General features: G+C 73.2%; 158 protein-coding genes, 2 tRNA genes and 3 pseudogenes. 47 read left to right on the forward strand and 116 right to left on the reverse strand.

Annotation, left to right across the window (positions count from 1 at the left end; translation table 11 throughout):
- The coding region (locus BM414_RS15900) for an ABC transporter permease (RefSeq protein ID WP_217644748.1) at positions 1–1,056 on the reverse strand (1,056 nt) is incomplete at its 3' end.
- Between the two features lie 655 nt (positions 1,057–1,711).
- Here BM414_RS15900 and BM414_RS15905 point away from each other — a divergent pair.
- Together BM414_RS15905 and BM414_RS15910 are read left to right on the forward strand one after the other, a co-directional pair.
- Entirely contained in the window at positions 1,712–2,254 is a 543-nt protein-coding gene (locus BM414_RS15905; RefSeq protein ID WP_175551626.1) for a nuclear transport factor 2 family protein, read from the forward strand.
- Positions 2,255–2,613: 359 nt separating this feature from the next.
- On the forward strand, positions 2,614–3,789 hold the full coding sequence (locus tag BM414_RS15910; protein ID WP_175551627.1) for a flavin reductase: 1,176 nt from the start codon (positions 2,614–2,616) through the stop codon (positions 3,787–3,789).
- Positions 3,790–4,145: 356 nt separating this feature from the next.
- On the opposite strand, the gene BM414_RS15915 is transcribed toward BM414_RS15910, so the two are convergent.
- From BM414_RS15915 to BM414_RS15935, 5 genes are all read right to left on the reverse strand, one after another.
- The gene (locus tag BM414_RS15915) at positions 4,146–4,964 is read right to left on the reverse strand and encodes a FadR/GntR family transcriptional regulator (protein WP_217644749.1); all 819 of its coding nucleotides are present in this window, start codon (positions 4,962–4,964) and stop codon (positions 4,146–4,148) included.
- 603 nt (positions 4,965–5,567) lie between these two features.
- Positions 5,568–6,575, reverse strand: a complete 1,008-nt coding sequence (locus BM414_RS15920) for a phosphotransferase family protein (RefSeq protein ID WP_093580774.1) — start codon at positions 6,573–6,575, stop codon at positions 5,568–5,570.
- Positions 6,572–7,012, reverse strand: a complete 441-nt coding sequence (locus BM414_RS15925) for an SDR family oxidoreductase (RefSeq protein ID WP_093580776.1) — start codon at positions 7,010–7,012, stop codon at positions 6,572–6,574. The genes BM414_RS15920 and BM414_RS15925 overlap by 4 nt, the downstream gene beginning before the upstream one ends.
- 230 nt (positions 7,013–7,242) lie before the next feature.
- The gene (locus BM414_RS15930; RefSeq protein WP_217644750.1) at positions 7,243–7,698 is read right to left on the reverse strand and encodes an SRPBCC family protein; all 456 of its coding nucleotides are present in this window, start codon (positions 7,696–7,698) and stop codon (positions 7,243–7,245) included.
- 129 nt (positions 7,699–7,827) lie between these two features.
- Complete coding sequence (locus BM414_RS15935; protein ID WP_093580780.1) at positions 7,828–9,003, reverse strand: amidohydrolase family protein; 1,176 nt, start codon at positions 9,001–9,003, stop codon at positions 7,828–7,830.
- Positions 9,004–9,252: 249 nt separating this feature from the next.
- Here BM414_RS15935 and BM414_RS15940 point away from each other — a divergent pair, with 249 nt between their 5' ends.
- Together BM414_RS15940 and BM414_RS15945 are read left to right on the forward strand one after the other, a co-directional pair.
- A complete protein-coding gene (locus BM414_RS15940; protein ID WP_093580782.1) occupies positions 9,253–10,104 on the forward strand; it encodes a 3-hydroxybutyryl-CoA dehydrogenase in 852 nt (283 codons plus the stop codon).
- 11 nt (positions 10,105–10,115) lie between these two features.
- Complete coding sequence (locus BM414_RS15945; protein WP_093580784.1) at positions 10,116–11,285, forward strand: acyl-CoA dehydrogenase family protein; 1,170 nt, start codon at positions 10,116–10,118, stop codon at positions 11,283–11,285.
- A gap of 520 nt (positions 11,286–11,805) precedes the next feature.
- Here the strand turns inward: BM414_RS15945 and BM414_RS15950 are convergent.
- From BM414_RS15950 to BM414_RS16010, 14 genes are all read right to left on the reverse strand, one after another.
- A complete protein-coding gene (locus tag BM414_RS15950) occupies positions 11,806–12,276 on the reverse strand; it encodes a nuclear transport factor 2 family protein (protein WP_093580786.1) in 471 nt (156 codons plus the stop codon).
- Between the two features lie 166 nt (positions 12,277–12,442).
- Positions 12,443–13,564 (reverse strand): sugar ABC transporter substrate-binding protein, encoded by a 1,122-nt coding sequence (locus BM414_RS15955; protein WP_175551629.1) that lies wholly within the window; start codon positions 13,562–13,564, stop codon positions 12,443–12,445.
- A gap of 409 nt (positions 13,565–13,973) precedes the next feature.
- Positions 13,974–14,096 (reverse strand): hypothetical protein, encoded by a 123-nt coding sequence (locus BM414_RS31400; protein ID WP_281246739.1) that lies wholly within the window; start codon positions 14,094–14,096, stop codon positions 13,974–13,976.
- A 460-nt stretch (positions 14,097–14,556) separates the two neighbouring features.
- Positions 14,557–15,375 carry a mycofactocin-coupled SDR family oxidoreductase gene (locus BM414_RS15960; RefSeq protein ID WP_093580790.1) on the reverse strand — a complete coding sequence of 273 codons (819 nt, stop codon included), beginning with the start codon at positions 15,373–15,375 and terminating at the stop codon, positions 14,557–14,559.
- 33 nt (positions 15,376–15,408) lie between these two features.
- The gene (locus tag BM414_RS15965) at positions 15,409–15,822 is read right to left on the reverse strand and encodes a Zn-ribbon domain-containing OB-fold protein (protein ID WP_093581016.1); all 414 of its coding nucleotides are present in this window, start codon (positions 15,820–15,822) and stop codon (positions 15,409–15,411) included.
- Complete coding sequence (locus BM414_RS15970) at positions 15,822–17,024, reverse strand: thiolase C-terminal domain-containing protein (protein WP_093580792.1); 1,203 nt, start codon at positions 17,022–17,024, stop codon at positions 15,822–15,824. The genes BM414_RS15965 and BM414_RS15970 overlap by 1 nt, the downstream gene beginning before the upstream one ends.
- Before the next feature lie 82 nt (positions 17,025–17,106).
- Complete coding sequence (locus BM414_RS15975) at positions 17,107–18,312, reverse strand: CaiB/BaiF CoA transferase family protein (RefSeq protein ID WP_093580794.1); 1,206 nt, start codon at positions 18,310–18,312, stop codon at positions 17,107–17,109.
- Positions 18,313–18,753: 441 nt separating this feature from the next.
- Complete coding sequence (locus tag BM414_RS15980) at positions 18,754–20,262, reverse strand: class I adenylate-forming enzyme family protein (protein ID WP_093580796.1); 1,509 nt, start codon at positions 20,260–20,262, stop codon at positions 18,754–18,756.
- A gap of 13 nt (positions 20,263–20,275) precedes the next feature.
- The gene (locus BM414_RS15985) at positions 20,276–20,584 is read right to left on the reverse strand and encodes a hypothetical protein (protein ID WP_093580798.1); all 309 of its coding nucleotides are present in this window, start codon (positions 20,582–20,584) and stop codon (positions 20,276–20,278) included.
- 204 nt (positions 20,585–20,788) lie between these two features.
- Positions 20,789–22,495 carry a CocE/NonD family hydrolase gene (locus BM414_RS15990; RefSeq protein WP_217644751.1) on the reverse strand — a complete coding sequence of 569 codons (1,707 nt, stop codon included), beginning with the start codon at positions 22,493–22,495 and terminating at the stop codon, positions 20,789–20,791.
- A 291-nt stretch (positions 22,496–22,786) separates the two neighbouring features.
- Positions 22,787–23,053, reverse strand: coding sequence for a hypothetical protein (locus tag BM414_RS15995; protein ID WP_139245900.1), 267 nt, complete (start codon positions 23,051–23,053; stop codon positions 22,787–22,789).
- Between the two features lie 606 nt (positions 23,054–23,659).
- Positions 23,660–24,994, reverse strand: a complete 1,335-nt coding sequence (locus BM414_RS16000) for an NtaA/DmoA family FMN-dependent monooxygenase (RefSeq protein WP_093581018.1) — start codon at positions 24,992–24,994, stop codon at positions 23,660–23,662.
- A 60-nt stretch (positions 24,995–25,054) separates the two neighbouring features.
- Positions 25,055–26,395 carry an NtaA/DmoA family FMN-dependent monooxygenase gene (locus BM414_RS16005; protein WP_093580804.1) on the reverse strand — a complete coding sequence of 447 codons (1,341 nt, stop codon included), beginning with the start codon at positions 26,393–26,395 and terminating at the stop codon, positions 25,055–25,057.
- Positions 26,396–26,419: 24 nt separating this feature from the next.
- On the reverse strand, positions 26,420–26,917 hold the full coding sequence (locus BM414_RS16010; protein ID WP_093580806.1) for a flavin reductase family protein: 498 nt from the start codon (positions 26,915–26,917) through the stop codon (positions 26,420–26,422).
- Between the two features lie 52 nt (positions 26,918–26,969).
- Between BM414_RS16010 and BM414_RS16015 the strand changes: the two genes are divergently transcribed.
- Complete coding sequence (locus BM414_RS16015; protein WP_093580808.1) at positions 26,970–27,362, forward strand: MerR family transcriptional regulator; 393 nt, start codon at positions 26,970–26,972, stop codon at positions 27,360–27,362.
- A gap of 156 nt (positions 27,363–27,518) precedes the next feature.
- Here the strand turns inward: BM414_RS16015 and BM414_RS16020 are convergent, their stop codons facing one another.
- The gene (locus BM414_RS16020; protein WP_093580810.1) at positions 27,519–29,030 is read right to left on the reverse strand and encodes an aldehyde dehydrogenase family protein; all 1,512 of its coding nucleotides are present in this window, start codon (positions 29,028–29,030) and stop codon (positions 27,519–27,521) included.
- A gap of 316 nt (positions 29,031–29,346) precedes the next feature.
- On the opposite strand from BM414_RS16020, the gene BM414_RS16025 reads away from it, so the two are divergent.
- Together BM414_RS16025 and BM414_RS16030 are read left to right on the forward strand one after the other, a co-directional pair.
- Complete coding sequence (locus BM414_RS16025; protein ID WP_093580812.1) at positions 29,347–30,297, forward strand: enoyl-CoA hydratase-related protein; 951 nt, start codon at positions 29,347–29,349, stop codon at positions 30,295–30,297.
- Positions 30,298–30,504: 207 nt separating this feature from the next.
- On the forward strand, positions 30,505–31,425 hold the full coding sequence (locus tag BM414_RS16030) for an NAD-dependent epimerase/dehydratase family protein (RefSeq protein WP_093580814.1): 921 nt from the start codon (positions 30,505–30,507) through the stop codon (positions 31,423–31,425).
- Between the two features lie 121 nt (positions 31,426–31,546).
- Here BM414_RS16030 and BM414_RS16035 read toward each other — a convergent pair whose 3' ends face one another.
- Entirely contained in the window at positions 31,547–32,947 is a 1,401-nt protein-coding gene (locus BM414_RS16035) for an amidohydrolase family protein (protein ID WP_093580816.1), read from the reverse strand.
- Positions 32,944–34,197 carry a CoA transferase gene (locus BM414_RS16040; protein ID WP_093580818.1) on the reverse strand — a complete coding sequence of 418 codons (1,254 nt, stop codon included), beginning with the start codon at positions 34,195–34,197 and terminating at the stop codon, positions 32,944–32,946. Before BM414_RS16040 ends, BM414_RS16035 begins: the two co-directional genes overlap by 4 nt.
- Positions 34,198–34,273: 76 nt before the next feature.
- Between BM414_RS16040 and BM414_RS16045 the strand changes: the two genes are divergently transcribed.
- Positions 34,274–35,323, forward strand: a complete 1,050-nt coding sequence (locus tag BM414_RS16045; protein WP_245784782.1) for an enoyl-CoA hydratase/isomerase family protein — start codon at positions 34,274–34,276, stop codon at positions 35,321–35,323.
- Between the two features lie 143 nt (positions 35,324–35,466).
- Here the strand turns inward: BM414_RS16045 and BM414_RS16050 are convergent, their stop codons facing one another.
- From BM414_RS16050 to BM414_RS16110, 13 genes are all read right to left on the reverse strand, one after another.
- Positions 35,467–35,946 (reverse strand): VOC family protein, encoded by a 480-nt coding sequence (locus BM414_RS16050; RefSeq protein WP_139245901.1) that lies wholly within the window; start codon positions 35,944–35,946, stop codon positions 35,467–35,469.
- A 219-nt stretch (positions 35,947–36,165) separates the two neighbouring features.
- The gene (locus tag BM414_RS16055; RefSeq protein ID WP_093580824.1) at positions 36,166–36,417 is read right to left on the reverse strand and encodes a hypothetical protein; all 252 of its coding nucleotides are present in this window, start codon (positions 36,415–36,417) and stop codon (positions 36,166–36,168) included.
- Positions 36,418–36,872: 455 nt separating this feature from the next.
- The gene (locus BM414_RS16060) at positions 36,873–37,694 is read right to left on the reverse strand and encodes an SDR family oxidoreductase (RefSeq protein ID WP_093580825.1); all 822 of its coding nucleotides are present in this window, start codon (positions 37,692–37,694) and stop codon (positions 36,873–36,875) included.
- A gap of 323 nt (positions 37,695–38,017) precedes the next feature.
- Positions 38,018–39,514: a DHA2 family efflux MFS transporter permease subunit gene (locus BM414_RS16065; RefSeq protein ID WP_093580827.1), complete on the reverse strand. Its 1,497-nt coding sequence runs from the start codon at positions 39,512–39,514 to the stop codon at positions 38,018–38,020.
- Between the two features lie 198 nt (positions 39,515–39,712).
- Positions 39,713–40,477: an SDR family NAD(P)-dependent oxidoreductase gene (locus tag BM414_RS16070; protein WP_093580829.1), complete on the reverse strand. Its 765-nt coding sequence runs from the start codon at positions 40,475–40,477 to the stop codon at positions 39,713–39,715.
- A 1-nt stretch (position 40,478) separates the two neighbouring features.
- A complete protein-coding gene (locus BM414_RS16075) occupies positions 40,479–40,979 on the reverse strand; it encodes a GNAT family N-acetyltransferase (protein ID WP_245784767.1) in 501 nt (166 codons plus the stop codon).
- 26 nt (positions 40,980–41,005) lie between these two features.
- Positions 41,006–42,079, reverse strand: coding sequence for an alpha/beta fold hydrolase (locus tag BM414_RS16080; protein WP_245784768.1), 1,074 nt, complete (start codon positions 42,077–42,079; stop codon positions 41,006–41,008).
- On the reverse strand, positions 42,048–42,371 hold the full coding sequence (locus tag BM414_RS16085) for a hypothetical protein (RefSeq protein WP_093580833.1): 324 nt from the start codon (positions 42,369–42,371) through the stop codon (positions 42,048–42,050). The genes BM414_RS16080 and BM414_RS16085 overlap by 32 nt, the downstream gene beginning before the upstream one ends.
- Positions 42,371–43,459 (reverse strand): alpha/beta fold hydrolase, encoded by a 1,089-nt coding sequence (locus BM414_RS16090; protein WP_217644753.1) that lies wholly within the window; start codon positions 43,457–43,459, stop codon positions 42,371–42,373. Before BM414_RS16090 ends, BM414_RS16085 begins: the two co-directional genes overlap by 1 nt.
- Positions 43,456–45,063, reverse strand: a complete 1,608-nt coding sequence (locus tag BM414_RS16095) for an AMP-binding protein (RefSeq protein WP_093580835.1) — start codon at positions 45,061–45,063, stop codon at positions 43,456–43,458. Before BM414_RS16095 ends, BM414_RS16090 begins: the two co-directional genes overlap by 4 nt.
- Positions 45,060–45,302: a GTP cyclohydrolase I gene (locus tag BM414_RS16100; RefSeq protein WP_245784769.1), complete on the reverse strand. Its 243-nt coding sequence runs from the start codon at positions 45,300–45,302 to the stop codon at positions 45,060–45,062. The genes BM414_RS16095 and BM414_RS16100 overlap by 4 nt, the downstream gene beginning before the upstream one ends.
- Positions 45,303–45,346: 44 nt before the next feature.
- On the reverse strand, positions 45,347–45,655 hold the full coding sequence (locus tag BM414_RS16105) for a hypothetical protein (RefSeq protein WP_093580839.1): 309 nt from the start codon (positions 45,653–45,655) through the stop codon (positions 45,347–45,349).
- Between the two features lie 200 nt (positions 45,656–45,855).
- Positions 45,856–46,782 carry an NADPH-dependent F420 reductase gene (locus BM414_RS16110; RefSeq protein WP_281246740.1) on the reverse strand — a complete coding sequence of 309 codons (927 nt, stop codon included), beginning with the start codon at positions 46,780–46,782 and terminating at the stop codon, positions 45,856–45,858.
- A gap of 180 nt (positions 46,783–46,962) precedes the next feature.
- On the opposite strand from BM414_RS16110, the gene BM414_RS16115 reads away from it, so the two are divergent.
- Positions 46,963–47,784 carry a mycofactocin-coupled SDR family oxidoreductase gene (locus BM414_RS16115; protein ID WP_217644755.1) on the forward strand — a complete coding sequence of 274 codons (822 nt, stop codon included), beginning with the start codon at positions 46,963–46,965 and terminating at the stop codon, positions 47,782–47,784.
- A gap of 187 nt (positions 47,785–47,971) precedes the next feature.
- On the opposite strand, the gene BM414_RS16120 is transcribed toward BM414_RS16115, so the two are convergent.
- Entirely contained in the window at positions 47,972–49,483 is a 1,512-nt protein-coding gene (locus BM414_RS16120) for an MFS transporter (RefSeq protein WP_093580845.1), read from the reverse strand.
- A gap of 452 nt (positions 49,484–49,935) precedes the next feature.
- On the opposite strand from BM414_RS16120, the gene BM414_RS16125 reads away from it, so the two are divergent.
- From BM414_RS16125 to BM414_RS16170, 11 genes and pseudogenes are all read left to right on the forward strand, one after another.
- The gene (locus tag BM414_RS16125) at positions 49,936–51,816 is read left to right on the forward strand and encodes a 2-oxoacid:acceptor oxidoreductase subunit alpha (protein ID WP_281246741.1); all 1,881 of its coding nucleotides are present in this window, start codon (positions 49,936–49,938) and stop codon (positions 51,814–51,816) included.
- Complete coding sequence (locus tag BM414_RS16130; RefSeq protein WP_093580849.1) at positions 51,813–52,895, forward strand: 2-oxoacid:ferredoxin oxidoreductase subunit beta; 1,083 nt, start codon at positions 51,813–51,815, stop codon at positions 52,893–52,895. Before BM414_RS16125 ends, BM414_RS16130 begins: the two co-directional genes overlap by 4 nt.
- Positions 52,896–53,008: 113 nt before the next feature.
- Positions 53,009–53,164 (forward strand): hypothetical protein, encoded by a 156-nt coding sequence (locus tag BM414_RS29465; protein WP_175551631.1) that lies wholly within the window; start codon positions 53,009–53,011, stop codon positions 53,162–53,164.
- Entirely contained in the window at positions 53,142–53,456 is a 315-nt protein-coding gene (locus BM414_RS16140; RefSeq protein ID WP_139245902.1) for a hypothetical protein, read from the forward strand. The genes BM414_RS29465 and BM414_RS16140 overlap by 23 nt, the downstream gene beginning before the upstream one ends.
- An 81-nt stretch (positions 53,457–53,537) precedes the next feature.
- Positions 53,538–53,864: a ferredoxin gene (fdxA, locus tag BM414_RS16145; protein WP_093580855.1), complete on the forward strand. Its 327-nt coding sequence runs from the start codon at positions 53,538–53,540 to the stop codon at positions 53,862–53,864.
- A 347-nt stretch (positions 53,865–54,211) separates the two neighbouring features.
- The gene (gene ribB / locus BM414_RS16150; RefSeq protein WP_281246743.1) at positions 54,212–55,501 is read left to right on the forward strand and encodes a 3,4-dihydroxy-2-butanone-4-phosphate synthase; all 1,290 of its coding nucleotides are present in this window, start codon (positions 54,212–54,214) and stop codon (positions 55,499–55,501) included.
- Between the two features lie 114 nt (positions 55,502–55,615).
- On the forward strand, positions 55,616–55,828 hold the full coding sequence (locus BM414_RS16155) for a dodecin (RefSeq protein ID WP_093580857.1): 213 nt from the start codon (positions 55,616–55,618) through the stop codon (positions 55,826–55,828).
- A 142-nt stretch (positions 55,829–55,970) separates the two neighbouring features.
- Positions 55,971–56,393: pseudogene (locus BM414_RS31830) on the forward strand (MFS transporter); the annotation flags it as partial.
- 16 nt (positions 56,394–56,409) lie between these two features.
- A complete protein-coding gene (locus tag BM414_RS30860; protein ID WP_425432357.1) occupies positions 56,410–57,537 on the forward strand; it encodes an MFS transporter in 1,128 nt (375 codons plus the stop codon).
- A 321-nt stretch (positions 57,538–57,858) separates the two neighbouring features.
- Positions 57,859–58,698: a FadR/GntR family transcriptional regulator gene (locus tag BM414_RS16165; RefSeq protein WP_093581026.1), complete on the forward strand. Its 840-nt coding sequence runs from the start codon at positions 57,859–57,861 to the stop codon at positions 58,696–58,698.
- 148 nt (positions 58,699–58,846) lie between these two features.
- The gene (locus BM414_RS16170) at positions 58,847–59,899 is read left to right on the forward strand and encodes a glycerate kinase family protein (protein WP_175551632.1); all 1,053 of its coding nucleotides are present in this window, start codon (positions 58,847–58,849) and stop codon (positions 59,897–59,899) included.
- Between the two features lie 75 nt (positions 59,900–59,974).
- On the opposite strand, the gene BM414_RS16175 is transcribed toward BM414_RS16170, so the two are convergent.
- From BM414_RS16175 to BM414_RS30865, 3 genes are all read right to left on the reverse strand, one after another.
- The gene (locus tag BM414_RS16175) at positions 59,975–61,192 is read right to left on the reverse strand and encodes an NAD(P)/FAD-dependent oxidoreductase (RefSeq protein WP_175551633.1); all 1,218 of its coding nucleotides are present in this window, start codon (positions 61,190–61,192) and stop codon (positions 59,975–59,977) included.
- Positions 61,193–61,923: 731 nt separating this feature from the next.
- Positions 61,924–63,153 carry an IS110 family RNA-guided transposase gene (locus BM414_RS16180; RefSeq protein ID WP_093580863.1) on the reverse strand — a complete coding sequence of 410 codons (1,230 nt, stop codon included), beginning with the start codon at positions 63,151–63,153 and terminating at the stop codon, positions 61,924–61,926.
- Between the two features lie 289 nt (positions 63,154–63,442).
- The gene (locus tag BM414_RS30865; protein WP_245784771.1) at positions 63,443–63,631 is read right to left on the reverse strand and encodes a helix-turn-helix domain-containing protein; all 189 of its coding nucleotides are present in this window, start codon (positions 63,629–63,631) and stop codon (positions 63,443–63,445) included.
- Between the two features lie 218 nt (positions 63,632–63,849).
- Between BM414_RS30865 and mobF the strand changes: the two genes are divergently transcribed.
- Positions 63,850–69,342 carry a MobF family relaxase gene (mobF, locus tag BM414_RS16190; RefSeq protein WP_093581028.1) on the forward strand — a complete coding sequence of 1,831 codons (5,493 nt, stop codon included), beginning with the start codon at positions 63,850–63,852 and terminating at the stop codon, positions 69,340–69,342.
- Positions 69,343–69,982: 640 nt separating this feature from the next.
- Here the strand turns inward: mobF and BM414_RS28475 are convergent.
- From BM414_RS28475 to BM414_RS16260, 14 genes are all read right to left on the reverse strand, one after another.
- On the reverse strand, positions 69,983–70,843 hold the full coding sequence (locus BM414_RS28475; RefSeq protein ID WP_139245903.1) for a hypothetical protein: 861 nt from the start codon (positions 70,841–70,843) through the stop codon (positions 69,983–69,985).
- A gap of 831 nt (positions 70,844–71,674) precedes the next feature.
- Entirely contained in the window at positions 71,675–71,908 is a 234-nt protein-coding gene (locus BM414_RS16200) for a hypothetical protein (protein ID WP_139245904.1), read from the reverse strand.
- A 676-nt stretch (positions 71,909–72,584) separates the two neighbouring features.
- The gene (locus tag BM414_RS16205; protein ID WP_093580871.1) at positions 72,585–73,919 is read right to left on the reverse strand and encodes a hypothetical protein; all 1,335 of its coding nucleotides are present in this window, start codon (positions 73,917–73,919) and stop codon (positions 72,585–72,587) included.
- Between the two features lie 3 nt (positions 73,920–73,922).
- Positions 73,923–74,219, reverse strand: coding sequence for a hypothetical protein (locus BM414_RS16210; protein ID WP_093580873.1), 297 nt, complete (start codon positions 74,217–74,219; stop codon positions 73,923–73,925).
- Complete coding sequence (locus tag BM414_RS16215; protein ID WP_175551634.1) at positions 74,216–74,821, reverse strand: hypothetical protein; 606 nt, start codon at positions 74,819–74,821, stop codon at positions 74,216–74,218. The genes BM414_RS16210 and BM414_RS16215 overlap by 4 nt, the downstream gene beginning before the upstream one ends.
- On the reverse strand, positions 74,818–75,393 hold the full coding sequence (locus BM414_RS16220; RefSeq protein WP_175551635.1) for a hypothetical protein: 576 nt from the start codon (positions 75,391–75,393) through the stop codon (positions 74,818–74,820). The genes BM414_RS16215 and BM414_RS16220 overlap by 4 nt, the downstream gene beginning before the upstream one ends.
- The gene (locus BM414_RS16225) at positions 75,390–77,330 is read right to left on the reverse strand and encodes a type IV secretory system conjugative DNA transfer family protein (protein ID WP_281246742.1); all 1,941 of its coding nucleotides are present in this window, start codon (positions 77,328–77,330) and stop codon (positions 75,390–75,392) included. Before BM414_RS16225 ends, BM414_RS16220 begins: the two co-directional genes overlap by 4 nt.
- A 40-nt stretch (positions 77,331–77,370) precedes the next feature.
- A complete protein-coding gene (locus BM414_RS16230; RefSeq protein ID WP_093580875.1) occupies positions 77,371–78,540 on the reverse strand; it encodes a M23 family metallopeptidase in 1,170 nt (389 codons plus the stop codon).
- Positions 78,537–80,042 carry an ATP-binding protein gene (locus BM414_RS16235; protein ID WP_093580876.1) on the reverse strand — a complete coding sequence of 502 codons (1,506 nt, stop codon included), beginning with the start codon at positions 80,040–80,042 and terminating at the stop codon, positions 78,537–78,539. Before BM414_RS16235 ends, BM414_RS16230 begins: the two co-directional genes overlap by 4 nt.
- A complete protein-coding gene (locus tag BM414_RS16240) occupies positions 80,039–81,553 on the reverse strand; it encodes an SCO6880 family protein (protein WP_217644757.1) in 1,515 nt (504 codons plus the stop codon). Before BM414_RS16240 ends, BM414_RS16235 begins: the two co-directional genes overlap by 4 nt.
- Positions 81,550–83,133, reverse strand: coding sequence for a hypothetical protein (locus BM414_RS16245; RefSeq protein ID WP_093580878.1), 1,584 nt, complete (start codon positions 83,131–83,133; stop codon positions 81,550–81,552). Before BM414_RS16245 ends, BM414_RS16240 begins: the two co-directional genes overlap by 4 nt.
- Positions 83,126–83,935, reverse strand: coding sequence for a hypothetical protein (locus BM414_RS16250; protein WP_093581034.1), 810 nt, complete (start codon positions 83,933–83,935; stop codon positions 83,126–83,128). The genes BM414_RS16245 and BM414_RS16250 overlap by 8 nt, the downstream gene beginning before the upstream one ends.
- Complete coding sequence (locus tag BM414_RS16255) at positions 83,935–84,345, reverse strand: hypothetical protein (RefSeq protein WP_245784772.1); 411 nt, start codon at positions 84,343–84,345, stop codon at positions 83,935–83,937. Before BM414_RS16255 ends, BM414_RS16250 begins: the two co-directional genes overlap by 1 nt.
- Positions 84,342–85,247: a hypothetical protein gene (locus BM414_RS16260; RefSeq protein WP_245784773.1), complete on the reverse strand. Its 906-nt coding sequence runs from the start codon at positions 85,245–85,247 to the stop codon at positions 84,342–84,344. Before BM414_RS16260 ends, BM414_RS16255 begins: the two co-directional genes overlap by 4 nt.
- 706 nt (positions 85,248–85,953) lie before the next feature.
- Between BM414_RS16260 and BM414_RS16265 the strand changes: the two genes are divergently transcribed.
- Positions 85,954–86,394 carry a hypothetical protein gene (locus BM414_RS16265; RefSeq protein ID WP_093580880.1) on the forward strand — a complete coding sequence of 147 codons (441 nt, stop codon included), beginning with the start codon at positions 85,954–85,956 and terminating at the stop codon, positions 86,392–86,394.
- Positions 86,395–87,337: 943 nt separating this feature from the next.
- Here BM414_RS16265 and BM414_RS16270 read toward each other — a convergent pair.
- On the reverse strand, positions 87,338–88,201 hold the full coding sequence (locus BM414_RS16270) for a hypothetical protein (RefSeq protein ID WP_093580882.1): 864 nt from the start codon (positions 88,199–88,201) through the stop codon (positions 87,338–87,340).
- Positions 88,202–88,350: 149 nt separating this feature from the next.
- On the opposite strand from BM414_RS16270, the gene BM414_RS29470 reads away from it, so the two are divergent.
- Complete coding sequence (locus tag BM414_RS29470; protein ID WP_175551637.1) at positions 88,351–88,503, forward strand: hypothetical protein; 153 nt, start codon at positions 88,351–88,353, stop codon at positions 88,501–88,503.
- 144 nt (positions 88,504–88,647) lie between these two features.
- The gene (locus BM414_RS16275; RefSeq protein ID WP_093580884.1) at positions 88,648–88,869 is read left to right on the forward strand and encodes a hypothetical protein; all 222 of its coding nucleotides are present in this window, start codon (positions 88,648–88,650) and stop codon (positions 88,867–88,869) included.
- A 198-nt stretch (positions 88,870–89,067) separates the two neighbouring features.
- Here BM414_RS16275 and BM414_RS16280 read toward each other — a convergent pair whose 3' ends face one another.
- The 12 genes from BM414_RS16280 to BM414_RS30870 all read right to left on the reverse strand — a co-directional run bounded on the left by BM414_RS16280 (position 89,068) and on the right by BM414_RS30870 (position 99,847).
- Positions 89,068–92,283, reverse strand: a complete 3,216-nt coding sequence (locus BM414_RS16280; RefSeq protein WP_093580886.1) for a LysM peptidoglycan-binding domain-containing protein — start codon at positions 92,281–92,283, stop codon at positions 89,068–89,070.
- The gene (locus tag BM414_RS16285) at positions 92,280–92,714 is read right to left on the reverse strand and encodes a TadE/TadG family type IV pilus assembly protein (protein WP_093580888.1); all 435 of its coding nucleotides are present in this window, start codon (positions 92,712–92,714) and stop codon (positions 92,280–92,282) included. Before BM414_RS16285 ends, BM414_RS16280 begins: the two co-directional genes overlap by 4 nt.
- Entirely contained in the window at positions 92,711–93,136 is a 426-nt protein-coding gene (locus tag BM414_RS16290) for a TadE/TadG family type IV pilus assembly protein (protein ID WP_093580890.1), read from the reverse strand. Before BM414_RS16290 ends, BM414_RS16285 begins: the two co-directional genes overlap by 4 nt.
- The gene (locus BM414_RS16295) at positions 93,133–93,597 is read right to left on the reverse strand and encodes a TadE family protein (protein ID WP_245784774.1); all 465 of its coding nucleotides are present in this window, start codon (positions 93,595–93,597) and stop codon (positions 93,133–93,135) included. Before BM414_RS16295 ends, BM414_RS16290 begins: the two co-directional genes overlap by 4 nt.
- A gap of 7 nt (positions 93,598–93,604) precedes the next feature.
- Positions 93,605–93,802: a hypothetical protein gene (locus tag BM414_RS16300; protein WP_093580894.1), complete on the reverse strand. Its 198-nt coding sequence runs from the start codon at positions 93,800–93,802 to the stop codon at positions 93,605–93,607.
- Between the two features lie 29 nt (positions 93,803–93,831).
- The gene (locus BM414_RS16305) at positions 93,832–94,746 is read right to left on the reverse strand and encodes a type II secretion system F family protein (RefSeq protein ID WP_093580896.1); all 915 of its coding nucleotides are present in this window, start codon (positions 94,744–94,746) and stop codon (positions 93,832–93,834) included.
- Complete coding sequence (locus BM414_RS16310; RefSeq protein ID WP_093580898.1) at positions 94,743–95,651, reverse strand: type II secretion system F family protein; 909 nt, start codon at positions 95,649–95,651, stop codon at positions 94,743–94,745. Before BM414_RS16310 ends, BM414_RS16305 begins: the two co-directional genes overlap by 4 nt.
- Complete coding sequence (locus BM414_RS16315) at positions 95,648–97,066, reverse strand: TadA family conjugal transfer-associated ATPase (protein ID WP_093580899.1); 1,419 nt, start codon at positions 97,064–97,066, stop codon at positions 95,648–95,650. Before BM414_RS16315 ends, BM414_RS16310 begins: the two co-directional genes overlap by 4 nt.
- Positions 97,056–97,871 (reverse strand): CpaE/TadZ family protein, encoded by an 816-nt coding sequence (locus tag BM414_RS16320; RefSeq protein WP_093580901.1) that lies wholly within the window; start codon positions 97,869–97,871, stop codon positions 97,056–97,058. Before BM414_RS16320 ends, BM414_RS16315 begins: the two co-directional genes overlap by 11 nt.
- Before the next feature lie 13 nt (positions 97,872–97,884).
- Complete coding sequence (locus BM414_RS16325) at positions 97,885–98,487, reverse strand: SAF domain-containing protein (RefSeq protein ID WP_245784775.1); 603 nt, start codon at positions 98,485–98,487, stop codon at positions 97,885–97,887.
- Between the two features lie 83 nt (positions 98,488–98,570).
- A complete protein-coding gene (locus tag BM414_RS16330; RefSeq protein WP_245784776.1) occupies positions 98,571–99,470 on the reverse strand; it encodes an ATP/GTP-binding protein in 900 nt (299 codons plus the stop codon).
- On the reverse strand, positions 99,464–99,847 hold the full coding sequence (locus BM414_RS30870) for a hypothetical protein (RefSeq protein ID WP_245784777.1): 384 nt from the start codon (positions 99,845–99,847) through the stop codon (positions 99,464–99,466). Before BM414_RS30870 ends, BM414_RS16330 begins: the two co-directional genes overlap by 7 nt.
- Before the next feature lie 838 nt (positions 99,848–100,685).
- Here BM414_RS30870 and BM414_RS16340 point away from each other — a divergent pair.
- Positions 100,686–100,934 carry a helix-turn-helix domain-containing protein gene (locus BM414_RS16340; protein ID WP_093581041.1) on the forward strand — a complete coding sequence of 83 codons (249 nt, stop codon included), beginning with the start codon at positions 100,686–100,688 and terminating at the stop codon, positions 100,932–100,934.
- A gap of 147 nt (positions 100,935–101,081) precedes the next feature.
- Positions 101,082–102,227 (forward strand): site-specific integrase, encoded by a 1,146-nt coding sequence (locus tag BM414_RS16345; RefSeq protein ID WP_093580907.1) that lies wholly within the window; start codon positions 101,082–101,084, stop codon positions 102,225–102,227.
- A gap of 53 nt (positions 102,228–102,280) precedes the next feature.
- On the opposite strand, the gene BM414_RS16350 is transcribed toward BM414_RS16345, so the two are convergent.
- Positions 102,281–102,493, reverse strand: a complete 213-nt coding sequence (locus BM414_RS16350; RefSeq protein WP_093580909.1) for a hypothetical protein — start codon at positions 102,491–102,493, stop codon at positions 102,281–102,283.
- 112 nt (positions 102,494–102,605) lie between these two features.
- Here BM414_RS16350 and BM414_RS16355 point away from each other — a divergent pair, with 112 nt between their 5' ends.
- Complete coding sequence (locus BM414_RS16355; protein WP_093580911.1) at positions 102,606–102,833, forward strand: hypothetical protein; 228 nt, start codon at positions 102,606–102,608, stop codon at positions 102,831–102,833.
- Between the two features lie 196 nt (positions 102,834–103,029).
- Here BM414_RS16355 and BM414_RS16360 read toward each other — a convergent pair.
- Positions 103,030–103,102 (reverse strand) — tRNA-Asn (locus BM414_RS16360).
- Positions 103,103–103,241: 139 nt separating this feature from the next.
- Between BM414_RS16360 and BM414_RS29475 the strand changes: the two genes are divergently transcribed.
- Positions 103,242–103,556: a hypothetical protein gene (locus tag BM414_RS29475; RefSeq protein ID WP_093580913.1), complete on the forward strand. Its 315-nt coding sequence runs from the start codon at positions 103,242–103,244 to the stop codon at positions 103,554–103,556.
- 4 nt (positions 103,557–103,560) lie between these two features.
- Here the strand turns inward: BM414_RS29475 and BM414_RS16370 are convergent, their stop codons facing one another.
- From BM414_RS16370 to dusB, 9 genes and pseudogenes are all read right to left on the reverse strand, one after another.
- Positions 103,561–104,142: a hypothetical protein gene (locus BM414_RS16370; RefSeq protein WP_093580915.1), complete on the reverse strand. Its 582-nt coding sequence runs from the start codon at positions 104,140–104,142 to the stop codon at positions 103,561–103,563.
- Positions 104,139–106,016 carry a DNA primase gene (dnaG, locus tag BM414_RS16375; protein WP_093580917.1) on the reverse strand — a complete coding sequence of 626 codons (1,878 nt, stop codon included), beginning with the start codon at positions 106,014–106,016 and terminating at the stop codon, positions 104,139–104,141. The genes BM414_RS16370 and dnaG overlap by 4 nt, the downstream gene beginning before the upstream one ends.
- A 102-nt stretch (positions 106,017–106,118) precedes the next feature.
- Positions 106,119–106,634 (reverse strand): hypothetical protein, encoded by a 516-nt coding sequence (locus tag BM414_RS16380; RefSeq protein WP_093580919.1) that lies wholly within the window; start codon positions 106,632–106,634, stop codon positions 106,119–106,121.
- A 17-nt stretch (positions 106,635–106,651) separates the two neighbouring features.
- On the reverse strand, positions 106,652–107,278 hold the full coding sequence (locus BM414_RS16385) for a YdcF family protein (protein WP_093580920.1): 627 nt from the start codon (positions 107,276–107,278) through the stop codon (positions 106,652–106,654).
- Positions 107,279–107,367: 89 nt separating this feature from the next.
- Positions 107,368–108,315 carry a PEP-utilizing enzyme gene (locus tag BM414_RS30875; RefSeq protein ID WP_245784778.1) on the reverse strand — a complete coding sequence of 316 codons (948 nt, stop codon included), beginning with the start codon at positions 108,313–108,315 and terminating at the stop codon, positions 107,368–107,370.
- Positions 108,316–108,376: 61 nt separating this feature from the next.
- A pseudogene (locus tag BM414_RS30880) lies at positions 108,377–109,015 on the reverse strand (PEP/pyruvate-binding domain-containing protein); the annotation flags it as partial.
- 217 nt (positions 109,016–109,232) lie between these two features.
- Positions 109,233–109,592 (reverse strand): hypothetical protein, encoded by a 360-nt coding sequence (locus BM414_RS16395; protein WP_093580922.1) that lies wholly within the window; start codon positions 109,590–109,592, stop codon positions 109,233–109,235.
- Positions 109,593–109,685: 93 nt separating this feature from the next.
- Entirely contained in the window at positions 109,686–110,126 is a 441-nt protein-coding gene (locus BM414_RS16400) for a hypothetical protein (protein ID WP_093580924.1), read from the reverse strand.
- Positions 110,123–111,277, reverse strand: coding sequence for a tRNA dihydrouridine synthase DusB (gene dusB, locus BM414_RS16405; protein WP_093580926.1), 1,155 nt, complete (start codon positions 111,275–111,277; stop codon positions 110,123–110,125). The genes BM414_RS16400 and dusB overlap by 4 nt, the downstream gene beginning before the upstream one ends.
- Positions 111,278–111,395: 118 nt before the next feature.
- Here dusB and BM414_RS16410 point away from each other — a divergent pair, with 118 nt between their 5' ends.
- Complete coding sequence (locus BM414_RS16410; protein ID WP_217644758.1) at positions 111,396–112,586, forward strand: glycosyltransferase family 9 protein; 1,191 nt, start codon at positions 111,396–111,398, stop codon at positions 112,584–112,586.
- On the opposite strand, the gene BM414_RS16415 is transcribed toward BM414_RS16410, so the two are convergent.
- The 4 genes from BM414_RS16415 to BM414_RS16430 all read right to left on the reverse strand — a co-directional run bounded on the left by BM414_RS16415 (position 112,556) and on the right by BM414_RS16430 (position 116,405).
- Positions 112,556–113,974: a glycine--tRNA ligase gene (locus tag BM414_RS16415; protein WP_093580930.1), complete on the reverse strand. Its 1,419-nt coding sequence runs from the start codon at positions 113,972–113,974 to the stop codon at positions 112,556–112,558. The two genes, BM414_RS16410 and BM414_RS16415, sit on opposite strands and share 31 nt — an antisense overlap.
- An 89-nt stretch (positions 113,975–114,063) precedes the next feature.
- Positions 114,064–115,089: a hypothetical protein gene (locus BM414_RS16420; RefSeq protein WP_093580932.1), complete on the reverse strand. Its 1,026-nt coding sequence runs from the start codon at positions 115,087–115,089 to the stop codon at positions 114,064–114,066.
- Positions 115,090–115,168: 79 nt separating this feature from the next.
- Positions 115,169–115,447, reverse strand: a complete 279-nt coding sequence (locus tag BM414_RS16425; RefSeq protein ID WP_093580934.1) for an antibiotic biosynthesis monooxygenase family protein — start codon at positions 115,445–115,447, stop codon at positions 115,169–115,171.
- 82 nt (positions 115,448–115,529) lie between these two features.
- A complete protein-coding gene (locus tag BM414_RS16430; protein WP_139245905.1) occupies positions 115,530–116,405 on the reverse strand; it encodes a hypothetical protein in 876 nt (291 codons plus the stop codon).
- A gap of 273 nt (positions 116,406–116,678) precedes the next feature.
- On the opposite strand from BM414_RS16430, the gene BM414_RS29480 reads away from it, so the two are divergent.
- Positions 116,679–118,526: a serine/threonine-protein kinase gene (locus BM414_RS29480; protein ID WP_217644759.1), complete on the forward strand. Its 1,848-nt coding sequence runs from the start codon at positions 116,679–116,681 to the stop codon at positions 118,524–118,526.
- A gap of 72 nt (positions 118,527–118,598) precedes the next feature.
- On the opposite strand, the gene BM414_RS16440 is transcribed toward BM414_RS29480, so the two are convergent.
- On the reverse strand, positions 118,599–119,444 hold the full coding sequence (locus BM414_RS16440; protein ID WP_093580937.1) for a protein kinase domain-containing protein: 846 nt from the start codon (positions 119,442–119,444) through the stop codon (positions 118,599–118,601).
- Positions 119,445–119,694: 250 nt separating this feature from the next.
- Here BM414_RS16440 and BM414_RS16445 point away from each other — a divergent pair, with 250 nt between their 5' ends.
- Complete coding sequence (locus BM414_RS16445; protein WP_217644760.1) at positions 119,695–121,806, forward strand: cation:proton antiporter; 2,112 nt, start codon at positions 119,695–119,697, stop codon at positions 121,804–121,806.
- A gap of 327 nt (positions 121,807–122,133) precedes the next feature.
- Here the strand turns inward: BM414_RS16445 and BM414_RS16450 are convergent, their stop codons facing one another.
- Genes BM414_RS16450 through BM414_RS16460 form a run of 3 tightly spaced genes read right to left on the reverse strand, consistent with a single transcriptional unit; the run spans position 122,134 to position 125,688 of the window.
- On the reverse strand, positions 122,134–123,651 hold the full coding sequence (locus BM414_RS16450; RefSeq protein ID WP_093580939.1) for an FHA domain-containing protein: 1,518 nt from the start codon (positions 123,649–123,651) through the stop codon (positions 122,134–122,136).
- On the reverse strand, positions 123,651–124,085 hold the full coding sequence (locus BM414_RS16455) for a hypothetical protein (protein WP_093580941.1): 435 nt from the start codon (positions 124,083–124,085) through the stop codon (positions 123,651–123,653). Before BM414_RS16455 ends, BM414_RS16450 begins: the two co-directional genes overlap by 1 nt.
- A 55-nt stretch (positions 124,086–124,140) precedes the next feature.
- Entirely contained in the window at positions 124,141–125,688 is a 1,548-nt protein-coding gene (locus BM414_RS16460; protein ID WP_093580943.1) for an FAD/NAD(P)-binding protein, read from the reverse strand.
- Between the two features lie 172 nt (positions 125,689–125,860).
- On the opposite strand from BM414_RS16460, the gene BM414_RS30265 reads away from it, so the two are divergent.
- Positions 125,861–127,462, forward strand: a complete 1,602-nt coding sequence (locus BM414_RS30265) for a serine/threonine-protein kinase (protein WP_217644761.1) — start codon at positions 125,861–125,863, stop codon at positions 127,460–127,462.
- A gap of 16 nt (positions 127,463–127,478) precedes the next feature.
- Here BM414_RS30265 and BM414_RS16470 read toward each other — a convergent pair whose 3' ends face one another.
- From BM414_RS16470 to BM414_RS16510, 9 genes are all read right to left on the reverse strand, one after another.
- Positions 127,479–128,243, reverse strand: coding sequence for an isoprenyl transferase (locus BM414_RS16470; RefSeq protein ID WP_093580945.1), 765 nt, complete (start codon positions 128,241–128,243; stop codon positions 127,479–127,481).
- Positions 128,233–129,021, reverse strand: a complete 789-nt coding sequence (gene recO / locus BM414_RS16475; protein ID WP_093580947.1) for a DNA repair protein RecO — start codon at positions 129,019–129,021, stop codon at positions 128,233–128,235. The genes BM414_RS16470 and recO overlap by 11 nt, the downstream gene beginning before the upstream one ends.
- Positions 129,022–129,936, reverse strand: coding sequence for a GTPase Era (gene era / locus BM414_RS16480; RefSeq protein ID WP_093580949.1), 915 nt, complete (start codon positions 129,934–129,936; stop codon positions 129,022–129,024). It lies immediately after the preceding gene.
- A 40-nt stretch (positions 129,937–129,976) separates the two neighbouring features.
- Positions 129,977–130,309: a cytidine deaminase gene (locus BM414_RS16485; RefSeq protein WP_093580951.1), complete on the reverse strand. Its 333-nt coding sequence runs from the start codon at positions 130,307–130,309 to the stop codon at positions 129,977–129,979.
- A 6-nt stretch (positions 130,310–130,315) separates the two neighbouring features.
- Entirely contained in the window at positions 130,316–131,647 is a 1,332-nt protein-coding gene (locus BM414_RS16490; protein ID WP_093580953.1) for a hemolysin family protein, read from the reverse strand.
- 4 nt (positions 131,648–131,651) lie between these two features.
- A complete protein-coding gene (gene ybeY, locus BM414_RS16495) occupies positions 131,652–132,155 on the reverse strand; it encodes an rRNA maturation RNase YbeY (RefSeq protein ID WP_093580955.1) in 504 nt (167 codons plus the stop codon).
- A gap of 5 nt (positions 132,156–132,160) precedes the next feature.
- Positions 132,161–133,216: a PhoH family protein gene (locus BM414_RS16500; RefSeq protein ID WP_093580957.1), complete on the reverse strand. Its 1,056-nt coding sequence runs from the start codon at positions 133,214–133,216 to the stop codon at positions 132,161–132,163.
- Between the two features lie 164 nt (positions 133,217–133,380).
- Positions 133,381–134,208, reverse strand: coding sequence for an enoyl-CoA hydratase/isomerase family protein (locus BM414_RS16505; protein ID WP_093581047.1), 828 nt, complete (start codon positions 134,206–134,208; stop codon positions 133,381–133,383).
- Positions 134,209–134,269: 61 nt separating this feature from the next.
- The gene (locus BM414_RS16510; RefSeq protein WP_093580959.1) at positions 134,270–134,629 is read right to left on the reverse strand and encodes a histidine triad nucleotide-binding protein; all 360 of its coding nucleotides are present in this window, start codon (positions 134,627–134,629) and stop codon (positions 134,270–134,272) included.
- Between the two features lie 109 nt (positions 134,630–134,738).
- Between BM414_RS16510 and BM414_RS16515 the strand changes: the two genes are divergently transcribed.
- From BM414_RS16515 to BM414_RS16525, 3 genes are all read left to right on the forward strand, one after another.
- Positions 134,739–135,731 (forward strand): putative selenate ABC transporter substrate-binding protein, encoded by a 993-nt coding sequence (locus tag BM414_RS16515; protein ID WP_093580961.1) that lies wholly within the window; start codon positions 134,739–134,741, stop codon positions 135,729–135,731.
- A 62-nt stretch (positions 135,732–135,793) separates the two neighbouring features.
- Positions 135,794–136,471, forward strand: coding sequence for a phosphonate ABC transporter ATP-binding protein (locus BM414_RS16520; RefSeq protein ID WP_245784779.1), 678 nt, complete (start codon positions 135,794–135,796; stop codon positions 136,469–136,471).
- Positions 136,468–138,075 (forward strand): PhnE/PtxC family ABC transporter permease, encoded by a 1,608-nt coding sequence (locus tag BM414_RS16525; protein ID WP_093580963.1) that lies wholly within the window; start codon positions 136,468–136,470, stop codon positions 138,073–138,075. Before BM414_RS16520 ends, BM414_RS16525 begins: the two co-directional genes overlap by 4 nt.
- A gap of 95 nt (positions 138,076–138,170) precedes the next feature.
- Here BM414_RS16525 and BM414_RS16530 read toward each other — a convergent pair whose 3' ends face one another.
- Genes BM414_RS16530 through hrcA form a run of 3 tightly spaced genes read right to left on the reverse strand, consistent with a single transcriptional unit; the run spans position 138,171 to position 141,108 of the window.
- Positions 138,171–138,941 carry a 16S rRNA (uracil(1498)-N(3))-methyltransferase gene (locus BM414_RS16530; protein ID WP_093580965.1) on the reverse strand — a complete coding sequence of 257 codons (771 nt, stop codon included), beginning with the start codon at positions 138,939–138,941 and terminating at the stop codon, positions 138,171–138,173.
- Positions 138,938–140,074, reverse strand: coding sequence for a molecular chaperone DnaJ (dnaJ, locus tag BM414_RS16535; RefSeq protein ID WP_093580967.1), 1,137 nt, complete (start codon positions 140,072–140,074; stop codon positions 138,938–138,940). The genes BM414_RS16530 and dnaJ overlap by 4 nt, the downstream gene beginning before the upstream one ends.
- Positions 140,075–140,088: 14 nt before the next feature.
- Positions 140,089–141,108 (reverse strand): heat-inducible transcriptional repressor HrcA, encoded by a 1,020-nt coding sequence (gene hrcA / locus BM414_RS16540; RefSeq protein WP_217644763.1) that lies wholly within the window; start codon positions 141,106–141,108, stop codon positions 140,089–140,091.
- Positions 141,109–141,365: 257 nt separating this feature from the next.
- Between hrcA and BM414_RS16545 the strand changes: the two genes are divergently transcribed.
- Together BM414_RS16545 and BM414_RS16550 are read left to right on the forward strand one after the other, a co-directional pair.
- Positions 141,366–141,680: a type II toxin-antitoxin system VapB family antitoxin gene (locus tag BM414_RS16545; protein ID WP_425432358.1), complete on the forward strand. Its 315-nt coding sequence runs from the start codon at positions 141,366–141,368 to the stop codon at positions 141,678–141,680.
- Positions 141,677–142,195 (forward strand): GNAT family N-acetyltransferase, encoded by a 519-nt coding sequence (locus tag BM414_RS16550; RefSeq protein WP_093580973.1) that lies wholly within the window; start codon positions 141,677–141,679, stop codon positions 142,193–142,195. The genes BM414_RS16545 and BM414_RS16550 overlap by 4 nt, the downstream gene beginning before the upstream one ends.
- Positions 142,196–142,199: 4 nt before the next feature.
- Here the strand turns inward: BM414_RS16550 and BM414_RS16555 are convergent, their stop codons facing one another.
- The 5 genes from BM414_RS16555 to hemW all read right to left on the reverse strand — a co-directional run bounded on the left by BM414_RS16555 (position 142,200) and on the right by hemW (position 146,916).
- Complete coding sequence (locus tag BM414_RS16555) at positions 142,200–142,817, reverse strand: response regulator transcription factor (protein ID WP_110909597.1); 618 nt, start codon at positions 142,815–142,817, stop codon at positions 142,200–142,202.
- Positions 142,814–143,947: a sensor histidine kinase gene (locus BM414_RS16560; RefSeq protein WP_093580975.1), complete on the reverse strand. Its 1,134-nt coding sequence runs from the start codon at positions 143,945–143,947 to the stop codon at positions 142,814–142,816. Before BM414_RS16560 ends, BM414_RS16555 begins: the two co-directional genes overlap by 4 nt.
- Positions 143,948–143,967: 20 nt before the next feature.
- Positions 143,968–144,708 (reverse strand): ABC transporter permease, encoded by a 741-nt coding sequence (locus BM414_RS16565; protein ID WP_093580977.1) that lies wholly within the window; start codon positions 144,706–144,708, stop codon positions 143,968–143,970.
- The gene (locus BM414_RS16570) at positions 144,705–145,592 is read right to left on the reverse strand and encodes an ABC transporter ATP-binding protein (RefSeq protein WP_093580979.1); all 888 of its coding nucleotides are present in this window, start codon (positions 145,590–145,592) and stop codon (positions 144,705–144,707) included. Before BM414_RS16570 ends, BM414_RS16565 begins: the two co-directional genes overlap by 4 nt.
- 100 nt (positions 145,593–145,692) lie before the next feature.
- Positions 145,693–146,916, reverse strand: coding sequence for a radical SAM family heme chaperone HemW (gene hemW / locus BM414_RS16575; protein WP_093580981.1), 1,224 nt, complete (start codon positions 146,914–146,916; stop codon positions 145,693–145,695).
- A 47-nt stretch (positions 146,917–146,963) separates the two neighbouring features.
- Between hemW and BM414_RS16580 the strand changes: the two genes are divergently transcribed.
- Both BM414_RS16580 and BM414_RS29485 read left to right on the forward strand, forming a co-directional pair.
- Positions 146,964–147,731: an enoyl-CoA hydratase-related protein gene (locus tag BM414_RS16580; RefSeq protein WP_093580983.1), complete on the forward strand. Its 768-nt coding sequence runs from the start codon at positions 146,964–146,966 to the stop codon at positions 147,729–147,731.
- A 32-nt stretch (positions 147,732–147,763) separates the two neighbouring features.
- Complete coding sequence (locus BM414_RS29485; RefSeq protein WP_175551639.1) at positions 147,764–147,919, forward strand: hypothetical protein; 156 nt, start codon at positions 147,764–147,766, stop codon at positions 147,917–147,919.
- A gap of 109 nt (positions 147,920–148,028) precedes the next feature.
- Here BM414_RS29485 and BM414_RS16585 read toward each other — a convergent pair whose 3' ends face one another.
- The 5 genes from BM414_RS16585 to BM414_RS16600 all read right to left on the reverse strand — a co-directional run bounded on the left by BM414_RS16585 (position 148,029) and on the right by BM414_RS16600 (position 152,337).
- Entirely contained in the window at positions 148,029–148,403 is a 375-nt protein-coding gene (locus BM414_RS16585) for a PH domain-containing protein (protein WP_093580985.1), read from the reverse strand.
- Between the two features lie 50 nt (positions 148,404–148,453).
- On the reverse strand, positions 148,454–150,199 hold the full coding sequence (selB, locus tag BM414_RS16590) for a selenocysteine-specific translation elongation factor (RefSeq protein ID WP_093581052.1): 1,746 nt from the start codon (positions 150,197–150,199) through the stop codon (positions 148,454–148,456).
- A gap of 5 nt (positions 150,200–150,204) precedes the next feature.
- Positions 150,205–151,530: an L-seryl-tRNA(Sec) selenium transferase gene (gene selA, locus BM414_RS16595; RefSeq protein ID WP_093580987.1), complete on the reverse strand. Its 1,326-nt coding sequence runs from the start codon at positions 151,528–151,530 to the stop codon at positions 150,205–150,207.
- 39 nt (positions 151,531–151,569) lie between these two features.
- Positions 151,570–151,665, reverse strand: a tRNA-OTHER gene (locus BM414_RS29490).
- A 21-nt stretch (positions 151,666–151,686) separates the two neighbouring features.
- On the reverse strand, positions 151,687–152,337 hold the full coding sequence (locus BM414_RS16600; protein ID WP_093580988.1) for a DUF6624 domain-containing protein: 651 nt from the start codon (positions 152,335–152,337) through the stop codon (positions 151,687–151,689).
- 135 nt (positions 152,338–152,472) lie between these two features.
- Here BM414_RS16600 and selD point away from each other — a divergent pair, with 135 nt between their 5' ends.
- The 4 genes from selD to BM414_RS16620 all read left to right on the forward strand — a co-directional run bounded on the left by selD (position 152,473) and on the right by BM414_RS16620 (position 155,571).
- A complete protein-coding gene (selD, locus tag BM414_RS16605) occupies positions 152,473–153,495 on the forward strand; it encodes a selenide, water dikinase SelD (protein ID WP_093580990.1) in 1,023 nt (340 codons plus the stop codon).
- A gap of 129 nt (positions 153,496–153,624) precedes the next feature.
- Entirely contained in the window at positions 153,625–154,212 is a 588-nt protein-coding gene (locus BM414_RS16610; RefSeq protein ID WP_093580992.1) for a hypothetical protein, read from the forward strand.
- Between the two features lie 62 nt (positions 154,213–154,274).
- A complete protein-coding gene (locus tag BM414_RS16615) occupies positions 154,275–155,240 on the forward strand; it encodes a zinc-binding dehydrogenase (RefSeq protein WP_093580994.1) in 966 nt (321 codons plus the stop codon).
- A gap of 16 nt (positions 155,241–155,256) precedes the next feature.
- Positions 155,257–155,571, forward strand: coding sequence for a hypothetical protein (locus tag BM414_RS16620; RefSeq protein WP_217644764.1), 315 nt, complete (start codon positions 155,257–155,259; stop codon positions 155,569–155,571).
- On the opposite strand, the gene BM414_RS16625 is transcribed toward BM414_RS16620, so the two are convergent.
- The 4 genes from BM414_RS16625 to lepA are packed head-to-tail and all read right to left on the reverse strand — an operon-like array spanning position 155,540 to position 160,537.
- The gene (locus tag BM414_RS16625) at positions 155,540–157,294 is read right to left on the reverse strand and encodes an MFS transporter (RefSeq protein ID WP_093580998.1); all 1,755 of its coding nucleotides are present in this window, start codon (positions 157,292–157,294) and stop codon (positions 155,540–155,542) included. The two genes, BM414_RS16620 and BM414_RS16625, sit on opposite strands and share 32 nt — an antisense overlap.
- Entirely contained in the window at positions 157,263–157,964 is a 702-nt protein-coding gene (locus BM414_RS16630) for an LppX_LprAFG lipoprotein (protein ID WP_139245906.1), read from the reverse strand. The genes BM414_RS16625 and BM414_RS16630 overlap by 32 nt, the downstream gene beginning before the upstream one ends.
- A gap of 60 nt (positions 157,965–158,024) precedes the next feature.
- Positions 158,025–158,696 carry an MOSC domain-containing protein gene (locus BM414_RS16635; protein WP_093581002.1) on the reverse strand — a complete coding sequence of 224 codons (672 nt, stop codon included), beginning with the start codon at positions 158,694–158,696 and terminating at the stop codon, positions 158,025–158,027.
- Positions 158,693–160,537, reverse strand: coding sequence for a translation elongation factor 4 (gene lepA, locus BM414_RS16640; RefSeq protein ID WP_093581004.1), 1,845 nt, complete (start codon positions 160,535–160,537; stop codon positions 158,693–158,695). Before lepA ends, BM414_RS16635 begins: the two co-directional genes overlap by 4 nt.
- A 179-nt stretch (positions 160,538–160,716) precedes the next feature.
- On the opposite strand from lepA, the gene rpsT reads away from it, so the two are divergent.
- Positions 160,717–160,977 (forward strand): 30S ribosomal protein S20, encoded by a 261-nt coding sequence (gene rpsT / locus BM414_RS16645; protein ID WP_093581006.1) that lies wholly within the window; start codon positions 160,717–160,719, stop codon positions 160,975–160,977.
- 109 nt (positions 160,978–161,086) lie between these two features.
- Here the strand turns inward: rpsT and holA are convergent, their stop codons facing one another.
- Entirely contained in the window at positions 161,087–162,091 is a 1,005-nt protein-coding gene (holA, locus tag BM414_RS30885; protein WP_245784780.1) for a DNA polymerase III subunit delta, read from the reverse strand.
- A 235-nt stretch (positions 162,092–162,326) separates the two neighbouring features.
- Between holA and BM414_RS30890 the strand changes: the two genes are divergently transcribed.
- Positions 162,327–162,548 (forward strand): hypothetical protein, encoded by a 222-nt coding sequence (locus BM414_RS30890; protein WP_245784781.1) that lies wholly within the window; start codon positions 162,327–162,329, stop codon positions 162,546–162,548.
- Here BM414_RS30890 and BM414_RS30895 read toward each other — a convergent pair.
- Positions 162,465–163,772 (reverse strand): annotated as a pseudogene (locus BM414_RS30895) (ComEC/Rec2 family competence protein); the annotation flags it as partial. The gene BM414_RS30890 and the pseudogene BM414_RS30895 overlap by 84 nt on opposite strands.
- A 330-nt stretch (positions 163,773–164,102) precedes the next feature.
- Between BM414_RS30895 and BM414_RS28490 the strand changes: the two are divergent.
- On the forward strand, positions 164,103–164,387 hold the full coding sequence (locus tag BM414_RS28490; RefSeq protein WP_139245907.1) for a hypothetical protein: 285 nt from the start codon (positions 164,103–164,105) through the stop codon (positions 164,385–164,387).
- 22 nt (positions 164,388–164,409) lie between these two features.
- Here BM414_RS28490 and BM414_RS16660 read toward each other — a convergent pair whose 3' ends face one another.
- Positions 164,410–164,949: a hypothetical protein gene (locus BM414_RS16660; RefSeq protein WP_093581010.1), complete on the reverse strand. Its 540-nt coding sequence runs from the start codon at positions 164,947–164,949 to the stop codon at positions 164,410–164,412.
- A gap of 496 nt (positions 164,950–165,445) precedes the next feature.
- On the opposite strand from BM414_RS16660, the gene BM414_RS16670 reads away from it, so the two are divergent.
- Positions 165,446–165,673 (forward strand): hypothetical protein, encoded by a 228-nt coding sequence (locus BM414_RS16670; protein ID WP_093581014.1) that lies wholly within the window; start codon positions 165,446–165,448, stop codon positions 165,671–165,673.
- Here the strand turns inward: BM414_RS16670 and BM414_RS16675 are convergent.
- Positions 165,670–165,992, reverse strand: a 323-nt coding sequence (locus BM414_RS16675) for a transposase (RefSeq protein WP_139245909.1), incomplete at its 5' end; no start/stop codon positions are given. The two genes, BM414_RS16670 and BM414_RS16675, sit on opposite strands and share 4 nt — an antisense overlap.

The raw sequence follows: 165,992 nt of genomic DNA on the forward strand, positions 1-165,992 counted from the left end.
GAGGGCCTGTGGGTCTCTGCCGGTGGTGGGGTTGTCGGCCGCCAGGTCCGTCGGGTGCGGGCCGGCGGGGTCGGTGGGTTCGACCTGCGTGGTCGTGCGGGCGTTCTGCCGGCGGCTGAACATCACCGCGGCCACCAGGGCGATGCCGTTGAACAGCGGCGTGATCCAGAATCCCGAGCCCGACGAGGAGAGCTGCAGACCCTGCACACCCAGGGCCAGGGTGAAGATCGCCAGCAGCGTGCCCCACACGTTGGGCCGCAGGTTGAACTGCGTGGCCCCGAGGAACACCGCGGCGTAGGCCGGGAAGAGGAACGGCATGCCGATCGAGTTGTTGAACGTCCCCACCTGAGCGATGAACACGACGCCGGCCAGTCCGGCGACCGCACCGGCGGCGACGAAAGAACCGATCACGACCCGCTCGGTGCGCACCCCCGACAGTCGCGCGGCCTCCCGGTTGAACCCCGAGGCATAGAGGTGGCGACCGACCTTGGTGTACTGCAGGACGTACCACACCAGAAGGCCTAGGGCCAAGGTCACGAACAGACCGTTGGGAACCCCGAAGGTGCGCCCCTGCCCCAGGTCCTCGAAGGTCTGCGGGAGCGAACTCAGCACCTGCTCGTTGTTGGAGATCTTCAGCGCGATCGCCGCCAGGATCTGACTGGTGCCCAGAGTCGCGATGAACGAGTTGATCCCCAGCTTTCCGACCAGGATCCCGTTCACCAGGCCGACGAACGCCGACACCAGGACGGCGATCAGACACATAGTCCACACCCCGAGACCGGGATGGTTGTTGCTCATCCAGGCCACCAGGATCACCGACAACGCCAGATTGGTCCCCAGGCTGATGTCGAACTCCCCGGCCACGAACGGCAGCAGCGCCGCCAACGCCAAGATGCCCACGATCGCCTGACTGCGGGCCACGCTCTGGAACGTGATCTCCGACAGGAACAGATCCGGGATCGTGATCCCGAAGATCACCACGATCAGGACCAGCAGATACAACACGCTGACCCGCTTCGGGCTCAACGCGCCCAACACACTCGACACGTCAGCCACGGAAGACCGCTCCTTGCGGGAACGCACCGGCGGCGGCTGAGTCTGGTCGTTCTCGGGACTCGCGGTCGCAGTCATGGGACTCGTCCTCCGGAGTTGGCGGGATCAGGATCCCGGCGTTCTCGCCCACCTCGCGCCGGTGGCGCAGGTCACTCCTGCCGCGGTGAGCGTGACAGCCCTCCACCTGTCCGGTCAATAGTTCCTCATGACCAATTGCTGCCGGAGGTGGCCCTCAAGAGCGGCGAGCGCCCCGCCGGCCGGCTGTGCCTGCGGCGCCGTGAAGTGCTCGATGCCCCACCTCGCGGGACGTCCGAGGCCGGATCCTCGTGACTCGAGTCGCTCCCTACGCGCTACGGCGGGTTGCCGCGAACTCCGGGGTCGTGCGACTCACCCAGCCGGCGCATCATCCGAGGGATCGCGCGGTCCGCCACCGGTGCCGTGACAGGCGGCACGTGCCGGACCACCTCGGCAGTCGCATGGTCACCCGGGGCCGAGGAGGCCGGGACGTGCGCTGCGGCGTCTTCCACCGCCTGCACCGTGAGCCCGAAGGGCTCGACCGCACACGCGGCTCACAGCAGGCGGTCCTCCACGACGCATCAGGGTCAGCGGCGGTGAGGACTCTGGCCGCCGGCGTGCCTGAGGGTTCATGATGAGGAACATGGCTGATGACTCGACACCTCTGACGGCGGTAGAACTCGGTCAGCTGCGTGCGCTCCTCGAGCGCGACGCGATCCGCCGGGTGGTCGAGGGCTACGCCCGCGGCATGGATCGTTGCGAGGAGTCGAACGCGCGTGCGGCGTACTGGGACGACGGGCACGACAACCACGGCCTGTTCGACGGCAACGCCCAGGAGTTCGTGACCTGGGGTCTCGCCGCCGCCAAGGAGTACTCCGGCCAGCAGCACGTGCTCGGGCAGTCCACCATCGCCGTCGACGGCGATCGGGCATCCGCGGAGACCTACTTCGTGCACTACGCCGAGCACGGGCGCGCGCCTTCCCCGAACGTCGTCACCGCGCTCGCGGGCCGCTACCTCGACCATCTCGAACGACGCGGTGGCGAGTGGAAGATCGCCGACCGGGTCGTCGTCATCGACTGGAGCACCGTGTGGCGCTCGGAGGAGCGCTTCCCCGGGGTGGACGCCTTCGTCCCAGGTGACTGGTATCCGGACGACCGGATCTACACGAAGCCGCACTCCCTGTAACCGGGGATCGGGTCGGATCAGGATTGGCTACCTCGGACGCCGCGCACGGTGTGCGACGTCCGAGGTGCGCCGCATCCACTCCACCGGGGAACGCGGCCAGCGGGTTCCAGCCAGGACATGTGCATCAGATGTCGCATGGCGACCTGCTCGGGCGCCCTTGATGAGCGTGGGGCAGCCGAGACCCCTGGCGCGGGCAATGATCCTGTGATGACCTGCTGCCCGAGCGACACTGCCGAGGCACCAGACGCCGGCCGGACCAGTCATCGCGGCGTCGAGACCAGCAGTTGCAGATGAGCGCGCATCCTCAGACCCAGGCAGCGCTCGGCCCGACACCTCACGGCACAACGGTAGGAGCTGACATGGACGTCGACACGGCTTTCGACGACAAGCGCTTTCGCGAAGTGCTCGGCCACCTGCCCACAGGCGTGGTGGTCATCACGGCGATCACGCCGGAGGGGAAGCCCTCCGGGATGGTCGTGGGCTCGTTCACGTCGGTCTCCCTGGACCCTCCGCTGGTCGCGTTCCTGCCCGCCCGCACCTCCTCGTCCTTCGCATCACTGCGTAAAGCACACAGCTTCTGCGTCAACATCCTGTCGGCGAAGCAGGAGCCGATCTGCCGTCAGTTCGCTGTCAGTGGCGGTGACAAGTTCGCCGGCGTCAACTGGTCCCCGGCGCCCTCGGGCGCTCCCGTCATCGACGGAGTGGTCGCCTGGATCGACTGCGAGTTCGAGCGAATCGACGAGGCCGGTGACCACTACATCGTGCTCGGGCGTGTGACGCACCTGGCTACGGGCGTGCCGACCATCCCCCTGCTCTTCTTCCAAGGCGGATACGGCGGGTTCGCCACGACGTCCCTCGTGATGGGCGCGAGCGCCGACATGCTGCACAGCCTGTCGATCGCTGACCGAGCGCGTGCGGAGATCGAGGCCCTGGCTGGTGACGTGGGTTTCGAGTGCTACGCGCAGGTGCCGAAAGGCGACCAGTTCGTGGTCATCGCCTCGGTCTTTCCGCCCCTGGACGCGGTCCCGCCGTGGCGCATCGGCATGACCTTCCCCGTGGTGCCGCCCTGGGGCGAGGTCTTCATGGCATGGGCCCCTCGCGATGAGCAGATCGCGTGGATGAACAGGATCAGGACGCCTGCTGACGATCGGCAGCGCATCCTCGACGAGATGGCGACGATCCGGAGCACGGGATGGTCGATGACCGTGTGGCGGTCCATGGCAGACGTCGACCAGATCTCCGGGATCATCGCGGAGCACGGACACACTCCCGCGATGGAGCGTCAGGTCGCCCAGCTCATGCGCAGTACCACCTCCGTCGCCGAGGTCAGGTCACAGGAGGACGTCGGGCGGTTGGACGGTCATCCGACCGGATCGATCGCATCCATCAGTGCACCTGTGATCGGCCCCGACGGTGAGCTGGCGCTGATGGTGAACATCCACAACATCCCGGTGACCACACCCAAGCCGGAGGTACAGAGGTGCATCCAGCGCCTCCTCGAGGCGACGGCACGCATCGCCGAGCGCCTCGCCTAGCTGTGCTGCCGGACCGGGCTCCGGCGTCGGGCACCACGTAGCGATGGTGATGATCGTGGCCGGCCCGATCGACGAGGTCGGCGCCGACAGCTCGGGCGTGAGCGAGGTCGTATCGTCCTGAGGGTGCGGCCCATCTGTCCTGCTCACGAGCACGTCCGCTGGTGCGCGCCGTCGAGCGGAGACGCTCGGCGACGACGCTCACGCACCAGGTGGCGTCACCGACCCCTCGACGAGACGGTCGGTCCCCTCGCGGTCGAGCTCTCGAGCGCCTCGTGACACCGCTCGCCCTTCATCCCCGGTTCAGATCGGAACTCGTCCGTCCCGATCTGCTCGTGCAGCGCGCAGGGCAGTAGCGGTCACAGCCAGCCGACCGGGCCCTCGAGCAGGGGGCCCAGTTCGCCGCGGTTGATGTCGATGACCTGCGAGAGGTGCTCCTGCATAAGCGTCGCGGCGATCTCCGCGTCGCCGTCCACGATGACCTGGGCGAGCTTGAGGTGGTCCTCGACCAGTTGCCTGTGGAGCTTGCGGACGTCCCCGACGGTGGAGAGGTGGTGGGCGACCAGCTGGCCGTACGCGCGGAAGGTGAGCTGGAAGACCCGGTTGCCGGCCAGTCCGGACACCGCACCGTGGAAACCCTCGTGACCGGTCACGTAGACGTCGAGATCGACGTGCTCGTCCTCCTCCACGTCACCGGACAGATACGGCTCCATCACCTGCTCACGCAGCGCAGCGTCCGGGTTCGAGGCGGCCATGCGGGCCAGCGTCGACTCCGCGAACACCCACGCCTCGAACAACTCGTCATACGTCGCCCCCGCGAGGTGGAAGAACAACGCCTCCATCCTGCCCAGATTGGCGGAGTCGACGGTGCCGACCACCGGACCACCACCGGGGCCACGACGGATGCTGATCATCCCCTGGACCTCCAGGAGCCGCAGCCCCTCCCGCAGGGACTCACGGCTCACGCCGTACTGCTGCAGCATCTGGGCCTCCGAGGGCAGACCGTCCCCGGGCTGGAGCCCAGCGGCGGAGATGCTGCGCACGACCTCACGAGCCACGACCTCCGCGGCCTTCAGCGGTCGGAGCACCGAACCTCCGGCGGCGATCGGGATGCCCTTCGCCGGAGTCGCCGACTCCGCGGTCTGCGCATCGGTCTGCTTCTTCCTCGCCACGTGCACCCTTACTCGTTCGTGATGGGCCTGGAGAGGCCCGCTGCGTGAGCGCGGCCACGCCGTCTTCAAGCCGCCATTCTTTGACTGCAATATATGCGCACTCGCCGGCATGAGGACGGGGCACGACCGACACCCTCCGCCTTCTCGATATTCGCCGGCCTCTCCGGGACTCCGACAGCGTCGTCTCAGGAAAGCTCGACGTGGGGGACATTCGGTCTCCGGTTGCCGTGCCGCTCGTCTCGCGGAAACCGAACAGGAGGACACAGCCCTCCTGGACCAGCACCTCGGCGTCCAGAGTGCCAGCGCGCCGTTCTGTCATGGTAGGTCGTCACTCGACGGTGTTGCGGACAGCGCGGCCACCGGCCCCCCGTGCGGCGGTGCACCGGCCCGTCGACGTGCGGTGGCGCTCATGGTGCCCGTGCTCCGGGGAGCAGCACGATGTCCGGCTCGGGACGGGCGCGCCCGGTCCCTCGGCCGGACGGCCTGCTGCCGGCTGGGCGAGCTCGAGCCCTCGACGTCGGGGGGGGCCGCCGGGGAGGACGGGGTTTTGCAGACCGGGCCGGCGGACTCCGGCGCGCAGTTCAGTCGCCGGCGTCGAGCTCCTCGGGCTCAGTCGTCCAGTGCGGACAGGCCCGCGTCGAGCAGGGGGTCGATCGCGTCAGCAATCCCGTCGAAGCCCTCGCCGACCGTGTGCCCGGCCAGGAAGCGGTGGTGGATGCCCTCGAGGATGGCCGCCAGCTTGAATGCGGCCAGCGCGCGATACCAGCCGAAGCGAGCCAGGTCGCGGCTGCTCGAGGCGGCATAGCGGTTCAAGATCTCGTCCTCGGTGAGGTACCCGGGCGCGAGGGAGGCATCGGTGACCGCCTCGCCCAGCACAGCGCCCAGCCGGTCATAGGTCAGCATCAGCGCGAGGTCGGTCAGCGGGTCGCCCAGGGTCGCCATCTCCCAGTCCAGCACGGCGGTCACCCGGTCCTGGCCGTCGACGAGGACGTTGTCGAGGCGGAAGTCGCCGTGCACGATGCCGGTGGTCGACTCGAGGGGGACGTCCGCTGCGAGCCGCCCGAACAGCTGCTGAGCGGCCGGCAGGTCCCGGGTGTGCGACGCATCGAGCTGCTTCTTCCAGCGCGCCACCTGGCGAGCGAGGAACCCCTCGGGACGGCCGAAGTCGCCCAGCCCCACCGCGTGCGGATCAACCGCGTGCAACGCCGCGAGGGTGTCGACGAGGCCGGTGGAGATGACGCGGGTGCGGCCGGGCCCCAGTTCCGCGAGCTGGGCGGCCCGCCGGAGGGGCGTGCCGGCGCAGCGTTCCATGACGTAGAAGTCCGCACCGATCACCGACTCGTCGCCGCAGAACGCATAGGTCCGGGGCACGGGGACGGCGGTGTCCTGGAGCGCGGACATGACCCGGAACTCGCGGGCCATGTCGTGCGCGGTCGCCAGAACGTGGCCCATCGGCGGGCGGCGCACGATCCACTCGCTGGTGCCGTCGGTCACCAGGTAGGTCAGGTTCGACTTCCCGCCGGCGATCAGCGTCGCTTCCAGCAGGCTGCCGGCACCGGACACCTCGCCCGCGAGCCAGCGTCCGAGGCTGTCGAGGTCGAGACCGGGTGGGCTCACTCGACACCGCCGGTGAGCGTGACCCCGCCGATGACGACGGTCTGGCCCGTCAGCGGGGCGGCGCCGGCGGGGAGCGGGAGCGCCACGACTCCCCCGATGTCCTCGGGCACGCCGAGGTGCTCGAGGGGGACGGTGGCGACCTCGGCTCCGCGGCCTTCGAGGAGCGCCGTCGCGGACGTCGTGACGACCGGGAATCCGACGGCGAGGTCGGCCTCGATCACCGGCCCGCAGCTGGGGTCGATGCCGGTGTCGTCGACCAGGGAGTTGGCGCGGCCGGTCGCGCCGGGGGCACGGGCGCTCCCGCCGAGCGAGGTGACCGCTCCGTCGTCGAGCGCTTCCTCGTCACGGCCGTCGATGACGAGCCGGGCGCCGTCGGCGACCAGCCGTCCGGGGGCGCCCGTGCTGATCGAGCTCTCCCCCTCCGACCTTCGGCTCATGTGCGCCTCTCTCCCGGTCTCCGACCGAGCGCTTGCTGTCCTGACCGCGTCAGAGCGTGTCCCGACGCAGTAGTTCCCCACGCTGCCCCCTGACCCGGGCTGCGCCGCCGTCCCCGACCCCTCAGAGGCGGGGTCCGTCCGCCTCGAGCCGGCATGTGCGGCGACACGGGATCTTCGTTCGAGACGTCGACGGTCTCGGCCGCGCAGCGACGTGGGGCACCGACCGGGGACTACGGGCGCGCCGGAGTCCCCGTCACGTGGGCGGCCAGGTCGCGGAGGAGGACGTCGTAGTTCGCAGTGATCATCTCCGCGGCGACCGGTTCGTCAGCAGCGTCGGCGTCGAAGTCCACGGCCAGGCGAACGAAGGTCTGACCGGTCGACGTGACCGCCCAGGCCCCCGCCTGGACGCGGTAGCTCCGCACCGGGAAACGGTTCGCACCGACGATCTCGTAGCGGACACTGCGTCGGACCTCGTCGTGTCCGAGCAGGCGTTCCCGCACCACCGCTCCGCTGCGGACCGTGATCGCGCGGACGGCGCCGACAGGTCCCCGGCCGACGGCTCCGCCCTCCAGCCGACAGTCCACGACGGCGGTGAGGCAGGTCGGCATCGCGCCGAAGTCCCCGAGGACACGCCAGACGTCGTCCACGGGCGCATCCACCACCGCCGAGACCTCCGTTGTCGCCACGTTCTGCACCTCTTCCGTGAATGGCCACGACGCACTGCGTCTGGCTCGTTTCCGACGCTGATCCGCAGGTCTCGTCCTACTCGACCACACCCCTGCCCGCAGGAGGCCGGCGCACAGTCCCGAACCGCGTCACCTGCGCGGGAAGCGGTACAGCTCGCGCGCGTTGGTCTCGACGATCTGGCGGACCTCGTCGTCAGGGACGTCGTGGAGCATCTCCGAGACGATCTTGCGGCTGTTCGGCCAGTAGGAGTCCGAGTGCGGGTAGTCGGCCTCCCAGGTGATCTTGTGCACGCCGATCTTGTGCCTGTTCTCCACGCCGTAGTGATCGGTGATGAAGCAGCCCCAGATGTGCTTCTCGAACAGCTCCGCCGGACGAACGGTCTGGTGGATGTTCTGGTAGAAGCGGTGCCGCTCCCAGGTGTACTCGACCCGCTCGAGCAGCCACGGCATCCAGCCGATGCCGCCCTCGGCGACCGCGACCTTGAAGCCGGGGTGCCGGTGGAAGACGGGCGAGAAGAGCAGGTCGCAGACGGTGTACATGGAGTTGGTCCCCATCAGCGCGGACATCACCGCCATGGGGGCTTCCGGCGCGGTCAGCTTGACCTGGCCGGAGGTGCCGAAGTGCATGGTCGCGACCGCGTCGACCTCTTCGAAGACGTCGAACAGCCGGTCCCAGTGGTCGGTGTGGAAGGAGGGGTGGCCGAGGGGCACCGGGTTCTCGGGGAAGGAGATGGCGCGGACCCCGCGCGTTGCGAGCCTCCGCAGTTCAGCGATGGATGCCTCGACGTCCCAGTACGGGAGGATGCCGACCGGGATGAAGCGGTCCGGATAGGGCGTGACCCACTCCTCGTGGACGTAGTCGTTCCAGGCCTTCGTGCAGAGCAGTGCGAGCTCGGGGTCCTTCACGTTCTGGAACATCGTCCCCGCGAACTTCGGGAAGGACGGGAAAAGCAGCTCGGCCTGCACGCCGTCGATGTCCATGTCGACCACCCGCGCCGCGGGGTCGTAGCAACCCGGGATCATGTCGTCGAAGCGCAGCGGCTCGGTGCCCAGCTCTTCGCGGGACTTGCCCGCGACCGCGTTGAGCCCGAGCTGGGCGTAGACCAGACCCTCGAGCTGCCAGACCTGGCTGCCCTTCGGGACGCGCTGGCCGAAGCCGTACTGGTCCATCTCCTCACCCGTGGCCTCGACGATGCGGGGCCCGTTCTCCTGGTGCTTCTTCGGGAGGCGGGTGGACCACACCTCGGGACGCTCGATCAAGTGGTCGTCCACCGAGATCAGCTGCATGTCGTCGGTCAGAGGCATCGCGTGACTGCTCCTCGCTCATGTTCCCTCGGGGCACTCCAGCTGAGGTGCCCGCACGAGAGCCGGGGTCCTGACTCGTCCCGCGGCGGGCCGAGGGGCGACGCCTGGCCCGGACACGCTCGGCGGCGGATGGCGACATGGTACAAACATCCGTAGGAATTAGGAAGAGTCGCCTGGCGGCGAGTGGCGTCGCGCGGCCGCCCCGGCGCAGGCCATCGCGCCCCCGTTAGCAGGCCGTAGGGAGATGCTGTGGATCAGGTGGGCGTCGTCGGTGGCGGGACCATGGGCGCGGGCATCGCGGAGGTCTGCGCACGAGCCGGCGTCGACGTCGTCCTGGTCGAGGCGAACCCGGCCGGCGTCGACCGCTGCCGTTCTCGCCTCGAGTCGTCGATGCAGCGTGCCGTCCGTGCGGGGCGCCTGCCGTCCGAGCAGGCGGATGCGGCCCTCGCACGGATCACCGTCCTGGCCGACCTCGAGGGGGCGAGCGACGCGGACCTGGTGATCGAGGCGATCCCGGAGGTCGAGAGCCTCAAGCTGGACCTCTTCCGCCGACTGGACGCGCTGGTGAAGCCGGACGCGATCCTGGCGTCCAACACCTCCTCGATCCCGCTCGTGAAGATCGCCAGCAGCACCGATCGACCGGAACGCGTGGTCGGCGTCCACTTCTTCAACCCCGTACCGGTGCTGCCGTTGGTCGAGATCGTTGGCAGCCTGCTCACGTCGGACGAGACCCTGTCCGCGGTCACCGACTTCACCGAGGAGCGGCTGGGGAAGACGACCATCCGGTCGAGGGACCGTGCCGGTTTCATCGTCAACGCACTGCTGGTCCCCTACCTGCTGTCGGCGATCCGGATGCTGGAGTCCGGGTTCGCCACAGCGGAGGACATCGATGCCGGGATGGTCCAGGGCTGCGCCCATCCCCTGGGGCCCCTGGCCCTCGCCGACCTGATCGGTCTCGACACCACCGCTGCCATCGCCGACTCGATGTACCACGAGTTCAAGGAACCGCTCTACGCCCCTCCCCCGTTGCTGCTGCGGATGGTCGAGGCCGGCCTGCTCGGCCGCAAGACCGGCCGTGGCTTCTTCCCGCACGCGAACTGATCGAGGACGAGATGCCACAGGCGGGGCTGTACCAGCTGACCGAGGAGCACGACGCGATCCGGACCGCGGTCCGGGACATCGCCGAGCGGGAGATCAAGCCGTACGCGGCCGAGGTGGACGCGGAGTCCCGGTTCCCGGTCGAGGCGCAGAAGGCGCTGACGGCGGCCGGCTTCCACGCCACGCACATCCCCGAGCAGTACGGCGGCGAGGGCGCCGACGCGATCGCCACCTGCATCGTCATCGAGGAGGTCGCCCGGGTCGACGTCTCGGCGTCGCTCATCCCGGCGGTCAACAAGCTCGGGTCGATGCCGGTCATCCTGTCGGCGTCGGAGGACCTCAAGCAGGAGGTGCTCCGGCCGATCGCCGCGGGCGACGCGATGATCAGCTACGGGCTCTCCGAGCGGGAGGCCGGCTCCGACGCCGCGGCGATGACGACCCGCGCCCGCCTCGAGGGCGACACCTGGGTGCTCAACGGCACCAAGGCCTGGATCACCAACTCCGGCATCTCCGAGTGGTACACGGTCATGGCCGTCACCGACCCGGAGAAGCGGGCCAACGGCATCTCCGCCTTCGTCGTCCACCGCGACGACCCGGGCTTCGCGGTGGGCCCCAAGGAGCGGAAGATGGGGATCAAGGGCTCGCCCACCTGCGAGCTGTACTTCACCGACTGCACCATCCCGGCCGACCGGATCATCGGCGAGCCCGGCACCGGCTTCAAGACCGCGCTGCGGACGCTGGACTTCACCCGCCCGACCATCGGCGCGCAGGCCGTGGGCGTCGCCCAGGGCGCGCTGGACGCCGCGGTCGAGTACACCCGGGAGCGCAAGCAGTTCGGCAAGACCGTCAGCGACTTCCAGGGCGTGCAGTTCATGCTCGCCGACATGGCCATGCAGATCGAGGCCGCGCGGCACCTGGTGTACGTGGCCGCCGCCCGTGGCGAGGCGGGCCATTCCGGCGGCAAGGTGGACCCCGACCTCGGCCGGCTGTGCGCTGCGGCCAAGGCCTTCGCCTCCGACGTCGCCATGAAGGTGACCACCAACGCCGTCCAGCTTTTCGGCGGCGCCGGCTACACCCAGGACTTCCCGGTCGAGCGCATGATGCGCGACGCCAAGATCACCCAGATCTACGAGGGCACCAACCAGATCCAGCGGATGGTCATCGCCCGCAGCCTCCTGAGGTAGGGCTCCGGGGGGCGGAGCTGCTGCCGGTCGGCGCTGGCCACCCCGGAGAAGCGTCCGGTGACCGTCGTGCGAACGGTCCGCCCGAGCCGATCACACGACCCTGCGCAGCGGCCTGGACTCCGCCGCCGGCCAGGCCACGTCGGTGCTCGATGCTCAGATGACCGGTCGCACGCGCAGCTCGGGCTTGCGCTCGCACTGTCGGTGGAGACCGGGGCCATCCCGCTTACCGTGGGAGGCCCCGGTCCCCACCACCCGGCCCGAGCGGTCACCGACGTCGTCCACCTTGACGAGATGGGTGGTCACGGAATCTGTCAGCCCAGACCTCGCGCCTTCACCATCTGGCGGCGCTCACCGAGCGGTTGGAGTTCGTGTCCGGCGTGCTGACCGTCCTGCTGGCGCGGCAGGCCGCGGACGTCGCCCTTGATGCCCGGCGGTGGACTGTCACTCGGCGTAGGTGCGAGAGGCCGTCCACGCGGCGGGTCGGTGACGCGTCGAGGTGCCCGGGAGGCCCGTCGGCCTCTCACCACGGGACGAACTCGAGTCTGGTGCGCTCCATGCGCATGGTCTTGATCCGCCAGTCTTCCCCGACGCGTTCGTAGGTCTCGTGGTAGTAGCCGTAGCCGATGAATGCCCTGAACGGAGAGCCGGCTGCGAACCAGAGCCGATCGACCTGCGGCCACGTCGCTCTGCCCGTGGTCACGCTGATGATCTCGATCTCGGGATCGCTCACGTGATGAACCGACACGATGCCCGCGAGCGAGTCCAGGGCGGAGGCGACGGCCTCGTCGACGCCATGGAGGACGACGTCCGTCTGTGGGGCGGAGTTCGCTCCGGTGACGGGATCGGTCATGACACCGCGACAATCGACCACGGCGTCATCGGCCCAGACGCGGCGGAGCAGGTCGCCGTCCTTCGTGTCGACGCCCCTCTGCTGTCGTGCTTTCGCGAGCCTGATGCCTTCGATCGCTTCCAACTTCGTGATCGCGTCCATCTCGCCTCTTCCGTCTCCGACGCTGCCTGCCGGCAATCGGTTCCGCCCGCCCCCGGTGCAGAAGTGTTGATGAGCACTGCGGCAGGTCGTGTACGTCCCGCCCGGGGATCGGCCCGGCGTCCTGACGAGAGGACGCCGAGCCGATCGTGAGGTCAGGCAGCAGCGGTCAGGAGAGCTGCCACAGCTCCTCGTACTGCGACTGATAGTCGGCCAGGTCCCAGCTCCTCGTGCCCTCCGGGAAGTCCTCGGCCGTGTAGAGCGCCATGCCCAGGTCGGCGTACTCGTCCTGGAGCGGATCCATCCCGAGGTTCACGCGCGCGATCTGGTCCATCACCGCCCAGGAGAAACTCCCAGTGGGGATCAGGATCGTGGCGGCATAGTCGCCCTGCTCGACCTGCTCCACGATGCTCTCTTCCGTGGGCTGGGACACGAACACCTTGACGGTGTCCAGACCGGCGGCCGCGAGAGCCTGCGGCAGTCCGCGGACCACGTTGGCGTAGGAACCGATCACGTACTCCACGTCGGGGTTCTGGCGGACTGCCGCGACGACCGTCGAGGCAACGTCCCCACCGAGGTCCCCGGCGGAGATGTTCAACATCTCCAAGCTGCATCCGCTGCAGTTCTCGGCGACGTGTGTCTCGATCGCATCGTTGATGGGCGCCAGGCCGGGGAAGTCAGGAACGTTGACGAACACGGCGTTCCCGGTGCCGCCGCTGTCGACGATCATCTGGTCCGCCATGGCCACGTTCGCGCTGATGCCGTTCTCGGACATGACGTTGCCGTACACGCCGTTCGCCTCACCCTCCGGCAGGTCCGTGGGGGACGCGGCCCCCAGGAAGACCGGGATTCCTGCGTCCTTGGCCGCGGCCAGGCTCGGTCCCATGGCGTCGATGCCGGATCCCTGCACCACGATGGAGTTCACACCCTCGCTGACGGCGCGCAACACCCCGTTGGGAATTCCCTGCGGATCCGTTGCTTCGACGGCGTAGACGGCGAAGTCCCAGTTCAGGACTTCGGCAGCCTCCTCGTAGAACTGGTCGTACACCGCCGCCGGCTGATTGTTGTAGCGGACCAAGGCGACGCGCAGCCCTTCCTCGGGCGCCTGCGTCAGCGGGACGTCCACGGGGATGTCGTCCGTTGGGTTGAGGTACGGATCGATGCGCTCCTGGGCCGCCGCGACGGCCGCGTCGTCGGTCTCCCCGGAGGAGCCTCCGTCACCACCGGAGCTGTCGCTGTCGCTGCCGCATGCCGCGAGACCGATGAGCAGGAGTGCGGAGGAGACGGCCACGGCACCTCGCGTTCTGCGGCCGCTGGGACCTCTGCGGATAGTTGAACCGGACACTGACTGGCCTCCAGATGAGAATGGACTGACGCAACCCAACAGGGACGGCGAGACGGAACGGTTGCGATCGCCTCGACGCGTGGTGCTCGACGCTCTCCGGCGGTTAGAGCAGCAGTCTTCGTGCCCTGGCCTCGCCTCGTGTGAGTGGCGGACGTCACCTTGGCACCCAGTTCGAGGCGCCGTCAATAGTTCCTCATAACAAATTAGGCACCCGTCGAACCCGGCCGTGGAGTGCGCGCGGGAAGACCCTGAACGAGCCGTCCTGCTCTCTCCGCCGGTGTGCTCCCGCTCGTCCTGGGCCGCATGGCCTGCGACGAAAGCCGTCGGGTGCGCGCGCCTGAGAAGATCCGGGTCGTCAGCGGCCTGCGTTGATGTTCTCGATCAGCCGGCCGGACCAGAGGTGGACGCCGGTCCCCATGGTGTCGGCGCCCAGCCCATCGCCGCAGAGCCTGCAGCCGAGCGAGTCCGTCTCCGCCACGCGTGTGCGCGAGCAGGTCGACCACCGGCCCGGCCGCCTCTGAGCATGCGGCAGACGTGGACGTCGTCGGGCCCGAGGACAGGGCGGACGAGCTCCGCCGCATCCCATCACTCTCGATCCGCCGGTCGTCGATCGACGGGATCGGCGCCCAGCCCGCCGCTCCACCCCGTTGTCGTGCCGACCGCTTCCACCACGGGAAGGCCGGCGATGAGCGCGCAGCGGTCCGGCATCCGGGCGGTCACCTGGTCCCACCCGCGGCCATAGGTGGGGTGGGACACCGACCCGGTCCACGCCGACCGAGCCCGGATCCGGGCGTCGGATCCGCATCGGCCCAGCCGGAGGACGTGAGTGGCTCGGGGATCCACGTCGACGGAGACGTCGACGACCGCTCACCTGCTCGGACTCGACGACGTCTCCTCCGGCGGCGAGCGGCGGCCGGCCGGCGAGTCCGAATCCGGACCTACTTGTTCACCAGGCCCGCGTCGACGGGCAGGGTGATGCCGGTGACGTAACGGGCTTCGTCGGACACGAGCCACGCGATCGCGTTGCTCACGTCGATGGGCTGGATCTTCTCCACCGGCATCGGGTTCATCAGGCTCGCGGCGATCGCCGGGTTGGCCGCGGCATCCAGCCCCGAGAACCCGACCAGCATCGGGGTGTCGACTCCCGTCGGATTCACGGTGTTGACCCGGATGCTCTCCGGCGCGAGGAGGTTGGCGTACATCCGCATGATCCCGGTGACGCCGTGCTTCGCGGCGGCGTAGCCGAAGTTCCCCCCGTTGGTGCCGGCCACCATCCCCTTCAGCCCGTTGACCGAGCTGGTGATGACGATGGACCCGCCCTGCCCCTGCTCCCTCAGCGTCGGGAGGGCGGCCTGGATCGTGTTCCACACGCCGACCAGCATGATGTCGACGGCGTCGCGGAACGCCTCGTCGTCGCGCCCCGGAGCCAGGCCCTGGAACATCACACCGGCGTTGGCCAGGACGATGTCGAGCCGGCCGAGGGTGGCGATGCCGTCCGCGGCGGCCGCCTTGAGCGCTGCTGAGTCTCGGACGTCGGCGACGTGTGCCACCATCCGCCGGTCGAGCTTCTCGACCATCGCGACCGTCTCGTCGAGGTCCTCACGAGACGACATGGGGTATGAGACCGTGCCGACCTGGTCGCAGATGTCGACACCGATGATGTCGGCACCCTCCTGAGCCAGCCGGACCGCGTGCGACCGGCCCTGCCCACGCGCGGCGCCGGTGATGAAGGCGACCTTGCCGTCCAGCTTCCCCATGACACTTCTCCTCTTGATGAATCGGTCCCGGGCTCACGCCTCGGGCACGGGCTCCCACTGCGGGATGGTGACGCCGGGTTCGATGTCCTCGAACCGGACACGGACGGGCATGCCGTCATGGAGCTCCGGCGCTCCGGGCAGGTACCCGACGAAGCGGATCGCCGGGTCCTCGTCCAGCTGGACCAGGACGACCGTGCACGGCGCCGGGAACGCCTCGTGGATCGAGTGCTGCAGCACCGTCCAGGAGTAGACCGACCCGGTCGGCCGGACGTCCCGCCAGCCGACGTCCCACGACCCACAGTGGTGGCAGTAGGACTTCGGCAGGTGCAACGTCGCGGCGCAGGAGTTGCAGGTACGCACCACCAGCCGGTGCTCGGCCGCCGCAGCGAAGAACCCGCCGGTCTCCTCGTCGTCGACGACCGGCAGCGGCCTGTCGATGGCCGCCATCACGCGGCCCTGAGGATCAGCGCGCTGGTGACCGTCGGCGTTCCGGAGGTCACGAGGCAGGTCTGCGCCCCCGGGACCTGCGACGTCGACTGGCCCCTCATCTGCCGGACCCCCTCGACGACGTGGTTCATGCCGTGGATGTAGCCCTCGGAGAGGTTGCCGCCGGCGGTGTTGATCGGGACGGTGCCCCCGATGTCGATCGCTCCGCTGGACGCGAAGGCGCCGCCCTCGCCCGTGCCGCAGAGGCCGTAGTCCTCCAGCTGGAGGAGGACGGTGATCGTGTAGCAGTCGTACAGCTGGGCGACGTCGATGTCCGCGGGACCCAGGCCCGCGCGACGGTAGAGCTCCTTGCCCACTCGCCTCCCCGGGTTGTCGAGGAGGTCGGGCCGCATCAGAGCCGGGAAGACCAACCCGCCCTGCATCTCCGGCATCGCCGCCTGGGTGACCGCGCGGATCAGCACACCCGGGTGCGGGGAGTCCTTCGCGCGCTCGGCGGCGGTGACGACGACGGCGCACGCGCCGTCGGTCTCCAGGCAGTAGTCGAACATCCGGAGGGGGTCGGCGATCATCCGCGACTCGTAGTAGTCGGAGAGCGACATCGTCCGATGGGCCATCTGGGCCGCGGGATTGGCGTTGGCCCGCTTCCGCACCGTCATCGCGATGCTCGCGAGGTCGTCGGAGGTGGACCCGTACTCGATCATGTGACGACGCGCGTACATCGCGAACAACTGGCCGGGCGCCATCAGCCCGTAAGGCAGGAAGAACTCGTCCAGGGTGCCGTTGCCGCCGACGTGTCGCGCTCCACCGGACCGCTGGATCGCCGACCCCCTGCCGAGCCTGAGCCCCGAGCGGCCGTTGAGCCCCCGGTAGACGAGGACGTTGGTCGCCTGGCCGGACAGGATGGCCGCGACGGCCTGCCCGATCATGCCGCACGGGGCTGAACCCCCGGTTCCGGTGATCCCCCAGAAGGTGAGGCCGGACAGTCCAAGCCAGTGACCGATGTCGTTGTGGGTTACGGAGTCGTAGTCCGATCGAACCACGCCGTCGATGTCCGCCGGCGTGAGCCCGGCGTCCGCGATGGCCGCCAGGCTCGCCTCGGAGACCAGCGCGGCGACACTCCGGCCGGACTTCTTCGAGAACTCCGTCGCCCCGATGCCGACGACGGCGCACCTGTCCCGGTGATCGTGATCCGTGGTCGCCATCAGGCAGGCCCTCTCATCCGGTTCTGCGGTCGACGTCGACGCGGTCGGGCCGGACGCGCGGCGCTCGTGTGACGACAGCTGCTCACAGGACGGTGCCGGAGATCTTGAGCTTGAGGATCTCCTCGTAGTCGAGGCCGAGCTCGAGCAACACCTCGTCGGTGTGCTCGCCGTGCTCGGGCGCCGCCCGCAGCGGGTAGCGGGCTTCGCCGAATTGCCAGGGGGACGCCGCCACGGGCACCTTCCGCCCTCCCGCGTCCACCTCGGTCAGGTAGCCGTTGGCCAGGACCTGCGGGTCCTGGCTGACCTCGAAGCTGTCCTGCACCCGCGACCAGGGGCCGCCGAGCCCCGTCAGCCGGGACTCGACGTCCGCGAGGGTGAGGCGGCCGAAGACCTCGTCCAGGGCCGCCGTGCACGCCTGCCGGTGAGCGGCGCGCGCCGTCGAGTCGACGAACCGCTCGTCCACGGCGAGCTCGGGCTCCCCCAGGGCTTCACACAGCCGCGCGAAGTAGCGGTCCGACTGGAACAGCGACAGCTTCACGAAGCGACCGTCCTTCGTGCGGAAGGAGAGCGACAGTGGATTGCGGTTGTCCTCGCGCAACGTCTTCTGGATCGGCTCGCCGCGCATGGCGGAGGCGGTGATCGCCGGGGAGTTGCCCCAGACGGCGACGCTGAGCAGCGACACGTCCACCAGCGGGGCCTCCCCCGTGCGCTCGCGGTGGAACAGGCCCGCCGCGACCGCACCCGCCACCGACGTCGCACCCGGCAGGTCACCCAGCCCCGGGCGCACCGGCGTCGGCCGCATGGCGCCGGCCGGCGTGAGGTTGTCCGCGGCGCCGCCCCGGGCCCAGTAGGTGGTCCCGTCGAAGCCAGGCATCGAGCGCTCGGGGCCGGCGGGGCCGTAGCCGCTGCCGCGGACATAGACGATCGAGGGGTTCATCGACCGGATGTCGTCGACGTCCACCCGGAGCCGTCTGCGACTCTCGGGCAGGAGGTTGGTGAGGAAGACGTCTGCCCCGGCGACGAGCTTGCGCAGGATCTCGTACCCCTCCGGCGTGCCGCCGTCCAGCCCGACGCTGCGCTTGCCCCGATTGGCCTGCTGCATCAGGGGCTCGAACGGTTCGCCCCCGACGCTCATGTCCGCGATCACGATGGCGCGCTGAGGGTCCGGGTGCTCCGGGTGCTCGATCTTGACGACGTCGGCGCCCCAGTCCGCGAGGATGGCGCCGGCGGCGGGCACGAACAGGTACGACGCCAGTTCGACGACGCGCACTCCTTCGAGGACCTTCATGAACGCCTACCTTCGCTCTGGGGTGCGGCCGGGTGTCAGGACGACAGCGGGTAGCCGATGACCCGGGTCTCGAAGATGCTCCTCGGATCCCGCCGGGCCCGTTGCGGCCGCGACCGTTCCGATCATGAGACGCGGGTCAAATTCATCAGGATGAAACGCTAGGCAGTCGTGGGCCGGGTGTCAATCCACGCCGGATCGCCACCTCGAGACGACCGCTTCGTCGACGTGCGCGACGTCGGTGGGGCATCGACGCCGATCCCGCGAGACCGCACCGGGACGACGCCGATCCGCACGCACACGTCGTGGGCACGGGCCGCGCGGTGCCGCCCGCGGCGCCCCCGCACCGTCGCCGGCCGCGATGCGCCGTGCACGAGACGGTCGGCGGGACCTCGTCCCGCATGGGCGCCCTAGACCTCCACCCGGCCGATCCGCTCGGAGAGGTCACGCACCCGCGGTCCCCTGCAGGCTGGCCCGCAGCAACCTCCGCACGAGCTTGCCGTTGTCGTTGTACGGCAGCATGTCGACGAGGGCGATGCTCGACGGGGTCTTGCTGGAGCGCAGCTTCCCGCGCACCCACTCCTGGAGCTCGCCGGGATCCGGAGTCCGTCCCTCGACCGGCACCACGGCGGCCACCACACGCTCGCCCCAGTCGTCGTCCGGCAGACCGACGACACCGGCGTCTGCCACGTCCGGGTGCTCGAGCAGGGCGTCCTCCACCTCACCCGGCGAGATGTTCTCCCCGCCGCGGACGATCACGTCGTCGAGCCGGCCCTCCACGAAGACGTAGCCCTCCTCGTCGATGCGCGCCGCGTCCTTGGTGCGGAACCAGCCCCCCGCCGCGCCCGACTCGGTCCCGACGTAGCGGCCTGAGACCTGCTCACCGCGCACCCACAACTCGCCCGTCACACCGGGGGCGACCGGCTCGCCGTCCGCGTCGCGCACCGACAGCTCGACCGTCGGCAGAGCGCGCCCGACCGAGCCGAGCCGCGCGCGCACCGCCGGATCGTCCGACGTGAGCGCCAGCCGATGATCGTCCGGCCCCAGGACGGTGATGCTGGAGCTTGTCTCGGTCAGTCCGTACCCGTTCACGAAGCCGGTCTCCGGGAGGAGCGCCATCGCGCGCTCGAGGACCGGCAGGGGCATGCGCCCGCCGCCGTAGGAGAGATGACGCAGGCTCGGCAGTCCGCCGCCGTCCTCGGCGAGCAGGTCCACGATCCGGGCGACCATCGTCGGGACCACCGTCGCGTGGGTGACCCGGAGAGCTCGAACGGCGTCGATCCACGTCCGCGCGTCGAAGGCGGGCAACTGCACGATCCGGCGACCGCTGAACAGCGTGCTGAGCAGGTTGGCGATCCCGCCGACGTGGTACGGCGGCAGGCTGCTGAGCTGGGCGTCCCCCTCCTCCGCCGCCATGAGCTCGACGCTGCCGAGGATGTAGGAGCTCAGGTTGTCGTGCCCGAGGACCGCCACCTTGGGACTGCCCGAGGTGCCACTCGTGAACAGCAGGACCGCCGGGTTTGCCGGCTCCTCGGCTCCGGCCTCGATCGGTGCGGCGTCCGCGACGGCTGCCAGGAACAGCGAACGGGCGACCAACTGGACGCCGGGCTCCCCCGCCAGTGACTCGAACCGCGGGAGGAACTCGTCGTCGACGAGGACCACCACTGGGGCGAGCCTGCGGACGGCGGCCGCGAGGTCCGCGTCCGCCCAGCGGTAGTTCAACGGGCTGAAGGGTCGGTCCGCCAGCGCAGCGCCGAACAGCGCGACCGGGAACAGCTCCGAGTTCACCCCGATCATCGCCACCGTGTCGGCCGAGGACTCTCGCAGGACGCGCGCGGCCCGGCGGGCACGGTCGTAGAGCTGTGCGTACGTGACCCCCCGCTCGGGGTCACCGAGCACGACCCGGTCCCCGCCCGCATCGGCGGCGATCTCGGCGAGCATCGCGATGTTCATCCGGGGCCTCCACTCAGTCCGAGGCGGGGAGCGGTTTGGCGGACTTGAGCGGCAGCTCGACGCCGTCGAGCGCGAGCGCCCCTGTGCCGGCCTTGACGCAGAGCAGTTCCAGTCCGGTTGCCGGGTCGGCGTAGCGCTTGCCCAGTGCCGTGCCGCCGGTGGCCCCCTCGTCGATGGTGAGGCCGGGGGTGGGTTGGCTGTCGGCGGGGATCAGGGGGTGCCCGCCGCAGGTGAGGGAGACCTCGCCGGCGGGTGCGCGGACCACGACCACCTGGGTGTCGTCCACTGCGCTGCGCCAGCGCGATCCGATACGGAGCTGCATCTCCGACCTCCTCCGGCCTCGACCCCGGTGACTCCGGGCCAGCATTCATCATGAGGATAACAAGACCTAGGACTCCTGGGTAGAGAGTCCTGGGAAAGCGTGGGGACGAGCTTCTCGCCGTCCGCCGCTCGACCTCGAAGCGGCGCTTGCTCACGCCCCCTCCGGTAAGGGACGCGGCGCGACCGGTGTCCCTGGGCCGGACCGTCAGTCCTCGACGAAGGGCAGGAGGAGCCGGGACGGCGCCCCCGGGCCGGACAGCACGCGCTGCCGGGCCGGCACGGACGACGTCGCGTCCAGGCTCCGCTCGCCGGTGTTCGGGTTCGGGTCGAACCGCGGGTAGTTGCTGGAGGACACGTCCACCCGGATGCGGTGCCCGCGGAGGAAGACCTGCGAGGTCGCACCCATCTCGATCTCCACACGCCGGACGACCCCGGGTCCGGCCCCCTCCTCGACGAAGAGCCGCCGGATCCCGTCGCACACCGAGATCGCGCGGCCGTCGGGGTACACGTCGACCAGACGGGCCGTGAAATCCGTACTGGGCGCCGTGCTGGTGATCCACAGCTCCGCGCGCACGTACCCGGTGACCTCGACCGGCGAGTCCAGCACGGGCCCCGTGTAGCTCAGGACGTCGGCGCGCGCCTCGAGGTCCCGCTGGTCGACCGGACCGTGCGTGCTGATGAGCGGCGAGATCACGTGGGCGCCCCCTGCGGTCGGGACCGGGTCCGTCGGGTCGTAGACGAACTCGTCGCCACCCGACCCCGTCGGTTCCTCGGCCACCAGCGCGCCGGCTCGGACATCCGTCGCCGCGTCGCCGTCACTGGTCAGGTACAAGGGACGGACCCGCGCACGGCGGAGCGGCCACTCGTCCTCGTCCCGCCACTCGTTCGCGCCCATGACGAACAGGCGTACCGGGCTGTGGTCCGACTGGGGACGGTCGTCCAACGCGGCACCGAGCCACGAGAGCTGGATCCGGTCCAGGTCCATGGCTGCCGCGGGACCGAAGCTGAGGTCCCCGACGCGCACCGCGTCGACGGAGAAGCCACGCAGGGCGTAGTGGAACCAGGGGCCCACGATCAGCCGCTGCGGCGCTCGACCAGCCGCCCGCAGGGCGGTGAAGTTCGTCAGGGTGCCGGGGAGCATGGCGTCGTACCAGCTCGTGACGTGCACTCCCGCCGAGTGGATCCGGTCGTGACGCTCCTCGATGGACCGCGCCTCCCAGTACTCGCCGGGGGCGTCGTGGTCGAGCCACTGCGGGAACCACGGTGTGAGCGTCTCGAGCACGCCGGATCCGTCGTCCAGGCGGTCGCGCAGGGGGAAGGTCACCGGCGTGTGGGGCAGGTCGTCGAGCACCTTGCGCAGGCTCGCGCGCATGACGCGTGCCCGAGGGACCCGGGGGTCCGGGAACACCCGGGGCAGTGAACCGATGGCCATCACACCCAGGTTGGTCGACAACAGGGCCCCGAGCTCCAGAGCACCGCCCCAGTAACTGCGGCCCTCGTAGTAGTCCGAGCTGGCCTGCAGCGCGGCGAAGGCCTGCAGCGCGGGCGGACCGGAGGCCGCCATCTGCATCGTGGTCGCGCCCATGTACGACGCACCGAAAGCGCCCACCCGGCCGGTGGACCACGGCTGCTCCGCCGCCCACTCCACGGTGTCGAAGCCGTCGTCGAACTCCATGAACGGCTCGAAGTCACCCCCCGAGCCCCCGCGTCCGCGGACGTCCTGGACGACCACCGCGAATCCCCTCGCCGCGGCGGTGACGGGGTTGAGGGAGACGAAGTTGTCAGGGAAGGGGATCCGCCCGTAGGGGGTGCGCTGGACCAGGACCGGCCAACGCCCCTCCGCCGGGCGGTACACGTCGGCGACGAGATCGACGCCGTCGCGCATCGGGATCGCCACGTCCCGCTCGATCACGATCGACGACACATCGGGTACGGACACTGGGGACCTCCGGGTCTGGGACGGGGAACGGGGCGCCGGTCGGCGGCTCCGTCCCTGTGCTGGGTGGGCCGGGAAGAGGGCCCGGTGGAACGACGGCACCTGCCTGGGAGTGGAGCCGCTCCTCCAGGGGCGCGCCGGACCTCCGCGCCGGGGCGTTCGCCGCGCGGCGGCCATGGGGCCGACTCCTGCGTGGTGGAGCACCCGCGGCCGGTCTCGTCCTGCCGCGCGCAGCGAGCCGCCACGCAGGCGAGACCGGCAACCGAGCTAAGGGGACGTCGCGGCGTGGCCGATCTTCCGCACGACCCCGAAGCCGTCGGCGAGCGCCCGCTCACTGGCCGCGAGTCGTGTGCGCATGGCCTCGATGCGGACGCGGGACCGCGCCGCCGCGAGGGGTCGCTCCCGCGCCGCGGCCGACTCGAGGAAAGCCTGCTCGGTCTCGATCTCCTCGCGCAGACGCTCGACTGCCTCGTCGTGTGTCAGGAGGTCCTCGTCCTCCCAGTCGGACTCTCCGAGGATGCGGATCTCACTCACGCCTGGCTCCGTTCGACTCCGTTGACCACACGGCCCGATCACCACCAGGTCGGACACCTCCGACCCCACGGCACACCATCGCGCGATCGTCCTCACATCGCAATAAACCTCATGATAGAAGTCGCCGCAGTAGCCGAGGCCATGGGAGGACGCCGGCGCTGAGAGGGGGCATCCGGAGACCAGCGGGACGAGCGTCCGACCGGCCTGGTCGGCCCGCGCACGCCCTCGGCCTGACGAGGGGGCAGCACGGGCTGACGAGGCGGACGTCGAGCGCTCCGAGGAGTACACCGGGCTGATCGTCGAAGGCCCTGGACCGTGGCGGGTGGGGTCTCCCCTCCGTCGCGGCGCGGATCTCCGCTCGAGCAGCACGCACCCCTGGCGCGATCGCGATCGAGCTCGACCGCGATGCCCAGGTCCGCGTCGCAGTGCCCGTCCCGACGCGTGGCGTGGAAGGGGCCGCGAGGACATCACGACTGACACAGCGGGTCGAAGCGGGTGCTGGACCACCATGACGAGCAGCACCGGCTGTCTGCACCTGACGTCGGACCATCTACCGCTCAGACGTCCGCCTGTCCGGCAGAGGCGTCCCTCACCGGGTGGCCCGGCTCAGGCCCCGTTGCCGGTGACGCGGGGGTCGAGTCCGTAGCGCGGGGGCAGCCCCAGGTGGTCGCGCAGAGTGGTCCCCACGTGGTCCTCCGGGAAGAGCCCGCGCGCCCGCAGGATCGGCACGATCCGGTCGACGACGTCGTCGATCCCGTCGTGGAAATCGTCCACGCCGACCATGAAGCCGTCGGCGGCGCCGGCGCGGAACCACGCCTGCAGGTGGTCGGCGGCCTGTTCCCCGGTGCCCGTCACGAAGGGGTAGGGCTCGAGCACCCCGTGGGCGACGATGTCGCGCGGCGACCACCCGGCGCGAGCCAGGTCGAACGCCTGCTGCGAACGCGCGTAGGCGAGGCGGGGCCTGGCCGAGGCCAGCTCCGCTGGGCTCAGGGCCTCGTCGGGGTGGGCGAACCCGTGGCGCAGGCCCAGCAGCGCGCCCAGTCGGGCCATCGCCTGCTCCGGATCGGCCCGGTCGTCGAGGGCACGATGACGGTCCAGCGCCTCGCGCTGGCTGTCCCCGAGCGAGAAGCCGGTGAACGCGAGGAACGTGACCTCGTCGGGGTCGCGCCCCGCTGCCTCGGTCGCGCGCCGGACGACGTCCCGTTGGGCACGCCCCTCCTCGATCGTCATCGGCATCCCGATCACGACATCGGCGTACATGCCGGCAGCCTGCAGGCCGTACCCGCTGCTGGCCGGCATGACGATGACCGGCTGGCCCTGCTCCGAGGGCGGCACCGGGAGCGGGCCCCGCGCCGCGACGTGTCGGCCCTGCAGGTCGACCGGGCGGACCTGCGCAGGGTCGGCGAACGCGCCGGACTTGTCCGGTCGGCCCGCCCCCTGCCCCCAACTCCCCCAGAGCGCCTGCACGATGTGCACGACCTCGTGCAGGCGTTCGTACTTCTCCTCCCGGGCAGGCAACGGCCGACCGAAGTTGGCGAAGGCGTCGGGCTCGTAGCTCGGGACGGCGTTCCACCCGGCCCTGCCGTGGCTGTAGAGGTCCAGGGCCTTGAGGTGGCGAGCCAGCACGTACGGCTCGGTGAAGGTCGTGGACATGGTCCCGACGAGTCCGATCCTCTCGGTCGCCTGAGCCAGCGCCGAGAGCGTCACGATCGGGTCCATGCCGAACACGGGGGGTGCAGCGGCCAGGTCCGCCTGCATGAACAGACGGTCCGGCATGAAGACGAACTGGAAGCCGCCCCGCTCCGCGGTCCGAGCCTGTCGGACGGCCGCATCGAGGTCGGTGAAGGAGCCGACGTCGGTGTGCGGCATGCGCCAGGCCCCGTGGTGGCTGCCGATGTTGTTCCCCATGACCAGGGCCAGGGCCAGGTGCTGGTTCCGCATGCCCATCTCATTCTCCGCTCGTCGGGGTCCCCGGGGATCGACGCGGTCCCGGTGCACGACCTAGGCGTTCGCTGCGGGGACGACGCGCGGGTCGAGGCCGTACTGCTCGGGCACGCCGAGGTTCTGGCGCAGGGTCCGGCCCGGGTAGTCCGTCGGGTAGACGCCTCGCTGCTGCAGCAGGGGGACCACCTGGTCGACGAAGGCGTCGACGCCGTCCTCGAACACGTCCGGGTTGAGCCAGAACCCATCGGCTGCCCCGGCCTCGAACCACCGCTGCAGGTGGTCTGCGTGGACCTCGGCGGGTCCCACGGTGACGGGGTGGTAGTCGATGACGCCGTGCGCCAGGATCTCGCGGATCGTCCAGCCCCGTCGCGCCACCTCCAGCGCGGGCTCCGAGCGGGGGTCCATGGGTGAGGCATGGGCCTCGGCGAGCTGCGACGGGGACAGCGGCCGGTCCAGCTGGTCGTGACCGAGGGCGATGCCGAGCATGGCGGACAGGTGCGGGAGCTGTGCGGGGAACGACTCCCCGGCGATCGCGATCCTGCGATCCAGGCCCTCCCGCACGCTGGGAGCGACCGTCGTCATCAGCCCCGCGAAGTACTTGATGTCATCGGGGTCGCGGCCGGCGTCCTGCGCGGCACGCCGCACCATCTCGCGTTGCGCCCGACCCTGCTCGATGGTCCACACCTCACCGATGAACCCGCTGGCGTAGCGGCCCGCGAGGGCGAGCAGGTGCGGGCTGGGGCCACCGGAGCTGAAGATGACGGGCTGCCCCTGCTCCGAGGGCGGGATGGCCAGGGGCCCGCGTGCGGCGACGTACCGGCCCTGCAGGTTCACCGGCTGCAGCCCGGCGGGGTCGACGAACTGCCCGGACTCCTTGTCCTTGACCCAGGCGTCTGCTGCCCAGCTCCCCCAGAGTGCCTGCACGATCTGGACGGATTCGTGTGCCCGTTCGTACCGCTCGGCGCGGGAGGCGACCGTGCGGCCGTAGTTGGCGGCGACGGCGGGGTCACTGGTCGTGACGGCGTTCCACCCGGCACGGCCGTGGCTCAGCACGTCCAGCGCCTTGAACTGACGGGCGTGGTTGAAGGGCTCCTGGAAGGTGGTCGACCCCGTGGCGACGAGTCCGATGCGGGACGTCGCCTGCGAGATGGCCGTCAGGGACGTCATCGGCTCCAGAATGTTGCGGATGGTCTGCCGGCCGACGTCGGCCCGCACCGCCGGGAAGTCGGGGATGAAGAGGAAGCTGAACCCGCCGCGTTCGGCCGCCTGGGCGAAGCGGATGTTGGCCGCGATGTCGGTGTAGTTGTCGGCATGGACGCCGGGAGCACGCCAGGACGACGCCAACGCGCCGTACCCGTCGTTCATCGCCATGCCCAGGATCATCTTCGTGTCGGTCATCGTGTTCTCTTCCGTTCGGGAGGATCAGTCGGCGAGCCGGCGTGCACCGCTGTCGAAGAAGACGGGAGGGCGTTGTGCGTCGTCGCGAGAGAGGTCGAGGACCCTGAGCAGGGTGAGCACGTGGTCGCCGGCCGGGATCTCGGTGACCAGCTCGACGGTCAGCGTCGCGAGGGCGCCCTGCACGAAGGCCGCGCCGGCGACGACGCCCACGTCGATACCGCCGAAGCGCTCGCGGGAGGGGCGTCGCAGGTCGTGCAACGTGTCCGCGTGACGCTCGCCGAGGACGCTGATGCCCCATCGGGCCGCCCGCCGCAGCTGTGGCCAACTCGTCGACGAGTGGGCGAACGAGACCGAGACCAGGGGCGGGTCGAGGGACACCGAGGTGAACGAGTCGGCGGAGAGTCCGACGCCCCTACGGTCGACCTCCGCGGCCACGACGGCGGTGCCGGTCGGGGATCCGGCCAGCGCACGCCTCATCCGCAGCGGGGTCACAGGCGCGGTCGGTGCAGCCGTGTGGGTCATGCGACCATCCTCAGACCTTCACACCCGTGTCAGGGTCAAGGACCATGGGCGGGTGAAGATCGGTGAGCTCTCCCACAAGACGGACGTCTCGGCGCGGATGCTGCGGTACTACGAGGAGCAGGGGCTCATCACCGTCGAACGGCGGGAGAACGGGTTCCGCGAGTACGACGACTACCTCGTCGATCGTGTGCGCAAGATCCGCGAGCTCCTCGACTCCGGCATCCCCACGAGGATCATCGCCGACATCCTGCCCTGCCTGAACCGCGAGCAGCTCCTCGTCACGGACGCCGATCCGCAGCTGAGAGCTGTCCTGATCGAGCAACGGGACAAGATGGAGCAGCGCATCGCGATCCTCACGCACAACCGGGACGCCCTGAGCCGGTACATCGACGCCATGGACGAGGCCACGACCGCCGACCGACCAGGTGCACCGAACGGTCGCTGACGCATGCGGTCACGGGGCTGCGCACCGGAGAGCGGTGCACCCCTCTGCCGGTCCGGCGGAGCACCAGTCCGAGTGGCACTCCCAGGTGGCGCCGTGCTCCTGGACGCTCGGCGGCCCACCGGCGGCAGCATCGGCCCCGCCGGTCGTCAGCTGCGGTCAGTAGGTGCGGGACCAGACGCTCTTGCGCCGGGTGTACTCCTCGAGCGCGGCCTGCCCGAGACTCCGCCCGTAGCCGGAGTCCTTGGCGCCGCCGAAGGACACGGCCGCGTCGACCACCTGGTAGGAGTTGATCCACACGGTGCCGACGTCGAGCGCCCTGGTCGCGCGCTCGGCGGTCCCGATGTCGCGCGTGAAGACGCCGGCCGCCAGGCCGAAGCGCGATCCATTGGCGACCCGGAAGGCCTCGGCCTCGTCCTCGAACGGCAGGATCGACATGACCGGACCGAAGATCTCCTCGGACGCGATCGTCATCCCGCTGGTCACGTCCGCGAAAATCACCGGCGCCTGGTAGAACCCGTCGAGACCCACACTGGAGCTGCCCTCGTAGCGGAGCGTGGCGCCCTCGCTCTTACCGGCCTCGACGAAACCCCGCACCTTCGACAGTTGCTCCGGCGAGATCAGCGGGCCCAGGTCGGTGCGGCTGTCGAAGGCGTGACCCACCCGCAGCCCCTCCGAGTACGCGACCGTCTCGGCGACGAAGTCGTCGTACACGCTGCGGTGGACCAGTGTGCGGGAACCGGCGGTGCACACCTGCCCCGAGTTGTTCCAGACCGCGCGGGCAGCAGCGGCCGCGGCCGCCGGCAGGTCGGCGTCGGGGAACACGAGCACCGGCGACTTCCCACCGAGCTCCAGGTTCACCTTCTTGAAGGTCTGTGCCGCCGCGGCGGCGATCCGCCGACCGGTGTCGACGGAGCCGGTGAACGACATCCGGGTGATGCCCGGGTGGGCCACCATGGCGGCACCGACCACCCCGTCGCCCTGCACCACGTTGAAGACGCCGGGCGGGATGCCGGCCTCCAGGGCGAGTCGGGCCATGTACGCGGCGGAGATCGGGGTGTGCTCCGCGGGCTTCAGGACCACGCAGTTCCCTGCGGCCAGGGCAGGCGCGACCTGGTTGAAGATCGCCGCGGGGCCGTTCCACGGCTTGATCACACCGACCACACCGACCGGCTCCACCCGCTCCTGCACGACGTAGTCGGGCCCTACCGGAGGCACGTGGCCGGCGAGCTTGGTGGGCCAACCGGCGTAGTAGTGCAACGCGTTGGCGGAGGCCGTCGCGAGGAAGTCCGAGTGCGAGCGCAGCACGCCTGCGTTGAGGGAATCCAGGTCGCCGATGATCTGGGCATGCTCCTGGACCAGGTCGCCGAGCCGGTGCAGGCGCGCTTCACGGTCGCGCGGCGTCAGGTTGCGCCACCGCCCGTCCTCCCAGGCAGTCAGAGCCGCGCGGACAGCGCGGTCGAGGTCGGCCGCGTCGCCGCGCACGACCTCGCCGAGCTTGTGGCCGGTGGACGGGTTGATGACGTCGCGGACACCGCCGGCCGAGGTGGCCACCAGCTCTCCGTCGATGACGTGCGGGATGATGCCCTCGTCGAGGAAGTCCGAGGCCCCGGCAGCGACCTCGGTGCCGTCGACGACCCTCGTGTGCGTCAGTTCCTGCGTGGAACTCATGGATGCCCGCTCTCCGTTCGTGCCGCTCCGGAAGCCGCCTCAGGACGGACGGTGCTCGTCGCGCACCTCGGCGACCGGGTCCGAGTACGCCGTCAGGTCGACCGCACTGCTGTGCGCATCCCCTGTCAGGGAGCCGCCCGGGGCAGTCCTGCCACCCGAACGGCCTCCCGACCCAGGAGCCAGAATAATCTCATGAGAAACCTCGTGGCAACCGCCGAGCGCGTGGTAGGACTCCGGTGCTGACGGGGCAGTCGGTCGACGCAGGCGACCGTCCTCCGGTCCGACCACGCCGTTCTTTCCTGACGCAGGGGGCACCATGGCAACCGACACGAACCTCGAGCGCTACAAGAAGTACACCGGGTTGATCGTCCAGGGGCAGGACCGCGGGGTGGTCCGGGTCGGATTCCGCCCCGGTACGCACCTCGCCCACGAGCAGCACGCGCACATCGGCGAGATCTGGCTCGAGCTCGACCGCGACCCCGAGGTCCGCGTCGTCCTGCTCGGCCCCGCACGGGGCGCGGAAGGGTTCGACCAGCCCGGTCGGGACATCTCGACCTACGCCAAGGGCGCGGTCGACCAGATGTGGCGCATGGCCACGGACTACGCCCTCAATGCCCAGTTGCTCCACGAGGCGCGCGAGATCGTGCACAACATGCTGAACTTCAACAAGCCGGTCGTGGCGCTCTACCCCGGGTCCTTCCAGCTCACCGTGCCCCTGGCCGACATCTCCATTGCCACCCGTGACTGCACGTTCGCCGACCGCCACACCAGCTACGGAGGAGCCGCCGGCGACCACGTCGTCGCCGCGTGGCCGCTGCACATGTCGATGGCTAAGGCGAAGTGGCACGCACTGACCGGCGAGCCCATCACGGGCGAGGAGGCCGAGCGGATCGGGTTGATCAGCCTGGTCGTCGACGACGAGGAGGAGCTCGAGCGGCGTGGCGAGGAGGTCGCGCAGCGGCTGGCACGCGGCTCGCAGCGAGCCCTGCAGTGGACGAAGCGGTCGCTGAACTACCACTACAAGCAGCACGCCGCGGCCTTCGACCTCTCCGCCGCCTTCGAGCAGCTCACCTTCCTGGGCCCCGACATCCGCGAGGGCACCATCGCGCTGCGAACTCAGCGTGAGCCCGACTTCCCGGAGTACACCCTCCCCGACGGCGCGTTCAGCGCGCTCGTCCCCCAGGACGACCCGTCGCCGAAGTACACCCACCCCGACGACGCCTACAGCGCGCTCGTCCCCCAGGACGACCCGCCGTCCGCGGGCTAGGGCCCGTCCTGGCGATCGTCCACCGGTGTGGACTGCCGCCACCGACGAGCGCGCCGGGGACGACCGGCGGATCGAGCCGCTGCGCACGGTCCGGACCAGGAGAGATGCACCCCGGTGACGGGGTGGGTCAGCAGGAACAGCCAGTCGTCGACTCGGCTGCCTCGATGAGATCTCGGTGTGGATCCAGGACGGATGGCAGGAGAAGAGATGAAGATCGTCGTCGTAGGGGGCACGGGCGCTCTCGGTGCGCATGCAGCCGGCTTCCTCCACGCCAAGGGTCATCACGTCTCGATCGCCGCGCGCAAGGCCCCACCCGAGAACACTCTCGTGGCGACGATGCCCTTTCTGCAGGGCGACTACGTCCAGGGCGACTACACGCCTGATCGGCTCCGTGGATTCGATGCGGTCGTCTTCGCCGCAGGCAACGACATGCGTCACTTCTCGCACTCTCTGGACGCCGAGGACTATCTGCTCCACGCCAATGGCGAGTGTGTTCCCCGCTTCGCGCGTGCCGCGCGCGAGGCGGGTGTCAAGCGCATGGTGCAGATCGTCACCGCTTACCCCCAGGCGACACCGGAGCTGGTGGAGGGGAGTTTCTACCTGCGCTCACGCCTCATGGCCTGCGAGGGTGCGCGAGCCGAGGGGCGATCGGGCTTCGACGTGCTCAGCGTCAACCCCTCGTTCATGGTCGGGGGTAGTCCCGGCATGCCCAGTTACAACCTGGATCCTCTCGTCAGGTGGGCGATGGGGATCGACGAGGCACCGCTGTTCGCCCCGCCTGGCGGTAGCAACTTCATGAGCTACCGGTCGCTGAGCCAGGCGATCGAAGGCGCCCTCCTGCGTGGTGAACCCGGTAAGGCCTACCTGGTGGGTGATGAGACCCTCAGCTTCACCGAGTACCTGAACCTGTACTTCGAGGCGGTCGGCAGTGCGGTGAGGCTGGAGGAGCGCGACGAGGCCCACCCCGTGTTCCCCGACGAGCTGATGATCCAGGGGCGCGGCAAGTGGGTCCGGTACGAGCCCGACGCCGACGAGGCAGCTCTGCTGGGATATGTCCGGAACGATGTCGCGAACGGTGTCAGAGAAGCCGTGGCGGCCTTCCGGACGACCCACGCTGAGGCAGTCTGACCCAGGGACCGACGCGCCGACCGGATCTACGCCATGAGCTGGCCGGCGGCGTGATCACCGTCGGGTGACCACGCCGCCATCGGGGTGGTGGGCTCCCCGATGGCGAGCGAGCTAGCGCCGTTCAGCGCGCGAAGACCACCCGGCCTCCGACGAGCGTCCCCTGGACGGCGTCGGACGTCGGCGCGTGGAGGACGTCGGTCAGCGTGCGATCCAGCACCACCAGGTCAGCGGTGCTGCCGACGCGGACCCGTCGTGGAGCCCCGCCAGGGTTCCCCGGAGACCCGAGGTAGCCGGCGAGGGCCTGGGCCGGCGTCAAGGTCTCCGCGGCGCCCACGACCGCGCCCGACGCCGTGCGCCGGTGGACGGCGGCGGTCATGACGGCCCAGGGGTCCAGCGGGCCGTACGGGGCGTCGCTGGAGAGGGCCAGCGGCACCCCGGCAGCCAGGATGCTCGCGCACCGGTAGAGGTCGGCGTGGTCGATGGCGGGCACGTCGCGGAGGTAGTCGTCGCCGCGGGCGGAGAGGAACCCGGGCTGCGTCACCACCCGCAGTCCCGTTGCCGCTAGCTCGTCCAACAGCTCTACCGGGACGAGCGCTGCGTGCTCGACCCGGTCACCCAGACGCACGCCGGTGATGCCCAGGGCCACGAGCAGCAGGACCAGGGCCTCCCGGGTGACGCAGTGCACGGCCACCGATCGGCCGGCGTCGTGCGCGGCGCGGATCCGGTCGACGAGGTCGCCCAGGGACGGCAGCCCGGAGTCGGCGAGGACGATCTTGTACGGCCCGGCGACCAGGCCCGGGAGCACCTCCCGTCGGCCGAGCGGAACGCCGAGGACCTCGACTCGCGGAGGCAGCACCCCGCGGGCGACGGCGTCGGCGATCGCAGAAAGGGCTGCGTCGTCCAGGTCCGGGGTGGCGTCGGTGACCGAGGTGATGCCCAGTCGGGCCAACCGGGCGCCGACGGCGGCCAGGTCCGGCGGAGCGGAGCGAGGGAGCCTGCTCCTCAGCCAGTCGTCGGCCCGCCACAGTCGCCCGGTCGGGACACCGCGACCGTCGCGCTCGACGCCCGGGTGGACGGCGGCGACGAGGCCGAGGATCTCGGCGCCGCGGCTGTTGACCGTCCACAGCGCACCGCTGCGCTGCTGGACGCGTACGGGCCGCGCGCCGTGCAGGCGGTCGAGCGCGGCGGCATCGAGATCGCCGGCGACCGATTCGACGTAGCCGATGCCGCGGACCCATCCCCCGGCGGCCGGAGCCGCGGCCAGCGCGGTGGCCAGCTGCTCCGGGTCGGTGACCGCCGGCGGTCCGCAGGCGACCGACCGGTCGGCCGCGGCGAGGGCGTGCAGGTGCAGGTGGGCATCGTGCAGCCCGGGCAGCAGCGCGCCCCCGGCTGCGTCCAGGACCTCCTCGCCGGGCAGCTCGCGCAGGCCCGCACCGACCTCCGTCACCCGTCCGGCGCCGATGCGGACGGCGGCCCCCCGGACGCCGTCGACCTCCGCGTCGTGCACCAGCAGGCCGCTCACGGCATCGGGATCCCGAGCTCGCGCAGGACCTCCCGGGTGTGGGCCCCCGGCGCCGCGACCTCCCCTGCAGGGGGCTCGCGCCGGCGAGGAGCAGCCACCGGCAGCGGGCCGCCCGGCGTGTCGACGACCCAGCTCCCGGCGCGGCGCCGAGCCGTGAGGGACGGGCTCGGCGGGCCCTCGGGCAGGGTCGCACCGACCACGTCGGCCATCGCGACGTCCCACAACACCCCGGAGCCGTCCCCGGGAGCCGACATCGCCAGGACGGCCGCGGTCAGCCCGGTGAGCGGGTCGGCGATCGCGTCCCCGACGAACACCGGCGTCCCCTCCGCCGTCCAGGCCACCAGACCCGCCCCGGCGGCGACGTCGTCCCCGAATCCCACGCGGCCGGATCCGCGCCCCCCGGCCGTGATCGAGATCCAGGTCGTCCCCTCCGCGACCGCCGCAGCGGCGTCGAGCCCGAACCCCGCCAGCGCCCGGGGGCGGGAGCCCTCGATGACGACGTCGGCTGCGTCGACCAGCGCGGCCATCGCCGTCCGCCCGCCGGCCGTGGCCGGGTCGAGCACGACGGAACGGTGCCCGGCGTGCAGCAGCCGGTAGAACCCCGGATCGCCCCGCCGCGCGCCGTCCAGCCGGTGCGGGGTCTCCACCTTCACCACCCGGGCGCCGGCCGCGCCGAGCAGCGAGGCGCACAACGGGCCGGCCCAGAGCGCGCTGAAGTCGACGACCAGCAGCCCCTCGACCGGGCGGCCGGCCAACGGGACGGGCGTCGCCGCCGGACGCGGGAGCACCGGAGCGGCAGCGACGCCGAGCAGCTCGGCGCGCTCGGCCAGCTCCGCGCCCGTGTGCACCCCGAGCCAGGCGGCGACGGCCGGCCACGGGTCCTCGGGTAGGGCCCGTTCGACCAGAGCGCCGAGCAGCAGGGGGTCGTCGGGGCGTGCGCAGGCGACCGCCGCCCAGCCGTCGGCCGTCGGCAGCAGCCGGCAACTGCCACCGGCCGACACGGTCCCCGCCCGCCGGTGCCCGGTCAGCGCGGCCCGGTCGGCCAGCACCTGGGCTCCGTCCACGTGCACCGGCGCGCGGGTGCCGGCGGTAACCGCGGTGATCCGCGCCCCGAGCTCGCGGGCGACCGTCGCGGCTCGGCCCGGCGGCACGAGGGGTGGCCCGTCCGGCCTCCCGGTCAGCGCGACGACCCCGCTCGAGGCCCAGTCCACGACCGGCGACGGCTCCGTCGGAACCGGCGATCCGGGCATGTCGCGACGATACGGTGACCGGGTCATGACCAGCCGCCCACGATCACCGTCCGAGCCCGGAGCCGGCTTGCTCCTGGTGGCCCCGGCCGCGCTCGCCGCCCAGGGCACCGCGCCGCTGCTGGCGGAGGACGGACGGATCGAGCAGCCGCTGCTGGTGGTGGACCTCGACGGTGAACCGGAGGACGTCGGGGCGGCCGCGGCGGCCGCCACCGCGAGTGACCGGGTGCTCGTCGGCATCAGCCGTGGACGCGCGCCCGACCCCGGCTGGGAGCCGCTCGTGCGGGCGCTGGACCTGACGTTGGTCCCGTCCGGGAGCGACCGCGGCATCCGCGAGGTGGTGACGGTCCCCGATCCGGCGGCGGCCGCGCTGGCCCTGTCGGCCACCGCGCGGGCCCACCCGCATGCGAGTGTCGTCCTCGCAGGGCTGCTCCGCTGGGGCGGGGAGCTCGACGTGCCGGCGGCACTCGACGCCGAGTCCCTCGCCTACTCGGCCTTGCTCGGCGGCCCGGAGTTCGCCGCCTGGCTGGCCCGCCGAGGCCCGCGGCCGCTGCCACCCCCGGCGCGCGAAGACCCGGTACGCGTCCGGCGGGACGGCGACGAGCTCCGGCTGACGCTGAACCGGCCCGAGCGCCGCAACGCCTACGGACGCGAGCTGCGCGACGCACTGGTGTCGGCCCTGCACCTGGTGGCCTGGGACGAGCGCATCGTCCGAGTGGTGCTCGACGGCACCGGGCCGTCCTTCTGCTCCGGCGGCGACCTCGACGAGTTCGGCACCGCGCCGGACCCGGTCACCGGCCACCTGGTGCGCACCCGTGCCGGGGCCGCCCTTCCGCTGCACCGTGTGGCCGACCGGGTCGAGGTGTGGCTGCACGGCGCGTGCGTCGGAGCGGGCATCGAACTTCCGGCCTACGCGCACCGGATCGTCGCCGCGCCGGACACCCGGATCCGCCTTCCGGAGATCGGCATGGGCCTGATCCCCGGGGCCGGCGGCACCGTGAGCATCCCGCGCAGGATCGGCCGGTGGCGGACCCTCTACCTGGCGCTCAGCGACGCCGTCATCGACGCGCAGACGGCCCTGTCGTGGGGGCTCGTCGACTCGGTCGCCGGTCACCAGCCCACCGTCTGACAGTGGCCGAGTGCTCCATCTGGTGCGCCACACCCCGGGTGCCGGCGCCCAGGCGTGGGGAAGCACCAGGGGACAAGGGCAGCTCAGCGACGGCGCGTCGACAGCTCCGCTCACCGTCACCGTGCCCGGCCGAGGCGGCGCAGTCAGACGACAGGTTCCTTCCAGAAACGCTCGGTGTCCATGGGCGGGGTGGCCTCGACATCGGCCGGGAGATAGGAGATGAACTCGACGAGGTTCTCGTCGGGATCGCGACAGTAGACGCTGGCCCCTTCGACGCCCCGGCCGCCGATCCGCCGCACCGGTCCGTGCTCGGGAGTGATCCCCAGCCGCGTCAGCGTGGCGAGGAGGTCGTCGATTCCTCCCTCCCAGATGAAGCACAGGTCGCCGCACCCCGGCTCCGCGGTCGGTGCGCTGAGGTTGGCCGGGTGCGACCGGAAGGACGCGAGGATCTCCGTGCGGACATTGATCTTCTGGCTGCCACAGACGATGCCGACGACCACTGCATCGCCGGCGATCCAGGCCTCCTCACCGTCGATCGAGAAGCCCAGCGCCCGGTAGAACGCAACGAGCCGGGCGGTGTCGGCGGTCGGCAGCGCCACATGGTCGAGAGCGGACACGGGCACGTTTCGACCGTATCAAGGAGATCGTGGAGTCAGACGCCTTCGTGAAGGTCAGGGGCGCCTTCTTGGACGAGCGCGGCAGTGTGCCGGGCAGTTCTGCATGACCCTCTCCCCTGGGCCCGGACGCCATCCAGACGCCGGAGGCGGCATGACCACACATCCATGTCGCTCGGCGACTCGGCTCGGACCGGCGAACTCGTGACGGGTGCTCGTGCGGCACGATCAGAGGTCGTCGACGGTCTCCTCCGACTTGCGGTGACCGCCCTGCGCGTCGTCCGCGTCGGGATGCACCGTGCGCTCCTCCGACTCGGCCAAGATCGCCTCGGCCTGGAGCCGCGCGTCTCGATCCCCCTTCGCCGGGCCGGGGGAGCCTTCTACCGCCTGCTCCTCGGGCAGCAGATGTGCCCTGGTCCGGACGTTGTGGCCCGTGACGTTGGCCAGGGCCTCCGGCGACGGATCCTTCTGCGTGGTCATGTCAGAACCTCTGCTCCTCGGTGCCGAGGCTGAGGGCCTCCGCAACGTCTGAGGGTCGGGCCGGATCTAGCGTGTTCGGCCGCGTGAGCGGCGCAGCGGGTGGTCGACCGCCCACAGGGACGCGCAGCGCGCTGTGCGCGGAGGGACTCCGAGCCACTCGCAACGTCCACCGCGAAGTACAACGTCGCCAGGCGGTGCGGGTCAACCGCTCGGCGGCGGCCCTGGCCTCCACGGCCGGGAGGATCGGACAGTCGTCGGACGGCACCACACGCGACGATGCCGAGGCCGATGACTTCGCCTGCCCTCGATGCCCTCATCGCCGTCGGCTCGAGCGCGGGCCGACTCACGGTGGTGCGCCCCCCGGCTCGGGTAGTCGTGCTGCATCTTCCGGCAGTGATGCGCTGGGGTGACCGGAGGCCGGCTTCGCCGAGGAGTGCTGCTGCCACTCGAACCGTTCACCCGTGCGCGGCGATGGACACCGGCTCCCACGCCCGCCACGTCGCCAGCCGCGACTCGTACTCCTCCTCCGCCAGTGCGAGCGGGCCGTCGCCGAAGAAGATCCGCAGCGGCGGCTCGTCTGCGTCGACGACCTGGAGGACGGCTTCGCGCGTGGCCGCGGGATCGCCGGGGTCCGGGTAGAGAGCCTTGCGCTCCCTGTCGACCTCCTCGCGGAACGCGGCATAGGCGGGGTTGGCGGCGGCCCTCTTCTGTGAGGAACCGGCGAAGTCGGTGCCGTAGTAGCCGGGCTCGATGAGCGTGACCTTGATGCCGAAGCCGGCGACCTCGGATGCCAGCGATTGGCTCAACGCCTCCAGCGCCCACTTGGTCGCGGTGTAGACGCTGACTTCCGGGCCCGTGACGATCCCGCCGTTGCTCGACACCTGGAGGAAGTGGCCCGATCGCTGCTCGCGGAGGTACGGGAGTGCGGCCTGCGTGACGGAGAGCGCGCCGAAGAAGTTGGCGTCGAACTGTGCCCGCGCCTCGGCCTCGGAGATCTCCTCGACCATGCCGAAGAGGCCGTAGCCGGCGTTGTTGACGACGATGTCCAGCCGACCGAAGTGGCCGTGCGCAGCTGCCACGGCAGAGAACACAGCGTCCCGATCCGTGACGTCGAGTCGTATCGGGAGGATCTTGTCGCCGAACTGCGCGACCAGGTCGTCGAGCCTGGCCGTATCGCGGGCAGTGGCGGCTACGTTGTCGCCGCGTTCCAACGCGGCGATCGTCCACTCGCGCCCGAAGCCCCGCGAGGCGCCGGTGATGAACCACGTCTTGGCCATGTCGTCTCCTTCGTCTCGTCCGGCAGCGACAGCTGCTCCTCGGCATCGAACCACGCAATTGCTCATGATGAACGGTCCTGCCGCACGCGAGACCGACCTACTTCGGCCTCGCCCGGGCGCGACTGGACCGCTCCCGTTCTGGGGACGGACTGCACTCCTGAAGCTGCCAAGCCGCGGTTCCGGCCTCCCCCACCCCCTGGGATCGCACGAACGGTGGTCCGGCAGCCATCCCGCCACGTCGACGTCCACGAGAGCCGGGACCACCTCGTCGATGTCCGCCGACGCCAATGATCTGCCTGGGTGCTGCTCCGTCAGTCGGGTGCTCAGACCCGGTCGGGAGCGGGCGCCGTCACCTCGGAGGGCACCTGCGTCCGGCTCACGAAGAGGGTGCCGAGGATCGCGCCGAGGCCGAGGACTGCCGCGGTCATGAACGCGGCCCGGCCCGCGGACTCGGACTGGGCCAGGGTGAGCACGCCTGCGTCCGCGGCGTCCGAGCCGATGGTGTATGCCGAGATGAGCACCGCCCCGCCGGCGGCGCCGGCCAACTGTTGGATGGTGGTGAAGGCCGCGGTGCCGTGGGGGTACAGGTCGGCGCGGAGGCCGGCCAGCGCTGTCGTCGTCAGGGGAACCCACATCATGGCCTGCCCTCCGAACATGACCGTGTAGGCCGCCAGGGCCGTTCCGACAGCGGTGTCCTCGTCGACGGTGCTGAGGGACCACAGCGACGCCGTCCAGATGAACGCGCCGGTGACTACCAGGGGGCGCGGGCCGAAGCGGTCGTACACCCGGCCGCCCAGGACAGAGACGAGGGAGACGGCCGCACCACCCGGCACCAGGAACAGGCCGACCGCCAGGGTGCTCAGGCCGAGGACGGCGGTGAGGACCAGCGGCAGCACGATCAGGGTGCCGAAGCCGGCCATCGCGACGATGACCATCACGAGCAGTGACAGCGAGAACGACCGCGACCGGAAGACCCGCATGTCGAGCAACGCGCTGCCGGAACGCTGCAGGGCGACCTGTCGGAGGGCGAAGGCCCCCACGCCGGCCGACCCCACCGCGATGGGAACGTACGGGGCGATCGGCACATGGCCCGACACGGACTCCCCGATCGACGCCAGCCCGTAGACCAAGGCGCCGAACCCGACGGCGGAGAGCGCCAGGGACAGCACGTCGAGGGTCACCGGCTCGGGCGTGGTGATGTTGCGGAGCTTGACCGCCCCCACCACCAGTGCGACGACGGCGACCGGCAGCATGAGGAGGAACAACCAACGCCAGGACAACGCCGACAGCACGACGCCGGACAGCGCCGGACCGGCCGCCGGCGCGACGGCCGGTACGGCCGTGACGATCGCCATCAGCGTGCCCTGGCGGGCCACGGGAGCCAGCCGCATCGTCGTCGTCATCAGCAGTGGCACGAAGACGGCCGTCCCGGCAGCCTGGAGGATCCGCCCGGCGAACAGGACGCCGAAGCCAGGGGCGACGGCGGCGATCACCGTCCCGACGGCGAACAGCGACATCGCGCTCAGGAAGATCGTGCGCACGTGCCACCGCCGCATCACGAACCCGGTGGCCGGAGTGAGGACCGCCAGCGTCAGCAGATAGCCCGTGGTCAGCCACTGACCGGTGGTCGGGGTGATGCCGAGGTCGGTGATCAGGGTCGGCAGCGCTACCCCGAGCATCATCTCGTTGAGCATGACGGTGAACGCGGAGGCTGCGAGCAGGCTGATGACGAGGGCGCTCCCTGGCGCCAGCCGGTCGCTGACGTCGGTCGGGGCTCCCAGGGCGGCGAGACCCGGTGCCGGATGGTCCTGCGTGGCCATGGATGCGCCCTCTGGGTGTCGGTGTCGGGAGGTGCGAGCGGGGATCAGGTCGACCGGTGCCGCTCCGGCGAGGCGCGGGCCAGGTCCGTACTCGGGGGCGCGCCGAGGAACTGGCCGCGCAGGGCGCTTCCCCGGGTCCCGGTCGAACGGGTCCCGCTCCTACTCGGGATGACCGGGCGGCGCGTGACGCGCGGACGGTCAGGTGACGAGGATCCCGCCCTCGACCGGCAACGTGATACCGGTGACGTAGCCGCTGGCGTCGCTCGCCAGGAAGATCAGTGCGGCGCCGATCTCCTCCTGCTTGCCGACACGACCCATCAGGGTGCGGGGCACGACCACTTCCTCGACGTACTCGCCCTCGAACTGGTCGGTCATCTCCGACTCGAAGTAGCCCGGTGCCAGTGCGTTGACGCGGATGCCCTTGCGCGGCGTCCACTGTTGGGCGAGGTCGCGGGTCAACCCGATCAGGCCGGCCTTGCTGGAGGCGTACGCCGCCTGCGGGAGCCCCAGGGTCGTGAGCCCCACGACGCTGGAGATGTTGACGATCGAGCTGCCCGGCCGCATGACGCGACCGGCGGCCTGGGCCATCCAGTAGCAGGCGTTGAGGTTGAGCTCGATGACCGAGCGGAATTGCTCGGGCGTCTCCCGCGACGCGGGGACCGCCGTGCCGACACCGGCGTTGTTGACGAGCACGTCGACCCGGCCGAACGCCTCCATCGCCGCCTCCACGAGCGCCTGGCAGTCCCCTGGGTCGGTGACGTCGGTGCGCACCGCGATCGCCTTGCGGCCCAGCGCCTCCGCCGAGGCCACCGTGTCCGCCAGCCTGTCCTCGCGGCGCGCGCCCAGTGCCAGATCGGCGCCTGCCTCCGCGAGAGCCCTGGCGAACGTCACGCCCAGGCCGCTGGACGCGCCGGTGACGACGGCGACCTTCCCGTCGAGGCGGAACGAGTCGAGGAATCCCACGTCACTGTCCTTCCAGCAGGTCGACCATGCCGACCGCGGTCATCGCCTCGAACATCTGCTCCGTGAGGAGGGCGAGCACCAGCAGGTCCTGCAGTTCGCCGCTCCGGTCCCGGAAGTGGTCGCGCAACAACGCTTCGCCGGTGAAACCCATCCCGAGGAACATCTCGGTGACCGGTTGCTGCCTGGCCGCCACCTCGACCACGAGCTTGAGCAGGCCGGACCGCACGCCGTTGGCGACGGCGTGCTGCGCCAGGCCACGGCCGATGCCGCGACCACGGGTTACGGGGTCGACGACCAGCCGCAGTTCGGCGACGTGGTCGGACCACCCGGTCAGCGGCAGCAGGGCCGCCATCCCGTTGACGGTGCCGTCAGGGGCCACCTCGACCCAGCGCCAGCCCCGAGCGGTCGGCCAGCCCGCGAGCGCGGCGGGTGTGACGTCCTCCTTGACGAAGGTCAGATCGCTGTCGGGCAACCGCCTGAAGAGCTCGCCGAGCGCGGCCACGTGGTCGTGTGCGAACTCCTGGATGGTCATGCGAGGACCTCGCTCCGCTGCTTCAGGAAGTCGATGATGAGGGGAAGCGTGTTGCGGGCGGCGGTGCGCCCAACCATCAGGCCGATGTGGCCGGCGTCGAGCCGCAGCTCCTGCTTGTCCTCCGAGCCGATCAGTCCGACGAGGGGGCTGGCGGCGGGCTCGGGGATGATGTGGTCGCGGAGCCCGAGGACGTGCAGGAACGGCACCCGGATGTCGGAGAGCCGGACCCGGTCACCACCGAGGAAGACCCGATCACGGAGCAGCGCGTTGTCCTCGACCAGTCGCGTGAGCTGGTGCGCGACACCACCCGGCAGCGGCACCTGGCCGGTCGCCCAGCCACTCATCGCCTGGTACGCCCCGACGAATTCGTCGCTCCACAGCTTGTCGATCAGGTCGACGCGCGAGGTGAGCTCACTGACCGGCGCCAAGGCGCGGAACCCCTGCACGATGATCGACGGCGGGACCATGCCGTCGTCCCCGAGAACGGCATCGAGGTCGGTGCGCGCCATCAAGTCCGTCATCGGGCCCAGCTTCTGCAGATCCGCCGGCGTGGTGGGGACCGTGAGGCTGTGCAGCGGTGCGTCGAGATGGTGCGCGGCGTACAGCACCGACAGCACCCCGCCGAAGCAGTAGCCGAGGAGGTTGACGCTGTCGCTGCCGGAGAGCTCGCGGACACGGTGGATCGCGGCGGGTATGTGGGAGTCGACGTGGTCCTCGAGCTGGTTCTGCGCGTCCCCCTCGTCGGGGACGCCCCAGTCGAGCAGGTAGACGTCGAAGCCGGCGGCCACCAAGTGCTCGATCACGCTGTTGCCGGGCCGCAGGTCCAGGATGTAGCTGCGGTTGAACAGGCTGTAGATGATCAGCAGCGGCGGCCGCAGGGACACCTGCTCGCTGCGGTAGTGCCACAGGTCGGTGCGGCCCCGGCTCCACACGACGTCCTTGGGACTGAGGCCGACATCCGTCCGCTGGATGCCGGTCACCATCCGGATGCCGTTGCGCGCGCGCAGCGCGGTCCGCTCGACCTCGCGGCGGATGCGGTCAAGCGGGCTCAGGTCCGGGATCGTCACCACGGCGCGTCTCCTCCCTCCGGTCGCGCTGGAGCTGCAGGGACAGCAGCCGGAGATCGCGATCGAGGGCGCCGACCTGCTGGCGGAGCCGCTTGACGTCGGTCCCGGCGGGGAGGTTGACGGCGTGCCACGCACGGGCGGCCAGCCTGCCGAGGCCGGCCCGGACGGTCCGGTCGGCACCGGCGAGGAAGGCGACCGCCTGAGCGAACTCCTTCGAGCGGATCAGCTCGTCGGCGAGCGGGGTGGCCACTTCCTCGAAGCGGTCGTAGAGGTCGCGGGGACCGGGCAGGCCCATCACGGCGCCCCGGGGACGGAGCCGCGGACGAGGTCGGCCAGCACGTCGCCGGCCTCGAGGGGCACGAGGTGCCCCACCTCCGGGATCTCGACGTACCGGGCGCCGGGGATCAGCCGGGCCAGGCGCATCCCGTTGCCCACGGGCGTGAGGGGATCCACCTCTCCGTGCACCACTGTCGTGGGAACCCTGAGGCTGGCCAGCCGTCGGGGACCGTGCCAGCCGAGGACGGCCAGCGCCTGGTTCACCACTCCGGCGCGCGGCGTGCGCCGCTCCCCCAACTGCTCGACCAGCTCGTCGAGCAGAGCCGGCTCGCGTTCGGCGAAGCCCGGAGCGGCATGAGCGGCCCACCGCGACCGGAGGAACTGCTGCACGGACTCGCCCGGCGGAGGCCGGTCGAACGACCGTTCGGTCAGCTCCGGGGAGCCGGGGATCTGTGCCGGCGTGGGGGGGCGCGTCGCGACCAGGAAGAGCTCACCCACGAGAGCCGGATGCCGGAGAGCCAGCTCCTGCGCGATCATTCCGCCCATCGAGAGTCCGAGCACGCCGGCTCGCTCCGCACCGGCGGAGCGCAGGACTGCTGCGGCGTCGTCCGCGAGATCCGACATCGTGAACGGAGCAGGCGCCGTCCGCGACAGCCCACTCCCCCGGGTGTCCATGCGGATCACGCGGAAACTGCGCTCCAGGTCTCTCAGCCACGCGGTGGGCCACACACTCCCACCAGCGGTCCATCCGTTGAGCAAGAGCAGTGGCCCGCCGTCGCCGCCCTCGTCCCAGTGGACGCGAGGCCGCCGACCGGCCGGGGAGCTCTCGGCGACGGGACGGGCGCGCGACTCGCTGGACCGCTGCCGCCGGGCCTCCTCCTCCTCCCGCACGCGGCGTTCTGCGGTGGTACGGCCACCTGTCAGCCGTGCGGCCAGCCGCTGCGGCTTGTCGGCCGTGGCCACGAGCACCGACTGCGTCCTCGTCGCCAGCTCCACCCACGCCGCGACGGCCTCGTGGCGCGACAGGGGCTCCCACCACTGACGGGATCGGCGAGCGAGGGCGTCCGCGGTGTCGCGCGGGATCGGGAGCCGGATGGAGGTGCTCACGCCGACCTCAGCTCGCGCCTGAGCACCTTCCCAGTGGCGTTGCGTGGCAGCTGCTCGAGGAACCGGACGCTGCGCGGGACCTTGAAGCGAGCCAGTCGCTCACGCACGAAGAGCTGTACCGCGTCCTCGTCCAGCGCCGTCCCCGGCTTCGTCACCACGAACGCGCACAGCGCCTGACCGAAGCGCGGGTCGGGCACGCCGACGACGGCCACCTCGGCGATCCCCGGATGCTCGGCGAGCAGCTCCTCGACCTCCTGCGGATACACGTTCTCGCCGCCCGAGACGATCATGTCGTCCTCGCGTCCTTCGACGAAGAGCAGCTCACCCTCGACGTGCCCGATGTCCCCCGAGGCGAGCAGTCCACGCTGCTCCTCCTTGGCGCCGCCGCTCGTGTACCCGTCGAACCGCATCGAGCTGCCGACGAAGATCCGGCCGGTGTCGCCGGCCGCAACAGGCCGACCCTGGCCGTCGAGGATCTCGACGGATGCGCCGAGCACACGGCGACCGGCCGTTCCGGGGTGCGAGCGCAGCTCGGCGGGCGTGGCGATGGTCGCGAGCGCGACCTCGGTGGAGCCGTACACGTTGTAGAGCACCGCACCGAACCGGTTCAGGGTCTCCGTCGCGAGAGCGGGCCCGAGTGCGGAGCCGCTCGCTGCGATCACCCTGAGCCGGGTCGTGTCGGACGCCAGCAGGGCGGACGGACCCAGCGCCAGGATCCGCTGGAGCATGACCGGCACGACCACGAGGACGTGCGCGCGGTGGCCGCAGACGGATCGGAGCGTCTCCCTCGGGTCGAAGTGGCGACTCAGCACGGTGGTGGACGCGCGGGCCAGGCCCAGCAGCAGGTTGGTGAGCCCCCAACTGTGGAAGAGCGGAGCGGCGACGACCTGGGTGTCGCGTGGCCGGTACGGGATGCGGCTCAGCAGCCCCGCCAGGCCCTCGACGGATTCGGCTGCGGAGCTGCGTGCGGCACCCCGGGGGCGTCCTGTCGTCCCCGAGGTGAGCACGATGAGGCGTCCCTGCCTGCGCGGCGCGAGGAATCCCTGTCGGAGCGCCATGGCCGCCTGTGCCGCTTCTCCGAACGTGCGCCGGGCGCCGCAGCCGACGACCACGCCCTCGAACTCGTCCCCGTGCAGCAGGAAGTCGACGCCTTCGGCGGCCACGACGTCAGCGAGCTGGGGAGCGGCGAACTCCGTGTTGAGGAAGACGAGATCAGCGCCGGTGCGGGCAACGGCGACGAGAGCCAGGACGTACTCCCGGGAGTTGCGGGCGAGGATCCCGACGCGTGTCCCAGGGGCCACGCCCTCGTCCACGAGTCCCCGAGCCAGGTGACCGGCGCGCCGCCACAGCTCGCCGTACGTCAGAGCGCCGTAGGGGTCGACGACAGCGTGGGCCCACGGATACCGCGCCGCAGAGGAAGCGACCGCGCCGACGATCCCCCGGCCCCACACCCCCACCGCGCCGAGCGCCAGGGGTACGCGGTGGGGCTGTCGCAGATCGATGTTCGCGCGCGTCAGGATTGCGTCTGCGCGTAACCGCGACCGGATCGAGACCCTCGGTCGCCCTGCGGGATCGTCGTCCCGACCGCCTTCGACGATGGTCATCGTCGGACCTCCCTGGCCGGAATGTCCTCCACCAGGAACATCTCGTCGTGGTCCTCGTCGAACGTCGTGGAGAGGACGTCCCGCGGGTCCTGCCGCAGGCCGGCGAACGTCTCGACAGATGCCTGGGCAAGCCGCGCCGGTGTCTCCTGTTGCCCGGGCCGGTCGCGGTCCTCCCCCACCGCGACCAACAGCCGGCGGATCGCGGCGGCGGCTCGGGCGGCAGCGACGTCACCAGCCACGACGCCTGACCTCCCCGTGTCCTCCATCGGGACTCCTCGTCCGCTCAGTCCGATGCGGGGAGGGGCTTGGCGGACCGGAGGGGTAGTTCGACGCCGTCGAGCGCGAGCGCCCCTGTCCCGGCCTTGACGCAGAGCAGTTCCAGTCCGGTTGCCGGGTCGGCGTAGCGCTTGCCCAGTGCCGTGCCGCCGGTGGCCCCCTCGTCGATGGTGAGGCCGGGGGTGGGTTGGCTGTCGGCGGGGATCAGGGGGTGCCCGCCGCAGGTGAGGGAGACCTCGCCGGCGGGTGCGCGGACCACGACCACCTGGGTGTCGTCCACTGCGCTGCGCCAGCGCGATCCGATACGGAGCTGCATTCTCTACCTCCCACGAGCACATGCCTCTGAGACCTGAGGCGTAATTCCTCATGAGGATATCAGCAGGCCGGCCGAGGTGGAAGCCGTTCCGCGAGGGCATTCGGGGATGACCGCTCGCCGCCCTCCACTCACACCCCAGGTCGGCGCACGCCGCCCACTCGGGAGGCCAGCCCGGCTCCGACGCGGAGCCGGGCTGGGCATCACATGTAGAGAACGCGGTTGAGGCGGACGAAGTAGTCAGCGTCGGGGTTCCTCGAAGGGTCTCCCAGTCGTTCCGCGACGACGGCGGTGGCCAGGTCACGCCGTCGGGGTGCCCGTTCGGCATCGGCCGCGGCCAAGGCAGCCGCCAGCTCCTCACGGGTCAGGTCGGTGCAGTAGGGCGGCGTGCCGGGTTGGTGACGCCAGGATCCGGCGAGAAGTCCGGCGTCGTAGCCGTCGAATCCGGTGTCCTCGACCAGCTGCATCCCGATGCGACGGGCCTCGTAGCCGTCTGCCGCGACCGGCAGGGCGATGCGGCCAGGGGTGCCCGCCGGCTGCCCCTTGCTAGCCAGGGAGTCGGACCCGATGGAGTTCCATGCCTTGACGACCGTTCGCCCCAGCTGCTGCGCGACCCACACACTCTCGACCTGCCCCCCGTCGAGGGCCTCGATCGCGCCGTCGCGCGTCGGGTAGTAGTTCATGGTGTCGATGACGACGACACCCTCCGGCAGGGCGCGCACGAGCGGCGCGATCTCGAGGAGTCGGCCGAGGGGCACCGAGACGATGAGCACGTCGATGTCGGCGACAGCGTCCGCCGCGGTGACGGCGCGCGCGCCGGCGGCGAGGACGTCCTGCTCGATGGTGTGAGGACCTCGTGAGTTGGCGACCTTGACCTCGTGCCCGGCCTCAGGCAGGCGCAGGGCCAGGGTCTTGCCGATGTGCCCCGTACCGAGGATGCCGATCTTCATGGACTTCCCATCCTGTCGTGTGTGCGGACTCCCCCGAGCTGCCGCCGCCCGACCGACGTCCCGTGGGCGGACGTCCCCGCCTCCGAGACGAGGAGGGTGATCAGGCTGGTGGCGCCGTCGGCCGGCGTGGCACGCCCGACGGTGGTGCGAGAGGTCACTGGTCCGGGTGGATCGTTCCAACGCTCACGGTTCCCCGATTCATCGATGTCGATCCGGAGATCCGCGGGACGCGTCCTCGTTGCGTCCAGGCCCTGGGCTGTGGACCGCAAGTGGCCTGGAGCACTATATTGCTCATGAGGTTCGGGTGCCAGCTCCGGCCCCTCCACCATCATGCGGACCACACAACTGGAGTTGATGGACGTGAGCGGACGGCTGACCGGCAAGGTCGCCTTCATCACCGGCGCGGCGCGCGGACAGGGCCGGGCGCACGCACTGCGGCTGGCCAGTGAGGGCGCCGACATCCTCGCCCTGGACCTGGCCGGCCCCCTCCCCCAGGGAGTGCCGTACGAGTCGTCGACCCCGGACGACCTGGCCGAGACGGCCCGCCAGGTCGGTGCTCTCGACCGCCGGATCCTGACCCACGAGGGTGACGTCCGGGACTTCGAGGACATGCAGGCCTTCGTCGGGCGGGGCGTTGCCGAGTTCGGCCGGCTGGACATCGTGGTGGCCAACGCCGCCGTCTTCGTCCCCGGCACCTGGGACGAGATCACGCCGACGATGTTCAAGGACACGATGGACATCAACGTCACAGGTGTGTGGAACACGGTGATGGCGGGTGCGCCGCACCTGGTCGCCGGGAGTGACGGCGGGTCGGTCGTGATCATCAGCTCCGGCGCGGGGAAGAAGCTGCAGCCGTTCGCGATCCCGTACACGACCAGCAAGCACGCGGTCACCGGCATGACGCGGGCCTTCGCCGCCGAGCTCGGCAAGCACGGCATCCGGGTCAACTCGGTGCACCCCGGCGCTGTCGCCACGCCCATGGGCGGCGATGCCGTGATGGCCGCCATGGAACGGGTCGGTGCCTCCAACCCGAAGCTCGCGGCCATGGGGACCACCTTCCTCGACCAGGGCTGGACGGAGGCCGACCAGATCGCGAACGCAGTGGCGTTCCTGGTCTCCGACGAGGCCAGGTTCATCACGGCCGAACACCTGTCGGTCGACGGGGGCGTACAGCACTTCTGACCGACGGCCAGCTCGTCGCAGGCGGTAAGTCACCGCCCAGGCGCCAACGCGACGCCCGGGGTGGCGTGCTGGCCACCCCGGGCGGGGAACGGTCTGTGACGGGCGCGGTCCTCCGCCACGAGCAGTGCCCGGACTGTCGTGACGCCGGCTCGCGCATCGACGCCGGCCGCGAGGGCCGTCTGCTCGGTCACGGCTCGTTCTGCCGTCCCCCGGGTGGCGACCCGGACTCGCTCTCGACCAGCGTGCCGCCGGGTACCAGCGCCACCTCGGGGTGCCGCATCTCGACGTCAGGCCCGTTGTGGATGCGGGAGTCGCGCCGGACCTCCGGGATGAGCAGTGCGGCCAGGGCGCTCAGGACCAGCACACCGGTGAGCACGAGGAAGCCGGTGGCGTAGCCGGACCCCCCCGGCGGACCCCCTGTGGTCGCGGCGCCGGAGACGATGCTGGCCATCAGCGCGGCACCGACGGCCCCGCCGATGGTGCGAACGTTGGCATTGATGCCGCTGGCCACCCCGGTCTGGTGCGCCGGCACGGCGGCCACGATCAGATTCGCCACCGCGGAGAAGGCCAGACCGAAACCCGCGCCGTTGACGGCCGTGATCAGGTAGATCGCCCACTCACTGTCGTGCGCCACCACGACGAGCAGGAAGCCGACAGCGCTGACGAGCGAGCCGACCACGACCAGGTTCCTTGAGCCGAATCGCAGGGCCATCCGGCCGGCCACGAGGCCGAGCACGAACACCGCGACGGTCTGCGGCAGCATCATCAGGCCGGATTCGGTGACCGAGGCGCCGAGGCCGTGGCCATCGGACGGGGACGCCTGCAGGAGCTGGGGCAGGAACCCGAGTGCCGAGTAGACAGCCGCGCCGAGGGCCAGCGTGACGAGGTTGGTCGCCCAGACCGCCCGGATCCGCATCATCGTCATGTCGATCAGCGGGTGCTCGGCGCGGGACTCCGCCACCACCCAGACGACAGCGAGGACGACGGCCGCGGCGAGCAGGGCGAGCACGCTCGGCGAACTCCACCCCCAGGTCGGCGCCTGGCTGACGGCGAGCAGGAGCCCGACGAGCCAGCCGGACAAGAGGGCCGCGGAGATCCAGTTGATGGAACCCGCGGACAGCGCGCGGGACTCCGGCAGCAGGAACTGGGCGGCGAGGGCCGACAGGACCGTAACGATCAGCGGCACCCAGAACAGCCAGTGGTAGCCGAAGGCGTCGACGATCGGGCCGGCCAGGATGAGGCCGACACCACCTCCCAGTGCGGTCAGGCCGGCGATGGCGCCGACCGCACCGGGGACCTCGCGCTGCGGGAACTCGTCCCGGATGATCCCGAAGGCCAACGGCAGGACGCCTCCCCCGACGCCCTGGACGACACGGCCGATGATCATGACCGACAGGTCGGTGGCCACGGCGGACAGCAGACAGCCGAGCGCCATTGTCCCCAGACCGACGACGAACATCCGCTTCTTGCCAGTCATGTCGCCCAAACGACCCAGGATCGGGGTGAAGACCGACGCCGCGATGAAGTTGGCGGTCAACACCCACGTCACGTCGGTCTGAGAGCTCCCCAACTCCGCCTGGACCGTCGGTAGCACCGGATTGACCAGCGACTGCAGGAACGCGAAGGCGGCGACACCGAGGGCCAGGACGGCGAACGTCGAGCGATGCCCAGTGCGCCGCTCGGTAGGGCTCTGCCGCACGCGGGTCCTCTCGAGGGGCGATCACGGATCCGTTCCGCGCAGGCCCCTCGCGCGTGTGCGTCCTCAGGGACGCGGCGCCGGCGGATCCACGCTCGGACGGGAGACCGCCTCCGCTCCACGTCGGAGGGAACGAGGCCGATCTCGCCGGCGTACGAGGCAGCAGCCTATTCCTCATGACCTTATGGGTACAAGCCACCTTATGGGTACAAGCCGCCGACGGCTTCACGCCCCTTGACTGTCCAGTCACACCGACGTAGCGTGCGTCACGTCAGATCCTCATGAGGATCTCACTCGCATCATCCCGCCGGGCCCGTGGCTCCACCGTTGGGCTACGGATCATCGACGACGACGCGCTGAGTCGCACGACACCGAGTAGCCGTCTCGACTGCGCCATGCGCTCCCCGCGCGTGAGCCGGGGCGCGGCACAGCCCGTTCACCGCAGGAGGTACATGATGGCGTCACCCGGATCCGAGCCGGTCCACGGATCGCCGCGGAAGCAGTCTCGCGTCGTCATCAGGTTCGCCGGCGACTCCGGTGACGGCATGCAGCTGACTGGCGACCGGTTCACGGCGGAGGCGGCGGCATTCGGCAACGATCTGTCGACGCTGCCGAACTTCCCCGCGGAGATCCGGGCGCCGCACGGCACTCTGGCCGGTGTCTCGAGCTTCCAGCTGCACTTCGCCGACTACGACATCCTGACCCCGGGTGACCGGCCGGACGTGCTGGTGACGATGAACCCGGCCGCGCTGAAGGCGAACCTCACGGATCTGTCGCCCGGCGGAGTCCTGATCGTCGACACCGACGAGTTCACGAAGCGGAATCTGACCAAGGTCGGTTTCGAGAGCGACCCGCTCGAGGACGGCTCGTTGGCGTCGTACACCGTGCACCGGGTGGCGATGACGTCACTGACCACCGCCGCGCTGGCCCCCTTGGGAATCGGCAAGAAGGAGGCCGAGCGCAGCAAGAACATGTTCGCCCTGGGCCTGCTGTCGTGGATGTACTCGCGGCCGACCGAGGGCACCGAACGCTGGCTGCGGGACAAGTTCGCCAAGCGTCCGGAGATCGCCGAGGCCAACATCGTGGCCTTCCGCACCGGGCACGCCTACGGCGAGACGACCGAGTCCTTCGCGGTGACCTACGAGGTCTCGCCGGCTGCGCTGCCGGACGGCACCTACCGGCAGATCACCGGGAACACCGCACTCGCCTACGGCATCGTGGCGTCCGGCCTGCGGTTCGGGCTGCCCGTGTTCCTCGGCAGCTACCCGATCACGCCGGCGTCGGACATCCTGCACGAGCTGTCAAAGCTCAAGCGGTTCGGCGTGACGACCTTCCAGGCCGAGGACGAGATCGCGGGCGTGAGTGCGGCGATCGGTGCGGCCTTCGGCGGCTCCCTGGGGGTGACGACGACATCGGGCCCCGGCATCTCGCTCAAATCGGAGGCCATCGGTCTGGCGGTGATGACGGAGTTGCCCCTCCTGGTGGTCGACGTGCAGCGTGGCGGCCCCTCCACCGGCCTGCCGACGAAGACCGAGCAGTCAGACCTGCTGCAGGCGATGTTCGGCCGCAACGGTGAGGCTCCACTGCCGATCGTGGCACCGCGGTCCCCCTCCGACGCCTTCGACGCCACGCTGGACGCCGTCCGCATCGCGGTCACCTACCAGACGCCGGTGCTGCTGCTCTCCGACGGGGCGATCGCCAACGGCTCCGAGCCGTGGAGGCTGCCCGAGGACGGGGACCTACCCGAGACACCGGTGCGGTTCGCCACCGAGCCGAACGGTCCGGACGGCAGCTTCCTGCCCTACCTGCGCGACCCCGACACCCTCGCGGTCCCGTGGGCGGTGCCCGGCACACCCGGTCTCGCCCATCGGATCGGCGGGCTGGAGAAGGCCGACGGCACCGGCAACATCTCCTACGACCCGGCCAACCACGAGTTCATGGTGCGGGTGCGCCAGGCCAAGATCGACGGCGTCACGGTGCCCGACCTGGACGTCGAGGACCCGGACGGCGACGCCGACGTCCTCGTCGTCGGCTGGGGGTCGACCTACGGCCCGATCGGTGCCGCGGTCCGCCGGCTGCGAGCCCTCGGGCACCCGGTGGCACAGGCCCACTTCCGGTACCTCAACCCGTTCCCGGCCAACACCGCGGACGTCCTGCGCCGGTACCGGAAGGTCGTCGTCCCCGAAATGAACCTCGGCCAGCTGGCCTTCCTGCTCCAGGGACGGTTCTGCATCCCCGTCGAGTCGATCACCAAGGTCGCCGGCATGCCGTTCGGAGCGGCCGAGCTCGCCGAGCGCCTGACTCCGCTGATGATGAAGGAAGAGGTGTCGGCATGACCGCGATCGACCTGGGGCTGCCGGTGCTCGGCGGACTGGACCGCGTGCCCACCGAGGACGAGGTGCAGCGGGCCAAGGACTTCACCAGCGACCAGGAGGTGAGGTGGTGCCCGGGTTGCGGTGACTACGCGGTGCTGGCCGCCGTCCGCTCGTTCCTGCCGACGTTGCACATCAAGCGGGAGAACACCGTCTTCGTGTCGGGCATCGGGTGCTCCTCCCGGTTCCCGTACTACCTGGACACCTACGGCATGCACTCGATCCACGGCCGCGCGCCGGCGATCGCGACCGGGCTGGCCGTCACCCGGCCCGACCTGTCGGTGTTCGTGGTGACCGGGGACGGCGACGCCCTGTCCATCGGCGGGAACCACCTGATCCACGCCCTGCGCCGCAACGTGAACCTGACGATCCTGCTCTTCAACAACCGGATCTACGGGCTCACCAAGGGCCAGTACTCGCCCACCTCCGAGGTCGGCAAGGTCACCAAGTCCACCCCGATGGGCTCGCTGGACCACCCGTTCAACCCGGTGTCCCTCGCGCTGGGCGCCGAGGCGACGTTCGTCGGGCGGGCGATGGACTCCGACCGAGCCGGCCTGACGGAGGTGCTCGACGCCGCGACGCGGCACCGCGGGGCGTCGCTGGTCGAGATCTACCAGGACTGCCCCATCTTCAACGACGGCTCCTTCGACGTGCTGCGCAAGCCCGACCAGTCCGAGTCGCGAGTGATCACCGTGCGGCACGGCGAGCCGATCGTCTTCGGCAACGAGGGCCGCTACGCCGTCGTCCGCAAGGGCTTCGGGCTGGCCGTGGCGCCGACCGCGGAGGTCGCACCGGAGGACGTCGTGGTCCACGACGCCACCGACACCGAGCTCGCCTTCGCCCTGTCCCGGCTGTCCGACCAGGACCTGCAGCACGCCGTCTTCGGCGTGCTGCGGCGGGTGGACCGGCCCACGTACGACGACCTCGCCCGGGCCCAGGTGCAGCACGCGGTACAGGACGGGACCGCCGACCTCCACTCGCTCCTGCACGGCACCGACACGTGGGCCGTGCAGAGCGGCAACGTGCAGATCCCGCATGACTGAGGGACCACTGACGCGAGAGAGCGGAGGGACCGGACGTGTGCGAGCAGGGTTCCGTTCCTGCGGATGTGTTCCGGTGGCTCTGTCGGGAGCTGGGACACGCGGCGGACGAGGTCATGAGCGTCCGCCTCAACCGCGAGCGCGTCGTGCTGCTGAAGGACCCGCCCACGGGGCCGCTGCAGAAGTTCACGTACGAGCCGCTCGGCGGTCGGCTCACGCTCGTCGACCAGGAACCGGCCGGCGCCCGCGATGACGAAGGTGGGCGGCGATGAGTGTGCCCCGCCGGCGACGAGGGGCGATGAACTGCTGCGATTGTCCTGCCCCTCCTCCCTCGGAGCGGTCGTGCCCCGGTACCGCTACATCTCCCCCTGGCCGGCGGTCTTCGGTGACCTCGAGGTCGGCCGAAACGCCCGTGTCCTCCCCGTCGACGGGCGGGCACTGCCCCCGACCGGATCGACGGTCATCCTCCTCCCGGGAGATGAGATCGAGCTCGAGCAGCCGTCCACCGATGCCCGCCTCAGAGAGGTGGCCGGGCCCACGGACGGCGGACAAGAGGTCCACTGACCGGTCCGGATCCGGTAGTGAGCAGTCCCCCCGGCGCCGCACGCACCACGGCGCGGTGCCGCTGTCGAACAAGGAGCCGTCATGACCTACGTCATCGCCGAGCCGTGCGTCGATGTCCTCGACAAGAGGTGCATCGACGAGTGCCCGGTGGACTGCATCTACGAGGGTGACCGGATGCTGTACATCCATCCGGACGAGTGCGTCGACTGCGGCGCCTGTGAGCCGGTCTGCCCGGTGGAGGCCATCTACTACGACACGGACCTCCCGGACCAGTGGAGCGCCTTCCAGGACGCCAACGCCGAATTCTTCTCGGAGCTCGGCACCCCAGGAGGCGCAGCCAAGACCGGCCGGATCGGCCGTGATCATCCGATGGTCACCGCTCTCCCACCCCGCAGCGAGAGTCACTGATCGGAGACGACGCCGGTCCGGCACGCCGGTGGCCGTCCTGCGTGTGGCGCGGCCCGGCCTGCACACCTCGTCATGTCGACCAGCGCTTCCTCGAGCGGTCGAGAGCCATCAGTCATGGGTTGCGGACAATAAGTTATGAGGAATAGGGTGACGCCGTGAAGCCCCAGGACAGACGGTCACCGTCCGGACGGGACGCCGTTCACACGCGTGTGAACGCTCCTCGTGCGCATACCGGGACGGTGCCGTCCGACCTCGGCTCGGGCCTGATCCGGACGGAGCCGGCCGTGGTCGTCGGAGGCGGATCCCTCGATCTCCCCGCCTCCGCACCGCCGTTGTCGCTCGACACCGTGGAGGCGGCGCTCGCGGAGATCGCTGCAGGTCGCCCGGTGATCGTCGTGGATGACGAGAACCGCGAGAGCGGAAGCGACCTCATCATGGCCGCGGATGCCGTGACCCCCGAGTGGATGGCATTCACCGTCCGGCACACGTCCGGTCTGGTGTACCTGCCGCTCACCGGAGCGGTTCTCGACCGCCTGGGCATCCCGGCCATGGTCCACGAGAGCGTGGACCGGCTGCAGACGGGCCTCGCGGTCAGCGTCGATGCGAGCTCCGGTGTCACGACGGGCATCTCCGCGCGAGATCGGGCCCGCACGGCGCGGCTGCTGGCCGATCCGCGAACCGAGCCCGGGGACCTGACACGACCGGGTCATCTCCTCCCCCTGCGGACGAGGGAAGGTGGCGTGCTGGTCCGCCCGGGGCACGCCGAGGCGGCTGTGGACCTGGCCCGGCTGGCCGGTCGTCAGCCGGCCGGCGTGATCGCCGAGATGGTCGAGGACGACGGCAGCATGCGGCGTGCCGACAGCTGCCGGGCATTCGCCGACGAGCACCACCTGGTGATGATCTCGATCCAGGACCTCCGCGACCACCGCCTCCGGGAGGAGGGAGTCGTCCGTCGGGTGGTCTCCACCTCGATGCCGACTCGTCCCGGAGTGCTCACCGCCGTGGGCTACATCGACCAGCAGTCCGGGACCGAACACCTCGCTCTGGTCGCCGGACTCGGCGCAGACGGACACCTTCCCGACGGCGACGACGTCCTGGTCAGGATCCACTCCGCGTGCCTGACCGGCGAGGTTCTGAGCTCGAGCCGCTGCGACTGCGGCCCGCAGCTGGATGCGTCCATCGAGAAGATCGCGACCGCGGGGCGCGGCGTGGTCGTCTATCTGCGTGGCCACGAGGAGAGCGGAACCGGCCTTCTCGCCACACTGAGGGCCTGCTCCCTGCAGGACCGAGGACTCGACACCGTCGAGGCGGGCACCCGACACGGGATGCCCGTCGACGCCAGGCACCGCCAGGCGGCCGCCGACATCCTCACCGACCTCGCCGCCCGGAGGGTACGACTGCTCACGGACGATCTCGCCGAGGTGACGGCCCTGAGCGGTCATGGCATCCACGTGTCCGCACGGCTCCCCCTCGCCGTCGGCGCACCTCGGGACAACGTCCGGCTTCTCGCCACGAGGCGGGACCGGACGGGACACCACCTCGTGGAGGTGGTGTCCGGTGCCCCGCCCCTCGTGGTGGGCAGAGCCCCCCTCCCCACCTGGAGCCGACCCGACGATGCGGTACCGGGAGTCGGGTGAACGGGGCCACCTCGGCCAGAACCGTGCCCGAACAGGGCTGTGGGAGATCTCCCTCGAGGAAAGCGTCCGCCACAGGGTGAGGCGAAACGGTGTCCACCCGGATAGGAGCCATGGATGAGTGACCACGTCTACGGACTCAGCGAGATCGTCGGTAGCAGCAAGACCAGCGTCGAGGACGCCATCCGGACCGCCATCCGACAGGCGGCGCAGACCGTCCGCAACATCGAGTGGTTCGAGACGGGAGAGATCCGAGGGCACGTGGTCGACGGTGACGTCGCGTACTTCCAGGTGAAGCTGAAGCTGGGGTTCCGCATCGAGGATCGGTAGCCGAACCGCCCCGTCCCGTGCTGCCCGGTCCGGCGCCCCTGTGGGTCCTCGAGGAGTCTCGTCGTCTCCCGCGATGAGTGACATGCCCACCGAACGAGCGACGTCGTTGTGGGCGCCGTTGCGCGTACGCGCCTTCCGGGCCATGTGGCTGGCGCAGTTGGTCAGCATGCTGGGCACCTGGATGCAGACCGCGGGTGCGCAGTGGGTGCTGGTCGACGAACCCGACTCGTCGACCCTGGTCGCGCTCGTCCAGGTGGCATCGATCCTGCCGATGGTGCTGTTCGCCCTTCCGGCAGGTGCGCTGGCCGACATCCTGGACCGGCGCAGGCTGCTGATCGGCGTGCAACTCCTCCAACTGGCCGTGGGCAGCTCGCTCAGCATCCTGACGGCCGTGGGTCTGATGCCACCCGCGCTGCTGCTCCTCTTCACCTTCCTGCTCGGTACGTGCCTGACCGCGACCCTGCCCGCCTACCAGGTCCTGGTCCAGTCGTTCGTGCCGCGCGAGCAGGTGCGGATGGTGGCCGCGCTGGGTGGCATGGCCGGGAACGGGGCCCCGAGCCGTGGGCCCGGCACTGGCAGGGGTGTTGTTGTCCCAGTCCGGGCCGGCCGTCGTGTTCGGGTTCACCGCCGTGTCGGCCTCGGCCTTCCTCGTCGTGCTGGGCGTCGTGCGCCGTCCACCGGTCCCGACCGGCATGCCCCCCGAGCGGTTCACGAGCGCCATCCGGACCGGTGGCCGGTACGTGCGCAACTCACCCGCCATGCGCCGGTATCTGCTGCGGGTCTTCCTCTTCGTGCTGCCCGGCGCCGCGATGTGGGCGTTGTTACCGCTGGTTGCCTCCGAGCAGCTGTCCAGCGGTTCCACGGGCTTCGGCGTGCTGCTAGGTAGCCTCGGAGTCGGCGCAGTTGCCGGCGCCGCGGTGCTGCCGCGCCTGGCTGCCCGGCTCTCGGCGAATCGACTGCTGGTCCTGTCGGCGGTGCTCTTCACCGTCTCACTCGTGGCCTGCGTGACGGTGCCGAACCCAGCCGTGCTCGCGGTGCTCCTGGTGCCCGGCGGCATGGCGTGGCTTCTCGTGCTCATGGGCGTCAGCGCGGCGTTACAGGTCTTCCTGCCGCAATGGGTGCGCGCCCGCGGTCTGGCCACGTTGAACATGGTCTTCGCGGCGTCGCAGGCAGCGGGCTCGCTCCTGTGGGGGCTCGTGGCACAAGCCGTCGGGTTGCGTCCCACCTTTCTCGCTGCAGCGGTCCTCATGGTGGCCGGCGCGGTGACCGTGGCGCTGTGGCCCCTCCCCGACGTCGCACACCTGGACCGCGATCCGGCGGTCTACTGGACGGACCCGGACCTGGCCTACGAGCCGGACCCTCGGGTGGGGCCGGTGCTGGTCGTCGTGCGCTACGTGGTCCCGCCCGAGGCGCAAGGGCCGTTCCTCGAGGCGATGGAGCCAGTGCGACGCTCCCGGCTGCAGACCGGGGCGACGAGCTGCAGGCTCTATCAAGACGGGATCAATCCCTCGCTGTTCGTGCTCGTCCAGTCCTACGACACGTGGGAGGAGCACCTGCGCCAGCACACCGGCCGGCTCACCGGTGCCGACCGGCAGCGGGAGGAGATGGCCCACTCCTTCGCGGTGGATGTGGAGGGCGCGCACCTGTTCCCGGCCGTGAACCGGGACCTCGGCATGATGCCGTCGGGCCCGACGGACGCGTGGTCCTGAGTCATGAAGTGGGAACATCGCCGGTGCGGCTCGCCGGACGACGGGTGGGGCGGGGCTCGACGTGGCTGCCGAGGGCGTGATCCCGAGGACGCCAGGCTCTGCCGGGCAGGATTCGTCCCGGCCGTGGACCTCGTCCGCCTGGAGCGAGGCCAGGCGCTGGGTTGGCGTGACACACGACGCCGAGGACGGTGACGAGGTGCTGGGAGCACTTGCGCCGTTGACCGACGGTCGGACAAGGTCGTCGGTCACCGTCTCACCGCGTGTCCTGGTGGATGGACCAGCGCCCTCAGGACAGCGGGCGATGACAGCGAAGTGAGAGCCATGGTGACGAGCAAGAAGAAGACCGGCGCGCGCAAGGGTAAGCAGACCGAGGCGCAGGCCCCGGAGTCGGCGACTCCGCCGAAGGGCATCCCGATCGCCGCCGGAGGTTCGGTGCTCCGACCGCTCAAGGCCGCGGAGGTCGTGGCTCGTGAGGTCGTGCGCAGCATCACTGCCGCTGGGCTACAGCCCGGGGACGGTCTGCCCTCGGAGGCCCAGATGCTGCAGCAGTACGGCGTCAGCCGCGAGTCCCTGCGGGAGGGGCTGCGGCTCCTGGAGGTCCAGGGGATGATCAGCATCCGTCGTGGCCCCGGCGGTGGTCCGGTGGTCGGCACCGTCGACTCCGCCAATCTGGGCAGGATGGAGGCGCTGTTCTTCCACCTCGCGGGCGCGACGTACGACGAGTTGTTCGAGGCGTGGGTGTTCGCGGAGTCGACGCTCGCCCGGATGGCGGCGATGAATCCCGACGCTGCGCTACGCGAGCAGGTGATGGCCCCGTATCTGTCCGGTGATGTCGAGGACGACGAGCACGTCGACCTCGACGTCTACGTGACCGGCCACGAGGGTTTCCACGGTGCGGTGTCCGGACTCGCCGGTAACCGGGTCTTCCAGCTCACCTTCCGCGCGTACGGCCAGATCCTTGCCCACCACACCGCCACCGTCGGGGACGTCCGGAAACTCCACAAGAAGCTGGTCGAGGACCACCTCAAGGTGGCCCAGGTCATCGTGGATGGCGACGCGGAGGTCGCCGCGACGCTCATGCAGGAGCACCTCTCGCAGGTCTTCGACCTCCACCGGGGCGAACTGGGCCCCCTGCTCGAGGGACCGGTCGGCTGGCTGTGATCCCGCCTCGGTCGCGGGGGCCGGCGGGTACGGCGTGACGGACGATCAGGGCGTCCGGAGTGAGGCCGACCCCGGCACGGTGGTGGGGGCTCCGCGCCGAGCGCCAGAGCCGCACAGGGCAGTGGACCCCTCACGGAGGACGACACCCATGACAGCCGACGATGCAGCGCCGGGAGACACGCGCGGCCCTGAGATCCTCCTCTGTCCCGACTCGTTCAAGGGCACCTTTGCAGCGCGGGAGGTCGCAGCCGCCCTCGCGCGCGGGGTGCACGAGGCCGGTGGCCGACCCGTCGTGCTCCCCCTCGCCGACGGCGGGGAGGGCACCGCACAGGCCCTGTTGGACGCCGTCGGGGGCGTCTGGCTCGAGGTCACGGCCACCGGTCCCCTCGGCGAGCCGGTGCCGGCGCGTCTGGCCCTCCTGACCGACGGCCGCACGGCGGTGGTGGACGTCGCTGCGGCGAGCGGGCTGCCACTCGTCGCTCGAGAGGACCGGGACGCCGAGCGCGCCACCAGTTACGGCACGGGGGAACTCATCGCGCAGGCCGCTCGCGAGGGAGCCCGCACGGTCTACGTCGCCTGCGGCGGGAGCGCAACGACGGACGGCGGTCACGGCGCCGTCCAGGCCGTCCACGCCGGTGGTGGCCTCCGGGGAGCGCGACTGGTGGTCCTCAGCGACGTCACGACACCGTTCGAGGAGGCCGCGACGGTCTTCGGTCCGCAGAAGGGCGCCGCGCCGGACGCAGTCGAGCGGCTCACCGACCACCTGCACCGGCTCGCCGCCGGCTTCCCCCGGGATCCTCGCGGACTGCCCCGGTCCGGCGCAGCCGGCGGCCTGGCCGGCGGCCTCTGGGCCTTCTTCGACGCGGAGCTCACGTCGGGCATCGACGCCGTGATGGACGCGGTGGGTTTCGACGACGCCAGCCGTCGCGCCGCGGTCGTCGTGACGGGCGAGGGACGGCTGGACGACCAGAGCATGCGCGGCAAGGTCGTGTCAGGGGTCGTGCGCCGCGCGGTGGGCCGCCCCGTCTACGTGTGCGCCGGCCAGGTCGCTCTCCCAGAGCATGCCGTGCGCGAGGCCGGCCTCCGCGCGGCGCTGGTCACGCCCACTCTGGAGGACCTGGTGCGGGCGGGCGCGCATATCACCCGCATGCACGTCGGAAGGCACGGCGACGGCACGGAGCAGGGAGCGGCTGCTCGTTGACCACCAGCCGGTCAGCGGAGCGTGGCGACGGGCGCGATTCCGCCCGTCCGCTGCTCCTCGGAGCGGATCCTGACCTCAGCGCGCTGTGAGGGCCTGGACAGAGGTCGTGGCGTCGGCCGTGGTCGTCGTCGAGGCCAGCGACCGCCGCAGGGTGAGAGTGGCTCTGGGCCAGGAGACGATGACCGCGCCGACGACGTTCCCGTCCGATGCGCCGTAGACGGCGGCGAAGCGCGGACGGGGAGCGGCGCCGTCGCTGATCACGGGCTCGTTCTCGATGACGTCGATCAGCTCGCCGCGGGCGGGGTCCCCGAGGACCTGGATCTGCCAGTCGTACTGATCGCTCCACACGTAGGGGCGGGGCCGGTGCTCGGGAGCATCGCCGTGCACGATGACCTTCGCCACGACCGCTGCCTGCTCGACGGCGTTCGTCCAGTGCTCGTGCCGGCGTTGAACGCCGTCATGGGGATCGAGCCAGCGCGCGGCATCGCCGACGGCGTAGATCCCAGCGACGTCGGTCGCTCGTCCCCGGGCGTCGCACGCGACGCCGTTCACCAGGTCGAGACCGGCCCCGGACAGCCACCCGGTGTTGGGCACGGTCCCGATCCCGATGACGACGACGTCGCAGGTGAGAACCGTCGAGTCGGACAGGGACAGCTGGATGCCCGAGGCGTCCCTCTGGATCGACTCGACGCGGGTGCTCAAGAGGAGGTTCGCGCCGCGGTCCTGGTGCAGCTCGATGAAACGATCGGCGAGCGCGCCCCCCAGCACACGCGCCATCGGGTGTGGGAGCGGATCGATCATCGTGACGTCCAACCCCAGGCCCCGGGCCGTAGCGGCTACCTCGGCGCCGACGAACCCTGCCCCGACGACCGCGATGCTGCTCGCGCCGTCGAGCGCGCGTCGGAGCTGATCGGCGTCCTGGAGATCCCGGAGAGAGAGCACCCCCTCGACGGTGTCCCACGGGGTGACTCGCGGACTACTGCCGGTCGCTACGACCAGGTGCTCATAACTGATCCGCGAGCCGTCCGCGAGTTGCACCACGTCCCAGTCGGGGTCGATGCCGACCGCTCGAGCCCCGAGCACCATCTCCACGTCGAGGTCGCCCGCTGCCTCCTGAGTGAGAAGGGTGAACTGGTCCAGGGACCTGCTGCCGGCCAGGTACTGCTTGGACAAGGGAGGCCGGTCGTAGGGCTCGACGAGTTCCTCGGTCAGGAGACGGATCCGACCTCCATAACCTTCCCTCCGCAACCCCTGGACCGTTCGGACGGCACCGATGGAGCCACCGACGACCACTACGCCTGCTGGTGCTTCACTCATCGCTCACGCCGCCCCGGTGTCCTCGATCTCGTTCCCATCCGCCGGGTGACCAAGGTGAGCGCCTGGGACCTCTCGAGCACCACTGCCTCGCTCCCTGTCCAAGCGGACCGCCGATCGGCCAATCATCCCCATGTTTACCAGTGTCCGGAGGCGGTGACCATGGCGCCGCGCAGGCGCTCGACGCGCCCCGCCTGCATCGAGGAGTCGCGGGCACCGTGAGGCCGACGTCGCCCTCCGGTCGCAGGCAACGTCCCTCCGAGCACCGGAGTCGACAGCCCTCGGGAACCGGGCGAAGGCTCCTGGCGGAGCGCCGGGCGGAGGTGCGCGACCCTGGGCTGGTGGCCATCCGGGTGAACTAGCGGAAAGGCTCGTGCCCAGTCACGGCCTATTCGGTCGGCGGGAGGCGGCGCTGCGCCACCCCACACCCCGAGACCCGACGGCCAGCTCCCGTCATCGAGGCGTCGTACCGAGGTCACCGGCGGCGTCCACACCGGCCACCGCTCGACCTCGCGCGGCGCCTCCCACGCCCGCACGACCGGGCTCCGACGTCGGTCCTCGTGCGCTACTGGACCGGGCCATCGCGCCTCCGATCACCACCAGAGAACGGCCAAGATCAAGTGCCACACAGACCCGTGAATAGGTGAGTTGCAGGCGCGCGTCAGCGCGGGGCGGGCGAAGCCCGTCCTCTAGTTCGTCTGCAGTTGAGGTCAGGCGGCGGGGTCGAGGACCACGGTGTGCCCGAGCCGTTCGAGTTGAGCGACCAGGCGGCGGGTGTGGGCCTCGTCGTTGCGCTTGGCGAGCCAGTCCGGGCCGAGGTCCCGATAGGGCTCATCGCGGGAGAGCATGTAGTAGGCCGAGACCAGCATCGAGTGCGCCACGGCGACCTGGGCGCGGGCCCGGCCGCGGCGGGCGGTGAGCCGGGCGTGCTGGGCGGCCAGATAGTTGGCGCCGTGCATCCGCCCGACCGAGCCGGCGGCCTCCACCAGCATCGCGGTCAGCCACTTGTTGCCGTGCTGCTGCTCGGGCCGCTGCCGTCGGCCGGCCGACTCGTGCACTCCCGGCGCCAGGCCGGCCCAGGAGGCCAGATGGGCCGCGGAGGGGAACCGGGACATGTCCCCGCCGGTCTCGGCGAGGATCACCTGGGCGACCTTCTCCCCCACTCCGGGGATGGTCTGCAGCAGCTCCAGCTGGTGCGCCCAGGGCCGGCAGGCTTGGGCGAGCACCGCATCGAGCTCGGCGAGGGCGTCTTCGACCAGGGTCAGGCGGTGCAGCATGCTGCGCGCGAGCTGGGCGTGGTGTTCGTCGAAGTGCCCGGTCAGCGCCTCGGTCAGCGCCGGGATCTTGCGCCGCATCCGGGTCTTGGCCAGCTCGGCGAGCACCGCCGGATCCCGCTCACCGGCGATCAGCGCGGTCAGCATCGCCCGCGCCGAGACGCTGGAGAGGCTGGCCGCGACCGAGGAGAGCTTGATGCTGGCGTCCTCCAGCATCAGCTCCAGCCGGGTGATCTCCCGGGTGCGGTCGCCCATCAGCTGCACCCGGTAGCGGGTCAGCATCCGCAACCGGCGAATATCTGCAGGAGGCACGAACGACGGCCGAATGAGCCCGCACTCCAGCAGTTGGGCGATCCATTCGGCGTCCTTGACGTCGGTCTTTCTGCCCGGGACGCCCTTGATGTGCGCGGCGTTGCACAGCCAGGTGTCCATCACCTCCTCCAGGCAGTAGAAGACCGGCTTCCAGTAGGTCGAGGTCGACTCCATCGCCGCGATCGTCACGCCCTCGGCGAGCAACCAGTCCCGCATCACCTCCAGCGAGCGGGTCATCGTCGGGAACGTCCGGGTCTGCGCCCGCCGGCCCCGTGGGCCGGGCGTGCGCACACAGACCGTCAGGCTCGCCTTGCCGATGTCGAGCCCTGCGACCCGTTCGAACAGCACCTCCACGGCGATCCCTCCTCCGCATCGACACCGATGGCGTCGCCCGGAGGGCCCTCTGCCAGGACACAGACCCACGCGCTCACGGCAGCAATCAAGGGCACCCGAGGACCCCGCGCCATACACCTCAGCGGGCTCGCTGGCACCACTGTGTTCCGACGTCGCCGGACGACAGGAGCATTCTCATCCGCACGGGCAGCGATCAAGATCGCAATGGGTTACACCTCATGCACTGCCGGCTCCGGCAGCCTCCAGGCACGGCACGGCCGGCGCCCCGGACGAGCAGGAGGCCGCCCGCCTATCGGGTCGGAGGGGTGGGCGCCTCGGCGCTGAGCCGGGCCGCGCCCACGCCGCGCCGGCGGACCCCGTGCCGGTCGAGGATCTTCCGCACCGCGGAGAACGACCGGTCGGTGAGCTCCGCCAACTCCCGCAAGGAGCGACCCGCGGCGTAATGCTCCACGACGAACCGCTCCACCTGCGCCTGCACGCCCGGGTCCGGGCGAGAAGACGCCGTGCCCGCGAAGGCGGCCAGCGGCCGGAGCTCCGTGCGGGGCGGATAGGTGAGGGCGTCGACCGGATGCCCGACCGGAACTCGACGCAGCTCACCACCCCAGCGATCGGGCGTTCGAGCACCGCCGCGGCGCGAGCAACTGGAGGACTCCGGGTCCGCGACTGGAGGTGCCGTTCCTACCGTCCGCGGCCGTGATGTCCCTGCACAAGCTGACGGCGGGCGAGGGATACAGCTATCTCACGCGGCAGGTGGCGGCACTGGACGCCACCCAGCGGGGCCATGCCGGCCTGGGTGACTACTACGCCCAGCGCGGCGAGTCCCCCGGGACGTGGGCCGGCAGCGGCCTGGCCGGGCTGCCCGGGGTGCATGCCGGGCAGCCGGTCGGCGAGGAGCAGATGGAGGCCCTCTTCGGGCAGGGGCGTCATCCGGACGCCGGGCGCCTCGAGCGGGCGGCCCTGGCCGCGGGACGGACACCGGCCGAGGCGCGCGCGCTCGGCGCTCTCGGCCTGCCCTTCCTGCTCTACAGCACGTCCCCGGACGGCTTCCGGGCGCGGTGCGCGCAGCAGTTCGCCGCCGCGAACGCCGCGCGCGGCCTGCCGCGTGACGCACCACTGCCGGAGGAGGAGCGGGCCCGGATCCGCAGCCGGACAGCACGGGACATGTTTGCCACCGCGTACGGCCGCCCGCCGGCCGACGCCCGGGAGCTGTCGGGGTTCATCGCCCGGGGGTCGCGGCCAGCGACCCGCGCGGTGGCCGGCTGGGACCTGACGTTCTCCCCGGTCAAGTCGGTCTCGGCGCTGTGGGCGCTGGCCCCGCGCGAGGTCGCCGACCAGGTCGAGGCCGCCCACGCCGCCGCGGTCGCCGACACCCTCGCCTGGCTGGAGGGAACCGCCGCCTTCACCCGGCTGGGCGCCGGCGGCGTGCGCCAGGTGGAGACCACCGGCCTGATCGCCGCGGTGTTCACCCACCGCGACTCCCGCGCCGGCGACCCCGACCTGCACACCCACGTGGCGGTGAGCAACAAGGTGCAGACCCGCGACGGGCAGTGGCGGGCGCTGGACGGACGGGTGCTGCACAAGGCCAACGTCGCGGCCTCGGAGCGGTACAACACCCGGCTGGAGGCGCACCTGGCCGCCCGGCTCGGGGTGCGCTTCGCCGCGCGTCCCGGCGGGGAGGCCGACAAGCGGCCCGTGCGGGAGGTCGTCGGCATGGACCCGCGGCTGCTGACGGCGTGGTCGTCGCGGCGGCGGGCGATCGACGTCCGCCGGGCGGCGCTGGCCGCGGACTTCCAGGCCGAGCAGGGCCGACCGCCGACCGCGGCGGAGGCGATCGCCCTGGCCCAGCAGGCGACCCTGCAGACGCGGGAGGCCAAGCACGAGGCGCGCTCCCTGGCCGAGCAGCGGACGGCCTGGCGGCGTCAGGCGCTGGCCGTCCTCGGCAGCCGATCCGCCCTGACCGGCATGCTCGGCCGCGTCCTCGGTCGCCCCCCGCACCGCCGCCGTGCTGTCACCGAGGCCTGGGTCGGCGCGGCCGCGGCCCGGGTGCTGGACACGGTCAGCGGGCAACGGGCGAGCTGGCAGTACTGGCACGTGCGCGCCGAGGCCGAGCGGGTGGTGCGCGCGGCCGACCTGGCCCCGGGCGACGTCGACGACGCCGTGGCCCGGGTGACCGGAGCGGCCCTCTCCCCCGCCCACTCCATCCCGCTGGGCGATCCGGATCCGGTGGACGAGCCGGTGGAGCTGCGCCGCTCGGACGGAGCCAGCGTGTACAGCGTCGCCGGTGCCCGCCGCTACACCAGCGCCGCGGTGCTCGACGCCGAGGCGGTGCTGCTGGCCGCGGCCGGCCGCCGCGACGGCCGCCGCGCGGATCCGGCGGTCGTCGAACTGGCGCTGCTGGAGGCCACGGCCAACGGACGGGAGCTCAATCCCGGCCAGACAAAGCTGGTCCGGGAGCTGGCCGGCAGCCGCGCCCGGGTGCAGCTGGCCCTCGCGCCGGCCGGCACGGGCAAGACCACCGCCCTGGCCGCGCTGGCCCGGGCCTGGACCGCCGGCGGCGGCAGCGTGCTGGGCCTGGCTCCGTCGGCGGTGGCCACCGCCGGGCTGCGCGAGGCCATCGGCTCCCCGTGCGACACCCTCGCCAAGCTGGTCTGCTCCCTCGACACCGGGGACCGGCCCGACTGGGTCGCCGGCATCGGCCCGGGCACGCTGGTGGTCGTCGACGAGGCGGGCATGGCCGGCACGCTCGACCTCGCGCGAACCGTGTCCCACGTGCTGGGGCGGGGCGGGTCGGTGCGGCTGGTCGGGGACTCCCAGCAGCTCGCCTCGGTGGCCGCCGGCGGTGTGCTGACCGAGATCGCGGCCACGCACGGCGCGGTGACGCTGAGCCAGCTGGTGCGCTTCACCGACCCGGCCGAGGCCGCGGCTACCGTCGCGCTGCGCGACGGCGACACCGCCGCCCTGGGCTTCTACCTCGACTCGGGTCGGGTGCACGTCGGCGACGCAGCCACCTGCGCGGAGCAGGCCTACACCGCCTGGGCCGCCGATCGGGCCCGCGGCGCCGACGCGCTGCTGCTGGCCGCCACCCGGGAAGTGGTGCAGCAGCTCAACGAGCGTGCCCGCGCCGACCGGCTCGCGTCGGTCGGCGGTCCGGCGGGTGCGGCGGTCGCGCTGGCCGACGGCACCCGGGCCGGCGCCGGGGACCCGGTGATCACCCGGGCCAACGAGCGCCGGTTGCCGATCGGCGCGGCCGACTGGGTGAAGAACGGCGACCGCTGGACCGTCACCGCCGTCGGTGATGACGGCGCCCTCGCCGTCGCCCACAGCGCCACCGGGCGGCGGATCACCCTGCCGGCGGCTTACGTGCGCCAGTCCGTGCAGCTGGGCTACGCCGCCACCGTGCACGGCGCGCAGGGCGTCACCGCCGACACTTGCCACACCGTGCTCACCGGCACGGAGTCCCGGCAGCTGCTCTACGTGGCCCTCTCCCGCGGCCGGACGGCCAACCACCTGTACCTGGCCACCGTCGGGGACGGCGACCCGCACAGCATCGTCGCGCCCGCTGCGGTGTTCCCGCCGACCGCCACCGACCTGCTGATCGGGATGCTCGGCCGCGACGGCGCGCAGTCCTCGGCCGCCGGCGCCCGGCGGTCGCTGGCCGATCCGGCCGTGCAGCTGCACGCGGCCGCCACCCGGTACGCCGATGCGCTGCGCGTCGCCGCCGAGCACCGCCTCGGCGCCGCGGCCGGGGAAGAACTGGAGGACGCCGCCGAGCAGGCCCGTCCGGGGCTGACCGCCGCGGCGGCGTGGCCGACGCTGCGCGCGCACCTGGCGCTGCTGGCCTGCGCCGGTATCGACCCCGTGGCCGCCCTGACCACCGCCGCCGCCGTCCGGGAGCTGGGCAGCGCGCACGATCCCGCCGCCGTCCTGGACTGGCGGCTGCCCGCGCCCGGGGCGGCGGGTCCGCTGCCGTGGCTGCCCGGCGTGCCGGCGGTGCTGGCCGACGATCCGCACTGGGGGCCCTATCTCGCTGCGCGCGCCGACCACCTGACCGCCTGCGCGGCCCGGGTCACCGACACCGCCGACGCCATGACCGCGGCGACCGCACCCGGCTGGGCCCGGCCGCTGCTGGACCCCGACACCGCGTCGCTGCGCGCCGACCTCGCCGTCTGGCGCGCCGCACACACCGTGCCCGACGACGACCGGCGCCCCACCGGACCACCCCAGCCTGCGGCCGCCGCCCGCCGCCACCAGCATCGGCTGGAGGCGGCCCTGGCCGCGACCACCCCGGCGAGGGGCGGCGCGCCGTGGGCGGCGCTGGCCGACAGCATCGACCCCGGGCTGCGCCGGGATCCGCACTGGCCGGCGCTCGCCGACCGGCTGGCCGCCGCCGACCGCGCCGGCCTCGATGCCGCCGGCCTGCTCGCCGCGGTCGCGGCGCGGCGACCGCTGCCCGACGAGCTGCCCGCCGCCGCGCTGTGGTGGCGGCTGGCGCCCCATCTCACCCCTGCCGCCGCCACCGCCGGCCCCGAGGGTGCCGGGCCGCGCCCGGACTGGTGCACGACGCTGCTGGAGCTGTTGCCCGGTGACCACGGCCGGCGGGTGCTGGCCGACCCGGCGTGGCCCGCCCTGGTCGCCGCGGTCACCACCGGGATCCGCGGTGGCTGGTCCCCCGCTGATCTGCTCACCGCTGCGGTCGCCGGCCTGCCCGCCGGGACAGGGAGTGACCTGACTGGCACGGACGTGGCCGAGGCGCTCGTCTTCCGTGTCGCCGCCCTCACCGACCCCGCGCCCGTCCGGACTCCCGAGCCGCTGCCGGCCGACCTGCAGCCGCCGGACGACGCCGACCAGCTCCTCCCCCGTGAGGACCAGGCCGCGGCCGTCACCGTTGATCCGGCGGCCCCGCCCCCCGATGACCTCGACGTGCCCCTCGATCCCGGCCACGACACTTCCCCACCGGTCGCGCCGCGGTACGTCACCCCGGACCCCCTCGCCCCGACCGACGTCGACGACGCCGACTACCTGCTCGAGCAGCACTTCTGGGCCACCGCCGCCGTCGGCCGCGACCGGCTGATCGAGCTCAACACCTGGGCCGCCGCCTTCTTCACCGACTCCTACCCCGGCTCCTGGGCGCCCGGTTACCTGCGGCAGCGACTGGGCACCGATCTCGCCGCCGACCCACGCTTCGCCCCCGGCTACGCACCCGGCGGCTGGACCGCGCTGGTCGACCACCTGCGCAGCCGCGGCGCCACCGACGACGAAGTGCTCGCCGCCGGCCTGGCCCAGCGAGCCCGCACCGGAACCGTGATCGACCGGTTCCGCGACCGGCTCACCTTCCCCGTCCGCGACGTCGACGGCGTCGTCCGCGGCTTCGTCGCCCGCCGCAATCCCGCCGCCTTCGAGGGCGGCCGCGTCGGCCCCAAGTACCTCAACACCCCCGGCACCGACCTCTACCGCAAGGGCGAGCACCTCTTGGGCCTGCACGAGGGCCTCCCAGCGCTGGCCGCCGGGGCCGCCCTGGCGCTCGTCGAGGGGCCGCTGGACGCCGTCGCCCTCACCCTGGCCGGGGACGGGCAGACCGTCGGCGTCGCGATGCTCGGCACCGCTCTCACCGACCGGCAGGCCGACCTGCTCGGCCCGCACATCCACTCCGGTGAACCGGGCATCGTCGTGGCCACCGACGCCGACGACGCCGGCCAGCGTGCCGCCGAGCGGATGTACTGGCAGCTCACCGCCCGGGGCGACAACCCGCGCCGACTCACCCTTCCCGACGGCTTGGATCCGGCCGACCTCTTCCACCGCGACGGCGCCACCGCGCTGCGGACTGCCACCCAGAGCTCGAGCGGCCTCGCCGACACCCTGCTCGACGCGCGTGTCACCCCGGCCGTGCGCAACCCGACCACGGCGGACCTCCGCGCGGCACTGCGTGACGCGGGGACCGTCATCGCCGCGCTGCCGCCAGGCCGGCGGCTGGCACACATTGACCGGGTCACCGAGGTCCTCGGCGTGCCACCTGGCACCGTCCATCAGGCTGTGCTCGGCACCGTTCTGGTCACCACGGCACCCCGCACGCCCATGATCGGTTCCCAGCGAGCGTCCCGGTCATCTCCCCCAGGCGAAGACCTTCATCGGACGGGTCAAACGGGACGGCCATCGAATGACGTTCCGCCTGTCCGCCACGGATCCCGGTAGGGAATCGGCTCGCGAGACGGTCGGACAGGGACCGGAAGCAGCGCAGCGGACTGTCCCAGAGCGGCCCACTCAGGGACACCCGCGTAACCATCCGCTTGTCGACGCTGATCCACGGCGTCGTGGGACAAGGCTGAGAGCGTGACCCGACGATCTCAGCGGGGCGCGAGCAGCCGGCCAATGACGGACAGCGAGCTCGCGCTTCTCGATGCGCTACTTGGCCATGAGTTCCACGGCGTCGAAGCACTCCGCACCCAGGTAGCTCAGGTAAGCGCGTCACCCGGCTGCACGTGCGGATGCGGGACCCTCGATCTGCATGTGCCCGTCGCCGCGCCTCGCTCATCAGCGCCCAGCCCCGTGCCGGTTGAGGGAACGGTGGTCAGCGCGGACGGGGAGCCGATCGGAGGGCTTCTACTGTTCGTCGACGAGGGCCGGCTGTCGGGTCTGGAGGTGTACTCCCTCGACGATGCCCCACTCCCGATGCCGTGCCTGGAGCGTGTGCGGTGGCATCCGGTCGCATAGTCGGCGAAAGCGATCCACTGCCTGCATGGGCTCGGTGTCCCTGAGCGGCCCACTTAGGGACAGCATCCTCGCGACAATACTGCTGGTGAGCTGAAGGAGCGGGGCAATGCCTACCTCAAGCTCAAGCCACAGGAGTCGGCTCCGTCGGGTAAGTGTCACTCACCTTCCGGCCGTACTTTCGCAAGCCTTCCACGGCCACCCAGACACCGTCAGGGTCATTGATCATGAGGAAGTCGAGGAAGTCGAGGACATTTTTCGGCTCCTCAGCGGCAAGTCCGGGATAGAATTCGTCCATAATTTGGGTCTGCAGTTCCCAGTCGCCCAGATTGGTCGCCGCCACGGCGAGCGCGGCTGACCAGGTGCCTGCCGAGGCATCCTCGGGAAGTCTCATGCGCTTCACTGCAGCTAGGAATCCGTCGAGGAGTGGTGAGCGCGCGTAGCCCAACTGCAAACACATGGCCAGCAGTCGCCTTGACTGCTGACGCAGCTGGTGCGATTGGAAGATTAACCCTACTGACACGGCGGCCGCCACGGGGAGCAGAAACGGAGAAATTGGGGCGGCCAGCAACCCAAGAAGGACACCCAATGGGAGTGCTAATCCTCCACGGAACTCAGATTCAGACTTGACCCGGTCGTACTCTTCGGCCTGCAGGGGCACTTTTTCGCAGAGCTGGACTGCGGCTGCCTCGAGGCTATTGATCACATACCGAAAAGGAACGACCTGGCAAGCGAGGGCCGGTGCGCCTGCTTGCGCGAAGCTAGCGGTCATCGCACCCTCGAGCGGCACTGTCACAGAACGCGGATCTTCTGCGAAGTGGTCATGCAGGAGGTGCCCTAGACGCCAAATCCTGAATCGGATGACACCACGACTGGACATCTGGATAATCCTATGTACAACAGAGAAGATTCCGGCGATCAAGAGACGCCCAAATCCTAGTTGTAGCGGTGTGGCGATGCAGCCGATCACGTAGATCGCGAGCACGAGGGCGGCTATGCCAACAGGGCGTGGAAATGCGTCTACGACTGCCACAGCCTGAGCCAGGCCGGCGCCAGCTCGGAGATCATCCCACTGCGGCAGGGCGATGATAGTGACGACTGCTATCCACAACGCGCCGACAGTAGCCGGAGTTCGTAGTTGTCGCACACCGGGAAGGACTGTGGCTAGGAAGTTCACGGCAGACGCCTCCAAAGTCTTTGGACTCTCGAATGCTGCCTCGCTCAACCGATGCGGGGTGTCGGACGCGCACGCATCGAGTCACAACAGAGTCATGCCGCATCTCTAGCAACATTGGCCCCAGACTCCCTTATGACATGCCCTCCGTGAGTGATCCTCCAGGCGCTATCTTCCCGCGCCCGGCAGAAGGGTCGTTGAGGGCTTAGCGTTCTCGACTCCCTTGGCGGAGACACGCTGCGGGTTCCGGCGTTGGTGCCTCATCGTCGGCCTGTTGAGCATGTCTTGCGATTCGCGAGCGCCCCTGAGCTGCACCGCTCGGAGACTCGAAATCGGGCTCCTGGCCTAAGCCTGAGCGGCCCTGTGCCAGCAAACTTCGCTCGGTCGAATCCGATAGGGAGCCGACAGGTTAGGCGGTCATGCACAGGCTCGAAGGCCCGTCAACTGTCCCTGAGCGGCCCACTTAGGTACATTAGATAGGGGGTCGATGTGCGTAGTGCTGTAGCTCGATCACCGCTCCGCGGAAGGCAGGACAAAATGAGCAACAAGTTCGTAGAGCTCGTCGTCCGGACGGTCCGCTAGGGCACTGGAAGACGTAGCCATTAAAGCGGCCCTTTGAGTGCACGTGTCGTCTCTTGACGACTACTTCTCAGCTTCGAGGACAGCCTTCAAGGAGGAAGTACCCCCGATCTGTTTCTCGAGGAATACGAGGAGCGCATCCATGCTGCGACCGGCTCCCGTCACCCGACTCGGGTGTAGTCCCTGCGCGGTGTCCAGGTAGTAGCGCACGAGTCGATCGAACCAAAACCCTTCTGCACCTTGAAGTAATGCGCAGAATTCGATGTAGGTCATGATCTGTCCGTCTCGTTCGATCATCCTCCCAAGACTGTCCTGAGTTGCGTAAAATACGCCTAGGTCTCTCGAGTATCCGAGGCTGATACGACGCAAGTGCGTGAGTAGGGCTGTGTCCTCGTCCTCCCCCAACCTCACGTACGGCAAGTCCCGCCTGATCCGAGCCGAGGCAGAAAAGAGGCATGTCGCCAGGTAGCAGGACGTGGCCAGATATGCCCCTTCACGATTGAACCATTCGGGCTGTTTCGATCGGAGCTCTAGTGGGTCACGTACATAAAGGAGGGGTTCGCAGCTGGACTTGCTTGCAACCGTGTCTCTGATCTCCTGCAACCTGAAAGCGTTTTCTACTAGATGTAGTCGCAGCGGGTTCAGATAACGCAGTCTCATGTCGTGCGCCTCCTCCATGGAGCGACGAACCTCCTCTCGTCGAGCCGCTAGGAGATGGGTCAGCAGCGCTACGGCGAGGGCGGTTACCGCTGCGATCACCGCTGATGACAACTGAACCACTTTCGCTCCTCAGATCGATGGGGGAGTCATGCCTCCAGCAGGCTGGCTCTCCAGCAAGATCGGCCTCTGACCACGGCGCAGTGAGGCTGGCCGGGTGCAGCCTTCAGAGCATGGCCTGACGCATCCTCGGAGATGAGCTTCTCGGGTGTCCCTTAGGCCGCCTTTTAGGGACGTCATGGGCCTGCGCTCACCGTCAACGGAGAGGGATCCCCTTTGGGGACGGCGGAACCTTCCCCGGCGCTGGATGGGCATACCTGACTGTCGGCAGGCCGTGTGTCCGGATCGAGGTCCGGCCATGTGGCCGTTCGGCCGCCACGGACATCCGAGCCTGTGAAAGGTGCCGGTCGGCTGAGCGGTGCGTGCTCGGGTGCGGCGCATGAGCACCGTCGCGTGCGCCGGCCCGCTCGCGTATCAGGTCCGCTGCTCGATGCACGGTCGCCCGAAGGTGGTCCAAGTCCGCCCCGCGGACCTCCACGTGCCGTCCGGCAATCACCGCCCTCACCCGGTCCGGGGGCATGTCCTCCATCGGCGGCAGGTCTCGCGCGTTCGCGTACAGGCGGCCTGTGCGGGACCAACGGTCGACAGCTGCGGCCAGTTGCTCGGCGAGGGCCGGCAACTGGCCGACGACCTGCGCGACAGCCGCGACCACATCGGCCGACGCGTTCCGGTCGGGTGGTCCAGATGGTTCGGCCTGGACGTCGACCCCGTCGCGCAACGCGCTGACGAGCGCTTGCGCGCACCGCACGACGCCCCGGCGGTCATCCGGGTCCGCCGGTCGCCCGTCCTTGAAGACCATGCTCGCCCGGCCGGCCAGTTGCCACGCGAGCCCGGTGATCACCAGCGCTCCGGCGTCCTGCCCGGCCATGCCGGCGAAGGCGGCGGCGTATCGGTGGGTGATCTCCACAGCGGCGACGGCGGCACGGAACTCGCGCAGTGTCAGGCCGTCCTGCTGCCCAGCCCGGTCGAGGGCGGCACCGAGCGCAGCGGAAGCATCCAGTGCGGTCACTCCCGGCTCACCATGTGACGGGCCGGGGAGGGGAACGAGACGATCCAGCACCACGTAGCCGGCTGCGGTCGGCGGATGGGCCTGTGCGTCACGCTCCACGGCGGAGGCCAGCTCGCGGACGGTGGTCAACTCCGGGGCTGCGTCCGGCGGCAGCAACCGTCGGCCGAGCCGGGCGCAGTGGTCGGCCACCTCGGCCAGCTCGACGGTGACCGCCCACCGGTGCGCGCGGCCCATGACGGCCCGGTCGCGGCCGACCAGGTCGGCGGCGGCTCCGGCGAGGTCGGTGAGCGGCCCGCCGGTATGCGGCCACAGCCGGCCCACGGTGGCGCACGCCTCGGCTAGATCGGTGGCGGTCCGCTGCTGGGGGGCCGCGGTCGCGGTGAGCCCGTCCTCGGTCAGCCCGGTCAGCGCCCGGCCGACATGGGCCAGTGCCCCGGTGACGTCCTCGACCGTCGCCCTTGGCGCGGTTGCGCCGGTGCGCGCGGTGAGGTCGTCGAGCAGCTGCCGCGCTGAGGTGGCCATCGGTCAGCCCAACCGCCGGAGGGCGTGACGGGCGGCGCGCGCGGCGTCGAGGACCGGTGGGCGGGCGAAGACGTCCTCGTCGAGGTCGGCGAGGGCGGCCATGGCCACGCGCAGGGTGATGCGGACGTCGCCGTCGATGAGCTCCGTGGGGACGGGGCGGGCACCGGCGAGCTCGAGCAGCTCGGCGGCGTACAGGCAGTGCAGGGCGATCTCGGCGGGGACTTGGTCCCGGTCGGCGCCGACGGCGTCGAGCAGTGCGGCGGCGTAGTGGAGCGGAGTGGTGGTCGTGTCGGCGGTCATCGGGTGGCTCCTTCGTCGTGGCGCGGGGCAGGGGTCGACGGTTCGCCGCCGGCCCGGCGTGCGGTGGGATCGGCGGGGACCTGTGGAGCGGCGGGCCCGCTGTGGGCGCCCGGGTGCGCGGAACCACGGACGGTGGCCTGACCCTCGGCGTCGAGGCGTCGGGGAACGGCGGCCGGGCAGTCGTCGAGCAGCCGCCAGTGCAGCTCCCGCGCCGGGTGCCGCTCGGGCAGCGGCGGATCCGACGCCAGGACCAGGAGCCGGCGGGCGACGTCGTGGCCGGCGGCCGCGGCACCGTCGAGCGCGGCGGCCAGCGGCGGCCAGTCCGGGCCGCGCACCAGGCGGGGGTCGATCCGCTCGGCGAGGACCTCCCAGTCCCGGCCGCTCGGCGTGCGGTGACCGCCGTCAAGTTCGCTCTCCAGGCCACCGGCGATCTGCAGGATGCGGGCGGCGACCGCGCGCGGGTCCTCCTCGGAGGAGGCGTCGCACCAGGCGTCCAGCAGGCGCGGAGTGTGCCGGGTCATCCAGGTGCGGCTGACCCGGACGCCGCCGGTGAGCGTGACCCAGTCGCCGCGACGGGGCCGGAGCCGGTCCTCGCCGGTCACGGGGTCACCGCCTGCGGGTGCCGCGCCGACAGGCCGGCCGCAGGGGTGCGCCGCCCGTGGCCGGTGTCGGCGTCGAACCGGTCCCGGCGCGCCTCGGCCGCCTCGGAGCTGTCGTACGCGGCGGCCCAGGAGCGGGCCGGCCAGTCGAGGTGCCGGCCGGGTGGGCAGCCGATGCCGAGCCGGTCGGCCATCCGGGTGGTGAAGCCGGGTAGTGCGTAGCGGTGCCACTCCTCCATCGCGTGCGGGGAGGAGGCGTCGCCGGCGGCGGCGCGCAGGCAGGCCAGCACGGCCAGCTCGGCGACCAGCGAGGGATGAGCGGGCCAGCAGGCGGGGATCGTGTGCGCGGTCTGCCAACCAAAGGTGGCGTTGAGCCAGCCGGCCACGTCCTCGAGCCATGGCCACAGCTGGGCGCGGACGTGCGGTGTGCAGGCGGCCGGGTCCCAGGGGCGGTCCAGCAGCGGCAGGCCGGCCGGCTCGAGGCCGGCGTCCTCGGTCTGGCGGAGGTGCTCCAGGGCGGTGCGGACCGCGCGCGGCGGCGCCGGGAACGGGGGAACGAGCCCGGTCGCGGTCACCGCTCCTCCCCCGGCATGCAGCCGACCGGCGGGACGAGCGCGTGGGGACGGTCGATGCGCGCTCGCTGAGGGGGCGCGGTTGCGCGTGCGGCGGCGACCCGGGAGCGGGCGGCGGCCTGGCCCGCCAGCAGCGCCGCCCCGCCGCGGCCGGTGAGGCAGCGGTCGAGTCGGGCGATCAGCGGCGGGGCGTGCTCGGCGACGACGAGCGCCCGTCCGGGCGGAAGGCGGCGGATCTCCTCGGGCCGCAGTACCGGCACGTCCTCGCCGTGGGTGGAGCGGCTCCATCCGGCGCGGCCGGAGCTGTAGCTGGTGCGCCGCACCCGGGTGGTGCCGGTGAGCTCGGAGAGCTCACGGTTGAAGCCGCCGTCCTTGCCGCCGCCGAAGGCGACGACGACGTTGGTGAGCCCGAACAGGGCGCGGGCCTCGTCCTCGCCGTAGACGATCACCAGCTGCCGCCAGGTCTGGGCGGCGTAGAGGAAGCTGACGCCCAGCGCCCGGTCGTTGGCCATCCGGGTGCGCAGGGTCGGCAGCGGCGCGGTGGAGGGCAGCTCGTCCAGGCAGGCCAGCAGCGGCGGGCACAGCCGCCCGGTGGGCGCGGCGTCGGCGAGCTGTAGGGCGGTGTCGAGGACGTGCTCGGCCAGTGCGGTCATCAGCGGTGAGGCCGACGCGTAGGGATCGTCGCGGCCGAGCAGGTAGACGGTGCCGCCGGCCGCGAGCAGCGCCGCGAGATCGGTGGCCGGCCGCCCAGGACCGGGGGTGCAGCGGCGGCGGATGTCGGCCTGGAAGAACAGCGCCAGCGCCTGCTGGACGGTGGTGGCGGTGTTGCCGGCGGTGCGGTCGTCGCCGTGCAACGCGCCGTGCAGCAGTCCGTCCCACAGCGGGGCGGCGTCCGGGTGGCTGCGCAGGATGTCGGTCGGCTGGGTGCTGGCCCGCGGATGGGCGGCCCACGCGAGGACGTCCTCGATGGTGGCGCCGGTGAGCGCGGCGGCGTGGAAGAAGGCCTGCAGCACCTTGGCCGCCTCAAAGGCGTAGAAGCGGGCTGCGCTGTCGGTGCTGCCGCCGCCGACGGCGCCGGTGACGGTGCCGCCGGCGAACGCCTTGGCGCGGCGCTCGGCGACCATCGGGTCGGCGCAGTCGGCGACCGGGTCCCACACCAGCTCCGGCAGCCCGGGCACGGCAGCGAAGGGGTCGAGCACGGCGACCGGCCGGCCGCCGGCGGCGCGGGCGTCGACGGTGAGCAGCAGGTCCTCGGCCTTGGTGAGCGTGACCAGGGCGGCACCGGGCGCGCTGAGCAGGGCGGGGGCGAGCAGGTCGAGGGTCTTGCCGGAGCCCTGCGGGCCGTAGACGCCGGTGGTCCGGTCGAAGGGCACCCACAGCTCTTCCGCGGCGGGGACGGCGCCGCGGCCCAGCCGCCACCCGACCGCGGACGGGTCGGGCACTAGCCGTCGTCCGGTCGGGCGGCGGCCGGGCGGGGGCAGGTCGGGCCGGATCACCGCGGCGACCCGGTGCAGCCGGGACCGGCCGAGCACCTGCGCGATCTCGCTGCGGGTGGCCAGGCCCGTGGGGACCCCCAGGACGCGCTGCCCCACCCGGACCGCTGCAGCGGTGGCGGCCAGGAACACCGCGGCCGCGCCGGCGACGGCCGTGTAGACGGCGCCGGGAGTCGGCGCCGCGGCGGCCTGCGCGGCGGTCAGGCCGGCGGTGGCGTCGCCGGTGAGCAGGCCGCCGACCGAGGCGGCCAGCATCCTCATCCCGGCCGGCCACATCCAGCCGCCACCGACCATCGCGGCGGCGGTCCCGCGCGCGGCGGGCAGGAGCAGCGCGGCGGTGGTCAGCCAGGTGAGCGCGGCGGCGACGGGGAACTCCCAGCCGGCCGGGCCGACGTCGCCGTGTGACCGCAGCGCGGCCGCGGCAGGTCGGGATCCGGGAGCGCGCACGGGGTCCTCCTCAAGGTGGTGAGCGGTGGGTAGGTGTCGGTCAGCCGGCGGGAGTGGTCGCGGAGAGGTCGACGCTGCGCTCGGCCAGCCAGGGCACCGGGTCGATCGGGCCGCCGTCGACGCGGACCTCGAGGTGCAGGTGGACGCCGGTGCTGTTGCCGGTGGAGCCCTGGTAGCCGAGCAGCGTCCCGGCGCGGACCGGCTGCCCGGCGCGGACGGTGTAGGCCGACAGGTGCGCGTAGCGGGTGGTCACGCCGGCGCCGTGGTCGACCTCGACGAGGTTGCCGTAGCCGGGCAGGCCGAGATTGCCGTCGCGGTCGCAGTAGGCGCTGGTGCACTCGGCACGGGTCACGGTGCCGTCGGCGGCGGCGTAGACCGGCGTGCCGCGCAGCCCGGCGAGGTCGACGCCGGCGTGCAGGGTTCCCCAGCGGGTGCCGTAGCCGGAGGTAAGCGTGCCGGCGGTGGGCCGGATCCACGTCCCGGCGGCGGCCACGGCCAGGCTCGGGCAGATCCCGGTTGCCGCACCGGCGGGGTCGGCGGCCCGCGACTGCGCGGCCGGCCACAGGACGGCGGTCATCTCGTGGGCGAGCGGCTCCCAGCGGGCGTAGGCGCCGCCGGCGGCCGAGACCTGCACGGCCTGCGCGGCGCGGGTCAGCGGAATCGCCTGCCAGTCGGGCACCGCAACCAGCCGGGTGTAGAAGGCTTCGGCGGCGTAGACGGGGTCCATCAGCTGGAGGACGGTTCCCCAGCCGGCGAGCCAGCGCTGCTGGAAGAGATTGACGCTGTCGTGGTCCGAGCCCAGCCCGTCGTGGGCGAAGGTCAGGCTGGTGGCGGTAACTGCCGCCTGTGCGGGCGTGAGCTCGGGGCTGCTGCCGTCGTTGGCCAGCATCCGCAGCCGAGACTCCTGCCAGGCGGTTGCCAGCGCCACGGTCGCGGCGTACGGAGGCAGCCCCAGGTTGGCGGCGACGTCGGCGATGGTCTGCGCGTGGCCCATCTGGACCGCGTCCAGCGCGATCCCGGCGACGGTGGTGCCGGTGCCGCCGACCGAGCACGCCGACGACGACGCCGCCGCCCCAGAGTCCGCCTCGGGCGCGACCAGGACCGCCAGCGGCACGAGCAGCAGGGTGAGTGCGGCGAGCACCGGCACGGCCGCCGGGGCCGCGGCCTTCCACAGCCAGGCCCGCGCCGCGCGCTGCGCCGTGCCGGTCATGCCGGGCCGCCGGTGAGGGCCTCGTTGGTGTAGGTCAGGCGCAGCTCGGGCTCGGTGAGGACGGTCTGCACCTGGAACGCCCGGTCCCCGACCAGCCACAGCGCCCGGCCCTTGCCGGCGACCGCCCAGCCGGTGACCACCCGCTGGGCGACCGGGGTCAGCCCGAGTGAGGCGCCGAGTTCATCGCCGACGGCCTGGTCCTGCCCGTGCAGCACCTTCACGTCGCACAGGTGCAGCAGGTCGCGGGCGATGGCGACCGCCTGCGAGGCGGCGTCGCCGGCGGTCAGCATGTCCGAGGGCTTGTGCGCCAGCAGGACCTGCACGTCGGCGTCGCGGCGGGACAGCCGCAGGTTGGCGTCCAGGCTCATCATCGCCTCGGCACCGAGGCGCATCTGCCGCCAGGTCTCGTCGCGGATGACGATGCGCAGGTCGCCGGGGTCGGCGATCTCCCGCATCGCCTGACCCCAGGAGTTCAGGCAGGTCAAGGCGATGCCGACGGCGGAGTCCCCGAGCGGCTCGAGGCGGGACAGCGACAGCGACTGGATCGGCGCGCGCCAGTCGACGTCGATCGTGGTGTGGTCGTCGAACAGCCCGGCCAGGGAGCCGGTGACCAGCGTCCCGAGCGCGTCGCGCAGCAGGCGGGTGGCGTCGAGGAAGTGCCGGCGGTCGGCGTAGCGGCAGCCGGCGACGAGCTCGTCGGGAGGCTCGTCCAGCGCGCGCCACAGCTGCGGGATGGTCGGCTCGGCCAGCCGGGTCGCGGCGGTGCGGTAGCCGGTGAGCAGCCGCAGCGCCTCCCCGACGGCGGTTTCCTCGACCGGGCCGAACGGCACGGACTGGGAGCCCACCAGGCCCCGGATGAGCACGAGCCAGCGGGCGAACACGATCGCCTCGCGGCGGCGGACCTCGGCAGCAGCCAGCCGGTCCCAGCCGGTTCGCAGCGGGCCGAAGGCCAGCGGATTGACCCGGGCGGGCAGGCCGGAGCCGAGGACGAACGGCTCCACGCCGAGGGCCCGGCACAGCGGCTCGTACTCGTCCTTGGTGTCGCCCAGGACCAGGGTGCGGTAGCCGTAGCCGAGCATCCGGAGCGCGAAGGCCTTGACGGTGGCGGACTTGCCGCGGCCGGGCTTGCCAAAGACGACGACGTTGGGATTGGTGACCGGGATGGCCTCGTCGGTGACCCAGCCGACCGGATCGCAGTGGAACGCGCCGCCCGAGAGCAGGTCGATGCCCATCTGTGCGCCGGTCGGCGGCAGCCCGGAGGTGGCGATCAGCGGCCACACCACCGGCGTCTGTTCCGAGGTCATCCGCCACACCGCCAGCGGCGCCGGTGTCGCGGCCCGGCCCCGGCCGCGCCCCCGCGGGCCCCGCCGCGGCACCAGCTCGGCGAACGGTCCGCGCTCCCGTGCCGCCAGTGGCGCGGCGGGGACGGCGGGCAGCCGGTGACCGAAGTCCTCGAGCAGCACCGCCACGTCCCGTCCCCGGCGGCGCTCTCGGCGGATCACCGTCGTCCCCGGCGGTCCGGCAGGCCGATGCCCAGCGGGATGGCTGCGGCGGCGAAGCCGGAGTCCTGCGCCAGGTCCAGCCGCAGCGGCACATAGCCGGCGGCACGGATGGAGGCGTCCAACCGCCGCCCGTGTTCGGCCACCGGCCAGGTCGCCGGCACGGTGACGCAGGCGGCGAGCGCGGGGCGCACCAGCGCGCGGCCGGCGGCGAGCTTCTCGTCGGCGCTACCGATCCGCTCGGTGTCCCGCCGCTGCCGGGCGCGCTGCCGGAAGCCCATCCGGGCGCGCAGCTCGTTGCCGGTGGTCGCGCTCATCGCCTCCCGCCCGACGAGCCGGGTGGCCCGCTGCAGCGGCAGCGGCGCGAGGAACACCGTCAGGCAGCGCCGCTCCCCCGCCATCGTCGGGACCAGCACCGGGGCCAGCGCGCCGAGCACCGCGCCGGAGTCGGGCAGCAGAACGGTGTCGGTGACCGACGCCCACGCGTCGTGCGCGTAGTGCCGCACCTCCGCCCGCGCGCCCGTCGGGCCAGCCGCGGCCATCGGCACCCCGGCGGCCACCGGCGGCCCGCCGGCGGCGGCCAGGTCGGCGGCGACCAGCGGGCCGCGCTCGCCCGGCGCGAAGCCGGTGCGCACCGCGGCCGCCAGCGCCGCGGAGTCCAGCCAGGTCACCGCCGTGCAGCCGACCGGCCCGCGCAGCGCGGCCTCCACCTCGGCCATCACGCCGTGTAGCACCCGGGCGCGGCCGTCCACCCCGCCGCCGGCCTCCCGGGCCGTCCGGCCGATCCGCGCCTCCCCGACGACGACGGTCACGAACGCCTCGGTCCGCACCGCGGCGGGGGTCAGGGCCGCGCCGAGCAGCGCGTTGACCCGCGTGGCCAGGGCCGGGGCGTCCGGGCGGGCGTGCATGCGTTCCCAGGCGGTGCGCTCGGCGCCGTCGTCGGGCACGGTGCGCACCTGCAGGGCGAGGGTGTCGACCAGCTCGGTGCGGGCGGCCAGCTCGACCAGCTCGGCTAGGCCGGCACCCATCCGGTTCCGCTGGGATGCCTCGGCCAGCCCGATGCCGGGATGGTCGATGCGGGCCACGGCCGCCCAGGTGCGCGCCGCCCGGTCCTGCACGATCACCGGCCGGTCGACACCATGCCCGTACGGCGGGCCGTCGTAGGTGCGGATGCCGGCGAGCACGCCGGGGAGGTCGGCCGCCGCCGGGTCGTCGGCGGTGCCTGCGGCGGCCCGGGAGCCGAACACCGTCCAGCCCAGGAGTGCTCCGATCGCGTGCAGGCACAGGTCGGCCAGCCAGCGGCCGGCCGCCCGGCCGCGGACGGGGATCAGCAGCACGGCGGCCAGCAGCGCCCACACCGGCAGCCATGCCAGCAGCAGCCCCCAGGCCTGCGCGTTGAGGGCCAGCAGCGCCGGTATCCCGGCTCCGGTGACCAGGGCCAGCTGGGCACCGGTCATGCCGAGGAACCAGCCGGATCCCTCGCGCGCGTAGTCGCCGTAGCGGATGGCGTTCACCGCGCACGGTCCTCGTCCGAGCCGTCCACCCGGTCGGACCCTGCAGGCGGCTCCGGCGTGAGGGCGTCGAGGCGCTGAGCGGGCCAGGCGGCCGGCGACGTCTCGGCCGGGTTCTCCGACTGCGCTGGCTGGGACGCAGCGCCGTCGACACCGCGGCCGTGCGCGCCGGAAGCCGTCGTCCCGGCCCGCGCGCCGGTACCGCGCGCCGGTGCCCGCCTGGCCGGTGGCTGCCCGTACCAGGGGGCGGAGTGCCCCACTCCGGCACCGGAAAGCACATCGGCCGCCGACGCCGCGACCCCCGCCGCAATCCGTCCCGCCTGGGACGTGCCGGCGGTCAGGGCGCGGAGCGCGCCGGCGAACCGGCTGCCGGTGACCGCGTCCGCGGTCGACTCCCCCTGCGCCCGGTCCCCGGCCACTCCCGCCGCCGCGCCCGACGCGGCCGCCCCGCCGGCGGAGCCGGCGGCCGCGGCCTCCGCCGCTCGACTGCCGCCGCCGACGTTCTGCAGTGCACCCAACAGCCCGCCGGAGGCGGCCAGCGAGGAGCGCAGCGCCGCACCGCTCGAGGTGCCCGGATCGACGAAGGCCAGCAGCCGAAACACCGCCAGCGGGCAGACCGCCCCGAGCAGGATCAGCAGGCAGCCGACCACCGCCGTACCGACCGCGGACTCGGTGCTCGTCGCTTCGGCGCCGGTGAGGATCCCCTCGGTGATCGTCATCCCGACGCCGAGGACCAGCACGGCGACCGGGGAGACCAGCAACGCCGCCAGGAACCAGCGCAGGCTCCGCCAGAACCAGGCGCTGGAGCTCTGCGCCAGCAGGCCGCCAGCCGAGATTGCCGACGTCGCCGCCAGGACGACCAGCGCTGCCTCGCGGACCAGCATCAGCAGCAGGTAGCCGACGCTGGCGGGGACGAGCAGGAAGATCGAGCTCATCCCGAGGACGGTGGCGACCGTGCCGTCGACCAGGTCGCGGCCCACGCTGATCGAGGGGTCGAAGGCGGCCAGGGCGTCGATGTCGAGCAGGCTCTGCAGCAGGCCGGTGGTGAGCCCCGAGACTCCGGTGACCAGCAGCGCGGCCACCCCGAGGTAGCCGGACCAGACCAGGCCGAACTGCAGCAGCCCGACCAGCAGCCGGCCGAGGGTCTGCCCGTCACGGCGCAGCGCGGCCGCGCCCAACTGCACCAGACCCACGATCGCGGCGACGGCAGCGCCGATCCCGAAGGTCACCGCATAGATCCCGGCCAGCGGCCCGTCCGCGGACAGGTCCGGCGTCGCCAGCGCGTCGACCACCGAGAAGGCCAAACCCAACAGCCACAGCCCGGCCTCCCACAGCGCCAGCATCGCGGCGGTCCACACGTCGGTGACCGCGGCACCGGCCAGCTCACCGACCGCGCAGAACGGATCGGTCGGCAGACACGGCAGGGAGCCGTCCTCGGCCGCCGGATCTGCCGGGAAGGCCCACACCGGACCGGCGGATGCCGGCGTGACCGACGTCACCCACGCCGCCGCCGCCAGGACGAGGACGACCAGCCCGCGCGGGCCCGCCGGGCCACCGCGCCGTCGGCGCGGCCGCTCAGCCATGGCGGAGCTCCCGGTAGCCGGCGGCGGTCGCCGCGTCAGTGCCCGGCCAGACCGAGGGAGCTGGCGCCGGCTCCGCCCCGGGGCCGATGACCCACCGCCCGCCGGTCCACGCCATCCGCTGGCAGTCGGCGACCGCGATGCGCGCGGTGCGCTCCACGGTGACCGTGAGCTCGGAGTTCACGCAGACGACCGCGAAGTCCGGTCCCACCGTGCCCTTGACCAGTCCCGTCACGGGGCGGACCACGACGGCCAGCTGCGGCGACCCGGCACCGGACAGCCCGGCCGCCGACAGCAGCCGGGCCATACCGTGCACACCGCTCCACGTCCGCGCCGTCGGGCCGCCCGGCGCCGCCCACCCGGTGATGACCCGGCGGACGCCATCTATCGACCCGCTCTCCATCGCCGTCACGTCGAGGGCCGCCAGTTGCGCCAGCGCGCCCTCCGGTGTCCGGGGGAAGCCGGTGGGGACGTCGGCCGGGCCGATTCCGGTGGCGCGCGGCAGCTCGAGGAGGGCGGGGGCCCGCGTCGACACGGGGCCCGGCAGCGCGTCGTCCGGATCGGCGGTCGGCATGGGCGCGGCAGCCAGCGCGTTCTGCCGTGACACCGTCGCCGACGGGGGCGCAACCTCGCGGCCAGCCGCCGACGCCGAGGCCTCGTCGCCGGTCAGTGCGGCGACGACCGCGAGGACGACCCCGGCCAGCACCGCCAGCGCGACCAGAGCGCTGAGCACGGCGACCGCCAGCAGCCGGGCCGGGCTCCACTTTGGGGAAGCGTCCGGCTGGTCTTCGTACCGGCGGCGCATCAGGTGCACCCGCTGCCGGTGATGGAGTCGAGGATCACCAGGATGACCGTGTAGGTGATGGCCACCATGACGACCACCGCGACGCCCATGGCCCCGTACCGGGAGGCGTGCGGATGGGAGAAGATCCGGCCGACCAGGATCGAGCCCAGCGACACCACCGCGCTGATCGCGATCAGCGCCAGGACGCCCCACTTCACCCACGCAGTCACGTCATCGGCGAAGGCCTGGGTGCCCGGGGGTGCCTGCGGGCAGACCCCGGGGGCCTCGTCCTCGACCGCTGCCGCCGCGGGCGTGGTGCTCGGCACGGCCAGCCAGGTCGTGGCGAGCACGAGGGCATAGCCGGTCCGGATCACCGCCCGGGCCGTCGTGTGCGAGCTGGTCAGCCGGTGTGGCCCATCCGCGCCGATCATGACGCCGCCGCTCGGCGTCGGTGCCGCGGCGGCCCGGTCGGCACCAGCAGGCCGGCCAACGACCGTCCGGCGGCGGCCACCGACCTCGGCAGCCGGTCCCCGGTCAGACCGGTGACCGCCAGCCGGGCATCCAGCGGTACCTGCACCACCCGACCGCGGGACCGCAGCCGCCCGAGGTGCGACCCGACGCTGGCCTCCACCGCCCGCGGCCATCGCGACGGCCCGACCGCAGCCACCCACGCGTCGCCGCCGACGGCTGCCAGCACGTGCTCGGTCTGCCGGATCGCCGGAACCGTGACCCGGGTGGCGACGACGAGCAGGTCAATGCTGCTCAGCGCGGTGCGCCCTTCGGGTCGGGCCGTGGTGAGCGCGCAGCCGGCGTCCACGACGAGCAGCTGCTCGCTGCCGTCGCCCTTCGGCGGCGGTCGCTCGTCCGCCGGGGGTTGCGCCAGCCGGAGGACGTCGAGACGACCGCGGCGGCCCCTGCGCCAGGCTCCGTCGATCCCCAGCTCGATGGTCGATGCCGACGTCAGTCCCGAGCGGGCCGGGTCGGCGTACTCGACCAACTGCACCCGGCAGCTGTCCGCCAGTGCCTCGGCGACCGCCAACGCCACGGTGGTCGCGCCCGCTCCGGCATGCCCCGCTGCCACCACCACGGCGGCGGCGATGCCATCGACGTCCGCCCAAGGCACACGCGGGGCATCCCGCCGACAGGCCTCGCAGATGACCGCGGCGTTCAGCGCCGCGTCACCAGCGATGACCTCCGCACCGTCGACACGGTCGAAGACCCCCGCGCGAATTGCGACGACGGCCGCTCGCATCGCCGCCACCGTCATCGGCCGCGCCTGGGGAGATCCCACGAGGCCGTTGGCCGACATCGACGCCGACCCTTCGAGGGTCATTGAAGCGAGCCTCGACCAGTACGCCCATCGGGCGAAACCGTGATCTGCATGTCCCCGACCGTGCCGGGGGTCCTCCGGTGATTCTTCAGTCGACAGACAGGGCAGCAGCACGCCCGGGAAGACGGCGGTCCCAGTGCAACGGGAGCGCATGGGGCGGCCGGCCCGGCGAACTACTGGAGGTTCACCGCGGACTCCAGCCGTCGAGCTGGGGCCCGGCCGGGGCGGCCAGCAGATTAGAAGTCCCAACCCGAGCTTACCGAACGGTGCCGCATGATGCCGTCTGCGCTGGTCAGAGCCGCGGCGGGTGCCGGCCCCTCCCGTCCCCTCTCCCCCGCTGTCGTGCAGTGCGCGACCACATCGCGACCACAGAGCTTCCGTGCTGGGGCGGCCGCCCTTCGACCGTTGCCCGCGAAGCTGCCGGCCGTGACCGATGACGAAGTGAGGCAACCTGCGCGTCATCGAGCTGCGGGACCTAGCCCACGGGGAGACCTGGACCCTCTTCCGGGACATGAACGCCATTGCCATCCGCGGCGACCTGTCCGCGGAGGAGCGCACGCGCGCCCTGGGCGAAGCCCTGAGCCAGATGATGGCCGAGCTCACCTGAGGGCACGGCCACGTCCCTGAGCTCCCCCGCCGGCTGCATCCGATGGGGGCTCAGTGCTGCTTGGGTGGCCAGGCTGCCGATGGTGGGCAGTGACGGCCTGTCGTGACGCCGTCACTGACCGACGAGACCTGGATGATCCGCCGCACCCTGCCTGCCGCCCTGGCCGGCGCCGCCCTACTGCTCGCAGGCTGCTCCAACGGCGAAGACGAGGCCGCGGCGAAGGCCTGCACGCTGTTCGAGGACTCCGTGAACAGCTTCCTCGTCCTCGCCGAGGACGGCATGGACTTCGAGCCGTCCACCGTCCGACAGGCCATCGCCGTGGCCGGCGACAGCCTGGGCGACGCCGTCGACGCCGCGCCGGCGTCGCTGGCGACCGACATGCGGGACGCGCAGGAGTTGGTGCAGCTATACGCGCAGTCGCTGGCGATCGGCCGCAGCACAGACGACGTGGGAAACCTGATGTTCGGCCAGTTCAAGGACGTGAAGGCCGGGTGTGGCGAAGCCGGCGCGCCGATCGACTACCCGCCGAGCTTCAACGACTGATCCAGTGACGGAAAGCCTCCCCGTGACCCCGGCGGGGGCCGAGCGGGGCTGTGTCGTTGGTGATGATGGGCGGGTGCGCACCGTCTCGGCGTCGACCGCGCTGCCGTACCCGCACCTTGAGCCGCCACGGCCGGCCTGCGCGGCCAGCTGCGGCTGGTGCTGCTCGACGACGACGCCGGCGGCCTGCCGGACTGGTCGATGCTTGCCGTCACCGGTCCGCTCGACACCACGAACGGCCTCGGACGGACCCGGTACGAGTAAGCAGCCACGGTCGAAAGCCGGCCGGCGAACTCACCGTGAGCGGCGACGTCGCAGGGCGTGGACAGGAGGCACTGGTATCAGCGGAAGGGCGCACGACGTCCGTTCAGCACCGGGACGTTGACCAGGGTCAAGATGACGGGACTTCCCAGGTCAGGAAGGCCATCCTGTGACTATCGTTCGCACACGGTAGCGACACGCTGAGACGTCACCCCCCCGTTACTAACCCCCCGGGAACCCGGATGTCGCGGGGGGCGTGAGAGGTTAAGAACGTGCAGGAGCGTGCCGATCAGTACAGCGACGAGACGGGGGAGGGAGACATCGATGGCGAGCCCAGTAGTACAGCGTCCGACGGTCAAGACTCGACCTCGCCCACGTCCGGCAGTCACGTACCTGAGCTTCGACAACAGCCATCAGCTGCGTCAGTCCCGGCTCGATCGGGTGCGTCAGATGGAGGAGAAGCAGGCGAAGCAGAGCCTGCGGACCTACAAGCAGCTCGTGCGGGCCTTGAACACAGCCCTCGCTCAGACGAAGACGACGAAGAAGTCCTCGAAGGTGAACTCGAAGAGGACGCCGAAGGGTCAGGTCAGCAAGAGCTCGTAAGGATCATCGCTGCTGCTCTGACTCGGTCGTCTAGCTGGTCGGGGCTCCTGCCACCACCGGATGACTTCGCCAAGTATCCGCATCACGTGCAGGCGCAGATGATGGCTTGGAACGACGCAACCACCGTCGATGAGAGTCGGCGCCAGGACAAGCTCGTCGACGCGGAGATCGACCAGGCTCGCGTTGGGCGTTGGATCGCACTGGGCGTCACCCTGGCCTGCCTCGCCGCCGCCATCATTTTCTTCGGCTTGGGCAACAACGTGGCCGGCATCGCCTTCCTGGCCACACCGGTGCTCGCGGCCGGTGGACAGTTCCTGGCCCAGGTGTTCTCCGGAAGCAGTCGGTCGAGCAGCCCTCCGCCACCGTCGTCTCCCGTGCCGGCCACGGACCCGCCGCCCGAGTCGGAACGCAACAGCTTGTCGTAGTTAGGCGGGACCAGCTCACTGTCCTGCCACTTGCGGGCAGGGACGGGACTGTTCTGAGCGGCTCCCTCAGGGTACGTTTGCCCGGGGGCGCTGAAGTAGAGGCGCCGCACGTCCGAGTCCGACTCCTCCGCGTCGAAGGTGGCGCGGGCCATCGACCGTCGGACGCTCCCGTCAGTGCAGCCGCCCTGCCTACTGGCCTGTAAGTAGAAATCCAGGTCACTGTGCGTGCCGTGCACCACGGCGATGGCCCGTGCAACCGACATGGCCCACGGCTCCACCTGAAGGACGTCGCTGTCGTCTAGGCGTCGGCCCACGGGGATGACGCGGCGGCCCTCGTCGATCGACCACATCGTGACGCGGTCGACGACGGACCCCCGCCAGCGAATGTCGGTGTAGGTCACTAGGACGTCCCAGTCGTGCACCTCGGCCCAGTCGAAGTGCCGCCGGTTGTCCTTATCCTCCGAGTCGGGGGCCAGCCCGTAGGCGATGCTCAGGTCGACCTCCGGCAGGAAGACGAGCAAGTCGCTGTGGTTTCGGATGTACCAGCCCTCGACCTGACCGTGCTCGCCGTAGTTCGTCGGGTCACTGGCTCTCGTTCTGGTTAACGTCGTCCTGACGAATCGAGCAGTGCTTGGCGGCGGGTGCCGATCCCGCTCCTAAGGTCGGCGGTATGACCGACGACACCAAGGCACGCGACGGCGCGCCGTTCCCTGAGCCGAGACCCGAGCGGACCGGGTTCGGCCCCATGGACACCGACGACCTCAGGCAATGGCTCAAGGCCAAGCGCCGCTGGGAGGAGGAACACGGCCCGGCCGACGAGTGACCTCAGCCGGGCGCCAGCGGACGTCGACGACCATCTGCCGCCGCAGCCGCGTGCGCTCGACCAGCAGGCTGACTGGCCGCCTCGACACGCCGCTCATCGTGCGCGAATCCCAGTCGGGTCCTTCCTCATGCCTACCGTCTGCTCATGGACGCCATCGACCCGAGCCGCCTCACCGCACAGCACCTCGACCGGCCCGTCGAGCTCCGCTGGGAGATGACTGTCGGCAACCAGGTCCACCGGGCCACGGTCCGCGGCATCCTCCTCCGCATCCGCCACGACGAGTTCGGTGCCACCGTCACCGTCAAGGTGGGACCGCACCTCATCGAGGCCAACCCGCACAACGACCCCGCTGAGGTCTGGGTCTAGGACTGAGGCGCCGGCCAGAATTGCGCGGACGCCAGCTGCGCGTCAAGGTTTGCGGACCATGGGCGACCACACAGCGACCACACGCACCGCTCAAGCCGCTGACCTGCGCATATACATCAGCCCGCGGATACCTAATGAGCAGGTCGGCCCGCCGATCGCGTCAGGCAGATGACAGGCGCGGCCTTTATCGTGTGTCCCTCACGAGGCGCGATCAAGGTGCTTGCGGCGGGCACGGTTGATGGTCTCGGCGGTGCTGAGCGGTAGGTCCATCTCGTCCTCGCCGTCGTGGACGTCGATGATGCGTGCGATGTAGGTCTCGGCTTCGGCGCGGTTGCCTCCGCGGTACGCGACCCACATGGCGTCGAGCAGGACCCTCTCGTCCTCGGGCGCGACCAGGAGCGCGGTGGCGCTGGCGGTTCCGGCGGCGTTCAGGTCGTCGTCGTGGAGTGCTGCGGTGACGACCTGGTGTGCGACGTCGCAGATGGCCGCGGTCAGGGTGAGGTCCAGGCCGTCCAGCCACTCGTAGCCCGTGGGACGTTGGGCGAAGGGCGGTCCGGACACTAGCTCCAGCGCGGCGAGCAGGTCGGGCGTGCCGTCGCTGCCGCGTACGGCGGCCCGGGCCCGCAACTGACGGAAGAGGTCGGCGTCGACGAGGACGTTGGTCAACGTGTAAGGGCCACGGTGGCCGGAGCCGAGATACTTCTCGCCGGTGGCCGGGTCGGTGCCGAGCCACGAGCGGGCGCCGGCGGTGATCCGGTGCACGTAGGCACGCGCGCTGGCCGGGTCGGTCTTCCCGCCGCGTGCCGGCTGCAGGGCGGTCGCGGCCTCGTCGACGGTGGCGCCGTGCGGGCGGGTGGCGAGGTAGGCGATCGTCTCCTCGTAGCGGCGGCGCAGGCCGGACCTGGCGACGGCCTGCTCATTGCCGTGCGCGCGCAGCGTGACCGGGCCGAGTAGGGTCAGTCGCGGCCGGGCGCAGTCGGGGTCCCACCAATCGGCGAGATCACGGTCGAGCTGCTCGAGGTCGTCCTCGATCCGCTGCCGCAGTCCGGTCGCCCGGGGAAGGTCGACCGCGGCCACGTCCTCGCCGGCCGTGGGTCCGGGGGAAGCCTCCGACTCGGCCGGCTGCGGTGGTGCGGAGTCATCCTGCGCAGCGGATGAGCGGCGCCGGCTCGGCCCGAGCAGGGGAACGGGCGCGGAGGCCTCGTCGCCCTCGTGCGGCAGCACGTCCTCGCGCAGGGCGCCGCCGGCGTCCGTGTGCGCCTGCCAGGGTCGCTCGCCCTCGGCGGCGGGGATGGGTTGGTCTGCGGTGTCGCGCTCGAAGGCCAGCAGCGTGGCGATGTCGCGCGCCTGCTGGGCGGTCAGCTGCGGCGCCGGCAGCTGCAGGTCGAGTGCGGGGACGAGCAGCGCCCCGTCCTCGGTCAGCGTGAGCAGCCAGTCGTCCCGCCCAGACGTCGGCTCGGTACCGATCACCACGACGGCCGGAGTGCGCTCCTTGCGACCGCCCAGCGCGCTGGCGGCCTCGGCCAGCTCGTCACTGTCCGACAGATGCGGCGCGAGGACGACGTGCGGCATCCAGCCCGTTCCGGTGGCCGCGTGCAGCCGCCCCGCCAGCACGTCCTCGCCGCCGCGATCGGTGCCCTCCCTGGCGGCGGTTCGCAGCTCGGCAGCTGAGGGGCCATCGACCGGGTGCATCCGGTCGGGGGCGAGGTCGACCAGCTCCTCGCCGAAGCCGATGGTGGTGACGGTGAGCAGGTCCGACCAGCCGTTGACGGCGAGCTCAGCGGCCAGATGCCGGGCGAAGTCCTCGCACCGGCCGGCCGGGCCGGTCACGCGCAGCACGCCGACACGCTCCAGGTCCAGCAGCCAGCGTCGCCCGCCCTCGGTGCCGAGGGTGACCAGCGTCGGATACGGCGCCAGCCGGGCGCGGGCCTCGTCGGCGTCGATGCCCGGGGCCTCGCTAAGCGGAAGGGACCACCAGAGGCCCGACTCGTCCGCGGTCCACGGCACGGGAGGCGGTCGGTCGGCGGCGCCGTGCAGCCGCAGGTCCAGGCGATCGCCGTCGAGCCGGGCGGCGACGACGTCGGGAAGCCGGCCGCCGGGCTCCTCGGAGATCAGCACCGCCAGGCCGCGCAGGGCCCGGTCGAGCGCCGCGTAGTCGGCCCGGCCGGCCTCGGCCGCGGCGGTGACCGCCGCCTGTGTGGCGGAGAGCCCAGCCGGAAGGGCCGCGAGCCTGCGGCCGGGACGGCGGCGACGCAGGCGCTGCCGGCGGTGGGTGAGCCAGGCGGCGCCGAGGCCTGCGGCGAGCAGGGCTCCGCCGCCGCTGAGCACGATCGCCAGCTCAGATACCGGCTGGTCCTCGTCGGCGTCCGACATCTCGGCCTCGGCCGCCGTTGCAGGATCCTGTCCACCGGATGGGCTCGCCGTCGTCGCCGGAGCCGATGACGGGGACGGCGGTGCGGTCGGCGGCCTGGGCTCATCCTCGCGCGGCGGGGCCGGCGCCGGTTGCTCGGGCTCGATCGGGGGGATCGGCACGGGGGCCGGTGCATCGGCGGGTGGGAGGTCGAGGACCTGGCCGGGGCGGATCAAATCGGGATCGGTGAACCGGGCGCCGCCGGGCGTCGGCTCGCCGGCGTTGAGGTCGAAGATCGGCTGCCAGCTGTCCAGGCCGTGCCGCTCGGCGATGTCGGCGAGGGTCTCGCCCGGCTGGACGACCACCTCTCCGGCAGCCGGCCCGGCCGCCGCGACGGTGGCGTCGGGAGGAAGCACGAGGATCCACCCGGGTCGGATGATCCCCGGGTCGGAGAGCGCGCCACCGTCGGCTTGGGGTCGGCCCCGGTTGAGCTCGAGGATCTCCCCGAACCGCGCCCAGTCACCCAGGTGCCGGGCGGCGATGCGACCGAGGGTGTCGCGCGGCTGCACCGTGTAGGCCGGCCCGGCCGCGGCGGGCGCGGGCTGCTCCCGCTCCGGCGCCGGGGCGGGTGCTGGCGGTGGTTCCTCGGTCGGCTGCTCGGCGACGACCGGCGGGCCGGCCAGCGCCGGGCCCGCGAGCAGCGGCGCGCCGCCGACACCGACGACGGCGGCCACCAGCAGGCCGGCCAGCTGCTGGGGGGCGGCCAGGCCGGGCAGGCGCAGCGGCGGGAGGCCACGCAGCTGGGCCACCAGCTCGACGGCCACCGACAGGGCGAAGAGTGCCCACGCGGCCCAGCCGACCGCGACGAGCAGCCCGAGGAAGAGCGCGCCGGTGTCCGGTCCGCTCAGGGCGGCGGTGACCTGCGCCCAGGTGGGCAGCCCCTCGGGCAGGTAGGCGCCGCCGAGCCGCCACAGCCCGACGGGGACGCCGACCAGCCCGGCGACGAGGACCAGGAGGGCGGACGAGCGCCGCAGCGGATCGAGGGTGCGCGGTGACGTGGTCATGGGCCGGTTGCTCCGGTCTGGTCGGTGATGAGGTCGGCGGTGCCGGAGCCCTCGACGGTCAGGGAGGAGATGCCGATCAGCCCGAGGAAGGTGGTGGGCTCGGTGATGGTTGTGGTCACCCGCAGGGTGTCGCCGTCGACGACGGTCACCGTCCCCTGGACGCCGGTGCGGCCGAGGTAGTCCTGCGCCGCTGCGACCGCGGCGGCCGGGTCGACCTGCACCTGCCCGGCGAGCGCGGCGGAGACGTCGAGCGCCTGGCCGCCGGCGCGGGCGGCCTCGTCGGCGACGGCGTTGGCGCGCTGGGTGGCGACCACCTTGGCGCCCCCGTCGACGGCCAGGCCGATGATCAGCAGCAGGCCGGGAACGAGGACGGCGAGGAAGACGCTGATCGCGCCGCGCTCGGCCCGCCGGAGGCGCTGTGGGGTCCTCATCGCTCGCGGTAGGCATCGACGGGGCTGGTGAAGACGGCTTCGACGGTCACCGATCCGGGCAGGCCCGGCGCCAGCAGGTCGGCCATGCCGACGGCGCAGGCGATGGTGACGGTGACGTCGCCGGACTGGCCGGGTGGCGCGGAGAACCCGGCGGTGTCGACGTCGACGCGGGTGGTCTGGCAGCGCAGGTCCTGCGCGGCGAGAGTCTGCTCGGCCTGCGCGCCGGCCAGGGCGGCGGCGGTGGCGGGGTCGCGGGCGAGGGATGCCTCGCGGGCGGCGGCACGCGCGGCCTCCTGCACGGCGCCCTCGGCGATCTGGGCGCGTCCGGCGACGACGGCGAAGGACAGCAGCAGGAGGAATGCCGGGGCCAGCAGCGCCAGCTCGACCGACACCGCTCCCCGCTCCCCCGTCTCGGCGCTCATGGGGCGGGTCGTTCGACGGGGCCGACGGCGGTCTGGGTGACCGACCACCCGGACAGACCGGGGAACAGGCTCAGTGAGGTGCCGGTGACCGTCACCGTGATGCTGGCCGGCGAGCCGCTCACCGTCACGTCCCGTCCGGTGAGCAGGTCCTGCGCGGTCTGGTCGAGGAAACCCTCGGCGGCTGCCAGGGCGCGGGCGGTCGAGGCGGGCTGCACCCGGCCCTCCCGGGCGCCTTCCTGGGCGGCCCCGAGCGCGAGGGAGCGGGCGTAGAACCACAGCGCTCCCTGGATGAGCGTCATCACCAGCAGGAGCACCACGGGGAAGGTGACCGCCAGCTCCACCGACGCCGCGCCGCGCTCCCCCGACGGCCGCTCGCCCGCCGCGCCGCCGGCCCGGCTGCCTCCGGCATGGCCGGACCGCGACGGCGGGGTGGGCCCGCGGGAGCCGGCGGAGGAGAGCACGGGAGCGCTACTGGATGGAGGACGAGCGGGAGGTGACGGCGTTGGCGATCACGGCCACCAGGGCGACGGCGATGCCGATGAGGGCGACGGTGATGATCACCTGCTCGACCGACAGGGAGCCCCGCTCCGGCTGGGCGCGCAAGGCGCGGAGCCGGTCGCGCAGCGCCGCCCCGAGGGCGGTGAGGATGCTGATGAGCGGTGTCATGGGGCTGTCCTTCTGAATCGGGGCGGGGGTCAGGTGGCCAGGAGCCGGGCCAGGGCGGGATAGAGGAACAGCAGCAGGAACGCGATCGACAGCAGCGCCACCGGAGCGGTGAGCTTCTCGCTGGCGGTGTTGGCCGCTGCCTCCTCCTCGGCGAGCAGCTGTACGCGCAGCGAGGAGGCGCGGGCCCGCAGCGTGGGGGCGATCGACGCCCCCTCCTGCGCGGCGACCACCGCGATGTCGGCGACATCGGCGAGCTCCCCGACGCCGGTGTCGGCGGCCAGCCGGCGCAGCCCATCCCAGGGCGGCTCGCCGCTGAGCCGTGCGGCGACCAGCGCGTCAGTGATCCGTCGGAACACCCAGCCCTCCCCCAGGGCGGCGGCCCGCTCCAGGGCGATGGTGGGTCCCTCACTGGCGTCGCGGCGCAGGCTGACCAGGTCCAGGTAGGAGCACAGCGCCCGGCGCATCTGCCCGCGGGCCTCAGCGGCCTGATCGCGCACGACCAGGTCGACGACGAGGAACAGCACCCCGGCCAGCGCCAGCGACCCGGCCGCCGGCACCACATCCGGCAGCCGGACCCCGGCCGCACCCAGCACGGCCGTCAGCAGCGGCACGAACACCAGCCCGAAGGCGGCCAGTCCGATCTTGCGGGCGGCGTAGCCCTGCGGTGTCCAGCCGATCAGCGCCAGCGCCTGCGCCGGTGCCCGCGGCCCGACGGCCGGCAGCCGAGCCGCGGCCCACGTGCCCGCGCGGCCCGCCGCCCACTCCCACCGGTCCGCTGCCCGCGGCGGGGGCCGGGTCGATGTGGCGGCCGACCGCCCGTCGAGGCGGGCCAGTGCGTCGGTGAGCCGGGGTTGCTCGACTACCAGGACCGCCCGCAGCAGCAGGAAGACCCCGAGCCCAACGAGCGCGCCGGAGCCGATGAGCGCCGACTGAGGACCACTCACGACACCGGCACCTCCTCCGGCCCGGGCTCGGTGCGGCGGCTGAGGTCGCGGTCGGCCAGGAAGCGGGCCGACGGCGCGGTGGCGGTGAGCCGGCGCATCCACAGCAGGCAGCTGACGATCAGCGCGGCGATGGCGGCCAGCACCAGCTGACCGAGGACGGTGCCGTAGGGCGCCAGGTAGTTCCCGTTGAGCGCGGCGAGGCCGGCCGCGGCGAGGGTGATCAGCAGCAGCCAGCGGGCGTTGGCGCGGGGCTTGGCGCGGTCGGCCTCCACCTTGCGACGCATGGTGACCTCCTCGGTGAGGCTGTGCGCCAGCTCGGTGAGCACGCGGGCCAGCCCCGGCCCGCGCAGTTCCGCGCCGAGCAGCAGCGCGGCGACCACCAGGTCACCGGCGGCGTCGTCGAGGTCGTCGGCGAAGGCCAGCAGCGCCCGCGACGTCGGCCACCGCGCTTGCAGGCGGGCGGCCAGCGTCGCCACTTCCGCGGAGATCGGCCCGGGTGCGGTGTGCGACGAGCGGATCAAAGTCTGCTCCAGCCCGCCGCCGGCGGCGAGCACGTCGGAGCTGCGGCGCAGCCACTCCTGCAGCGCCTCGAGCCGCTCCACCGCGGCGTTGCCGCCGGCGAACTGCGCCAGCAGCCACGGCACGCCGACCACCGCTCCCCCGGCGAGCGCGCCGCCGACCGGCCATCCGGAGACCAGCCACACCCCGGCCGCCACGACGGTGGCGGTGCCCCACAGCACCCGCTGCCGCCGGACCCGCCGCGGATCGGCCGGCCGGGCGGACCGGGGCCGGCGGCGCGGCGGCCGGGCCGGCGCCTCCGCGGCGGTGACGGCGGAGGCGGCCAGCAGCAGGCCGCCGACGACCAGGGCACCGCACGCCCCGGCCAGCAGTCCCGCGCCGCTCACCGCCGGCTCCCGGCCGCGCCGGCCCAGCGCCCGGAAGGTGGCCGCAGCCAGCCGGGATCGAAGCCGACCCGCACGTAGTCGGTCAGGTCCACCGGATCGTGCTCGGCCACCGCCCGCCCGTCCGGACCGGGGGTGAACACCTCGGTGAGCGCCGGGCGCCCGCCCTCCCCGATGCCGTTGCACTCCACGACCTGGCTGACGAACCGGTGCCGCTGCCCCCCGATCCACCGCTCGTCGACGGTGGACAGGTGCACGACCAGGTCGATCGCCGACGCACACGACCGGTAGGCGTGCTCAGGGGTCACCCCGGCGCGGCCGCGCATGCACAGGTTGGCCAGCCGCTCGAAGGCGTGGGCGGCCGAGCGGGCGTGCAGCGTGCAGGCCGAGCCGCCCTCCCCGGCCTCCATCACCTCGATCAGCGGCCAGGCCTCCTCGCCACGGACCTCGCCGAGCCACACCCGGCTGACGTTCATCACCAGGGCGTGCTCCACCAGCTCGGTCAGCGTCACCTCACCCAGCCGGCGGCCGTCTGGGCCGCGCTCCCCGGTGCCCTCCCGCGCCTCGAAGGGCACCACCCGCGGATGCCGGTCGGGCAGCTCGTGCAGCAGCAGCTCGAAGTGCTTCTCGATCGTGGCCAGCGCCTCGCCGGGCGGGAGCTCGTTGGCCAGCGCACGCAGCAGCAGCGTCTTGCCCGCACCCTGTCCCCCGGTGACCACGATGTTCTTGCGGGCGCGGACCGCGGACCGCAGGAACTCCGCCAGCGGCCGGTCGATCGCCCGCAGGCCGATCAGGTCGTCGAGGTCGACGTTGCGGATCCGGTGCCGGCGGATGACCAGCTGCGGCCGGGGCACCGTCTCGATGACGGCAGCCAGCCGCGACCCGTCGGGCAGCCGCATGGTCAGCAGCGGGCTGGCGGTGGTCAGGGTCCGCTCGGCGCGTCCCAGCCGGGCGGCGATGTGCTGCAGTTGCCGCACCATGTCCTCGTCGGAGGCGGCGATCGGGCCGACCCGGACGTCGCGCCCGTCGGCGTAGCCGATCCAGACGTTGTCGTGGCCGTGCGCCTCGATGTTCTCCACGTACGGGTCGTCGACGTAGGGCTGCAGCCGGCCCAGACCGAACTGGGCGGCGAACGCCGCCTCCGCGATCACCCGCTCCTCGGCCGCCGACGGCACGTCCTGACCGGTCCGCATCCGCTCTCGGACCAGCTCGTCGAGCCCGTCCTGGATGAGCGTGCGGGCCAGCTCCTGCTGCGCTGCGGCGCTCAGTGCGGGGCGGAGCTTGAGCTCCTCGGCCAGCGCCGCGCCGCTCGTCTCGTGCAGCCGGCGCACCAGCGCCCAGTCGACCGGCCCAACATCGCCGTCCGGTCCGCCGGAGGTGGCCCCGGCCGTCCCGTGGGTGAGCGGATCAGCGGTCACCGCGGCCTCCGGCGCTGGTCGCCGGCGCGGACGAGGTCGACGGCGGCGGGGTCAGCCGGACCTCGTGCGCGGCGGCGAACTCGGCCAGCCGGACCGCCGCGGACCGGGCGGCGCGCAGCAGCGCTGACTGGCCGAACAGCCGCCCGGCCGGGGCGCCGTCGCTGAGCACCGCCGCCGCCCGGGCGTCCCGCGGCAGCACCCCGAGGACCGGAACGCCCAACGCCTCGGCGATCTCCCGCTCGCCGTAGGGCTCCCCCGGCCCCACGACGAGCGCCGCCAGCACGCCGGCACCCGGGGCCAGTCCGGCTCCCTCGTCGCGCAGCTCGGCGACCGCCTGGGTCGCCGCCCGCACCGCGCGCAGCGTCGACCCAGTCACCACCACCACGGCGGCCGCCCAGCGGACCACCGCGGCCGGGAAGTGCTCGGCCCGCAGCCGCCCGCAGTCGGCCAGCACGTCGACGGCGCCGTCCTCCACCGACGCCAGCGCGGCGGCCAGCCGCTCCCAGCCCACGTGCCGGGCCGTAGCCGGATCGGACAGCCCCGGCAGCAGCCGCGCCCGCCCTGTGGTGTCCAGGTGCAGGAGGTGGGCGTCCAGCTGCCCGTCGATGCCGCCGCGGCGCGCCGCCAGCTCCAGCTCCGCCAGTCCGCCGGCGGACAACTGCGCCCGTCCGTACCCCGCTAGCACGTCCCCACCGGCCGGATCCAGCTCGGCCAGCACCACGTCACGCGGCCAGGACAGTGCCAGCGCCAACCCGCTGGTCGTGACACCCGGGGCACCCTTGGCCGAGCACAGCGCAATCAACACGGCGGACCCTCGCCTACTCGCCGGCCACGACGACGATGGCGATCAGCCCGGCGGCCGCGCGGGCGGCGACGTCCGGCCCGTCGGCTACGTCGACGAGCACGTCGACCACCCGCAGTCCGTCGGTGCCCGGCGAACCGGCCCGGACCACCGTCGCCTTCACCGTGCCGGGCACCGCCGCCGGGCCCGCGGCTTCCAGCCCACTGCCACCGGCCACCGGCACCAGCAGCACGTCGTCGCCGGGCCGCAGCGGCGTCGTCGGCAGCTGGACCACCGACACCCCGACGCCGACCAGCTGCTGACCCGGAGGCGGCAGCGGCTGCTCGGTGAGCGCCTCGCGGGTGAGCAGCGATCCCGGCGTCAGCGTGGTCGCGGCGACCATGCCGATCACCGCGTCGCGCTCGGAGTATGGGATCGGATCCAGCGCCGGATCGGCGGACACCCGGGCCTCCACGAGGTCGTCGGCGGTGACCTGCTGCCCCCACAGCACCTCGCGCGCGACCGCGATCACCGCAGTCGTCTGTCCCAGCGACGTGGCCAGGTAGGCGGCGCCGAGCGCACCGAGCACCACCATCGCCACCGCCAGCGCCAGCAAGGCCGGGCGACGCCGCCGGCGCAAAGGCGGCAGGACAGGCGCCGGGGACGACCCGGTGAGCGCCGCTGCACGACCCAGCGTGCCGGTCCCCGGAGGATGGGTGCGGGTCATCGGCGACCGCCGTCCTGGTTGAGGACGTGCAGCTCACCGACGAGCAGTTCCGCCGCCGACGACAGCTCCAGCGTCTCGGTGCCCGACAGGCCACCACCGGACCAGGTGACCGTCCACGTGCTCGTCGCCGTCACCGGCCACGCGCCATCCGGCGCGTGTCGGGTCGAGGCCCGCGCGTAGACGTGGCCGCAGTCCGGCGACGGCCCGGCCGCCCCCGGCACGTACGGCGTACCGGCGCCACAGACGACCGTGGTGCCGTCCCCCATGTCCCAGACGATGCGGCTCACCTCCCCCACGGCGGTGACCGTGACGCCACCGGCCGACGCCGTCTGCCGGGCCGGGCCGAGGAACTGCTCGCCCCGCTCGGTCCACATCCACACCGGCAGGCCGACCAGTCCGCTGCTCGAGCCCGGCGGCGGCGCCATCCGGATCTCCGGTGCGCGCATCGTGAGCGAGGCGATCGCCTGTTCCGCCAGGACCCGCGGATCGACCGGCGGTGCTGGTGGCGCCGAGCCGTTCGGCACGAAGACAAGCACCGCGGAGACGCCGGATCCGTCCAGGCGCGGGCAGACCTGCACGTACACCTCACCGTCGGCCGCGGTCTTCCCCTGCCAGATCACGCTGGTCGGCGCCGGCTGCGGCTCGGCCACGGTGTACGTACACGGGTCCGGCGGTGCCTCCTCCTCGGTCCCGGCCGCCCCGCCCGGATCGGTTGCGCCGCTCGAGGGGACGGCAGCGCCGCTCCCGGCGCTCCCGGCGGTGAGCAGGCAGACGCCCGTCAGCGGGTCCCGCTTCACGCACTCGACGGGGTCGGCGCCGGCCGGGGCGGCGGTGGACCCGAGGACGATGAGTGCTGCAGCGGTCGTCTGCAGGGTGCGGCGTGCGCCGGTCAGCACGGCTGGCTCGTCAGGGGTTCCAGCACCGTCACCAGCCAGGGCTCGCCCACCTCGGTGGGAAACTGGGTAACCCCGACGTTCCAGACGAAGCGGGGTGGCGTGCCCGGCGCGACCGGCACGCCGGTGTTGACGTCGATTACCTGTCTGCTGCCGCTGTCGAAGCAGCCGGTGATCCGGACCGTCGGCCCCTCCGCCGCGGCCAGGTCGACCTCGGTGACCTCCGCGGTCACCACCGAGTCGCCCTCCTGGCGGAGCCCCAGCGTGGCGTAGTCCCGCACGGACTGGACCGCGAGGACGGCGGCCGGGTCCCCCAGGTGGCGGCGGATCGCCGGCTCCCAGTCCTGCGCCGCCGGGTCCTTGCGAGCCTGGTCCGTCACCCGGACCGCGTCCTGAAAAGCCACCAGAGCCGCGACGGCCGCGGCCTCCTCCGGACTCGGCGGCGGCGGTGGGCTCGACGTCTGCGGGCTGGGCGCTGGCGCGCTCGTCGGTGGCTGGGTCGACGGAGCGGACTCGCCACCGCAGCCGGCTACCAGCAGCACGGCGCCGGCCAGCAGGCCGCGGGCGCAACGCGCCAGCGGGCTCACCGGGACCTCCGGAGGACCGGGTGCTCCGGTCCCTCTGGACCCGTCCTTCGGCTCGCCAACAGCGAGCGGCTCCCGGCAGCCGCCCGAGGGACGGGCGCCGGGACGAGCGGGCTGGGACAGCGCATGATCACCTCTCGGCAACAGGTGGTGATCATTCATCGCTCAGGCGAGTGACCGGCGCAAGGCTCAATCCCCAGACTTCCTGCAGTCAGGTGACGCTGACACCCACCGCGCGTGGTCATTCTCAGCGGCAGAAGGCCTTCTTCACCTGCCGCTGGCCGGCATCCCTGCCCGTGTCGGACCCGGTTCCCGATGGGCTCGACAGGCAGGGTGCAGACCGCATGCCCCTCCGCAGGGCCCCGGTGCGTCCACACCGGCTCGCACAGCATCAGCGCGACGCCAGGCTTCTCCGGTCGGCCACCCGTAACTGGAGGGCGACTGGAGGATCACCGGAGCGTCGCGTGCTCAAGCACCGTCCCGGACCTCAGCAGCCTCCAGTAGGCGGCCGGCGGACTGGAGCCAGCCCGCAGCGCCGTGTCGACGCTGGGTGGTGCCGGCGCCGGTCCCCGCCGTCGGCTCCGTCGTCGTCCCGGTCGGCCTACCGCCCCTGGGACCGCTCGAGAGGACGTCCATGACGCACGATCTGCGCACCGGCAGCACGTCGACCCTGCTGACCCTCGACGAGGCCGCCGCCTACCTCCGGACTCCGGCTGCCACGCTGCGCTACTGGCGGCACCTCGGCGTCGGGCCGGACGGCTTCCGTCTGGGTCGCCGGGTGGTGTACCGCCGCGAGGACCTGGCGCGGTGGGTCGCCGAACGCCAGGACGCCGACCTGTCCCGCCGCGACGTGGGCCGGCCGTCGCGGCGCCCCACTGGCTGACGGCGCTCCCACGAGCAGCGCTGTCCACAGGCTGCCGTCATCCCCAGGTCCGTCGGGCCGGGATGGCGCCCGCGCCGTCCCCTTCGTGACGCTGCTGCCGTCGGACCGCAAACCGCACGCGCTGTGCCGGATCAGGGAGGAGCGCCCGTGGCGAGACCGCCCCTGGCCGTGGGGACGTTCGGGAAGATCGACTTTTATGTGGTCGGCACGGGGCGCATCCGCGCCCGGGTCAGCTTCCGGGACTTCGACGGCCGACGTCGCTCGGTGACGCGGTACGGGGACAGCCGGGCGCAGGCCGAGCGGCGACTCCGGGAGGCGCTGCGCGACCGGGACGGCTCGGTGGGCGCCACCGCGGGGGCCGACAGCCGTGTCAGCAGCCTGGTGACGATGTGGCTCGGCGAGATCGACGACAGCGAGCTGGCCGCGGGCACCAAGCGCCTGTACCGCTTCGCCGTGACCTCCTACGTGCTTCCGCCGCTCGGTGAGCTCCGCCTGCGCGAGGTGACCGTCCCAGCCGTGGACCGGACCCTGCGCGCGATCCGCCAGACCCACGGCGCCGGGGCGGCCAAGACCGCGCGCAGCGTGTTGTCGGGGATGCTCGCCCTAGCCGTCCGGCACGGTGCGTTGCCGGCCAACCCGGTGCGGGAGACGTCGCTGAAGCGCACACAGCGGCGCACCGCGCAGGCGCCGCGCGCCCTCACCGTGCCGGAGGCACAACAGCTGCTCGCCCGGCTGTCCGCCGATCCGGAGGCGTCGCGGCTGGACCTGCCCGACCTGGTCGAGTTCATGCTCGGGACGGGCGTGCGCATCGGGGAGGCCTGCGCGGTCCGGCGGTCGGCGGTCGACCTCGACGGGGCCTCGCTCGTCGTGGCGGCCACCGTGGTCCGCATCCCCGGCCGCGGGCTCGTGATCCAGGAGTTCCCGAAGTCCGTGGCCGGCCGGCGGACCATCGGCCTACCCAGTCACATCGTCGAGCTCCTGACCCGCCGGACGGAGCGGGATCGGCTCCCCGGTGCGCTCGAGGTGGTCTTCTCGTCCCCCTCGGGGCGGCTGCGGGATCCGCACAACACCAGCGGAGATCTGCGGAAGGCGTTCGATCGCGCCGACTTCGACTGGGTCACCTCGCACGTGTTTCGCAAGACGGTGGCGACCCGGCTCGACGAGGCGGGGCTGTCCGCCCGCCAGATCGCCGACCACCTGGGACACAACCGGCCGAGCCTGACCCAGGATGTCTACATGGGCCGGGGGCTGCCGAGCCCGCAGGCGGCAGCGGCGCTTCAGCGGCTCCGATAGGGGAACAGCGACCGGCGAGAGGCAGAGGAGTCTGTGCGTCGGCAGGGCGCGGCTCAGGGCGACGTGAGCACCGTGGCGGTCCAGGTGAACCAGGGCCGGCCCAGCTCGTCGGTGGTGATCTCGGGGCCGGTCACGGCCAGCGTCGACCAGTCCGGCAGCCCCAGATCTCCGGCGTCGAGCACTCGGTGGCGGAGCGCTGCCCGCAGTCCCGCGGTCGCCCGGCCGAGGTTGTCGTAGGGCAGCGACGTCGACGCCTGGTAGGCCACGGTGCACATCGTCCCTAAACCGCCGCACGCTCGGCACAGTTCGGTCACGTGCTGTCACACCAGGGGGTCGGTGCGCGTGGCTCGCCGGCGCCGGCGGGCTACACCCGTCCGCGTGACCGTCCCAATCCGCCTACTGGACGAGCGCCGCTTCGACCCGCCCCGCGACGTCGAGGTGCACAACGACGGCCGGTGGTGGTCCGGCCACCAGACGGCGTGGCGTCTGTGCGACGACGGATTCGGCTGGCGTGCCGCGGTCACCTGGCGGCAGCTGCACGACTACGGCTGGGGCCGGCACCTCACGAGCGTGCCGCCGGACCGTGTCCGCATCAGGACGCGCTGAGGCGCTGCCACCCGCGTCCACGTGGCGAGCAGGTCGGCCGCCCCGACGTCGGCAGGCCGGGCTATCCACCGGGGCGACGACGTGGTCCCGGCAGAGATGACCGTCAACGGCACCGGCGGCCGGCTCGTTTGTTGGTCGTAAGTTGGTCGCGGACCCGGGCTGAGGAAGCCCTGCACGCCGCTGACCTGCGGTGTTGCTCCCCCGATTGGACTCGAACCAATAACCCTGCGATTAACAGTCGCATGCTCTGCCAATTGAGCTACGGGGGACGGGCGGGCGGGGCCCGCGCACCCGACGAGAGTACCGCACGCCTCCCGACGGCCCGCGCAGGCTCCTCCCATCGCGGACGGTCGCGTCCGCCCGTAGCGTGATCACCTGGTCGTTCTCGTCTCGAACACGGAGGTCCTCGTGGCCAAGTTCTCCTTCCTCCTCGGCTTCGGCGCCGGCTACGTGCTCGGCGCACGGGCCGGCCGTGAGCGCTACGAGCAGATCCGCGGCCTGTGGTCCGACGCCAAGGACAACCCGCAGCTGCAGGGCCTGGCCGGCATGGCGCAGGCCCGCGCCGACGACGTCGTCAGCTCGGTGAAGTCGAAGATGGGCCGCGACACCGGCTCGGACGTCGCGTCGGCCCGCAGCACCGGCACGACAACGATGCCGCCGGTCACCACCACCGACTCCCCCGACCTCACCGCACTGCCCGTCGACCCGCCGCCGATGGGCTGAGCGCTCAGTCCGGCTGGTCCGCCGCAACCGCCTCGGCGAGCTTGCGGCGGGCCACCTCGCGCGCCTCCGGGTCGGTGCGGTCGGCGTCGTCGTCGAACACGACGGTCCACTCGCGCACCGCCTGACCGGGCACCCGCCGGGCCACCAGCACCACCCCTCCCCCGCCGGGCAGCGGTGAGCGACGGCTGGCGACGACGGTCTGGTCGACCCGGCGGCGCACCACGGCGGGCAGGTCGCCGGCGTCGCTGAGCGCGTGGCGCTCGGCGGGCTCGCGGGCCTGTACGCCGGGCTCGACCTCGGTGAGCGCGCTGACGGTGAAGGTGCCACCGCCGTCCTTGGTGGCCGACCACCGGGCCGACCCCACCTCGTGCCAGGCCAGCACACCGACGTCCGCGGCCCGATCGAGCGGCAGGTCCTCCGGGACGACGCGCAGCCCGCGACTGGTGGCCACCAGCCAGCCCTGCCCGCGGACCAGCACACCCCATGCCAGCACCCGCTCGTCCGGGTCGGGCGAGGCGTGCACGACCGCGCGCACCGGCTCCGGCGGGCGGCTGAACCGGCGGCGCAGCACCGACGCGACGTTCACGCCAGCCCGCCGATGGCCCGCTGCCGTAGTGAGATGGCCTCCTGCTCCAGCGCCATGAGGCGGCCGAAGGCGCGCATGTACTCGTCACCCTGCTCGACGGGGTTCATCCGCTGCAGCCTGCCCTTGAGCGCGGTGACCTGGCGGACGGTGGCCATCTCCTGCAGCCGGGCCAGCACCGCCGAGACGTAGCCGGCGTCGGCGTCGCCGACCGACCGCAGCGGCTCGACGGCGAGCGCGGTGAGCTGGGCGCGGGCGGTCTCGCGGTCGCAGTGCGCGGCCACCTCGTCCAGCCACGCCGGCCCGGTGACCTGCGCGGCCGCCGCTCCCCCGGCCTGCGCCACGGCAGCGGCGACGGCGGCGTAGTCGGGGTCGGTGTAGGCCTCAGGCGCGATCGCGTCGAACGACGGTCCGGCGATCTCGGGCACCTGCAGCGCGGCCTTCACCGCCTCCCGCTCGACGGCGAGCGCGGCGTCGTCGGGGGTCCGCTGCGGGGCGCGCGGCCGCCGCGGCGCCGCGGTGTCCCCGCCGGTGATCCGGCGGACCCGCTCGAGCACCTCGCCCTCGTCGGTGTCGCCGATCAGCCCCGCCAGCCGGCGGGCGTAGGCCGGGCGCAGCGCGTGGTCCTTGACCTGGGCGAGCAGCGGCGCGGTCTTGTCCAGCGCGGCCACCCGGCCCTCGACGGTGTCCAGGTCGTACTCGGCCAGCGTCGTCCGCAGCACGAACTCGATCAGCGGGGTGCGCCGGGCCACCAGGTCGCGGACGGCGGCGTCGCCGTGCGCCTGGCGCAGCTCGCAGGGGTCGCGCCCGTCGGGCTCGACGGCCACGTAGGTCTGCGCGACGAAGCGCTGGTCCTCCTTGAACGTCTTCATCGCGGCGGCCTGCCCCGCGGCGTCGCCGTCGAAGGTGTAGACGACCTCCCCGCGGAACTCGTCCTGGTCCATGAGCAGCCGCCGCAGCACGCTGATGTGCTCGGGGCCGAACGCGGTGCCGCAGGAGGCCACCGCCGTCGTCACCCCGGCCAGGTGGCAGGCCATGACGTCGGTGTAGCCCTCGACGACGACGGCCTGGTGCTTCTTGGCGATGTCGCGCTTGGCCCGCTCGATGCCGTAGAGGACGGTGCTCTTCTTGTACAGCGGTGTCTCGGGGGTGTTGAGGTACTTCGGGCCCGGGTCGTCGTCCATGAGCTTGCGGGCGCCGAAGCCGATGACGTCGCCGGTGATGTCGCGGATGGGCCACGCCAGCCGGCGGTGGAAGCGGTCGATGAGCGTGCCGCGCGAGGACTCCTTGGCCAGGCCGGCCGTCACCAGCTCCTGCTGGCTGTAGCCCTTGGCGCGCAGGTGCCGGGTGAGCGCGTCCCAGCCGGCCGGGGCGAACCCGCAGCCGAAGTCGAGCGCGACCTGCCGGTCGAAACCGCGGTCGGCGAGGAACTGCCGGGCAGGCCCGGCCTCGGGGCTGCGCAGCTGCTCGGCGTAGAACTCGAACGCGGCGGTGTTGGCCGCGACCAGCCGCGCCCGCTGCCCGGCCTGCGCACGGTCGGGCGCCCCGGTGGGCCGGCCGCCGTCGTCCTCGTACTTGAGCTCGACGTTCGCGCGCGCCGCGAGCCGCTCCACCGCCTCCGTGAAGGACAGGTGGTCGATCTGCTGGACGAAGCCGATGACGTCACCGCCGGCTCCGCACCCGAAGCAGTGCCAGAGGTTGCGCGCCGGCGTGACGTGGAAGGACGGCGACTTCTCGTCGTGGAACGGGCACAGGCCCTTGAGGCTGCCGCCACCGGCGCGCTTGAGCTGCAGGTGCTCGCCGACGACCTCGTCGATCCGGCTGCGCTCGCGCACCAGCGCGATGTCCGCGGCTCGGATGCGTCCCCGGCCGGCCATGGGCCCCCTCCGTCGTGCTGCTGCCGGGACGCCGGTGCGCGTCCCGCACCGATCATCCCCTCTCGGGACGCCGACAGCGGCAGCCGTCCCGCAGCTGTGGGCTCAGCTGCTCCCGCCGACGACCCCGCCGATCGCGACGGCGTGGACCACGCCGTACTGGCGGCGGTTGAGCACCAGCAGCAGCCAGAGCAGGAAGACCTGGGCGTCGAGCGGGACGTCGTCGCCCGCGGTCAGCGTGGGCCGCGGCGACCAGCCGCCGGTCGACCCGCCCTCGGCGACCGTGGTACCGCCCGTCGAGCAGCGGTGGGTGCCCTTCCACCAGGAGCTCACCTCGAGGTCGACCACCGTGCCCTCGAGGTCGGCGCGCCAGCTGCCCTTCCACATCGACGTCTGCACGGCGCGGAACCGGGCGGAGTCCCCGGGGTCGACCGCCCACCGGCCGACCAGCACGCCGCCCCTGCGCCGCTCGAGGACCCACTCGCGGTCCCCGACGACCGCGACCGAGCCCTCCTTCCAGAAGTCCGTGGAGCGCAGCAGCGCCACCGGCTCGCCGTCGCGCAGCACGGGGACCTCCCCCGTGCCCGCGCCGGCCTCACCGGCACTCCCCAGCTCCAGCACCCGCGCCTCCCGTGGACTCAGCCGATGCCCGGCGCGACGACGACGCTCTCCCCGGTCACGCGGTAGAGCAGGTAGGCGGCGGTCTCCCTCAGGATGTACCGGAACTGCGTGTTGCGCGTCTGGACGGCGGGGCCCTGCCGCGTGGGCGAGCTCTCCGCGGAGATGCCGGCGTCCTCGGCCATCCGCTCGGCGCGCATGGCGTGCCAGGGGTCGGTGACGACGACGGCGCCGGACCACCCGCGCTCGCCGAACGCGGCGCCGACCGCGCGCATGCTCTCCAGCGTGTCCACGCCCTCGGGCACCGCGAGCAGCGACTCCCCGGGGACGCCGGCGTCCATCAGGTAGTCGCGCCCGGCCTCGGCCTCGGTGAACTGGTCACCGGCGGCCTTGCCGCCCACGGTGACGACGACCGGCGCGACGCCGTCCTCCCACAGCGACAGGGCGTGCTCGAGCCGCGCGGCGAAGATCGACGAGGGGACGCCGTTGTACTGCGCCGAGCCGAGCACGACGATCGCGTCGGACTGCGGCCGGGAGTCCTGCCGCGCGGTCCACCAGATCGCGGCCGCCGTCGAGGCGACGAGCAGCAGGGCGGCGAGCACGAGGGCGCCGAACACCCGCGATACCAGCGCCCCGACCCGCGTCACGGGTCATGGATAACACGCCGGTCCGCGACTCCCGTGGCAGCTGTGACGGGCGTGGCGCGCGGCGCCCGGGTCCCGGCGCGGACGTGGCGTCAGGACCCTGCGCGGTCCCCCCGGAGCGCCGCCATGCCCGCCTCGAGCCGGGCGCGGGCGGAGTCCCCGGGGGTGCCGGCGTCGGTGCGCACGTCCGGCCGCCGCACCCGGTCGGCGTGGGTGAGGACCCGGTGCACGCTGCGCAGGAGGTCGTCGGCCTCGGCCGACTCCGGGTCGATCGCGCCCTCGAGGTAGCGGACGACGGCGGGGGCCTCCACCGGCACCGCGCCGAGCCACACCCGCCCGGTGGACCCGTCGATCGAGACGACGTCGCCCTCGGCCACCACCGTGCCGTCGGGCGCGGTGAACCGCTCCGCCACCGTGTCGACCTGCAGCTCCCCGGCGCCGCAGACGCAGGCCCTGCCCATCCCGCGGGCGACGACGGCGGCGTGCGAGGTCCTGCCGCCGCGGCTGGTGAGCACACCGACGGCGGCGATCATCCCGGACAGGTCGTCGGGGTCCGTCTCCCGCCGGACGAGCACCACGCTCTCCCCGCGCCGGGCCCACTCGACGGCGGCCTCGGAGGAGAACACCGCCCTCCCGACCGCGGCGCCCGGTGAGGCGCCCGTGCCGCGCGTCAGCTCGGTGGCGTCCCCGCCGGGGGCGACGCGCGGGGTCATCAGCTGGGCGAGCTGGTCGCCGTTGACCCGCCGCACCGCCTCGTCCATGTCGATGAGGCCCTCGTCGACGAGCTGGGTGGCGATGACGAACGCCGCGGCCGCGGTGCGCGTGCCCACACGGGTCTGCAGCATCCACAGCCTGCCGCGCTCGACGGTGAACTCGACGTCGCACAGGTCGCGGTAGTGCGACTCCAGGCGGGCCATCGTGGCCAGGAGCTGGTCGTAGGCGCCGCGGTCGATGCGCTCGAGCTCGGCCAGGGGCACGGTGTCGCGGATGCCGGCGACGACGTCCTCCCCCTGGGCGTCCTGCAGGTACTCGCCGTACACCCCCCCGCGCGCCGCTGCCCGGGTCGCGGGTGAACGCCACGCCGGCACCGGAGTCCGCGCCGAGGTTGCCGAACACCATCGCGCAGACGGTGACCGCGGTGCCGGCGTCGTCGGGGATCCCCTCGTGGCGGCGGTAGAGGACCGCGCGGGGACTGTTCCAGGAGTCGAGGACGGCGTCGATCGCCCGGTCCAGCTGCTCGCGCGGGTCCTGCGGGAAGTCCCGGCCGGTGTGCTCGCGGACGACGTCCCCGAACCGGCCGACGACGGCGCGCAGCTGCTCGGCGTCGAGGTCGCCGCCCCGCTCGCGCCCGACCTCGTCGAGGACGGACTCGAACTGCTCGCCGTCGATGCCGAGCACCGTCCTGCCGAACACCTGGACCAGCCGGCGGTAGCAGTCCCACGCGAAGCGGTCGCTGCCGGACCGGGCGGCCAGGCCCTGCACCGAGTCGTCGTTCAGGCCGACGTCGAGGACGGTCTCCATCATCCCGGGCATCGACGCGGCCGCCCCGGAGCGGACGGCGACCAGCAGCGGGTCCGCCGGGTCGCCGAGGGTCCTGCCCACCGCCTCCTCCAGTGCCGCCAGGTGCTCGGTCACCTGGCCGGCGAGGTCGGGCGGGGTGCTGCCGTGCTCGAGGTGGAAGCGGCAGGCGTCGGTGGTGATGGTGAACCCGGGCGGCACCGGCAGCCCCAGGCGGGTCATCTCGGCGAGGTTCGCGCCCTTGCCGCCGAGCAGGTCCTGCTGGTGCCTGTCGCCCTGGCTGAGGTCGCGGACCCGGGTGGCCGTGCCCGCACCGCTGCCCACCGCGTCCCCGACGGGCGGGTGAGGGGTTCGCGACACCGCGGGTCCTCTCGGACGGGCCCGGTCCACCTCCGGCCGGGCCCGCCCATGGTGGCAGCCGGGTGCGACCCGGTGACCCTCAGGCGACGAGGACGAACCCGATGACGGCGAACAGCAGCGTCAGCACGCAGACGAGGATGCCGACGTAGAGGCCGGTGCGGTTGACCGGTGAGGGCGGCGGCGGGACGTAGCGCGGGAACCCGCTGGCCAGTGCGCCGCGCTGGGACTGCGCGGCCTGCTGCGGCGTGGGCGTGTACTGCGGCTGCGGCGGCAGCTGCACCTGGCCCGGGAAGACGACCTGCGTGGGCGCGGCCGGCTGCGGCGCCGGGGCGCCCGCGGGCGCGACCCCGGCGGGGACGTACGGCGCGGCCGGGGCGTAGGACCCGGGCCGGGCGTAGGGCCCGGCAGGGGCGACGGGTGAGTGGGGCGGCTGCGACAACGCGGTTCCTCTCGAGCGGGCCCGGTGGACCTCCGACCGGGCGGCGCACATGGTGACAGTCCGCCGCCGGGGTGAGAAGGGATCCGCTCGCGGTCAGCCGGAGGTGCCGCAGACCCTCGGGCCGTCCTCGAGCACCACGGTCAGCGTGGCCTCCTCGCCGTCGTCCCAGCGGACCCTGACCTCGCGGGAGTCCTGGTCCCCGAGCGTCCCGTCCTCGACGCCGACGACCTCGCCGGTGCCGGGGTGCTCGTACGCGGGCAGGATCTCGGCCACGTCGCCGGCGTCGCGCTCGGCCGTGCACAGCAGGTCGCCGGCGGTCTCGGTGTCGCCGGCCTCGAGGGCGGCGAGGAAGACGCCGACCACCTCGCGGGCCTGCTCATCGCCGCCGCCCCTCACCAGGGGCAGGGCCACCACCATCGCGACGCCCAGCACCACGGTGCCGCCGAAGACGCCCAGGATCAGCCCGTTGCGGTTGCGGGGCGTCCCGGTGTGCAGGTCCTCGGGGCCCTCGTCGTACAGGTACGGACCGCTCATCCGCCGCTCGTCTCCAGCTCCGCGCCGGCCGGCGGACGGGGGTCGTCGCGGTCGTCGAGCCAGCCCTCGGGCAGCGCCACCGGCCGAGGGCTGCTCGTCCGCCCGCGCGGTCCGCCGAGGACCGCCGTCGGGTAGGGCTGGTCGGGGATGCGCCCGAGCAGGCCGGCCAGCTCGTCGAGCGAGCTCACCATCGCCAGGGCGCGGCGGACGTCGGAGCCCACCGAGAAGCCCTTGAGGTACCAGGCGACGTGCTTGCGGAAGTCGGTGCAGCCGTGCAGCTCGCCCTGCTCGGCCGACAGCAGCTGCGCGTGCCGGTACATGACGGCGGCGACCTCCCGCAGCGTCGGCAGGGCCCGGCGCGACTCCCCCGCGAAGGCGGCGGCGAGGTCGCCGAACAGCCACGGCCGACCCAGGCACCCGCGCCCGATGACGACGCCGGCGCACCCGGTCTCGCCCATCAGGCGCAGCGCGTCGTCGGCCTCCCAGACGTCGCCGTTGCCGAGCACCGGGATGTCGACGGTCTCGACCAGCCGGGCGATCGGGGCCCAGTCGGCTGTGCCGCTGTAGAGCTGGTCGGCGGTGCGCCCGTGCAGGGTGATCGCGGCGGCGCCCTCGTCCTGGGCGATCCGGCCGGCGTCGAGGTAGGTGACGTGGTCGGCGTCGATGCCGATGCGGGTCTTGACGGTGACCGGCACGTCGCCGGCGGCACGGACGGCGGCGCGCACGATGTCGCGGAACAGCACCCGCCGCCACGGCAGCGCCGACCCGCCGCCCTTGCGGGTCACCTTGGGCACCGGGCAGCCGAAGTTCAGGTCGACGTGCGCCGGGCGGGTGCCGGCGACCTCCTCGTCGACGAGCATCTCCACCGCGCGGCCGACGGTGGCCGGGTCGACGCCGTAGAGCTGCACCGAGAAGCCGGCCGCCGCCTCCTCGGGCGTGGCCCGGATCATCCGCAGCGTCTTCTCGTTGCGCTCGACCAGCGCCCGCGTGGTGATCATCTCGCAGACGTAGAGGCCGGCGCCGAACTCGCGGCACAGTGTGCGGAACGCGGGGTTGGTGATCCCGGCCATGGGCGCGAGCACCACGGCGGGGTCCACGGTGAGCGGCCCGAGCTGCAGCGGGGCGACCGCCGGCGCCAGGGTGCTCGTCACGCCGTCCAGCGTAGGTGGCCGCGCCCGGTGGCCGGGGTCACCCGCAGGAGGGCCGCCTGCATGGACCCGCTCCTGCCTGGGCAGAGGGGGTCTCCGCCCACCGAGTCCAGGAGCGCGCGTGCCGAGGTCGTCCCCCGCTGCCCTGACGGCGGCCGGCGCTCTGGTCCCCGGCGTTGCCCGCATCGCCGTCCTGCGGTCGAACTTCCTCGGCGACCTGGTGCTGACCCTGCCGGCGCTGGCCGCGCTTCGGGCGGCCTATCCCGACGCGGAGATCACCTACCTCGGGGCGCCGTGGCACCCGGAGCTGCTCGAGGGGCGGCCGGGTCCGTGGGACCGCGTGGTCGTCGTCCCACCCTGGCCCGGCGTCCGCGACGCGCCGGGCGCCTCCCGCGACAGCGCCGAGGTGCGGGACTTCCTCGCCGGCCAGCGGGACGAGGGCTACGACCTGGCGCTGCAGCTGCACGGCGGGGGCGGCAACTCCAACCCGTTCGTGACCGCCCTCGGCGCGCGCGTGACCGCCGGCGCCCGCGACGTCGGCGCCCCGCCGCTGGACCGCTGGCTGCCCTACTGCTCCGACCAGCACGAGGTGCTGCGCTGCCTGGAGCTCGTCGGCCTGGTCGGCGCGGTGCCGGCGACGCTCGAGCCGCGGCTGGCGGTCACCCCGGCCGACGCCGCGGCGGCCGACGGCGTGCTGCCGCCCGGGCCCGAGCCGCTGGTGGCGCTGCACCCCGGCGCCCAGGACCCGCGGCGCCGCTGGCCGGCGGAGCGCTTCGCCGCGCTGGCCGAGTCACTGGCCGGCGAGGGCGCGCGGGTGGTGCTGGTCGGCGCGGGCGACGACGACCGGCGCGCGGCCGACGCGATCCGCGCGGCGACGACGGCGCCGCTGCTCGACCTGGTCGGCCGGCTGTCGCTGTCCGCGCTGGCCGGCGTCCTGGCGCGCTGCCGGCTGGTGGTCGCCAACGACTCCGGCCCGCGGCACCTGGCCGGGGCGGTCGGGACGGCGACCGTCGGCGTCTTCCTCGAGCGCAACCTGCTCAACGCCGGTCCGCTCACCCGGCGGCGCCACCGGGTGGCCGTCTCGGCCCGCACCGCGTGCCCGGTCTGCGGCGTCGACCAGGGCCGCGCGCGCTGCGGACACGACGCGTCCCTGGTCGCCGGCGTCCCGCTGGAGACGGTGCGGGCCGCCGCCCTCGACCTGCTCGAGGACGGCGGCCCGTCGGTGCACCCGGCGGTGCCGTTCCGCGGAGGTGCACGGGGCACGTCCGCGGAACTGCACGGTCAGCAGCCGGGGAGGCGCGCGGCGAGGTAGGACTCGACCGCGTCGAGACCGATCCGCTCCTGGCTCATCGAGTCCCGCTCCCGCACGGTCACCGCGTCGTCGGTGAGGGTGTCGAAGTCGACGGTGAGACAGAACGGCGTGCCGATCTCGTCCTGCCGGCGGTAGCGGCGGCCGATCGCGCCGGCGTCGTCGAAGTCGACGTTCCAGTTCCGGCGCAGCCGCGAGGCCAGGTCACGCGCCTTGGGCGAGAGGTCGGCGTTGCGCGACAGCGGCAGGACGGCGGCCTTGACCGGCGCCAGCCGCGGGTCCAGCCGCAGCACCGTGCGGGTGTCGACGCCGCCCTTGGCGTTGGGCGCCTCGTCCTCGGTGTAGGCCTCGACGAGGAAGGCCATCAGCGAGCGGGTCAGCCCGGCGGCCGGCTCGATGACGTAGGGCGTCCAGCGGGTGTTGCTGGCCTGGTCGAAGTAGGACAGGTCCACGCCGGAGTGCTCGGTGTGGGTGGACAGGTCGAAGTCGGTGCGGTTGGCGACGCCCTCGAGCTCGCCCCACTCCGAGCCCTGGAAGCCGAAGCGGTACTCGATGTCGACGGTGCGCTTCGAGTAGTGCGACAGCTTCTCCTTCGGGTGCTCGAAGTGCCGCAGGTTGTCCGGCGAGATCCCGAGGTCGGTGTACCAGCGGGTCCGCTCGTCGATCCAGTACTGGTGCCACTCCTCGTCGCTGCCCGGCTCGACGAAGAACTCCATCTCCATCTGCTCGAACTCGCGGGTGCGGAAGATGAAGTTGCCCGGCGTGATCTCGTTGCGGAACGACTTGCCGATCTGCCCGATGCCGAACGGCGGCTTCTTGCGCGCGGCGCCCATGACGTTGGCGAAGTTCACGAAGATGCCCTGCGCGGTCTCCGGGCGCAGGTAGTGCAGCCCCGACTCGTCCTCGACCGGGCCGAGGTACGTCTTGAGCATCATGTTGAAGTCGCGCGGCTCGGTCCACTGGCCGGTCACGCCGCAGTTCGGGCAGGTGATCTCGGTCAGGCCGTTCTCCGGGAGCCGGCCCTTCCTGGCCTCGAAGGCCTCCTCGAGGTGGTCGGCCCGGAAGCGCTTGTGGCAGTTCTGGCACTCGGTCAGCGGGTCGGTGAAGACGCCGACGTGGCCGGAGGCGACCCACGTCTGGCGCGGCAGGATCACCGAGGAGTCCAGGCCGACGATGTCGTCGCGGCTCTGGACGACGGTCCGCCACCACTGCTTCTTGATGTTCTCCTTGAGCTCGACGCCCAGGGGCCCGTAGTCCCAGGCGGAGCGGGTGCCGCCGTAGATCTCACCCGACGGGAAGACGAACCCCCGGCGCTTGCAGAGGTTGACCACCTTCTCGAGGCGGGCGGGGTCGTGCTTCGCTGTCGACGTCGGGGTGGTGCTGGCGCTCACGGGCTGGGTGCTCCATCCGGCTGGCGGTCGGCGGTTGACCCACCCACGGTAGACGCCCTGCGCCGGGAGCCCCCGGTCGCTCTGCCCCCTCAGGAGGAGGTGTAGCCGCAGACGGCCGGTCCGCCCTCGTCCACCACGGTGACCACGAACGTCGTCTGCTGCCCGCTGTCGAGCGTCACCTCGAAGGTGACCTCGTCGCCGGTCCCGGCGGCCGCCGCGCCGGTGGCCGAGCCCTCGGCGATCTGCCCGCCGAGGAAGGTGTCGAAGTCGGTCAACAGGGCCTGCCCGTCGGGGAAGCGGCTCTGCCCGTCGGCGCACAGGTCGGCGTAGGCCGTGTCCCCGTCGCGGTCGACCACCGACTGGACCCACGAGGCGGCGAACTCCGGGCTGCCCGGGATGCCGGGCTCCCCTCCCCCGCCGGTCCCGCCACCGCCGGGCGGGGTCGAGGCCCCGCCGCCGAAGCCGCCCTCGCCGGAGGGCGAGGACGACGAGGACGAGGAGGACGGCGACGCCGAGGACGACGTGCTCGCCGACGTCGGGGTCGCGGTGGTGGTGCCACCGCCGTCGTCCCGGTTGAGCAGCACCGCGGCCAGCACGCCGCCACCGACGAGCAGGACGCCGAGCGTCACCAGGAGGGCGACGAGCGGGCCGCGGCCCTTGCGCGGCGCGGGACCGGGCGCCCCGTACGGGGACTGACCGAAGCCGGGCTGGCCGTACCCCGGCTGGCCGTAGCCGGGCTGCCCGTACGGGGACTGGCCGTAGCCGGGCCCGCCGTACGGGGGCTGCCCGGGCTGCGCGTACTGCTGCTGTCCGAAGGGCGGCTGTCCCTGCCCGGGCGGGCCGTACTGCGGACCCGGACCCGGCTGGCCGTACGGCGGCTGACCCTGTCCCGGCGGTCCGTACGGCGGCCGGCCGTGGGGAGGCTGCTGCGGCGGCGGTCCCCCGGGCTGCTGCACCGGTCCACCGAGGCGCAGCGTGGGGTCGCGCTGCTCCGAGGCGCCGGGCAGCCGGTCGGTGGGCGGGTCCGGCAGCGGGCGCGGCGGCACGGGTGGGAGGCGAACCTCGCGGGTGCGGTCGGGCGGCGGCGTCCCGTCGTCGTGCGGCGGCTGGCTCATCGCGCCTCTCCCGATCCGGCGTGTGCTGTCCCGCGAAGGCTACGCACCCGGCGGTCCCCGGGCCGGGCACGCGCCGGGATCACCCCGCCGGGAGGTAGGCGCCGGGCTCGTCCAGGGCGTGCACCCACACCGGTGCACCTGCCACCTTGACCTCCGCGGCAGACAGGGCGCGGCGGTAGGCGCCGACGCCGTCCCAGCGGGTGACCAGCGCCCACAGCGTCGGGTCGTCGGCACAGCGCCCCGACTCCCCGCCGAGGCAGCCGGGCCGGGCGGCCAGCGCCGCGAGCAGTCCGTCGACGGCGGTGGCGACCTCGGCCGCCTCGCTCTCGGGCACGCGCAACCGGGTCACCGCGAACACCGGCCCATCGTGCCGCAGCGCCGACGGGAAGACGCCGACGGCCGGCCCCGCGGGTGCGGGACCGGCCGTCGGAGGGGGTGCGTCAGCCGAAGTTGCAGACCGTCAGGTCCTGGCCGACCCACACCTGCACGCTCTGGGTGGTGCCGTCGTCCAGGGTCAGCTCGAACGTGGCGATGTCGACGGAGTTCGCCGGGTCGTACTCCACGCTGACCAGGCCGCCGTCGGCGATCGTCTGGCCGCCCAGGATCTGGCTGTAGAAGTACAGCGTCAGGTACTCCTCGGGGCCGTACTCGGTGCCGGCCGAGCCCTGCTGGGCCGCGGACTGCAGCTCGGCGCAGGACAGGCCGTAGGCGGTGGTGAAGTCGAAGTCGTACACCGCCTGGACCCACGCCAGCGCGAGGTCGGAAGAGCCGGGGATCTGACCGGCGTCGGCGCCGCCGGTGTCGTTCCCCATCGGCGTCCCGGTGCCGCCGCCGGTGCCCTCACCGCCGTTGCCGGGCGTGCCCGCACCGCCGGGGACCGAGACGGGGCCGCCCATGTCCATGCCCATGCCGGAGCCGGAGCCGCCACCGCTGCCGGACCCGGTGTCGGACCCGCTGCCGGACCCGCTGCCGGACCCGGTGCCGGACCCGGTGTCGGAGCCGCTGTCGGAGGAGGTGGACGCGGAGGTGGAGGTCTGCTGCGCCGCGGGAGCCGGGTCGTCGTCACCGCGCAGGAGGAAGAACAGCAGCACGCCGACACCGGCCAGCGCCACGACCAGCGCGGTGATCACCCAGGGCAGGGCGCTCTTCATCTGCGGCGGCCGGCCGTAGCCGCCGGGGCCGAAGCCGGGGCCGCCGCCCGGGCCGAAGCCGGGCGCGCCGTAGCCGCCGGGGGCTCCGTACTGGCCGGGCGCACCGTACTGACCGGGCTGCGCGTACTGACCGGGCGCGCCGTACTGGCCGGGGGGCTGACTCATCGTGCTTCATCCGTTCGGTGTGGACGGGCGCTGGGGGCCCGAGAGCACGAGCAAGATAGGGAGGACCCGCCCCCTCGCCTACCGGTTCCTGCGCGGGAGTTCCGCGACCGGGTCACAGGTGGGTCACGGCCCGGCGACCGGTGTCCCGCCGGGGCAGGCGCCGCGGCCGGGACGCTGGTCGGGACCGGCACCCGTCCCTACACTCCGCCGACGACCCGCACCCGGCGCCGGCTCCGACGAGCGCCCGCGCTGCGGCACACGGAGGAACGACCGGTGGAGTTGCAACAGTTCGGCCCCTACCGCATCGAGGCCCTGCTGGGCCGCGGCGGGATGGGTGAGGTGTACCGCGCCTTCGACACCGAGCACGACCGCACGGTCGCGCTCAAGGTGCTCTCCGAGCACCTGGCCGCCGACAAGGGGTACCGCGAGCGCTTCCGCCGCGAGGCGCACCTGGCGGCCCGGCTCAACGAGCCGCACATCGTCCCGATCCACCGCTACGGCGAGATCGACGGCCGGCTGTTCCTCGACATGCGCCTGGTGCCCGGCCGCGACGTCGCCGCGGTCCTGGCCGAGGAGGGGCCGATGAGCCCCCAGCGCGCGGTGTCCGTGGTCGGCCAGACCGCCCGGGCACTCGACGCCGCCCACGCCGACGGCCTCGTGCACCGCGACGTCAAGCCCTCGAACGTGCTGCTCACCGGCAGCGGCGAGGACGAGTTCGTCTACCTCGTGGACTTCGGCATCGCCCGGTCGACGTCGGACGCCCAGGGACCGGCGCTGACCCAGACGGGCGCCGCGCTCGGGTCCTTCGACTACATGGCCCCCGAGCGGTTCCTCGAGAAGCCGATCGACAAGCGGGTCGACGTCTACGCGCTGGCCTGCGTGCTGTTCGAGTGCCTCACCGGCCGCCGGCCGTTCACCGGCGATGGCCTGGCCACCCTGATGTACGCCCACCTCAACAACACCCCGCAGGCCCCGTCGGCGCTGCGTCCGGGGCTGCCGCGCGCGCTGGACGACGTCGTGGCCAAGGGCCTGGCCAAGGAGCCCGACGAGCGGTACTCGACCTGCGGCGAGCTCGCCGCGGCCGCGCGGGCGGCGCTGGCCTCGGCCGGGGTGTCGGTCCGCGCCGAGGCGGCGCCGCCGACGTCGGTCACCCCGCTGCTGGCCCGCCCGCAGACCGTGGGCTTCTCCAGCCCCGGCCCGGCCGGCACCTACGGCGCGCCGTCGTACGCGGGTGCTCCGGCAGCGCTCTACGGCCCGCCGTCGAACCCCGGCCCGCCCACCGGCTACGGCCCGCCGTCGAACCCGGGCACGCCCACCGGCTACGGACCGCCGTCCCACCCGGGCCCGCCCGGTGGCTACGGCCCGCCCTCGGACCCCGGCCCGCCCACCGGCTACCGGCCGCCGACCGGTCCGGCGTTCCCGCCGCCGGCCGGCGGCTCCTCGGCCAGCGGTCAGGGCGGCGGCTCGAGCAAGCTGCCGCTGGTCATCGTCGGCTCGGCGGTGGCGCTCATCGCGATCGTGGTCGGGATCATCGCCCTGGCCGGCGGCTTCAGCGGCAACGACGACGTGCGGGCCGACGACACCGACGTCTCCACGGGGAGTTCCTCGAGCGGCGGCACCTCCGGCGGGAGCTCGGGCGACACGGGCGGCGGGACTCCCACCGACCCGGAGGAGACCCTGCTCGGCATCGTCCCCGGCGACTTCGACCCGGCCACCTGCGAGACCGCGGACCCGGCCGGCGACGGCGACGTCGCGGCCGTGAACTGCGGCGCCGCCGCGACGCAACCCGGCCCCGGGGCGTCGTCGTTCTACCTCTACGAGGACGCCTCGACCGTCAGCGAGGTCTTCCTCGCCGACATGGAGCGTGAGGAGGTCAGCCCGTTCGGCGGCCAGCCGGACTGCACCACCTCGCAGGGGTACGACGAGTACACGATCAACGGGGTGACGGCCGGCCGGCTCGGCTGCTTCATCGACGAGGACAACAACTCCTTCCTGTACTGGACGCAGGACGAGTTCGCCGCCGAGGGCATCGTCGCCATCCAGAACGGCGGCCAGGCGGGACTGGCCACCCTCTACGAGTGGTGGACCGACAGCGCGCACAGCGACTTCGTGCAGCGCTGACCCGCCCACGACGAGGGCCCCGTCCCCACCGGCCGGTGGGGACGGGGCCCTCGTCGTGTACGAGCGCTGCGGTCAGGCGCGGGCGGCGCCCAGAGCCACGTCGGCCAGCCGGTCGAGCCGCTCGGCCACCTGCAGCGCGGTCACCGGGCGCTGGCCCACGGGCGCCAGGCACTCGGAGACCAGCGCGGCCTCCTCGTCCGTGAGGCCCGGGGCGATCGCCGGCTCGGCGCTCATCACCCGGCGGATGGCCAGCAGCGGCTCGCCGTCGGGCAGCTCGCCGTAGAGGCCGGTGCCGGTGAGCGCCCGGTTGAGGGTGGCGCCCAGGGCGAACACCTCGGTCGCGCGGGACGGGCGCTCGCCGCGCAGCAGCGCCGGGTCCAGGTACTCGACCGACGCCGCGCTGGCCATGCCGGTGAGCGTCACGCCCGGCGCCAGGTAGCGGGCCAGCCCGAGGTCGGAGAGCTTGCCGCCGTCCTCGGTGAGCAGGATGTTCGCCGGCTTGATGTCACCGTGGGTCAGTCCGGCCTCGTGCAGCGCGTGCGCGGCGTGGGCGGCGTGGGCGACCGCGCGCAGCACCTCGCCGCGGTTCAGCGGCCGCGCCGGGGCGGCCAGCGAACCGAGCGGGCAGTACTCCATCGCGTACAGGAAGCTGTCCTGCAGCACGGCGTCGTAGACCCTGACCAGGTAGGGCGAGGCCACCTGGGCGAACGCGCGCAGCTCGCGCACGCCCCGCTCGTAGGCCTGCTCGCTGTGGGTGCCGGTGAAGACCTTGACCGCGACGTACTCGTCGGGAAGCCCGAGCCGCGCCGGCGGGCGGGCGAGGTAGAAGCGGCCGTTGTTGCCCTCGCCGAGCACACGGACCACCTGGTAGTCCGCGATGGTGGCAGGCGCCGCGCCCACCAGGCCGACGGCATCCATGCATGTCCTCCTGAGCTGTTCTCCCCGGACGCGCCGGGACGCCGCCGGTGCGGCAGCGGCACAGTGTGCCGGGACACCCGCCGTCCCGGAAGCCGTTCACGCCTGCGAAGTCCCGCGCTCGCAGGACCCCCGGGGCGAGTGGGCCGCAGCTAGCATCCGCGCCCGGCTGGTCCCGGTTCCCCGGGATCGGCCGCCCCACCCGACTCCCGCGCGGTCCCACGTGGCGCGGACAGCAACGCCCGGAGACCCAGTGGAAGCGCGCCCCGTCGCAGAGATCATCGCCTACGTCTTCGTCGACCTCGCGGTGATCATGATCATCGCCCGGTTGATGGGGCGACTGGCCGTCAAGGTCGGCCAGCCCGCCGTCGTCGGCGAGATCGTCGCCGGCATCCTGCTCGGCCCGACGCTCCTGGGCGCGCTGCCGGGAGACCTGGACCTGTTGCTGTTCCCCGCCGACATCCGTCCGTTCCTCAACGTGCTGGCGCAGCTCGGCCTGGTCCTGTTCATGTTCCTGGTGGGCCTCGAGGTCGACATGTCCTTCATGCGCGGGCGGGAGAAGGTCGCCGTGTCGGTGTCGCTGGCGTCGATCCTGCTGCCGTTCTCCCTGGGCGTGCTGCTCGCGACGTACCTGCACACGCAGCACGACGTCTTCACCGAGACCGACGGCAGCACCTCGCCCATCCCGTTCCTCGGCTTCGCCCTGTTCCTGGGCGTGGCCATGTCGATCACCGCGTTCCCGGTCCTGGCCCGCATCCTGGCCGAGCGGCAGATGCACCGGATCCCCACCGGTGTGCTCGCGCTGGCCTGCGCCGCCGTGGACGACGTCCTCGCCTGGTGCCTGCTGGCCGTCGTCGTCGCGATCGTGGCGGCGACCTCGTTCAGCGGCGTCGTGCTCATCCTGAGCCTGTCGGTGGCCTTCGCCCTGGTGATGTTCCTGGTCGTCAAGCCGCTGCTGCGGGTGCTCGTCACCCGCTACGAGCGGCTCGGGCAGCTCACCCCGGAGATGCTGGCCGGCGTCCTCATCGGCATCCTCACCAGCGCGTGGATCGCCGAGGAGATCGGCATCCACTTCATCTTCGGCGCGTTCCTCTTCGGCGTCGTCATGCCGCGCAAGGGTGCCGCCCGGCTCAACCACGAGATCGTCGACCGGCTCGAGCAGGTCAGCGTGCTCCTGCTGCTGCCGGTCTTCTTCGTCATCACCGGTCTCAACGTCGACGTCGGCGCGATCGACCTCGCCGGCCTCGGCGAGCTGGGCCTGATCCTGCTGGTGGCCATCTCCGGCAAGTTCGTCGGCGCCTACGCCGCGGCCCGGGCCATGCGGGTGCCGAAGCGCCAGTCCACCGCCCTCGCGACGCTGATGAACACCCGCGGCCTCACCGAGCTGGTCATCCTCAACATCGGCGTCCAGCAGGGCGTGCTCGACGGCGAGATGTTCACGCTCATGGTGATCATGGCGCTGGTGACGACGGGCATGGCCACGCCGCTGCTCAACGTCATCTACCCCAAGCGCATCCTCGAGCGCGACATCGCCGCGGCCGAGCGCGCGGAGCTGGGCCTCACCGAGGCCTACACCGTCGTCGTCGTGGTGCACGACCCCGACCGGGACGCCGCCCTGGTCGACCTCGCCTGCGACATCGTGGGCCAGGAGGCGCCCGCGCAGGTCGTCCTCACCCGGGTGGTCCGCCGCTCGCGGCCGAAGCCCGAGTGGGCCAGCGGCCTGGGCGCCGACCTCGAGCTGATGGCCACCGTGGCGGGCGAGCTGCGGACGCTGGCCCGGCAGGTCGAGGCCCGGGGGCTCAAGGCCTCCGTCGCCTCGCGGTTCAGCGAGGACCCCTGGGGTGAGGTGGCCGACCTGGCCGGCAGCAGCGCCGCCGACGTCGTCCTCGTCCGCAGCGGCTGGGGCATCGCCGAGGGCGCGCTGGCCGCGGACGGCTCCGGCACCCCGTGGCCGCCGTCGCTGCACGGGTCGGTCGTGACCGTCTCCGGCGAGCTCGGCGAGGCCGGCCTGCGGCCGGGCGGCCCGGTGGCCGTGCTCCAGGACGGCGACGCCGACGGGCGGGCGGCGCTGCGGCTGGCCGCGCACGCCGCCGTGGGCCGCCGGGTGCCGCTGCAGCTGCGGGCCGCGGAGGGACGGCGGGGCGTCAAGCGCAACGTCGCCGACTCCCTGCGCCGGGCCGGTGTGCAGATCGCCGCGGAGGAGTCGTCCCTGCCGGCCCTGCTGGTCGCCCCGGCCGGCGCGCGCACCGTCCCGGCCGCCGACGACCTGACGCCGATCCTGCTGGTGCACGCCGGCACCGCCGACACCGACCGCGACATGGACGAGACCCTCGCCGGCATCGCGGCCCGTCCCGGGGCGCTTTGAGCGTCCCCTCCCCGCCGGCCCGGAGCCCGCGTCCCGTTCGAGGGGACGCGGGCTCCGTCGTCTCCGGCCCGGCCCGCGCGGGGCCGACGGTGCCGGGCTCCTCCCCCCGGGTGGGTCGTGCTCTGCCCCGCCCCGGTGGGCAGAGCACGACCGTCCTCCCGGTGGAGCTCGTGCTCTGCACACCACTGTGGGCAGAGCACGAGCGGGCGCAGGAGGACCTCCGCCGCCCCGGACACGCTCCGCCCCGGACACGCTCCGCCCCGGACACGCGACGGCGCCCGCCTCCCCGGACGGGGAGACGGGCGCCGCGGTGGTGCCGGGGTGCGGTCAGAAGCCGCCGTGCGGTGACTCGAACGCGAACTGCCGGCCACCCATGCGGACGGCCATGCCCGGGGTCAGCCGGACCGGCTGGTCCGGCACCAGCGAGGACCAGCCCGGGGCACCCCGGGGAGCGACGAGCGTGCCGTTGGCCGAGCCGGTGTCGACCAGCAGCACGTCCCAGCCCTCGAGCCGGATCTCGGCGTGGTGCCGGCTGACGCCGCCCGTCTGGTCGAGGACCAGCAGCGGGCGCAGTTGACCGGAGGCGACCCGCTCGTCGGTCTCCGGCTCGCGGCCGAGCAGGTAGTCCATGTCGAGACTGACCGTCGCGCCGTCGTCGAAGACGAGCAGCCCCAGCGGCGGGCGCACGCCCTCGATCAGCACCGCCGTCTGCTGCGTGGTGCGGATGCCGCACAGCGCGCAGAAGCCGGCCCGCGGGTCGTTGAGGTGGCCGTTCTTGCAGAGGATGCCCTTGACCTTGGGCCGCTCGTCCTCCGGCTCCGCCGCGGCGGGCGCCGACGACGACGCCGCACCGGGGGTCGGCAGCGGCTCCCGGGCCGGCTCCGCCTCGGCCGCGCCGCCGAACAGGAGCGCGGACCTCGCCGGCGCCGGCAGCTCGACCGGCGCGGGAGCCGACGGCTGCGCCGCGACCGGCGCGGGGACGGGGTGGTCGTGACCCGCGTGGTCGTGCCCGGCGTGGTCGGAACCGGCGTGGTCGCGACCGGCGTGGTCGCGACCGGCGTGGTCGGGAGCGGGAGCGGACGGTGCCACGGGGACCGGGCGCGCCGGAGGCTTGGCCGTGGACAGCGGCACCCGGGCGTGCGGCGCGGGCAGTCGGACCTGCATCGTGGCCGACGGCGTGGGGCCGGGGGCCGACGGCGCGGGAGCCGGCGACAGGACCGCCGCGGCGCCGGGGACCGCACCGGACTCCAGGTCGGCGAGCGGGTGCGGCGCGGTGTCCGCGGGCGAGCCGGCCGACAGGTGCAGCGCGGCCGGCGGCCAGGTGACGAAGCGGTCGAGCACGAGCGTGCCGTTGTCCAGCTTCTCCCCCTGGGCCGGCGTCAGCCGCAGCCCCAGGTCCGGCACCTCGGCGCCGCCGCCGCCGACGAGCACCAGCGTCAGGCCGTCCTCCGTCGCGGCGGTGACCGCGAACGACGGCGGGTCGGCGACGGTGCCGAGCCAGGTGCGCAGCTCCTCGTGCAGCCGGCGGCCGGGGGCGCGCGAGCCCGCCGCCGACACCCGGCGGCAGAGCGCGACGAGTTCGCCGACGTGCGCGTCACCGGCCGGGGCGGTCACCGGCGCGGCCGGGACCGGGGCGCTGCCCCAGCCGACGAGCGCCGGCTTGGCGGCGGGCGCGGCGGGGCCGGTCGGCTGGTTGGTGACCCCGACGACGAGCAGCACGCCGGGCAGCCGGACGACGAGGTCGGGACCCGGGGCGACCCGGACGGCGACCTGGTCGAACGGCGGCACGGTGGCCGGGGCCCCGGTGGTGCCGGTCAGCGGCGCCAGAGGGGGGGCGGCGGACATCAGATGAGCCTCCCACCGTTGATGCGCCAGTGGATGAAGGGCACGCGCATCGGGCCGTTGGCCACCAGCCACACGATCAGCCAGGTGCTGACGAAGTGGATGACGAAGGCCGGGCCGGGCAGCGAGCCGATCCACGGGATGGCGCCGCCGGCGAAGAGGAACCACACGAGCAGGCCCTCGGGGATGGCGGTGAGCAGGCCGAAGAGCGTCGGCCAGTCCTTCTCCCACCGGAACTGCTGGATGCCGTGGTAGACGAGCTCCCACAGCACGCCGAGCACCAGCACGACGAGCAGCACGGAGAAGGTGGCGCCGTAGGAGGCGGCCAGGGAGGCCTCGGTCGGGAGCACCGGGGTGATGATCAGGGTCCAGATCGAACCGACCACGGCCAGCAGGAAGATCCTGGTCTGGATGCGGCCGCTCAGGGTGGGCAGCACGGTGTCGTCTCTCTCGGTCGTCGCGGGCGTCGGTGGCGGGTCGGGGGCCGGTCGGTCAGATCTGCTTGTTGCGGACCCACTTCCACCACTGGCTGGTCGACCGGCCCGGGCCGAGCTTCTGCGCGAAGCCCTGAGCGATCAGGTCGTCGGCGATCTCCTGCGCGGCGATCTGCAGGCCGAAGAAGGTGTCGACGCCGGGGAACGGCCCACCGAGCGTGGCGCTGCCGGAGGCGTAGATCTTGCCGCCGTTCTGGGCGCCGGTGACCTCGAAGTTCCGCTGCACGTCCAGCCGGCCGACGGGGTTGCGCTGGGCGTTGGAGTGGTCGAGCAGGTCGGCCAGCACGCGGTGCTCGCGGATGTCGGCCTCGAGGCCGGTGCAGTCGATGACGGCGTCGAAGGTGCCCGTGTGCGGGCCCTGGTCGGGGGTGCTGACGGTGACCTCGACCAGGTCACCGACCGGCCTCATGTCCTCGATGGAGCCGATCATCACGCGGTACCAGCCCTCGCTGCGGCCGCGCCGGAGCTGCTCCTTCCAGTCCCGCCGGACCGGGGTGTTGGTGCCGCCCATCTCCTTGTAGAGGCGGGCCCGCTCCTCGCCCTCGCTCTTGCGGACCTGCTGCTTGAGCTGGCCGCCCCACACCGACTTCGGGTAGTTGAAGCCCTGGTAGGCCCAGCCGTCGGCGCCCTTGCGGCGCTTGAGGATGCCGGTGCCGTGCGGCCGGTCCACGTAGGTGCGGAACAGGTGGACGATCTGGGTCTGCAGGCCGCGCTGGTCGCGGTCGTCGATCAGCCGCTGCAGCACCCGGGAGGCCACGATCCCGCCGCCGCGGATGAGCACGGTGCCGGGGCGCTGGTGCAGCCGCTCGTAGACGTGCTCGTGCCGCTCGTAGGCGTTCACGACCCGGCTGTAGTCGTTGTGCTCGTTGCGGTACCGCTGCAGGTCGGGCAGGAACTTCAGCCCCGGGTAGCCGACGGCGACGTGCACCCACTGGCTGCGGTAGGCGATCCGCTTGGTCGGCGTCGCGCCCTCCGGCGGGGTCAGGATCGTGAAGTACCCGCCGCCCACGCGGCGCCGGACCATGCGGACCTGGCCGTTGACGACCATCTCCGGGTACCGGATCCGGTACATCTCCTTCTCCATCGACTCGAACGCGTGCCCGGCCCTGGGCGTGTAGTAGTTCGCGAAGATGGGTTCGACCAGCACGTTCCACGCCTGCTTGAGGTCGCCCTGCAGGGCCTCGCGGATGGCGTAGCTCGGGAAGCCCCAGATGTTGTCCGGGCACGACGAGGAGTCCGACCGCAGCCGCTCGCCGCGCGGGATCTGCGAGACCGTCGTCAGGTACTCGTAGCTCTCCCACGGCGTCTTCAGCGGGGTGAGCACCCGCATCGCGCTGGTCGGGACGCCGCAGATGCGCAGGTAGTCCACGGTCACGAACGACCCGATGCCGCCACCGAAGGTGACGAACGGGACGTCGACGACCGGGATGCCGGCCTCGGCGAGCATCTGGTCGGTCCAGAAGTCGCTGGCGATCAACTGGTCGTTGAGGTCGCCCGGCTGCGGCGGTGTCTGGGTCTGCTGGGGCGCGATGGTGCTCTCGCTCACGGGAGTGGATCCGTCCTCTGTCGGGGAGCCGCCACCATCGGGTCGGCGCGCAGACCTGTCAACGGATTCCGCCGCGGCTGCCCGAACCGTTGCCGGGACCACAGGGCGGTCGGCGGGGACCCCGGACGGGACCGCCTGCCTACACTGCCGCCACTGCTGCGGGAGGCCACGGGTGGAGTCACGACAGTTCGGTCCCTACCGGATCGAGGAGCTGATCGGCCGCGGGGGGATGGGCGAGGTCCACCGCGCGTTCGACACCGAGCACCAGCGCACCGTGGCGCTCAAGGTGCTGGCCGAGGACCTCGCCGCCGAGCGCGGCTACCGCGAGCGGTTCCGCCGCGAGGCGCACGCCGCCGCCCGGCTGTCGGACCCCCACGTCGTGCCCATCCACCGCTACGGCGAGATCGACGGCCGGCTGTTCCTGGACATGCGGCTGGTCCGCGGCCGCGACCTGGCGGCCGTGCTCTCCGAGGAGGGTCCCCTGACGCCGGCGCGCGCCGTGTCGGTCGTCGGCCAGGTGGCCCACGCCCTCGACGCCGCGCACGCCGAGGGGCTGGTGCACCGCGACGTCAAGCCGAGCAACGTGCTCGTCTGCTCCGCGCCGGGCGACCCCGTCGACGACGACGAGTTCGTCTACCTGGTCGACTTCGGCATCGCCCGGTCGGTGATGGAGGACGGCGGCACCACCGCGCTCACCCAGGCCGGCTCGGCGGTCGGGTCGTTCGACTACATGGCGCCCGAGCGGTTCCTCGAGCAGCCGGCCGACGCGCGCACCGACGTCTACTCCCTGGCCTGCGTGCTCTTCGAGTGCCTGACCGGCCGCCGCCCGTTCGGGACCCGCGACCTCGCGCCGCTGATGTGGGCACACCTCAACGACACGCCTCCGCCGGTGTCCTCGCTGCGCAGTGGCGTGCCCGCCGCCCTCGACGAGGTGGTGGCCCGCGGCCTGGCCAAGGACCCTGCCTCCCGCTGGCCCTCGGCCGGCGCGCTGGCCGCGGCGGCCCGCCGGGCGCTCACGTCCTCCGGGACCCCCGCGCGCCCGGACCCGGCCGCTCCGCCGTCGGGGCCGCAGCCGCTGCCGGCACCGGCCGGGGCCACCCGCTCCCCGCTGGTGCCACCGCCCCCGCCCGGCGGCACGGGCCCGGGCAGCTCCCCGCTCCCGGCCGGTCGCCCGGCGGGCGCCCGCCGGTCCCGGCTGCCCGCCGTCCTCCTGACGACGGCGGCGCTGCTCGCGGCCGCGCTGGTCGCGGTGGTCCTGCTCGCGGGTCGGGGCGGGCAGGCGGCCGCGGACCCGCCGTCCCGGCCGACCGAGAGCGCGCGGCACGACGACCTGCTGGCGCTCGTCCCGGCCGACTTCGACGCGGCGGACTGCCGCCCGGCGCCCTCGGCCGGGGACGGCGACGTCGCGGCGGTGGACTGCGGGCCGTCGGCCACCGAGGACGGGCCGCGCACGGCGCGGTTCTTCCTCTATCCCGACGGGCGGACCGCCGAGGCCGTCTTCACCGACGACATCGCCGCCCTGGGGTTGCCACGCCTGGAGAACGGTGCTCGCTGCCCGGCGTCGCAGGGCTACCAGGACTGGACGCTGGAGGGCGCGGTCAAGGGGCAGGTCGCCTGCTACGTCGACGAGGAGAACACCGCCGTCCTCGTCTGGACCGAGACCGAGGACGCCGTCGAGGCGATCGTCACGATCCGCAACGGCGGGACCGCCGGGCTGGCCGCCCTGCGCCAGTGGTGGGACGACCCCGCCCTCTCCACCTTCGGCGAGGCCTGAGTCCCTCCGGGGGCCGTCAGGCCTTGCCGAAGCGGCGCTGGCGCGAGGCGTACTCCTCGCAGGCGGCCCACAGGTGCCGGCGGTCGAAGTCGGGCCACAGGGTGTCGAGGAAGACGAACTCGGCGTAGGCCGACTGCCACAGCAGGAAGTTGCTGGTCCGGTTCTCCCCGGAGCTGCGCACGAACAGGTCGACGTCGGCCATGTCGGGCTCGTCGAGGAACCGGGCGACGGTCTGCTCGTCGACCTTGCCGGGGTCGAGCCGGCCGGCGGCGACCTCGCGGGCGATCGCGGCGGCGGCGTCGGCGATCTCGGCCCGGCCGCCGTAGTTCACGCACATGGTGAGCGTCAGGACGTCGTTGTCCCGCGTGAGCTCCTCGGCGACCTCGAGCTCCTTGATGACGCTGCGCCACAGCCGCGGGCGGCGGCCGGCCCAGCGCACCCGGACCCCGAGCTCGTGCATCTCGTCGCGGCGGCGGCGGATGACGTCGCGGTTGAAGCCCATGAGGAAGCGGACCTCCTCGGGGCTGCGCCGCCAGTTCTCCGTGGAGAAGGCGTAGGCGCTGACGGCCTTCACGCCGAGCTCGATGGCGCCCTCGACGCAGTCGAACAGCGAGGACTCCCCCGCCTCGTGCCCCGCCGTCCGCGGCAGGCCGCGGTCCTTGGCCCAGCGGCCGTTGCCGTCCATGACGATCGCGACGTGCCCGGGCACCCGGTCGGCGGGGATCGACGGCGGCCGGGCACCCGAGGGGTGCGGGTTCGGCCGTTTGACCTCACGCCTCACTCAGCAGGCCCGCTTCCCGCCGGGGGGCGACGTCGGAGCGGTCGACCAGCGGCAGCGAGCGCAGTCCGCGCTCCAGGTGCCACTGCAGCAGCGCGGCCACCAGCCCGCTGCCCTCGCGGCGCTGCGGGTTCTCGCTGGCCTCGGCGGTGTCCCAGTCGCCGGACAGCAGCGCCTCCAGGTGCTCGATCGTGACCGGGTTGGGCATGGCCGAGCCGGTCGGGCGGCAGCCGGGGCAGACGGTGCCGCCGGCCGGGACGGAGAAGTGCCGGTGCGGGCCCGTGACGCCGCAGCGGGCGCAGTCGCCGAGCGCCGGCTCCCAGCCGGCCACCGACATCGCGCGCAGCAGGAAGGCGTCGAGGACGAGCCCGGCCGGGTGGGTCTGCTCGGCCAGCGCCCGCAGTGCGCCGACGACGAGGAGGAACAGCCGCAGCGAGGGCTCCTTCTCCTCCGCCGTCAGCCGGTCGGCGGTCTCCAGCACCGCGGTGCCGGCGGTGTAGGCCGGGTAGTCGGCGGCGATGACCGAGCCGTAGGAGCGGATGGACTCCGCCTGGCTGACGATGTCGAGGGTGCGGCCGGTGTAGAGCTGCAGGTCCACGTGGCTGAACGGCTCGAGCCGGGCGCCGAACTTGCTCTTGGTGCGGCGCACGCCCTTGGCCACCGCGCGCACCTTGCCGTGCCGGCGGGTGAGGACCGTGACGATCCGGTCGGCCTCCCCCAGCTTCTGGGTGCGCAGGACGATCCCCTCGTCGCGGTACAGCGACTTCGGCGTGGTGCTCACTCAGTAGCCCAGCCTGTTCAGCTTCTTCGGGTCGTCCTGCCACTCGCCGAGCACGGTGACGTGCAGGTCGAGGTGGACCCGCGCGCCCAGCAGCTCCTCGAGGCCGACCCGCGCCTCGGTGCCGATCGCCTTGATGATCGACCCGCCCTTGCCGAGCAGCATCGGCTTCTGGGTCGGGCGCTCGCAGTGCAGCAGCGCGTGCACCTCGACCAGCTCCGCGCCCTCCCGCTTGGGGTCGGGCCGGCGGTTGAGCTCCTCGACGGTGACGGCGAGGGAGTGCGGCACCTCCTGGAACACCTTCTCCAGCGCCGCCTCGCGGATCAGCTCGGAGATCTGCCGCTCGGTGTCCTCGTCGGTGGTCTGCTCCTCGGGGTACATCGGCGGCCCCTCGGGCAGCAGGCCGACGAGCAGGTCCTCCAGCAGCTCGACCTGGTCGCCCCGGACCGCGCTCACCGGGACGACCTCGGCGGCCTCGACCAGCCCGCTCGCGGCCACCAGCTGCTCGGCCACCTGCTTCTTGCTCGCGGCGTCGGTCTTGGTGACGACGACGACCACCGGCGCCGTCACGTCCTCCAGCTGCCGGGCGATGAACCGGTCACCGGTGCCCACCGGCTGGTCGGCCGGGATGCAGAACACGACGACGTCGACCTCGGACAGGGTGTCGCGGACGACGTCGTTGAGCCGGCGGCCGAGCAGGCTCTTGGGCTTGTGCAGGCCAGGGGTGTCGACGAGGACCAGCTGCCCGCCGGGCCGGTGGACGACGCCGCGGATGGCGTGCCGGGTGGTCTGCGGCCGGTTGCTGACGATGCCGACCTTCTCGCCGACCAGTGCGTTGGTCAGCGTGGTCTTGCCCGCGTTCGGGCGCCCCACCAGACAGGCGAAGCCGCTGCGGTACGGCTGATCCGGTGTGCTCACCGACCCAGTCTCCCACCGTGGGGGGACAGTGCCGCGCGACTCACGAGGTGGCGCGCACGACCCCGTCGGGCCCGGCGAGGAACACCGGCGCGGTGGCCGTCAGGTCGTGCACGGCGGCCAGCCCCTCCTGCTCGACGGCGTCGGCATCGGACACGATCGCCGCCGCCTCCAGCCCCTCGACGCCGCTGGAGACCGCCGCGGCCACCGCGGCCTGCAGCGCCGACAGGCGCAGCGAGGGCAGCGCGACGCTGGCGGCGACGTAGGTGCGCCCGTCGGTGTCGCGGACCGCGGCGCCCTCCGGGGCGCCGGTGCGGCCGCGCGCGGAGCGGGCGAGGGTGACGAGCTTGGCGTCCTCGGGCTGCAGGTCGGGCACGGGGCGTCAGCTTTCCACCGTGGCGTGCACCTCGGCGCGGGTGGCCCCGGACTGGTGCTCGGGGTCCGTGTCGGGCAGCCGGGAGACCAGGATGGTGTCGATGCGGTTGCGCCGGCCGCCGGCGCTCTCGGCGACCAGCCGCAGCCCCGCGACCTCCGCCGCGGACCCCTCGATGGGCACCAGCCCCAGCTCGCGGGCGAGCAGGCCGCCGACGGTCTCGACGTCGTCGTCGCGGGGCAGCTCGACGTCGAAGAGCTCGGCGAGGTCCTCGACCGGCAGCCGGGCGGTGATCCGCACCGAGCCGTCGTCGAGGTGCTCGACCGGGGGGCGCTGGACGGCGTCGTGCTCGTCGGCGATCTCGCCGACGATCTCCTCGAGGATGTCCTCGATCGTCACCAGCCCGGCGAAGCCGCCGTACTCGTCGACGACGACCGCGATGTGGGTGCGGCGGGCCTGCATGTCGCGCAGCAGCTCGTCGACCGGCTTGGACTCCGGCACGAACGCCGGCGGGCGCATGAGCTCCTCGACCCGCGGACCGCGGCTCTCGCCGAGGTTCTGCGACCGGCGCACGAGGTCCTTGAGGTAGACGATCCCGACGACGTCGTCGACGTTCTCGCCGATCACCGGGATGCGGCTGAACCCGCTGCGCAGCGCGAGGGCCAGCGCCTGCCGCAGCGTCTTGGTGCGCTCGATCCAGACGACGTCGGTGCGCGGCACCATGACCTCGCGGGCGATCGTGTCGCCCAGCTCGAACACCGAGTGGATCATGTTGCGCTCGCCGGACTCGACGACGCCGCGCTCCTCGGCGAGGTCGACGAGCTCGCGCAGCTCGACCTCGGTGGAGAACGGGCCGTCGCGGTAGCCGCGGCCCGGCGTGATCGCGTTGCCGACCAGGATCAGCAGCCGGGTGACCGGGCCGAGGACGCGGCCGAGCAGCCGCACCAGCCCGGCCGTGGCCAGCGCGATCGGGTAGGCGTGCTGGCGGCCCAGGGTCCGCGGCCCGACGCCGACCAGCACGTAGCTGACCACGGTCATCACGCCGGCGGCGGCCAGCACCGCCTGCCAGGTGCTCTCCAGCAGCCCGTAGACGACGACGCCGACCAGCACCGCGGCGACCATCTCGCAGACGATGCGCAACAGCAGGAGCAGCGCCACCAGCCGGGCGCGCTCGTCGAGGACCCGCTCGAGGCCGGCCGCGCGCCGGACGCCGTCGCGGCGCAGCTCCTCGACGCGGGCCTTGGACACCCGCTGCAGGGCGGCGTCCATGGCACCGAACGCGCCGGCGAGCGGGACCAGGCAGATCGCGACCACCAGCAGCGTGACCGCACCGGCGCTCATCGGGTCACCGGGTCCCGGGACCCCGTTCGGCCGGCTCGCCGGTGACCGGCTGCCGCGGCGCCGAGCGCCAGCCCTCGAGCAGGCGGGTCTGCAGGCCGAACATCTCCCGCTCCTCCTCCGGCTCCATGTGGTCGTAGCCGAGCAGGTGCAGCACGCCGTGGGTGGCCAGCAGCAGCAGCTCGTCGTCCATGGAGTGACCGGCGGCGCGGGCCTGCCGGACGGCGACCGAGGGGCACAGCACGACGTCGCCCAGCAGCGCCGGGCCGGGCTCGGGGTCGTCGGGCCGGGCGGTGTCGAGCTCGTCCATGGGGAAGGCCAGGACGTCGGTCGGGCCCTTCTCCCCCATCCAGCGCTCGTGCAGCACGGACATGTAGTCCGGGTCGACGCACAGCACCGACAGCTCCGCCATCGGGTTGACGCCCATCTCGGCGAGGACGTACCGGCAGATGCCGGTCAGCTCCGCCTCGTCGACGGCGATCTCGGACTCGTTGGCGACCTCGACGGGCACGCCGCTCAGCTCCCCTGCCGGCGCGGCCGGGCCGGGCGGGCCGGAGCCGCGGGGCGGGTACCCGCCGGCTGGTGGGCGGTGTCCCAGCGCTCGTAGGCGTCGACGATGTCGCCGACCAGGCGGTGGCGGACGACGTCGGAGCTGGTCAGGTTGGCGAAGTGGACGTCGTCGATGCCGTCCAGGATCTCCCGCACGATCCGCAGGCCGCTCTGCGCGCCACCGGGCAGGTCGACCTGCGTCACGTCGCCGGTGACGACGATCTTCGAGCCGAACCCGAGCCGGGTGAGGAACATCTTCATCTGCTCGGCGGTGGTGTTCTGGGCCTCGTCGAGGATGACGAACGCGTCGTTGAGCGTGCGGCCGCGCATGTAGGCCAGCGGCGCGACCTCGATCGTGCCCGACTGCATCAGCCGCGGGATCGACTCGGGGTCGACCATGTCGTGCAGCGCGTCGTACAGCGGGCGCAGGTACGGGTCGATCTTCTCGCTGAGCGTGCCGGGCAGGTAGCCCAGCCGCTCACCGGCCTCGACCGCGGGGCGGGTGAGGATGATCCGGTTGACCTGCTTGGTCTGCAGCGCCTGCACGGCCTTGGCCATCGCCAGGTAGGTCTTGCCGGTACCGGCCGGGCCGATGCCGAAGACGATGGTGTGCGCGTCGATCGCGTCGACGTAGCGCTTCTGGTTCAGCGTCTTGGGCCGGATCGTGCGCCCGCGGCGGCTGATGATGTCGAGGCTGAGGACCTCGGCCGGACGCTCCGAGCCGCCGCTGCGCAGCATGCCGATGACCCGGCGCACCGAGTCAGGGCGCAGTGCCTGGCCGGTGCCGAGCAGCGCGATGAGCTCGTCGAACACGCGGACGGCGAAGGCGTTGTCGGCCGGCTGCCCGGTCACCGCGATCTCGTTGCCGCGCACGTGCACGTCGGCCTCGAGCTCCCCCTCGACCAGCCTCAGCAGCTCGTCACCGGAGCCGAGGAGGGCGACCATCGACACGGGGTCGGGGACGGTGATCGTGGTGCGGACCGCGGCGGGGGCGGCGTTCGCGAGGGTGCTGGCGTCGTCCATCGCTGCGGCCTGCAGAGAGGCCTCGCGAGACGTGGGAGCGCCTGGCACGGGGACGTTCGGGGAGGTGTCGGGCAAGAACCCTCGACCCTGCCTTCCTGGCACGGGGAAATGACCCCGCCGACTCTACCCGCGCCCGTCGACCGGGAACCGGCCTCGCGCAGCCCTCACCTCCCGGAGTAGGTGGCCTTCCCCGGCCCGTCGTCGAGGAAGGAGGCCACCGCGCCGCGCAGGTCGGCGGTGTCGAACAGCGGCCCGGAGACCTGCGGGGTGATCTCGTCGGCGGCCCGCACGCCGTGGCGGACCGCGGTGGTGACCAGCCGCTTGGTGGCCGCGTGCGCGAGCGTCGGGCCGGCGGCGACGCGGTGGGCGTACTCGCGGGCGGCCTCGGCAAAGCCCTCGTCAGGCAGCACCCGGTTGACGACGTCCCACCGCTCGAGCACCGCGGCCGGGTAGCGCTCGCCGGTGAAGACCAGCTCCTTGGCCCGCGCCGGCCCGGCCCGCTCGGCCAGCCGCTGGGGCCCGCCGATCGACGGGGTCAGCCCGACGACGATCTCGACGAGCCCGAACGAGGCCCGCTCGGCGGCCAGCAGCACGTCGCAGGCCAGGGCCAGCTCGAAGGCGGCGGTGAGGGTGAGCCCGTGGGCGGCGAAGACGGTGGGGACGGGCAGGTCCTCCAGCGTCTGGGCCGTGCGCAGCAGCCGCGCCCACAGCGCGGTGCCGCGCTGGCCGGGGTCGGGCCCCTCGGCGATGTCGCGGAAGGCGGTGACGTCGACACCGGCGGACACGACCTTCCCGCGCGCCTCGAGGAGCACCGCGCGGGCGCGGTCGGGCCGGCCGGGCGCGGTGAGGGCGACCAGGTCGGCGACCGCGGCCTCGAAGCCGGCGAACACCGACTCGTCGAAGAGGTTGAGCGGCGGCCTGTCCAGCACGAGGACGGCGACGTCGCCGTCCCGCTCGATCCGGACGGGGGCGGCGCTGCCGGCGTCGGTCATGCCCGCCACCCTGCCACCCCGGTCCGGGGCGGCAGGGACGGCCGTTCCTGCCGCAGTCGCGTCAGCCGGGTGGCCAGGTGAGCGGGCGGCCGCCCAGGACGTGCAGGTGCAGGTGGTGGACGGTCTGCCCGGCAGCCGGGCCGGTGTTGGCCACCAGCCGGTAGCCGGGCTCCGCGCCGTCGTCGGTGGCCAGGCCCTCCTGGACGGCGACCGCGTGCGCGGACGCGACCACGTCGGCCAGCAGCTGCGGGTCGGTGCCGACCAGCAGCCCCGCCGTCGCGTGGTGCTCCTTGGGGACCACCAGCACGTGCGTCGGGGCCTGCGGGTTGACGTCGCGGAAGGCCAGCGTGCGGTCGGTCTCGTGCACGACGTCGGCGGGGATCTCCCGGGCGACGATCCGGCAGAACAGGCAGTCGCTCACCCGGCCGACCCTAGGGCGCGCGCGCGCCGGCCGCGGGTCAGGATGGCGCGGTCGCCGTCCCGACCGAGGAGGTCCCCGTGCCCGTCCCCCAGCCCCCCAGCAGGACGTAGTGGACCGCCGCAGCGCTCTCCGGTCGGGGAGCCCCGGAGTCCAGCCGTCCCGAGTCCAGCCGTCCCGCGTCCAGCCGTCCCGCGTCCAGCCGTCCCGCCGCGCGTTCCTCGCCGGCACCGCCCTCGCCCTCGCCACCGCCGCCTGCGGCCGCTCCTCCCCCGTCGGCGCCGCCTCCCCGGCCGGCGCGACGGCGACGATGCGCATCGGCGCGATCCCCGACCAGGACCCCGAGGTCCTGCAGCGCCTCCACGGCACCGTGGCCGAGTCGCTGTCCGCCGCGCTCGACCTCGACGTCACCTACTCCCCGGTCACCGACTACGCCGCCGCGGTCTCCCTGTTCCGCACCGGCGACCTCGACCTCGTCTGGTTCGGTGGCCTCACCGGCGTGCAGGCGCGGCTGCAGGCACCGGGCGCGCAGCCGATCGCCCAGCGCGACATCGACGAGTCGTTCCACTCGGTCTTCGTCGTCAACGCCGCCACCGGGCTCGCCGCGTCGGACGACCTGCGGCCGCTGGCCGGGCTGCGCTTCACCTACGGCAGCGAGACCTCGACGTCGGGACGGCTGATGCCCGCGTACTTCCTGCAGCAGGCCGGCGTCGACCCGCAGGGCTTCCCGGGCGGGCCCGGCTTCTCCGGCTCGCACGACGCGACCATCGCGCTCGTCGCCTCCGGCACCTACCAGGCCGGGGTGCTCAACGAGCAGGTGTGGACGTCGCGCTCGGCGGAGGGCTCGGTGGACCCGGCCGTGGTGCAGTACGCCCGGACGCCGGGCTACCACGACTACCACTGGCTGCTCGGACCGCAGGCGCCGCCGCGCTTCGGCGGCGACGTCGCCGAGCGGCTCACCGGGTACTTCACCGGGCTGTCGGCCGACGACCCCGGCGACGCCGCGGTGCTCGAGCTGTTCGGTGCGGGCTCCTTCGTCCCGGCGCGGGCGTCGGACTACGACCAGATCGAGGAGATCGGCCGCAGCCTGGGGCTGGTCAGCTGACCGCCGTCCTCCGGCTGGCCGGCGTCACCGTCCGCTTCGGGACGGCGACCGCGCTCGACTCCGTGGACCTCACCGTCGGTCCCGCCGAGCGGGTCGCCGTCGTCGGGGCCTCGGGCGCCGGGAAGTCGACGCTGCTGGCCGTGGCCAACGGGGCGGTGCCGCCGTCGTCCGGCTCGGTCGAGGTGCTCGGGCAGGACCCGGCGGTGCTGCGCGGGCCGGCGCTGCGCCGGCTGCGCGCGCGGGTGGGCACCGTGCACCAGCACCTGGAGCTGGTCGGGCCGCTGCGGGTGGTGCACAACGTCAACGCCGGCCGGCTCGGCTCGTGGTCGGCGGCGCGGGCGGCGTGGTCGCTGGTGCGCCCGCAGGGCCTGCCCGAGGTGCTCGGCGCCCTGGAGCGGGTGGGGTTGGCCGACCGGGTCTTCGACCGCACCGACACGCTCTCCGGCGGTCAGCGGCAGCGCGTCGCCGTCGCGCGGCTGCTGCTGCAGGACCCCGAGCTCGTGCTGGCCGACGAGCCGGCCTCCGCGCTGGACCCGGTGCTCGCCGGCCGGGTGCTGGAGCTGCTCGCCGGGCCCGCGTCCCGGGACGGCGCGCTGCTGGCCGCGCTGCACGACCCGGCGCTGGCGCTGCGGCACTGCGACCGGGTGGTCGGGCTGTCTGCCGGGCGGGTGGTGCTCGACGCGCCGGCTGCGGCGCTGACCGTCGCCGACCTCGCCGCGTTCTACGGAGCGCCGGCGTGACGGCGGTGGCCGCCCGGCCGGTGTCCCCCGTGCTGCGGCGGGACCGGCGCCGCTGGGGGTGGGGGCTGGCCGCGCTGGTCGCCGTCGGCTGGTCGCTGCTGGCGGCCGTGGACGGCGAGGTGGTCAACCCCGCCGGGAGCGTGCAGTTCGGCCGGTTCGCCGCGGCGGCCCTCTCGCCCGCGCTCGACGGGGCCTTCCTCGGCGTGCTCGGGACCGCGGCGCTGGTGACGGTGGCCTACGCCGTCCTGGGCACCGTGCTGGCCCTGGTGCTGGGCGCGGCGGGAGCGGTGCTGGTCGCCCGCACCACCTGGGGACGGCGGCGGCTGGGCTGGGCGGCGGCCCGCGGCGTGCTCGCCGTCCCGCGCGGCCTGCACGAGGCGGTCTGGGGCCTGCTGCTGGTGAACGTGCTCGGGCTGGACCCGTGGGTCGGCGTGCTGGCGATCGGCCTGCCCTACGGCGCGGTCACGGCCAAGGTGTTCGCCGACCTGCTCGACGAGGTGCCACGCGGGCCGTACGAGGCGCTGCTGGCCCAGGGCTCGGGCCGGACGGCCGCGGCGCTGTACGGGCTGGTGCCGCAGGCGGCCGGCGGGCTGCTGTCCTACGCCTTCTACCGGCTGGAGTGCGCGGTGCGCTCGGCGGTCGTGCTGGGCCTCATCGGCGCCGGAGGGCTGGGCTACCAGCTGTCCCTGTCGTTCGCCTCGCTGCGCTGGCCCGAGGTGTGGACCGCCGTGTACGCGCTGGCGCTGCTGTGCCTGGCCGCCGACGTCGCGGGGCGGGCGGTGCGCCGGCGGGTGGCCGCGCCCCGGCGTGGCGCCGACGTCCTCTCCCGCGACCGGGTGCTCACCGCGGCGGTCGCGGCGGCGCTGGCCGGGGTGGTCTGGTCCTGGTGGTTCCTGGCGCTGTCGCCGGCGTCCCTGGTCTCCGCGCGCGCCCGTGAGCAGGCCGGCTACGTGCTGGGGGCGGCGTGGCCCCCGGCCGCCGACGGCGACCTGCTGCGCGAGGTCGTGCGGCAGTCCGTCGTCACGGTGCAGACGTCGGTGCTGGCGATCGCGGTGGCCACGGCGGGCGCGGTGCTGGTGGCGGGGGTCGCCGCGCGGCCGGCCGGGCGGTCGGCTCGCGGGCGCCGGGTCGCCGGGTCGCTCCTGCGCGCGGCGCTGCTGCTGGTGCGGGCGGTGCCGGCACCGGTGTGGGCGCTGGTCCTGCTGTTCGTGCTGCTGCCCGGCGTGCTGCCGGGCGCGCTGGCGCTCGGGGTCTACACGCTCGGGGTGCTGGGGCGGCTGGCCGCCGAGGCGGTGGAGGAGGCCGACGCCCGGCCGCGGACGGCGCTGGCCGCGCTCGGCGCCCGGCCCTCCGGCGGTTGGCTGTACGGGGTGGCGCCCCAGGCGGCGGGGCCGGCGCTCGCGTTCGCGCTGTACCGGTGGGAGGTCGTGGTGCGGGACACGCTGCTGGTCGGGCTGCTCGGCGCCGGCGGGCTCGGTGCACTGCTCGCCTCGCGGCTGGCGGCCTTCGACTGGGCCGCCGTGACGACGGTGCTGCTCGCGACGGTCGCGCTCACCCTCGCCGTGGACCTGGTCAGCGACCGCGCCCGCCGCGCGCTGCGCTGACCCGCGTCCTGGATCACCGCCACGCGTCCTGGCTCACCGTCGACCCTGAGCCGGGACGCGGCACGATCAGGTCACCTGATCGTGCCGCGTCGCCCTCAGGACCAGCGGGAGCGGACCGACAGGGCGGCCAGCGCGGCGGCGCCGGCGGTGGACGTCCGCAGCACCTCGGGCCCGAGCCGCACCGCCTGCGCACCCGCCGCGCGCAGGGCCACGACCTCGCCGTCGGTCAGCCCGCCCTCGGGGCCGACGACGACGGCCACGGTCCCGCTGTCGGGCAGCTCGACCCCGGCCAGCGGACGGCGGGCCTGCTCGTGCAGGACGAGCGCGAGGTCGACGTCGGCCAGCTCGCCGCAGACCTGGCGGGTGGTCATCAGGTCGGCGACCTCGGGCACCCGCGGCCGGCGGGACTGCTTGGCCGCCGCGCGCGCCGCGGCCCGCCACTTCGCCAGGCCCTTGTCGATCCGGTCCTCGCGCCAGCGGGTCACGCAGCGGGCCGCGGCCCACGGGATGACCCGGTCGACGCCGAGCTCGGTGGCCAGCTCGACCGCCAGCGGCCCGCGGTCGCCCTTGGGCAGCGCCTGGACCAGCACGAACTCCGGCTCCGCCGCCGGTACCTCGTGGCGGGCGGTCACCCGCACGCGCAGCCCGGCCGGGCCGGCGTCGACGACGACGCCCTCGACCAGGGCGCCGCGGCCGTCGCCGACCCGCACCGGCTCGCCGGGGGCCAGCCGCACCACGTCGACGGCGTGCCGGCCCTCGGGGCCGTCGACCAGCACCTCGTCACCGTCGAGCGGCAGGTCGTCGAGCAGGAACAACGACGAGCCGTCGAGGACGGGGCGGGCGTGGTCCGGGGCGGGAGCACTCACTTGAACGGGTTCCGGACCCGGGAGAACAGCCCGCCGGGCGCCTCCGACGACGGCCCGGGACGGTCCTCGCCGCGCAGGACGGCCAGCTCGCGCAGCAGCTTCTCCTGCTCGGCGTCCAGACGGGTCGGCGTCTGCACGTCGACGTGCACCAGCAGGTTGCCCCGGCCGGTGGCCCGCAGCCGCGGCGCGCCCTGGCCACGCAGCGTGAGCACGGTGCCCGCCTGCGTGCCCGGGCGGACGTCGACGTCGGTGTCCTCGCCGTCGAGCAGCGTGAGCGGCAGCGTGGTGCCCAGCGCGGCCGCGGTCATCGGCAGCGCCACGTGGCAGTGCAGGTCCTCGCCGTCGCGGGTGAAGACCTCGTGCGGCCGCTCCCGGATCTCCACGTAGAGGTCGCCGGCCGGGCCGCCGCCGGGGCCGACCTCGCCGCGGCCGGTGAGCCGGATCCGCATGCCGTCCTCGACACCGGCGGGCACCTTGACCGGGATGGTCCGGCGGGCGCGCACCCGGCCCTCACTGCCGCACTCGGGGCACGGGTCGGGGATGACCTGGCCGGTGCCGGCGCAGGTCGGGCACGGCCGGCTGGAGACGACCTGGCCGAGGAAGGAGCGCTGCACGCTCTGCACCTCGCCGCGGCCGGAGCAGGTGATGCAGGTGGTCGGGTGGGTGCCCGGCGCGGTGCCGGCGCCGCTGCAGGTGCCGCACAGGACGGCGGTGTCGACGGTGATCTCCTCGGTGGTGCCGAAGACCGTCTGCTCGAGGTCGAGCTCGAGGCCGATCAGCGCGTCGTCGCCGGCGCGGACCCGGCTGCGCGGGCCGCGGCTGCCCACCCCGCCCCCGAAGAAGGCGTCCATGATGTCGCCGAGCCCGCCGAAGCCGGCCCCGCCGAACGGCGAGCCGCCGGCCGCGCCGGCGCCGCTGTCGAACGGGTCGCCGCCGAGGTCGACGATGCGCCGCTTGTCCGGGTCGGTCAGCGCCTGGTACGCGCGGCTGACCTCCTGGAAGCGCTCCTTGGCCTCGGGGTCCGGGTTGACGTCGGGGTGCAGGTCACGCGCCAGCCGCCGGTAGGCCTTCTTGATGTCGGAGTCGGAGGCGCCCCGGGCGAGTCCGAGGACGCCGTAGTAGTCGGTTGCCATCAGCTGTCGAGACCTCAGCTCCCGGCCAGCAACTGGCCGACGTAGCGGGCCACGGCTCGCACCGCGGCCATGTTGCCTGGGTAGTCCATGCGGGTCGGGCCGACGATCCCCAGCCCGCCCAGCGCCCGGTCGCCCGAGCCGTACCCCACCGACACGACCGACGCACCGGCCAGCGCCTCGTGGGCGTTCTCCTCGCCGATGCGCACGAGCACCGCACCGCCGCTGTCGACCTCGCTGATCAGCCGGAGGACGACGACCTGCTCCTCCAGCGCCTCGAGCAGCGGCCGCAGGTGGCCCGGGTCGACGGCGACGCGGGCCAGGTTCGCCGTCCCGCCGACGATGAGGCGGTCCTCGCCCGGCTCCACGAGCGTCTCCACCAGCGCGGCGCTGACCACGGCGACCAGCGCCCGCAGGTGCGGCGGCGCGGTGTCGACCAGGTCGGTGACCTTGCTGCCGGCATCGGCGAGCTTGGCACCGGTGAACGCCGCGTTGAGCGTCGCACGCAGGTCGGCGACGTCGTCGCGGCCGACGTCGACCGGGCAGTCGACGATCCGCTGCTCGACGCGGCCGGTGTCGGTGATGAGGACCAGCAGCAGCCGCGAGCCGGTGAGCTGCACGACCTCGAGGTGGCGCACGGCGCTGCGGGACAGGGTGGGGTACTGCACGACGGCGACCTGGGAGGTCAGCTGGGCCAGCAGCCGGACGGTGCGGCCCAGCACGTCGTGCAGGTCGACGGCGCCGTCGAGGAACCGCTCGATCGCCTTGCGCTCCGCGGCCGACAGCGGCTTGACCGCCGAGAGCCGGTCGACGAACAGCCGGTAGCCCTTGTCGGTGGGCACCCGGCCGGCGCTGGTGTGCGGCTGGGTGATGTAGCCCTGCTCCTCGAGCACGGCCATGTCGTTGCGGATGGTGGCCGGCGAGACGCCGAGGTCGTGCCGTTCGGCCAGGGCCTTGCTGCCCACGGGGTCGTTGGTGGAGACGAAGTCCTGGACGATGGCCCGCAGGACCTGCAGGCGCCGTTCGTCGTGCGCCACGGTGACACCTCCCCGAACCGGTCGACGTCGCCGTGCGGGGAGCCCCCAGGGCTCCGGCCTGCGCGCTCCGGAGACCCCGGGCGGGCTGGCACTCACACGGACCGAGTGCCAATCCAGCATACGTCCAGAGCGCTGTTCCGTCGCGGACGTGACCGGGTCGGCCCCCCGGAGGGGGCGCGCCACCGCGGGAGGGCGGCCGATAGGCTGGCCGGGGTCGGAACGGGTGCGGGGCAGGTCGGACGGAGGTCGGGTCCCTGATCTTCAAAGCGGTGCGGAACGGGCGCCCCTATCCCGAGCACGGCCTGTCCACCAAGGACTGGGCGATGATCCCGCCCCGGCAGATCCGGCTCGACACGCTGGTCACCACCAAGCGCGAACTGGCGCTGGACACCCTGCTCGCCGACGACTCGACCTTCTACGGCGACCTCTTCCCGCACGCCGTCCAGTGGCACGGCGACCTCTACCTCGAGGACGGCCTGCACCGCGCGCTGCGGGCGGCCCTGCAGCAGCGCTCGGTGATCCACGTCCGGGTCCTCGACCTCGACGCGCTGATGCCCGCCGACCTGGCATGACGAAGGACCCCCTCGCCCCCGGCCCCTCGCAGGCTCGCGGCGGGCCCCTGCGAGCGGGCCAAGACGGCGGCGTCCTGCTCCGCGAGGCGAGCGCGGACGACGTCCCGGCGATCGTGGCGCTGCTCGCCGACGACCCGCTGGGCGCCACCCGCGAGTCGGCCCACGTCGCCCCCTACCGGGCGGCGTTCACCGCCGTCGACGCCGACCCCGCCCACCTGCTGGTCGTGGCCGAGGACGGCGACGGCACCGTCGTCGGCACCCTGCAGCTGTCGTTCCTGCCGGGGCTGTCGCGCGGCGGCGCGCTGCGCGCCCAGGTCGAGGGCGTGCGGGTCGCCGCGGCCGCCCGCGGGCGGGGGCTCGGCGAGGCGATGCTGCGCTGGGTGGCCGAGGAGTCCCGCCGCCGCGGCGCGGCGCTGGTGCAGCTGACCACCGACACCCGCCGCCCCGACACGCACCGCTTCTACGAGCGGCTGGGCTACGTCCCCTCGCACGTCGGGATGAAGCTCGAGCTCTGAACCGCTAGAGCCAGCCCTTGTCCGCGGCGACGCGGGCGGCCTCCACCCGGGTACGGGCGCCGGTCTTGCCGATGGCCGAGGACAGGTAGTTGCGCACCGTCCCCTCGGACAGGAACAGCCGCCGGGCGATGTCGGCGACCGTGGCGCCGTCGGCGGCCTCGCGCAGCACGTCGGCCTCGCGCGCCGACAGCGGGGTGGCGCCGATGGCCAGCGCCGCGGCGGCCAGGTCCCGGTCGATCACCCGCTCCCCCGCCACGACCGCCCGGATCGCCGTCGCCAGCTCGGCCACCGGTGCGTCCTTCACCAGGAACCCGGCCGCGCCGACCTCCATGGCGCGCCGCAGGAAGCCCGGCCGGCCGAACGTGGTCAGGACGACGGCGCGCACCGCAGGCAGCTCGGCGGCCAGCTCGCGCGCGGCCTCGATCCCGTCGCGGCCGGGCATCTCGATGTCGAGCAGCGCGACGTCGGGACCGTGCTCGCGGGCGGCGGCGAGCACCTCGTCGCCACGGCCGACCTCGGCGACCACGGTGATGTCGGGCTCGAGCTCCAGCAGCGCCCGCAGCGCGCCGCGGACCATCGACTGGTCCTCGGCCACCAGCACCCGGATCACCCGGTCGCTCACCGGGACACCGTCTGCGGCGCCGACTCCCGCACCGCGGCCGGCACCAGGGGCAGCACGGCGCGCAGCTCGTAGCCGCCGTCGCGGCCGCGCCCGCCGGTGAGCCGCCCGCCGAGCGCGCCCACCCGCTCGGACAGGCCGGCCAGCCCCGAGCCGGGCGCGCTGTCCTCGGTGGGCCCACGGCCGTCGTCGGCCACGGTGAGCACCGCCTCGGCGCCGTCGTCGGTCAGGGTCACGGTCACCGTCCGCGCGCCGCTGTGCCGCAGCACGTTCGTCGTCGCCTCACGGACCACCCAGCCGAGCGCGGCGTCGACCGGGCCGGGCAGGGTCGGCACGCGCGTCGGCACGCGGACGGCGATCCCGGCACCCGACAGCGCCGAGCGGGCCTCCGCCAGTGCCTGCGCGCAGCTGACCTGCCGGTAGCCGCTGACGGCGTCGCGGACCTCGGCCAGCGCGCGGCGGGCGACGGACTCGACGTCGGCCATCTCGGTGCGCGCCCGCGCGGGGTCCACCTCGCTGAGCCGCCCCGCGAGCTCGCTCTTGAGCGCGATGAGCGACAGGCTGTGGCCGAGCAGGTCGTGCAGGTCGCGGGCGAAGCGCAGCCGCTCCTCGGCCACGGCGTTGCGGGCCAGCTCCTCGCGCGCCTCGGCGAGCTCGTTGTTGACCTCGACCAGGTGGCGGGTTCCGCGCAGCCCGAACGCGGTGAGCAGGCACATCACCGGGAGGATGAACAGGTCGCCGAGCATGTCGTCGGCGGCGACGACGGCGGCGCACACTGCCGCGGCCGCGACCACCGCCGGCCACACCCAGCGCTGCGGGAGCGCCGCCGCGGAGGCCGCCGACACGTAGATCATCAGCCCGGCCCAGGACGGCCCCAGCCAGACGGCGAGGGCGACGGCGAGGACCGCGACGAACGCCAGCCGCGACAGCGCCGGGGGTCCCCAGCAGCCGCCACCGAACGCCCGGCGGAACACGTCGAGGTAGACGACGGTGAACACCAGCAGGCCGGCGCCGGCCACCGCCCGGACGGCGAGCGGCCGGTCGGTGGTCACCAGGTCGGCGACCGGGAAGAACTGGAACAGCAGCCAGGGCAGCGCCCAGCCGATGCGCTGCCACCGGGTGCGGGGTTCCACGGCGACCGACCGTAGCCCGCTCAGCCCGCGACGGCGGCCAGCGGGCGCCGCCGCGCCACGGCGACGGCGAGGACGGCGAAGGCCGCCCCGAACGCGGCCAGCACCGCCACCGCCGTCAGGTCGGGGAGGCCGCCGGCCGCGACGTCCCGGCCGGTCCGGGCGTACCAGTACGACGGCAGCGCGTGAGCCACCGCGCGCAGGCCCGACGGGAAGATCTCGACCGGCACCCACAGCCCGCCGAGCGCGGCCAGCACGGTGGCCACGAGGCCCATGGCACCGCCGGCCGCCTTCTCCTCCAGCGCCCAGCCCAGCAGCAGGCCCAGCGCGACGAACACCGCCGACCCCAGCCACAGCACGCCGACCAGGCCCACCCACGCGCCGGGGTCGAGCCGCACGCCGTTGACGAACCGCCCCACCAGCGCGACGACGACCAGCGGCGGCAGCGCGAGCAGCACTCCGACGGCGACGTCGACGGCGACCACGGAGGTCTGCGGCACCGGCGTCACCCGCAGCTGCCGCAGCCAGCCCGAGGCCCGGTCGAACGACAGCCGGATGGTCGCGCCCAGCGCCGCGCCGATGGCGCCGTAGGCCATCATCGCGACCATCGTGGCCGCGGCCGCCTCCTGGCTGATCCCGCCGGGCGCGCCGGCGAAGACCTGCGTGAAGAAGACGGTGAACGCCGCCGGCAGGGCGACGGTGAAGAGCAGGTACTGCCGGTTGCGGCCGACCCGGCGCAGCTGGAAGGCGAACAGCGGGCTCATCGCGCAGCTCCCGTCGTGAGGGTGAGGACGGCGTCCTCGAGGCTGGCGCCGCGGACCTCGAGGTCGGCCAGCGGGATCCCGCGGTCGAGCAGGACGCGCAGGGTGGCCTCGGGGTCGGTGGTGGTGAGGACGGCGGTGCCGGCCTGGCGCTCGGCGCTGAGGACACCGGGCAGCGCCGTGAGGTCGGCGTCCTCGGTCACCGACAGGCGCACGGTGCGTCCCGACACGGCGGAGCGGACCTCGGCGGAGGAGCCGTCGGCGACCACCCGCCCACCGGCCAGGACCACCACCCGGTCGGCGACGGCGTCGGCCTCCTCGAGGTGGTGGGTGGCGAAGACGACGGTCGTGCCGCGGGCGGCGAGCTCGCGCATCGTCGTCCAGAAGGCCCGGCGGCCCTCGACGTCCATGGCCGAGGTGGGCTCGTCGAGCAGCAGCAGCGGCGGCTGACCGGCCAGTGCCAGCGCCAGCACCACCCGCTGCCGCTGCCCGCCCGAGAGCGCCTCGGCCGGCCGGGCGTGCAGCCCGCCGATGCCGGTGGTGGCCACCAGGTCCTCCAGCGGCCAGGGATCGGGGTAGCTGCGCCGCACGAGGTGCAGGACCTCGCCGACGCGCGCCTCGCTCGGCAGTCCGCCGTGCTGCAGCATCGCGCCGACGCAGCCGGCACGGACGGCGTCGGCCGGCGCGCGGTCCAGGACGCGGACGGTGCCGGCCGCAGGGTGCAGCAGGCCGAGGACGGCGGAGACGGTGGAGGACTTCCCGGCGCCGTTGGGGCCGAGCAGCGCGACGGTCTCGCCCCGTCCGATGCGCAGGTCGATGCCGTCGACGGCGAGCACGTCGCCGTGGCGGACGGTGAGGCCGCTGATGTCGAGCGCGTTGGCGGGCACGGGACGAGCGTGGCGCCGACCCGGGTGCGCGCAGTAGTGCGGGACGTCGTCACCCCGACCTGACATCCGTCAGACCGCGGCCTTCGTGGTGCTCCGGCTCCTAGTCCGTCAGGTCGCGGACGACGGCGTCGGCGAGCAGCCGGCCGCGGTCGGTGAGCACCGCGCGCCCCGCGTCGTGCGCGGCGGGGTCGAGCAGACCGCGCGCGACGGCGTCCGCGGCGCGGAGCCGGCCGGCGGCGGACAGCGCGGTCAGGGGCAGCCCGTCGCGCAGCCGCAGGCCGAGCATCACGGTCTCCAGCGCGCGGTCGGCGTCGTCGAGGACCTCGCGGTCGGCCAGCGGGCTCTCCCCCGCGGCCAGCCGGCCGGCGTGGGCCGCCGGGTGCTTGACGTTCCACCAGCGCACCCCGCCGACGTGGCTGTGCGCGCCCGGGCCGATCCCCCACCAGTTCGCGTTGGCCCAGTACAGCTCGTTGTGCCGGCAGCGGGCGGCGTCCCCGCGCGACCAGTTGCTGACCTCGTACCAGTCGAAGCCGGCGCCGCGCAGCGTCGTGTCGGCCTGCACGTAGCGGTCGGCGAGGACGTCGTCGTCGGGCATCGGCAGCTCGCCGCGGGTGATGCGGCGGGCCAGCCGGGTGCCGTCCTCGACGATCAGCGCGTACGCGCTCACGTGGTCGACCGGCGCGGCGAGGACGGCGTCGAGCGAGGCGGCCCAGTCGGCGTCGGTCTCGCCCGGGGTGCCGTAGATGAGGTCGAGGTTGACGTGCTCGAAGCCGGCCGCGGCCGCCTCGCGCGCGGCCTGCGCCGCCCGGCCGGGTGTGTGCCGGCGGTCGAGGACGGCGAGGACGTGCTCGGCCGCGGACTGCATGCCCAGGCTCAGCCGGGTGAAGCCGGCCGCGCGCAGGGTGGCCAGCGACGCCGGGGTGACCGACTCGGGGTTGGCCTCGGTGGTCACCTCGACGTCGGCGGCGACGGGGAACAGCTCGCGGACGGCGGCCAGCACCGCGGCGAGGTCCTCGGCGGGCAGCAGCGTCGGGGTGCCGCCGCCGACGAAGACCGTCGAGACCGTCGGCAGGTCGGGGCCGAGGACCCGCGCGGCGCGGGACAGCTCGGCGATCGCGGTCCCGGCGTACTCGGCGCGGTTGGCGCCGGGGCCGAGCTCGTCGGAGGTGTAGGTGTTGAAGTCGCAGTAGCCGCAGCGCGTGGCGCAGAAGGGCACGTGCACGTACAGGCCGAACGGCGTCGTCGTCAGGTGCTCGCGGGCGCCGGCCGGGAGGTCGTCGTCCGCCGGCGGGCGCGCCGGCAGCAGCGGCAGGGTCGTGGTCATCTGCTCCCAGTGTGCCGCGCCCCGGCCACCGCGGGCAGGATGCCCCGGTGAGCGAGGACCGGCTGCTGCAGGTGACCGTCGCGGGGGGCGTGGCCCGCCTGGTCCTGGACTCCCCCGCCAATCGCAACGCGCTGTCCCGCGCGCTGCGCGGTCGGCTGCGCGAGGCGCTCGACGCCGCGCTCGCCGACGACGCCGTGCGCGTGGTGGTGCTCGACCACACCGGCCGGGTGTTCTGCTCGGGCATGGACCTGTCCGAGGCCGCGGGCGCCGGGGCCGGGGACCAGGGCGTGCGCGAGCTGCCCGACCTGCTGGAGACCATCTGGACGGCGCCCAAGCCGGTGGTGGCCGCGGTCCGCGGGCCGGCGCGGGCCGGCGGCGTGGGGCTGGCGGCCGCCTGCGACGTCGTGGTGGCCGCCTCCTCGGCGACGTTCGGGATGTCGGAGGTGCGGCTCGGGCTGGTGCCCGCGGTGATCTCCGCCGTCGTGCTGCCGCGCATGCAGCCGCCCGTGGCGCACCGGCTGATGCTGACCGGCGAGGTGTTCGACGCCGCCACCGCCGCGGCCGGCGGGCTGGTGGACCTGGTGGCGCCCGACGACGAGGTGGACGCCGCCGTCGACGGGCAGGTGACGGCGCTGGCCGCCGGGTCGCCGTGGGCGCTGGCCGAGACCAAGCGGCTGCTGCGCGCCGGCGGGCTGCGCGGCTCGTTCGACGACCTGCTCGAGCTCTCCGCGCGGGCCTTCGCCGGCGAGGACGGCCAGGAGGGCATCGCGGCCTTCCGCGAGAAGCGCCCGGTCCGCTGGGTGCCCACGCTCTAGCGCCGCCAGCCGTCGCACGGGACGCTGCGCGCATGACCGCCCCAGAGGAGCCGCGCGAGCGGTTCCGCACCCTGCCCGAGCCGGTCCGGCCCGAGGACGCCGTCGAGACCGTGGACGCGGAGCCCGCCCGGCCGGTGGAGACGGAGGGCGACGAGCGCGACCGCTTCCTCCGCGAGGCCGGCGGCTGATCCACCTCCCGCGCACGCTCGTGCTCCGAGTCCGCTGCGGACTCGGAGCACGACTGTCGGACTGCGGAGTCGTGCTCTGCCCACAGGTGTGTGCAGAGCACGACTCCGCTCAGAGCACGTAGGTGGCGATCATCTGGCCGAGCCGGCGGATGTCGGAGTTCCCCTTGAACTCCAGCCGGACCTTGCCCAGCCCGCTGAACCAGAGGTCGAGCTCGGCGTCGAGGTCGAAGGTTCCCGCCGTCTCCACCGAGAAGGCCTGGATCCTGCTGTAGGGCAGCGAGGTGAAGTCCTTCTTGCGGCCGGTCATGCCCTGGACGTTCACCGCGATCAGCCGCTTGTCGGTGAAGACGACGAAGTCCCGCACCGTCTTGAACGCGAAGTACAGCTGCTCGCCCGGGATGAGCAGCGGGGCGACGTCGCCGGAGACGTCCTGGGGGTTGCACTGGCTGAGCTTGAACACCGAGCCGTTCGAGAAGTCGATCACCCTGACACGCTAGGTGACAGTCGAGTGACAGCGTCTCCCGCGCCGGGAGATCAGCGCAGCCGGCGGCTCGCGTCGGGCAGCCGCTGGGTGACCCCGCGGGCGTCGAGCCACTCCATGAGCGGCACCGCCACCCGGCGGCTGGTCCCCCACGCCGACCGGGCCTGGCTCAGGGTGAACGGCTGCGGCACCCCGGTCAGCCGCTCCCGCGCCACCTCCTCCACCCCCGGCGCGAGGTAGACGCCGTCGGCGATGCGGACCAGCTGCCCGTCGCGCACCGCGGCCGCCAGCTCGCGCGGACCCAGCCGGGCGGCGCGCAACTCCTCGGCGTCCGGCGCGGCGAACGGGTCCGCGGCCAGCCGGGCCCGGATCGCGTCGACGGCGCGTTGCACGGCCGGCGGCAGGCCCGCGGCGGCCACCACCACCCGGCCCTCGCGCAGCGCCAGCGGCGGGCGGACGACGAGCGCCACGAGGTCGTCGGCGGGCAGGTCCAGTTCCCGGCGCACCACGGCGACCGGCGGTCCCGGCTCCAGCGGGTGCGCCTGCCGGTGGGCGGCCACCAGCCCGGGCACCCGCCGGGCGAGCTCACCGACCAGCCCCGGCGCGAGCAGCCACGGGCCGGCGCGGACGGCGTCGTCGGGCACCGGCCAGCCCATCGCGGTGAAGTCGCCGGCGCGCACCACCCGGCGCCGGGCGAGGTCGGCCGCCGCGCCCGCGGGGCCGGCCTCCTGGGCGCCCAGGTCGGCGGCCCGCTGCCGGGCGGCACCGCGGCGGCGCAACTCCGGCGGGGCGACGTCGCGGACGTCGGCGCCGAGTACCCGGCGGGCGCCGGGGTCGCGCAGCAGCACCCGGTCCCCCACCCGCAGCGGCAGCGGCGACGCCAGCCGCAACCGCACCGCCGCGCCGTCCAGGGGCCGCAGCCGTACCGACACCGCCGCCGACCCGACGTGCAGCACCGCCTCGGGCGGCAGCCGGTCCTCCGGCTCCCGCGCCAGCACGACGTCGACCTCGGCCGTCTCGCGGAAGGCGCCGGGCGTCAGCAGTGCGTCACCGCGGGAGAGGTCCTCGACGGCGATGCCGCGCAGGTTCAGCGCCACCCGCGCGGTCGCCGTCGCCAGCTCCACCGGACGGCCCAGCGACTGCACGCCGCGCACCGTCACCTCGCGGCCGCCGAGCCGCAGCCGGTCGCCGGGCGCCACCGACCCGGCCGCCAGCGTGCCGGTGACCACCGTCCCGGCGCCGCGGATGGGGAACGCGCGGTCGATCCACAGCCGCAGCGGGGCATCGGTGTCCGGGGCGGGCAGCCCGGCCAGCAGCGTCTCGAGCGCGGCCGCCAGGTCGGGGACGCCCAGGCCGGCCGGCGCGCTCACCGCCACGCCCGGCACCACGCCCATCGACGTCGCGGCGAGCCGCTCGGTCGCGTCGGCCAGCACCGGCGCGGGGTCGGCGAGGTCGGCCTTGGTGACGGCGAGCAGCGCGTGCCGCACGCCGAGCGCGTCGAGGACGGCGACGTGCTCGGCGGTCTGCGCCGACCAGCCGTCGTCCGCGGCGACCACCACCAGCGCGGCCGGCACCGACCCGACGCCGGCGAGCATGTTGCCGACGAACCGCTCGTGCCCGGGCACGTCGACGACGGCGACCACCCGGCCGGTGGGCAGCGTCGTCCAGGCGAACCCGAGGTCGATGGTCAGGCCGCGGCGGCGCTCCTCCTCCCACCGGTCGGGCTCCATGCCGGTGAGCGCGCGGACCAGCGTGGACTTGCCGTGGTCCACGTGGCCGGCGGTGGCGATCACGTCCATGCCGTTCAGGGCCCTGCCACCCACGGACACCGGCCGGCCACCTCCAGCACCGCGGCGGCCAGGTCCTCGTCGCACGACGGCGGCACGCTGCGCACGTCCAGCAGCGTGCGGCCGTCCGCGACGTACCCGACCAGGGGGCGCGCACCGAGCCGCAGGGGCTCGACGAACGCGGCGGGCAGGGAGACCGCCGCGCTGGGCAGCGGGTGCTCGGGCGCTCCTCCCCCGCCGACGCGGGCGGCGGACTCCACGGCCCGGGCGTCGAGACCGGCGGCGGCCAGCCGGGCGGCGAGCGCACCGGCCCGCGCGCGCAGGTCCGCGACGTCGGCCGCGAGCATCTCCTGCACCGGTGGGAGCGGGCCGCGCAGCGTGGCCTCGAGCGCGGCCAGCGTGGTCTTGTCCACCCGCAGCGCGCGGTAGAGCGGGTGCCGGCGCAGCCGCTGCACCAGCTCGGCGCGGCCCAGCACCAGCCCGGCCTGCGGGCCGCCCAGCAGCTTGTCGCCGCTGGCGAGCACCAGGTCGGCGCCGTCGGCCAGGGTCGTCTGCAGGTCGGGCTCCTCGGGCAGCGCCGGGTGCGGGCGCAGCAGGCCCGAGCCGACGTCGGCCACCAGCGGCACCCCCGTCCCGGTGAGCGCCGTCGCCAGCGACGCCACGGGCACCGCCCGGGTGAACCCGCGGACGACGAAGTTCGACGGGTGCACCTTGAGCACCGCGCCGGTGTCCGGGCCGAGTGCGCCCGTGTAGTCCTCCAGCGCCACGCGGTTGGTGGTGCCGATCTCCCGCAGCCGCGCGCCGGTGGACTCCAGCAGCTCGGGGATGCGGAAGCCGTCGCCGATCTCGACCAGCTCGCCGCGGGCGATGACCAGCTCACCGGCCAGCGCCGTCGCCACCAGGGCGAGGGCTGCCGCGCAGTTGTTGACCACGATCGCCGCCTCGGCCGCCGGCACCGCGGCCAGCAGCGCGGACAGCGCCGCCTCGCCCCGCGGCCCGCGCCGGCCGGTGCGCAGGTCCAGCTCGACGTCGGTGGTCCCGCTCGCGGCGACCACGGCCTCGACGGCGGCCGGGGACAGCGGCGCCCGCCCGAGGTTGGTGTGCACCAGCACGCCGGTGGCGTTGAGCACCGGCCGCAGGCTGCCCGCCGTCGTCGGCAGACCGGCGAGGACGGCGGCGACGGCGTCCTCCGGGACCAGCTCCCCCGCGCGGACGCGCGACTGGACGACCCGGACGGCGTCCTTCACCAGGTCGCGGCCCAGGCGTGCGGCGGCGCCGGCCAGGGCCGGGTCGGCCAGCAGCGTGTCGGTGCGGGGCACTGCCCGCCGCGGGTCGGCGCTCATCGCTGTCGCAGCGTATGCGCGCCGGCCCGCGGTCGTCGCTGGCGGAGGCGGACGGGAATCGAACCCGCCTGACCGAGCTGCTCGGCCACGTCGGCTTTAGAGGCCGCGGGGGCCACCAGGCACCCTGACGCCTCCGCCGGGGAGCCTACGGCCCGGTCACTCCTCGGCGCAGATCGCGGCCATCTCGTCGAGGTAGTCGGCGTAGGGCGGCAGGCCGGCGTCGGCGCGCAACTGCTCGACGGCGGCCGGGTCGGCCAGCGGCAGCGCCGGCTGCGGCCCGTCGGGTGTGCACGCGACCTGGGTGCCGTACGTCTGCGGCTGACCGGTGTTCGCGGCCACCCGGTCGGTCAGGTAGGCGAGGTCACCCGCCGACGCCTGGCCGGCCGCCACCGCCTGCCGCAGCAGCTCCAGCGCCCGCTGCTGGAAGGCCGGGTCGAGGTCGGAGTGCTGGGCGATCGCCCACGCGGCCTCCGAGCCGTCCTCGCCGACCAGCTGCCAGGTCGGCCAACCGTGCTCGTCGAGGACCTCGGCCAGCCGCGCCGTCCGGGCGGCGTCGCCCTCGGGGTCGGCGCCGCCGGTGCGCCCGCTCTGGTCCCGTTCGAGCATCGCGAGCAGCTCGTCGTGCAGCTCCTGGTCGAAGCCGGGCGGCACCGCGGTCGACGACGACGGCGACCCCGACGGCGACCCGGACGGCGACCCGGACGGCGCGGGCGCGGCCGCCGACGACGCCGCGCCACCCGTCGGCTCCCCCGACGCACACCCGGCCGGCACCATCAGCAGCAGGACGGCGAGCAGCAGACGGGACACGCGGCCTCCCCGGGACGCGGAGATGGTCCCGCGGCCGGCTCCCGCGGTCCAGCGCCCTCCGCGGGCCCGCGGACCGGTGTCGGCGCGGACCAGCGTCGCCGCGGACCGGCGCCCGCGCGGACTAGCGTCGGACGGGTGACGACCGCTCCGGCCACCATCCGGCTCACCCAGTACGCGCACGGCGGCGGCTGCGCCTGCAAGATCCCGCCGGGCGAGCTCGAGGCCGTCGTCGCCGGTCTCACCCACACCGGGCCGGCCCACCCGGCCGCCGAGCTGGTCGTCGGGCTCGACGACGGCGACGACGCGGCCGTGGTGCGGATCGGTCCGGCGGTCGGAGGCCAGGGGACGGGCATCGTGCTCACCACCGACTTCTTCACCCCGGTCGTCGACGACGCGTACACCTTCGGCCGGATCGCGGCGGCCAACGCGCTCTCCGACGTCTACGCGATGGGCGGCACTCCCGTCGTCGCGGTCAACCTGCTCGGCTGGCCGCGCGACGTGCTGCCGGCCGAGCTCGCCGCCGAGGTGCTCCGCGGTGGGCTGGAGGCGGCGCAGGAGGCCGGCTGCCACGTCGGCGGCGGGCACTCGATCGACGACCCCGAGCCCAAGTACGGCATGGCGGTCACCGGCGTCCTCGACCTCGACCGGGTCATCCGCAACGACGCCGCGGTCGCCGGGACACCGCTGTCGCTGACCAAGCCGCTGGGCGTCGGAGTGCTCAACAACCGGATGAAGGCCACCGGCGAGGTCAGCGAGGCGGCGGTGGCGTCGATGACCGCGCTCAACCGGGACGCCTCGCTGGCCGCCCTCGCCGCAGGCGTCCGCGCCGGCACCGACGTCACCGGCTTCGGCCTGCTCGGGCACCTGTACAAGATGGCGCGCGCCAGCGGGGTGACCGCCGTGGTCGACGCCGCCGCCGTCCCGTACCTGACCGGCGCGCGCGAGGCGCTGGCCGCCGGGTTCGTGTCCGGCGGCACCCGGCGCAACCTCGACTGGGTGCTCCCGCACGCCGACCTGTCGGCCGTCGACGAGGACGAGGCGCTGCTGCTCGCCGACGCGCAGACCTCCGGCGGGCTGCTCCTGGCCGGCGAGGTGCCCGGCGCCCCGGTCATCGGGGAGTTCGTCCCGCGCGGGGAGCACGTGCTCGTCGTCCGCTGACGGCGCGTCCCGGTCGACGCGCCGTCGCCCGGCAGCGCCGCGCGCGGAGCCGTTCCGCCTCTCCTGCGCCGCTGCCACCCTGCCGCCGCGCCCGACCCGGACGGACCGGGCGGCGCGGAGGAGGACGACATGAGGACGAGGACGGCCGGGGCACTGACCCTGCTGCTGGCTGCCGGGGCCCTGGGCACGCTGACCGGCACCGCAGCGGCGACGCCGCCCGACGGGCGCGGAGCGACCACCGAGTACAAGGCCACCACCCAGCTGGGCACCGCCGAGGACGCCCCGCTCACCCTGTCCGCCGCGGTCACGCGGGATTCCTCGGGCGCGCTGGTCACCCTCGTCGAGGTGTACGTCGACGGCCTCGTGTGCACGCCGGGCGGTGACCTCCCCGGCACGCTGGTCCTGCTGGAGTCGGCGACGTTGACGGCATCAGGTGTGCCGCTGACCTGCGCACCAGCCGGTGGTCAGGGTCTCGGGACGGCGACGGGCACGCTCGACCTCGCCCTCGGCTGGACCGGCACCGGCCCGACGGAGCGGGAGGGCCGGACGGGCAACCGGGACCACTGCGTCGGCCGCGTCCTCCACCGCGCCGCCGCCCTCACCGGTTCGGCGACGGTCACGCTCGACGGCGGGCAGCCTCTGACCGTCGACGTGGCCGACGGCCACGACAGCGGCCTGTCCTATTACCACACCGCCTGCCCACCACCGGCCGCCTGAGCGACGTCCGTCCGGCGGGCGCGGTGTCGCCCGCCGGGCGGGGGTGTCCTAACGTCCGGCGCATGCGCGCCGTCTTCGTCTCCACGCCCTCGCCCGACGACCCGCTCTCCGTGCTGGAGGTCGGCGACCGTCCCGAGCCGGAGGTGCCCGACGGCTGGACGACGGTGCAGGTCAAGGCGGTCTCGCTCAACCACCACGACCTGTTCAGCCTGCGCGGCGTGGGCCTGCCGCAGGAGCGGATGCCGATGATCCTGGGCACCGACGCGGCCGGGCTGGACGAGGACGGCAACGAGGTCGTCGTGCACGGCGTCGTCGCGACCCCGGAGTGGACCGGTGACGAGACGCTCGACCCGAAGCGCACGCTCTTCTCCGAGCTGTACCAGGGCACGATGGCCGAGCGGGTCGCCGTCCCCCGGCGCAACGTACTGCCCAAGCCGGCCGAGCTGTCCTTCGCCGAGGCGGCGTGTCTGCCCACCGCCTGGCTGACCGCCTACCGGATGCTGTTCGTGAAGTCCGGGCTGCGGCCCGGGCACACGGTGCTCGTGCAGGGCGCCAGCGGCGGCGTGGCCACCGCGCTGGTCGTGCTGGGGCGGGCCGCCGGGTTCCGGGTGTGGGTGACCGGCCGCAGCGAGGAGAAGCGGCAGGCGGCGATCGAGCTGGGTGCGGAGCAGGCGTTCGAGTCCGGCGCCCGGCTGCCCGAGCGGGTCGACGGCGTCATGGAGACCGTCGGCAAGGCGACCTGGTCGCACAGCGTCAAGTCGCTCAAGCCCGGCGGCGTCATCGTCACCTCCGGCGCCACCACCGGCTTCGACCCGAGCGCCGAGCTCAACCGGGTGTTCTTCACCCAGCTGTCGGTGGTCGGCTCGACGATGGGCACCCGCGACGAGCTCGAGGCGCTGATGCGGATGTGCGCGGCCACCGGCGTCCGCCCGGTGATCGACGTCGAGCTGCCGCTCGAGGAGGCCCGCGAGGGCTTCTCCCGCATGCTCGAGGGGCGTACCGCCGGGAAGATCGTGTTCACCGTCTGACCCGAGGAGGCCGGCCGTGGCCAGGACAGCACGGGTGTGGCGGGGCTGGGTCCGTACCGAGGACACCGCCGCCTACGCCGCCTACGTCGAGGAGACCGGCGTGGGTGAGTACCGGCGGACGCCGGGCAACGAGGGCGCGTGGGTGCTCACCCGCGACCTCGGCGACGGCCGCACCGAGATCGTGGCACTGAGCCTCTGGGAGTCGCTGGAGGCCGTCCGCGGGTTCGCCGGCGACGACCTCGAGGCCGCCGTCTACTACCCCGAGGACGACCGCTACCTGGTCCAGCGCGAGGACACCGTCACGCACTACGAGGTGTGCGAGCCCGGCTGACGTCCCGGAGCAGGACCAGCGCCGCGACCGCTGCCAGCGCGGCGGCGACCGCGGCGCCGGCGAAGACGGTGTGCAGCTGGGTGAGGACGGCGGCGTTCGTGGCGTCCTCGTACGCGGGGCAGTCCGCGGGCGACGTGGGGCACAGCGTCAGCGGGGAGCCGATGGCCCCGACCTCGGCGGTGAACCGGCGCAGCGCCACCGCGGTCAGCAGCGAGAGCCCGACCAGCATGCCGACGGTCCGGGCGACGACGGCCAGCGCGCCGGCGCTGCCGTGCACCTCGGGCGCCGTGACGGCGAGCAGCACCGCGTTCACCGGCGCGATCGCCAGGCCGAACCCGAGACCCGCGGCGAGCAGCACGACGGTCGACGTCCAGGAGTCCAGCGAGGTCTCGCCCCAGCCGGTCATCGCCCACAGCGCCAGCGCGGCGACGGCCATCCCGCCCGCGGCGACGGCCCGCGGCGGCACCGCCCGGCACAGCCACCCGCCGGCCACCGCGCCCACCGGGACGGCGACCAGCAGCCGCACCAGCACCAGCGCAGCGCCGAGCTGGTCCCCGGGCTCCGTCGTCGCGCGGGCGAACAGCGGGACGTCGACCAGCGCGGCCACCAGCGCCACCCCGACCAGCAGGTTGACCACCAGCGCACCCCAGGCACCGGCCGGCCGCAGCGCGCCCAGCGGCAGCACCGGGTCGGGCGTGCGCCGCTCGTGCAGCCAGAACGCGAGGGTGGCCGCTGCCGCCACCGGCAGCAGCACCTGGCCGTGCGCCACGACCTCGCGGGCCGGGTCGGCGGCGGCGAAGGCCCACACCAGCGCGCCGAGCGCGACGACGGCCAGCACCGAGCCGACGACGTCGACCTCGCGCAGCAGCCGCGGGACCCCGCGCAGCGGCAGGACCGCGCCGTCGGGGCGGGTGAGGCTGCGCGCCACCAGGGCCAGGCCCGCGACGACCGCGACCAGCACCAGCGGCGTCGAGGCGGCCACGCCGTCGGCCAGCGGCACCCAGGCCAGGCCGAGCGTGACGTCCTCGGCCAGCGCGGCCGGCTCCGCCAGCTGCAGGCCCACGGCCGCGCCGGTGAGGGCGAGCAGCGCGAGCGCCAGCGGGTCGGGGCGCCGCCCTCCGGTCGCCACCACCCCGGCGGCCAGTGCCAGGCCCAGCAGCAGGTTGATCCAGAAGACCGCCCGCCAGTCGCTGACCGCGAGCACCGCGGCACCGGCCAGCGGGCCGAGCACCGCACCGGCCTCCTGCACGGCGCCGACCACGCCCAGCGGCACCGCCCGGCGCTCCGGCGGCCACCGGTCGGCGACCAGCGCGAGCGTGGCCGGGACCAGCCCGCCGGCGCCCACGCCCTGCAGCCCGCGCCCGGCGACGGCGGGGCCGAGGCCGGTCGCCGTCGCGGTGAGCAGCGAGCCCACGGCGAACAGCGCCAGGCAGCCGGCGAGCACCGGCACCCGGCCGCGCAGGTCGGCGAGGCGTCCCAGCAGCGGCAGCGTGGCGGTGTAGCCGAGCAGGAAGCCGCCGATGATCGGCGTCGCCCGCTGCAGCTCGTCGATGCCGACGCCGACCCCGGTGAGGATGTCGGGCAGCGCCAGGACGACGACGTAGGTGTCGGCCGCGGTCACCAGGACCGCGAGCGTGGCCAGGACGACCAGCGGCAGCCCGGGCACCCGTCCCGCCGCGGCCGGCGGCTGCTCAGCCGACAGGCGGTGCGGTGATCTCGACATCGTCGCCGGCCTCGGAGAGCTCGATGGTGAAGGTGGCGTCCCGGTCGGCGGCGTAGAACGGGCCGGTCAGCTCGGCGCGGCGCAGCTCACCGGACTCGGGAGCCACGGAGAACCGGGCGTCCACCGGCTGGCCCGCGTCCGCGCTGGTGAGCACCTCCTCGACCAGGTCGCCGGGCAGCTGCGCGGTCACCTCGCGCACCACCTCGCCGTCGACCCGCCGCTCCTCCCCCAGCTCGGCGGAGTCGGCCTGGGCGAGCAGCTGCGAGATGCCGGTGTCGGGGTCGAGCAGGGCGCCGGGGTCGCCGAAGCCGAACTGCGCGGGGTCGACGACGCTGTACCCGCTGGTGAAGGGCAGCTGCGCGTAGACGGTGCCGTCGACGGAGACGACGGCGAGGTCGAGCGCCGAGCCCACCGCCAGCACCTGCAGCGTGCCCTGGAAGGAGGCGGGCCGGACGACGTCGCCCTCGCCGCCGACCAGCGCGGTGCCGGTGGTGGGTGCGCCCTCGCTGGTCAGCACGAAGTGCAGGCGCCCGGTGTCGTCGAGCGTCGTCTTGGCGCGGGACAGCAGGTCAGCGGCCGACTCCTCCGGCTCGTCGGACCCGCAGCCGGCCAGCGCCGACCCCGCGACCACGAGCCCGGCCACCAGGACGGCGGCACGGCGACGCAGCATGACGACCTCCCCGTTGCGCCGGTGCACCCGGTGCGCGGGCACGGTAGCGCGCCCGGCCGGTCAGCCCGGGACGCCTGCCCCCGACCGGGCCGTGGCGCGGGCGATCCGCTCGGCGAGCTTGGGCTGGTCCTTGACCGGCATCGCCGCCAGCGCCGGCTCGAGCTGGGCGATGCGGTAGCGCTGGGTGGTGAGGGCCCGGAAGGCCAGGCCCGTGGTGACGTCGTGCCCGGGCCGCTCGACGACGGTGACCTCGTCGCCGGCGCCGACCTCGCCGGTCCCGAGCACCCGCAGGTAGGCGCCGGTGGCGCCGTGCGCGGTGAAGCGCTTGACCAGGTCCGGCACGTCCCAGAAGCGGGCGAAGTTGGCGCACGGGATCCGCGGCGCGGTGACCTCGAACAGCGCCGTCCCCACCCGCCAGCGCTCGCCGATCACCGCGCCGGTGAGGTCGAGGCCCGCCGTCCGCAGGTTCTCCCCGAAGCGGCCGGGCGGGAGGTCGCGGCCGAGCCGGGCCGCCCAGTGGTCGGCGTCCTCCTGGGCGTAGGCGTAGACCGCCTGACCCTCCCCGCCGTGGTACTTCCGGTTGACCTGGACGTCGCCGTCGAGGCCGAGCTCGCCGACGGCGACGCGGCCGGCCACGGGCTTCTTGTCGATGCCGCTGCGGTCGGGCCGGCGCCCGGGCAGGGGCAGCAGGTCGGAGCCGGAGACGCAGACGGCCAGCAGCCGGCCGGTCACTTCTTGGAGGCGGTGGACTCGTTGGTGGAGAGCGCGGCGACGAAGGCCTCCTGGGGGACCTCGACGCGGCCGACCATCTTCATCCGCTTCTTGCCCTCCTTCTGCTTCTCCAGCAGCTTGCGCTTGCGGGTGATGTCACCGCCGTAGCACTTGGCGAGGACGTCCTTGCGGATGGCGCGCACGGTCTCGCGGGCGATGACCCGGGAGCCGACGGCGGCCTGGATCGGCACCTCGAACTGCTGGCGCGGGATGAGCTCGCGCAACTTGCCGGCCATCAGGACGCCGTAGCTGTAGGCCTTGTCCTTGTGCACGATGGCGCTGAACGCGTCGACGGCCTCGCCCTGCAGCAGGATGTCCACCTTGACCAGCGAGGACTCCTGCTCGCCGGCCTCGGCGTAGTCCAGGCTGGCGTAGCCGCGGGTGCGCGACTTGAGGGCGTCGAAGAAGTCGAAGATGATCTCCCCGAGCGGCAGCGTGTAGCGCAGCTCGACGCGGGACTCGCTCAGGTAGTCCATGCCGCCGAGCTGGCCGCGCCGGCTCTGGCACAGCTCCATGATCGCGCCGGTGTAGTCCGTCGGCGCGATGATCGTGGCGTTGACGATCGGCTCGTGGACGCGGTCGATCTTGCCCTCGGGCCAGTCGCTGGGGTTGGTGACGGTGTGCTCGGTGCCGTCCTCCATGACCACCCGGTAAACGACGTTCGGCGCGGTCGAGATGAGGCTGATGCCGGCCTCGCGCTCGAGCCGCTCCCGCACGATCTCCAGGTGCAGCAGGCCGAGGAAGCCGACGCGGAAGCCGAAGCCGAGCGCCGCGGAGGTCTCCGGCTCGTAGGTGAGCGCGGCGTCGTTGAGCAGCAGCTTGTCCAGGGCCTCGCGCAGCAGCGGGTACTCGCTGCCGTCGATCGGGTAGAGGCCGGAGTAGACCATCGGCTTGGGGTCGCTGTACCCGCCGATCGGCTCGGCGGCCGGCTTGTGCTGCAGCGTGACGGTGTCGCCGACGCGGGACTGGCGGACGTCCTTCACGCCGGTGATGAAGTACCCGACCTCGCCGATGCCCAGGCCCTCGACCGGCTTGGGCTCCGGTGAGATGACGCCGATCTCGAGCAGCTCGTGCGTGGCACCCGTCGACATCATCTTGATCCGCTCGCGGCTGGAGATGCGACCGTCGACGACGCGGACGTAGGTGATGACGCCGCGGTAGATGTCGTAGACCGAGTCGAAGATCATCGCGCGGGCCGGCGCATCGGCCTGCCCCACCGGCGCGGGGATCTGGGCGACGATCGCGTCGAGCAGCTCTGGCACGCCCTCGCCGGTCTTGCCGCTCACCCGGAGCACGTCCGCGGGGTCGCAGCCGATGATGTGGGCGATCTCCGCCGCGTACTTCTCCGGCTGCGCGGCCGGCAGGTCGATCTTGTTGAGGACCGGGATGATCGTGAGGTCGTTCTCGAGCGCCAGGTAGAGGTTGGCCAGGGTCTGCGCCTCGATGCCCTGGGCGGCGTCGACCAGCAGGACGGCACCCTCGCAGGCGGCCAGCGACCGGGACACCTCGTAGGTGAAGTCGACGTGGCCCGGGGTGTCGATCATGTCGAGCACGTACTCGTCGCCGGCCTGCTCGCCGGTCCGCGGGGTCCAGGGCAGGCGGACGTTCTGCGCCTTGATGGTGATGCCGCGCTCGCGCTCGATGTCCATGCGGTCGAGGTACTGCGCCCGCATGTGACGGCCCTCGACGAGTCCGGTGACCTCGAGCATCCGGTCGGCCAGCGTCGACTTGCCGTGGTCGATGTGGGCGATGATGCAGAAGTTCCGGATCCGGGTGGGATCGGTGGCAGCAGGAGTCGTCACAGTGCTCCCATCGTCCCACGACGAGTGGCTGCCGCGGAGCACCCTGCCGGGAGGGCTCCTGCCGGCCGGGGTGGGACGCCCCGCCGCACGCTGGTAACCTGGCAGGCCGGTCCGCTGACGCACGCCGTCCGGACGCACCGACAGACCCTTTCCCTCCTGCGAGACACCGAGGCTCACGCGTGGCGAACATCAAGTCCCAGATCAAGCGGAACAAGACGAACGAGAAGGCGCGCCAGCGCAACGTCGCCGTCAAGTCCGCCCTGAAGACGGCCGTCCGCCGCTTCCGCGTGGCCGCCGCTGCCGGCGACACCGAGGCCGCGACCACGGCGCTGCAGAAGGCCGGCAAGGCCCTCGACAAGGCCGCCAGCAAGGGCATCATCCACAAGAACCAGGCGGCCAACCGCAAGTCGGGCATGGCCAAGCAGCTGACCAGCCTCTGAGCTGCACCCAGCGCTCCCGACGAGCCCCCGTCTCCCGCCGGAGGACGGGGGCTCGTCGCGTGTGGGGGTGCGGTGACCGGACCGACCCGGGGCCGGTCCGGGCCACGGCTCAGTAGCCGGCGCGGACCCGGCCGCCGCGGCCGGTGGCGGTGCGGATGTCCACGATGCGGCGGATGGCCCGCTCGAGCGCGTAGTCGGCGCTGGCGGCCACGCCCTTGACGTCGGCGTTGAGCTCGGCGGCCACCCCGATCGCCTGCTGCAGGCCCTCGATGCTCCAGCCGCGGGCCTGCGTCTGCGCCTTCTTCACCTTCCAGGGCGGCAGCTTCAGCGCGCGGGCGAGCTCGCCGGTGTTGGCGGTGTTCAGCGAGGTGACCCGCGCGGCGGTGCGGATCCCGTCGGCGATCGCGTCGGCGATGAGCACGTGCGCGACCCCGCGCTCGAGCGCCCAGCGCAGCGACTCCAGCGACCCCTGCCGATCTCCCACCAGCACCTTCTCGGCGACGGTGAACCCGGTGACCTCGGCCTGGCCGCGGTGGAAGCGTGCGACGGCGTCGGCGTCGATGGTGCCGCCGAAGTCGGCGACCAGCTGGGTGGCCGCCGACGCCAGCGCGCGCAGGTCCCCGCCGATCGCGTCGACCAGCGCCGTCACGGCGTCCGGGGTGATCCGGCCGCCGGCCCCGCGGACCTCGTTGCGGACGAAGGCCGCACGATCCCCGGGCGAGGAGATCTTGGGGCACTCGTCGACCGCCGCTCCGGCCGCGGTCAGCGCCTTGATCAGCGCCTCGTTGCGCTTGCCGCCGTGGTGGACGACGACCAGCGTGAGCTCCGGGTCGGGGTCCTTGCAGTAGCTGGTCAGCGCGTCGACCAGGGCACCGGCGGCCTCGTGCACGCCGGCGATGACGACCAGCCGGTGCTCCCCGAACAGCGAGGGCGCCAGGACGTCGGCGAGCTGGCCGGTCGGCAGGCCCAGCGCGGGCAGCTCGTGCAGCTCCGCCTGCGGGTGGCGCTCGAGGACGGCGGCCCGCACGGCTGCCACGGCGCGGGAGCGCAGCAGCTCCTCCTCGCCGACGACGGCCCGCAGCCGGGAGGTCGGTGCCGGGGGTGCTGCTGCCACGCGCCGATGGTGTCACGGCCCGCCGACGGTCCCGCCGCGCCACGGGGCCCGCGGGCAGGCCGTCCGGGAGCCCGGCGTCGGGCGGCGTGGGACGGGCGGCCGAGGCACCGGGCGATCCGCGCGCCGCGACGCCCCACTCCCCCGCCGACCCGACGACGGCCAGGTCGCCCTCCCGGTCGGTGCGGTGCACCTGCATCCCGTCGCGGGCCAGTAGCGATAGCAGCCGCGGCGCCGGGTGCCCGTAGGTGTTGTCCGCGCCGACGCTGACCAGCGCGACCCGGGCGCCGGTCGCGGCGAGGAAGGCCGGGTCGACGTCGGCGCTGCCGTGGTGCGGCACCTTCAGCACGTCGGCGCGCAGGTCCACGCCGCGGTCGAGGACCCGCGCCTCGGCCGTGGCGCTCAGGTCGCCGGTCAGCAGCACCCGGACCCCGCGCACGGTGACCCGCACGACGAGTGACAGGTCGTTGGGCTCGGCTGCCGCCGTCGCGATCTCCGGAGGCGGGGCGAGCACCTCGATGCTCAGGCCGCCCACGTCCCGCCGGTCGCCGGGGACCAGGACCTCGCGGCGCGCGCCGGCCCGCGCGGCGGCGCCGTCCAGGTCCCCGGTCCGCTCGTCCGCCGGGGAGAGCGTCCCCGTGGCGACGGCGCCCACCTCGCGCCCGTCCAGGGCGCCGGCCAGCCCGCCGACGTGGTCGGCGTCCAGGTGGGACAGCAGCACCAGCGGCAGCCGGTCGATCCCCAGCCGGTCCAGGCAGCGGTCGATCGGCCCCACCTCGGGGCCGGCGTCGACGAGCACGCCCTCGCCGGGGCCGGTGGGGACCACCAGCGCGTCGCCCTGCCCGACGTCGCAGGCGACCAGGACAGCCCCGGGGGGCGGCCAGCCGTCGGCTGCCTGGCGCAGCGGCCAGCCGAGCAGGACGAGGCCGACCAGCGCCGCCAGCCCGAGCAGGCGCAGCCGCCGGTACCGCCACAGCACCAGACCCGCGAGCAGCAGCAGGACGGTGAGCAGCAGGGCGCCGCCGGTGCCGGCCGGCCAGCCGGTCGCGCCGTCGGGGAGGCCGGCCGCGGTCCGGGCCACCGCGACCAGCCAGCGCACCGGCCAGCCCGCCAGCCACACGAGGCCGTCCCCGGCGACCGGCACGACCGGTCCGACGAGGGCTGCGAGCAGGCCCAGGACGGTCGCCGGCGCCACCGCGGGTGCGGCGAGCAGGTTGGCCGGCAACGACACCGGGCTGACCAGGCCGGACAGCCCGGCCACCAGCGGCGCGGTGGCGAGCCCGGCAGCGGCGGCGACCGCCACGGCGTCGGACGGCGTGCGCGGCCAGCCGCGCCGCCGCAGGCGCCGTGACCAGCCGGGTGCCAGCAGCACGATGGCCGCGGTCGCGGCGACCGACAGCGCGAAGCCGGCGTCCCGGGCCAGCCGCGGGTCCAGGAGCAGCAGGACGGCGACCGAGGCGGACAGCGCCGGGACCGCCGCCCGTGCCCGCCCCGTGGCCAGGGCGAGGAGCGTGACAGCACCCATGGCCGCCGCCCGGACGACGCTGGCGTCGGGCCGGACGAGCACGACGAAACCGGCCAGGGCGACGAGTGCGACCCCCGCCTGCACCCGCCGGCTCACCGCCCTGCGACGCAGCGGGGCGAGCACGCCGGTGAGGACGATCGCGACGTTCGCGCCGGTCATCGTCAGTTAGACAAGGACCACGACATCTGCCAGCCTCGCCGCGCGCCCATCCCCGCAGCTCTGGGGCGGGCCGGGCCGGCCGGCAGCGCGGCTTAGACTGGCCGAGGGCTTGAACGACCAGCGAGGACGACCCAACTAGGAGCGGCTCGACCGGTGGTAGTAGCAGCCTTTGTCCTCTCCTGCGTCGCCCTGACGGTGGCGATCTCGTCCTTCGTCGTGGCGCTGCGGACGTACCGGCGCGCTGGGGTCCGAGTGCGAGTCAGCGTCACGAAGCTCAACCGCACAGGCTCGTGGAGCGGCACCTTCGCGCCCCCTGCCAAGATCCTGAGCTTGACCGTCAATAACACCGGCCTGGCGAAGGTCGAGGTGAGCAACCCGCACTGGAAGGTGCGCGGCCAGAAGGACGCGCTCATTCCGACGACCACCGTCGGCGCAAAGACGATTGAGGGGTACCACTCCGCGAGCTGGGACTACCCGGCCTCCATCGCGGCGGACTGGGGCGTCACCGAGGAGCGCTCCATCCACGCTCGGGCCGGCATCTGCCTCCCGGACGGCCGCAAGATCTACAGCAGGTGGATCGAGCTCGGCCCGGAGGACCTGAAGCCCAACCTGTAGCCGGGCCCCCTCAGAGCGCGAGCTACGCCGGGGAATCGGCCGCCTCGGGCGGGTGGACGTAGCCCGGCGGGGTTCCAGTGACGCGAGAACTAGCGACGCTCAGGGTCACGCCGAAGATCCGGTCAGCAGCCTCCGCAAGCGCCTGTGCGACTGCGCTGAGCTCCTCCAGGGACGGAGCGGCCTCGACGTTGATCCCTCGACTGGGGACGCGCATCCACACCTCCACGAGGGGGGAGTCCGGATCCCATCGCCCCTCATACGTGACCCGGAGCTCGGGTCGGATCGGGTCCCCGGATAGATCAGGCCGCGTCACCCAATCCTGGTGAACCATGTCGTTTCGTTGCGTCCGTGCCGCAGCGGCGGCGTCGACGGCAGCGAAGGCGTATTCATAGAGAGCCCCTGTCAGCCGCTCGGACAGCAGCTTTCGCACCGCTCGGTCTTGCTTGCCCCCACCCGTTGAGCGCGTCGTCTCGAAGGGCGCACTCGGGTCGAGGACGTGCCAGAGGTGCCCCATCCGAAGGTCGAGCCGGGACCCGGCGATCGTGATCCGGCCGACCTCCATGAGCACCTCGGGGCCGGGGTACAAAGCTCAGGCCTCGGCCAGCTCGCGGCAGGCCTGGCAGGACGACCCTGCTCCGAGACCGCGACCGGGCGACCAGTCGGTCCCGGGCAGGTGCCGGACCGTCGTCCCGCAAAGGGCCGTCCAGGGGCCCTCGCCGACGGCGTCCGCACGGGCTACGGCGTGCGCCGACCCCGCCGACCGGCGTCCGCCGCCCAGGGTGTCGGTCATCTTCGGCGCGTCCCCGAGGTCGGCTTCCCGGGCAGTTACGTAACGGCTCGTATTCGCCACATCCACGGAGTGTCCAGTCAGAGGCTCAGGTCAAACCTCACCGCCAGCGGGACCTCAGCACGCCGGGGACGCCCCAGAGCACAGAACCAGTTCATCGGACCGCTTGGTGTCTCACTGTTCTGTCAGTGAGCACATGGCACTGCCCCATTCGAGCCACCTTGCTGCGGCATGACGACTGGTCAGGCCGTCGAGCGCCGAGACTGTGCCGGTGATTTTCACCGCAACGACGGTGCTGCCCAACGCCGACGTAGACCGAGCGACGGCCGGGCTGCGGGCCGCGCTACGCCTGGCCGTTGCGGCGGGTTCGCCCAGCGAGGTGCCGGACTGGAGCACCCTGGTCGTCACCGGGCCGGTGGTCACGGCCGACGCCGGCGGCTGGGCCGGCTCCTGGCACAAGTACACCGGCACAGTGGGCACTAAGAAGACGTTGCATTAGTTCGCAGGTAGGCGTCGGGCGCAGATGAGGGTGACGGCCAGGCGGGCCAGCGCGGTGATCGTCACGGCGCTGCGGTCGTAGCGCAGGGCCAGGCGTTTGTAGGACAGCAGCCAGCCCAGGGTGCGTTCCACGACCCAGCGGTGCCGGCCGAGGCGGGCGCTGGAGTCCCGGCCGATCCGGGCGATCCGCGCGGAGATCCCGCGGCGGCGCAGGTAGCGGCGGACCCGCGGGTTGTCATAGCCCTTGTCCCCGTGCAGCTTGACCGGTCGGCGCCGCGGGTGACCGCGCCCGCCGCGCTTGATCGCCGGCATGCCGTCGA

Source organism: Geodermatophilus amargosae, from assembly GCF_900116515.1.
Classification (GTDB): domain Bacteria; phylum Actinomycetota; class Actinomycetes; order Mycobacteriales; family Geodermatophilaceae; genus Geodermatophilus; species Geodermatophilus amargosae.

Excerpts from the sequence above, each read along its gene's own strand:
- BM414_RS16280 (WP_093580886.1), bottom strand. The coding sequence starts at position 92,283 with ATGACCACGTCACCGCGCACCCTCGATCCGCTGCGGCGCTCGTCCGCC.
- BM414_RS16550 (WP_093580973.1), top strand. The coding sequence starts at position 141,677 with ATGACGAAGGACCCCCTCGCCCCCGGCCCCTCGCAGGCTCGCGGCGGG.
- BM414_RS16170 (WP_175551632.1), top strand. The coding sequence starts at position 58,847 with ATGACAGCCGACGATGCAGCGCCGGGAGACACGCGCGGCCCTGAGATC.
- BM414_RS16500 (WP_093580957.1), bottom strand. The coding sequence starts at position 133,216 with ATGGACGACGCCAGCACCCTCGCGAACGCCGCCCCCGCCGCGGTCCGC.
- BM414_RS15945 (WP_093580784.1), top strand. The coding sequence starts at position 10,116 with ATGCCACAGGCGGGGCTGTACCAGCTGACCGAGGAGCACGACGCGATC.
- BM414_RS16020 (WP_093580810.1), bottom strand. The coding sequence starts at position 29,030 with ATGAGTTCCACGCAGGAACTGACGCACACGAGGGTCGTCGACGGCACC.
- BM414_RS16250 (WP_093581034.1), bottom strand. The coding sequence starts at position 83,935 with ATGCGCCGCCGGTACGAAGACCAGCCGGACGCTTCCCCAAAGTGGAGC.
- BM414_RS16010 (WP_093580806.1), bottom strand. The coding sequence starts at position 26,917 with ATGACCCACACGGCTGCACCGACCGCGCCTGTGACCCCGCTGCGGATG.
- BM414_RS15925 (WP_093580776.1), bottom strand. The coding sequence starts at position 7,012 with ATGAGCCGAAGGTCGGAGGGGGAGAGCTCGATCAGCACGGGCGCCCCC.
- BM414_RS16285 (WP_093580888.1), bottom strand. The coding sequence starts at position 92,714 with ATGAGGACCCCACAGCGCCTCCGGCGGGCCGAGCGCGGCGCGATCAGC.
- BM414_RS16615 (WP_093580994.1), top strand. The coding sequence starts at position 154,275 with ATGCGCGCCGTCTTCGTCTCCACGCCCTCGCCCGACGACCCGCTCTCC.
- BM414_RS15905 (WP_175551626.1), top strand. The coding sequence starts at position 1,712 with ATGGCTGATGACTCGACACCTCTGACGGCGGTAGAACTCGGTCAGCTG.
- BM414_RS16060 (WP_093580825.1), bottom strand. The coding sequence starts at position 37,694 with ATGGCCAAGACGTGGTTCATCACCGGCGCCTCGCGGGGCTTCGGGCGC.
- BM414_RS16155 (WP_093580857.1), top strand. The coding sequence starts at position 55,616 with ATGAGTGACCACGTCTACGGACTCAGCGAGATCGTCGGTAGCAGCAAG.
- BM414_RS16005 (WP_093580804.1), bottom strand. The coding sequence starts at position 26,395 with ATGACCGACACGAAGATGATCCTGGGCATGGCGATGAACGACGGGTAC.
- selB (WP_093581052.1), bottom strand. The coding sequence starts at position 150,199 with ATGGACGTGATCGCCACCGCCGGCCACGTGGACCACGGCAAGTCCACG.
- BM414_RS16490 (WP_093580953.1), bottom strand. The coding sequence starts at position 131,647 with ATGAGCGCCGGTGCGGTCACGCTGCTGGTGGTCGCGATCTGCCTGGTC.
- BM414_RS16610 (WP_093580992.1), top strand. The coding sequence starts at position 153,625 with ATGAGGACGAGGACGGCCGGGGCACTGACCCTGCTGCTGGCTGCCGGG.
- BM414_RS15910 (WP_175551627.1), top strand. The coding sequence starts at position 2,614 with ATGGACGTCGACACGGCTTTCGACGACAAGCGCTTTCGCGAAGTGCTC.
- BM414_RS16660 (WP_093581010.1), bottom strand. The coding sequence starts at position 164,949 with ATGGAGGTCGGCCGGATCACGATCGCCGGGTCCCGGCTCGACCTTCGG.
- BM414_RS16210 (WP_093580873.1), bottom strand. The coding sequence starts at position 74,219 with ATGACCGCCGACACGACCACCACTCCGCTCCACTACGCCGCCGCACTG.
- BM414_RS16085 (WP_093580833.1), bottom strand. The coding sequence starts at position 42,371 with ATGGGCCTGCCCGGTCCCCGCGACCTCTACGACCGCTTCGAGGAAGTG.
- BM414_RS16125 (WP_281246741.1), top strand. The coding sequence starts at position 49,936 with ATGGCGTCACCCGGATCCGAGCCGGTCCACGGATCGCCGCGGAAGCAG.
- BM414_RS16040 (WP_093580818.1), bottom strand. The coding sequence starts at position 34,197 with ATGCCCGGATCGCCGGTTCCGACGGAGCCGTCGCCGGTCGTGGACTGG.
- mobF (WP_093581028.1), top strand. The coding sequence starts at position 63,850 with ATGTCCCTGCACAAGCTGACGGCGGGCGAGGGATACAGCTATCTCACG.
- BM414_RS16140 (WP_139245902.1), top strand. The coding sequence starts at position 53,142 with ATGACGAAGGTGGGCGGCGATGAGTGTGCCCCGCCGGCGACGAGGGGC.
- BM414_RS29470 (WP_175551637.1), top strand. The coding sequence starts at position 88,351 with ATGACCGACGACACCAAGGCACGCGACGGCGCGCCGTTCCCTGAGCCG.
- BM414_RS16030 (WP_093580814.1), top strand. The coding sequence starts at position 30,505 with ATGAAGATCGTCGTCGTAGGGGGCACGGGCGCTCTCGGTGCGCATGCA.
- BM414_RS16165 (WP_093581026.1), top strand. The coding sequence starts at position 57,859 with ATGGTGACGAGCAAGAAGAAGACCGGCGCGCGCAAGGGTAAGCAGACC.
- BM414_RS29465 (WP_175551631.1), top strand. The coding sequence starts at position 53,009 with ATGAGCGTCCGCCTCAACCGCGAGCGCGTCGTGCTGCTGAAGGACCCG.
- BM414_RS16275 (WP_093580884.1), top strand. The coding sequence starts at position 88,648 with ATGGACGCCATCGACCCGAGCCGCCTCACCGCACAGCACCTCGACCGG.
- BM414_RS16095 (WP_093580835.1), bottom strand. The coding sequence starts at position 45,063 with ATGACCATCGTCGAAGGCGGTCGGGACGACGATCCCGCAGGGCGACCG.
- BM414_RS16440 (WP_093580937.1), bottom strand. The coding sequence starts at position 119,444 with ATGGATGCCGTCGGCCTGGTGGGCGCGGCGCCTGCCACCATCGCGGAC.
- BM414_RS15935 (WP_093580780.1), bottom strand. The coding sequence starts at position 9,003 with ATGCCTCTGACCGACGACATGCAGCTGATCTCGGTGGACGACCACTTG.
- BM414_RS16340 (WP_093581041.1), top strand. The coding sequence starts at position 100,686 with ATGACGCACGATCTGCGCACCGGCAGCACGTCGACCCTGCTGACCCTC.
- BM414_RS16505 (WP_093581047.1), bottom strand. The coding sequence starts at position 134,208 with ATGACCGACGCCGGCAGCGCCGCCCCCGTCCGGATCGAGCGGGACGGC.
- BM414_RS16300 (WP_093580894.1), bottom strand. The coding sequence starts at position 93,802 with ATGACACCGCTCATCAGCATCCTCACCGCCCTCGGGGCGGCGCTGCGC.
- BM414_RS16400 (WP_093580924.1), bottom strand. The coding sequence starts at position 110,126 with ATGAGCGGTCCGTACCTGTACGACGAGGGCCCCGAGGACCTGCACACC.
- BM414_RS15965 (WP_093581016.1), bottom strand. The coding sequence starts at position 15,822 with ATGGCGGCCATCGACAGGCCGCTGCCGGTCGTCGACGACGAGGAGACC.
- BM414_RS16025 (WP_093580812.1), top strand. The coding sequence starts at position 29,347 with ATGGCAACCGACACGAACCTCGAGCGCTACAAGAAGTACACCGGGTTG.
- BM414_RS16420 (WP_093580932.1), bottom strand. The coding sequence starts at position 115,089 with ATGAGCCAGCCGCCGCACGACGACGGGACGCCGCCGCCCGACCGCACC.
- dnaJ (WP_093580967.1), bottom strand. The coding sequence starts at position 140,074 with ATGGCAACCGACTACTACGGCGTCCTCGGACTCGCCCGGGGCGCCTCC.
- BM414_RS15975 (WP_093580794.1), bottom strand. The coding sequence starts at position 18,312 with ATGAAGGTCCTCGAAGGAGTGCGCGTCGTCGAACTGGCGTCGTACCTG.
- hemW (WP_093580981.1), bottom strand. The coding sequence starts at position 146,916 with ATGACCACGACCCTGCCGCTGCTGCCGGCGCGCCCGCCGGCGGACGAC.
- BM414_RS16565 (WP_093580977.1), bottom strand. The coding sequence starts at position 144,708 with ATGAGCCCGCTGTTCGCCTTCCAGCTGCGCCGGGTCGGCCGCAACCGG.
- BM414_RS16450 (WP_093580939.1), bottom strand. The coding sequence starts at position 123,651 with ATGTCCGCCGCCCCCCCTCTGGCGCCGCTGACCGGCACCACCGGGGCC.
- BM414_RS16205 (WP_093580871.1), bottom strand. The coding sequence starts at position 73,919 with ATGGCCACCTCAGCGCGGCAGCTGCTCGACGACCTCACCGCGCGCACC.
- BM414_RS29485 (WP_175551639.1), top strand. The coding sequence starts at position 147,764 with ATGACCGCCCCAGAGGAGCCGCGCGAGCGGTTCCGCACCCTGCCCGAG.
- BM414_RS16245 (WP_093580878.1), bottom strand. The coding sequence starts at position 83,133 with ATGGCTGAGCGGCCGCGCCGACGGCGCGGTGGCCCGGCGGGCCCGCGC.
- BM414_RS15960 (WP_093580790.1), bottom strand. The coding sequence starts at position 15,375 with ATGGGGAAGCTGGACGGCAAGGTCGCCTTCATCACCGGCGCCGCGCGT.
- selA (WP_093580987.1), bottom strand. The coding sequence starts at position 151,530 with ATGAGCGCCGACCCGCGGCGGGCAGTGCCCCGCACCGACACGCTGCTG.
- BM414_RS15980 (WP_093580796.1), bottom strand. The coding sequence starts at position 20,262 with ATGAACATCGCGATGCTCGCCGAGATCGCCGCCGATGCGGGCGGGGAC.
- BM414_RS16055 (WP_093580824.1), bottom strand. The coding sequence starts at position 36,417 with ATGACCACGCAGAAGGATCCGTCGCCGGAGGCCCTGGCCAACGTCACG.
- BM414_RS16290 (WP_093580890.1), bottom strand. The coding sequence starts at position 93,136 with ATGAGCGCCGAGACGGGGGAGCGGGGAGCGGTGTCGGTCGAGCTGGCG.
- BM414_RS16000 (WP_093581018.1), bottom strand. The coding sequence starts at position 24,994 with ATGCGGAACCAGCACCTGGCCCTGGCCCTGGTCATGGGGAACAACATC.
- BM414_RS16200 (WP_139245904.1), bottom strand. The coding sequence starts at position 71,908 with ATGATCGAACGAGACGGACAGATCATGACCTACATCGAATTCTGCGCA.
- fdxA (WP_093580855.1), top strand. The coding sequence starts at position 53,538 with ATGACCTACGTCATCGCCGAGCCGTGCGTCGATGTCCTCGACAAGAGG.
- BM414_RS16065 (WP_093580827.1), bottom strand. The coding sequence starts at position 39,514 with ATGGCCACGCAGGACCATCCGGCACCGGGTCTCGCCGCCCTGGGAGCC.
- BM414_RS15985 (WP_093580798.1), bottom strand. The coding sequence starts at position 20,584 with ATGCAGCTCCGTATCGGATCGCGCTGGCGCAGCGCAGTGGACGACACC.
- BM414_RS16630 (WP_139245906.1), bottom strand. The coding sequence starts at position 157,964 with ATGCTGCGTCGCCGTGCCGCCGTCCTGGTGGCCGGGCTCGTGGTCGCG.
- dnaG (WP_093580917.1), bottom strand. The coding sequence starts at position 106,016 with ATGGCCGGCCGGGGACGCATCCGAGCCGCGGACATCGCGCTGGTGCGC.
- BM414_RS15950 (WP_093580786.1), bottom strand. The coding sequence starts at position 12,276 with ATGGACGCGATCACGAAGTTGGAAGCGATCGAAGGCATCAGGCTCGCG.
- BM414_RS16130 (WP_093580849.1), top strand. The coding sequence starts at position 51,813 with ATGACCGCGATCGACCTGGGGCTGCCGGTGCTCGGCGGACTGGACCGC.
- BM414_RS16625 (WP_093580998.1), bottom strand. The coding sequence starts at position 157,294 with ATGTCGAGATCACCGCACCGCCTGTCGGCTGAGCAGCCGCCGGCCGCG.
- BM414_RS16430 (WP_139245905.1), bottom strand. The coding sequence starts at position 116,405 with ATGAGTCAGCCCCCCGGCCAGTACGGCGCGCCCGGTCAGTACGCGCAG.
- BM414_RS16260 (WP_245784773.1), bottom strand. The coding sequence starts at position 85,247 with ATGACCCTCGAAGGGTCGGCGTCGATGTCGGCCAACGGCCTCGTGGGA.
- BM414_RS16255 (WP_245784772.1), bottom strand. The coding sequence starts at position 84,345 with ATGATCGGCGCGGATGGGCCACACCGGCTGACCAGCTCGCACACGACG.
- BM414_RS16230 (WP_093580875.1), bottom strand. The coding sequence starts at position 78,540 with ATGACCGGCACGGCGCAGCGCGCGGCGCGGGCCTGGCTGTGGAAGGCC.
- BM414_RS16105 (WP_093580839.1), bottom strand. The coding sequence starts at position 45,655 with ATGCAGCTCCGTATCGGATCGCGCTGGCGCAGCGCAGTGGACGACACC.
- BM414_RS15970 (WP_093580792.1), bottom strand. The coding sequence starts at position 17,024 with ATGGCGACCACGGATCACGATCACCGGGACAGGTGCGCCGTCGTCGGC.